This window comes from Streptomyces sp. NBC_00019, from assembly GCF_045041015.1.
Lineage (GTDB): Bacteria > Actinomycetota > Actinomycetes > Streptomycetales > Streptomycetaceae > Streptomyces.
The window spans coordinates 3,457,978-3,686,378 of the sequence record NZ_CP108302.1 but is presented as its reverse complement, the minus strand read 5'-3'; the positions used below and the strand labels follow the sequence as shown (position 1 = coordinate 3,686,378).

Genomic DNA, 228,401 nt, shown 5'->3' with positions numbered 1-228,401 from the left:
GGCTCTCCGCCGAGCGGACCGGACGACTGGACGCTCGGCGAGTGGCAACTGCACACGCACCCCGATCTGATGTACCGGCTGAAGGACTTGGGCCTGGGAGTACCCCTGAACGCCGCCTACGGTGTTCCGCTCCTGGCCTACAAGGGTGTCGCGGCTGCCGTCGCGATGGGGACGGACACGCTGCTGCTGCGCCTTCCCTCAGTACCGGAGGGCCTCGAAGCCGACACGCCGGTTCCTGCCCTGACCCGACATGGCTGGCGGGCCGTCAACGCCTGGCAGCCCCGCCTGCGCTCCATCGACGGGGACCACCGACTCCTGCTGGCCGTCGAACAGGCACTGCTCCACACCCGGGACCTCATTTCCTGACCCTGTGTGTGGCACTTCCGGCGGAGCGTTCACGCCGTCTTGCCGCTGTCCACCACCAGGTCCGTGCCCACCACGGACGCGGCGTCGTCCGAGGCCAGATAGAGGACCGCGGCGGCGACCTCCGCCGTGGCGGAGGCGCGGCCGAGCGGCACCGAGTTCTCCATGCGCTCGGCGCGCTCGGCCTCCGTCTCGCCGGGGAGCAGGGACATCTCCGTCTCCACGGGACCGGGGCTGACCGCGTTGATGCGGACTCCGTCGCCGATGTGGTCGCGTGCGGCGCCCCGGGTGAGGACGGAGACGGCGGCCTTGGTGGCGGCGTACGCGGTGGCGCCCGGGTGGCGGGCGTGGACGCCGAAGATGGAGGCGATGTTGACGATCGCGCCGCCGGAGGGCTGGGTCCGCATCTGGCGGACCTCGGCCTGGAGGGCGTGGAAGACACCGGTGACGTTGATGTCGAGCTGCTCGGTCCAGTCGGACTCCGACAGTTCGGCCAGCGGCTGCCCGCCCCGGAAGACGCCCGCGTTGTTGACCGCCACGTCGAGCGAGCCGAAGTGGTCCACGGCTGCGGCCACGACGGCCTGGACGTCGGCGGCACGGGACACGTCGGCGGTGAGCGCCAGCGCCTTGCCGCCCGCCTCCTCGATCAGGGCCGCCGTGTCGTCGAGGGGTTCCCGCCGCCGCCCGGCCACGACGACCTGCGCCCCCTCGGCGGCGAACGCCAGCGCGACGGCACGGCCGATGCCGGAGCCGGCGCCGGTCACGAGAACGGTCCTGTCGTGGAAACGCGTGCTGGTCATGATCTCCCCTTATTCTTGACCGAACGGTTCAGTATGGCGCCAAATAAAAAACGGCGGCCCTCGATGAGCAGCCGCCCTCAGTCCAGCAGTGTCAGAGCCTGTTCCGCCGCGTCCCGCACCCGCGCCGGGTCCGGGGACGCCTTGCCCACCACCTTGAGGCCCTGGAGCAGCACCAGGAGCATGCGGGCGAGGGCGAGCGGATCGCGGCCCGCCCCGAGCTCGCCCTGGGCCCCGGCGCGGACCAGTGCAGAGTGGAGCACTGTCTCCACGTGGTCCCAGTTCCGCTCGACCTGCCGTGCGGCGGCCGGGTCGTGCGGGGCGAGCTCGGCCGCCGTGTTGGTGATGAAACAGCCGTTCAGGCGCAGGTTCTCGGCGGTGGCCTCGTCCGCGTAACGCCGTACGAGCGCCCGTATCGCGGGCAGTACCGGGCCCGGCCGGGACAGCTCCCCGAGCAGGTCCGGGAGCTGTTCCTGATAGCGCTCCAGTGCCTTCAGATACAGCTCGTGCTTGTTGCCGAAGGTCGCGTAGAGGCTGGCGCGGCCGATGCCGAGGTGCTCGACGAGGTCGGACATGGACGTCGCCTCGTAGCCGCGCCGCCAGAACAGCTCCAGGGCTGCCTGCAGCGCGGCCTCCGGATCGAACTCCTTGGTCCTGGCCACATTCGCAGCCTAGATCCAATGAGAACGGTCGGTCAAGAAAGACTTCTCCGGGAGCGGGTTACGACACCCGGACCTGGTACGTCGGGATCCGTACCGTCTCGTCGTCCAGGCACTGCCCCGACAGCAGATCGAAGCGCTGCTTCAGCAGGGGCGAGGCGACGAACGGCCGACCCTCGTGGGTGCCGGTCAGTCCGCGGGAGAGGACCGCCGCGCCACCGAACGGGTCGCGGTTGTCGATGGCGTACAGCTCGCCCGCGCGGTCGCGGAAGAGGGCCGCCTGCCGGCCGTCGGGCAGCAGGGCCGCCACGCCGCGGCCCGGCAGCAGGACGTTCAGGTCGCAGACCGTGAACCAGCTGTCGTCGAGGCGCAGTTGGATCTTCAGGGCGGTCGTCTCGGGTGCCAGGGTCATCGCTGGGCGCTTCCTTCCAGGACGTCTTCAGCGGGGCGCATGCCGATGGACAGCAGGGGCAGGTCGGGCTTGATCTGGTCGCGCTCGGGGACGAAGCCGACGACCGGGTCGGGGGTGTCCGGCGCGTTCACGAAGGACACGAACCGGGCGAGCTTCTCGGGGTCGTTGATGGTGTCGGACCACTCGTCGCGGTAGTGGGCGACGTGCGAGGTCATCAGTGACTCCAGCTCCTCGCAGATGCCGAGGGAGTCCTCCACCACCACGTCCCGGACGTGGTCCAGGCCGCCGGGGATCCGCTCCAGCCAGGTGGAGGTGCGCTCCAGGCGGTCGGCGGTGCGGATGTAGAACATCAGGAACCGGTCGATCAGCTTGATCAGCTCGGTGTCGCTGAGGTCCTGGGCCAGCAGGTCCGCGTGGCGCGGGGTGGCGCCGCCGTTGCCGCCGACGTACAGGTTCCAGCCGCCCGAGGTGGCGATGATCCCGAAGTCCTTGGACTGGGCCTCGGCGCACTCGCGGGCGCAGCCCGACACCGCCGACTTCAGCTTGTGCGGGGAGCGCAGGCCCCGGTAGCGCAGCTCCAGGTCGATCGCCATGCGCACCGAGTCCTGGACGCCGTAGCGGCACCAGGTCTGGCCCACGCAGGACTTGACCGTACGCAGCGACTTTCCGTACGCGTGGCCGGACTCGAAGCCCGCGTCCACCAGCCGGGTCCAGATCAGCGGGAGCTGTTCGACGCGGGCGCCGAACATGTCGATCCGCTGACCGCCGGTGATCTTCGTGTAGAGGCCGAAGTCGCGGGCGATCTCGCCGATGACGATCAGGCCCTCCGGGGTGATCTCACCGCCGGGGATACGCGGGACGACCGAGTACGAGCCGTTCTTCTGGAGGTTGGCCAGGAAGTGGTCGTTGGTGTCCTGGAGCGCGGCCTGCTCGCCGTCCAGGACGTAGACGTCGGCACCGATGGTCGAGGCGAGGGAGGCGATGATCGAGGCCACGGCCGGCTTGCAGGTCTCGCAGCCGTCGCCGCCCCGGGCGCCCTCGCGGCCGTAACGGTCCAGCAGATCCTGGTAGGTGCTGATGCGCAGGGCGAGGACGATCTCGTAGAGCTCCTCGCGGGTCTGCGAGAAGCAGCCGCACAGGCCCTTGTCGACGACGACGCCGGACGCCTCCAGCTCGGCGGTGACCAGCTGGCCGAGGACCTTGACGCAACTGCCGCAGGTCGTACCGGCCTTGGTGCACTTCTTCACCTCGGGCACGGTGGTGCAGTTGTGCTCGGTGACCGCGCCGCGGATCGTGCCCTTGCGGACGTTGTTGCAGGAGCAGATGATCGCGTCGTCCGGCAGCGCGCTCGGGCCGAGCTGGACGGACTCGCCGGCACCGGCGGGCAGCACGAGCGACTCGGGCGAGACCGGCGGGACCGAACCCGTGAAGGCCTTCAGCGTGCCGTATGCCTCGGCGTCGCCGACCAGGATGCCGCCGAGCAGGGTGCCGTCGCTGCCGATGACGAGCTTCTTGTACAGGCCCGAGCGGGAGTCGGAGTAGACGACGTCGAGGCAGTCCGCGGTCGCGCCGTGCGCGTCACCGAAGGAGGCCACGTCCACGCCGAGCAGCTTCAGCTTGGTGGAGAGGTCGGCGCCGACGAAGGAGGCCTCGTCCGACGCGATGGTCGCCGCCGCCGTCTCGGCCTGCTCGTAACCGGGGGCGACCAGGCCGTACACCCGGCCGTCGGCGGCCAGCGCGCACTCGCCGATCGCGAAGACGTGCGGGTCGGCGACCGTGCGGCACTGCTCGTCGACGGTGATGCCGCCGCGCTCGCCGACCGTGAGGCCGCAGTCGCGGGCCAGCTGGTCGCGGGGGCGGACACCGGCGGAGAACACCACCAGGTCGGTGGCGAGTTCGGAGCCGTCGGAGAGCTTCATGCCGGTGACGGCACCCTCGGAGTCGACCACGATCTCCTGCGTGCCGACGCCCGTGTGGACGCTCAGGCCCATCTGCTCGATGGTGCGCAGCAGCGCCGCGCCACCGCCGTCGTCGACCTGCACCGGCATCAGGCGCGGCGCGAACTCGACGATGTGGGAGGTGAGTCCGAGGCCCTTCAGCGCGCCCGCGGCCTCCAGGCCGAGCAGACCGCCGCCGACCACGGCACCGGTGGTGCGCGTACTGGCGTACTCCTCGATGGCGAGGAGGTCCTCGATGGTGCGGTAGACGAAACAGCCCTTGGCGTCCTTGTTGGGGACCGGCGGCACGAAGGGGTACGAGCCGGTCGCGAGGACGAGGATGTCGTAGTCGAAGACCTGCCCGGACCGGGCGGTCACCCTGCGGGCCTCACGGTCGACGGTCTCCGCCGGGTCGCCGACGTAGAGCTCGATGCCCTCCTTCTCGATGAACTCCATGTCCGTCATCGAGAGGTCCTCGGGCGTCTTGCCCGAGAAGTACGAGGTGAGCGCTACGCGGTCGTAGGCCGGGCGCGGCTCCTCACAGAGCACGACCACGCGGTGCGTGGCGGTCAGGCCGCGCTCGGCGAGCGCTTCGAGGAAGCGCTGGCCGACCATGCCGTGGCCGACGAGCACGATCGTGGGAGTGGTCTCCCTGTTGGCGGTCATCAGGAGCCTCCATCGTTGGTGAGCAGGTGGAGCAGAGGACCGTCGTCGGGGAGCGGCTCTGCTCCCTCCCAGGCGCGCGCGAGCGCGCCGACGGTGCCGAGTTCGCCGACGAGGACCCCGCCGACCAGGCGGTCGTCGCGGACGACGACCTTGCGGTAGGTGCCTCGGGTGGCATCGGCGAGCTGTACGACGTCGTCGCCGGGAAGTGCCTCCGTCTCGCCGAACGCGGCGAGGTCGAAGGCGGTCTGACCGGGCAGTGTGAGCCGGGTCAGCGAACGGGTGCCGGTGTAGCGGGCGGTCGCCCGCCCGGCCAGCAGCTCGGCGAGCACTTCGGCCTGTTCGAGGGCCGGAGTGGCGAGCCCGTAGACGTTTCCGTCGTGCTGGGCGCAGTCGCCGATGGCGTGGATGTACGGGTCGGAGGTGCGCAGTTCGTCGTCCACGACGATGCCCTTGCGGACCTCGAGGTCCGCACTCCAGGCGAGGCCCGCGCGCGGGCGGACCCCGCAGGCCAGGACCACCAGGTCGGCGTCGAGGGCGTATCCGTCGGCCATCTCGACCGAGCGGACCGCGCCGTTGACGCAGCGCACGTCACGCACCCGCAGATCGGTGTGGACCTCGACGCCCAGCTCGTCCAGATGGCGCCGGACGAGCCGGGAGGCGTTCGGGTCGAGCTGGCGCTCCATGAGCCGCTCGGACTGCTGGGCGAGGATCACCTGAGCGCCGCGCTGGGCGAGCGCCCGGGCGGCGGAGACCCCGAGGAGTCCACCGCCGATGACGACCGCCTTCGCACCCGGCCGGACCGCCTTGGACAGGCCCAGGCAGTCGTCCATCGTGCGGAAGGCGTGGACGCCCTCCGGCAGGACGTGGTCGGGGGTGAACAGACCGCGCAGGGGCGGCAGCACCGGGTTCGAGCCGGTGGCCAGGACCAGCCGGTCGTATGCGATCTTCGAACCGTCCGCGCACTCGACGGTCCGCGCCTCCCGGTCGATGCCGGTGACCCGGGCGCGGGTGAGCTCCGCGGGGGCCGGCAGCGCGATCACGTCGGGGCTGTACCGTCCGGCCAGCACATCGGCGAGCAGCACCCGGTTGTACGGGCGGTGCTCCTCCTCGCCGATCAGCGTCACGGGCGTGCCGAGCTCGCCGAGCCGCCGGGCGAGACGGACGCCCGCGAGTCCGGCGCCGATCACCACCACACGCGTATTCGAGGTCATGTCCAGGAGCGTGCGTTGCCGGTGTTACCCGACCGCATCACATCTGTTTCCCGCGAGGAACGCTGCCCTCAGCGGGGGCAGTGGGCGAGTGTGAGGGTTCCGGGAGTGCGCCGGGGACGGGCTGTGAGGTGGCGAAACCAGCGGAATCCATGCAGGTGACATCGTCTACGAGGCTCAGCGGCAGCTCATCTCGATGGACTGGGCACCTATCTCCTGTCTAGGGTCCCGATCATGCCCGACATATCGCTGACCACCCTCGTCGTCCTGTGCCTCGCGGCTCTGGCTGCCGGCTGGATCGACGCCGTGGTCGGCGGCGGGGGTCTGCTCCTGCTTCCGGCCCTGCTGCTCGGCCTGCCGTCGAGCACCCCGGCCGCGTACGCCCTCGGCACCAACAAGGCGGTCGCCATCGTCGGCACGTCCGGCGCGGCGGTGACCTACGCCCGCAAGGCCCCGGTCGACGTACGCCTCGCGGTCCGCATCGGCCTCGCGGCCCTCGTGGGCTCCTCGGCGGGGGCGTTCTTCGCGGCGGGGATGAGTACGGAAGTACTGAAGCCCGTGATCATGGTGGTGCTCCTGGCCGTCGCCGCCTTCGTCATCCTGCGCCCCGCCTTCGGCACCGCCCCCGCGACCGGCCCGGCCGGCCGCCGCCGCATCCTGGCGGCGATCGGCCTCGCGGGCCTCGGTATCGGTTTCTACGACGGTCTGATCGGCCCCGGCACCGGCACCTTCCTGGTCCTCGCGCTCACCGCCGTCCTCCATCTCGACCTGGTCACCGCCTCCGCCACCGCGAAGATCGTCAACTGCTGCACCAACGCCGGCGCCCTCGCCACCTTCGCCTGGCAGGGCACGGTCCTGTGGCAGCTGGCGGGGCTGATGGCCGTGTTCAACCTGGCGGGCGGCACGCTCGGCGCGCACACGGCACTGAAGAAGGGGAGCGGTTTCGTCCGGGTCGTGCTGCTGACGGTGGTGTTCGCGCTGGTGACGAAAATGGCGTACGAGCAGTGGCTCGCCTGACCTACGGTGACGTCATGGCGACCCAGATGATCGTGGTCAACGGCGGCTCCAGCTCCGGCAAGTCCGGGATCGTGCGGTGTCTGCAGGCGGTGCTGCCGGACCCGTGGCTGGCCTTCGGGGTCGACTCGCTGATCGAGGCGATGCCGGATGAGGGCGCGGGCATCGAGTTCGCCCCGGACGGCGCGGTCCACGTCGGCCCGGAGTACATGACCCTGGAAGCGGCCTGGGCCAAGGGCATCGCGGCCATGGCCCACGCGGGCGCCCGCGTGATCATCGACGACGTCTTCCTCGGCGGACCGTCGACCCAGGACCGCTGGCGCCGGGTCCTCGACGGCCTGGACGTGCTCTGGGTCGGCGTCCGCTGCGAGGCCGCGGTGGCCGCGGGCCGGGAGATCGCCCGCGGTGACCGGGTGCGCGGGATGGCGGAGAAGCAGGCGGAGATCGTCCACCAAGGGGTGGTGTACGACGTGGAGGTGGACACCGCGGGGACCGAGTCCCTGGAGTGTGCGCGGACGATCGCCGCGCACGTGCGCTAGACCGTCAGGACTTCTTATCCCGCACGAGCAGCTCGACCACCCCCGTGATGTCCTCGTCCCCGTACCCGTCCGCGACCCGCCGCGCCATCAGGGCCGCGTACGGCGTCAGCAGCTCGGTGCTCACGCCCTGCTCCTCGGCCGTGCGCAGCAGCGTGGCGTTGGCGGCGGACTGCATGGCCAGGTTGGAGACCACGTCCTTGCCGTAGTCGCCGCTCTCCAACTGGTCGGCGGCCTTGTGCACCATGAACGTCATCGCGGTCAGCCACTCCGCGAGCAGCTGGGCGAAGTCCTTCGGTGCGATGTCCTCCGGGCGGATCAGCGCGAAGGCGTGGGTGATGCCGGCGAACATGCCGTCCATCGCGCTCAGCAGCGCCACGTCGTGCAGCGCGGCGAACCCCGGGTCCGGGCCGACGTACGTGGTCGCGGCCGGCACGGCGAGGGTGTCGCGGTGCTCCTCGAAGAGGTCGGCGGAACCGCTGTAGAAGACGTAGGCACCGGAGTCCGGGACCTCGATCATCGGCGGTGTGCCCATGATCCCGCCGTCCAGGAAACGGGCGCCGCGGGCCTGTGCCCAGGCGGCCCTCGCGCGCCCCTGGCCCGGCGTCCCGGTGGTGAGGTTCACCAGGTCCCTGTCCTGGAGATCGGCCGTCCCGAGCGCCTCGCCGACCGACGCGTCGTCCAGCAGACAGGCGATCACCAGCCGGCTCGCGGCCACCGCCTCGGCGGCGCTCGCGGCGACCGTCGCGCCCTCGGCGGCCAGGGCCTCGGCGCGGGCGGGGGTGCGGTTCCAGACGGTCACGGGATGGCCGGCGGCGAGCCAGGTGCGGGCGAGGGCGGTGCCCATGGCACCGGCGCCGAGGAGGGTGAGCGGGGTCTTGGTGGTGAGGGCGTTGTCAGTCATGCCGCTTAGGGTTGTTCGTGGGGAAGCGCCTGCTCAAGTACGTACTTGAGAGTGGGTGGTTACCGCCGGGAAAGAGTCCAGGCAGGAAGAGGGGGCGGCATGGCGAGGGCACGGCGGCCGGGGTCGTACGTCTGCGGGATCGACGCGGCGATGGATGTGATCGGCGGCAAGTGGAAGGTGCTCATCCTCTGGGCGCTGCATGAACGGCCGTGCCGCTTCGGTGAACTGCGCCGGGAGCTGCCGGGGGTGACGGAGAAGGTGCTCGCGGCTCATCTGCGGGAGCTGGAGGCGGACGGGATCGTGCACCGGGAGGCGTACGACGAGGTGCCGCCGAGGGTCGAGTACTCCCTGACCGAGCGGGGCGAGACGCTCAACGATGCGCTGGGACCGCTGGGGGACTGGGGCAAGGAGAACATGCTCGGTGGTGCCTCGGCGAACACGCTCGACGGTGCTTCAGCGACTGCCGGTCAGATGCGCGAAGACGACGACGTTGCCCTGATAGCCGGTCGCCCGTGAGTAGCCCCCGCCGCAGGTGATCACCCGCAGCTCGGGCCGGTGCGCCGCGCCGTACACCTTCTCGTCGGGGAAGTCCTTCGCGTCGTACACCTCGACGGAGTCGACCGAGAAGACGGCAGTGCCGCCGTCGCGGCGGGCCACCTCGACGGTGCTGCCCTTCTTCAGGGCGCCTAGGTCGTAGAAGACGGCGGGACCGTCGGCGTTGTCGACATGTCCGGCCACGATCGCGGTGCCCGTCTCACCGGGGGTGGTGCCGGCCTCGTACCAGCCGGCGAGGTTCTCCTTCGCGGCGGGCGGGACGTCGAGACTGCCGGTCGGGGTGAGTCCGAGGCCCATCAGGGGGGCGTTCACGCGGATCGACGGGATGCGGATGCGGTCCGGCGGTGAGGGCGGCAGCGCGGGCGCGGAGCGTGCGTCGGTGCGGTCGGCGCGGGCCTCGGCGGCGGACGGCTGCGGCGGTGCGTGCGTCGCGGCGCCACTGCGCAGCAGCCAGGCGCCGCAGCACAGGGCGACGACGGTGACGGCCGCTATGACGAAGTTGCCGGCGCTGCGGTGTCCGCGCATGCCGAGCCTCCTTTTCGCTGGGCCTGCCCCTGTCCCCCTCCGGGCCGCGAGGGGCGTCGGACCCGGAGGGGGAGGGGACATGCGGTACCGGCGGACGGACAGCGGAGGGTGTCCGTCAGATCCCGTCGCCTCTCGCCCGGCGATGCAGGAGCCAGGTACCGCCCGCGGCGGCGACGGCGAGAGCCGCCACGCCGGCCGCGGTCTGCACGGGATCGGGGCCCAGAGCGCCACCGACCCCCGTCTTCACACTTCCTCGGGGATACACCTGCTGACGGGTGGAGGTGAGCGTGACCACCAGGTCGCCGGTGACCCGCCGGCCGCCCTCCGCGCACGTCGCGACGATCTCGTACGTCCCCGGCTGCGCGCTCTCCGGCACCTGGAACTGTCCGATCGCGTCCTGCTCATGGGTGCTCGGCGCGAGCGTGAACGGTCCGGCGCCCACCGCACTCGCGTCGCCCGCCGCGGTGTCGCCGTCCTCGCACGCCGCCGTGTTCACCGTGACCTGTCCGCCGGGCACGACCGAGGACGGGTACACCTCCAGGCTCTCGGCGTCCGCGGCGTACACCGGTGCGGCGGCCAGCCCCGCGGCCGCGACGGCGAGCGCGGTGCCGGTCAGCATGCGGGCGGTACGGCGCATCGGTGCTCCCTCGAGCTCTTCGGTGTTCCCTGCCCCTCCGAGGTAAGTGGCAGCGGGCCGAGCGCGCTTCCTGAGGGCGCGTCAGAAATGGGGTGAATGGGTGTCAGGTCGGTGTGCGGCGGGGCTGTGGTGGCGGTGTCTGGGCAGGTCACCGGCGTAGGGCGGAGGTGTCGCGGAAGAGAATCCGAAGGGCGCAGAGCGGGGGTGCGACCGGGTGACCCGGCGTCGGCGGCCGGAGCTTGACCTCAAGCTTTGTCGAGGTATCAGGCTGTCCCTCATGCAGATCACAGACGCACCTCTGAAGGTCACCCTCGTCGTCGGCAGCAACCGCCACGGCCGCTTCGGCCCCGTCGTCGCGGACTGGCTCCTCGACCTGATGCACGACCGGGAGGACCTGCTCCCCGAGGTCGTGGACGTCGCGGAGACGGACCTCCCCATGTCCTTCGCCCGTACCCAGGAGGCGACGGCGGCCCTCTCCGGCATCTCCCCGAAACTGGCCACCGCGGACGCCTTCGTCGTCCTCACCCCCGAGTACAACCACTCCTACCCCGCCGGCCTCAAGAACCTCGTCGACTGGCACTACACCGAGTGGCAGACCAAGCCCGTCGCCCTCGTCTCGTACGGCGGCATGTCGGGCGGCCTGCGAGCGGTGGAACACCTTCGGCAGGTCTTCGCGGAACTGCACGCGGTGACGGTCCGGGACACGGTGTCCTTCCACAACGCGGGGGCGTCGTTCGACGACGAGGGGAGGCTGAAGGACCCGGCGGGACCGGAGGCGGCGGCGAAGACGATGCTGGACCAGCTGGTGTGGTGGGGGAGGGGGCTGAGGGAGGCGAGGGAGCTGAGGCCGTACGGGGCGTAGCCCCGCCCCTTGCCCGATCAGAGCCCGGGACGGGGTTCCTGGGAAGGCGGTGGCAGTGCGGCTGGGAGCCTGGTCACGCCCGCTGCCGCACTGCCGTCGCCTTACCGGCTGCCGCGCCTCAGCTCACGTTCACCGCGCTCCATGCCGCGGCCACCGCGTTGTACTCCGTGCTCCCGGACCCGTACAGGTCCTTCGCCGCGTTCAGCGTCGCCGTACGCGCACCCGCGTAGTTCGTCGAGGACGTCATGTAGACCGTCAGCGCCCGGTACCAGATCGCGCCCACCTTGTTCCGGCCGATGCCCGTCACCGAAGAGGCGTTGCAGGTGGGGGAGTTGTAGCTGACGCCGTTCACCGTCCGCGCGCCGCTGCCCTCGGCGAGGAGGAAGGCGAAGTGGTTCGCGACGCCGGACGAGTAGTGCACGTCCAGGTCCTTGACCGTCGAACTCCAGCAGTCCGCCGAGTTCCCGTCCTTCGACGGCTTGTCCATGTAGCGCAGCGCGTCCCGGCCGAAGCCGGAGCGGACGATCTTCTCGCCGATCAGGTAGTCACCGGCGTCCGTGGAGTTCCCCGCGTAGAACTCCACCAGGGTCCCGAAGATGTCCGACGTGGCCTCGTTCAGGCCGCCCGACTCACCCGAGTACGTCAGCGCCGCCGTCTTCGACGTCACACCGTGCGACATCTCGTGGCCCGCCACGTCCAGCGACACGAGCGGGCCGAGCTGTGTCCCGTCGCCGTCGCCGTACGTCATGCAGAAGCAACTGTCGTCCCAGAAGGCGTTGTTGTAGTTGTTGCCGTAGTGGACGCGGTTGAACGACCCCTTGCCGTCGCCCGCGATACCGCTCCGCCCGTGGACGTTCTTGTAGTAGTCCCAGGTGACGTCGGTGCCGTACTGGGCGTCCACGGCCGCCGTCGCGCGGTCCGAAGTCGCCCCCGTTCCCCAGTGGTTGTCCGCGTCCGTGAAGAGCGTCGCCGGGGCGCGGCTGATGCAGATGCCCAGGATGCAGAGGTCCGTCTTGTTCGCCGCGTCGCCCGTGTAGGTGTTTCCGCGCGTCGCGTCCTTGAGCTGGTACGTCGATCCCGACAGCGTCGTCTCCAGCGGCACCGTCCCGCCGTACAGCGACTTCCCGTCACCCGTCGCCGTCTCGATCGAGTCCCACGCGTCGATCTGCGCGCCCGAGCCCGCGTCGGTCAGCACCGTGCGCCCGACCGGGTTGCCGAGCGAGTCCTGTGCGACGACGTTCGTCTGCCAGGCCAGCTTGGGCGCGCCGTGCAGGGCGTCGACGACCAGCTGTGGCTTGGCCGTCAGCTTCTTCAGTGTCTCGCCGAGGTTGGCTGCGCGCAGCGCGTTCGCCGCGAGGTCGGCGGCCTTCGGGGCGGCAAGGCCGGGGGTGACCGAGGACAGTGCGATGGACTGGCGGGTGGCCCTGTCGGTGCTGCGGTACGTTCCGTTCGCGTCCAGGTGGACCACGAAGTCGCCGCCCAGTACCGGGATTCCGCGGTACGTACGGTCGTAGCGGACGTGCTGCCCGCCGTCCTTGTCGATCACCACGTCCCGGACCTTCGTGTCCTGCGTGGCGGTGAGGCCCAGCTTCGAGGCCTGCGCCACGAGCACGTCCGCCGCGTTGTCGATCGCGGTGGCCCGGGTCGGCCTGTCGGCCGCACCCGCGGTCGGGGAGAGTGCGGTGGCCAGAAGGGCCGCGGCGGTGGCGGCCATACCGACCGTGGCGAGCCGGGACCCCAGGAGGGTGTGGACAGGGCGAACGGGACGTATCCGGCTCATCTGTCTCCTTGAAAAGGCGCCTTGGGGCGCGTGGGGGGAAAGCGAGGAGGCGCGAGTGCTGCCTGAGATTCAAGGGGCCCTGACATGTCATGTCCATAGGGCGTCTGTGCACGTCCGGCACCCGTGTGTGAGGAGAGAGAATCGTTTCTGTGAGACTCCCGTTCTTCGTCTACGGCACCCTCCGACCCGGGGAGGTCAACCACGACCACTTCCTCCGCGGCCGCACAAGCTCCGAGGAGCCGGTGCGGCTCGACGGCGTGGTGCTGTACGACGGTCCTGGTTACCCGTACGCCGTCGAGGAGCCCGGGGGCACCGTCCTCGGGGAGCTCGTCACCGCCCTCCCCGAGGCGTACGACGACCTCCTGGTCGCCCTCGACCGGCTCGAGGACTACGCCCCCGGCGATCCCGACAACCTCTACGAGCGGATCGAGTGCGACGTCGTACGGGACGTCGACGGCGTGTCCGTGCGGGCGTGGGTATACGTCGCCGCCCCTGCCGTGGCCGCCGAACTGCGTGCGCGCGGCAAGCTGATCGGCAGCGGCGACTGGCTGGTCCGCGGCTGAGGAAGCTGTGGGCCGTGACCGTCGAACTCGGCCACCGGCGACGCGAGTACGGCGAGAGCCTCCTCCGCCGTCAACACGCACCCCGCCGGCCGCTCGCCTCGACTGAGCCGCCCACCGCGACACCCCGGTGCCGATGCCGTCGAGCACCTGAGCCGTACCGGCGTCAACACCGGCCGGACGGGACGCCCGCTCCTAGGACTTCACCGTCTCCAGCCGCACCGCGCACGCCTTGAACTCCGGCATCCGCGAGGTCGGGTCGAGGGCCGGGTTGGTGAGGGTGTTCGCGCGGCCCTCGCCCGGCCAGTGGAAGGGCATGAAGACGGTGTCGGGACGGATGCCGGTGGTGATGCGGGCCGGTGCCACGGCCCGGCCCCGCCGGGACACGACCGCCACCGGGTCGCCCTCGGCCGCGCCCAGCCGGGCCGCGAGCCGCGGGTGCAGCTCCACGAACGGGCCCGGTGCGGCGGCGTTCAGCTCGTCCACGCGCCGGGTCTGGGCGCCGGACTGGTACTGGGCGACGACCCGGCCGGTCGTCAGCAGCACCGGGTACTCCTCGTCCGGCTCCTCGGCGGAGGCCCGGTGCGAGACGGGGACGAAGCGGGCACGGCCGTCGGGCGTGGCGAAGCGGTCGAGGAAGAGCCGGGGCGTGCCGGGATGTCCCGCTTCCGCGTCGGCGTCGGCCGTGGGACACGGCCAGAACACCCCGTTCTCCTCGGCCAGTCGCCGGTAGGTGATTCCCGAGTAGTCCGCGGGCCCGCCCGCACTCGCCCGCCGCAGCTCCTCGAAGACCTCCTCGGGGTCGGTCGGGAAGCCCTTCTCGACACCGAGCCGGTCGGCGAGTTCGTGCATGACCTCCAGGTCGCTGCGCACGCCCTCGGGCGGGGTGATCGCCTGGCGGCGCAGCAGCACCCGGCCTTCCAGGTTGGTCGTCGTGCCCGTCTCCTCCGCCCACTGCGTGACCGGCAGGACGACGTCGGCGAGCTCCGCCGTCTCCGACAGCACGACGTCACAGACGGCAAGGAAATCAAGGGACTTGATGCGCTCCTCGATGTGCGCGGCACGCGGCGCCGACACCACCGGGTTGGAGCCCATCAGCAGCAGCGACCTGATGTCGACGCCGAGGGCGTCCAGCAACTCGTAGGCGCTGCGTCCGGGGCCGGGCAGCGAGTCGGGGTCGACTCCCCACACCTCGGCCACATGCTGTCGTGCCGCCGGGTCGTCCAGCTTGCGGTAGCCGGGCAACTGGTCGGCCTTCTGGCCGTGTTCGCGCCCGCCCTGTCCGTTGCCCTGTCCGGTGAGACAGCCGTACCCGGAGAACGGCTTCCCCGCCCGGCCCGTCGCCAGGCACAGGTTGATCCAGGCGCCCACGGTGTCCGTGCCCTTGGACTGCTGCTCGGGTCCGCGCGCGGTCAGCACCATCGCGGCCTCGGGCTCACAGAACATCCGTACGGTCTCGCGGAGTTGGGGCACGGGAACGCCGGTGATCCGCTCCACGTACTCCGGCCAGTGGGCCATCGCCGCGGCGCGGGCCTCCTCCCAGCCGGCCGTGCGCTCGTCGACGTACGCCTCGTCGACCCGCCCCTCGGCGACGACCAGGTGCAGCAGGCCCAGCGCCAGCGCGAGGTCGGTGCCCGGGCGGGGCATCAGATGCAGGTCCGCCTGCTCGGCGGTCTTGGTGCGGCGCGGATCGATGACGATGAGCGTGCCGCCGTTCTCGCGCAGCTCGTTGAAGAAGCGCATCGACGGCGGCATGGTCTCGGCGAGATTGGAGCCGACGAGGATCACACAGCCCGTCTTCGGGATGTCCTCCAGCGGGAACGGCAGCCCCCGGTCCAGGCCGAACGCCTTGATTCCGCCGGCCGCCGCGGACGACATGCAGAAGCGGCCGTTGTAGTCGATCTGCGAGGTGCCGAGGACGACCCGGGCGAACTTGCCCAGCGTGTACGCCTTCTCGTTCGTCAGGCCGCCCCCGCCGAACACCCCGCACGCGTCCGGACCATGCTCCGTACGCGTGCGCCGCAGTTCCCCGGCGATCCGGTCCAGCGCCTCTTCCCAGGTGGCGGGCACCAGCTTGCCCTCGGAGCGCACCAACGGGGAGGTCAGGCGCACCCGGGAGGAGAGCACCTGGTGAGCTGTGCGGCCCTTGCCGCACAGCGCACCCCGGTTCACCGGAAAGTCCGCGCGCTCGGTGACCTCCACGCCCCCGTCCGGGACGGGCGTGAGATTCATCCCGCACTGCAGGGCGCAGTAGGGGCAGTGGGTGGGCGTCGCGGAGTTCTGCATGCTCCTCAGCGTGCTTCCGCCGTGTTACGTGCGCGACGGCTCCCTGTTACGCGAGCGGGACGGCGACCTCCCCGCCGGACGCCGGGCGCGGTGAGGCCGCCCGGCCGGGCACACAGGTGCCCACCAAGAGTCGCCGCCGACCGTGACGAAAGTTGCCTCTGCTGTGAAAGACGTCACATGTGGCTCGTTCCGTCTCGTCGTTGGCCGAGGACGCGTTGTTGAGCGTTGAAAAACCGGAGCTACAGTCGAGCGCGGATCCAGCTTGGCGCCAGGCAATCTCTCACGCGAAAAGCCAGCCAGGAGGTTTCCCCAGCATGCCCCTGCGCCATTTAACCCCCCGCGACCAGCACCTCTTCCACCGGTACGGCTTCGGCCCGGCCGTCCCCGTCCCGGATCCGCTGATCCACCACGCCGTCGAGCGACAGGCGGCCGCCGCCCCGCATGCCGTCGCCGCCGAGCACCTCGGCACCCGGATCACCTACGGCGAGCTCGACCGCTGCGCCGACGCCCTCGCCGCCCGTCTGATCCGCCAGGGTGTGCGCCCCGGCGACCACGTCGGTCTGTTCGTCCGCCGCTCCGTGCCGATGCTCGTCGGCCTCCTCGGCATCCTGAAGGCGGGCGCCGCCTACGTCCCCCAGGACGTCGGCCTCGCCCCCGCCTCCCAGCTCGCCCACGTGATCCGCGCCGCCCGCACCCGCGTCGTGATCACCGTCGCCGAGCACGCCCACCGCGTCCCGCTGCCGCCGGGCCACCACCTGATCGCCCTCGACGAGCCGCTGCCGTACGTCCCGGGCCCCCGCACCGCCGCCCCCGGGCCGAGACCGGACGTCCGGGTACACCCCGACGACGGCTGCTACGTGCTGTTCACCTCCGGCACCACCGGCCGCCCCAACGGGGTGAAGGTCACCCACCGCAACGTCGCCAACATCCTCCTCACCGCCCCCGGCGACCTCGGCATCCGCCCCGGCGACCGGGTCGCCCAGCTCCTCAACATCGCCTTCGACATGGCCGCCTGGGAGATCCTCGGCTGCCTCGCCCACGGCGCCACCCTCGTCATCCGCGGCAAGGACATCGCGGCGGCGGCCCGCGGCGCGGACGTCGTCATCGCCACCCCGACGGTCCTGTCCGGCGTCGACCCGGCGAGCTGCCCGCGGGTGCGCACGGTGGCGGTGGCGGGGGAGCCCTGCCCGCGCCCGCTCGCCGACCGCTGGGCCCGCCAGGCGACGTTCTACAACTGCTGCGGTCCGACGGAGACGACCATCGTCAACACGATGCGCCGCCACGAGGCGTCGTCCCAGATCCTCACCATCGGCCGCCCCACCCCCAACAACACGGTCTACGTCCTCGACGCCGACCTGCGCCCGCTCCCCATCGGCGAGGTCGGCGAGATGTGGGCGGGCGGCGCCTGCGTCTCGGCGGGCTACCTGGAGAACGACCGGCTCAACGCGGAGCGCTACGCCCCCGACCCCTTCCTCGGCGCCGGCCACCGCATGTTCCGCACCCGGGACCTCGGCCGCTGGACGCCCGACGGCGAACTGGAACACCTCGGCCGCACCGACGACCAGGTCAAGGTGCGCGGCTTCCGCGTCGAACTCGACTCCGTCTCCTCGGTGCTGGAGTCGGTCGAGGGCTGCCGGCGTGCGGTGACCCTGAAGCAGGACGCCCGCACCCTGGTCTCCTTCGTCACCCCGGCCGACGTCGACCCCGACACGGCCCGGCGCGCGGTGGCGGACGCGCTGCCGTACTACTGCGTGCCCGAGAGTGTCATGGCCCTGACGCATCTGCCCGAGACGGACCGCGGCAAGATCGACAAAGCGGCGCTGCTACGGCTGGCCGAGGAGCGCACGGTGGTGTCCCGATGACGACCTCACTCGAGCGCCAGTCGGTGGAACTGCCCCCGCGGACCTCGGCCCCGCGCCGACTGCTGAAGCACCCGCGGCTGATGCACTACAACCGCCTGGCGGCACTGGTACTGACGGCCAACCTGGTGTTCCTGTACGCGAGTTGGACCCCGTCGACCCGCACCATGGGCCACGCGGCCCTCGCCGACCTGGCCCTCGCGATCCTGGTCCGCCAGCAGTACGTCATCAACCTCCTCTTCAAGCTGGCCACCTGGGCGCCGACCAGCTGGCCGCTGAAGGTCCGCTGGACGCTGGGGAAGGTGTACCACTTCGGCGGACTGCACGTGGGCGGGGCGCTGGCGGGGGCGAGCTGGTTCCTGGCGCTCACCATCACCACGACCGACGGCCCGCTCAGGGCGGTGGGCTGGACCCTGACGGCCCTCCTCGCGCTGATCATCGCCACGGCCCTGCCGCCCTTCCGCTCCCGCCACCACGACCACTTCGAGAAGATCCACCGCTTCGGCGGCTGGACGGCCCTCGCCCTCTTCTGGACGCACACGCTCCTGGCGTCCCCGGGCCCCGTGGAGGTGGCCGTCCTGTCGGTCGTCACCTTCAGCGTCGCCCTGCCGTGGCTGCGCCTGCGCAAGGTCGACGTACGCGTCGAACGCCCCTCCCCGCACGTGGTGCTGGCCCGCTTCGACCACGGCGAGACCCCCTTCGCGGGCTCCTCCACGGCCATCAGCCGCAGCCCGCTGAAGGAATGGCACTCCTTCGCCAACGTCCCGGCCCCCGGCGAGCCCGGCTTCCGGCTGACGATCTCCCGGGCCGGTGACTGGACGGGCGACTTCATCGACGACATGCCGAACCGGATCTGGGTGAAAGGCATCACCACGGCCGGAGTCGCCAACATCGAGACCCTCTTCACGAAGGTGGTCTACGTGGCGACCGGCAGCGGCATCGGCCCCTGCCTCCCGCACCTCCTGGCCGCCGAGATCCCCTCCCGCCTGGTCTGGGCGACCCGCGACCCCCGCACCACCTACGGCGACGACCTCGTCGACGAGATCCTCGCCGTCCAGCCCCACGCCCTGATCTGGGACACCTCCCGCGACGGCAAGCCCGACATGGTGCGCCTCGCGTACGCCGCCTACCGCGACTTCGGCGCCGAGGCGGTGATCTGCATCAGCAACAAGAAGCTGACCTGGCAGGTGGTCCACGGCCTGGAACAGCGGGGGATTCCGGCGTACGGCGCGATCTGGGACTCGTAATTCCACGGAGGAGAAATGAACACGATAAAGATCGAGCGCTACGGCCGTGTCGTGGCCGTACGCCTGCACCGCCCCCACGTCCGCAACGCGCTGAACGGCGAGCTCCTGACCGAACTCCTCGACGCCCTGCGCCCGTTGGACGCGGCCCCCGAGATCGGCTGCTTCGTCGTCACCGGCTCGGAGAAGGTCTTCGCGGCGGGCGCCGACATCAAGGAGATGGCCGCGAGGACGGCCGTGGACATGGCCGCGGAGGACTACTTCCGCGCCTGGGAGGAGTTCGCGGACCTGCGCACCCCGAAGATCGCCGCCGTCAACGGCCACGCCCTGGGCGGCGGTTGCGAACTGGCGATGATGTGCGACCTCGTGATCGCGGGCGAGTCGGCGGTGTTCGGCCAGCCCGAGATCAAGCTCGGCGTGATCCCCGGCATCGGCGGCACCCAACGCCTGACCCGCCTCGTCGGCCGGGCCAAGGCCATGGACCTGGTCCTCACCGGCCGCACGATGGACGCGAGGGAGGCGGAGAGCGCCGGACTGGTCTCCCGGGTCGTCCCCGACGAACGGGTCCTCACGGAGGCCCTGGAGGCGGCCGAGACGATCGCCTCGTACGGCCGTACGGCGGTCAGGGCCGCCCGCGACTGCGTCGACCGGTCCCTGGAGACGGGCCTGCGCGACGGCATCCGCTACGAACGCCGCGTGTTCCACGCCCTGTTCGCGACCCACGACCAGAAGGAGGGCATGACCGCCTTCCTGGAGAAACGCGCCCCGCGCTTCACCGGGCGCTAGCGAGCGCCTGTCCGACCCCCGGTTCCTCGGGGCCGAGGAACCGGGGGTCCGGCTCGAAGACCGCGTCCAGGGCCGCCTTGCCGGCCGCGATGACCTCCCGCGCCCCGCCGTAGTACCAGGTGGCGTCGTGCTTGGCCTCGACCCCGATGCCGTACGACGTCACACCGGCCTGCTGGCACAGCGCGACGGCCCGCCGGATGTGGAAGCCCTGGCTGATCAGGACGGCCCGGTCGACGCCGAAGATCTTCTTGGCGCGGACGCAGGAGTCCCAGGTGTCGAAGCCGGCGTAGTCACTGACGATGCGCCGGTCGGGAACGCCGTGCGCGGTCAGGTACGTGCGCATGGCGTCGGGCTCGTCGTAGTCCTTGCGGCTGTTGTCACCGGTGACGAGGACGACCTCGATCCGGCCCTCGCGGTACAGCTTCGCCGCGGCGTCCAGCCGGTGGGCGAGGTACGGCGACGGCTCGTCGTTCCACAGTCCCGCGCCGAAGACGACGGCGACCTCGGTGTGCGGTACGTCCGCGGTCGTGCGCAGCCGGTCGCCCGTCACGATGTACATCCAGGTCGCCGGCAGCAGCGCCAGTACGCACCCGAGCATCACGGCCTGCACCAGCCGCCGCTGCCCGGTACGGGTGCGGGGGATACGTGGCCTCCGCGGCCTGCGCAGTCTCACGGGCGGTCCCTCCCTGGTCGTCCTTCGACAGTCAGGGACGTGATGTAAGCCTCCACGGTTCACCGAAGGGCACGTGACCAGCCTCACCAGCGCCAGCGAAACCGCAGGTCAGGACACCTCACAATGCCCTCCCACCCCACCGTGAACCCACGGAAAATCCCCGTTATCTTCGCGCAACGGGGTGGCAACCTCTCACCGCGACCATCTGTTCATGACGCCGTCGAACCCTCCGCGCGACGAGTCCACCGCCAGCCCCGGCGCCCTGCTGCTCCCGGGGGCCGACCTCGACAGTACGGCGCACCTCATGAACCGGATCAGCAGCCAGCTCGCCAGCCAGCTCAGCCTCGTGTCGCTCGACGGCAGGCGGCGCCCCGAAGCGCCCGCGCTCGTCGTCGTCGCCCACGGCAGCCGTGACCCGCGTGCCCTGAGCACCGTACGCACACTCCTCGACAAGGTCCGCGCCCTGCGCCCCGGCCTGTCCGTTCACCTCGGCCACATCGAGCTGAACGAGCCCCTGCTGCCCGACACCCTCGCCGCCCTCGGCGACCGCGAGGCGATCCTCGTCCCGCTCCTGCTCAGCCGCGGCTACCACGTCAAGCGCGACATCCCCGAGATGGCCGCCGCGACCCGGGTACGCGCACGCGTGGCCGCCCCGCTCGGCCCGCACCCCCTCCTGGTGGAGACCCTGTACTCCCGCCTGGTCGAGGCCGGCTGGCGCACCCGCATGGACGACACGACGCGCGGCCGCACCGCGGTGGTCCTGGCGGCGGCGGGCTCCCGCGACCCGGAGTCCAAGGTCGACACCGGCCGCACGGCCCAGCTCCTCTCCGACCGCCTCGGCGTCCCGGTCGTCCCCGCCTACGCGACGACGGCGGCTCCCAGAGTCCCGGACGCCATCGAGGCCCTCGCGGCGAGCGGCCGCACGAGGATCGCCATCGCCTCCTACTTCACGGCCCCCGGCCGCTTCGCGACGGAGTGCGCGGAGGCGGCCCCGTGGATCGCCTCGGCCCCCCTGGGCACACACCCGGCGATGGCGAGGCTGCTCCTGCACAGGTACGACCAGATGACCAACCTCAGGGGCGCGGGGCAGCACCAATCCGCGGCTCCGACGCGGGGCGCGGGCAACCACACACCAACCGCACTCGCCGGATAGCAAACCCAGGCAGACGCGAAGGCGCACTCCGTTTGTCAGTCCCTGCCCTTACTGTCGAGACATGTCGTACGACCTGGAGTCAACCGAACGCTGGGCCCCGGAACCGGACAAACGCCCCGGCCGCACCGCCTTCCAACGCGACCGCGCCCGCATCCTCCACTCATCGGCCCTCCGACGCCTAGCCGGCAAAACCCAGGTCGTCACCCCCGGAACCCGCAGCCAGGCCTGGGACGCCAGCCCCCGCACCCGTCTCACACACTCCCTGGAATGCGCCCAGGTAGGCCGCGAGCTGGGCGCGGCCCTCGGCTGTGACCCGGACCTGGTGGAAGCCGCCTGCCTCGCCCACGACCTCGGCCACCCACCCTTCGGTCACAACGGCGAACAAGCGCTGAACGAATTCGCCGAGGACTGCGGCGGCTTCGAGGGCAACGCCCAGTCCCTCAGACTCCTCACCCGCATCGAACCCAAACGCTTCACCCCCGAGGGCTCCGTCGGCCTCAACCTCACCCGGGCCGCCCTCGACGCGGCCACCAAGTACCCCTGGCCCAGAGGCGCCCACCCCACGGACCCCAAGAGCCCCAAGTTCGGCGTGTACGACGACGACCGCCCCGTCTTCGACTGGGTCCGCAAGGCCGCGCCCGGCACCCGCACCACCTTCGAGGCCCAGGTCATGGACTGGTCCGACGACGTGGCGTACTCGGTCCACGACGTCGAGGACGGACTGCACGCCGGCCACATCGACCCCAACTACCTGCACGCGGAACCCGAACGCGAGGCGGTCTTCGCGGTGGCCCTCGGCCGGTACGTCCCGCAGGACACCGACCCGGCGGAACTCGCGGCGGCCCTCGACCGGCTCCAGGACCAGCCCTGGTGGCCGCACGGCTACGACGGCTCGGCCGTGGCCCAGGCCCGGCTGAAGGACGCCACCAGCCAGCTCATCGGCCACTTCTGCCTCGCCGCGGAGGCCGCCACACGCGCGCGGTACGGCACCGGGCGCCTGACCCGCTACACCGCCGAACTCGTCGTACCCCACGAGACCCGGCTGGAGTGCGCGGTCCTCAAGGCGGTCGCCGACCGGTACGTCATGCAGCGCGCCGAGCAGGAGCGGCTCCGCGCGGACCAGCGGATCGTGGTCGCCGAACTCGCCGAGGCGCTCACCCGCCGTGCCCCGGACGGCCTGGAGCCGCAGTTCCGCGCGGTCTTCGACCAGGCCCCCGACGACCGCGCCCGCAAGCGCGTGATCGTCGACCAGGTCGCCTCCCTCACCGACGCCTCGGCCCGCTCGCTGCACGCACGGCTGACGGGTCACGCGTGAGAGCGCTGCCGTGTGCACGTGTTCCCGACCGGGTACTCGTGCGACATATGTGCCACGGGTGACACCAAACGCGCCCGAATGTGACCCTCCGTGGCCTGATCGGGCCACTCCCTCTTCCCCCATCACGCTCCGTGCGGGACGCTCCCATGTGGCGGCACCCTTACGAGGAGGCATCAAGTGGTCGACGCGGATCAGACATTCGTCATCGTCGGAGGCGGTCTCGCCGGCGCCAAGGCGGCCGAGACGCTCCGCGCGGAGGGCTTCACGGGCCGCGTGATACTGATCTGCGACGAACGCGATCACCCCTACGAGCGCCCGCCCCTGTCCAAGGGCTATCTGCTCGGCAAGGAGGAGCGCGACAGCGTCTTCGTGCACGAACCGGCCTGGTACGCGCGCAACGACATCGAGCTGCACCTCGGCCAGACCGTCGACGCGATCGACCGCACGGCCAGGACAGTCCGCTTCGGCGACGACGGCACGCTCGTGCACTACGACAAACTCCTCATCGCCACCGGTGCCGAGCCCCGCCGCCTCGACATCCCGGGCACGGACCTCGCGGGCGTCCACCATCTGCGCCGCCTCGCCCACGCGGAACGGCTCAAGGGAGTGCTGGCCGCCCTCGGCCGGGACAACGGCCACATCGTGATCGCCGGCGCCGGCTGGATCGGCCTGGAGGTCGCGGCGGCGGCCCGCGAGTACGGCGCCGAGGTCACCGTCGTGGAGCCCGAGCCGACCCCCCTGCACTCCGTGCTGGGCCCCGAGCTCGGCGGGCTCTTCGCCGACCTGCACCGGGAGCGCGGCGTCCGCTTCCACTTCGGCGCGAAACTGACCGAGATCGTCGGCCAGGACGGCATGGTGCTGGCCGCCCGCACCGACGACGGCGAGGAGCACCCGGCGCACGACGTCCTCGCCGCGATCGGCGCCGCCCCGCGCATCGCCCTCGCCGAGGCCGCGGGACTGGAGATCGCCGAGCGCGCGTACGGCGGCGGGATCGTGGTCGACGAGCGGCTGCGCACCTCCGACCCCGACATCTACGCCGCCGGCGACGTGGCCTCCTTCCACCACGCCCTCTTCGACACCAGGCTGCGCGTCGAGCACTGGGCCAACGCCCTCAACGGCGGCCCCTCGGCTGCCCGCTCGATGCTCGGCCGTGACCTCGCCTACGACCGCGTGCCCTATTTCTTCTCCGATCAGTACGACTTGGGGATGGAGTACAGCGGCTGGGCGCCCCCGGGGTCGTACGACGAAGTGGTGATTCGGGGGGACGCAGGAAAGCGTGAGTTCATTGCGTTCTGGCTGAAGGAACGCCGGGTGCTCGCCGGGATGAACGTGAACGTGTGGGACGTCACAGAGCCCGTCCAACAGCTGATTCGCTCGAAGACACAGGTGGACACCGAGGTGCTGGCGGACCCGCACGTTCCGCTCGAAAACCTCGTCCCTTAGATGTCAGTTCTGCCCCGTAGACTCACCTCGTGGCAGGACGGATCAACGACGAGGACGTGAAGGCGGTACGGGACGCGGTCCCGATCGACGCCGTGGTGTCCGAGTACCTCCAGCTGCGGAACGCGGGCGGAGGCAACCTCAAGGGCCTGTGCCCCTTCCATGACGAGAAGTCGCCGTCCTTCCAGGTCAGCCCCAGCAAGGGTCTCTTCCACTGCTTCGGCTGCCAGGAGGGCGGCGACACCATCACGTTCGTGATGAAGGTCGACCACCTCTCCTTCTCGGAGGTCGTCGAGCGCCTCGCCGGGCAGGCCGGCATCACGCTGCGCTACGAGGAGGGCGGCTACAACCCCTCCCACCAGCGCGGTGAACGGATCCGCCTGGTCGAGGCCCACAAGATCGCCGCCGACTGGTACGTGGAACAGCTCGCCACCAGCCCGGAGGCCGACACCGGCCGCAAGTTCCTCGCCGAGCGAGGCTTCGACCAGTCCGCCGCCGAGCACTTCTCCGTCGGCTACAGCCCCCAGGGCTGGGACCACCTCACCCGCTTCCTGCGCGGCAAGGGCTTCACCGACAAGGAGCTCCTGCTCTCCGGCCTCTCCCAGGAGGGCCGCCGCGGCCCCATCGACCGCTTCCGCGGCCGCCTGATGTGGCCGATCCGCGACATCGGCGGCGAGGTCGTCGGCTTCGGCGCCCGCAAGCTGTACGAGGCGGACACCGGCCCCAAGTACCTCAACACGCCCGACACGGCGATCTACCGGAAGTCCCAGGTCCTCTACGGCATCGACCTGGCGAAGAAGGACATCGCCAAGGCGTCCCGCGCGGTCGTCGTCGAGGGCTACACCGACGTCATGGCCTGCCACCTCGCGGGCGTCACGACCGCCATCGCCACCTGCGGCACCGCCTTCGGCAGCGACCACATCAAGATCCTCCGCCGGCTCCTGATGGACAACGGCTCGGCCCGCGTGATCTTCACCTTCGACGGCGACGCGGCCGGCCAGAAGGCGGCCCTGCGCGCCTTCGAGGACGACCAGAAGTTCGCCGCCGAGACCTACATCGCGATCGCCCCCGACGGCATGGACCCCTGCGAGCTGCGCCTCGCGAAGGGCGACGAGGCGGTGGCCGAGCTGGCCGAACCCCGCACCCCGCTCTTCGAGTTCGCACTCCGCCAGATCGTCGTCCGCTACGACCTGGACACCCCGGCAGGCCGGGCGTCCGCCCTGGACGAGGCCGCCCCGATCGTCGCCCGCATCAAGAACAGCGGCGCCCAGCACGAGGTCGCCGTCCAGCTCGCCGGCATGCTCGGCATCCTCGACACCCAGTTCGTGGTCAAGCGGGTGGCCCAGCTGGCCCGCTGGGCCCGCGACCGCGGCGGCAAGGGCCCGGCGCCGTCCGCCCGCGGCCCGCAGCAGTACGACTCCGCACCACGGCCCCAGGCCTCTGGACCGGCCCTCAACCTCCGCAACCCCGTCTACGCCACCGAACGCGAGCTCCTCAAACTCGCCCTCCAGCGCCCCGAGCTGGTCTCCCCGGCCTTCGACGCGTACGGCATCGACGAGTTCACCGCCGCGCCCTACGCCGCCGTACGCCAGGCGATCATGGAGGCCGGCGGCGCCGAGTACGGCGTGCAGGACTCCCAGGACTACCTCGTGAGAGTCCGCGAGACCGCGCCCGACGACACGGTCCGCGCGATGGTCACGGAGCTGGCCGTCGAGGCGATCATGCGCAAGACCGTCGACGAGATCTACGCGGGTGTACAGCTCGTGGCGGTCCGCCGCCGCGCCGTCGAGCGCCGCATCATCGACATCCAGTCCACGCTCACCCGTCTGGGAACCCACGGAGATCCGGCGCAATTGGCCGCGGTACAGAACGAATTGTGGGTACTCCAGCAGTACGACCAGGCGCTGCGCGGGCACGGAGCCGCAGCTCTCTGAGGGGTTTGCGTCCGGCAGGGTAACCACCCGGTCACGGACCGGACTCAAAAAGTCACCGCACGCCCCTCGTGGCGGCGATGTGTCGTACTCCACACTGGGTTCCGGTGCCTGAGTCCTCGGAGCGCGGCCGATCCGTCCCCAGCGGGTCCCACACCCCCGCGGTTCCGCTCATCGCGTACGGGACGGACAGCGGCGAGGCCGTCGACTCCGCCCCCGAAACAGCGCTGCCGCTCACTTCTGCAGCGATCATCCTGGAGGTCGCCCCCGTGCAGACCCAGACCCTCAACAAGACCGACGCCGGTACAGACGGCGCGGAGCCGGATACGGAGACCGACGTTCTCACCGCGGTCCCCCCGCAGAGCCGTGTCGTGCACCACCCCGAGGCGGAGCCGGAAGAGCCGCCGGCCGATGCCCTGGAGACCGTGGAACCCGCTGAGCCGGTCGAGGCTCCGCAGCCGAAGAGCCGCAGCCGCGTCGCCGACACCAGCAGTCCCTCCTCCGACCTCTTCCGTCAGTACCTCCGCGAGATCGGCCGTATCCCCCTGCTCACGGCAGCCGAGGAGGTCGAGCTGGCCCGCCGCGTCGAGGCCGGCCTGTTCGCCGAGGAAAAGCTCCTCAACGCCCCTGACCTGGAAAGCCAGTTGGCGATCGACCTGGACCGCCTGGTCGTCATGGGCCGGATGGCCAAACGCCGGCTCATCGAGGCGAATCTGCGGCTCGTGGTGTCGGTGGCCAAGAGGTACGTCGGCCGCGGCCTGACCATGCTCGACCTGGTCCAGGAAGGAAACCTGGGCCTGATCAGGGCCGTCGAGAAGTTCGACTACGCCCGCGGCTACAAGTTCTCGACCTACGCGACCTGGTGGATCCGCCAGGCCATGTCCCGGGCTCTCGCCGACCAGGCCCGCACCATCCGGGTCCCGGTCCACGTCGTGGAGCTGATCAACCGGGTCGTCCGCGTGCAGCGCCGCATGCTGCAGGAACGCGGCTACGAACCGACCCCGGAAGAGGTGGCCGCCCACCTCGACCTCGCCCCGGAACGCGTCAGCGAGGTCCTGCGCCTGGCCCAGGAACCCGTCTCCCTGCACGCCCCGGTGGGCGAGGAGGACGACGTGGCCCTCGGCGACCTCATCGAGGACGGCGACGCGACGTCGCCGGTCGAGTCGGCGGCGTTCCTGCTGCTCAGGGAGCACCTGGAGGCGGTGCTGTCGACGCTGGGGGAGCGGGAGCGGAAGGTCGTCCAGCTCAGGTATGGGCTCGCTGACGGCCGTCCACGCACCCTGGAGGAGATCGGGCGGATCTTCGGCGTCACACGGGAACGGATAAGGCAGATCGAGTCCAAGACCCTGAACAAGCTGCGGGATCACGCTTTTGCGGATCAGCTTCGGGGCTATCTGGACTGATGCCGGGTGCGGGTGGTCCGTGGTTGCTCGCGCAGTTCCCCGCGCCCCTGAAGGGGCGCGGGGAACTGCGCGAGCAACCACAACGGACCCGCAGCCGCCCCGCGTGCTCAGTCGACCTCTGCCACCGCCTGCGCGAACTGTGCCTTGTACAGCCGCGCATACGCCCCGTCGGCCGCCAACAGGTCCCCGTGCGCGCCCTGTTCCACGATCGAACCGTCCTCCATCACCAGAATCGTGTCCGCGTCCCGGATCGTCGACAGCCGGTGCGCGATCACGAACGACGTCCGTCCGTGCGCCAGCTTCGCCATCGCCTTCTGGATCAGCACCTCGGTCCGGGTGTCGACGGACGACGTCGCCTCGTCGAGAACCAGGATCACCGGGTCGGACAGGAACGCCCGCGCGATGGTGATGAGCTGCTTCTCACCGGCGCTGACCCCCGAACCCTCGTCGTCGATCACGGTGTCGTACCCGTCGGGCAGCGTCCGGACGAACCGGTCCGCGTGCGCGGCCCGCGCGGCCTCCTCGATCTCGCCCCGGGTGACCTCCCGCGAGGCCCCGTACGCGATGTTCTCCGCGATCGTGCCGCCGAACAGCCAGGTGTCCTGCAGCACCATCCCGATCCCGGCCCGCAGTTCGTCCCGGGACATCCGCGCGATGTCGACCCCGTCGAGAGTGATGCGCCCGCCGGAGACGTCGTAGAAGCGCATCAGCAGATTGACCAGCGTGGTCTTGCCCGCTCCCGTCGGACCCACGATCGCGACCGTGTGCCCCGGCTCCACCTTGAGCGACAGATCCTCGATGAGCGGCTTCTCGGGGTCGTACCGGAAGGACACGCCTTCCAGCGCCACCCGCCCCCGCAGCTCGGCAGGCCGCTCGCCCGGCATGGGGTCGGCCTCCTGCTCCTCGGCGTCGAGCAGCTCGAAGATCCGCTCGGCCGAGGCGACCCCGGACTGCACCAGGTTGGCCATCGACGCGACCTGCGTCAGCGGCATCGAGAACTGGCGCGAGTACTGGATGAAGGCCTGCACATCACCGATGGACAGCGTGCCGGAGGCGACCCGCAGGCCACCCACCACCGCGACCAGCACATAGTTCAGGTTCGACACGAACATCATCAGCGGCTGCATGACCCCGCTGTTGAACTGCGCCTTGAACCCGGCCTCGTACAGCGCCTCGTTCTGCTCGGCGAACTGCTGCGCCGACTCCTGCTGCCGCCCGAACACCTTCACCAGGGTGTGCCCGGTGTACATCTCCTCGACGTGCGCGTTGAGCTTGCCGGTCGAGCGCCACTGCTGCACGAAGTGCGGCTGCGACCGCTTGCCGACGCGCGTGGCGATCACGAACGACAGCGGCACGGTGACGAGCGCGACCAGCGCCAGCAGCCAGGACACCCAGAACATCATCGCGAGCACCCCGACGATGGTGAGGATCGAATTGATGAGCTGGCCCATCGACTGGTTGAGGGTCTGCCCGATGTTGTCGATGTCGTTCGTCGCCCGGGACAGCACCTCACCGCGCTGCCGCTTGTCGAAGTACGACAGCGGCAGCCGCGACAGCTTCGTCTGTACGTCCTCCCGCATCCGGAACATGGTCCGGTTGACGACCCGGTTCACCAGCCGCGTCGCCACCAGCATCAGCAGCCCGGCGACGACGAACACGACGAGCGCGATCAACAGGACGTCGCCGACGGCACCGAAGTCGATGCCCTCGCCCGGGGTGAAGTCGGTGCTGCGGAGCATGTCGGCGACCTGGCCGTCCCCGCGCTCCCGCATCGCCTGAAGCACCTGCTCCTTCGAGGCGCCGGGCTCCATCTGCCGTCCGACGATGCCCGCGAAGACCAGGTCGGTGGCCTCGCCGAGGATCTTCGGCCCGACGACCGACAGAGCCACGCTGACGAACACACAGAACACCAGCGCGTAGACCGTGAACCGCTCCGGCCGGAAATGGCCGACGAGCCGCCGTCCCGACATCTTGAAGTCCATCGACCGGTGATCGGGGCCGGTCCCGGCCATCATGCGCCCCATGGGCCCGGCCATCAGGCAGCCTCCGCTTCCGTGAGCTGGGAGAGCACGATCTCCCGGTAGGTCTCGTTCTCCGCCATCAGCTCGTGATGCCGGCCGGTGCCGACGACCCGGCCTTCGTCGAGTACGACGATCCGGTCGGCGTCCCGGATGGTCGCCACCCGCTGGGCGACGATCACCACGGTCGCCTCGGCGGTCTCCCGGGACAGGGCCGCGCGCAGGGCCGCGTCGGTGGCGTAGTCGAGGGCGGAGAAGGAGTCGTCGAAGAGATAGATCTCCGGGCGCTGCACGAGCGTACGGGCGATGGCGAGCCGCTGCCGCTGACCACCCGAGACATTGGTGCCGCCCTGGGCGATGGGGGAGTCGAGCCCGTTCTCCAGCCCCTCCACGAAGTCCTTGGCCTGCGCCACCTCCAGCGCGTGCCACAGCTCCTCGTCCGTGGCGTCCGGATTGCCGTAGCGCAGATTGCTCGCCACGGTCCCCGCGAAGAGGTACGGCCGCTGCGGCACCATTCCGACGGTCCGCGCCAGCAGCTCGGGCTCGATGCCCGCCACGCTCTCCCCGTCGACCAGCACCTGACCGTCGGTGGCGTCGAACAGCCGGGGCACGAGCCCCAGCAGCGTGGACTTGCCGCTGCCGGTCGACCCGATGACGGCGGTCACCTCACCGGGCCGGGCCACGAGATCGACGCCCTTGAGCACCGGCTCCTCGGCACCCGGGTAGCGGAAGCCCGCCCCGCGGATCTCCAGATGACCATGGCGCCGCAGCTCCAGCACCGGAGCCTTGGGCGGAACCACGCTCGACGAGGTGTCCAGCACCTCCTGGATCCGCTCGGCGCACACCTCCGCGCGCGGCACCATCATGAACATGAAGGTGGCCATCATCACGGACATGACGATCTGCATCAGATAGGCGAGGAACGCCGTCAGATCACCGATCTGCATCTGCCCGTCGTCGATCCGGTGGGCGCCGAACCACACCACCGCGATCGACGACACGTTCACCACCGTCATGACCATCGGGAACATCAGCGCGAGGTACTTACCGGTGCCCAGGGACATCTCGGTGAGCTCGGCGTTCGCGTGCCGGAAGCGGTCCTTCTCGTACTCGTCGCGCACGAAGGCGCGGATCACCCGGTTGCCGGTGATCTGCTCGCGCAGCACCTGGTTCACGGTGTCGAGGCGCACCTGCATGGCCCGGAACAGCGGGCGCAGCCGCCGCACGATCAAGGTCACGCAGATACCCAGCACGGGGACGACCGCGACGAGGACCGCGGACAGCGGCACGTCCAGGCCGAGCGCCAGCACGATGCCGCCCACGCACATGATCGGCGCGGACACCATCAGCGTGAACGTCATCAGGGCCAGCATCTGGACCTGCTGCACGTCGTTCGTGGTCCGGGTGATCAGCGAGGGCGCCCCGAAGTGGCCCACCTCGCGGGAGGAGAAGGACTGCACCCGGTCGAACACGGCGGCCCGCACGTCCCGGCCCAGGGCCGCGGCGGTCCGCGCGCCGTAGTACACGGCACCGATGTTGCACACGACCTGGATCAGCGAGATACCGATCATCAGGGCGCCGAAGGACAGGATGTACCCGGTGTCGCCCTTCACGACGCCGCTGTCGATGATGTCCGCGTTCAGCGTGGGCAGGTAGAGGGTGGCGCAGGTCTGCAGGAACTGCAGCACCACCAGGAGGGCGATGGGTTTCCGGTAGGGCCTGAGATAGGTCCGCAGAAGACGTATGAGCACGCTTGGTCTCTCGGAGTCGGCGGTAGGGGCAGGGTGGTTGCCCCTGGCCCCTATCGTCGGACACTCCCCCCGCGTTACCTCAACCGATTAAGCCGACAGCAGTGCTTCGTACGGCCTTCCGGGTACAGAAGCGCTGATTTCCTACCGGTCTCTTACCTTCCGTTACGACCGGAACGCCCCCGGATGCGTCTGCTCTCGCACCGACACGAACTGCTGCCGCACCGCCTGTCCCACCGCCAGGTCCTCGCCGGGCTCCAGGATCTGCGCGGTCGCCCCCTGCCAGGCCGGCGGGTTCCGCGGGTCGAGCGTGCCCTGCGACACACCGAGCGCCCAGGCGGCCTGCCGGGCGGCACCGCGCGCCGCGTAGTCCGCGGGCTGCGGTACGACGACCTGCGCCCCGAAGATCGACGGCGCCGCCGTCTGCACGGCCGCCAGCTCGGCCGCCGCCCCCAGCAGAAAGACCCGCCGTACCTCCACACCGCGTCCGCGCAGCACGTCGAGCGCGTCGGCGAGCCCGCACAGCATGCCCTCGAACGCGGCCCGCGCGAGATGCTCCGCCTTCATCGACTCCCGCCGCAGCCCGGCGAGCGTCCCGGCGGTGTGCGGCAGGTTCGGCGTCCGCTCGCCTTCCAGATACGGCAGCAGCACGAGGCCGTGGGAGCCCGGCGTCGACTTCATCGCCAGCTCGGACAGGCTCTCCAGGTCGGGCAGCCCGAGCAGCTCGGAGGTGCCGCGCAGGGTGCGTACGGCGTTCAGCGTGGTGACGACCGGCAGGTGCATGCCGGTGGCGTCGGCCAGCGACGTGATCATCCCGGTGTTGTCGACGAGCGCCTCGGGGTGCACGGCCATGACGGAGCCGGAGGCCCCGAGCGAGACGACGGCGTCGCCGAGCCCGATCCCCAGCCCGAAGGCGGCGGCCATGGTCTCGCCGGTGCCGGCGGAGATCAGCAGCCCCTCCGGCGTCGTACCGGCCGCGTCGGAAGGGCCGATCACCTCGGGCAGCATGGCCTGGTGACCGAGCGCCAGCTCGACGAGGTCGGTGCGGTAGCCGCCGGTGGCGGCGGACCAGTAGCCGGTGCCGGAGGCGCCACCGCGGTCGGTGGTCCGGCGGACCGGCCTGCCGAGGAGCTGCCACACCAGCCAGTCGTGGGCCTGGAGGAGGACGGCGGTACGGGCGGCCGCGTCGGGCTCGTTCTTGACCAGCCAGCGGAGCTTGGTGACGGGCTGGGCGGCCTGGGGTACGCACCCCACCGCCTGTGCCCACGCCTCGCGCCCGCCGAGTGCGTCGACCAGATCGGCCGCCGCGACCTGGGCGCGCTTGTCGCCGCCGACGAGTGCGGGGCGCACGGTGTTGCCCTGGGAGTCCAGCGGCACGACGGCGTTCTGCTGGGACGACACGCCGATGGCCTGCACGCCCTCGAGGAGACCGCCGCCGGCCGCCTCGCCGAGGGAGAGGAGCCAGGCCTGGGGGTCGACGTCGGAGGGGCGGCCTTCCACCGGATGCGGGGCATACCCCTGTTTGAGCACGGCACCGGTGTCCGCGTCGCAGACGACGATGCGAGTGAAATCGGGCGAACTGTCCAGCCCGGCGACTATCCCCATGGCGGAAATTCTATGGGCCACGCGCCGCGGGGGTGCGCGGGCGCTGTCGGGCGCGGGTGCGTCGCGGTCCTTCGCGCCGTTTCCCGCGCCCCCAGATCTGCTTCCGGCATCGCCCGTCTATGTGTTGCTGGTGCCCCAGTCGTCCCCTGTTGCACCGTTCGTGTTCCTGTCCCGCAGGGAGCGCACCCTCTGGGTCACCGACTCCGGAACCCGCTCACCCACCTTCTCGCTCACCACGTGGTACGCCTTGCCCGCGAACTGGCGGCCCTGCTGGGCGGCCGACTCGGCGGTGTTGCGGACCGCGGGGTTCTGGGACACCTGACGTGCCGACTTCTTCAGCTGTTCGTAGCGTTCCCGTCCGGCCCGGGTGCCCAGCACGTATCCCAGTGCCAGCCCGGCGACGAACGTGAGCTTGTAGCGCATGGCGGAGCCACCCTTCCGTCGTGGAGGAGTACCGATTGGCGGAGCACCCCCCTGCTTGCGCTAATGTATGTGTCGCAGCGAACGCCCGCCCCCTGGCGAATACCCAGGGAGGTACGTTCGATGCAACGAGGCATTCCTCCGTAGCTCAATTGGCAGAGCAGCCGGCTGTTAACCGGCAGGTTACTGGTTCGAGTCCAGTCGGGGGAGCTTCGATCTTCCGTAGCTCAATTGGCAGAGCAGCCGGCTGTTAACCGGCAGGTTACTGGTTCGAGTCCAGTCGGGAGAGCGCGTTGAAAATGGACCCCCGAAGGGGTCCTTTTTCATGTGATCACCCTTGCCCCGGGAACCGTGCAGGTCACAGCGGAGTCCTTCAGGGCATGCGAAGTCGACCATACGAAGCAGGAGATCGTATGAGCGGCTATGCTGCGGCAGACGGCGCGCACACATGTACGCGACACGCCGCTATGGGGCGGTAGCTCAGCCGGTTAGAGCAGCGGACTCATAATCCGTCGGCCGTGGGTTCGAGTCCCACCCGCCCCACCTGCGCAGGGTTCTGACCTGCGGAAACGTTCTTTTTTGGGTGTCGGGGCGTCAACTTTGCCTGAACGGACTGAATCCGCTGCTCGCCAGTTTGACGCCGAGGTGGTCTGCGTCGGCTGATGGCCTTCTGACCTGCATGGATGTGCGCGGGCGCGTGGCTGGTGAGACGTGTTCTGGCCGGTTCGACTGCGACAGGGCCGTGTATTGAGGCCATCCTGAGGTCGGAGGTAACGAGGACAGGGCTGTCGATGGGTCTGCGCTCCGGCCGTTGCAGGTGGGTCGACGCATTCGATGTGGCGGTCGTCCGGGTTCGCGGCACGCGAGAGGCCGCGTCGTGGTGGCGGCCGGTGGGGCCAGGAACTGCCCCAAGAGGAAACGGCCCCGAGCGGCCACTCGGTCCTCTCGTGTGGTGGGTGGCGGTGGGGCAGCTCACCGTGGTTCATGCGGTCAGGACGTCGCGGCGGTCGAAGGCGGGTCTCGTCCAGCTCCTCGGGTTACGGACCGCCGGTAGCTGAGTGTGTTCCGGCTCGGTCGCCGCTGCGGCTGACCGGCGTTCCAAGTCTGTCGGTGGCCTGCTGGGCGTCGTCCACCGCCGTTCACCCGCATTCATGTCCGGTCCGCTCTGTCGGCGAGGATCGGCTTGGGTCTGTCCTGAACGACGGCGAAGAGTCTGAATGAGACGGCCTCCACAGTAGCTGGCTGCCCGCGCGGACGCTCCTCGCCTCTGTATCAGCGTCCCCGGCAACGGCTCAGCCATGATCGGAACCTGGCGGGCCGGCCCTTCTCCCCCTCGCTCGTACCTGCCCGTTACAGCCGGATGGAAGGGGCGGGAGCCGAAGCCCTTCCTCCGTCACGCATTGGGGTCGCGCTGACGCCGGCGCGTCAGGCCGGATGCTCCTTGCGGCCGAGGCCGGCCGCCCTCGCCGGCCCGCGGGTTCCGTCCCGTTGCCGCATCTGCCTCCCTCCTCGGATGAGCCCCTCGACAGGCAATCGGCAGGAAACGGACTTACGGTCGAGCGGTACACGCTTGCGGAGCCCTTGCTTGCTTCCGCCTGCTGATCTTCGTCACGACACCATCAGGAGACACTGCCATGGCCACTGCATCTGAAACCCCGGTACTGGACACCCTCGCCGCGATGACGGTCGACTCGGTTGAGCGGTGCGGGCTGGCCCCGGACATGTTCATGCTCACCCGCATCGCGGCCCTCGCCGCTTCGGACGCTCCGCCGATCTCCTACGTCGCGCACATCGACCCCGCCCTTCAGGCAGGCCTGACCGTCGACCAGGTGCAGGATGTCCTGGTCGCCATCGCCCCCATCGTGGGCACAGCCCGCGTCATGACGGCAGGCGGCAACATCGCCAAAGCACTCGGCGTCGCGATCGCCGTCGCTGACGCACAGGCAGAGGCCAAGAGCCAGGGCAAGGGCTGAGTGTAGAGACGTCGCCCGAGGTCTGGAGCCACCAGCCGCGCCCGGCATCGATGATCGGCGCGGCCGACAGCTGAGCAGGGCATGGCACCATCCCGTGCCACCGCTCAGATAGTCCAGTCTTACGACGGCAACGAACTCTCCGTCGCGGCCTGACCTTGCCGCGACTCGGGAGGGCCTCCGTGGCGTGGTGGCGCCGTTCATCGGTGGCGAGGGCCTGGTTCGGTGCGGATCTGACCTGGCTGGCTTTCTCACGCAGGTACGAGGACGGGCGGCCGTTCTTTCGCAGCCCGTCGGTGATGCGCCGCCGCCCGGCTGCGATCTTCTGTTCCTCGATGTCCTGGCCTGCGACAACGGCCGCAGAGGCTCCGCCCCGAATGTCGGATGCTGTTGGCGAATGCGGGTGCTTACTTCGCCCCGCCGGGTGTTACCCGGCGGGGCGAAGTGCTGCCAGGTGGCTGGTGCGGGTCCGAGCCTGGGGACGTTCGGCGAGGTGGGCGTCGATGCGGGCGAGATTGATCGCGGCTCCGGTGAGCTGGTGCTGGAGGCTGGCCTTCGTCAGGCCCCGGTAGCGGGATCTGCGCAGGCCATGGGCGAGGACGCCTTGGGAGACGGTGCCTTCGACGCCGGCGCGGATCTTGTAGCGGGCCTTCCACTCGTCGGTCTTCTGCAGCGCCCTGGCCTGGTGGAGTGTGTCGTAGTCGTCCCGGGTCCGCAGCGCGATCTCCCGGCGTTGGGCTTTGGCACCGAAATTCCAGGCCTCCCACGGCTGGTCATGCGGTTTCCGTGACGTATCGAAAGCGGAGAGTAGTGAATGGGGTTAGCGTGGCGTCAACCGTTGAGTGATCGTCGGTCCGATCCGCGCTGGCCGCTGCCGCGGAGAGGGCTGCCATGGCTGAAAAGAGAATGCTCATGCACTTCGTTTCCCGCCGTACTCGCCTCAGCAGGGCCGTCGTAGCGGCGTGCGGGCTGTCGGCGTTGATCGCCGCCTTCGTGACGGCCGGCTCCGGTGCTGCTGCTGCCGAGCCGCGTCCCTCTGGGGACAGCCCCTCCCCCGGGGGCGCGGTCATCACACTCAGGACCGCCAAGGTCGGCGCGCCCGGTAATCCTTCGGTGGGCATTCTCCCGTTCAAGGACGCCCTGTACCACTCGTGCGCCGAAGCTCCCTCCCCGAGCAAGTGTCTGACAGTCGGCGGCGTGCGCCATCGCTACGAGATCGGGCAGCTCGAAGTCACCGTGAAACAGTGGGTGGCGTTCCTGAATACGGCCGATCCCGAGGGACGCAACCGCCTCGGTCTCTATGACGAGACCGAGAGCTCGTCGGCATGGCCGAGGTACGGCCAGATCAACTTCTCCCGCAGCGCCAACAGGGGCAGCCACTACTCGGTGGCCTTTCCGGAGTGGGCGGACAAGCCGTACGGCTTCGCAAACTTCCTGAGGGCGGCACGCTTCGTCAACTCGCTCTACAACGGCCGACTGATCTCCAAGCGGTCCGGCAGCAACGGCCGCTTCAGCTATGTCACTTATCAGGTCAGACTATCGGCGCGGACCGAGCGCGGTATGTACGACTTGGCCCGGCCGAATACGACCCGAGCCCACCGCTCGGGCTTCGTCCTGCCGAGCCAGGACGAATGGATCAAGGCGGCTTACTACGACCCGCGCGGCGGCGGCACCTACTCCTACTGGAAGTACCCGACCAATCCGGGAGTCTTCGGCGACGGAGACGCGACCGCCCCCAACCCCACCGTCCTCAACCCGGCCACCGGCGATGTCACCAACGCGGCGACCCAGCCACTGGCCTCGTACCACGCGAGCGGAAAGCCGGCACCGAGCTGGTGTCCGGGACAGCTGCAGCCCGAGGCCTGCTCCACCGTCAACCCATTGGGACTCGACCCCAGCACCTATGCCGAGGTCTACCAGGGCAGCCTCAGCACGGTCGGCGGGGCGAGGACCACCTCGCCGTGGGGCACTCTCGACCAGGGTGGCAACGCGGTCGAGTGGACCGACACGATCACGGCGCCCCCCTCCGGACGGAGCTCCCTGCGGGTGTGGCGGCGGCTCCACGGCGGAATCTCCAACGCACCGGCCTTCCAGATGTGGCCCTCCGCTGTCGGGCTACAGCCGCAGGACAACGTGTTCTACAACCACACCTATCCGTGGCTGGGCATCCGGATCGGGGTGATCGGCGATCTGAAGCCCGGCAAGTCCTAGATGGATCGGGAGGTCGTCCGGAAGGGTAATCCGCTGCGACCGAGTTCGAGCCTCGTTCCCGAGCTGGTGCAATGGCCATCCAGCGTCGATGAGCCGGTCAGACGGGGCCCGTTGAGGCCGCTTTGGGGCCGCAAGGACAGGAACAGACTGACAAGGGCCGAGAAGCACCGACACGGCCCGCCCTGCCTGACCTGCTAATACGCCATGAACGAGCATTGATCGGCAAGGACCGCCAAGATCCTCAAAGGACTCATAATCCGTCGGCCGTGGGTTCGAGTCCCACCCGCCCCACTCTTCGCTACGCGAGGAGAAGCGATCTGACCAGGCACTTCCCCGGTCGGGGCGAGGGTGTGAGGGTCCTGGTGGCCCCGTCGTGATCATGACTTCATGATCATCTGGGCGGATTCTGGGCGCCGATTCCGGTCAAGTCGGGTATGGCGCTTACGGGATAGTTCGTGTCGGCGTCGAGCAGGCCCCGCCGGCTCGTCTCGTAGCGGGAATAGGCCCACGGGAAGGCCCCGACATTCGGCGCGCTGCCCCCGGGTGGTCTGTTTGTGGTCTATGGCCGTGCCCAATGTTGGTGATGTATCCTGGGTGCATACATCGTGGATGTTGGAGGTGTCCGATGTCCGTCACGCAGATTGATCTCGACGACGAGGCGCTGGCCGAGGCCATGCGGCTGATGGGTGTCACGACGAAGAAGGAGACCGTCAACGCGGCCCTTCGGGACTACGTGGCGCGGATCAAGCGGCTTGAGGCTGCGGAGAAGTTGGCCGCGCGGGGTGCGCGTGGTGAGTTCGAGCAGGCCGCGGCGGCGCATGACGCGGAGAAGCGTGCGCGACGCGAGGCCTTCGAGTGATCACGTATCTGGTGGACACCTCGGCTCTGTGGCACCTGTTTCGCACCCCAGGTGCGTTGCGTCCCTGGGAGGGACACATTGCCGCCGGGGTGTTCCACGTCTGCGAGCCGACACGTGCCGAATTTCTCTACTCGGCAACCAGCCCGTCCCATCGGGATGAGCTCGCAGAGGAACTGGACGCGCTCTGCTTGCTCTCTCCGGTTCCGAAGAACGCCTGGCGTTGGGGCGACACCGCCCAGTACAAACTGACTCAGCGGGGCCAGCATCGCGCGGCTGGAGCGATCGATCTGTTGGTGTGTGCGACAGCTGCACACCACGGGCACACCGTCCTCCACGTGGACAACGACTTCGCGACGGTGGCCGGAGTGCTCAAGGAAGTTCAACAGAGGGACGTACGAGCCTGATCTTCTAGAGCCGGTTCACGCTGTCGGTCTGTTGGCCTCTGGAGGGGATCGGCGATCGTGGTGAGCGTGGCGGCCAGGGTGGCGTTGGCCCGGTAGCCAGCCCAGGTCCACCAGCGCACGATGGTGTCGCGCCCGCCCCTTACGGCCACCGTCCCGTCGGAGTGGACCAGTTCCGAGCTGCTCTCGCGTGCCTGGGTGAGCGCGACCGGTGGGTCGGCGCCGAGGAGCACTTCCCGTGCCGTGCGAGTCAGTTCGTACGAGGTGGTCCGGCCGGAACCTGCTCCTCCCCAGCGCGCCTTCCCGCCGCCGTCGACCGGTTCGACGAAGCACCGCCGCTGGGACCAGTCGATGTACTTCACCTGCCAGCTCTGTCCGGCGAGGAGCAGGTGGCGAGGACCCGCCACCTCGCCACCTCTTCGGCCCGGTCCAGGAAGCCCTCCTCGACCAGTCCTTGGCACGTGTCCTGTCCTTGGCCCTCCGGGCTGCGACCTACTGGTTTCCAGAGGACTCAGTGATCGGGAGCCTCCGAGGTCAGGACGGCAGTTTGAAGGTGAGGGCCTGCAGCCCTCGGTCGAGGCCTACGACAAGTAGTCCCTCGAACCAGGCCACCCCCAGGGCCACGTGGCGGACGGGGGCCTCCATGACCCGCGTCGCGGTGGCAGGGTCCCACAGGCACACCGTCCTGTCGCTGCTCGCAGTGACCAGGAGCGTGCGACCAGCGTGTTCGACGGCGCAAAGGGCGTTGATCGCGCTGGTATGGCGCAGGCCGGGCTCCTCGGGGTCGTGGACACATTGCCCAGTGGCGGCATCCCAGAGCCAAGTCTCGCCGTCAATTGTCGCGGCGGCGATGACCGATTGTTTGCCGATGCGCAAGGAGCACATGGCGATAACCGCCGTCGAGGCGCGCCATTGGTGTCCGACACGTTCGCCAGTTGTGGGATCCCACAGCTGAACCTGGCCGTCAGGCCCACCGCTGGCAGAAGCCAGAAGTTGAACTCCGACGACATCGACGGCGCACACCCCGTACACGCCGTAGGGATGCCGCAGGGTGTGGACGGTCTCCGTCGTTTCGGGATCCCACACGCGCACGGTGCAGTCGGCGCCAGCACTGGCGAGGAGAGTGCGTCCGGCTACCGTCAGAGAGCAGATGCCGTGAACAGCAGCCGTGTGTCCCCGGTACTCTCCGAACACACCCGCTGATCCCAGGTCCCACAGAACGACGGAATGGTCATCGTCGGCAGCGGCCACGAGGGTGCGGCCGTCGACGACCAGTGGACACAGGGCGCGCACGCAGTCGCTCGGGCTCTCCAGAGACCGTTCGGCTTGGCCTGTGACAACGTCTCGCACCTGCACTCCGTCATCGCCGCCAGTCACCAGGACCGTGCGTCCGTCCACGGACACCGCGCACACCGCGTGAACGGCATGAGCTTCCTCGACCTGCGCCCTTGCCGGGTCCCAGAGGCGCACCGTGTGGTCGAGGCCACCGCTCGCGAGGAACGTACGTTCGTGAACGGGGAGCGTGCACAGTGCCCCGACATCGTCGCTGTGCCCACGCAGGGTGACGACGGAGTCGTCAGAAGCGGCATCCCACAGTTGTATGGCATCGCCTGTCGTGTAGGCGAGCAGTGACTCCCCTTCTACCACCAGCGGGCACAGCCTGAGCACCGGCTCCGCACGGCGACTGAGAGCCCGCACAGATTCTCCTGTCACGGGGTCCCATAGCCGTACGGTCGCATCCGAGCTGCCAGTGGCCAGCAGTACGTGACCGCCGACCTCGATCGCGCACACAGCGTTGATCGCATCTTTGTGCCCGGTCAGCACGCGCAGCGGTGTCTCACTGGAGAGCGGGTTCCAGAGGTGCACAGTTGCATCGACGCCAGCCGAGGCGAGTAGGTCACCGTGGGGCGACGGGATGCTGCACACGGCGTTTACCCAGTCGGTGTGCCCCGTGATCACCCGTACACAGTCTCCAGTCGTGGGATCCCAGAGACGTACGGTCTTGTCTGCACTGGCGGTGGCCAGATAAGTACTGTCCCCGGCCTGAAGTTGGCAGAGGTCGTACACGGTGCTGCCATGTCCCGTTAGAGCAAGAAGTTGCCCGGCACCGGTCTCTGCCGCCGGATCCCATAAGCGCACCACGTCTCCGGTGCCGAGGGCCAGGTGCGGGCGATTGCCGATTGTGCAGTTCCACAGCGCCCTGATCCCGCCGAATTGAGGCTGCAGGACTCGTGTCACCCGGGCCAGAACCGGATCCCACAGACGCAGAGTGCCGTCCTCGGCTGCGCTGGCGAGCACGGAACGTCCCTTGACGACGAGGCCGCCCACGGCACGGACCTCTTCCGTGTGCCCCTCGAGGACCGCTTCCTCTGCCTGCGGAGTGACCAGCGCCCACGCGGCCCGATAGAGACTGTCGGCCGCGTGCTCCTGATAGGTGCGGCCGAGCCCCTCCTGGGCTTCAGTGACACTGAACAGCGCCGCACGCTCCGCAGGTCCGGCATCGATGGCCAGGGGCGTCTGACGCAGAATTAGCGCAGTTCCTTGCCCCTCGGGTGTCTGTGCTGGCCCCACCACGGGGATCAGCCGGCGCAGGTCGGCGTGGAGGGGGTATGTCATGTCGGCGAGCAGGTCGTCCACGACCCGGCCATGCAGTGCGTGCCGCGGCAGCGAACGCAGGAGGTAGGCAGGTGCGTTCTCCCAGTTGCGGGTCTCTCCGTGGGCGATGAAGGCGCGAGCGAGAGCCCGCTCGTCGTCCTCCGCGGCTCCGTTTTCGACGCGGGACTGCTTGAGCGCGTCGTCGAGCGCCTGGTGGAAGAGACGGAAGACCCCGGCGTTCTGGTCGTTGACACCAGTCTCGATCAGGAAGTTGGCCGCCGCGGAACGCGCGAACGCGCGCAGATGGTTCTCTGTCGGGCAGGTGCCGTGCAGCGCCGTGATGGCGACGCTCCAGAGGGAGAGCGGTAGGCCCGGGGCTTCGGCGTAGGCGAGCGCAGTGAGCACCGTTTCCGCGGCAATGCCGTCGATCGAGGGCAGCCGTGCCAGGTATTCGTGCAGCGCCGCGGCCACCGTGGGGTTGAACGAGATGTCCGCCGGGGCCGCCGCGACCGTGTCACGTAATCCGCGGGTACGTGAGGTCAGTCCCGCCACCAGGAAGTTGCCATCGGCCAACCGGGCGATACGGGCAGCGACGGGGCGGGCCACACGGTCGTCGGCGTAGGGGTTGCCCGGTCTCTCATCACCGAGCAGTTGCAGTGTTGCCTGCGCGTACGCCGCGAGATCGGCTTCCTCGAAGTAGGCGGGGTTGTCCAGGTTGATCACGCGTGCGGCATCACCGAAGGCGGAGAGCAGGTCTCCCTCATCATCTCGGCGCCTGCTGCCGACGATGACGCGTACGTGCAGGTCCGCGCATGTTTCGGCGAGGGGAACGGCGATCTGGCGGGCGATAATCCGAGCCTGCTTGGCGCTGGTGGCCTCGTCGAGCGCGTCGATGACGATGGTGAAGGGTGCCCCTGAGGCATCGGTGAGCGCCGCACGCAGGCTGGGAGCGAGATCGCCCACAGCTTGCGGAATCGCCGCAGATGCGGCGCGGGCAATCTCACGGGCGACTTCGAGCGCGATCTTGCCCTTGGCATGGACGGCGCAGGACACCGAACCCAGAGGGGCGCGTACGGCGTCGTCCGCCTGGGGCAGAGTCGCAGCGATGGCGGTGTCGGCGGACGTCACGACCCGCCCGAGCACGGCCGACTTTCCCACCCCGGGGGATCCTGTGACCACCAGTACATGCCTGGGCGCCTCATCGACGGTGATCCACTCGACGATCTTGGTCAGGGCCGCGGTGCGACCGCGAAACCGGAAACCCCGCTCCGCGTCCGTGCTGACGCCGCGCGCCCGCGGCTTCCAGTGTCGCCCGGCCTCGGGGTCGTCCTCCAGGGTCCAGCCCCAGGCGGCGAGTGCGCCTTCACCTGCGTCTTGAGCCGACCACTCCGCCAGGGCGGACAACTTTTCGTCAGGAAGGCACTTGTCCGCCTGGAACAGCGTCAGCGCAAGGGCGTCGCCACGGCTGTTCGCCTGGCCCACCATCCCGACCACTGCCTGATAGGTCGGCGACCACAGGGCGGCGCCGCTGTAGCCGGGGCGCACCAAATACCGCGAGGCGGTGTCCAGCCGGATCCAGCCGTGAGCCAGCTTCTCTCCTACCTCTCCGTCGGAGGAACTGCCGAAGACGTCGTCGGGGAAACCGAAGGACCACCAGGGCTCGCCCACGAGGTCTCCTGCGGTGGGACGACGCAAAGGTGCCGCCGACTCGCCGGTAACGCTGTCTGCGAGCACCAGGATCGCGACGTCCTGTGTGTGTCGCTTACTTTTCGGGTTCGGGGCGATCACCTCACTCACCCGTAGCCGCCGGTCCATGAGTTGGTCGGACTTGGGAAAGGCCACCCACAGAGCGGCTCCCTTGTCCCACGAGGGACAGGCGACATGGGCACAGGTCATCACGCGCCGGCTGTCGATGAGGAACCCGGATCCCAAGGGAAGGTTGTCGTACTCGTCGGCGTGCACCGCCGCGACCCAAGGGTCGTTGCCCGGGCGCGGACCGGTGACCGAGGACGCGTTCACGGGCTGTCGGGGGCCGCGTTCGAAGTCTCGCCCGGTCGCCAGACCAGGGTGATCTCGAAGTTCGCCTCGGTGGCGGCCTTGGCCACCAACCACTGCGCAGTCCCGGTCGCCTTCACACCGAACTTGACCTCCACCTCGGCGGGGCGCACCTCCCGCACTTGGTCCAGGACAGCGCGTGCGGCCTCCACGGCTGGCCGCACGGCTTCGCGGACCCTGCCTACCACTTCCTCCGCCCCCACCGGTCGGAAGGTGTCCGTCTCCTCGATCTCGAATCGCACCACGGTCTCGTCGTCAAGTGCGTAAGAGACCTGCCGTGTTGACACGCTAACTCCCCCTGTCTGCCGCTCGGTTGACTGGCATTGTGCCCTTCGGGCCGACCACTGGGCGAATCGGGGGAGGGGGTCGGCCCGCCGTCGAGCCTGAGCCCCCGATCAGGCGTACTCCAACTGCCCTCCACGTTCGTACATGTCCGCTTTCGGCAGCTTCTCAGGTCGGCTGCCAGGGGGATGTCGTTGCCTTTGTGGCGCTGTGCGTGAGTGCTGCGCAACGTCTGGATCACAGGCGTGCTGCCGCGGCCCGAGCTGAGCGCAGGGGAGACGGCCCGTTCTGGAAACGGCTCAGAGGGGACCGACTGCACAGGGGGCACGAGCGAACAGGACGGATGAGTCCTGGGACCGGACCATCCCGATCTCCTGACCACTCGCCACGATCTCGCGGTGATGCAAGGACTGGTAGGAAATCCGACCGCCGCAGTGAAGGCTCTCGGAGAGCTGCTCAAGGATGAGGTACGGATCCTTGGCCCGATCACTCTGACACTCAGACAGCGCAATACAGCTTGGAACAGTGGCGCAGGATGGCAGTCGCCTTGGGATGACAGTCGTTCCTAGCCGCGAGATCGACTGTCATCCCGGCAAAGGACGGGGCGGGGCCCACCTACGCCGGAAGGTGAATCCGCTGTCGGCGGTTTGAGGCCCACACCCGAGCTGGGGTGATCGTCTCGCGCCCGGTTTGGCTTGTCCTTCCGAGACGCGTTCGGGACGCAGGTTGGACACAAGGATCGGAAAAGACAGACAAGGGCCGAGGAGGAGTGAGGTACCGAAACTCGCCTGACCTGGGAAAACGGCCAAGATTGGCATTGATCGACAAGGGTCGCCAAGATCCTCAAAGGATTCATAATCCGTCGGCCGTGGGTTCGAGTCCCACCCGCCCCACCTGTGCAGGTCTCTGGCCTGCGGAAACGTTCATTTTTGGGTGGCGGATCGTCAACTTTGCCTGAACGGACTGAATCCGCTGCTCGTGGGTTTGGAGTTCGGCGGCGGTCGGGGGAGCGTCAACCCATCTGACCTGCGGCTGAGTAGACGATCGAGGGTGTCGCTCGTGGTCCGGGCGACTGTCCTGAGGGCTGAGGCGCAGGCCAAGGGGCCGCGCAGGGGCCCGGAGAGCGCAGCAGTGCGCCGACCGACGGTGCCTCCGGCCGATGCGCTGTCCCATTTGCTGGGTTGCGCGGCTGGGGCTGCCATCCACAGGGTGACCAGTTGAGCACCGGGCTGGCGGCGGAGGCAGTGCAGATACCGGTGTGGCCGGTACGCAGGCGCGGGTAGGGCGTCGGCGGCGTGCCGATAGCGCACCTGGTGTCCAGTGGAAGCAGTGGCTACCGGGAGAGCGTCTGGCGTCCGGCTGTTCTGTGTGTCGCGGACGGTCCCGGAGGGGACATGGCGGAGGTCTGTGCGACACCGCGTGGGAAGGGCTCTCGGGTCTGGCCTCTGCCTCATCTGTGCCACCGACTACCGGAACACACCCGACTCGGAGGCGGTGGTGGTTTCCCACCGCGACGACAAGCAGATCCTCGCCTGCCACGGGGGCGTGCGCACGCATGGCGAGGAGGTCGGTCAATGGTCTGGACGAGACGCCCCTCCCGCTGGCCGAGCACGTCCGCAGGTACCAGGCCGACGGCTCCTGACCCGGCGATCGCCGAGGCGTGAGGACCCCCCCGCCGATCTCGAGGGGTCCGGCCGAGGAAGTGCTCGGGCCAGTTCGACCGCGATCGCGGCGGCGAACGCGCCGATGTCGCGTACCGCGATCTACGGCATCGGGGAGTGACGTCGGATCGGCCGGGTCGCCGACGACAAGGCCGGCGCCTGCCGCACGCACCGCCCTGACGGACAGTGAACCGGATTCACGCCAGGGTCCTGACCGGCCGGCCACACTTGAGCAGGCGCTGTGCGGTCGCGCCACCTTGCCGGCCGGTGGCACAGATGACCACCAGCGGCCCTCGCGATCGGCCATCCGAACCCCCTCACGGTGTAGGTCTGCGGGAGTAGTGGCCTCGGTCTCCGCGGACTGTGACGGGCAGGGGCGGCCGAGCAGCCCGGTGCGCCCGTCCTCCATGAGGAGGAGAACGGGCGCCACGAGGGGGGCGGGTGTGCTGCCCGGATCCGGTGGCAGAGACTGAGCTGCTGCCGCTGCCACACAGGCCCCCTCCTCCGGTGCCGTGGCGTCCACGCCATCTCCGTACATCAGGGGCTCGGCGCCTCTGCGCACTTCAGCCGCGCCCTCCCTGCCCCTACGGGGGTGTCGCCGGCGGATGCCGGGGGCTCACCCGGACCGACTCCTGGGAACGCTAGAACAGCGACACGCAGGAATTGCCGTCACCGACGAAGCAGACGTACAGCTTCACGTCGCGGACGCTGTGCCCGTTGCCGTTCGCGTAGCCGGGGGTGCTGTTGGCACCGTTGCTGTCCGAACCGAGCTTGGTGTAGCCGTGGTAGTTCCACCCTCCGTTCTCCCACTTCTGGTAGGTGGTGTAGAGCCCCGCGCCCTTGCCGTCTGCGCAGTTGTCCCAGATCGTGAAGTCCCAGTTGGTGTCGTAGCCCGTCGCGACCTGCCAGTAGTTGTAGGAGCCGTTGACGGAGGCGCAGCCGTCGGACGTGCTCTGGTAATAGCTCGCGGCCTGAGCCTGGCCGGAGAAGGCCATGACCAGGCCTGCGGCGGCGGCCGCGACCGCGAGCTTCTTCTGAACGCTCTTGAGCGTGATGCCATTGACCATGGCGGTCCTCCTGGATGTCGATGGTGTGACTGGGAACGGATCCACTGGGTGGACGACGGGACAGAGGCCCAAGGGCTGTGCTGCTCGCACCCCGGGGCGAGGTTGCTGTGGCTTCAGTGCGACAGCCTGCGTTCTGCCGCTAACTGCGTGCGTATCCGGGGCAATTGGTGCGGAGGCGCCACTCCACGCCCCCGGCGGGGTCGCTGACTGCCCGCACGTCGGGTGCGGCGTTTCGCTGTGCGGCTGAACGCTTGCCGAGCTGGGCCTCCGGGTTCTTCGTGGCGCTGTTTCCTGTCCTGGACCAAGATGCTCGGCCGACCGTCGGCGAACCTTGAGTAAACGTTGAATTGGCTGGTCGAAGGTGTTATGCCAGGGTGGGATCTGAGAGTCGGGGGCGTGCTGTGACGGTTGAGTTCGGTGTGCTCGGCAGCGTCGAGGCGCGGGTGGACGGCCGAATCGTCGATCTGGGCCATGCCCGTCAGCGGTGTGTGCTCGCAGTGCTGCTGGTGGGCGCCAACCAGGTGGTTTCGGTGGACCAGCTCGTCGAGCGCGTCTGGGCCGACCGTCCTCCGCAGCGGGCCCGGAACACGGTCTACGGCTATGTCTCCCGTCTGCGGCAGGCCTTGGCCGTCGCCCAGGGGGCGGATATCGTCCGCCGTTCCGGTGGGTATGTCCTCGACGTCGAGGCGGCGGCAGTGGATCTGCACCGCTTCCGTGACGTTGCCGCACGGGCCCGCGCGGCCGCGCGGAACGAGCAGGCTGCAACCCTGTTCGGGCAGGCACTCGGCCTCTGGCGGGGAGATGCCTTCGCGGGTCTGGACACCCCTTGGATCAACGCCCTCCGCGACGCGGTCGACCAAGAACGGGGCGCGGTCGAACTGGACCACACCGACGTCCGGCTCCGCTGCGGTCACCACAGTGGACTGTTGTCCGAGCTGTCGGCCCGGGTCGAGATGCACCCACTGGACGAACGACTGGCAGGCCAGTTCATCCTCACCCTGTACCGCTGCGGTCGCCCGGCCGATGCCCTCAACCGCTACCAGCAGATCCGGCTGCTGCTGGCCGAAGAGCTCGGCTGTGACCCCGGCCTCCCGCTGCGGCAACTGCACCAGCAGATCCTCACCACCGACCCCGCACTGAACGTCCCCGCCGCCGGGCGTGCTCCGGGATCCGCACCCGCTCTCGGGCCGGACCCGTCACCCACGCCCCCGCCGGTGGGAACCCCACGGGACGGCGCCGACCTGCCCGGCCCGCCGACACCGCGGCGCCCCCGGACGGGGAGCCACCTCGTCGGGCGGGCAGCGGAGTTGGCGGTTCTCGACGGTGCGATAGAGGATGCCCTGGCCGGTGCGCCAGCGGTGGTCGAGGTGGTCGGGGAACCGGGTATCGGAAAGACACGGCTGCTCGGCGAACTGGGCGAACGGGCGAGACTGCGCGGTTTCGTGACCCTGGCCGGCCGCAGCGTGGAGTTCGACCGGGCTCCGTACGGTGCGTTCGTGGACGCCTTGGACGACCACCTCGGCCGTGTGGACTTCCTCCGGCTCCGGCACGATGGATCACTGCCCGGCGCGTTCGCGCTGCTGAGTACGGTCTTCCCCGCACTCCGTGACCGATTCCCGGCCGGGCTGGAGCCGGTGACGGTCGAACGGTACTGGTTCCACCGGGCGGTGCGGACGTTGCTGGAGGCGCTGAGTGCCGACGGCGGGCTCGTGCTCAGCCTGGACGACCTGCAGTGGACGGATGACGGTACAGCCGAGCTGATCGACCATCTGGTACGGCACCCGCCGAGGACACCGCTGCTCCTCGCCCTCGCCTACCGTCCCCGGCAGGCTCCGCCGCGACTGGCCGCGGCACTGGCCCGGGCCGGAACGGAGGGAAGTGTGGCCAGGGTCGAGCTGGGGCCGCTGTCCCCGGCCGAGGGAGCGGAGCTGTGCGGGGCCAGGCCGGATCACTGGCGCTTCCGACGGCTGTACGAGGCCAGCGGCGGCAACCCGTTCTACCTGGAGGCGCTGGCCCGAAGCGCCGGGAACGAAAGCCCGTCGGTGGTCCCGGCCGACGCGGTGCCTGTCGCCGACGATCTGCCGCAATCGGTGCGTGCCGCACTGCTGGAGGAGCTGGGAGGTCTGTCGGCCACTGCGAGGGCCTGTACACAGGCGGCCGCGGTGCTCGGTGACTCCTTCGAAGCCGAGATGGTTGCAGTCGTGGCCCGGACCGGTGAGGCACAGGCCCTTGCCGCCCTGGACGAGGTCGCGGAGCGGGACCTGGTACGCCAGATCGGCTCCACGCGCCGATTCCGGTTCCGTCATCCGCTGGTGCGGGCAGCGGTGTACCAGGGGTCGGGCGCCGGCTGGCGGATCGAGGCGCATACCCGGGCCGCGCACGGCCTGGCGCTGCACGGCGCACCGCTGACCGCCCAGGCGTCGCACGTTCAGCGTTCGGCGCGGGTGGGAGACGAACATGCCGTTGACGTACTGGTACGGGCCGCCCGTCAGGTGATGACGATCGCACCGGCCGCTGCCGCGCACTGGACGCAGGAAGCCCTGCGGTTGCTCGGTGAGCAGAGTCGGCTGCGGCCCGAACTTTGGCTCCAGCAGGCCGATGCGCTGGGCATGGCCGGACGACTGCTGGAAAGCCGCGACGTCCTGCGCACGACCGCTTCTCTCCCGCCTGCGCAGGCACGGGCTCAGCGGGCTCGGCTGACCGTCTCCCGAGCCACGGTGGAGTGGAAGCTCGGCCGTTACAAGAAGGCGACGTCGCTGCTGCTTCGGGAACTGGCGGACCACGACGACCGTCCGGAATCCGAGACCGCCGCTCTGCAGATGGGGGTCGCGACGGTCGCGCTTCGCACAGCCGACTTCCCCACAGCCATCGGTTGGGGCGAACGCGCGCTGCACTTGGCAGAAACCATCGGCGACCTGTGGCGGATCACCGCTGTCCGGAGTCTGCTGGCACTGGCACATACCTTGGCCGGGGACTCCGTCCGATCGACCGACTACCTGGACCTGGTACTGGAAGTAGTCGACGAAGCCGATGACCAGCAACTGGTCGACCAGATCGACACCCTGGTCACGATCGGCTGGACGGAAATGTTCCTGGGACACTACGACGTCGCGCTCCGGCACCTCGGTCAGGGCCTGAACCTTTCCCGTCGTACCGGCCAAAGCCTCATGCTCGCCGATCTCTTCGCAGCCTCCGCATACGTACTGATGTGGCAGGGGCATCTGGACGAGGCAGCAAAGTACGCCGACGACGCACTGGAGGCGGCATCACTCGTCGGCAGCAACGAGCCACGCTCGCTGGCCGAGGCGGTGAACGCGGCGGTCTCTATGTGGCGGGGAGACTTCGCCGGAGCACTGAAGATCTGTGAGGAGTCGCTTTCGCAGGCCGGCCCCGAACCGACCCAGTACCGGTCGGCGATCCTCGGAATGCTCGGCAATGCGTTGCTGTTCACCGGTGATCCGGCGGGCTGTGTCCGCAGGGTGATCGAAGCGGGTGGTGGCCCCGAAATGTCAGCGTTCGAAGCACCCGTGCGCACAGTGTGGTTGCGGCTGTTGACTGGTGCGGAACTGGCCCGGGGCGATGTGGTGGCTGCCGAGATGTGGGCCGGCCGCGCAGCATCCGCTGTGAGCCCCGACAGACCGCCCGGACAGCTCGGCTTCGCTCTGCTGGCCCGCGCCGAGGTACACCTCGCAAGGGAAGACGCGGCTGCGGCAGAGGCTGCGTGCGAGGCCGCTGCCGCGTTCTGCGCAGCTCGAATGCCACTCTATGAAGCCACAGCCCGGCTGACGGCGGGCATCGCACTGTCCGGCGTCGATCGCCGGCCCGAAGGACTCGCGCAGCTGGAACGAGCGAGAGCATTGTTCACTGGCTGCGGGGCAACGGCCCTGGCCGCACTGGCCGATCAAGAACACGACCGCATCGCCGCCCGAACTCCGCCTTCGACAACCGGCATCACACCCGGGATCTGAGACTCCCGGACGGCACAAGCTCCGCTGGAGCGAGTCCCCCAAGGGTTACTCGCCGGGGGGAGAGCCTGCTGCTCCTGTAGGCGCGCCGACCGAAAGACGCTCAGGGGCCATTGAGGGGCCACAAGGACAGGAACAGATCGACAAGCACTTCATAGAATTGACACGGATCAACGTGTCTGAACTGGGAAAACGTCAAGAATGAGCGTTGATCGGCAAGGACCGCCAAGATCCCCAAAGGACTCATAATCCGTCGGCCGTGGGTTCGAGTCCCACCCGCCCCACTGTGCAGGCTTCTGACCTGCGGAAACGTCTCATCTGGGGTGCGGATTCAGGGCGTTGGTCCACGGGGCGGAATCCGCTGCTCGTGAGTTCGACTCCGTTGCCATCAGCGTTAGTTGAGGTCGCTCTGACCTGCGCAGACGTATCAGCCCACGGCTGGAGGACGGCGCCGTGGGTGGGTTGTGTGAGCGTCTGGACGTCGAATTCTGGACGCTGGCTGGACGCGAGGATCCGGAGGTGGTGTCGCCCGGTGACCTCTGGGTGTCGGGAGACGGCCCAGGCCGCAGCGTCTGACCGCCGGGCGGCCGGGTCGGTCAGAAGCTCGGTGCCCGTTGGCACCGCGCGAGCTTTACTGTCTGAGGTCGATCGTGCGGATCGGCTGCCCTGTCGTGCGGGCAATGGTTTCGAAGTTGCGGGCGAAGTGGAGCAGGGTGAGTCCCGCTTCTTCCGCGGCTGCGGCCACCAGGAGGTCCACGGGGCCCGCGCTGCGGTGTTCTCCCTTGGCGGTCAACTGTTCCTGGATGACGCGGGAGCGGCGGTAGACACCGTCGGGCGTGGGGCGCCAGGTGTAGTGGGTGTCGAGTGCCGACTTCAAGCGGGCGCGGTCCGTGGCCGAACGGGCCGAGTAGAGGACTTCCAGTTCGATGAGGTCGCAGATCGCGACGAGGGGGGTGCGGTACGTCGGCCGTGGGTTCGAGTTCCACCCTCCCCACTTGGTCGTCTCTGACCTGCGGAAACGTTCATTCTCGGGTGTCGGAGCGTCAACTTCGCCTGAACGGACCGAATCCGTTGCTCGTGGTTTGGAGTCGAGTGGTGCCCGGCAGCTCCAAACCGTCTGACCTGCGACGGAGTAGGTGATCGAGGGCGTCGCTCGCCGGACGGGCGACTGCCCCGAGGGCCGATGCCAAGCCCAGGGGCCGTGCAGGGGCCGGGAGGGCGCAGACGTGTCCAGTCCGACGGTGTCTCGGGATCGATTCGTTGTCCCATTTGACGGTTGCGAGGCTGGGGCAGCCATCCACAGGTACCGGGCCGGGGGCGGAGGCAATGCTGATACCGGCGCGGCGGGTGCGCGGACGATCGGCCGTCAGGCGCTACCTTCCGTGTGCCGGCTCCGCCGACTTCCTGTGCACCGGCGAGAGCGCGCGGTGCACGTACGCCGGCGGCTGCGCCGAGGATCCGGCGCAGCCGCTCGTGTGGCATGACGGTCCGAGGCAGTCCGGAGACGATGACGTCGGGGTACCGAGGGTCGGCGGTCACCGTGCTCTCGGTGCGTGCCGGTGACCGTCTCGCGGCGGAGGTGCTGTCAGCGGTCGAGGAAGGTGTTTACCTCGGTGCCGAACTTGACGGCGTACTGGTAGAGGAAGCCGTGGCCGGCGTCCGGGTAGATGTGCAGCTGGGCGTCGGGGAGGTATTCGGCCAGCAGGTGGGAGTTCTTGGCGGGCATGAGGATGTCGCTCTCGCCGTCGGCGACCAGGACGGGCTGGAAGAGGGCGTTCAGGCGTACCAGCTTGGACTTGTCGGGGATACCCCACTCGGACCACGCGGTGAGCTGGCGGTCGCGGGTGGCGAGGCTGGAGGGGGCGTCGTGGTCGGTGGTGCGCTGCCCGAGGCGCTGGAGGAACTCGGTGCCCGCGGCCTGGCTGGAGGGGGTGTTCTTGAAGAACAGGAATAGGAAATCCTCGGGGCCGGAGTTGTCCTTCAGGATCCGCTGGAGGATCTGGGGGTCGGATGCGCGCTGGTCCACTCCGCCCTGGGGGCCGGTGGCGGCCAGGACGACACGGCGGACCTGCCAGGGGCGGCGCAGGGCGACCTCCTGGGCGACCTCGCCGCCGAGGGAGAAGCCGAACACGTCGTAGCGGGGCAGCTTGAGGGCGTCGATGAAGTCGATGGCGTCCAGGGCCATCTGCTGGACGGTGCTGGCGGTGGTGCCGGTGGAGCCGCCGACGCCGACGTTGTCCACGAGGATGACCTCGCGCTTGGCGGCGATGGTGTCAATGAGCTTGGGGTCCCAGCTGTCGAGAGTGCCGCGGAAGTGCTGGAAGAAGACCAGGGGCACGCTGCCGGCACTGGGGTGGCCGAAGCGGCGGTACTGGTAGGTGACGCCGTTGGCGGCCTTGACCCGCAGGTTGGGGGCAGTGCTGGCGCTCTCCGCGCTCTGTTTCTGGGCGCCCGAGTGCCCCGTGCCACTGGAGCTCGAGCCCACGGCATTGGCCATGCTCGGTGCCGTGGCGAGGACCGACCCGCCGGCCAGCGCCATCGCAGTCTGCCGGGAGATCTGGGTACGTCGATTGCTTGAAGACATGCCAATTCCTTGAGTCGGGCCGGAGGTTTCCCCGGCGCGTTGAACCTGCAGTGCGTTCCGCGTACGGATGTTCTTGCGGGGTGCGCGGGAGTGGAGCTATTCGTGACCCGGCGACTTCGTCGAGCCCTGCCCGCCGCCGTATGGAGCTGAAGGCCCCGATGGGGCCGGTGATCTTCTGATCGGATCCGGACCGGAGGTCATGGCCTGCGCGAGTGTGGGGGAGCTGGGAGCGACGACGCCGGTGAGCCGGGGGCGGCGAAGGAACTCCCGCATGATCGACATGTCCAGAACCTAGGTATCGGCTGTGTCGTCAGAAACCATCCCGAGCGCCCGACGGGGTCATCCGCCAGGACGAACCAGTCCGCTTTCGTAGGCCACGACGACGGCCTCTGTCCGGTCGCGGACGCGGAGTTTGGCAGCAGGAAGGTGGCGCCGAAGACCCACCCGGCGTCGCCGAAGGCCCGCGGGATCGCGGCGTTCATGAACAGCCCCGCGAACATGACCGCCAGCAGCATCCGCCGGGTCTGCGGATCCTCGGCCGGGACGAGGGTGACCGCCCAGGTGGTGTAAGCCCACGCCGCGTAGACGGCGAGGTAGAGCACGAGCGTCTGGGCGGCGCCGGTCCATGTCGGGTGGGCCAGCAGCCGATGCGACAGCTGACCGATGGCGAAGACGTAGACCAGGTCGAAGAGCAACTCCAGCGGCGTGACCTCCCGGCGCGCCGGAACGCTGGTCAACTCCACGACGAATCTCCTGCTTGGACGGTTTCACGGCGTTGCTCAGTCGGCGAGGAAGGCCGTCACCTGGGCGGCGAAGTCCTTGGCGTGCTGGAAGAGGAAGGCGTGGCCGGCGTCGCTGTAGGCGACGAGGGTGGCGTCGGGGACGTACTGGACGGCGGTGTAGGACGCCAGGGCGGGGATCATCGCGTCCTTGATGCCGGTGGCGTACAGAACGGGCTGCCGGATGGTTGCCAGGTCCGCGCGCACCTGCTCGAAGGGGATCGACGCGTCCTTCTGGATCGCGGCGATCTGGCCCATGGCCGCGGCCTCGGACACGTCGGGGCGTCCGGTGGCCAGCCGTGTGGCCACCCTGGCGAGGTGTTCGTACCCGGCGGCGCGGCCGGTGTCCGTCTCGGGGAAGAACAGGAACACCAGGTCGTCCCCGGTGTTCTCGGGCTTGGTCATGGTGGCCCGCACCTTCGGGTCCGGGTCGGGGGCGCCGGGCACGGTGCCGCCGGGGTTGGCGGCCGCCACGACCAGCTTGCGCACCAGGTCGGGCCGAAGGCGGGCGATGTGCTGGGCGGTGGTGCCGCCCAGGGTCCAGCCGAGCAGGTCCACCTGCGGCAGCCCGAGGGCCTCGATGAACTCGACGGTGCCGTCGGCCATCCCCTCGACCGAGTCGCGCGGGGTGCCGGTGGTGTAGCCGGTGCCGACGTTGTCGAACACGATCACGTCATGGCTGGCGGCGAGGTGGTCCAGGAACTCCGGGTCCCACCAGTCGAGGGTCCCGCGGACCCGGTTCAGCAGGACCAGCGGGATACCGCCCCGCGGGCCGATGCGCCGGTAGGTGAACGTCGCGGAGGGTCCTTCCACGGTGAGGTCCTCGGCCGCGTCTGCAATGTATGTGCTCATGGCGGGGTTCGCCTTCCTGTCGATGTGTCGTGGAGGTCTTCTGGGAGTCGTCAGGCGGGCAGGTGGTTGAGCTTGCGCAGCTGCTGGTCGAACATGCGGGAGGGGACCATGCGGCGCATGGTGCGGACGCGTCCGGTCATGGCGCCGGCGGTGTAGCGCAGCTTGGGCTTGGCGTCGGTGGCCGCCGCGACGATCTCCTTGGCGACGACGGCGGGGTCGTCGCCGCCCTTGACCGCGCCGGCCATGTACTCCTCGAAGGCGAGCCGCCGCTTGGCGTAGACGTCCAGGGGCTGGTCGGGCCGCACGGTGGCCGCCTCGATCGCGGTGTTGGTCCAGGCGGGTTCGACGAGCAAGGACCGTACGCCGTACTCGCGTACCTCGTGGTCGACGGACTCCGAGTAGCCTTCGACGGCGTGCTTGGAGGCGGCGTAGGCCGCCATGTAGGGCTGCGGGATGAACCCGACGATGGACGAGATGTTGATGATCCGTCCGCTGCGCTGGGCGCGCATGTGCGGCAGGACGGCGTTCGTCATGCGGATGACGCCGAAGACGTTGATGTCGAAGAGGCCCTGCGCCTGCGCGGCGGAGCTTTCCTCGGCGGCGCCCGCCGAGCCGATGCCCGCGTTGTTGACCAGGACGTCGATCCGTCCGAACCGGTCGATCACCGCTGCGACCGCGGCGGTCACCGAATCGTCGCTGGTCACATCGAGGTCGAGGAAGGTCACGCCCTTCACAGGGGTGACGTGCACGGTGTTGCGGCTGGTGCCGACCACGTCGTAGCCCGCCGCGGCCAGCGCGAGGGCGGCGGCCTTTCCGATGCCGGAGGACGCGCCCGTGATGAGGGCTACCGGTCGTGTCGTCGTTGCCATTTCGGACTCCTGACTCAGGGGATCGCGTGTGTCTTGCCGTGGAAGGGACCGCTTCCGGCATCCCTCAATCGGTTTCACCAATGTATCAGATTTATCTGTAGCGGCAACAACAGAGCATCAATTAATCGGTTATCCGTAGCGTCAACGTATCCTCTACGGAGGGTCAAGAGACGGCTGGACGCTGCCGGGTGGGGTCTCGTCGACGCGCTGACGACTCGATGAAGCAGACCGCCTGACAGCGGGGCCGACTGCAGGGCTGAGCCGCCATGACCGCGGGTCCATCCGTGATGCAGGGCCGGATTCCGCGCACCGCCGTAGCCATGGACGAGCCGGGCAAGTCGTTCACTCTCGGAAGCTATCGGGCTACTGGGCCCCTGGCGGCGGTCTGGCGTACGCCGTCGTAACGGACCGTCGTGGGGCCGTGTCGGCCGATGTCGCCCCGGCTTCCGGTCCCGTTCGGGCGCACCTGTCGAGTCGGGCGTCAAACGCGGGCGCTCCGTCTCGCCGGGTGCTCTGCGTGAGCGACGTAGGCGTGTCCCGGCCCGGCGACTTCGTCGAGCTCTCGTCACCAGTCGTCGCATCGACGTGGTGCGACCTTTAATCCGTGTCATCAGCGTATCAGATGAAACATCATCTGCAACGCTTGAGAATCATTTATCGGGATACCCGTAGCGTTCACGTATCCTCTATAAGGGGACCAGGTAGCGAACGAGACAGGAGGCAGACATGGGCCGAGCACTGCGGGCAGATGCCGAGCGCAGTGTGCGCGCGATTCTGGAGGCGGCTGAGCGGGTCCTCGCCGAGGACGCCGGCGCCTCCATGGAGCAGATCGCCGAGGCGGCGGGGCTGACGAGGATCACGGTGCACCGCCGGTTCGCGAACCGGCAGGCGCTGTTGGAGGCGCTCGCCGTCTCCGCGAAGCAGCAACTCATCGACGCCATCGAAGAAGCCCGGCCCGAGTCCGCTCCCGCACTCGTGGCGCTGCACCGGATGACCGTGAACGTCCTGCGGGTCAAGAGCACCTGGCGCTTCACCCTCAGCCATGCCACGGCCCACACCCCCGCCGCAGCCGCCCTCTGGGAGGAGATCAACGCCCACACCGTCGAACTCCTGAACCGGGCACAGCATGAGGGACTGCTCGCCCCGGACGCGGACCTGGACTGGACGCGGCAGGTGTACTACACCCTCTTCAGCGAAGCCCTCAACAGGCCCGGCGCGGACCAGGATCCTGCCGCACAGGACCCGGACACACTGGCCACACTCGTCATCGACACACTCCTGCACGGCGCGGGACCACGCGCCTGAGAGCAATGCTCGACAGGGCGCCGGACTCCGGTCGGCCGTCGACGCCGCAGCATGACAGCGGCACCCGCGCCTGGTGGCATGCTTCGGCGTCGACGGCCGCACGGACACACTGTGGGCGTACCTCGGTCACTGCGCCCCGCACTCGGGGGTCGGGCCCCGCACACGGCAAGGCCACCTGCGGCAACGGCCGCCGACGTTCCGCCCCCAGTGGTGGGGGCGGAGCCCCTGCTCGTTGGAAGGGGAATCCGCTGCGGGCGAGTTCGAGGCGCACTCCGGAGCTGGGGCGATCGTCTCGGAAGCTGGTTGGGCTTGTCCTTCCAGGACGCGTTCTGGACGCAGGTTGGACACAAGGATCGGAAAAGACTGACAAGGGCCGAGAAAGGCTGAGGCAGTAAACCGCGTCTGACCTGGGAAAACGACCAAGATTGGCATTGATCGGCAAGGGTCGCCAAGATCCTCAAAGGACTCATAATCCGTCGGCCGTGGGTTCGAGTCCCACCCGCCCCACCTGTATAGGTCTCTGACCTGCGGAAACGTTCACTTTTTCGGGTGGCGGGGCGTCAACTCTGCGTCGGTGTACCGGGCGAGGGTGTCCTCGGCCGTGGGGACGGGGCCGAACAGCTGCTCCTGGCGGCGGGGGTCGGCGACGTAGCGGCCCGTGTCGAACCAGGCGAACATCGCGGTCATGTCCTTGACCAGGGGCATGAAGCGGCCTGCGACGGCTCCTACGGCGCGGGCGACGGCGGAGGGCACGGCCCACACCTTGATCTTCTTTCCGGCCCGACTGCCCATCAAGTCGGCCATCTCGCGCATGCTGACCGGACGGTCCCAGCCGATGTCGATGCGCTCGCCATTGACCGCGTCGGCGTCGACGGCGGCCGCCAGGTAGGCCGCGAGGTCGGAGGTGTGGACGAAGGTCAGCGGGACGGTGGCCTTGCCGATCCACGTCAGGCGGCCCTTGTCGATCGGGTTGCCCGCCATGGTCGCGATCTGGTCGAGGAAGGCCCCGGGGCGCAGTGCGACGAAGGGGACGCCGAGCTGTTCGAGCTTGTCCTCGGCGACCTTCTTGTGCCAGAAGTGCGGGACCTGGGGCGTCTGGTCGCTGGTGAGGATGCTGGTCAGGACGAACCGCCGGATGCCGGCGCGGTGGGCGGCCTCGGCGAGGTTGGCGTTGCCGACGGTGTCGATGTCGTGCGCGTTCTTGCCGCCGCGGGTGTAGCCGGCGGCGGTGGTGATCACGGCATCGGCGCCGTTCATGGCGGCGACGAGCGAGCCGAGGTCGAGCATGTCGCCACGGGAGATCTCGACACCCCGCTTTTCGAGCCGGCTCGCGTCGGTGGTCGGCCGGACCAGGGCGCGGACGTTCTTGCCGCGCTTGAGCAGTTCGTCGACGACCTTGCCGCCGAGGGAGCCGGTCGCGCCGACGACGAGGACGGGGAGGGTGGTGGTCATGGGGGGTCTCACTTTCCATCAGGTCAGTGGTGGGGGGAATTGGGCGGGCAGGGCAGTGGCGGCCGCGGGCATGCGCCGTCGGCCTGCAGGAGCTTGTGGAGGGCGAAGGTGCCCTGGACGGGGGTGGGGCGGCCGTCCTTGATGTGCGGCCGGCCGGCGGCGAGGTAGGGCTCGCCGGCCCCGCGGGGTGTTGCCCGGCACCCGAACGGGTTCCGTCCTGATGAGCGGGAGGGTCCGCACTTCAGGCCGGAACCGGGGTGCGGGCCGAGGGGAGTTACTCGGATTCTTCCTGCGGAACAGCGCGGCTGTTGATCGCGTCGGCGATGACGTAGGCCGTGCGGACGAAGGACTCCGCCTCCTGCGCCGACAGGTTCAGCGCGGAAGTCTCTTCCAGGGCCCGCCACATGGCCGTCAGGGGCTCGCGCGTCGCCCGGCCCTTGTCGGTGAGGTGGACGACCATGACACGCCGGTCGTGTGCGGCCGGCTCGCGCACGAGCAGACCGGCGTCCTGCATGCGGCGCAGGGACTTGGAGACGGTGGAGTGGTCCAGGCCGACGCTCTCGAGCAGTTCGGACTGGGTCTGGCCGTCCCGGTCGAGCAGCTGCATGAGCAGCAGCTCCTGTCCGGGGTGCAGGTCCATCTCGCGGAGCATGACGGCGGCGCGGGCGCGGTGGGCGCGGGCGAGCTGGAAGATCGCGTAGCTCATCGGCCCCTCGCTGGCCGTGGAGGGGGTGCGGTGGGTGGAGGCGGGCATGCGGTTCCTCAGACGGTGTGGGTGGGGTAGTCGGTGTAGCCGGCCACTCCGCCGCCGTAGAAGGTCGCCGGGTCGGGGGTGTTCAGCGGCGCGTCAGAGCGTAGCCGCTCGACGAGGTCCGGGTTGGCGAGCGCGAGGGCGCCGACGGAGACAAGGTCGGCCGTGCCGTTGTCGACGTCCTTGGCGCGGGTGGGCAGGTCGGTGCCGGCCCGGTTGAGGATCAGCGTGGTCGGCCACAGCGCGCGCAGGGTGCCCAGCAGCTCCTCGTCGCCCGCGTGCATCACGTGGAGGTAGGCGAGACCGAGCGGGCTCAGGGCGCGCAGGAGCGCCGGATACAGCTCGGCGGTGTCGGACTCGGCGATGTCGTTGAAGGGGTTGCCGGGGGAGATGCGCAGGCCGGTGCGGTCGGCGCCGATCTCTTCGGCCACGGCGGCGGCGACCTCGACGGCGAAGCGGATGCGGTTGTCGAGGGAGCCGCCGTAGCTGTCGGTGCGCTGGTTGGTGTTGTCGGACAGGAACTGGTGCACCAGGTAGCCGTTGGCGCCGTGGATCTCCACGCCGTCGGCGCCTGCCGCGACGGCGGCCGCCGCGGCGCGGCGGAAGTCGTCGACGGTCGCCGCGACCTCCTGCGTCGACAGAGCACGGGGCGTGGGCATCTCCTGAGGCCCGGACATGGTGAACATCGCGCCCTGCGGCTGGATCGCCGAAGGGGCGACCGGCTGACGGCCGTGCGGGGTGTTGTCGGGGTGGGCGATACGGCCGGTGTGCATCAGCTGGATGACGATCCGGCCGTCGGCCTCGTGCACGGCGTCGGTGACCTTGCGCCACCCGGCGATCTGCTCGTCATTGTGGATGCCGGGGGTGAGGAGGTAGCCCTGGCCGTCGGTGGAGGGCTGGGTGCCCTCGGTGATGATGAGCGCGTGCGAGGCCCGCTGGGCGTAGTACTCGGCGTTCAGCTCGGTCGGTACGCCTTCGGGCGTGGAGCGGTCGCGGGTCATGGGGGCCATGACCAGGCGGTGCGGGAGGGAGATGTCACCGACGGTGGTCGGTGTCCACAGGGCGTTCAGCATGAGGGTTCCTTCGGTGCGGTGATGACCAGGTGATGATCGAAAGAGGGGGAAAAGCGGGCGTGATCAGCCGACGGTGAGGACGAGCTTGCCCCGGACGTGCCCGGCGTCGCTGACCTGCTGGGCCGTGGCGGCCTCGGCGAGCGGGTGGGCGGTGACGGTGGTGACGACCTTGCCGGTCGCGGCGTCCTGCGCCAGCGCGGCCAGGCCGGCGGCGGAGCGTTCCCGGGGACTGCTGGAGAAGGTGATGCCGAGCTGGTGTGCACGGAAGTCGGAGATGGTGACGATGCGCTCGGTGCCGCCGCGCAGGGTGATGGAGTCCTCCAGGGCGCCCTTCCCGGCCAGGTCGAACACCGCGTCCACGCCGTCGGGGGCGAGCGCCCGGACCCGCTCGACCAGGCCCTCGCCGTAGAGGGTGGCGGTGGCGCCGAGCGAGGTGAGGTAGTCCTGGTTCGAGGCGCCGGCGGTGCCGATGACACGCGCTCCACGGGCCGTGGCGAGCTGGACCGCCAGGGTGCCGACCGCTCCGGCCGCGCCGTGCATCAGTACGGTCTCCCCGGCCACGACGCCGAGCAGGTCCAGGACCCGCTCGGCCGTCGCGCCCGCCACCGGCAGGGCGGCCGCGTGCTGCCAGTCGAGGCCGGCGGGCTTGGGGGCCACGGTGGTGGCCAGCGCGTACTCGGCGTACGAGCCGGTGTCCGACCAGCCCAGCACGTCGTCACCCACCTGCACGTCCCGCACGCCCTCGCCCAGGGCGTCCACCACGCCGGCGAGCTCGCCACCGGGGACGGCGGGGAGGGCCGTGGGGAACGCGGCCTCCATGGCCCCGGAGCGGATCTTGCCGTCCAGCGCGTTCAGCCCGGCCGCCTTGACGCGGACGCGGATCTGCCCGGGGCCGGGCTGCGGGACCTCGATGTCCGCCTCGTGCAGCACTTCCGTGCCTCCGAAACGGTCGAACAGGATGGCTCTCATGACGACTCCTCTCGTGCCGCCACCCATTTAGGTGGCTAGACACATAATTAACGTAACAGCAAACATGTGGCTAGCCAAGTATTTTCTTCACCTGGGCCCCGCAAGATCGATCGCGGCCGCCTCGACTGGAAGCACGCGTCGCAGGAAGTCAGGCGCCTTCCTCGAGGAAGTGCCACGGCGCAGCCGCCGAGTTCGACGGGCTCCAGCCTGGTGCTGATCAACGGGCTCCATGCCCGGAAAGCGAGTGTTCGGCCGGGTCGGGGGTGTGAGCGCCGGGAGCGCGACGCTGCTGGTGTGCGGGGGTCTGTGGGTGGTGTTGCGGCAGCTCGTCAGGCGGCACGCCGCACGGTTGGCGGCCCGGACGGTTTCGGAGTCGCCGACCGGACCGGACTGAGTGCTTCATCAGCACACAGCCGCCGCGGTCGGCCGGTGTGGTTCATCTACCGGTTTCCTGCGGCGGCTGTGCTTCCTGCGAGGAGGACGGTGTCACCGGCCGGCGGGCGCCGACATGTGCAGCAGGCGTTCGGTGATCTCCCGGTACTGCCTGAGCGCGATCCGTAGTTCCTCGGTCTGCGCGTCGGTGTCCTGGTCCTGCCAGCCTGTACGGAGGACGCGGCGCCGTTCGGTGAGGGTGTCGGTGAACTGGGTGGCGACGTCGTCGAAGAGCGCGTCGGCCTCTTCCACCGCCTGGCGCGGGTTGTCGACGAAGGTGTTGAGGGCCTGTTGGAGGCGCCGTGTGAGCTTGTCCCGTTCGCCCTGCGCGATGAGGTCCGGGCCGGGCGTGCGGTCGGGGCTCGCGGTGCTGGTGCCGGGCTCACGCGGTGCGTGAGCGGGTTCGGTGCGGGGCGCCTGCGGGGTCGCGGGATTCCGGGCCGCAGGCTGGGGTTGCGGTGCGTGTTCGGCGTTGTGCGACATCAGGTGCTGCTTCCCTTCGCGTGGCGTCGGCTCAGTGCCCATGGCGCATGGCCGTTGCCGTCGGGGGACTGCGGATGGCGCCTGTCGGAGGTGGAGTCGGTCGTCTGTTCGGCGACCAGTGCCTCGAAGAGGCTTCGGGCCTCGACCATGGCCTCCCGCATTTCCTCGGTGCCGCTCTGGTCGCGGGCCGCCGTGTGCATGCTGCGGTAGCCCTGGACGTAGTGGGAGTGGTGGACGGAGAGGGCGGCGATCTGGTCGTCGAACTGCTCGCCGTCGGGGAAGCCGCGGTCCCTTGCCAGGCGTGCCAGCAGTGCGTCCGCCTCGATGATGGCCTGCTGCGGTGATTCGACGAACTGCTCCTGGATCGCGGCCCATCGCGTCACATAGCGCTCGTGGGCCGCGGGCGACAGCGGTTGCTCGGTGAGGGAGCCGTGCTCCTTCACACGCGCGCCGAGTTCCTGTTCGGCGGCCTTGGTGTCGCCGTTGTGGGCGGCGACCGTGCGGGCGTACTCGGGGCCGAAGCGGCGCTTGAGCCCCTGCCCGCCACTGCCCCGGACTCGTCCACGTCCGGTGTAGAGGAGGATGGCCAGGCCGATGACGATCACAGCGATGATCACAATGGTGAACATGGCTGCCTTCTCTGGCTCTCGGTTCGCGCGTCGATCTGCTTCATTGCCGTCAATTCCTGTCGGCTGATGGGATGTTCGGGCCTGCCGGGTGGTGTCCACGTGACGTGGTCACCACCCGGGGCGTATGTGGTCAGGGCTTGAAGGCGTTCTTGGCCTTGTCGCCGGACTGCTTGAGGTTTCCGGCGACCCGGTCGGTCCTGCCTTCGCGCTGCAGTCGCCTGTTGCGGGTGGTCCGGCCGATGCGTTCGGTGAACCGGCCCTTGAAGGCCTGGGTCTTGTGCTTGATCGTCTGCCCGACGCTCATGGCTGTCCTCTGTTCGTCGGCTGGGGCGTGGAGTGGATTACCTGCGACCGTGGCTGTACCGGCGGCCGCCACCGCCGCGCCCGCGCATGGCGAAGCCGACGATCCAGACGACCAGCAGTGCGGCGGCGACCCACCAGAGGGCCTGCATGGTGAAGCCGAAGCCGAACACCACCAGGATCAGCAGAAAGAGAAGGATCCACAGGATCATCGCCGGGCCTCCAGATCGCGGAAGTTCCTGAGTTCCGCGGGGTCCGGGCGAAGCGGGGGAGGTGGAATGCCGCCCCCGAACAAGCCGGAGCGGCATGGCCCTACGCCGTGCTGTCAGTCAACGCCCGGCATCCTCCGTTGTCAACGCGGTCTCTGCACCGGTGAGTTCAAGGGGCTGGGCCGCCGGGGTGACCGGAGCTTCGGCCTGCTCGGCCCGAGGCGTCGGCAGGATGTGGTCCTCCCACCAGGACAGGCCCATCACGGTGGCGAGCAGGACGAAGGGGACCGATGCCGGAACGATGAGTACGTACATGCCTACCACCTGCGGTGGGACGCGTGCGGCGTGGCGGGCAGCGAATCGTTGCCCGTCTGGGGCGCATCGAGGCCGTGCCGGAATCCAAGGCGACGGCGAGTGCGGGAGCGGCCCGTTGGTGGCGAGGCAGGTTCAGGCACCGATGCGTGAGGTGCGCCCTCGAAGGAGCGCGAGAGGTGATCGACGCTGCCGGGGGCTCGGGCCGTAGCGCGCACGCTAGCCGTCACCGCGTTCTCTGGACAGACGGCAAGTGGCCATCCGGCCCCGGCGGAAGACGCGACGTGGGCCGCTGTCCGCAACCTCTGGGGAGGACTACGCTGTCGGTACAGGCCCTGGCCCCCGGCGGTGATGTTCCGTTCCGCTCCGGGGAGGCCCGCCGTGTTCGTTCTGCTTCTCGTTCTCGTCGTGGTCCTGTTCGGCCTGGGCTTTCTCAACCCTCTGTGGTGGGTGGCCGCGGCCGTGCTGGTCTTCAGTGGCACTCGGCACGGCCGCGATCGCGGGGGAGGCTGGATCCGCGGCGACGGTTCCGATCTCGGGGACTACCGGGACTATGAGAACCGCCGGGACCGTCAGGACCGCTGGGCCCGCCGTTACAGCCGGCAGAACCGGGCGCGTTGGCGGCGCGAGGACCGTCGGGACCGCGAACGACGCGGGTGAGCAGTGAAGTTGCCCGACGCTCGGAGGCTTCGGGGCGGCTTTCGCCGCACTGGACGCGTGAAGATCGTGGAGAGGTGGATGCCATGCATCGCACAACCTTGCTCCCGGAGAACTGGTGGGATGAGGCGGCTGAGGAGTGGGCGGAGAACGCAAGGAGCCGGGATGCCGCGAAGCTGCGTGCCGAGATCGATCAACTGCGGCGGGCACTGGCCGGCCGTATGGTCATCGATCAGGCGTGCGGCATGGTGATGATCCTGGCCCCCTGCCGCCGTGGGCCGGCCAGAAACCTGCTGGTGGACATCTCGCGACAGTGCAACGCCAGCCTCCCGGACGTGTCCGCGGCCGTGGTCGCCGCCTGGGAGGGTGAGCCGCTCTCGCGGCTGATGCAGCGGGCGCTGCGGCATGCGCTGCGCCGGCTCTACGCGGAGAGCTGACCGCACCCCGTGAAAACAGCCTCTGTTGATGGCTGTGCCCGCGGCAGGCGATGCGGCTCTGCCGGCCGAAGCCGTCGAACTACCCGCCTGAAACGAGCAGTTGGAGCAGGTGCTGGAAAGCCGTGCGGTGATCGACCAGGCGCGCGGCGTGGTGATGGTCCTGGCGCCGTGCTTCTGCGAGCAGGCCTGGGGCCTGCTGGTGGGCGTGTCGCAGCACTGCAATGTCAAACTTCGCGACGTGGCTGCGGCTCTGGTCGCCACTGCGAAGGGCCAGGAGCTCCCCGAGGGGATACGGCGCGAGTGGTGTCGCGCGTTGCGGCGCCTGCACGCGCTGGAACGGCGGTGACGGGCCGTCGCTCGTCGACCGCTCGCATCACATGCCCGGCCGCGGCCGCACCGCACGTCGTGAGCTCAAGCAGCCTCGGTGACGGTGTCAGGACCCCAGGCCGGGGAGGGGTTCGGAGTCGTCGATGAAGGCGCGGGCCAGGTCGGACAGACGGCGGTTGTGTGCGCGGGCGTAACCACGCAGCGCGGTGAACGCCCGTTCCATGTCGATGCCCTGGCGTTCGGCGAGTTTGCCCTTGGCCTGTTCGATCAGTACGCGGCTGTTCAGTGCGGTCTGCAGCTGCTCGTTGAGGATGTTGCTGCGGTGAGCGGTGCGTTGTTGCAGGAGGCTGATGGTGGCGACGTCGGCCAGGGCCTGGGCGACGAGTGTGCCCGCCGGGTCGAAGGGCCCGGGGGCGGCGCGGAAGAGGTTCAGGGCGCCGACGACCTCGTCCCGCAGGCGCATGGGCAGCGCCTGGACCGCCCCGAAGCCGCCGCGGTGGGCAGCTGTGACGAAGCGCGGCCAGCGGTCGGCCTCCCGGGTCAGGTCGGGGACGATCACGGGGGTGCCGGTGCGGAAGCACTCCAGGCAGGGGCCCTCGTCGTTCTGGAGCTGGAAGAGTTCCAGCAGCCGTACCTGTTCGTCGGAGGCGGCCATCACCCGCAGTTCGCCGTCCCGGTCCGCGAGCAGCACCCCGGCGGCACTCGCGCCGAGCAGCCCTACACAGCGGTCGGTGAGCAGGCGCAGGAAGTCGATCAGATCGAAGTCGGCGACCAGGTTGTCCGCCAGCTCGACGAAGGTCTTGGCCAGGAGCTGCTGATTCATCGTGTCACCCTCGATGGAGACTGGGCCCGCCGGGAAGCGGCGGGAGGTATGGGCGCGTCAGTGGGATGGCACCGGTGCATCAGGGCTCCTCTTCGGTCCGTCGGGGTTCCGAGTCCGGGGAGAAACGGAGCCGGCGGGCCACCACGTCGGCGGCCACGTCGGCGAGCCGGCGCCCCTGCACGAAGGCGTAGGCGCGCAGCCGGACGAAGGCCTCGTCGATGCCGACACCGAGCTGGACGGTGAGGATGCCGGTCGCCTGGTCGATCTCCGCCCGGTACGCGCCCAGATCCTCGAAGCCGCGGTCCGACGACGCTCCGCCGGCCGGCGCGCCCGTCTCCTCGATCCGCGCGTCGAGCAGGAGCAGCGTCGCGAGATCGGCGAAGGCCAGCGCGTCCGCCAGTTCCTCGGCGTCCAGCACGGTCGGCACGTCGGCGTACAGGTCCAGGACTCCCGGGCTGATCGCCCCCATCTGCAGGGGGAGCGCGAAGACCGCGCGTGCCCCGGCTTCCAGGGCCGCATCCGCGAACACGACCCAGCGATCCTGCAGCGCGCCGGTCAGCAGATCGGGCGTCAGGACGGCCGAGCCATGGGTGAAAGCATCCACACACGGCCCCTCGCCCAGCATGAGCTGCAACTCCTCCAACTGCTCACTGATGGTGTCGGTGCTGCACAGCGGATGACTCGCCGTGGTCCGGGACATCGCCGACAGTCCGGCCCCGCCGACCGGGAGCGCGGCCACGGCCGCGGTGCACACGTCCACCACACCGACCCGGGCACCGCGTCGCGCCGCCTGCGTGGCGACCAGTGCCTGGATCCGCGCCGAGCGGCTGTCGGACCTCATCCCGGCCACCATGTCCAGGCACCGTGCGCACGTCCTGCCGACCGAGCCGGGGTTCGTTCCCCGACCGGAAGGACCAGCATCCGGAGCAGTGTGGCTTTGACCGGCCTCCAGATCTCTCCCACGTCCAGCCATCCCCAGGAGCGGAGCGCGGCGAGGGCCTGGTGATCGAACCGGTCCACCAGGGTGGCGCCGAGCGCCGCATGCTGGTCGGTCAGCAGCCGCTCCTGCAACCGGCGGGCCACGTCCCGGTCCTGCGGGTGCGGGCGGACCAGGACGTCGGTGATCGCGAAGACACCGCCCGACTCGGTGAGCCGCTCGATACCGCGCGGCAGCGCCCCGTCGAAGCCGAGCCACCAGAAGCCGTCACTGCGCACCGGGAACCCGAAAGCGCACCCCACCGGACCGTCCCTCTCCGCGATCACCATGGCGAAACCGGGCCGACGGATCTCGGCGGTCAGACGGTGCAGGAAGTCCTGGCGGCTCGGTGGGCGACACGCCTCACGGGGAGACGCCTCGCGGGAGTCCACGTACAGATCCGCGAGTTCCCCGCTCACAGCCTGCGCCTGCCAGCGGTTCACCCGACGCAACAGGACCGCGTCCATGGTGGCCGGCTCGTTGCCACGGGGCTCTCGTTGCCGCCCCCGCTCCGATCGGGCCGTCACCGCGCATCACCCGAGAGGACGGAGCCCAGCGGAACGGGGCGGCGCGGCGGGGCTTGGGTGATCGGGGCCGGGACATCCCCGGGAGAAGGTGCCGGATGCCGGGGCGGAGGGCCGAGGAGAAGGGCCCCGCAGCCGGTGATTTCGAGTATCCGGCCCAGTGTCGGTGGCGGGTGGTGCAGTCGCAGGGTCCCGCCTGACTCGGCGGTCTGCTGGGCGGCGTACAGGAAGGCGTTGAGGCCGGCGCAGTCGCAGAAGGTGACGGGGGTGAGGTCGACATCGACGATGCGGATGCCGTCGCGCAGACACCGGGCCAGTGCTGTGCGCACCAGCGGGGCCGATTCCAGGTCGATCTCACCGGCCAGGGTGATCAGCGCCCGGTTCCGTCGGTCATGGCGGTAGACGGTGAGCTGGGGGAAGGGCATGACGCCTCGGTTCACAGGACCATCCGGCAGCGCACGCGGTAACGCCGGCGTTCCCGGCTCTCCCGGCGTGCTCCTGGCAGGGACGTACGTTCGACGGAGGCGGAGCGTCGGTCGGCCATGCAGCCTGTGCGACAGGACAGCGGACCCACCCAGTTCCCTCCAGGGATGCGCCGGGTGGCGGACGGAAGATCCGCTCCCCGCAGCCATCTGTATCGAGCAACGACAAGCCGCCGGGGTCTGGGACGTCCGTACAAGCAGCATAGTCCCCGACCCGGTCCTGCGGACGGCCGGAAGCCGCCAGTCCAGGATGCGGACGGCGTCGAAGGCCCTGAGGAGGTGGCTTCGCATGCGGCCCGGGCCTCAGGAACCGCCGGGGCTCCGGGGCCGGACGACCGTCACGGAGGGGATGGTGGAGAAGACGGCCGACACCGCCGCACAGGAGGCCCCTCGGAATCCACACGCTGCGCCGCTGCCTGCCGGTTTTCCGGTCGGCGCCGACCCGAACCGCGTTCGCGGCCCGTACGGCCGCCGCCACGGTGCGGCGGCGGCCGTACGTGGCGCGAGGCTGGGAGGCCCCCCTCCACCGTGTCCTCGCGCGCTGTCCTCCGTGGCGGCGGGATTCGATGAGAACACCCCGTCTGGAAATGCCGGGAGGACGGAGGCTGGAGCCGCGCATTGCGACGATGCGGCTCCGGCCGGGCCTGGTTTCCGACTCGGGGGCAGGGAGCCTGGTGGGGAAGACCTGCTGGTACCTGGCACGGTCGCAGTACGTCTTCCCTGCGTGGAGCGTAGAGCAGATACAGGCGAAGCGGAACAGGGCCGTTCGCAGGCGCCGCCCGCGCACCCGGGACGCCGTCGAGGCCCTCCGGCACACTCACCGTCCAGCTGCCCGCGCCGCAACGGCCCCGTGCTCCCGACGGGCCCCGGGACGGCGCCGATCCGGGGCTATGCTGCTGTGGACGTCCCGGACCCAGGCGCCGCACCGCCCGTCGGCCACGACGGCACTCCCGTACAACTCCCGGTCTTCTGAACCGAGGCGCCCCATGAGCAGCCCGCGGCACCCGCACGAACCCCAAGGCTCGGAGCGTCCCGTCCTGGACACGGTGCGGTTGCGCCGGCTGAACCGCTGGCAGGCCGAAGGCATGCGGGAGGACCTCGCGGATCTGTACGTGGAGTCGTCCGTCACCCCGCCCGGCGAAGAGTTCCGTGACCGACAGGAGTTCCTGCGCCGGCTGGAGCACGACGTACAACTGCCGGGGTTCGACATGCTGGTCGCCGAGGCGGAGGGCCTGACCGGCTGTGTCTCAGGGGTTCCCGTGCCGCGCGACGGCTCCTGGTGGGAGGGGTTCGACGGACCGATGCCGCAGAACCTGGAGCAACTGACCGCCTCCGGGCATGTCTTCGCGATCCTCGAAACCGTCGTCCATCCGCACCGGCACGCCCACGGGCTCGCCCGCCGGCTCCAGGAGCGTCTGCTCGCCGACCACCAGTCCTCGCTCGGCGTCACCTTGGTGGATCGGTCCGCCCGGTCGGTCCGCGCCGCCTACAAGGACCGGGGCTGGCAGGAGGCGGGACGGATCCAGCGCATGCCCGGCCCGACGACCCTCCAGGTGATGGTTCTTCCGCTCGGCGAGCGCACGGAGGACCATCCGGACGGCCTCACCCACAACGACCGCACCCAACGGCCCGAATAGCCACCCGCAACGGCCCCGCACAGTGCGTACCGAGGCGTGGAGGAGCGGGTGGATCTGTCTCCCGAGCAGGAGGCGCGGCGGATCGCCGCGGTGCGTCGTTACGACATCCTGGACACCCCGCCCGACGGTGCCTTCGACCGGATCGCCGCGCTGGCCGCCCGCCTGTTCGACGCTCCGGCCGCCACGGTGACGATCGTGGACACCGACCGGGTCTCTCGCCCGCACCGAGCCGGTGAGCCTGGCCGGAGGGATGCTCGTCGGCGCGCTGCGCCACGCGGACTTCGTCTCCCGAGCCGTTCGACTCCCGCCCACCTCACCCACCACGCCGCCACCAACCGGGCCCTCGGCGCCGCCGCGATCATCAGCGACCTCACCTCGCTGCTGGACACCTTCCCCGCGGGACCCGCCGACGAGGTCGCGCTCCTCGCCCTCAGCGCGACCTCGGCGACACCCGCCACGGCACCCTCCGGAGCCTCGGGCACCGCGCACACCAGCCTGCCCTCACGGGCACCCTGACGGCACCGCGTGCGTCCTCCACGGCCAGGCGTGCGCGAACGGGATTCGGCCATGGTGCGAGGGACGGGCGCGGAATGCGTACGCCCTGTTTCCGAAGACCTTGCGCGTCGGACCCGCGGGGATCTTCCCCCGTCGCCCGGCGCGAGGGGGAGGAGGGGCGGGTGGGGTGGCGGGATCTGGTTCCGTGTCCGTCACGGGCCGTGCCGTTGTGGTTCTCTGGCGAGGCGTCGACTGCGGCCCGCCACCCGGGGGCCGAGGTACGTGACCGAGGCGATCCCGCGTACATGATGCGGGGATGCGCCCGACGAACCGACGTGTCCGACGCGCCCTGTCCCCGCGTGCCCCGTGCGAGAGAAGGGTTCCTCCATGCCGGTTCCGCGCGCGCCGATCCCGGCGTTGTCGTCGGCCGCTTCCCGTACGACCGCCGCTCTCGCCGACAGACTCGCCGAGTGGAGCGGCGGCCGGGTCAGCCCGCACCTCGTGCACCGCACCCGGCCCGGCACCGTGCTCCGACTCGGCCCCGCGCAGGGTGAGTTCACGCTGCCGGAGGATCCGCTGCCGGCGCGGCTGCTGATGGTGACGGCGGGCAGCGGCATCACCCCGGTGGCCGGGATGCTGCGCACCCTCGCGCGCCGCGGCTTCTCCGGGCCCGCCCCCGACGTCGTACTCCTGCACAGCGCACCCGGCCCCGAGGGGTTCCTGTTCCGGGCCGAACTGGCCGCTCTGGCAGCCCGGTCGCCCTGGCTGAGCGTCCACGCGCGGTACAGCCGTACCGCGGGTCGGCTGGTCCCCGAGCACATGGGCGTGCTCTGTCCGGACTGGTACGACCGGGAGACCTGGGCCTGCGGTCCGGACGGACTGCTCGACGCACTGGAGCGGCACTGGGCGGCGGCCGGCGTCGGTGAGCGGCTGCGCGTGGAGCGGTTCCGGCTGACGCCCGTACGGCAGTGGGGCTCCGACGCGTCGGGCGGCCGGGTCCGGTTCGAGCGCAGCGGCGTCGAGGCCGACGCGTCCGCGTCCACGCCGCTGCTGGAGACCGGGGAGGCGGCGGGGGTGGCGATGCCGTACGGCTGCCGCCGGGGGATCTGCTTCGGCTGCCTCGTCCCGCTGGTCGACGGCCGCGTCCGCGATCTGCGGACCGGTGAACTGCACGGTGCACCAGGTGAGTTGATCCAGACCTGCGTCAACGGAGCGGCAGGTCCGCTCACCCTCGCTCTCTAGGCCCCTCGAGGAGCCTGTGATGTCCATAACTGCCGTACCTGTCGCCTCTCTTCAATCCATCGAGGATCAAACAGAGTTGCTTGGTGAGGAGTTGGACCGGATCCGCGCCGAGACCGTCGCGGCGCGCGGCGCGAAGGACGCCCGCTACATCCGTACGGTGATCGCCGCCCAGCGAGGCCTGGAGACTGGGGGCCGCGCCGCCCTCGCCGTATCCCTCTTCCCGCCCGCCTGGCTCGCGGGCACCGCGCTGCTGACCACCGCCAAGATCCTGGAGAACATGGAGCTGGGCCACAACATCCTGCACGGCCAGTGGGACTGGATGGGCGACCCGGCGATCCACTCCACCACCTGGGAGTGGGACTTCCTCACCCCCGCCGACGCCTGGAAGCACACCCACAACCACCTGCACCACACGTACACCAACGTCGTCGGCCTCGACCGGGACCTCGGATACACGATCCTGCGCATGAGCCCGGACCAGCCCTGGCATCCGGCCCACCTCCTCCAGCCGCTGTACACCGCGCTGCTCGCGCCCGTCTTCGAGTGGGGCATCGCCCTCTACGACCTGGAGGCGGACGCCGTCCCGTCCGGCCGCAAGAGCGTGCGGGCCCTCCTCGGCGACCTGGCAGGGCTGGCCCGCAAGGCCGTGCGCCAGGCGGCCAAGGACTACGTGCTTTTCCCGCTGCTCGCCGGGCCGTCCGCGCTGCCCTGTCTGCTGGGCAACGTCACCGCGAACGGGCTGCGCAACATCTGGGCGCACACCGTGATCTTCTGCGGGCACTTCCCGGGCGACGTCCGGACCTTCTCGTACGAGGAGGAGCAGCTGGAGGGCGAGACGCGCGGGCAGTGGTACCTGCGTCAGATCCAGGGCTCGGCGAACATCGAGGGCGGTCCTCTCCTCCACCTGCTCACCGGCAACCTGAGCCACCAGATCGAGCACCACGTCTTCCCCGACCTGCCCAGCAACCACTACGCCGACCTCGCGCCGCAGGTGCGTGAGATCTGCGCCCGGCACGGGATCACCTACGTGAGCGGGCCGCTGTGGCGCCAGTACGCGTCGATGTGGGGCCGCGTCCTGCGGCACTCGGTGCCGGATGCGCCCCGACGCCGCCGGGCTCGGGCCGGGTAGCCGCAGTACGATGGAGTGTGGGTCGGCTCACTCTCACGTGCAGCCGCCCGGAAGGGCGACTCCGGCGTGGTTGCGCCGGAGTCGTTGGCACTGCCGCATCGGCGGGTGTCCGGCGCCGGAGGGGCAGCGCATGATCCACGCAGCCGATATCCGCGAGTGGCGCACCCATGACGTCGTGGACCCGAAGGGGCCCAGGATCGGTGTGCTCGAAGCGGTCTACACGGACGACGTCCTGCCCGCCGAGGCGCGCTCGACGGCGTCCTGTGCGCTGACGGCGACGGGCGGTACGTGCGCTTCTCGGCCGAGTTCTGATTCCCGCTCGGATTCGCTTCCCCTGGCCGGCGCACCCGATAGGAACGCGTGTGCGGGGTGTGAGCGTTCGGGGCGGCCGAAAAAGGCACCCTCTCGCAGTGGGGCGCGGTATCTGACCTAGTGTCAAGAATGTCCGCGTCGACGCCTGTTGTCCGGTCGGAGCGGCCGCGCAGGAGCGCCGAGGAGGACACGGTGCCTTGGACCGATCCGTACGTGAGGAACGACGGAGCGCAAGTTCGGGGGCAGCGGTGAGCCGCCGGCCGCCGGTGCGGCGGACTCGTAAGTCACCGAAGCGTGTCTCCACCCCGACGAAGCCCAGAGGGCCGCAGCCGTTGGCGCTGACCATCGCGGCCGCCGCGGGTGTCGGGTTCTGCGGCGCCGTGGGGCAGTGGCTGCTGGGCGGCTGGTGGCTGCTCGCCGTGTTCGCCGCCGTCGTGGTGGGGGCCGGCGGTCTCTGGCTCACGCAGTGGGCGGTGAGTGCCCAATGGGAGCGGGTGCACGTGCGGAGGCTGCGCTATGGGCTGCCTCAGCTCGACGGGCTCCACCACGAGGACTTCGAGTTCGCGGTACGGGATCTGATGTGCCGTGACGGCTGTGCCGATGCCGTACAGGTGGGCGGGGCCGGGGACAACGGCGCCGATGTGACGGCGACCGATCCGCTGGGCAGGCGCTGGGTGATCCAGTGCAAGCACCGGCAGGACGGCGCCTCGGGGACGCCGGTGGGCACCCCGGATCTGCACGTGCTCAACGGCACCGGACGGCAGCTGCACGGCGGGGACGTGGTGGTCCTGGTGACGAACGGACGCTTCACCGCGGGGTGTGCGCCGCTCGCGAAGTCCCAGAAGCTGCACCTGGTCGACCGGGGAACCCTGGGGGAGTGGGCGGGAGGTTCACAGCCGCTCTGGGAACTGCTTCAGCGGCTGCCCCCGACGGGGAGGCGGGCGGCGCTGTCGCCCTGAACGGACCCGGTGCGCATGGCGAGTTGAGTCCGTACGGCCGCCGGAGGAGTACGGTGGCGGCACCGAGGGTTTTTCGCGCACCGGCCTCCAAGCCGGTGTCGTTTTCGGTGATTGATCACGCCGAGCCGGTTCCGACCGGCGCGGAGCAGGGTTCCCCTCATGACCGCGACCGTTCCGTACCCGCCGAGTCCAGAAGACCGGCGCTCCCCTCCTTCTCTCCGCGTGTCGCAGGCTCCCACCGGTTCGACACCGGATCTGCTGGACGGCGCCTGGTGGCCCCGCTCCCTGGCCGTACTCGATCCGCAGACGGTTCCCGTCTCGGCCGCCTGGTTGATGGCTGCCGTGAGCGGCCCACTGCGCATGTCGGGCACGGGCCGGCTGATCGAGGAGGCGGCGCGCCCCGTCAGGCTTCTGGCGGGCACCAGCGGTGAGCCGGTGCTTCCCGGCACCGCTGTCCTGCGGATGGAGGCGACGGCCAGGCGCACGGGGACGTTCGACGGAGCGTGGTGGCCGCGGACCCGCGACCCCAAGAGCGAGCTGTCGGGTCTCCTCGCCGCGCTGACGGCCCGCCTGGGCCCCCTCGCCCGCGTGGGCCTCGACGCGAGCGACTGGGACGGGTCCCCGGACCATCTGTTCGTCGACGGGCACATGGTTCGCATCGATTGGTCCGCCGTGGGCGACAACACCATGATCGTCACCCGTGGCGACCAGGACCACTTCCTGTTCCTCGTGATCCCACCGGGCACCGGCACCGGACCCGCGCACGCCGCGATGGTCATGGCCGTACAGGACGGCGACGCCGTCTCGGCCGAGCGGATCCTGGCCGCCACCGGCATCACCCGGGCCGGCTGAGCAGAGCCTCGGCAGCAGCCCGCGACACCTGTGCGACGAAGGTGGTCAGCGGCGCGCCAGTTGCCGTTCGCCGGCCGCGCCGGGCTGGTAGGGGAGTCCGTAGTGCTTGAAGATCGCTTCCTCCTGTCCGGCGGGCAGGACGTCGTCGGTGCCGATCGAAGGGGCCTGCTTCACCAGCGTTCTGGCATGGTCGACCCGGAGATAGTCGGGCCCGACGATCGCGTCCTGGAGAGGGACGAAGACCAGCCGGTGCCGGGTCGGCAGTCCGGTCCGTACCGTGGCCATGGCCGGCTCGTCGGTGCTGGTGTCCACATAGACGGCCTCCAGGACGCCGATCTTGTGCGACTCGGAGTCGACGACATCGCGGTTGCGCCATTCCCGGATGTCGGCTGCGTGAATCATGGCCTCTCCCTGCCTGGACGACTGGCCTGAGGGTGGTGAGTAGTTCGGGTCACCTGCGGCGTTCGTGGTCCCGACGGTCCTCGCGCCGCCGGCGCGCCCGGTAGTTCCCGTAGTCCCCGAGATCGGAACCGCCGTCACCGCTCCGGCCGCTGACGCCGTAGACCAGCACCGCCGCGGCCACCCACCAGAGGGGATCGAGGAAGCCGAAGCCGAACGGAGCCACGATGAGGATGAGGAGCAGGACGAACACAGAGGGCCACCCCGGGAGCGGGACAGCATCGATACCGGGGACTGGGGCCTCACCGCACAGCGTAGCCCCGCCCGAACGCTGCGGATACGGTCCGAGGCCGGCGCATCCGGCCCTGTACGGATGGCTGTTCGGCACTGTCGGGGAACCGCTGCGAGGGCTAGCGCGCCATGCCGCCCCTGCCCCCGGCAGCGTCGCACCATCTGTGCGCTCCCCAGGGGGCGTCCCCGCGCATCGGTGCCGGAACCCGGCACGTCACGAGCCGTTCCCGTGCGCGTCCGTCAGCACGATCCCGGCGTACCCGATGCGTCCCGAGCGGGCACCGATCTGCTGTCCGCCGCGTCGCACGCGTCCCCCAACGGGCGGTACACATGTACGCGCTGACCATTCCCGCTTCGACCCCTTCGTCCTGCTCGCTACCGTGCTGGGCCTTTCCTGGTGGGAGGACCGCATCCTGCCGACACCGCCGACCGGGCCGGTCGCGGTCCTCGCCGAGGCTCCGTCCACCCCGGTGGTCCCAGCGCAACTCCCGGAACCCGTCGGTGCCGACGCCGCGCTCACAGGTGATCCGCCGTTCCACGCCGACGCGCTCACTCCGCCTCGCGCGCCCTCTCGCGTCCGGCGGTGACGTGGGTGACGGCGGCGGACAGCTGTTTGAGGGCCGCCTCGGGCGGGGGTTCGCCGCGGACGGAGTCCACCAGTTGCTGTGCCGCGCGGTGGAGTTTGGTGTTGGTGTTCTGCGAGGTCATCACCAGGACGTTCCATGCCTCCTCCGCGCTGAGGGAGAAGGTGGCCATGAGGATGCCGCGGGCCAGGTCGATGAGTCCCCGGGTCTGCATCGCCCGCCGCAGCTGGACGACCTCGACCCGTGGGTCCGTCGAGGACTGCGAGGCGTCGTCTTCCTGGTCCACCTCACCCTCCGGGGCGAACAGGGGCAGGGTGTCGGTGAGTGAGAACACCCGTTCGGCGGCCGGGCTGATGGTGCGGATCGTGGCCGTCTTGCACTGGTCGAGGGCCTGCTGCCGGATCCCCAGCAGGGCGTTGAGCCCGGAGCAGTCGCAGAACTCGACGCCGCCGAGGTCCAGGTCGATGCCCTTGCCGGAGTCCGTGAGCGCCGAGCGCAGGGCCTGCTGGAGCTCCTGGTCCGCGGTGAGGTCGAGATCGCCGCGCACGGTGACCACCGTCCGGTCACCGTCGGGTCGGGTGCAGACCGTCAGCCGTGTCTCGCCGCCGTGACCGGCGAGCCTCGTGCATCCATTGACCGGCCCTGCACAGCAGAGTGCCGACTTGGACATGGTCCTCTCCCCAGAGCCGGGAACACCCACGTTTTCGACGCCACCAGATTCGCCCGTACGTGGACTCACGTCAATAGATGCATGAAATTAGTTTCGTGTATTTTCATGCCTGAATCCTTAGGCGTACGATGCGCTCATGAGTGGAGCGACGGAGCCGCACGCGGGGTGGACGTTCATCACCAACCATGCGCGGGTACTGGCGGCCATTGCCGAGAATCAGAGCGCGCGGGTGCGCGACATCGCAGCCCATTGCAGACTCACCGAGCGCGCTGTCCAGAAGATCATTTCCGATCTGGAGCAGGGCGGATACCTGTCCCACACGCGTGAGGGACGCAGCAACGCCTACCGGATCGCGCAGGGGAAGATCCTGCGCCACCCCGCCGAGGCCGGGCTCACCGTCGCCTCGCTGCTCGCCCTGCTCGCCCAGGTGGACGGCCACCACGAGGTCGCGCCCCGCATCGGTGCGGTCGTGACCGAAGAGGCGTGAGCGCACGCGCGGCGACGCGGGCCCCGGACGGGACCCGCGTCGCTGTGTGCGGGGAGTGTCAGCCGGTCGTCACGGCCGTGTCGTCCACGACGAAGCTGGTCTGGAGCGAGGAGTCCTCGACACCGGAGAACTTCAGCGTGACGGTGGTGCCGGCGAAGGCCGACAGGCTGAAGGGCTTCTGGACGTAGCCACTGGCCGCGTTCAGGTTGGAGTAGGTGGCCAGGGTGGTCGATCCGGCGGTGACCGTCAGCTTGTCGTACTAGGTGTTGGTGGTGGTCTCGGCCGTGTCGATGTGCAGGTAGAAGGTGAACGTGGTGCCCGTGCAGCCGCTCGGGACGGTCACCGACTGGGAGAGCGTGTCGGTGTGGGTGGAGCCGTAGCCGTCCAGCCAGGCCTTGTAGGAGCCGGTGCGGGCCGCCTGGCTGCTGGAGCTGGTGATGATGCCGCTGCTGGCGGTCCAGGTGGTGTTGCCCGACTCGAAGCCCTGGTTGCCCAGGAGTTGGGCCGAGGTGCAGCTGCCGCCGCCGCTGGAGCTGACCGTCCAGGTGAAGGAGGCGGTCCCGGTCGCGCTGCTCCCACTGCGACGGCCGTGCGTCGACGGCCGGTGACAGACCGGGCAGACGGGATGTGCTGTCCGGGTCGAGCTGAGCAGGGCCGTGCGGGAACCTCCGCGCACGGCATGTGCGGCCTGTGCGCAGGGTGGAGGAAGAGTGGCGGACTTGACCGTGGCATGTCATTCAGTCGGGTGTCATTCGAGGGTTATCCCTCCACGACCCCGCTGACCTGTGCGTTTGCTGTGGAGCGGCTTAGCGCTCGGCGACCTCCAGGACGGCTTCCAGCTGCCGGAGCGGCTCGGGGCCGACGAAGCGGAGGACGACGGTGTCGGCGCCGGACGCCCGCAGCGCACCGATCTTTTCGGCGGCCTGTGCCGCGCTGCCGGAGACGGTGAAGACCTCCTCCTGCGGGCGGCCCAGCCAGGCACCGTGGCCCTCGGTGTGCGGGTGCAGGGTCCGGGCCACCTCCTCGGGGTCGTCACCCACGGTGCAGAACGCGAAGACACTGAGCGTGTGGTCCTCACCCGCCCCGCCCTTCGCGAGCAGCGCCCGGATGTTCTCCAGATCCCGCGGTCCATGCCCCTCGGCGATCAGGGTGCCGTCCGCGACCCGCCCCGACAGCTCCAGGGAACGCGGCCGCACCACACCGGCGACCAGCGGCGGCGGCTCGGCCGGCGGGTGGACGAGCCGGATGCCGTCGATCCGCACCTCCCGGCCCTCCGCCGTGACCCGCTCCCCGTGGAGCAGCGCCCGAACGGCGGTGATCGTCTCCTCCAGCAGGGCCAGCGGAGAGCGCGGCGCGACACCGACCTGCTCCATCCACTCCCGTACGCCATGACCGATCCCGGCCACCAGCCGACCCGGGAACACCCTTGCCAGCGTGGCCAGTTCCATCGCCAGCAGCGCCGGGCTGCGCAACGGCGCCGGTGCGATCCCGATGCCCACCCGCAACCGCCGGGTCGCTCCCAACGCCACGGCCGCCGCCGACACCCCGCCGTTCCAGCGGAGGTCCTCCACCACCCACAGGTCGTCCGCGCCGAGCGCCTCGGCCTGCCGCGCGAAGTCGGGCAGCCCCTCGGGGGCCCAGTCGCGGTCGTACATCACACCGATCCGGAGATTCGTCATGCGACGGAACCTACGGTCCGGCCGAGCAACCGATCAACGGGCTTTAGCGCCAAGATCCAACAGGATCGCCTCAGTTCAGACAACTCCTGACCGCCGTACGCAACGCCGTGCGCACCTCCTCGGGCGGCTGCGGGCCGTCGGACTCCGTGCCGGCGGTGAGGGCCGCGGCGACCGTACGCAGCTTGGTGTTGGAGAGCTGGGAGGTCTTGCGCAGGATGGTCCAGGCCTCCTCGGACGTACAGGAGTGGGCGGCCATGAGGATGCCGCGGGCCTGGTCGATCACGGGCCGGGAGGCGATCGCCTGGCGGAGCTGCTCGACCTCCGCGCGCAGCAGATGGAGCTGCTCCGCGCGCTCCAGGGCCACCGCGGAGGGGGCCGGGGGAGCCGGCTCGGGGACGGTCGGGCCCGGTGCCGCCCGCAGCGGGTCGGTGGTGTCCAGGCCGGCGAGCTCCAGGATCCGGCGCGGCTGGCCGGTCCAGCGAGTGGCGGCCACCGGGATGCGCCGCCGATGACTGTAGGCGTCGAGGACTTCCAGGAACTGGAGCCCGCCGGTGTCCATGAACACCACGGCGGCCATGTCCAGTTCGACCCGGCGGACTCCGTCCGGCAGCGCCGTCAGGGTCTCGTCCAGGACCTCCGCACAACCGTGCACGAGCTCGCCGCGCGGCCGCAGCTCCGCCCGGCCCGCTTCCGTACGGCCATCGATGACCAGGGCGTTCAGCCGCCCTGTGAGAGATGTGTGTGCCGCTGGGATCATGTCTCCGCCTCGTCGGTCCCCGGCCGTCGTCGCGCTGATGGGCCTCCTTCGTGCCCACCGGGATCCGGGCGGAGCCGGGCACCCAGCTCCGCGGGGGCCCGGCGGTGCTGATCGTGCGCCTGCCCGACCCGTCGCGGGCTACACCCATGAGGCGGGGATTGACAGGCTTCCGCCCGGGGTACGCGCGTTTCGTCCACGAACAGCGGGAGACGGCGCACGAGCAGTGGGAGACGGCGTGCATCTTCATCACCGACCACCTCTGCGGTCCGCCGACGCGGCACCGCGACTCACGGTGTCCGCGTTGCGCGGGCACAGCGGTCTGCGCGCCGTGGGCGAGGTGGGCCACGCCACGCACGAGATCTGGGAGCGCGCATTGGAACAGGCGGTGGGCGCGCGTGCGGACGTGTACCGGCTGGAGCTGTCGGCGGTGACCTTCGTCGACGTCGCGGGCGCCGATGCCCTCGCGTCCGCCGCGCGGCGGCTGGAGGAGGGCCGGCTGCTGCAGCTGCACCGCCCGCCGCCCACACTGAGCCGGACACTGGACATGTTCTGGCCGGGCCTGTCGGGGATCGAGGTGACGCTGCCATGACCGCCGCGTTCCTGCACCCCGCCCTCTTCTACCGGGACGCCCAGGACTACCTCGCCGGCACGATCCCCTTCGTCCGCGAGGGACTTGCGGCGGGCGAACCGGTCGCCGTGGCCGTACCGGGCGACAACCTCCGGCTGATCCGCGACGCCCTCGGCGACGCCGCCGACGCCGTACGGCTCCTGGACATGCGGGAGGCCGGCCGCAACCCCGGCCGGATCATCCCCGGCGTGCTGCGCGCCTTCGCCGACGCCCAGCCGGCCGGCCGCCGGGTGCGGATCATCGGCGAACCGATCTGGGCCGGCCGCACGGCCGGCGAGTACCCCGCGTGCGTCCAGCACGAGGCACTGATCAACGCGGCCTTCGAGGGCCGGTTCGCGACCATCCTGTGCCCCTACGACATCCGACGCCTCGACGAGCGGGTGCTCGCCGACGCCTACGCCACCCACCCCACGGTCATCCCCTCCGGCGGCGGACCGGAGCAGGAGAACGGCCGATACGCTCCCGACGCCGTCGTGGCCCGCTACAACGAGCCGCTGCCCGCCGTCGTGGACGTGCTGTCCCTCTGCTTCGACGCTGGCTCGCTGCCCGAGGTCCGCCATCTCGCGACCGCCGAGGGCGCCCGGCTCGGGCTGACCGGGCTCGCACTGGAGAACCTCACCCTCGTGGCGGCCGAGCTGACCACCAACAGCGTGGTGCACGGCGGCGGTTCGGGGACGCTGCGGGTGTGGGCCGAGGACGGGTACGCGGTGTGCGAGGTGCGGGACAAGGGACGGCTCGCCGATCCCCTGGCGGGACGGCGGCCCGCGGCACGCGACCAGCGCGGCGGGCGAGGACTGCTGCTGGTCAACCTGATCGCCGACCTCGTCCGGACCCACACCGGCGAGGAGGGGACGACGGTGCGCTGCTGGTTCGCGCGCTGACACGGTGTCGAGCCCTTCGGCCCCCTGACCTCAGAGCGGCGCCTGCCAGGTCACCGTCGTCCCCGTGCCCCCGTCGTCGGCCGCCCCGTCGTCGTACACCGTCAGCCGCACGCCCTCCCGGCCGTCCGGCAGGGTCGCCGTCGCGTCGACCGTGACCTCGATGCGCGAGACGCCGGAGCGACGGGACGTGGTGGCGAGGGCGCGGCGCAGGGCGGTGAGGAGATGACCCGCCGTCTGCTCGGGGACACGGCTCTCGACCGCGCCGGTGAACCGTGCGGACGGCGCGAAACCCAGCAGGGCCGCCGCACCCGCCGTCTCCCGGAGCACCTTGCCCCGGAACGTCGTCGGGGCGTCCGCGGGCGGCTGCTGCAGCGCGAAGATCGTCGTACGGACCTCCTGGATGGTCGACTGGAGCTCGTCGACCGCCTTCCCCAGCGTCTCGTGCACGTCGTCCGCCCCGCTGCGGCGCTGGGTGGACTCCAGCATCATGCCGGTGGCGAACAGCCGCTGGACGACGAGGTCGTGCAGATCCCGGGCGATACGGTCGCGGTCCTCGAAGACGGCGAGGAGCTCGCGGCTGTGCTGGGCGTCGGCGAGGACCAGGGCGAGCGCGGCCTGCGAGGCGAACTGGACCGCGAGCAGGCGTTCCACGGAGGTGTACGGGCGGTCGCCGCGCCGGCGGGGCAGGGCGAGGGTGCCGATCAGCCGGCCGCCGGCCTGGAGCGGCAGCATCATGCTGGGCCCGAACCGGTGCCGTACCGGCGTCGTCATCCGCGGGTCGGTCGCCGAGTCCTCGACGAACACCGGTTCACCACCCAGGAGTTGCTCCAGCACCGGACTGCCGGGGGCGATCGTCGTGCCGACGATGTCACCGGGATCGTCGTACGTCGAGGCGGTCACGATCTCCATGCCGCCCTCCTCGGTCGGCTGGAGGATGACACCCGCGGAGGCGTCGGCGAGGAGACGGGCGCGTTCGGCGACCGTCGTGAGCGCGTCGGTCGCGGACCCCTCGCCGAGCAGCGCGGTGGTCACGGCCGCCGCGCCCTCGATCCAGCGCTCGCGCTGCCGGGCCGCCTCGTACAGCCGGGCGTTGCCGATGGCGATACCGGCCTGGGCGGCGAGGACGTGCAGGAGCTGCTCGTCCTCGGCGGTGAAGGGGTCCTTGCCCTTGTCCGCGAGGTGCAGCGTGCCGAACTCCTCGTCCTGCACCCGGATCGGCACGGTGAGCGAGACCGCCGTGCGCGGGGCGGTGCCCGGGGTGCGGAGCTCGATGAGTCCGTCCTGGCCCGGGTCGGCCGTCCCCAGCGCGGCGTACCGGGCGCCGGTGAGGTCGGCGGCGGCGTCCACGATGTGCTGGAGGGTGGTGCGCAGTTCGAGATCGGTGCCGACGCTGAGGACGGCTTCCAGGAGCGGGGGAAGGGGGTCGTCGGCCATGCGGTCGATGGATACCGGTGTCGGTGTCTGTCGCGGTGTCGGTGTCAGTCGGCCAGCGGGTCCAGTGTCAGCGGCTCGATACGGCCCTCCAGCATCGCGCCGAGACCCTCCACCGCGCACACCTCGGGCCGTTCGGCGATGTGCACCGGCATGCCGGTCGCGTGCCGCAGCATCTGGTCGAAGCCGGGGAGCAGCGCGCTGCCGCCGACCATCATGATCCCGCGGTCGGCGAGGTCGGCCACCAGGTCGGGCGGGCAGTCCCGCAGCACCTTGCCGATGCCGTCGAGCACGGCGGTGAGCGGGGTCTGGATCGCGTCGCGGACGGCGGCGGTGTCGACCTGGACGGAGCGGGCGAGCCCGGTGGCGACGTCCCGGCCGTGGATCTCGGTGGAGGCGGGACCCGAGGCGGTGAGGCCGTTGCCGGACAGGGCGAGCTGCAGCGGTCGTACCGACTGACTCGGCAGCATCAGCTCGTGCTGGTGGCGCAGGTGCTGCACGATCGCGTGGTCCACGGCCTCGCCGCCGACGGGGATGCGTACGGCGTTGACGATCGAGCCGAGGGAGAGCACGGCGACCTGGGTGGCCGCGGCCCCGCACACCAGCACCATCGTCGCCTCGGGCCGCTCCACCGGCAGTCCGCAGCCGACGGCGGCGGCGATGAGCGTGTCCACGAGTTCGACGCGGCGGGCACCCAGCCCGACCATGGTCTCGATGCAGGCGCGCTGGGCGAGGGGGTCCGCGTCGTGCGGGGTGCAGGCGGCGGCACGCAGGATCGGCTTGCGGCGCAGCGAGCGGCGGATCTTGTCGCCGAGCAGGTGGCGCAGCATGCGCTGGGCCATCTCGATGTCGACGACCGTGCCGCCGGAGACGGGGCGGACGACACGGATGTAGTCGGGGGTACGGCCCGTCATCTTCTCCGCGAACTCACCCACCGCGATCAGCGCACCGGTCCGGGTGTTCACGGCGGCGACGGACGGCTGGTCGACGACGACCCCGGCGCCCTTCACGTACACCCGCGTCCTCGCCGCACCCAGATCGACGGCGAAGTGGCAGCGACGCAGCTGCTCCAGACTGGCGGTGGCGGTCATGGGCAGGTCCTCCCGAGAACACAGACCGTGGCCGCGCCGGGTGGCGGGGCTCATTGGCATCGTGTGGGGGGGTGGGGGTGGGGCGCCTTTTGTGGGGGGCCGGGTGGGGGGAGGCTGAATGGGGGGTTTTGCAGCTTATGTCCTATATAAGGCTGACGTAAAGCTGATGGGAGGTCAGCGGCGGCGGGCGGCGGTCGCGAGTGGGGCGAGGTGGGCGACGAGGAGCACGTCGGGGTCGGCGGCACGGAGCTCTCGTCGGGGCGCCTCGTATCCGCTGAAGCCGATAAAGGGCAGGCCGATGGCGTGGGCCGCGCGGAGGCCGACGGAGGTGGAGCCGATCAGGACGCAGGCGGACGCGGGGGTGCCGAGCTGGTTGAGGGCCTGGACGAGGACGTGGGGGTGGGGCATGAGGAGGGTGAGGTCGGTGCCGCGGCCGTGGATGCCGCCGGGGACGGGGAGGCCCCGCTGACTCAGGTACTGGGTGGCCGCCGTGGGCGCCCGGTCGGTGACCACGGCGGTACGGGTTCCCGAGGTGTGGAGGGTCCGGAGCAGATCGTCGGCGGAGCGGACGGGACGGGCGCTGCCGACCGCGAGCACGTCGTGCCGGTCGGCCCGGCGCCGCAGTTCCTGGGCCAGTTCGTGGTCCGCGAACGCCCGGAGGACACCGAGGGGACCGGACTTCTTCGCCACCGCCGGCAGCGGCTGCCCGGACAGCGCGTCCTCGGGGTCGCGTTCCTCCACGATGAGCCGGGCGAGGTCCTGGAGGACCGCCTGCTCGGAGCCGGCGGGGTAGAGGTGTGCCAGTACACCGTCGAAGCCGAGGAGTACGCATTCGGCGTTGGAGACGAGGGCTTCCGGTGACGCCTTGCCGGGGCGGGGCGACCGGTGGGTCGGTGGGGGTTCGTCGGCGACGGACCACGAGATGAGGTAGCCGGGCACCTCCCACGCCCTGTGTCCGGGCGCCAGCCCGTCGACACGTGCCGCGTCGAGGATCCTGTCGGTGACCAGCCGGCGCGGGTCGGTCTCCGGGTTCGCCGCTGCGGCCACGGGATCCGCGACGCTCCACCAGGCCTTGACCCCGGAGAGCTCGCTGTCGAGGGTGAGGTGACGTTGGCGCAGGTCGACCTCGAAGTAGGACCAGGCCGCGCGGAGCCGGGGAGGTGTCGTGCGGAGCGTCGGGGACTCCGGGAGCGCGAACCCGCCGTCGGGCAGGGCGAGGACGATGACCTCGCTCGCGCTCGGGGGGCGCGGGACGAGTCCGTCGTAGGGCATGGGGAAGGGGCCGCGCACGGCGGGTTCATGAGGGTCCGGGGCTGTGTCGTCATCGGCCGGGCGGCTTCGGTGGACGAGGTGGTACCAGCCGGAGTAGGGGACGAGAGGCGCGAACCGGGAGCGCCCGGTGAGTGGGCCGTCCGCGATCTCCGTGTCATGCCAGAAGTCCGAGAGGACGATGACCGCCTGTGCGGAGGATGCGTTGAGTGCCGTCTGGGCGCGCCCCCGGTCGGGGAGGTCGCTGTACACCTCGCTGCCGTCCTGTTCGAGGGCCACCTTGGAGAACTCCACATGGAGACGGAGGTTGCCCAGGCGTCGCATCCGGTCGGGGAGCAGGTCGAGGGTCGCGTGGAACAGGGCGGAACCGTCCGTGTACGCGTTCATCAGCACGGAGACGCCCGCGTCGGTGTTCAGTAACCGGTAATGCTCGCGGGGGAGTTCGCCAGCCACGAGGAGTTCGTCGACCAGTCGGCGCAGGGCCTCGTGGGCCGCGCCGGGCTGCCGGCCGTCGGCGAACTCGTACCGGATGCGGTCGTGGGTGTCGGTGTCCGGCTCGTCCCGGTCGTCCTGGTCGAACAGGCTCTCCGGTACGTCGTCCTGGGGGAGCGGGGTCCCTTCGGGCAGGTCCGGTTGGAGGTCGAGGATCGTCGGGTGTTCGGTGTCCGGATCGGTGAACCCTTCCGGTAGTTCGTCAGGGGCGGCGACGAAGCCGTACACGGTGTCGGTGTCGGTGGGGCCCTCGGAGGGCTCCTGGTGCGTCGTCTCTTCCGGGACATCGCCGAACTCCTCGCGCAACTCCCGGCCCAGGGTGCGCAGTTCGGGGTTCTGGCCGCCGGACAGTTCGTACTCCTCGTACCTTTCCAGGGCCTCCTCGACGCGGTCCTGGCGGCGGAGCGCGATGAGGTACAGCCGCAGGAAGTCCTCCCGGCCGGGGTGGAGGTTCAGCAGGCCCTCCAGATCGGTCGCCGCACGTTCGAACTCGCCGCGTTCCAGGTCGAGTTCGGCGCGGGAGCGATAGAGGCCGAGGTGGAGCTGCGTCAGGCGGGTGCGGGCGGTGCGGGCGGCGGGGCCTGGGACGTCGGCGAGCGGGGGGCCGCTGCGCCAGAGGGCGAGGGCTCGCTCGTAGTGCACGCGGTCCCGGGGGGTCCGGGCCATCAGCCGCTCGCACTCGATGAGGTCGACGTAGTCGACGCTGGTGTGCAGGGCGTAGCCGCCGGGAAGGGGGGCGAGTGCGCCGAAACCCAGGACGGTGGCCAGGCGGGCCGCCTGGCGGGCCAGTTCCTCCAGGGGGTTGCTCGGCGCCTCACCCGCAGCCCACACACCGGCCGTCAGCTCGTCGGTGGACACCTTGCGGCCGTGCCCGAGCAGCAGCATGGCGAGCATCGGCCGCAGATCCTCCGGGACGTGCACCTCGCGGTCGGGCCATTCGAAGCACAGCGGGCCCAACAGGTAGTAGAAGCGCTGGCCGTAGGCCTCATTGGCCAGGCGCATGAGCTCCGTGTCGAGCAGTTGTTCCACGCCCTCCATCTGGGTGTTGAGGACTTGGGACAGCAGTTTGTTCAGGGCGTCCGCGAAGCGCCTTCGCAGAGTCCTGGGCAGATGGTCCAGCTTGCCCGCTCGCAGGGGCGGTACCAACCGCGTTGTCCCCGCCGCCAGTTGGAGCACCGTCTCGGCCAGCGCCCGCAGGTCCTCGGCCCGCCCCCCGGGTCCCGAGGTCCGGCCCGGTGCGAACTGGGTGACCTTGACCGTGCCGTCGGGCAGCAGCACGACAGCCGCCATGTCGAGCCCGCCGTGGGTGACCCCCGCCAGATGACAGGCCAGCAGCGCTCGTGCGACCTGCGCCCCGACCGAGACCAGCAGGGGCGCCGGAATGCGGTAACCGCTCACCCCCGTCAGGCGGGCGAGCGGGATGCCGTCCAGTTCTTCCATGACCACGTACGGCACGTCGTCCTCGATGCCGAAGTCGTGAACGGTGACCACGCCCTCGTGCTCGATCCCCCGGAGGATCTCCGCGTCCCGCAGGAAGGCCTCCCGGCGTGCGCGATTGGCGACCGGCCGGTGCAGCCGGACCACGACGGTCCGATCCGTCTCCGTGTCCCGGGCCCGCCACACCCTGCCGTCCGGTCCGAGCCGCTCCGTCAGCCGATACCGGCCGCCGCCCATCCGCTCGGGTGCCGCGGCCTGCGCGCCCCCGCCCAGCTGCCGCAGACTCTCCGCACTGACCGTCGCGAACGCCTCCGCGTCCACCGCCGCCCTCGCACCCCCCGCCCCCGGCGTCGACGCCACGAACTCACCCGGCGCCGACCCCGCCCGCTCGTCGATCAACCCGCCCACCCGGGAGAGCAGTTCGGTGGTGCGCCCCCGTGCCGTACGCGGCACCCCCCGCAGCAGCAGGTCCCGCACGCCGGGCCGGAAGGCGTAGGAGCCCGAGGGGCCGGAGATGCCCGTGAGCATGCCGGAGAGAATCACCTCGGCCAGGTGCTGGGGGCGTGGACGGGGCTCGAGGGCGGCCTGGACCAGGCGCATGACCGGAAGGTCCGGGCGGCCCACCGCGAGATGTCCGGCCAGCCGGAAGGCCTCCGGGGAAGCCGTCGCGCGAAAGCGCAGGACCAACTCCTCGGGGGACAGGCCGGACACATCCGTACGATCGGCGGCGTCGGACGGCAGGGGACCGCTCAACCAGGCCGCCGCGCCCGGGAGTTCCTGGCCGCCCGGCGCGGCGACCAGCGCCGCCCAGTTCGCCAGCCAGCGTGGCCCCGGCTCCAGTACGGGCAGCGCCGGGACGCTACCGGTCGTGGCCAGAACCTCGTCGTACGGCGTGAAGGCGAGCGCGGCCGAGGGGGCCGCCGGATGCGGTGCCGACAGACGGCCGGGGGCCGCCGGCAGGGCTGTGTCGCGCCACAGGTGTTCCGGGAGCGGCTGTACGACGGCCAGCGGCATCCGGCGCACCCAGCGGCGCAGCGTGCCGTACCAGCGCAGACCGGCCGGGCCCGCCCGCCACTGCGGGCCCATGCAGTCACTGACCAGGAGGGTCACCGTGCGGCCGTCCGCAGGCGTGGCGATGTCGGGCCGTACCGTGCCGTCGGGCTCGGCGCGGTACACGGACACCGTGCGGAAGATGCCCGACTGGGCGAGCGCCGTGTGCAGTTCGCGGATCAGGGGGCGCCAGACCGGCATCGTGGGCCCGGAGTCGTACACCAGGTTCAGCCGCAGCCAGCGCTCCCGCGCCGGGCGCAGCACCGGCAGCCACCAATCCGGGGCGGCGCCCAGGCGTGCGATGCGGTCGGCGGTGGCCCGCTCGTCCAGTTCTACGCGGTCGGGTGCGGCGGTACGGCGTTTCAGCGGGCGCAGCGCACGCTGGAGCGCCAGCGGGTGGCGCAGCATCGGGGGTGCGGGGGCCAGGAGGGTGGTGTGGGACTCGGCCTGCGTCCCCCGGGCGGGGTCCGGGGACGGCAGGTGCAGCGGGGCGCGCGGGGGCGAGGGGGCGATGTGGTCGTGGTCCCCGTGCGGCGGGGGTGCGGGGGTCCGCGCGGAGGCTTCGGGCTGTCGTACGTCCTCGGCGGGGGCCGGCGGTTCAGGGGCGGTCGGGGTCGGTGCGGAGGGCTCCATGTGGCGGGCCAGCCAGAGGAGTTCGGCCAGTTCGAGCGGGGTCGGGCGCAGGCCGCCGGCCGCCTCGGCCAGCACGTCGGCGAGGAGGGCCAGCGGCTGCGGAGCAGGACGCTCAGAACGCATCGGACTGCGGAGCCTCGCTCAGATACGGCATCAGCTGCCCGGCCAGCTCATCGAGGGACTCGGCCGCCAGATCGGAGGAGCGGGCCAGGTAGATGGCGTTCAGAAGCTGGTCGGTGGCCAGGTCGCCGCCGCCCACCCGGGACAGGAACCGGCTGATCAGGGTCTGGGCGTAGGCGTCGGGCTCCTCGTCGAAGTGGGCGCGGACGATGTCGGTGAGGTGGCTGTCGTCCGGCTGCCGCAGCCGCAGAGTGACGCAGCGACGCAGGAAGGCGGGCGGGAACTCGCGCTCGCCGTTGCTGGTGAGGACGACGAAGGGGAACGCCCGGCAGCGGACCCGGCCGCGCTCCACGGGTACCCGATGGTCGGTGCCGTCGATCATCACCTCGGCCGTGGGGGCGTCCCGGGCGGTCCGGATCAGCTCCGGGATCTCGTACTGGCCCTCCTCCAGGACGTTCAGCAGGTCGTTGGGCAGATCCAGGTCGCTCTTGTCGATCTCGTCGATGAGCAGGGCACGGGGGCGGGTGCGGGGGAGGAGAGCGGTGCCGAGGGGGCCCAGGCGCAGATGGTTCTCGATACCGGTCTCGGCCGTCGGCGCCTGCCGGGCCGCGTACAGCCGGGAGAGCGGGTCGTACTGGTAGAGGCCGTCGTGGAGCGTGCTGCGGCTGGTGATGTTCCAGCGCAGGACCGCGCCGAGCCGCAGTTCGCGGGCGACCGCGTACACGAGCGACGACTTGCCGGTGCCGGGCGGACCGGTCACCAGCAGCGGGCGGCGCAAGTACAAGGCCGCGTTGACCAGTTGGACCGTCTCCGTAGTGGCCCGGTAGGTCTCCGCACGGTGCGTGCGGTCCGGAGAGACAGCGGCCGCGTCCGGCGTGACGGCGGCCGTGTCCGACGCGTCCAGCACCGGTCCGCCGTCGAAGGCCCGCCAGGGCGGGGGCGGCGGCAGTTCGGTGATGCCGTCGTGCGGCTCGTTGGTGCCGGTGTAGACGGGCCACAGGGGCATGGGGCTCTCTCCATGAGATGGACGGCGGCTTCAGGCGACGGGGGAGTGCAGGCTGGCGGCGGGCTCGGGAAAGCAGCGCGGATCGTCCCAGAGGAGCTGTACGTGCTTCGCCCAGTGCGCGTCCGGGTCCTCGTCCGCATCCGCGGCCTCCCGCAACTCCATGACATGGCGTGGGAGTTCGCTCGGCCGGACGCCGGCAACGGACGCGGCGAGCCGGTCCAGGAACACCTTTCCGGAACAGGGGCCCTCGTGCCGGATGTCACCGCAGCCTGTTCGCGACCACACCAGGACCGGTACGGGAGAGTTGAGGCCGGCCTCGAAGTGCGGGCGTGCGGTGGCGGGCGGGAAGGAGAACCCGGCCAGGTCGGCGTCGTCCTCGCGCAGCCGTCTGCGCAGACTCGGCGGCCGCTCCGTCGTACCGCAGTCCACACGGTGCAGCCGCGCCCCCGGGCAGGAGTCCAGCTTCTGCCACTTCTTCGCCAGCTGGTGGCGCAGCCCGCCGCTGCGGTGCCGGGACCGGTCCACCACGACGAGCGGGTAGGCACAGCCCAGCGGGGTGGAGTCCTCGGCGCCGCGCTCCCAGTGCGCCACCGGCTCGTTCAGCCATTCGCGGGGCAGTACGAACGTCACCAACTCCTCCGCATCCGAGGAGAGTTGGCTGAACGCCTCATCGATGCGCTGCTGGACGTACTCCCGTACCGCGGAGCGCGCCAGCCGCCGGGAGCCCACGCGCCGCCGGTGTCCCTCGCGGTAGGCGGACACCTCGACGGTGACCTGCTCCGGGCCGGCGCCGCTGTGATCGATCTCGACCACGATCGGCGACCAGGAGGGGGTGGCGGCGGGCCGGGCGGACGGCGCGTTCAGCAACTCCTGAAGCAGATCGGCGAACCGGGTCACCGCCTCCGCCCCGGGGACCTCCCACTGCACATACCCGGCGGCGGCCCCCAACGAGGCGAAACCGCCGGTCGGCAGCTCCGGGCCGAAGGGGCCCACCGCGTCGCGGTACAGCTGGTTCGGGTCGAACCCCGTTCCCCGGCTCACGGCCCGTCGCACCAAGGTGTACAGCCGCCGTACGGCGTCGGGGTCGTGGTCGGGGGTGGGGACGCGCTCGCCCAGCTCGGGCCAGTAGCGGGCCAGGACCTGGGTGGGCAGCATGCGGCCGACCCGCACCTCCGGCTCCCCCGCGATCTGGGTGACCATGCCCACCACCCGGCCGTCCAGAGCCACCGCCGCGCCGCTGAAACCGCCCGCCAGCGGCTGCCCGTGCGCGGCGACTGCCTCCAACTGCACCCACTCGTCCGCGATCAGCGGGCCGCGCACCGCCCGGTACACGGCGAGCGCGCCCTCCTCGTACCCCTCCGGGAAGCCGTACGCGACCAGTTCGGGCGAGGACGGCCCCCGCTCCGCGCCGGGCAGGGCGAACTCGGCCGGTGCGATGGACACTTCGCGGTCCAGTTCGAGAACCGCCACGTCACCGGGGGCGCTGTCACCCCCCTGCCAGCTGCCGCGCACGGCCACGGTGGCGGCCAGCTCGCCCAGCTCCCGGCGGCCGGGAAAGGTCACCGTCACCGCCGTGGTCTCGCTCCATTGGACGACATGGGCGCAGGTGAGAATCCGCCGTGCGGACACCAGGAATCCCGCGCCGATCTCATCCCCGCACTCGATCCGGGCGTGCCAGGCAGCGCTGCTCATGGCCGGCCGACGGGCTCCGGCTCCGCGGCGGCCTGCCCGGTCGGTGCGGGAGGCTCGGGCGACCAGCTGAGCTTGACGACGAGGTGACCCTCGGCCGACCCCTTCGCGATGACCGCCCCGGCCTCCGCGCTGAGCTTGACCCCGAACTCGAGCTCCACGGAATCGGGCCGCAGGGAGCCGTCCCGGAAGACCCGCAGCGCCGATTCGGCCGCTGCCCGCACACCGTCGAGCGCGGCCTCGAAGGTGTGCGCCGCCTGCACCGGTCCGCCGCCGCGCGAGATGTTTCGCGCACCGGGCCTGCCGTCGACGCTCTCCACGACGACCAGGGCGCCGCCCTCGGTCTTGAACTCCATCAGCCCGTCCATACCAGCGCCGGCTCCCCCGTGGTGTCTCACTCGTGCCAACTCCATTGTCACGGACGGTGCTTTGTGATGTCAGCGGGTTCCACGGACACGGGGCGTCGCCGCGGACCTGATTCAAGGAGACGGCCGACCCCCTGCCCGGACCACCCCCAGCTCCACCAGGTCCTGCGGCCGGATGCGGAGTTGGTCCGCCGTCGCCTCCGTCTCCTCCGGGGGCCGCTTCAGGATCGCCGCCGCCGACTCGGGGGCGATGACGGAGAAGTAGCTGTCCGGGGTGGCCCACGTGTTGCCGGGCGCGGCCAGGGCCAGGGCTCCGCCGGAGCCGCCCTCGCCGATGAGGAGGGTGGTGATCGGGGTCCGGGCGGAGGCCACCGCGCCGAACACCTCCGCGATCGCCGCCCCCGCCCCCTGCCGCTCCGCCTCCGCGTCATTGGCGGCGCCCGGGGTGTCCACCAGCGTCAGCACCGGGATGCCGAGCCGGTCCGCGAGCCGGATCAGCCGGGCGGCGGTGCGATAGCCCGCCGGGCGGGTCGCGGTCCCGGCCTGCGCGGCGTACGCGACCGTCCGCCCCGCGTGCTCGCCGAAGCCGCACAGCATGCCCGGGTCCGTGCCGCCGCAGCGGTCGCCGGAGATCGCGACGCGGTGGGTGAAGTAGGTGTCCAAGTAGCTTTCGGCGCGGGGGCGTTGAGGGGCACGGGCGCGCTGGACGGCTTCCCAGCCGGAGTGGGGGAGGGGTGGCGTGGAGGGGCCCTCGGAGTCGTCGGCGGGTGGGGCGTCCAGGGTGTCCTGGGTGCCGTCCGCGGGTGGGGGCATCCGCGTGCCGACGCGTGGGGGGTCGGGGGCTTGCGGGGTGTCGTCGGCAGTCGGGGGTCCGGCCGTGTCGTCCGCGACGGAGTGGCCCGGCGTCGGCGTCCGTGGCACCGGCGCCGCCCGCGTCGACGATCCCGTCAGCAGGCGTAGCCAGCGGCCCAGGGTCTCGCGGAGCTCCTCCGGGCGTACGACCGCGTCCACCGCACCCGCCGCCACCTGCGCCTCGGCCGTGTACGCCCTCGGATCCGCGTCCGGTGGGCGGACCCGGGAGCCCGCGAAGCCGATCTGGGCGCCGGGGAGGGCGAGGACGATGTCGGCGCCCGCGCCCAGGGTGGCCCAGCCGCCGCCTGTGGTCGGGTCCCGTAGCACCGCGATCTGGGGCAGGCCCGCCTCGCGGGTGAGGGCCGACTGGCGGGCCACGCGCTGGAGTTGGGTCAGGGCGAGCATGCCCTCCTGCATACGGCTGCCGCCCGTGGCGACCAGGGGGGCGACCGGGAGACGGTGGGCGCGGGCGTAGGTGTACGCCGCCTCCAGCCGGTCGCCGGTGCGTACGCCCAGGGAGCCGCCGAGGTAGCCGAACTCGAAGGCGAGCAGCACTGCCCGCGTTCCCTCGACCTTCCCCGTCCCGCAGACGACGGACTCGTCCTCGCCGGTGCGCTCGGCCGCGCGGGCGCGTGCGGCGTCGTAGCCCTGCCAGGCGAGCGGGCCGTCGGGCTCGGACTCCCGGTCGGGGTACGGGAGTTCGGTGAAGTCGTCTGTGACGAGGGCGAGGAACTCGCGGGCGGAGAGACGGTCAGTCATGGGTCAGCGACCGCTTCATGATCTTCCCCATGTCGTTGCGGGGGAGGGAGGAGAGGTGGTGGACGATGCGCGGTCGCTTGTGGGGGGCGAGGCGGCTCGCCACGTGCTCCGCCAGCTCTTTCAGTCCGGGCGGCGCCCCCGGATCCGCCGGCACGATCCACGCCACGATCCGTTCGCCCAGATCGGCGTCCGGCTCCCCGGTGACCGCCGCCTCCCGCACCCCCGGGTGTTCGAGGAGCGCGTTCTCGATCTCGCCCGCCCCGATCTTGTAACCCCCGCTCTTGATCAGGTCGGTGGCCTTCCTGCCGACGATCCGGACGTAGCCGTCTGACTCGCGCACCGCCATGTCCCCCGTGCGGAACCAGCCGTCGGGCGTGAACGCGGCCGCCGTCGCGTCGGGCCGGTTGAGGTACTCGGTGAACAGGTTCGGGCCGCGCACCTGGATCTCGCCCACCGTCTCCCCGTCGTACGAGGCGATCGGCGCCCCGTCCTCCTCCACCAGCCGCAGCTCCACCCCCGGCAGCGGCACCCCCACCGTCCCCGCCCGGGCCTCGCCGTCCGCGCGGACACTGGTGTTCATCAGGGTCTCCGTCATGCCGTACCGCTCGATCACCCGCCGCCCCGTCGCCGTCGTGATCCGCTCGTGGTCGTGCACCGGCAGCGCGGCGGACCCGGAGACCAGCAGCCGCGCCCGCCCCAGTGCCTTCGCCAACTCCGGTTCCTCGGACAGGGACTGGGCGATCCGGTGGTACATCGTCGGCACCCCGAACAGCATCGTCGCGCCGTCGGACAGCTCCCGCGTGACGCCCTCCGTCGAGAACCGGCCCAGATGGCGCACCGATCCGCCGCGCCGCAGCGGCCCGAGGATGCCCAGGACCAGGCCGTGCACATGGAACAGCGGCAGACCGTGCACCAGCACGTCCTCGCCGGTCCACTGCCAGGCGTCGGCCAGCGCGTCCAGGGTCGAGGCGATCGCCCGGCGGGGGATGACGGCGCCCTTCGGGGGGCCGGTGGTGCCGGAGGTGTAGACGACGAGGGCGGGGTCGTCGTCGGTGGCCGTCTCCTCGGTGCGGGCGGTCGTGGCGGTGGTCGTGTCGGGGGTCACGTCGATGCGCGGCAAGTCCCTTATAGCAGCGGGTAGTTCATCTCCGGGCGCCGCCAGGACCAGCGACGGCGCGCTGTCCGACAGGATGTGCCCGAGCTCCTTCTCCCCGGACTTCGGGTTCAGTGGCACCGCGGGCACACCGGCCCGCAGTGCCGCCACGACGGCGACGGCGGTCTCCAGCGTCGGGGTCGCCCATACGGCGACGCGGCCGGCGCCCCTGAGGCCGCGGGCCAGCAGACCGGTCGCGGTGGCGAGCTCCGCGTACGTCAGGGACCGGTCGCCGAACCGCAGGGCGGGGCGGTCCGCCGGAGCGTCCGTCAGGGCCGGGAAGAGAGTGGTCACGCGTCGTACTGCTTCCTTTTCAGTGCTCATGGTTGAGCAGGGATCGGATGGTTCGCTCTCCGCACCGGCACGTGCTCCCAGCGCTGGAGTCCTGGTCCGGCAGTCTGGACCGTTGGCGATCTGTACGTTCCTGCAGAATCTGCCGCACGCGCCTGTACGGGGTATGCGGGGTGATGTCGGGGTCACTCGCTCTGTGCAGGATGTTGATCGCTCCGGCGTGGTCTGCTTGCCACACCGCCCCGCACGGGCAGTGAAGCCGGTCCCCTTTGCGGACACCGAGGTTATCCGTGAAAGGGACGGCTTGTGAGGTGTAGGCAGCGTTGACCAGCCGCACCGCAGAACCTCTGCGGCCCGACACAGCTTCCAGCGCTTCTGCGGTGACACCCTTGGTCCAGGCTGCCAAGCGCCGGTTGGTGCTCTTCCCCAGCCTCTTTCGGCTGGGGAAAGTCTTGGTGAGGTCTTCGGCCACGATCACTGCGGCTTTGTCCACCACGGCGTGTACGGCCTGGAAAGTGACATCGCGGATCCGGGCGCGCCATGCGGCATCTCTGCGCTCCTTCTTGAGCGTGCCGAGATTGTTGGTCCAGATCCGCTGCGCTTTCGCATGGTTCCCACGCTCGGATGCCTTTTCAGCGATGGAACGGAGTTTGGCGCGGCGGGCATTGATCAGTTTGCGCTGGTCGGATTCGGTGGTCAGCAGGCGCCCGAGTTCCCGGCCGTGACGCCGGCCGTCGGAGTCGGTGAGAACCTCGCTGTATCCCTTGTCCACTCCGATCTCACGGGTACCGCACGGACGCCGGGAGGACTTCAGCGCACTGTCGTCCATCTGGTAGTGCACCTCGATCCGCCCGCCTCGGATGATCAGCCGTAAGGTTCCCGTCGGTTCCACCGTGGTGTTCAGCGGGATTCTGACGAGTTGGCGACGCTCCAGTCCGGGCACGGCGAGCCAGACGTTGCCGCCCTCGGCGAGAGTGAAGGTCTTGTATTGGTCGGAGCGCACGACGATCTGGTTGTGCGTGCGGTTCCGGCCGTGCTTCCAATGACCGCGCATCTGGCGGGACAGGTATGGATCCGTGGTCCATGTGTCGTACTTGAGCGCGGTGAACAGACGCTTGCGCTCGTCATCGTCCGCGGTGTGACGGATGATGGCCCGGCGGACCTTGGCCTTGGCCGCCTCGCGGTTCGCGGTGATGTCGGCGACCGCGTCCCGCACCGTTTCCTTCCAGGCGTTCGCGAGCACACCGAAACCGGCCGCGGTGCCGTCTCGTAGCCACCCGTCGCGGATCGCGCGATCCCGCACACCGACGCCGGCGACGGAGCCGTACTGGCGCCATACCAGCGACCGCACGCGGCCCAGCTGGGATGCCTGCTGGACCAGCTGGGCGTACTTGCCGTGGTTGAGGTTCTTCGAAAGGGCGATGCGGGTGACCTTCACCTGCTGCCGCCCGCGAGATCGGCCTTGGGGGTTCCGGTTCCCGGCACGGCCGCGACCTTGAAAACGAGCCACACCGTTTTGCCCGGGACGTGCTCGGTGACGGCGAAGTCGTCCGCCAACTCGCGTACCAGGAAGAGGCCCCGCCCATCGGGATCCTCTATGTCGGGCAGGCGGTTCACTGGCTGACCGTCTCCGCTGTCGCGGACCTCGACTCTGAGCGTGGTGCCGTCCAGGCAGAACCGTACGCAGAAGTCCCGCCCCGGTGGCGCTCCGTGGATCAGGGCGTTGGTGGCGACTTCCGAGACGCACAGCCGGATGTCGTCGTGGCGGTCATCGACGTGCCACTCGGTGAGAGTGGCAAGGGCGAAATCTCGCGCGGCGCGCGCAGAGGAACGCGACCGGGAGAACCGTCGCTGCCGTAACAAGGGCACGGCGAACCACCGCCTTGATCCTGGGCTGTACGATCTCCACAAGGTACTGGTATTCGCGAAAAGCGGCAAGGTCTCGAAAGGGTGATCGCGGTGAGCAAGTCGCTTACTGTGTAAGGCGGCAAGGTCCGCGAGTGATGGTCCTGCGGGAGGTCTCGTGAGTGATGGCAGGTGGGTCAGTGCCTCGATGCCGTATATGACCCCGCGTGGGAAAGGGCAGTCGGACGTCTGGAGTGCCGAGCTTGAAGCACGGGGCCGGAGCGGCGGGCAGCGTATCGTTCACGCCGGTGAGGTGCCTGCGCCGAGAGGCGTCGCGGAGCTTCTCGGGCTGTCCGAAGGGGATGTGGCGGTCGTACGCCGTCGGGTCATGTATCTCGACGATGACCCTTGCGAGTTGACGGATACGTTCTACCCGGTTGGCCTTGCGCGCGGCACAGGGCTGGCGGGCACAGCCAAGATCCGCGGTGGGGCGGTCGCGTTGCTCAGTGAGCTGGGACATGTCGGCGTACGCGTCCGTGAGGACGTGGTGGCGCGAATGCCCAGCAAGGCGGAACGGGACGTGCTTCTGACTGCGTCCGACGAGCCCGTGCTCCAGTTGACCCGGCTCACGCTGGATCGGGACGATCAGCCGATCCAGGTGGACCGTATGGTCATGCCTGCGCATCGGCAGCAATTGCGCTACGAGATGTGGATCGGGGACTGATCGTGCCCAAGGCCGAGGCGGAAGACATCGACCGGCGTTCCCTGCATGAGCGGATCGCGGCAGATCTGCGGGACGACATCCTGAGTGGGGGGCTGCCGGCAGGCGCCAAACTCCCATCGACGGTGCAGCTCAAGGCCCGCTTCGAGGCGTCTAACGCCACCGTGCAGAAGGCTTTGCAGCTACTCAAGGACGAGCGGCTCGTCATCGGGCGGGCGGGCGCCGCTGTCACCGTGCGCGAGCATCGCCAGCGGACCTTGCGCCCGGCCTCGTCCATGGCCCCGGCCGCTCCCGGCGAACCTTACCGCTGGCTCACGGAAGCGGGCAGACACGGGGCGCGGGCGCGAAGCAAGCTGCTCGACGTCATGGAGACCATTCCTCCCCAGGACGTCGCCGGAGCGCTGAACCTGCTGGAGGGCAGTACAGCGGTGCTGCGCCACCAGTTGCTGCTCATCGACGATGAACCGGCTGAACTGGTCTACTCCTACTATCCGTTGAGTATCGCGCGTGGCACCGCCATCATGGAGCGGCGACGGATCACGGGCGGCACGCCTGCTCTCCTCGCCGGTCTCGGTCACCCGCCTCGGCTCAGCGTGGACAGAGTCTCCGCCCGCGTCCCCACGCAGGAGCAGTACCGGGCACTGAGACTTCCCGGTGGCAGCCTGCCGGTGCTGCGGACTCTCCGTGTGGTGTATAGCGATGACGAGTGCCCGATCGAAGCGACCGTCATGGTGAAGGCCGGACATCTCTATGAGGTGCAGTACGAGTTCACGACTGAGCGAGTGTAGGGCGGGCGGTCAGGTGGTGGGTCTCAGAGTCACCCGGCGCCGCACGACGTTGATGTCGGTGACCTCGACGACCAGTTCCTTGCCGACCTCGACGGCGGCGGGGTCGGTCAGCTCGTCGAGGTGCACGAGGCCCTCGATCCCCTCGGCGACCCGTACGAACACGCCGAACGGCACGACCTTGGTGACGGTCCCGGACAGGCGCCGCCCGAGCGCGGTCCGGGCGAACTCCCCGAACGGGTCGGGTTCCAGGGCGGCCACGGAGATCCTGACCTGCGACCGGATCAGCTCGAAGGCGAGGACCTCCGCGGTCACCTCCTGGCCGACGTGGACGACCTCGTCGTAGGAGTCGAAGTGGCGCCGGGTGAGCTCGGGGGCGGTGATGAAGCCCTCGCTGCCGTCGAGGTCCACGAACACGCCGAAGCGCTCGATGCGGGTGACGACGCCCCGCACGATCTGCCCGTACTCGAAGCCCCGCCAGGTCGTCTCCGTCCCGGCGAGCCGGCGCCGCGTCCCGACGAGGGTGGCCAGGTCAGGTGCCAGGGGGAGTTCGAGGGTGTTCAGGGCGGGGTGGCGTAGCCAGAAGAGCCGGGGACGGTCCACCTTCCCGTCGTGCAGCGGCGGATCGTCGGTCGCCGGTGTGAAGTCGTCGATCACAAGCGTGCCGTCCGGAGTGAGCAGCCGGGCCGGGTCGGCGGGGTCGTCGTCCGGGGACTTGCCGGTGCCGCCGCCGTCGAGGACGAGGAGGTCGTACGGCCCCCGCTCACCGATCCGCCGCCAGTCGCCGTGGAGGATCTCCACCTCGGGCCGGTCGGCGAAGACCTCGGCGGCGACGCGGGCACGCTCCGGGTCGCGCTCCACGCCGACGATCCGTACGCCCTCCCGCGCCCCCGACGCCAGCCACGCCAGGCCCACCCCGCAGCCCGCGCCCGTCTCCCCGACGGCCCCCGCCGCGCCGCCCGCCAGGGCGTGCAGCAGGCGGCCCTGTTCGGGGCGGACGGAGTGCGGGAAGGCGTGGGCGCGGGCGGCGGCGAGGGCGCGCTCGACCAGCGGGGGGAGGTGGGTTTCCTTGGCGTAGGCGTCCGTTCCGGAGATCGACATGCGGTGATTGTGCAGGGGCGCTCCCGCCCGGCGCCCCTGCTTTCCGGCGGCGCCTAGTCGGTATCCCGCTCCACCGGGATCCACAGCTCCGCGTCCGCCTGTGCCGCGTCCGGTGTCAGCCGGGTCCGCAGCAGTTCGGGGCCCGGGCGGCTGCGGTACGGGTTGGACGGGAACCACTGGGTGAACACGTCCCGCCACAGGTACTGGAGTGCCTGCGGGAACGGCCCGGAGTTCTCGAAGACGGCCCAGGTCCCGGCCGGTACGGTGAGCGCCTCCATGCCGTCGGGCACGGCCGCCCCGCTCACCACCCCGTGGTAGTAGTCGAGTTCGGTGCCCTCCGCGCGGCTCGGGTCCAGGTTGTCGCTCACCCCCAGGATCCCCTGCGGCTCCTGGTCGGACAGATCCTCGATGCGCCGCAGTGTCTCCTTGCCGAGGCCCCGGATGAAGTCGGCGATGGCGGGGTTCATCCCCTCGTGCACGAGGGGGACGCGCACCTTCCTGCCGACCACCCGGAACTCGTCCTTCTCCACGATCCGGTATCGCATACTGCTGCTCCCTTCGACGGTGAGACGGAAGGACAGCCGTGGCTGGGACTCCAGAGCCGCACCGGTCCGCCTGGCCTCGCCGGGACCGACGCCGTGCATGGCGCGGAACGCGCGCGCGAACGCCTCTCCCGACGTGTAGCCGTAGCGCACCGCGATCTCCAGCAGCGTCCGGTCCCCGGCCAGTACCTCGGCACCGGCGATCGTGAGCCGTCTGCGCCGGATGTACTCCGACAGCGGCATCCCCGCCAGCGCGGAGAACAGCCGCCGCAGGTGGTACTCCGAGGTCAGCGCGGTCCGTGCCACGTCGGCCGCCTCGATCCGCTGATCGAGGCGGTGATCGATGTACTCCATGGCCTGGTTGAGCCGCTCCAGCACCCCGGCCTCCTTCCCTTTCGATCACCCACGTTAGGAAGGACCCACCCTGCCCGACCCGACATCCTGTGCCCGATCAGGTCGGGTGCGGCGCGTGGCCGTCCGCCGTCACCAGGTCCGCGACCGCGCAGCTCACGTTGTCCGGGCCGCCCGCGGTGTTCGCCGTGGCGATCAGGGTGTGGACGGCCGCTTCCGGGCCGGCGGCCGAGGCGAGCGTGCGGCGGATGTCGTCCTCCGGCACGACCGAGGACAGGCCGTCGGAGCACAGGAGGTAGCGGTCGCCGGGGCGGGCCTCGTGGAGGCGGAGGTCGGGGGCCGTGGTGCCGAGGGCCTTGAGGAGCAGGGCGCGTTGCGGGTGGGACCTCGCCTCCTCCGGAGTCAGACGGCCCTCGTCGATCAGCGACTGGACGAGCGTGTGGTCGTGGCTGATGCGGAACAGACCGCCCTCGCGGAGCAGATACGCGCGGGAGTCGCCGATGTGCACCAGGGCCAGCCGGGAGCCCGTCCACAGCAGCGCCGTCAGGGTCGTGCCCGACCCGGCCACGTCCTCGACGGCCTCCGTCGCACCCCGCACCGCCTCCTCCAGCAGATTGAGCACGTCGCCCGCCGACACGTCCTCGGCGTCCAGGAACTTCAGTGCCGCTACGGCCGCGCTGCTCGCCGGCAGGCCCGCGGGGCCGTAGCCGTCGGCGACCGCGAGCAGCCGGGTGCCCGCGTAGGCCGTGTCCTGGTTGGCGGGGCGGACCCGGCCGGGGTCCGAGTGGGCGGCGTAGCGGAGTTCCAGCACGGGCGGGTCCCTTCGCGCGACGGACGTCAGGTGGTCGACCAGGAACCCGGCCAGGTCACGCCGCTGGGCGGTCTCCGCCTCGATCCGCGCCCAGTACGCGCGGACCTCCCGGGCCGCCGCCGGGGCGTCGAGGGCGCACACCTCGCGGATCCGGGCCAGCGGCATCCCGATCCGCCGCAGCCACGCCACCAGCCGTGCCCGCTCCAGCTGCTCGACCGCGTAGTACCGGTATCCGGTGTCCGGGTCGACCTTCGCGGGACGCAGCAGGTCCAGCTCGTCGTAGAGCCGCAGGGCCTTGGGCGACAGCCGGCACGCCTTCGCGAAGGCACCGATCGTCAGCATGTACGTCCTCCCCGTCCGGGTCCTGCCTCCGATGCTGGGGCTTCACCGTGGGGGAAGGTCAAATGGGTTGCCGCGGTTGCGGGGGCCCTGCCTAGCCTGTCGATGTACCAGTCATAGATGTACACGTCATATGGGAAGGGACCCCCGTCGTGCCCCGAGTCGCCCTCGTCACCTACGACCCCCGGCCGGAGCCCAGCCACGACCGCGATCTGCCCGTGCTCCTGGACGCCCTGCGCGCGGCCGGGGCCGAGGCGGACGCCGTGTTCTGGGACGACGCCGAGGTCGACTGGGGCGGCTACGACCTCGCCCTCATCCGGTCCACCTGGGACTACAGCTGGCGGGTGGCGGAGTTCGTGGCGTGGGCCGAGCGGTGCGCCAAGGCCACCCGGCTCGCGAACCCGGCCGAGGTCGTGCGGTGGAACACCGACAAGCGGTATCTGGGCGAGCTGGCGGCGGCGGGGGTGCCCACCGTGCCCACGCGGTATCTCGCGCCCGGTGACGCCGTCGACCTCCCGGACGACCGGGAGTACGTCGTCAAGCCCGCCTCCGGAGCGGGCGCCCGTTATGCCGCGCGGTACACGCCGGAGCAGCACGGGACCGCCGTACGGCAGCTCGCGCGGATGCACGAGGAGGGGCTCACCGCGATGGTGCAGCCGTACATGAAGGGCATCGACGCCGGCGGTGAGCGGGCGCTGCTGTTCTTCGGGGGCCGGTTCCTGCACGCCAGCCGCAAGCGGGCGGTCCTCGCGCCCGGTACGGCCTTCGACGCGGCCAAGGTCGCCCACCCGGGCCTGGAGCCGTGGACGGCGACCCCGGCCGAACTCGCCGTCGCCGAGCGCGCCCTGGCCGCCGTACCGGATGCTCCGGAGCTGCTGTACGCGCGCGTGGACCTCGTCGACGGGGACGACGCTCAGCCGTGGGTGATGGAGCTGGAGCTCGTCGAGCCGAATCTCTTCCTCGACCTGCATCCACGGTCCCTGGCGCTCGTCGTGGCGGCGATCCTGAGGGCGGCCCAGGGGCCGGGCGCAACTTCCGCTCACCCTTAGAGGCGGGAATTGCGCGAACCCGGCCTGTCGCGCACACCCGGTGCCTACCCTGCGGGGGAACAGCGCGTACGGGGACCACAACAGAGGGCGTGACTGGTCGTGGGCGGATCAGAGTCGCGGCGTACTTCGGGCTTTCCTGTGGAGCTGACGAGCTTCGTGGGGCGCAGGGACGAGGCGGCCGAGGTCAGGCGGTTGCTGTCGGCGGGGAGACTGCTGACCCTGACGGGCCCGGGCGGGGTGGGCAAGACCCGGCTCGCCGGGCATGTGGCGCAGCAGGTGGCTCGGGTCTTCCCGGACGGGGTGTGGCTGGTGCCGCTCGCCGCGTTGCAGGACGAGGCGTTCGTCCCGCACGCCGTGATCGACGCGCTCGGGGTGCGCAGCGAGCGCGTACGGCCGCCGCTGGAGATGCTCGTGGAGTATCTCCGGGAGCGGCGGCTGCTCATCGTGCTCGACAACTGCGAGCATCTGCTGCGCAGTTGTGCGCTGCTCGCGGCCGCCGTGCTGTCGGCGACGGAAGGGGTAAGGATCCTCGCCACCAGTCGGCACCGGCTCGGTCCGGTCGGCGAGCGGCTCTTCGAGGTGCCGCCGCTGTCGGCGCCCGCGCCGCACGAGTTCTCCCAGGGCACGCTCGCCGCCGAACGGTTCCCGGCGCTGCGGCTGTTCGCCGACCGGGCGGCCGCCGTGGTGCCCGGCTTCACCCTCGGCGACAGCAACCAGCAGGCCGTGGCCCGGCTGTGCCGCCGGCTCGACGGGCTGCCGCTCGCCATCGAACTCGCGGCGGTACGGGTGCGGGCACTCGGGGTGGAGCAGCTCGTCGAACGGCTCGACGACCGCTACCAGTTGCTGACCGGCGGCAGCCCCGCCTCCGCGCCCCGGCACCGCACCCTGCGGTCCGCGGTCGACTGGAGCCATGAACTGTGCACCCCGCAGGAGCAGTTGGTGTGGGCGTGGCTGTCGGTGTTCGTCGGTGGCTTCGACCTCACGGCCGCGGAGGCGGTCTGCGGCGGGGAGGGCCTCGACGAGGCGGACGTCCTGGACGCGGTGGCGGGGCTGGTCGACAAGTCGGTGCTGGTCCGGGAGGAGTACGGCGGGCAGGTGCGCTACCGGCTGCTCGTCTCCCTGCGGGACTACGGCCTGGAGAAGCTGGCGGACCTCGGTGAGGTGACCGCGACCCGGCGCCGGCACCGGGACCACTTCGCGCGGCTGGCCGGCGAGTACGAGCGGAACTGGTTCGGGCCCGACCAGGCGGAGATCACCGAGCGGCTGCGTCTGGACCGGGACAACGTCCGTGCCGCACTGGACTTCTGCCTCACCACCCCCGGCGAGGCCCAGCACGGACTGCGGATGGCCTCCTCCCTGTGGTTCCACTGGGTCGCGGGCGGTATCTGGGGCCAGGGCCGGCACTTCATGGACGGCGCGCTGCGCGCCGGGGCGCGTCCGGACGTGGCACTGACCAGGGCGATGTGGGCGGGCGCGCTGATGTCGCTGGTCCACACCCGCTCGGCCGCCGTCCTGGCGGGCACCGAGACGCCCCGCTCGGCGGCGGACCGGGAGCTGTCGGTGCCCAGCCCGCCGCCGGTGCCGGCCGGCACCCTCGGCCCGGGACGGGCGCGCACCACGACGGCCAGCTTCATCGTCCTCACCCGTGTCGAGCTGGCCTGCACCCTCGTCAGCCGGGGCCGTCCGGAGGAGGCGGTGCCGCTGTGCGTCGAGGCGATCGCGCTCTGCGAGGCACACGGTGAACAGTGGGTGCGGGGCTGGGCGTTGCGCACCCTGGCGCTGGCGTACTGGTCGGCGGGGGACTACGAGCTGGCCGCCGAGCATGCGCGCGCGTGTCTGCGGCTGCCGTACACCACCCAGCAGGCCCAGAGTCTCGCCCGCACCCTCGATCTGCTCGCCGCCGCGGAGGCGCTGGCGCTCGCCGGGGCGGCCGAACGGGCGGGCGTGCTGCGCGGGGCGGTCGACCGGATCTGGCGGGACATCGGCGGCAACCCCGTGGAGCCGCTCCGGCCCGGGCGGCTCAGGATCGCGGAGCGGCACGCACGGCGGGTGCTCGGGGACGCGGCGTACGAGCGGGCGCACCGGCGGGGCGGCGGGCTGTCGATGGACGAGGCCGTCGCGTACGCGCTCGGGGAGGCGCGGGACCCTTCGGTGATCGGGCCGGCCGTGTCGCCGCCGGGCGAGGTGCTGCTGACGCGGCGGGAGACGCAGGTGGCCGCGCTGATCGCGCAGGGCTGCACGAACAAGCAGATCGCCGACCGTCTGGTGATCGCCCAGCGGACCGCCGAGGGGCATGTCGAGCGGATACTCGTGAAGCTGGGGTTCGCGAACCGGAGTCAGGTGGCGGCGTGGTTCAGTACGCGGCGGCCGGAGGAGGAGTAGGCGGGCGGCGGTGGGCAGCCGTATGCAGCAGCAGGTCCTCGCTCACACCGCCACCTCGTCCTCCTCGACGCTGAGCACCAGTTGGGGCACCTCGTCGGCGCCGAGCTGCCGCAGGACGAGCCCCAGCAGTTCGCCGCACCGCACGGTGACCTCGCTGCCGTCCGGCAACGAGCCGGTGAGGCTGATCAACTGCCAGGCGCAGTGCGCCTCCATGAAGCACAGGTCCCGCAGGTCGAGGACGAAACGGGCGGGCCCGGTGGTGTCCCGGCGGTCCAGCGCCTCGCGCAGCGTCTCGACGAACTCCGCGCGCGTGCCGAGCTCCGCGGAGCCGGATATACGGCTGCCGTCCTGGGTCGTGTCGGCGTCGATCGAGTCGAGGTTCTCCAGGACCCGCAGCGGGTGGACCTTGGTCATGTCGCTCAGCAGGCCGTCGCCGAAGCGCTCCTGGTCGTACCAGCAGATCGCGGTGAACAGCGGGTCGGCGAACAGCGGGGCCACGGCGGCCTCGTAGTCGAGGAGCCGCTCGTGGTCGAGGCCGATCTGCGGTGCCCAGCTCATGTCGGCGGTCAGCCGCAGCCCCGCCCAGCCCTCGCTGTAGCTGCGGTTGACCTCCCGCGTGTACAGCTCGATCGTGCGGTCCTCGCGGAAGCGGCCGTCCGGGATGTACATCTCGGTGTTCCGCTTCAGGGAGAGCTGTCCGCTGTCCCGGGCGGTGGCGACGTGACCGGAGCCGCCGTCGAGGAGGGCGACCACGTCGTCGTCGTTCATGTCGTCCGGGTTCATGACGAGCAGGACCTTCTCCCGGCGGGCGAGACTGGTCCGGGTGTACGCGGTGAAGACCTTCCACGGCGAGTCGGTGTCGCGCAGACTCATACAGGCGTGATCGCCCAGCTTCAGCCGCTCGACGGGCACGGTCCGATCTGACGTCTCGGTCATCGGCACGCCTCCAAGGGGGTCGCTCGGTGAGGGCTCTCCACGGACCGTAGGACCATGTGGAGCGGTATCTGCCGGAAGAGCGACAATGTTCGTTGCGTGGATCGGGTCCTGAGCGGATCAGGGCGAAAGGTGATTGGACACGTCCGTGCCTGTGCGGCCTGTGATCACGTGGGTATTCGGATATCCGGGTATGCGGAACGGGTGGCTCTCACCGCGCGGCCCGGGCCCGAGTGCGTCACGCTGCAGCCGCCCGACCGAGGACCACGACCACCATGTTGGTCCACCCCGGGACGGGGCGTGCACGTTCTTCCCAGGACATACCGTCCGTGGTGTTCTGTTGGCCTTTCGGTGGCCAATTCCCTTTCCGACCGCCAGACTTGCCGTAGGCGACGGCGATGCGACGGGGGACGGCAGTGGTCGAACAGAGAGTCGTGGACATCGTGCTTCCCAATGGGAAAGTCATGCTGGCCAGGGTGCACCAGATGGAGGCACGCGGGCCCCAGGACGTCGGACTCGACAGACTGCTGTCCTTCGACGCGGTCACGGACTCGCTGCAGGGGGTGGGCGCGGCCATCGTCGACAGCATGGAGAGGATCAGGCCCTCCAAGGCCACCGTCGAGTTCGGTCTGGAACTGGCGGTCAAGGGAGGGGGCCTGGTGGGCATCTTCGTGGACACCGGGAGCAAGGCGTCACTGAAGATCACCCTGGAATGGGAGAGCGGCGCCGGGAATGTCGCAGATCAGACGACTGCTGGTTGACTGCCTGGTCCAGATCACGGGCCCCGAAGTGGCGGGCGGCACAGGGTTCTTCATCGCTCCCGGCACCATCCTGACCTGTGGGCATGTCGTGACCGGCGGGACAGGTGCCGAGTCGCTGCGGGCCTGCTGGAACGGGGGAAGTGCGGCGGCTCGGATCGTGGCCGTTCACCCGTCGGCCGGTGCCCTTCGGGCTCCCGGCCCGTATCCCTACCCGGACTTGGCCGTGCTCGAAGTCGAGCGGACCGGGCACCCATGTGTCCGCCTGGACCTCGACGAACCCCGCTGGGAGGATCGCGTCCACGGGTGTGGATACACCAGGACCTGGCCTGGCGAACAGGCGCAGGTGGAACCGGTGACCTTCACGCACGAGGGCCTGCACGAGGTCGGCGCAGGACTGCTGAAACTCGCGGGCGGTCAGGCGGTGCCGGGCATGAGCGGCGGCCCGCTGCTCAATCTGCGCACCACGGGCGTGTGCGGTGTCCTCAAGACCACGCGTGATGCCGACCGGCCGACGGGCGGCTGGGGCGTGCCCGTCGGGCTGTTGCGTACGCTCCACCCGGAACTGCTCGATGCGCACGACGCCTTCCACCGTACGGACCGTCGCTGGCGGGAGGCCGCCGACGCCGTCACACCGATGCTGGCCGGCCTGTCCGCACTCGGTGCCAGCTATGCGGGCAGGATCGAGAACTTCCTGGCGGAGTACCTGGGCAGGGACGGCGCCGCAGTCCCCTTCGGCGGCCGGGACCCACAGTTGAGGGAGCTGTCCGCCTGGCTCGGCGACCCCCAGGCCCACAGCTACGCCCTGATTGTCGCGGAGGCGGGCCGAGGAAAGTCGGCCCTGCTGGTGCGCTGGGCTCAGGAGGTCATGCGGCAGGAGCAGGCCCATGTGGTCGTCGTCCCGGTGAGTATCCGCTTCAACACCGCCCAGGCCGGCGTGGTGTTTCCCGCACTGGCGTCGCGGCTGGGCGAGGTGTACGGGCAACCCCCCGCGCGGACGGACATGTCCGCCGACGAGTGGAAAGAGGCGTGCCTCGGCTACTTGCGACGCCCACCTCCCGGTGACCGCCCCCTGCTGGTGGTGCTCGACGGGCTCGATGAGGCGACCGACTGGGAGCCGGGCCCCGATCTCTTCCCGGCCACCCCGGCAGCGGGCGTACGGGTGCTGGCCTCGGCGAGGTGTCTGGCCGGGGACACGGACGACGGAGGTTGGCTCGACCGGCTCAACTGGGGCTCCCGAGCAGCGAGCTTGACGCTTCCCCCGATGGACAGGGCGGGCGTCAGCCAGGTCCTGCACTCGATGGGCGATCCGCTTGCCGGCCTGGTGACCAACGTGGACGTAGTGAGCGAGCTGTACCGCTTGAGCGAGGGCGACCCCCTGCTCGTACGGCTCTACGTCGAGGCGTTGCAGCCCTACGGCGGCCAGGCCGCGATGATCAGCCCGGGCCAGTTGCCGTCGATCAGCAAGGGTCTGAAGGGCTACTTCACGCGCTGGTGGGGCGAGCAGGAGCGCCAGTGGCGGGCCCAGAACCGCAACTCCGCGGCCGAACGGCAGGACCGCGCCGCCGTCCTCACGGGGCTGGCCGCGTGCCGACCCGGACCGGACGCCGCGGCACTGCTCCACGAAGCGCTGCTGTGCACCCAGTTGATCGACGATGCGCGCCCACGGATCGAGGCCCTGGGCGTCGTCGCCCCGGTCCTGGACACCGCCGATCGGGCACTTGGCCAGCTGCTGAACGACCTGGTGTTCCGGCCGGGCCGGCTCACGGACGCGGAAGTGCACGCCTTCCTCGTGTCCGGCGGCGTACCGCTGGCGGACGGAGCGGTCGATGCCGCTGTGGCGAGGGTGCGGAGTGTCCTGGAGAGCGAGGTACGGCTGGCGGCTCTCCGGGCGGGCGCTCTTCGCGTGTCCGAGCAGCACCGCCTTGAGTGGGGCGGCCTCGCGTTGTCGGAGGCCGCGGTCATCAGGAGCGTCGAGTCCCGGAGCGCGCACCTGAGACAACTGGCCGAGGACCTCCCGGAACTCAGGCCACGGATCGACGGGGAGGTGCGCAGGGCCCTGCGGCATGCCCGGACCGTCGAGGCGCGGTTGGCCCTGATCGACGGAGCCGACGCCCTGCCCGGACTGCTGGCCCTGGCGGGGGATCCGGAGCGTGCGGTCCGCGAGGTGGTCGTGCCGGTGCTGACCGAGGTCTTCGCCCAGCCGTTGCTGCGGGTCGCCGGGTCGGCGGACGCGCTACTGCAGCGACTGGAGACGCTGTACGGCCAACTGCCGGACGTGCTGCCCGAGGAGCTGGCCACCGTGCTGTGGGAGGTCTCGGCCCAGGCCGAACCGTGGCTCGTCCCTTGGTTGCTGGTCCGGCTCGTGCCCCACCTGCCCGGCGAGTGGGTGCCGTCCGTGGCGGCCCGGCTCCAGCAGGTCGACTTCGACCCGGACCGCGCTTGGGCGGTGAGGCGGGAGGAGTTCCGGACGGCCCTGGCTCACGCACTGGACACGGTGTATCCACGCCTGGACCGGGCGGCACAGTCCGCGGTGCTGGACACGGTGCTCGCCCACCCGCTCTCCGCGCCGAGACTCAGGACACTGCTGGAGCACACGGAGACCGACAGGCTCCCGGACATCGTGCGCGCGGCGCGGGACATGCCGTTCCAGGACGCCGTCGTCGCGGCCAAGCACATCAGGCGGTACGTCGGCAGGGAGGCTCTCGCCGGCTTCCTGCTCCCTCTGGTGCACACAGCCTTGGCGAACGGGCCGGAGACCCCGTTGCCGCACATGATCGGCCTGATGCAGCTCGTGGACCGGGACATGCGTGGCGCGCTCCTCGACATGGTCACCGCCGAGGTCGCGAAGCTCGATGTGCGGGAGTGGCCGAAGTTCCTGCGGCGGCTGCCCGCCCAGAACAGACGCACGGTGGCGCGTGCGCTCTTCCGCTGGGAGGAGTTGGCGAACCACTGGGATCTGACGCGTCTCATCGCGCGTCTGCCCGCGGAGTGTCTGGAGGGCGCGGAAGCGGCGGTTTTTGCCGTGACGTCCCCCTCGATGCGGCTGAACGCGCTGGGCGCCTTGATCGCCGCCGGCGGGCGGCCCACGCCGGACCGGCTGTGGGACGAGGTTCTTCGCACGATAGGGGCCAATCCGGGCGTGGTGCTCCCGCCGTTCGGGCTGCTCGGACTTCTCGAACGTGACGTGGGCTGTATCGAGGACCATTGGGCGGCCGAACTCACCTACGCGATCCGGCAGCACACCGGCACCGTCGAGCAGCAGGTGGACCTGCTCTGCGCACTCGCCCGGCACACCCGGCACCCGAGCGACTGCGCCCTGCTCGGATTCGCGCTGGACATGGCCGATCTGATCGTGCACGACCTGGCCCGGGACATCACTCTGCTGGCTGTCGCGGAGAACGCCGCGGCGGTCTGTCCGCACATCGTCGAGCGTGTGCTGGACGCGGTCGTCCGGATCAACGGGCCGGAGGGAAGGATGCGGGCGATGGTGGCGCTCGTCCCCGCGATGCAGGCGTGGATCGGGACGGGACAGGCCGATGCGTCGGCCTGGGACCGGGCCCTGCGCCAACTGTCCCTGCAACCGCGCCCGCTCGCCGTCCGTGAGATGGCGCTGCTGGCGAAGGCGGGCGCGGGATTCCTGCCGGACGACCGAGCTGTTCCCCGCGCGTTCCTCACCGCCCTGCACCGGGTGGGCGGTTGGTGGCGGACGTGACCATTTCCCCACGTGGCGGCTAGCGCCTGACCTCCGTGCGTTGCAGCAAGCCCCATGTGAACTCCGCCGCGCACTCACGTCGTACGCCGTCCCGGTCCGGGGCCGTGAACGCCAGGCCCCAGCGGGTCGGGGCCGTGCCCTCCAGTGGGCGGGCCGGGGCAAAGGCGCGTGCCGCCTCGTCGACCGTGCAGGACCACGGGGTGAGGTCTTCCAGGGTCCGTAGCTCCGGTGCAGGCGCCCCCGGCCCCCGGACCAGCCACTCGTTCCACACCGCGCCGTTCGGTGCCAGCAGTACCTCGAAGCGCAGGTCCGGCCAGAGGGGCAGGGGCCACAGCCAGGCCTCGCAGTCCAGGTCGCCGACCTTGCGGGTGAGTACCGTCTGCGGGGTTCCCAGGACCGAGCGGTAGCGGGACGCGGCGGCACGGGCGCGGGGGGAGCGGATCATCGCCTGCCAGCGTTTGTTCGCCTCGCGCATGTCGGCCAGGGAGGCGCCCAGTTCGCGGCGGGCGTCCTCGACGAGGTCCGGGTTGTGGTCGGCCATGCGACGGAGCAGTACCAGCTGGAAATCAAGGGACATGTGATCCATCGTGGCCCACCGGGCGGCGGGCGTCGGGCAGGAAGAGCACCGAATTGACGTACCGGGGGCCCCGCAGGGGCAGGACGCGGCGGAGCAGGCCGTGGGTGACGACGTAGGAGGCCTCCGCCTGGTGGGCCTCCAACGGGAAGGCGCTCAGCCGCACCCAGTCGCGGCCCGGCAGCACCCAGCCCTCGTAGCCGAGCAGGGACAGATACGTCACCACGGGGGCGATCGGCTGGATACGGGACTCCAGCTCGATGAAGAGGGCCGGGCGGTCGCGTGCCAGGATGCCGGTCGCGCCGCGGAGGACCGCGAGCTCGCTGCCGTCGACGTCGACCTTGACGAAACCGACGTCCTCGAGGCCGAGTTCGTCGAGGGTGACGCAGCCGACCGAGAGGGCCTGGGCGTGGATGTCGCGGCGGACCAGGGAAGAAACGCCCCGGTCGCCCGCGTCGCGCGCCGGCAGCCACAGGCGGGCCTGGCCGGGGCGTTCGGCGGCGGCGGCCTGGACGACGCGGACGTTGGGCGGGGCGGTCGCCGCGAGAAGCCGGGCCAGGTGGGGCACGGGTTCCACGGTCACCACCCGGCGCGCCCGCCTCGACAGACGGCGCGTCCACGGGCCGTACCAGCCGCCGACGTCCACGGCGGTGCCGCAGCCGGCCGGGCACAGCTCGCCGAGTCGCGCCAACTCCGGTTCGAAGCGCGGGTACACGGCCCGGGCGACGGCGGCGACCAGCCGGGTGGGCAGCAGTGGGGCGACCTTCGCGGCCAGGGTCATGGGCTCATCCGCTTGAGCAGTTCCTCGTGTTCGTCGTCCGAGACCTGCTCCCCGGACGACGGCAGCAGCTGCGGGATGCCGTCCACCACCGGGTAACGGCGGTGCAGGCGCGGGTTGTAGAGGACCTCGTCCGGTACGACGAGGTGCAGCGGACCCTTGTCGAGCGGGCACGCCAGTATCTGGAGCAGCGGGTCGTCGGGTTTCATGGGGGTGTCAACTCCTTGGCGCCGATGGGGGGTTGGGCGGCGCTCTGGTCGTGTTTGGGCATGGACAGCAGTACGGAGACGGCGAGCGCGGTGCCGGCCAGCCGCAGCGCGAGCCGCAGCGGGTCGTGCGGCAGCGCCTCGCCGAACGACAGGGTGCCGAGCACCGCCGTGAACAGACAGGTCACCGTCGTGCACACCGGGACGATCAGTGAGGCCCGGCAGCGTTGCAGCGCGGCCTGCGACATGACGAGCCCGAACGCGCCGGTGAAGAGGAGAAGATACGGATAGGGGGAGCGGAGGAGGTCGATGACCGCTCCTCCGAGGCCGCTCGAGGTCAGATAGCTCGACACGCCCTTGATCGCGAGCGAGCTCACGCCGTACAGCAGACCCACCGCCACGCCGTACTCGACGCCGGTCGTCGGCATCCGGTGGCGATGGCGGGCGCGGCGCTCGGCGGACCCGTACAGCCACACGCCCGCCGCCAGCGACGGCACGCACACCAGCAGGATCAGCGGGTACGGGGCGGCCTGACTGACGGTGTCCGCGCGCTCGTCCAGCGACAGGACGACCATCAGCAGTGCGGCGAGGATCGCCCCGAGGGCGTACCGCTCGCGCCCGGTCGTCTCCTCGCCCAGCAGCCGCGCCGACAGCAGGACCAGCAGGACGAGACCGGAGACGAAGATGCCCTGCGCGGCGGCGATCGGCAAGGTGCGGTAGACGATCAGCTGTGCGCCGAACCCGGCGAACAGCGCGAGCGAACCCCCGATCCACAGCGGGCTGCCGAGCACCAGCCGCAGCAGCCGGGCGGGTTGCCGGATCGACACCTCGGGCAGGGAGCTGAGCGCCCGTTTCTCCAGGACGAAACCGATGCTGTACAGGGTGTTCGCCACCAGGGCCGCCGCCACTCCCCACCACATGGACAGGCCCCCTAGGTCTTCCGCGCGTGCAACAGCAGGATCGAGGCGAGGGACGGTCTGCGGCACGCCAGCCGGTCGAGCGGCCGCATGGGACGCGGTACGCCGTGGAAGGGCGCCCCTTCCAGTCGTACGAGCGTGAAGCCGGCCGCGGCGACGAACTCCCGCAGCGCACGGGCGGTGTAGAGCCGCAGGTGCCCCACCACCTCCCGGCCCGGGCGGCCGTGGATGGCACGCAGGCTGACCTCGGAGAACACCGGCTGCACCCCGGCCAGCAGCAGGGCACGGTTGTACCAGGCGGCCAGGTTCGGGGTGGACAGCATGAGATGGCCTCCCGGGCGCAGGACCCGTCGGATCTCGTCCAATGCCGAGTCCGGGTCGACGAGATGCTCGATGACCTCGCTGAACAGCACGGCGTCGACGGACTCGGTGCCAAACGGCAGCCCGCCGTCGCCGAGTTCACCGCGGACCGTGTACGGCAGCCGGGTGCGGGCGCGGCGCAGGGCGTCCTGGGACCAGTCGACGCCGACGAGACGGTGACCGGGGAGCAGGGGGGCGGCGACCGCGGCGGCGGTGCCGTCGCCGCAGCCGATGTCGAGGACGGTGTGCGCGCGCTCCTCCGTCAGGGCCTCGGCCAGCATGCGGGCCTGGCGGAGGCTGCGCGGGGTGCCGGAGGCGACGGGGACGGCGGGGTCCTCGTAGAAGTCGCGCAGCTCGGGCGGCTTGGCGGGGGCGGTCCGCGAGGTCTGGGAGGTCTGGGCGGTCGTCATCGCTGGTCCACGTCCGTCGTGTGCAGATAGTGCTCGAACAGGTCCCGCAGATGGGCGCCGTCGCCGTGGCTGAGCAGGGCGCGCGACCAGCGCAGGGCGAGGTGGAGACGGCCGGCGGTGGAGGCGGTCGTGACCGTGAGGCCGCGGGGCATCCGGGCGGGCGCCGAGAACCACACGGCGTGCGCCCGGCCCGCCTCCTCGCCGAAGTCCAGGGGGTACGGGATGCGGCCGATGTTGCTGAGGAGCGTGGTGGACGTCCAGGGCCCGGCCGCTCTGCGCAGGCCCCGGGTGAGGGCGGCCCGCCAGGCCACGGGGGTGACCGGGGCGGTGAGCAGGGTGGCGCCGCGGCCGAGTTGGGGGCGCGGGAGGGACTTGAGGGCGCGGGTCCGGGTCGCTGTGCGCTCCAGCAGGCCGGGCAGGTCGGTGGTCGTCAACTCGTCTGGTGAGAAGGGGACTTCGACGAGCCGCGTGCCGTTGCCGATCGGCATGCTCGTGTCGCGGGGGCGGTCGTCCACGGGCATGGTGATGCGCAGGGGGCGGGGAGCGGCGCCGTGTTCGCGGTTCCAGTGGGCGATGGTGAGGGCGGTGGCGACCATGAGCTGGTCGTTCACGGTGTAGGGGGAGCCCTTGGGGCGGTGCGGGAGGGGGAGTTCGGTGACGAGCATGCCGTTGCCGGGGGACGGTTCGGGGGCGCCGGGTGCCACGCGTGCGGGCGGAGACCAGTTGGAGGGGGTGTCCGCGGGGTCCTGCCGGACCTCGGTGGTGCGGACGGGAGGTGCGGCGGGGCTGTTGTCGCGGCCGCCGTAGAGCTCGGCGGCGGTGGCGAGGACGCGGAGGCAGGCGGGGCCGTCCAGGGCGGTGTGGTTGATGGTGAGGAAGAGGACGGTGGAGTCGCTCAGCCGGGAACTCGGCCGCTCGGCCTGCGTCCTCCCCCATCCCACGACGTCCGTCGCCTCGCTTCCCTCCGCTCGTCCCGCCCCCTCCACCACCTCCAGCCGGATCGGCGGCGAGTCCGTCAGCGGCGGCGCCGTCGTCAGCGCCCGGGTCCGTGCGTCGCGCAACGCGTCCCTCCCCGGAGCGGGGAAGGTGACCACCTCCACGTCCGGGCGCTCGGTCAGCTCCCACTCGTACCGGCGCCGGTACCACGTCCCGCTCGCCTCCCTCATCAGGATCCGCGGATGCCGCAGCAGCGCGTCATGGAACGCTTTTCGCAGCCCCGCCGGGTCAAGACGCCCCGGCAGATGGACCTCGATGTGGACCGTCTCCGGCTCCTCCTCCTGGAGGCAGTGCCGGGAGACCTCGTCCACGACCGGGAACGGGATGCGCGCGGGTGCGGTGGTCATGCGGGTTCGCCCCCTTCGACTTTGGGCAGCTGTCGCGTCGGCGCCTCCGACTCGGGTGGCGTCCCCTCCGCCGTGGGCTCCCGCACGCTCACCACCGCCGCGAACAGCCCGATCAGCGCCAGCAGTTGGGCCGTATGACCGAAGGCCCCGTGCCCTGCCGCCACCGGCTCGCCCGCCCCGGTCGCGGCCGCGATCCCCGCCCCGGCCAGCGCCACGAACGCGATCGGTACGAGCCACTCGTGCCGCCGGTGCGCCAGCAGCGCGAGTGCCGGCACCAGCAGGGCGAACCACCCGGCGATCAGCACCCCCACCACCGTGAGCGCGACCGTGCCCAGCCAGAGACCCGGCGGCGGCGGAAGGACCTGCGGCTCGTCGGGGTTGGGCGAGCGCCGGCGCCACAGCACCAGGCCCACCAGGGCCAGCAGCGCCACACCGCTGGCGATCAGCGCCGCGTCGTAGGTCGTCGCCGGCTCGTACGACAGCTTGACGTCGCCGCCCGCCCCGGCCGGGATCCGCCAGGCCTGCTGCCAGCCGTCGAGCCGTACCGACGACAGTTCCTTGCCGCCCAGCGTGGCCTTCCAGCCGTCGTTGTAGTTCTCGTACGTCGTCAGATACATGGCCGCACCGGAGCCGACGCTCACCTCGCGGCGGTCGCCCAGCCAGTCCCGGATCCGAAGGTCACGTCCGGTGGAGGTGGGTTCCGCGACCGTCCCGCGGGTCAGGGTGACGTCGGTCAGCGTCAGAGGCCCGGCGTCCCCAGCCTCTACCTGGTGCGTACCGGAGCCGAGGTCCAACTCGGCGTCGGAGCGCCCCTCTTGGCAGAGAGTCACCTCGACGGGGCGGCGCTGGGTGAGGTCTCCCACCGTCCCCTTCACCCTGGTCTGGTAGAGCTCGCGGTCCACGGACACCACCGGCCCCTCGCCGCACGGCAGCGAGAACTCCCGGTCGCTGCCCGGCTGGGGCGTGCGATAGGAGGCGTCGGGCGTCTCGAGTGAGGGGATGTAGGCCTCGGTCAGGCCCACCGGCAGTCGCAGATCCTCGTCGACCACCGGGTTGTAGAGGGTCAGCGGTGCCGTCTGGGTGATGGTGATGTCGAGGCGGTCGGTGGTGATCGCCGGGAAGCGGACCCAGCCGTTCTCGTCGACGCCGGCGATGGTCGCGCCGTCCGGGGAGCTGATGTTGACCTCGGTCGGACGCGTGGACAGGCCGCCCGCGGGGGCCAACACCAGTTCGCTGACGGGCTGTTTGCCGCCCCAGCGCAGATGGACCGTCGGCCGGTCGCCCGCGATCCACGCCGTCGTCAGGTCGCCGTCGGTGAGGTTGCGCGCGGACAGACCGACGCCGAGGGCCGCCGTGGAGTCGGCGGTGGCGATCACGCGGTGGTCCTGGCCTTCGGGCGCGATCTCGTAGAGCAGCCGGTCGAGTTGCTCGCCCGGCACCGGGACCGCGTTCGCCCGGATCGAGTACGTCCCTCCGGTGGCCGTCGAGAAGCGCCGGTGCAGGCCCGCCTCCATGCCCGTGGCGGACAGGCCCGTGGGGTTGGCCGTGCGGTGCAGGGAGATCAGCTCGGCGCCGGCGTTCGTGTCCTCGGCGTCGGTCGGCAGCTTCAGCAGCCGGGTCACCTGGACGTCCGGCAGGGTGATCTCGGAGAAGCCGGCGCCCACCAGTCCGGTGCGCCGTTCCGCCGAGTCGAGGATCGTCAGCTTCATCCAACCGGTCGCTCCGGGCGGCGACTTGATGGTCTGGGTGCTGCCGTCGGAGCGCAGGATGGTGGTCTCGGACCCCTTCTCGGTCTCCACCCGCACCTTCGTCGCCGCCGACCGCACGCTGTCCTGCGGCAGCGGTGTCACCTTGAACGAGGACGGCATGTCGTACGCGTCGTCCGAGAACGCGATCCGCAGCCACTGTCCGTCCGCCGAGCCCAGCGCACCCTCCGCCCAGGCGGTGTCCGGGTTGCCGTCGAAGGCGTTGACCGGGTCGTACTGCGGCAGATGGAACAGCCAGTTGCCGTACGAGGACGCCGACACCGAGCGGGCGCCCCGCAGTTGGGCCACCGTCTGATGGTCGAGGCCCTTCGCCGGCAGGATCTGGTGCGGTTTCTCGCCCGGGTCCTCCGCCGCCTCGGGGGCGTTGCGTTCGTTGCTGGTGTACGTGTACGAGGTGTTGGCGTTGACCAGGCCGAACCGGGTGTCCGCGCGGCGCAGGCCGTCGCCGACCACCTGGAGCGGCGGGGTCCCGACGCCGGGGTGGTTGTCGCCGGTCAGCACGGTCGGCCGGCCGCGCAGCTCGGTCGCGAGCGGCAGCAGGGACTCGGGGCCGCCGGAGACGACGGCGGTGTCGGCGACCGGCAGCAGCCCGGCATGCCCGGGGCGCGGTATGTCCTCGGCGGGAGCGTAGATCTCCACCGCCCGCTGCCTCGGATACAGGCCCTCGACCGCGAGGGGGGCGTCCTGGATGATCCGGCCGCCGGTCATGACCGGGCCGAGGCCCTTCATGCGCCGGTAGCCGGACTCCTCCAGGGTCCGCTTCACCGTGGTCGTCGGCACATAGCCGATCTGGTCCGGGTCGAGGTCGTTGCGGACGACGACGTAGTGGATGCCGGAGCGGCTCAAGTAGTCGGCCAGGCCCGGGACTTCACCGCCGCTCATCAGGGCCTGCTCGACGGCGTCCATCGCGCGCCGGTTGCCGGCGGTGCCGAAGGGGACATAGTCGCGCTGCGCCCAGCGGGACTCGGCGACCACGTCGAGCGGCTGGTCGATGGTCGAGCCCCAGGTGTAGATGCCGTGCGCGGTCGCAGGGACGACCAGGGCGCGGGAGTCGGGCGAGGCGTCCTTCAGCCAAGCGGCCGTCGCCTTCCAGTACTTGGGGATCTCCTGGAAGGAACCCGGGTTGAGGATCGAGCCGTTGAGATACGGCCACATCAGACCGGGCAGGATCAGCACCGCCGCGATCAGCGGCGCGAACCGGCGCCCCCGTACAGGTCGGGCGCCCCGCGTCTCGGCCGCGACCCCCGCCAGATGGGCGAGGCCCAGGACCAGAGCCAGGGCCAGTCCCGTCTGGAACTTGTAGATGTTCCGGAACGGGACGAGCCCGCCGTTCAGCCAGTCCTGCACCACCCCGTGGAAGGGCGCCCCGAACGCGCCGCCGTACCCGGCGAGCAGGACCGGCACGACCACGATCACCGTGAGCGTCAGCCAGCGCCGCTCCGGCATGTCCCGCCGGGCAAGCCCCGCGAGGCCGAGGCCGGCCGCGAGCGTCGAGCAGACGATGACGACCACCGAGGCCGCCACGGTCCAGCCGGCCGGCAGCCAGGCCTCGCCGAAGTGCAGATACGCGACCCAGTTCCCGGCGCCGCGCAGCGCCTCGGTCGCCGCCATGGTCTCGGTCGTGGTCTGTGAACTCTCCACGTACGGAAGGAAGTTCTCGCCGTAGAAGCCGAGCAGCAGCAGCGGGATCCACCACCAGGCCGTCGCCAGCACCAGGCCCGGCACCCACCAGGCGATCAGCTTGCGCTGCCGTGGCCCGGGCGGGCGGGACAGGAGATAGAGGCCGACCGGGAGGAGGGACGCGAGGGTCGAGGCCGCGTTCACGCCGCCCATGAACGGGATGATCACCGCCGAGCGCAGGGCGGCTACCCGGGCGCTGTACCGCTCGTCGACCAGCGGCAGCAGCACCCACGGCAGGACGGCGCCGGGCAGCGCGGCCGCCGACGTCGAGCCGATGACGATGGTGAACACCGGCCACAGCGCATAGGCGACGGCGGCGAGCAGCCGTGAGGCGCCGCTGCCGATGCGCAGCCGCTCGGCCAGCCGCAGGGCGCCCCAGAAGGCGACCGACACGATGAGCGACATCCACAGCCGTTCGGCCAGCCACACCGGCAGCCGTACGGCGTCGGCCAGCCAGTAGAACGGCAGCATCGGCCACAGATAGCCGGTGTACTGGTCGGAGATCCCGCCGAAACCGCCCTGGTCCTGCCACAGCTGACCCAGGTCGGAGAAGAACCGGCTCGGGTCGACGGTGACCCCGAGCTTGGTGTCGAAGGTCTGCCGCCCCGGGTGCACCGCCAGGAACAGCACGAACACCACGGCCCAGAACCCCAGCAGCCAGCGCCGCGACCGCGGGCCCTCCGGCGGGCCCGCCATACGCGCGGTGGAGGGTACGGCCGCCGGGGGAGGGGCCTGGACCGTGGACGTCGTCATCGTGGACACCGCCGGAGGATGAGGAGGAGGTTCCAGGTGGCGACCTCGCGGATACCCGGCGCCTTGACGACGGTCTCCGCGAGGAACGGCCAGTAGCGGGAGCGCGCCGAGACCACCCGCACGTCGTCGCGGGCGCGCACCTGCCGCAGGGTCGGGCCGATGTGCACGGCGAACAGGTTCTCGCCGAGGGTGTGCTTGGCGGCCTTTCCGGTACGGCGCCGGTAGCGGGCCCGGGCCCGCTCGGCACCCAGGTAGTGCCAGGGCGCCCACTCGTGGCCGCCCCACGGGGACAGCCAGTTGGTGAACGACAGATAGATCAGCCCACCGGGCCGCGTGACCCGTACGAGCTCACTGACGAAGGTCTGCGGATCGGCGACATGCTCCAGCACGTTGGAGGAGAAGGTGACGTCCGCGACCCCGTCGTACAGCGGCAACAGGTATCCGTCGGCGATCACGGCCCCGTCGGTCGGCTTGGGGCCGAGTTCGGTTACGTCGGGTTCGAAGAGGTACGCGTGCGCACCCCGTCTGCGGAACTCCTCGGTGAAGCACCCGCTGCCGCCCCCGACATCCACGACCGTACGGCCGGCGACGGGACCGTCGTAGGCCTCGACTTGATCGACGGAGTCGCGGGCGAGGAGTGAGTAGCAGGCGTCGGGGTCGTCCTGCTCGTGGAGGAAAGCTCGGAAAAGGGTGACGGATCGTCGAAACGAAGGGTCCTTCATGCCGCCAGAGGGGCGCGGGGCTGTGTCTGATTTGCGGCTACCGCCGCGTGTGCGTGACAAGCCACGACGCGCCCCCAGCCGCGAACCGGCATCACCACGACGGCGCATGGCCGGCCTCCCCCCTCACCGCCTCGGCGGCGACCGCACGGAACTGTCTCACCGTCCGATCCCAGCGATAACGCGCCGCATGATCTCGGGCCGTCTTGCCCATCAGTTCACGGCGATGACCCGACAGGGCCAACGTGCACCAGGCCGCCGCGAACGTGGACTCGCCGTGCGCCAGCACACCCGTCTCCCCGTCCACGACGGAATCCCGCAGGCCGGGTACGTCGAAGGCGATCGTCGGCGTCTCACGAGCCGCGGCCTCCGTGACGACCAGACCCCAGCCCTCGACCGCGGACGGATGCAGCAGCAGCCACGCCGCACAGAGCAGCCGGTGCTTCTCCGCCTCGGACACATGGCCGGTGAACTCCACACCGGGACCGGCGAGTTGCTCGAGACGCTCCCGTTCGGGACCGTCGCCGACGATCAGCAGCCGGCCGCCGGTCACGGGCCGTACCCGCTCCCACAGCCGCAGCAGCAGGTCGATGCGCTTGTACTCGACGAGCCGGCCGACCGCCACGAACAGCGGCTCGGGGGAGCGGTCCGCGCGCGGACCCGGCTCCTCCACTCCGTTGTGCACGACACGGATACGGTCCCGCTCGACGCCGATCCCGCGCAGTGCGTGGGCCGTCGAGGGGGACACGGCCACCAGCAGACTCCGGTGCTGCGCACCGGTCAGCGCCCAGTGCTCGAGTCTTCGGCCGAGGCGCGCGGCGGGGGCCATCGGCCCGCCGAACCGCATCTTCCACAGATCGGTGTGCACATGGTTGACCAGGCACAGCGTAGGACCGCGGTGCCAGACGGGCGCGAAGTACGGCATCCCGTTGCAGACCTCGACCAGCAGATCGCAGTCGCCGACCTGGCGGGAGAAGGCCGAACGGGCACGGAGGAAGTGACCGAGTTCGCCGCCCGCGGAGACGACCCGGTAGTCGCGGTACGACGCGGGACCGCCGCACAGCAGGGTGACCTGGTGGCCGAGCCCGGTGAGGCCGTCGGCGAGCCGGTCGACCAGGAGCTCGGAGCCCCCGGCGGCCGGGTTGTCCAGATCACGATGGGCAAGGAAAACGATTCGGCGCGGGGGTGGGGGGAGCGCCGAGGGGTGCTGCGACGCCCGGGGCGAGGCGGCGTGCAGCGAGGGTGGTACGTGCTGGGGCATGTGCGCTCCAACTCGTCTCAGGGTGCGGAACTTTGAGCGTGGGGGAGAGCTTTACGTTCCTGTGGGGGGTTTGAGTGCTTGCTGCGAGGGTCATGTGGGTGGGCTGTGCTCGGGTGGGGGTGGACAGTTTTCGCCCACCCGTTCGCCGTGGCTACTCACCCAGGTGACAATTTCCGGCCTTATTAGAGCTGACGTCCAGTCACATCGTGAGCGGGGAATCGGGCGTATCGGATGAACCGGGATGCCGCCTCCCGCGTACCACCAAAACGGAACCGGCCACCACCAGGACGAACCCCAGCACAGCCGCACCGATCGGCACCGTCTCACCGATCGCCTTCAGCTGACCGCTGTCCTGCTCGGCCTTCTTCACCGCGTCCTTCTGCGTCGCGGTCGTGAAGGCGATCTTCTCGCTGTCCAGCAGCACCACCGCGTCCTTCTTGGCGCCCGGCGCCCGCAGGGTCCGCTTCGGGCCGGTCTGCGCGTAGATCACGCGGCCGGTGCGCTGGTCGACGACCAGCTCGAACCCGTGGTTGGAGTACCACTCCTCGGCCAGCACCTGCGGGCTGTCCGGCCGGCCGACGAGGCTGCCCGGCACCATCCGGGTGCCGACCTTCGTCGGGGCGACCGTGCCGGTGAACCGGTAACCCGTGTACCCCTGGACCTTCCTGGTATCCCGGTAGGTCAGCACGATGGTGTTGCCGAGGGTGTTGTCCCACCACTGGTAGGCGCGTTTCTGCACGTCGAAGGGGAACTTCAGATACGCCTCGCCCTCGATGTACGGCTTCTCGCCGCAGCAGTGGACGGGCTTGGTGGTCCTGCGGTCCATGACCCAGCGGTGCGGTGTGAAGTCCAGCGCGTCGTGCGGATCCGCGGCCGGCAGGGTCTTGTCGGTGTCGACCGTGGTCGTCACGTCCCAGACCGCGTCACCGCTGCGCTCGCTGTCCTCGACGTTGCCGCGCACCTGCTGGGTGACGGTGATCGTCTGGCCGTCCACGGTCTCGACCTTGTCGGTGTCGAAGACGCTGCCGGTGCCCTTGTAGACGGCGGTCTGGTCGATGTCGATCGGGTTCACCGCGGCCCGTGGGGTCACGTACCACGCCAGCATGGGCGCCAGGACCAGCAGAAACGTGCCAAGTCCCAGCAGAATCAGGGAGAAAGGAGAGGCTGTACGGCGCATCCGGGTACTCCTGGGGCGTGAGGGTACGGAGTTCGGGCCGCTCTATGGGCCGGGAACCGTAGGCCGCCCTTGACGGAGTGTCAATGTCTTGTCGACACTGGGGCGGACAGACAGGGTGGAACGCCGGGGTGGGGACAACCGCCGGAAAGAGCCACTGAAAGGCTGACCCTGCGATGTCCAGACTGCTCGCCGCCGCACTCACCGTCGTGGCCGCCGCCGCGCTCGCCGTGGGGGCCGCGTTCGGCATCGTCGCGCTGCTCGAAGCGACGCCCGACCAGCCGAACACGCCCTTGATCACGTACGAGCAAGCAGGCCAGGGGAGTTGAGCCGTGACGGCGGTGACTTCCCGGTCGGCCTGGCTCGATGTACCCCGGCTCCAGGTGCGCCGGTTCGCGGAGATCGCGATGGCGGAGGCACCGGCGCTCGCCGAGGAGATCCTGCGCGAGATCCGCCGCGAGTACCCCCATCTGCCCGTCGTCCTCGACGAGTCGGGCGAGCCGATGGCCCTCGTCGGCATCCGCCGCGCCATCGAGGTCTTCGTCCAGCACCTGGAGACCGCCGAGGGCCGCCCGTCGGTCCCTCCGGGTGTCTTCCAGGAGTTCGGCCGGGGCGAGGGACTGAACGGCCGCAGCCTGGACTCCCTCCAGGCCATCTACCGCATGGGCGTACGTCTGGCCTGGCGCCGTTTCGCCGAGATCGGCCAGCGCGTCGAGATCCCGCCGCCGGCGATGTACGAACTCGTCGACGCGGGTTACGAGTACCTCGACGGCCTCGTCGACCAGTCGGTCCGCGGCTACGCCGAGGCGGCGGCCCGCCAGGCGGGCGAACGGCTCAGGCTCCAACGCCGCCTGATGGAACTCCTGTTGGTCGAACGCCACCGGCACGGTGATCCCGCCGAGGCCCTCACGGAACGCGCCGCCCGTATCGGCTGGCCGCTCCCCGAGAGAGTCGCCGTCGGCGTCCTGCTGCGCCCGGCACGGGAGGCGGTACCACCCGCGGTCGGCCAGGGGGTGCTCCTGGACATGGAGTACGAACTGCCCCGCATGGTCGTCCCCGAACCGGACGCGGCGGGTCGCCCCGAACTCCTCCACCGCGCCCTGACCGGCTGGTCCGGCGCGATAGGACCCCCCGTCCCGCTGGCCGACGCGGCGAAGTCGCTGCGCTGGGCCGAGGCCGCCGTACGCCTGATGGAACGCCGTCTGCTGCCGTCGGGCGAGGTCCTGCACTGCACGGAGCACACGGAGGCGCTGGTGCTCCTGCAGCCGGAGGAACTGATCGACGACCTCGCGCTGCGCTGCCTGGCCCCCCTGGCCCACTGCGGCCCCACCCACGGCCGCCGGCTCGCCGAGACGTTACTGGCCTGGCTGGAGACCCGTGGCGGCGCCCCGGAGGTGGCCGCCCGGCTGGGCGTCCACCCCCAGACGGTCCGCTACCGCCTCCGTCAGATCCGTGAGCTCTGGGGCGCGGAGATCGACGACCCGGACCGGCGCTTCGAGCTGGAACTGGTGCTCAGGGCGCAGCGGTTGAGGGGGGTGCTGGGGGAGTCGCCCGGCTAGGAGTCCGACCGTCGCTTGAACTCCACCGGGCCCGCGTTCATCTCGATCGTGCCGTCCGGGTGCAGCACCGGCCGACGTTCGTTCATGCGGCCGCTGTAGGACTCGATGTGCTGGATCGCCGCGCCGTCGGCGGTGGTGAAGTCGACCAGGGCGATGGCCACCCAGTAGCGGGTCTTGGTGTTCTCGTACAGCGGCACGGTGATGTTGGAGCCGCGCCCGTCGTCGACCACGACCTGCGCACCGAAGCTCTTGAAGGAACCGAACCCGTTGCTGACGGCCGAGTACGCGCACAGCAGGACGTACCCCTGCTCCTCGGGCCGCACGATACGGATCGTCTCCCGGCCGGGGACACGGGCGTCCCCGTCGAGCTGGATGTAAGGCGCCTGCTGCAACGAGCCGAGGTTCTTGTAGTAGACGACGTCGCCGCCCTTGCCCTTTTTCTCCCCGCGCCCAGTCTTGATGATCGTGCCCGGTGCCTGTGACCCGCGCTGGGCCTGAGCGGCGGGCACGAACAGGGCGTACAGATCGAGGTCGGCACCCCGGCGACGCCGCTCGTCACTGCCGCCGTCCCATTCCAGGGCCACGGTGACGACGAGCTCGCGGTCCGACTTGTCCAGACTGATCGAAACCTGGCCGCCCTTGTCCAGGCTGACCTTGCCGAGCGGGGGCTTGACGAGACTGGCCGGTGCCGGTGCCGGTGCCGGAGCTTGTGCGGGGGCCGGAGCCGGAGCTTGTGCGGGGGCCGGTGACTGTGCGGGAGTGGGAGGCGTCTCGGCCTCCGGCTCGGACACGTCGATCCCGAAGTCCGTGGCCAGCCCCGCCAGCCCCTCGGCGTACCCCTGCCCGATGGCCCGCAGCTTCCACCCGTCGCCCCGCCGGTACAGCTCCACGAGCAGGACCGCGCGCTCGCCGTCGGTCAGCGCGGGCGCACGGAAGACCACGGGATCACCTTCGGGCTGATGCGCCCGGACGGTGACCTCGTTGACCTCACGGAACGTACGGGCGGCGTTGTCGGGATCACAGCTGCCGACCAGCACGACCCGGTCCACGTCCGCGGGCAGCCCGGCCGGATCCACGACCACCCGCTCGGGCCCGGAACCATCGGCACCGACATGCCGCACGGCCCCGTCCTCACCCGAGGGCTGGTTGTAGAACACCAGATCCCCATCGGACCGCACCCGCCCGTCCGCCCCCACCAGCAGCGCACTCAGATCCACCGGATCACCCACGGTGTGCAACTCGGCGGTCAGCGGCCCGGAGCCCACCACGGTGTTCCCGCCCTTGAGAAGCTCAGGCACAGCGACTCCCCCCACCCTTCGACGTGACGTCACCCTGTCACATCGGATCGGGAAGGGAAGAGGGGGAAGCTGATCCGGTCCTCGTTGCCGTCCTCGGTGGGTGTCTTGTCCAGCAGGTGCACGCTTCCGTCGGCGGCCACCGGGTTGTTGTAGAAGTAGAAGTCGGCGTCGCTGCGGACCTTGCCGTTCGGGCCCACACCACGCAGTGTGACGTGTCACACACGAACACAGTAGTACCGGCACCTCGCACCCGTACGCTTCCTGCCGAAACGGGACGGTTGCGCGGCGCGTAGTCTGCAGGCCCATTGCCCAGGGAAACGCGGTATGGCTAGCCTGTGTTCGTTATTCCGATCGTCTGTTGAAATTTCGAACAGATGCCTAAGACGCAAAGGGAGGGGGCTGGACGTGGGACGTCTTGTACCTGCCGTGACCCGGGCTCTCGACATTCTGGAGCTCTTCCTCGACGGGGACGGCACGCTCTCCGCCCCCGACATAGTGCGCAAGCTGCAGCTGCCGCGCACCACCGTGCACGAGCTGGTGACCACGCTCGCCGCGCGGTCGTACATCGTCCCGGTGCCGGGTCAGCCGGGACGTTACCGGCTCGGGGTGCGGCCGTACCAGCTCGGCAGCCGGTATGCCGAGCAGCTCGACCTCGCCGCCGAGGGGCAGCAGGTCGCGCGGTCCGTCGCCGAGACCTGTGACGAGACGGTGCACGTGGCGATCCTGGAGGGCACCGACGTCATCTACATCGCCAAGGTGGACTCGACGCATGCGGTGCGGATGGTGTCCGCCGCCGGGCGCCGGCTCCCTGCCCATTGCACCTCCGTCGGCAAGATGCTGCTCGCCTCGCTCCCCGAGCCGGAGCTGAGCTCCCGCATCCCGGACTCCGTCGAGCTGATCCGGATGACTCCGAACAGCATCACCGAACCGGGCGCCCTGCGCGAGGCCCTCGCCCACATCCGCGAGCGCGGCCTCGCCGTGGAGAGCCGTGAGTCCAACCCGGACGTCTCCTGCGTGGCCGCCCCGGTCCGTGACCGCACCGGCCGGGTGGTGGCCGCGCTGTCCATCTCCGTGCCCATGATCCGCTGGAGCGACGAGCGCCGCGACGAGCTGGAGCAGCTCGCCGCGAAGGGTGCCGCCGAGCTGTCCGAGCGCCTCGGTCACCGGAGCGTGGGATGACCTCGAAGACGTACGACTACGAGGTGGCCGTCCGCGCCGAGGCGTCCCTCGGCGAGGGCCCCACCTGGGACCCGGCGCGGAACCACCTCGTCTGGCTCGACATCCTCGGCGCCCGGATCAACACCTACGACCCCGTCTCCGGCCACCGCACGGTCCGCGTCACCGACCAGCACATCGGCGCCGCCAAGCCGCGCACCGGTGGCGGGCTCGTCCTCAACCTGCGGGACGGCGTCGCCCTCCTGGACGCGGACGACTCCTTCCGCTGGCTGCACCACGAGCCGGTCCCCGGCCGCCGCGCCAACGACGCCGCCGTCGCCCCCGACGGTTCGCTGTGGGCGGGCACCATGCGCTACGACGAGGCGCCGGGCGGCGGCACCCTGTCCCGTCTCACCGGCGACGGCTCCTTCGAGACCGTCCTCGACGACGTCGCGGTCAGCAACGGCACCGGCTGGAGCCCCGACGGCCGCCGGATGTACTACATCGACTCACCGACCCGCCGCGTCGACGTCTTCGACTTCGAGGCCGGGCGCCCCGTGAACCGCCGCCCCCTCGTCGAGATCGAGGAGGGCGCCGGCTTCCCCGACGGCCTCACCGTCGACGCCGACGGCTGTGTGTGGGTGGCGCTGTGGGACGGGGGAGCGGTACGCCGCTATACGCCGGAGGGCGCGCTGGACCGGGTGATCACCCTCCCCACGCCGAGGGTGACAGCGTGCGCCTTCGGCGGCGCCGACCTGACCGACCTGTACATCACGACGGCGACGGTGGGCCTGGAGGCACCGCACCCGGTGGCGGGCTCGCTGCTGGTGGTGCCTGGCGCGGGAAAGGGTCTGGAGCAACCGATTTTCGCCGGGTGACTGTATGCCGAGCAGGGGCGCGGGGCTGTATCGATTTGCGGCTCCGCCGCGTGGGCGCGACCAGCCCCCACCGACCCGCGCCCGACGAACTACTGCAAGCCCACCCGCTTCAACTCCTCAGCAGTCAAAGGCGGCGCCGCCAAGGGCGCCTTCAACGGCCCCACCGCCGCCGCCAGCAACACCGACGGACTCAGCAACACCTCCGCCCGCCGCTCCAACGACGTCACATCCGTCACGCGGCGGGCGATCCGCCCGTTCCCCGTGGCCGTGAGCATCAGCCGGTCCACATACCCGGCCAGCAGCCGGTCCCGCAGCGTCGGCCCGTTCTCCGTCGCCCCCGGGTAGAACACGTCCTGCCCCGTCGCCAGATCCCACGCCGCCCCCACCGGACGGGCGACGGCCTTCTGGACCCGACGGGACAGTCCGGGCGCACCCCACCCATGACGCGCGGTCAGCTTCCGCAGGAGCAGCGCACTCTGCGCACCGACGGCGAGTCCATGACCGTAGACCGGGTTGTACGCGGCCAACGCGTCGCCCAGCACCGTGAAGTTGTCGGGCCAGGCCGCCATCCGCTCGTAGAAGTACCGGCGGTTGACCGTGGCGCGGGTGACCGCCACCTCGGACAGCGGCTCGGCCTGCCGCAGCAGGTCGCCGATGAGAGGGTGCCGCAGCTCCTCGCGGGCGAACCGGACGAAGTCGTCGTCGGCGCCGGAGGGTTCGCCGCCCCGCGTGCCGTTCACCGTGACGATCCAGCGGCCGTTCTCGATGGGCAGCAGAAAGCCCGCCCGGCCCGGGACGCCGGCGTGCGGGTCGGGCTGCACATGGATGACGGGGAAGCCGCCGCGGGCCTGCTCGGGCGCGAGGTAGAGCCGACTGGCGTACGCGAGGCCGGAGTCGACCTTGCGCTCCCGCGGTGCGGGCAGTCCGAGTTCCGTCAGCCAGCGGGGCGCTCCGGAGCCCCGGCCGGTGGCGTCGACCACCATGCCCGCCCCGATGGTCCGTTCGCGGCCGTCGCGCTCCCGCACCCGGACCCCGGTGACCGCCTCCGGCGTACCCACGAGGCCCAGCACCTCGGTGCCGCCGAGCACTTCCACCCGCCCGTCGGCCAGGACCTGTGCGCGGACCGTCGCGTCCAGCAGGTCCCGCCCGGCCAGGATCACATGGTGGGACTCGGGCCAGCGCCGGAACCAGCCCTGCGCCGAGTAGCCGACGATGTCCGTGGTGACCGGCGCCCGCCGCGCCCCCGCTTCCCGGAGCAGCTCGGAGACGCCCGGCAGCAGCTCCTCCATGGCCCGCACACCGCCCGACCACAGCATGTGGGCGTGCCGGGCCTGCGGCAGACCCTTGCGCGGCTCGGGGCCCTCGGGCAGTACGTCCCGCTCGACGACCAGCACGCGGTCGGCGAAGGCGGCGAGCGCCCGCGCCGCGAGCATGCCGGTATGGGATCCCCCCAGGACCACGGCGGTTCTGGCGGGGGAGGGACTCTCACTCATGCGCGGACATGCTCTCTGCCGGGACGGCCGCACGGGTGCGTACCGCCTTGATCTCGTCGGGGCTGCGCAGGGCCTCGGACACGGCCTGGATCTCCTGCAGCAGATAGGTGGTGTCGGGGACGCTCGCGTCGTCGGCGTCCGGGGAGCCCGGCTCGCGCTCCATGGCGTCCAGGATCGTCACGGCCGCCGCCAGCGCCTGGGCCCGGCCGCGCTCGAGACCGAGGGCCAGGGCGGCGTCGTAGGCGCGGTCGCGCAGCTCGTCGTCGAGGTGGCGGGAGAGTTGCAGGAGCGCGTCGCGGATGAGTGTCTCGCGGCGGATCAGCCGCATCTCGAGGGTCGCCCGCAGCGCGAAGGGCTCACGGCTGCCCGCGACGCCCCGCATCAGCCGGGCCAGGGGTTTGAGGCCGCGATGCCGGCGGCGCAGCCGCCACCGCTCCTGGAGGTACTGGCCGGCGTGCGGCACGATGAAGCCGGTCGCGACCAGGGTCGCCGCGATGCATGCGGCCGACGGCGCGATGTTGGTGTTCAGCCAGTCCAGGTCGTGTCCGGCCCAGCGGGCGACGACCGCCGTGAGCTTGGCGACGCTGAAGAGCAGGTTCGTCGCGAAGCCGACTCCCAGGAACCTCAGCCCCCAGCGCAGCCAGCCGTCGAGACCGGCGGTGCGGATCCAGTTCCAGACGAGCCGGGACGTGACCAGGCTGGCCACCATGTGAGCGAACAGGTACAGGAGGATCGCCTCACGCATGAACGGCGTGCCGGCGTAGTAGGTGTCCAGGTCCCGGATCTGTTCCACGGGCACGTCGGCGAGGGCGAACAGCACCCACAGGGCGACCACGACACCCGCGTAGACGGCGACCACCCACCGGGTCGCGCGGCGGGTGTGGGCGTGGCGCTCGGTGCGGCCGTTGCGCCAGTGGACGACCAGCAGCAGCCATGACGCGCAGAGCGCGGTGAGCAGCGAGTACACCCAGGGTGCCGCGATGTTCGGCACACCGGTGACCCGGTTGGTCCAGGAGATGGTGCTGGGGGCGGCGAAGACGAACACCGCGCAGGCGAACAGCAGCAGTCCGCCGACGGCCCGCAGCAGCGGGTCCCGCCAGAGCTTCAGGATGCTGGGCAGTTTGATCACCAGGGCCGCGGTCAGCACCACGGTGGGGAGCCAGAAGGAGACGTACACCCCGCTGAGGAGGTTGTCCTGCGCGAGCGGACCGGCGTGTGTCACCGCTCCGTGCCTCTGCGCCCGCGGTACCCCATGGACCGCTCCATCCCGTTGAGGGAAGCCCTGCCGCCGTGGCCCGACAGATAGGGCCGGAACGCCGCCGCCAGCCGGTGCCCGAAGTCGTCCGCCTCCGCCTCGTCGGTCTGCCGGGAGCCGTCGCGTGCGGCGACGGCCAGGGCGTCCTTCCAGTCGGGGCCGCCGGCCAGCGCGCGGGCGGCGGCCTGGCCCACCCCGTGCCGGTGTCCGGCGTTGAGATGCCACAACTCATGGCCGAGGATGACCAGTTGCTGCACCGCCTCGGCCCGCTCCTCGACGATGACCAGGTCGAAGTCGTGGAACTCCACGCACAGGCCGGTCACCTCGATCTCGTCGGGGAACCGTTCGAAGCGCAGCTCGATGGGCCGCCCGTCGCGGCGCGCGCTCATCTCCTCGCACAGCGCCCGGCACACCTCGTGCGCGCCGGCCGGGGGAGTGGGCCTGGCCCGCAGTGCGGTGTCGAGTTCGACGGCGAGCCGGCGCATCGCGGACCCGGTTCTCGCGCGCCGCAGCGCCGCGGCTACCCGCCCCGCCCTCGTGCGCGCGATGTCCATCGATCCCCCTTGTCACCGCTGTCCGGCAGCCCGTCCGAGCGTACGCGGCCGGAACTGTCCACGTCATGCGATCCGGTGACCGTTCGTACAAGTGGGAACTACCGCTCGCGGTTCTGAAAATCCTGTCCGGACCATTGACTAGAAAGCGCTTCCTATCTACGGTCCCGTTCGAAGTTACGAGCACCTAACGAGATATCGAACCAACAGAATCTCTTCTCCGACTGTAAGGGCAGGCAATGGGACGACCTGACCTGAACCGCAGGCAACTGCTCGCCGCCGCAGGCGGGTTGGCCGTGGCCGGCAGCTTCGGCTTCGCCGCGCTCGGCACCGGCGCCGACGCGCTCGCCTCCGACGCGGACACCCGGGTGCGCTACTGGAACCTCTTCAGCGGCGGCGACGGCGCCAACATGATCGCGATGCTGGACTCCTTCCGGAAGGAACACCCCGACATCGCGGTCAAGGACTCCACCCTCCAGTGGGGCAACCCCTTCTACACCAAGCTCGCCATGGCCGCCGCGGGCAACCGCGCCCCCGAACTCGGCGTCATGCACGTGGGCCGCGTCGCGGGCTTCTCGCCGGGACGGCTCCTGGACCCTTGGGACGAGGCACTCCTCGCCCGGTACGGCGTGCGCAAGGCCGACTACAACCCGGCGCTGTGGAACCGCGGTGTCATCGACGGCAAGCTCTACGCCCTCCCCCTCGACATCCACGTCCAGCTCTGCTTCTACCGCAAGGACGTCCTGAAGAAGGCGGACCTGCTCGGCGACGACGGCCGGATGATCCCGGTCGGCTCCACCGACGAGTGGTTCGACGTCCTGAAGAAGGCCAAGCAGGTCCAGAAGAAGGGCCTGCAGACCGTCGGCCTGTGGACCAACGACCAGAACTTCCAGTGGTGGTTCTTCGTCGCCTTCTACACCCAGCTCGGCGGCCGCTGGTTCGACGACGACAACACCGAGGTGCTCTTCGACGCCGACAAGGCCACCCAGGTCCTGGAGTTCCTCCGGCAACACGTCACCGACGGCTACGTCATCCCCGGCGCACCCACCGGCGAGCAGTTCATCAACGGCGCCCCCTTCACCTGGGAGGGCAACTGGTCGGTGCCGGTCTTCTCCGGCGCGGAACTGGACTACGGCGCGACCCCGCTGCCGCCCGTCTTCGGCAAGCCCGCCACCCACGCCGAGTCGCACGCGTTCGTCCTGCCCCACCAGTCGGGCCGCGGCGGCGCCACCAACGAGGCCGCGCACGAGCTCGCCGCGTACGTCGTCACACACGCCCAGCAGTGGGCGGCCGGCGGCCACATCCCCGCGTACACGCCGACGCTGTCCACGGCCGCTTACCAGAAGCTCGAACCGCAGAACGAGTACGTGAGCGCCATGGACCACCAGGCCACCGAGCCCAAGGTGTGGTTCGCGGGCTCCACCGGCGTCCTCGCCCAGGACCTCGGCCCCGTCGTCGTCTCCTCGACCATGGGCTCCGCCAAGCCGGCCGCCGTCGCACAGCGGATGAAGTCCCGGCTCACCAAACTCCTCGCCTCGAAGAACCCGATGGACGGCAGGACCGCCGCGCAGGGAGGTACGGCCGCATGACGACCAGCGCTCAGACCGTCGTCGCACCGGCGCGGGCGAGGACCGCCACCGCCACCGCGACCGTCCGCCGCAAGCAGGGCTTCCAGCACGGGGGCTGGTTCATCGCCCCGTTCCTGGCGCTGTTCGCGCTCTTCGTCATCTGGCCGCTGCTGCGCGGCCTCTACCTCAGCTTCACGGACGCCAACATCTCCGGCGAGGGCGCGAGCTTCGTCGGCCTCGACAACTACCGCGAAGCCCTCAACGACCAGGCGATGTGGGACGCGCTCGGCCACAGCGCCTGGTTCACCCTCCTCGTGGTGCCGTGCATCACCGTCCTGGCCTTCCTGCTCGCGATGCTCGCCCACCACATCGAGCGCGGCAAATGGCTGTGGCGGCTGTGCTTCTTCGTCCCCTTCCTGCTGCCCTCGACGGTCGCCGCCAACATGTGGCAGTGGCTCTTCACCCAGGGCATCGGCCTGTTCAACGAGACCTTCGGCCTCGACACCCCCTGGCTGACCGACAAGTCGTACGCGATGCTCGCCATCGTCATCCAGACCCTGTGGTGGACGGTCGGCTTCAGCTTCCTGCTGTACCTCGCCGCGCTCCAGGGCATCCCCGACCACCTCTACGAGGCCGCCAAGCTGGACGGCGCCAACGCCTGGCACCGCATGGTCCACATCACCCTGCCGATGCTGCGCCACATCACCGGTCTGGTGATCGCGCTCCAGATCCTCGCCTCGCTCCAGCTCTTCGACCAGGCCGTCGTGATGATGGACTTCAGTCCCGGACCCGAGCTCAGCACCCGCTCCTTCGTCCAGTACACCCTCGAACAGGGCTTCACCAGCTACCGCGTGGGCTACGCCTCCGCGATGTCCATCATCTTCTTCGTGATCATCGCGGCCGTCGCCCTCGGACGGATGGCACTGCTGCGCAACCGTGAGGAGGGGTCCCGATGAGCACCACCCAGCCACGGCTCAAGTCCCGCAAGCCCTGGACGCCCAGCCAGATCGTCCTCACGCTGATCGGCGTCGCCGTCTCCGCCGTCTTCGTGGCCCCGATCGCCGCCGCCCTGTTCACCTCGCTCAAGTCCGAGGCGGAGGCGGCCGAGATCCCGCCGCACTGGCTGCCGGAGGCGTGGACGGTCCAGGCCTGGAAGTCCCTCTGGGAGACCGGCAACATCGGCAACTGGTTCATCAACTCCCTGGTCGTCTCGGTGTGCGTGACGACCATCGTGCTGGCGGTGAGCGCGCTGGCCGGATACGGCTTCGCCCGCACCGAGTTCCGCGGCAAGAACGTCCTGATGGGCGTGGTGATGGCGGGCCTCATGGTGTCTCCCGCGGTCCTGGGCGTACCGCTGTTCACCACGGTCCAGCAGATGGGGATGGTCGACACCTACTGGGGCATGATCCTGCCCCAGTGCGCGCCCGCCGCGATGGTCTACATCCTCTACAAGTTCTTCCAGGGCATCCCGCGCGAACTGGAGGAGGCCGCGTTCATCGACGGCGCCGGCCGCTGGCGCGTCTTCTTCACGATCGTCGTCCCGCTCGCGCGGCCCTCCCTGGCGGCGGTGGGCATCTTCACCTTCATCGCCTCCTGGAACAACTTCCTGTGGCCTTACATGGTCACCAACAACCCCGACCTGATGACCATGCCGAACGGCATCGCGACCGTCATGAACTCCTACGGCATCCAGTGGGCCCAGCTCATGGCCGGCGGTCTGATGGCGGGCCTGCCCCTGATCGTCGTCTTCGTCTTCTTCCAGCGGCAGATCGTGGCGGGCGTCGCCCACACGGGATTGGCGGGACAGTGAGAGCACCCAGAGCGTTGACGGCCCTGATCGCGGCACTGTTCCTGGCACTCCTGCCCAACACGGCGTACGCACAGCCGGGTTACCCGGACCCGCAGCCCGTCACCGGCCAGCAGATCATCCACGACCCCACCGTCATCCGCCTCAAGTCCGGCGGCTACGTGGCCTATTCGACGGGCGGAGTCATCGGCGCCCGTCTGTCCAAGGACCGCAAGTACTGGGCCGACTCCGGCAACGCCTTCGCCGAGCCGCCGAGTTGGTGGTACGAGTACAACGACACCGGCGATCCGTGGGCACCCGACATCTCCTACCGCGCGGGCCGGTACTGGCTGTACTACGCGGTGTCGAGCTGGGGCACCAACCACTCCGCGATCGGCGTGGCCACGTCGACGTCCGGTCTCCCCGGCACCTGGACCGACCGGGGCAAGGTCTTCTCCTCCGAGCGCACGGACACCTGGAACGCCATCGACCCCGCCCTGATCAAGGCCGACGGCAAGCTGTGGATGTCCTTCGGCTCGTACTGGACCGGCATCCGCATGGTCGAGCTGAACCCGAGGACGGGCAAGGCGGTCGAGGGCACCACGGTCCATCACCTGGCGACCCGCCCGGACGCCCCCTACGCGGTCGAGGGCCCGTACATCGTGCGGCACGGCCGCTACTACTACCTCTTCGCCTCGTACGACGCGTGCTGCTCGGGCGTGAACTCGACGTACAAGATCAAGGTCGGCAGGTCCACGTCGGTGACGGGCCCCTACACCGACAGCACGGGCAAACCGATGCTGGAGGGCGGCGGTGACCTCTTGCTGGAGGGCCACGGCAGGTATGTCGGCACGGGCGGCCAGTCGGTCTTCAGGGACAGGGGCCAAGATTGGCTGGCGTACCACTATTACGACGCACAGGACGAAGGCACGCCGAAGCTTGGGTTGAACAGACTGCACTGGACAAAGAACGGCTGGCCGAACGTGGCTTAGGGGCGCGGGGCTGTGTCCATATGCGGCTCCGCCGCGTGGGCGCGACAAGCCCCCACGGACCCGCAGACGACACACAACCTCGAAAGGCAAACATGAGCACCGCCCGCTTCACCCTCGACCCCGCCTTCACCGTCGGCCAGGTCAACCCCCGCCTCTTCGGCTCCTTCGTGGAACACCTCGGCCGCTGCGTCTACACCGGCATTTTCGAGCCCGACCACCCCACAGCGGACGAGGACGGTATCCGCACGGACGTACTTGAACTCGTTCGCGAACTGGGCACAACCACCATCCGCTACCCCGGCGGCAACTTCGTGTCCGGCTACAAGTGGGAGGACAGCGTCGGCCCCGCCGATGACCGCCCCCGCCGCCTCGACCTGGCCTGGCGCTCCACCGAGACCAACCGCTTCGGCCTCTCCGAGTACATCGCCTTCCTGAAGAAGATCGGCCCCCAGGCCGAACCCATGATGGCCCTCAACCTCGGCACCCGGGGCGTCGCCGAGGCCCTCGAACTCCAGGAGTACGCCAACCACCCCGCCGGCACGGCCCTGTCCGACCTCCGTGCCGCGCACGGCGACAAGGACTCCTTCGGCATCAACCTCTGGTGCCTGGGCAACGAGATGGACGGCCCCTGGCAGACCGGCCACAAGACCGCCCAGGAGTACGGCCGGATCGCCGCCGAGACCGCCCGCGCGATGCGCCAGATCGACCCGGGCATCGAACTCGTCGCCTGCGGCTCCTCCAGCCAGTCCATGCCGACCTTCGCCGAGTGGGAGGCGACGGTCCTGGCGGAGACGTACGACCTCGTCGACTACATCTCCCTGCACGCCTACTACCAGCCCGAGGACGGAGACATCGACTCCTTCCTGGCCTCCGCCGTCGACATGGAGTCCTTCATCGAGAACGTGGTCGCCACCTGTGATCACGTGGGCGCCCGGCTGAAGTCCGAGAAGAAGATCAACCTCTCCTTCGACGAGTGGAACGTCTGGTACATCTCGGAGTGGCACGAGATCGAGAACTCAGGCGCGCGGGACTGGGCGGAGGCCCCCCGCCTCCTGGAGGACAACTACAGCGTCACCGACGCCGTCGTCTTCGGCTCCCTCCTCATCGCCCTGCTCCGGCACGCCGACCGCGTCACCGTGGCCTGCCTCGCCCAGCTGGTCAACGTCATCGCGCCGATCATGACCGAGCCGGGCGGTCCGGCCTGGCGGCAGACGACGTTCTTCCCGTTCGCCCAGGCCGCCAAGTACGGCCGCGGCGAGGTCCTGGACGTGCGGGTCGACTCACCGACGTACGAGACGAAGAAGTACGGCGAGACCGACCTGCTGCACGCCACCGCCGTGCGCGGCGAGGACGGCTCGGTCACCGTCTTCGCGGTCAACCGCAGCCGGACCGAGGCGCTTCCGCTCGAAGTCTCCCTCGGTGCGCTGGACCTGTCGTCCGTCGTCGAGCACAGCGTCCTCGCCGACGCCGACCCGGACGCCAGGAACACCCTCGCCGAGCCCGAGCGGGTCGCCCCGCACACGGTCGAGGGCACCGCGCTGACCGACGGCACCCTGACCGCCGTACTCGAACCGCTGTCGTGGAACGTGATCCGGCTGGCCTAGAAGCTCATCGCTCGACATACACCTGCGCGGGCGGATACGGCGAGGCGGAGTTCGTGCCGACGGACCAGTACCCGCCCGCACCGGGCACGGACGCGAGTCCGCTGAGCAGTACGGGGGCCGAGGACTGAGGGCCCCGCTCGCTGACCCACGCGCCGTTCTCCCACCGGAGGTAGTGCGCGCGGGTCTGGTCCCAGAAGTCCCAGCCCGCGATGCGGTCGGGGCCGCCCTGGGCGTCGGCGACGATCGCGGTGAGCATGCCGACGGTGAACGGGGTCGTGGCGTAGGTCCACGCGCTGCCGTCCCAGTGGCGGAGGGTGACGGACGGCGGTTTGCCGGGCGGGCCGCCGACTCCGTAGTCGTAGCCGGTGAGCCAGACGTCGTCGGCGGTGACCGGGAGCAGTCCGGTGACGGAGGGGCGCAGTCCGGCAGGGGCGGGCAGTTCGGTCCAGGTCTCGCCGTCCCAGCGGGCGACGAGTGCGGCGTCGTACACCCAGACGTCGCCGTCGGGTGCCACGCGGAGGCCGGCCGGAGCGCTGGTGGGCGGGGTCGGGGGCGGGGTCACCCAGGTCCAGCCGTCGTCCCCGCCGTCGCCGCGCAGCAGTACGCAGCCGTCGCTGTTGCGGCCGGAGAGCCAGACGCGGTCCTTCGCGTCCAGCGTCACCCCGGTCAGGCTCGTCCCGTACGCCAGTCGCCCGGCGAAGAGGGACTCCTGCCAGGTCGTCCCGTCCCAGCGCAGCAGTCGGGCGACGCCGTTCGTGTCGGTGCCGACGGCCCAGGCGGCGCCCGCCGAAGCGGCGACCGAGCGCAGATAGCCGCCGGTGAGCCCGAGGTGGGTGAGATCGAGGCGGGTCCATGCGCTGCCGTCCCAGACCAGGGCGAGCGGCACTCCGCGTGTGCCGCCGTTGCGGCCCTCCTCGCCCACGGCCCACGCGAGGTCCGGTCCCGCGGCCGCCACGCCGAGGAGTTGGGCGGCCGGGGTGCACACGGGGGCCGGGACGGTCTGCCAGTCGTGTGGGCCGAGGGCCCGGGGTGCGGTGGCCCTGGTGGCCCCGGTGGCTGTGCCGCCGCTCGACGAGACCAGCCCGATCCCGGCCCCCGCCCCGACCAACCCGCTGATGAATCGCCGTCTTCGCACGAGGTTCTCCTCCTCAGACGTTCTCCACTGTCACCCCGCCCGCCGTCGCGCCCAGCAGTGTCAGCCGTACGTCCTTGGGACCCGCCTCCGTCGTACCGTCGGAGATGACCGCCAGGGCAAGGGAGTTGCTGCCCCTGGTGCGCAGGACGCCGTTCGGCAGGACGAAGGTGTGCTGGGGGCCGACGTCGTTGATGTACTGGCCCATGTTCCAGCCGTTGAGGAAGATTTGCACCCGGTAGGCACGCTTCCGGTCGTCGTCGAGGGTGAGGGCGATCGAGGCGTCGACGCCGGGGTCCACGGACAGCCGGAAGGACGTGCGGTACCAGGTGACGCCCTGCCGCCGTTCCTCGCGCGGCAGCCGCACCGACTCCCAGTCGCCGTCGTCATGGCCGGGCAGGTGCCAGCCCTCCCGCTCCCCGTACAGACCGCCATTGTTCAGCGGCCCGCGCACCGGATCGGCCGCGGCCGCGCCCTGAAGCCGCCAACTCACCTTCGGCGAGGCGCCCTTGAACCGTACGGCGGTCAGTCCCCGGGCCGCCTTGTGCGTGTCGAGGGACTCGCCGTCCATGTCGTGCTGCATCCGCCGGACGAGGACCGACAGCACATGTTCGTCCCGCTCCCTCAGCTTCTCCGGCACCGCGAAGTCCGCCGTGTCCGTCCAAGTGCCCTTCCGGGCCGTCTTCTTGTCCGGGACCGGCATCCGGTGGGTGCCCAGCGGTTCCCCGTCCAGCCAGGCCATCAGGAGGCCCTGGGTGCCGGTGCTGTAGGCGAGGGAGACCGACTTCGTGTCCTCGGCGTCGGTGAGGCGGCCGCGATACCAGACGTCGCCGTAGTGGAAGCCGTAGTCGTCCGCGAAGAGCACCGGCTGCCCGTCGGGCACCGGGGTGGTGCTGAACGAGCTCTTCTTGTCGGCCTGTTGCCACGCCGAGTCGTCGAAGTCCGGCGCGGACTCGGGGTTCTCGGTGCGGCGCCGCCAGCCCTTGTCCAGCGCGGGCAGCGACACGGCGCCCACACCGGGCAGGGGCTTCAGGGCGATGAGGCTGTTGGTGGCGCTGACCCGGGTCGGTACCGCCTGTCCGTTCCAGGTGACCTGGCCGATACCGCGCGGCCCCCACACCTCCAGGCCGGTCACCGCGGTCGTGTCACCGGTGAGGTGCACGGTGGAGCCCTCCAGGGTGACGGACCGCACCAGCGACGGGCCGTACACCAGCACCGTCCCGGACGGGGTCTCGTACGGCCACAGCCGCAGCGCGGTCTCGTCGTCGGCGAAGAAGATCAGCAGCGGGCGCCCGGAGCCGCCGTTCTCCACCTTCACGCGGGCCAGCAGGCCCACGCCGAGCGGGGCGGTCACCCGCAGCAGGCCGCGGTCGTAGATCCACGCCGGTTCCGCGTCCAGCCGGGTCGCCGTCGGCTCGTCCGGGCACTCCAGGACGACCTGGGCCATGTCGCCGTGCCGGCCGGAGAAGACGGCGATGTCCTGCCGCCCGGCGGCGACGAACATAGCGAGCTGGGCGGTGGCGTACCTCAACGTCCGCCGCCCGAGCTTCAGTTCGGTGGTGATCAACCGGGCGTCATGGGCCGGGACGGTCATCGGCACCTCGATGCCGGCGTTCGGCAGGGGTACGGAGACGTCCTCGGCGGAGTCGTTGCGCACGACGTAGACATGGGAGCCCGTGTCGCGGTTGGTCAGGTGGTACACCTTCAGCCGGTCGTCGGGGGACGGCACGGCCTTCGCCCGGTCCAGTTTCGCGAAGTCCGGGACCTGCCGCAGCAGATGACCGAGCTGGTGCATCGGGGCGAGCTTCGCCGTCTGCCGGCGCCCCTCGTCGATGACCGCCCCGTAGTCGTACGACGTGTAGACCTGCGGCGCGGGCAGCCAGCCCCACGAGGTGCCGCCGAACGTCATGTAGACGTTGTGCAGCGTGATCCCGTTGGCGAGGTTGGTGAGATGGAAGCGCCGCTCGTACGCCGCGTCCCGGGTCCGCCGCGACTCCTCGTAGCCCTTGCCCCCGAACGCCGCCCCGCCCCAAGGATCGGGCCGGCCGCCCCCGAACTCCGGGAGGAAACCCGGGGTCTTCGGGCTGGCCTTCGCGGCCCGCGCCGACCGCGTGCCGAAGCGCCCCCAGTCCTGCGGGACCTCGTCAGGCTCCGGATACCCGTCGAAGCCGTACAGCCAACTCCCCTTGTCCCCACCGGTGTCGAACGACCCGGGCACCCAACGTCCCTCGCGGGTCTTGTCGTTGTGGAAGAGGGGTACGTCGATCCCGTCCGCCCGCACCTTCTTGTACAGGTGGGACATGTACGCGCGGCCGTCCGCGCCGGTGACGTCGTACGCGTTCTCGATCTGGTAGAGCAGGACGGTGCCCTTGCCCTTGGTGTGGAGATGCCGGGCGGCGATCGCGTTCACCCGCGTCAACCACTCGTCGGCGTACGACAGATAGGTGGGGTCGGCGGTCCGGGCCCTGCCCTCGGTCGCCGTCAGCCAGCCCGGGAAGCCGCCCGCGTCGACCTCGGCGTTGACGTACGGGCCCGGGCGCAGGATCACGTACAGGCCGGTCTCGGCGGCCGTGCGCAGGAACAGGTCCAGGTCGCGGACGCCCGTGAAGTCGTACTCACCGGGCGCGGGGGAGTGGAGGTTCCAGGCGACGTAGACGCTCACCGCGTTGTAGCCGTGCGCGCGCATCTTCTGCAGCACGTCCCGCCACAGCGACGGGCTCGGCAGCCGGAACGGATGCATCTCGCCCGACCACAGGACCAGCCGGCGCCCGTCGACCAGCAGCGAATAGCGGTCGAAGCCGACGGTGTGCGCGCTGCCGTCGGCGGTGGGCGGGCTCGGTGGAGGGCCCGTGGGCGCGAGTCCGGGCGCGGCGGAGGACGGCAGCGCACCGCCACTGCCGGTCAGCGCCAGGCCGAGCGCCGTCGTGCCGGCCAGTGCGCTGAAGGTTCGTCTGCTGAGCTCCACGCGAGCGTCGCCTCCTGTTGTGCCTGCGTTTCCCGGGACGCGAGGGAGGGACCATTCTCCATGCCCGGCGGGGCACGCCTCACAATGGCCCTCATGAGGATCTCGGCACGGGCGGACTACGCGGTACGAGCGGTACTCGAGCTCGCCGTACGACAGGGCGACGGTCCGGTGAAGGCGGAGGCCATCGCCGTCACTCAGGACATTCCGCACAAGTTCCTGGAGGGCATCCTCGGTGACCTGCGGCGCGGCGGTGTCGTCGACAGCCGGCGCGGGGGCAACGGCGGTTACCGGCTGGCCCGTGACGCGGCGAAGATCACGATCGCCGATGTGATCCGGACCGTGGACGGCCCCATCGTCTCCGTCCGAGGTGAACGCCCCACCGAGCTCGCCTACACCGGTTCCGCTCAGCCGCTGCTGCCCCTGTGGATCGCGCTGCGGGCCAATGTGCGCCGCATCCTGGAGGGCGTCACCATCGCCGACATCGCCGCGGACGCCCTGCCAGGGCCGGTGCAGGCGCTGGCGGCGGAGCCGGCGGCGTGGGAGAACCCGTAGCGTCCCTGTCTGTGAGTGCGCTCATCCGGGTCTAAGGCTGTCCTCAGTTTGACGCCCTACCGTCGCGTCCCGTTCATCCCTACCTCCCCGGTGGGAAAGCCAGGAAACGACGGACGGGACCTCCCCCATGCGCACGCTGACACTGCTCGCCCTCGCGGGCCTGGGCGCCCAGCTCGTGGACGGCAGCCTCGGCATGGCCTACGGCGTGACCTCCACCACCCTGCTCCTCGCCATGGGTACCGGTCCGGCCGCGGCCTCCGCGACGGTCCATCTCGCCGAGATCGGTACGACGCTGATGTCCGGCGCCTCGCACTGGCGCTTCGGCAACGTCGACTGGAAGGTCGTCGCCAGGATCGGCGTCCCGGGCGCGGTCGGCTCGTTCCTCGGCGCGACGGTCCTGTCGTCGTTGTCGACCGAGGTCGCCGAGCCGGTGATGTCCCTGATCCTGCTGGGTCTCGGCCTGTACGTCATGTCGCGCTTCACCTTCCGGGGCCTGCCCGAGGAGAACCTCGGCAAGCCGCTGCGGAAGCGGTTCCTGGCCCCGCTCGGCCTGGTAGCCGGGTTCCTCGACGCGACCGGGGGCGGCGGCTGGGGGCCGGTGGGTACGCCCGCGCTGCTGGCCGGCGGGCGGATGGAGCCGCGCAAGGTGATCGGCTCGATCGACACCAGCGAGTTCCTGGTCGCCGTCGCCGCGAGCCTGGGATTCCTCTTCTCCCTCGGCTCCCAGGGCCTCGACCGGTACTGGGTCCTGGCCTTCCTGCTCGGCGGTCTGGTCGCCGCGCCGGTCGCCGCGTGGCTGGTCCGGCTGGTTCCGCCGCGGGTCCTGGGCTCCGCGGTGGGTGGCGTCATCATCGTCACCAACGTCCGTACGCTGCTCAAGAGCGACTGGATCGGCGCGGGCGGTTCGGTGAGTGCCGTGGTGTACGTCGTCCTCTACGCGGTGTGGGCCGCCGCTCTGACGTACTCGATCCGTGCCCACCGTCAGGAGAGGGCAGCGGGGACCGAGCACGCCGAGCGGCAGCCCGTCGATGCCTGATGGTCGGCTTCCGGCCGTCGGCGCTCGACCCTCGGCGTCTGTCCGTCAGCGCCTGACCGTCAGTCGCTGTTGACGCCCACGGTGAGGGTCGCCTTGTAGCCGTCGGACACGCCGGAGCCCAGCGCGCTCAGGGTCAGCAGACCGGAGGAGGCGCCGCCGTCGTCGTAGATGCCGTCGTCCTCCAGCAGGGTCTCCTGGGTGGTGTTCGCGGTGTACGGCGAGGTCGCCTGGATCTCGGTGTTGATGTCCTGGTCGAAGAAGAGCTGACCGGTGTGGATGATCTCGCCGCCGGTGTACGAGTCGTCGGTGAGCGTGACGTCCGTGTGCACCCGCATATGGACGTGCACGGCGCGCGAGACGTAGTGCCCGGGCCAGATCGAGGTGATGTTGCACTCGCCGTTCTCGTCGGTCAGCTGACCACCGCGCAGGAACGTGCCGTTGTCCTCCTCCGTGTGGCCGTTGCCGCCCACGAAGCCGGAGTACTCGCCGAGGTGGTCGCAGTGCCAGATCTCGACCAGGGCGTCGGCGAGCGGGGCGCAGTCGTCGGCCACGTCGACGACGGTGAAGGTGTACTGGACCTCGAAGCCCTCCTTGTCCTCGCGGATGTCCTCGCGGACGAGGGCGCCTTCAAGGGAGTACGGACCCTCGGTGACCTCGGCGTTCAGCACGCACACACTGCTGGTCGCCGAAGTGGAGGCCTCGGTGGAGGCGGAGGCGGCGCCGGTGGTGGCTCCCTTCGTCGGTTTGTCGCTCCGGCCCGGGCCGGCCGAGGCGAGACCGGCGGCCGCGAGGCCGCCCGCCACCGCCACGGTGCCGCCGCCGATCAGGACACGGCGGCGCTGGAGGCCCTTGTCCCTGCGGTGCCGGCCGGGCCGCTGCTCGTCGTCGTGCTCGTGGTTTCCCGTCATGCCGAGCGAAGTTAGAGGGTCGGCTGAAGAATTCCTTGATGTGCGGCTGTGAATGAGCTGGGGACGGATTCGTCAACGGCCCCTTATTTCCGCAGAGTTCAGACACTGTGAAGAAACTGTGAAAACCGCACCTGTGAATGGCTTGAGTTCGACCTGACCGCGAGGTGTGTCTCTCCCTACGGTCCGGGGTGCAACCAACCACCCCCCAACCCTTCAGGGAGAGACCATGGCTGGTGGACTCCTGCTGGGCGGCGCGCTCGCCGCTCTGCTCACCACCGCACTGCCCGCACAGGGCCCGTCCGAGGGGTTCGAGGACCCGCCGCCGGACAAGATCGTCATCAAGGTCGCCACGGTGAACGGCTCCGGCTGCCCGGCCGGTACGACCGCGGTCGCCGTCTCCGAGGACAACACGGCGTTCACGGTGACGTACAGCGACTACCTCGCCCAGGCGGGCGGCAACTCGGACCCGACGTCCTTCCGCAAGAACTGTCAGCTCAACCTGATCGTCCATGTCCCGCAGGGCTTCACGTACGCCATCGCCAGCGCCGACTACCGGGGCTTCGCCGCCCTCCAGTCGGGGGCGAGCGCCACACAGAGAGCGTCGTACTACTTCCAGGGCTCACCGAGCACGGCGTCCCGGTCGCACCCCTTCAGCGGCCCGTACAACGACAACTGGCAGGCGACGGACACCACCGACTGGGCCCAACTGGTCTGGGCGCCCTGTGGAGTCCAGCGCAACTTCAACATCAACACGGAGCTCCGGGTCAACGCGGGGACGAGCTCCGCGAGCAAGGTCAGCTTCATGACGATGGACTCGACGGACGGGGACATCAGCACGGTGTACCACATGGCGTGGAAGGAGTGTCCGGAGTCGTAAGGCAGTCGTAGAGCAGTCGTAGGGCTGTAGTGGAAAGGCTCTCCCCGTGTCCCGCTGTCGGTGGCGGGACACAGGGAGAGTCATTTCACGGGCTGGGCTGCCCGATGCCTGACCGGGCCGCGGTGGCTCGGTGTGGGCCTCGGCGTCAGGACTGTGTGACGGGACGCATGGCGAGGCCCTCGGTGCCCTGCCAGTGGCTCACCCACTGGCCGTCGTCGGCGGGGAACGAGTCGACGGGCATGGGGACGTCGACCTCGGGGCCGGCCTCGCTTTCGCCGCCGGGGCTCCCGAGACCGAGTTTCATGAACGTCACGTCGTAGGTGTCCATGTGGCCGCCGGTCGCCAGCAGTCCGGCGTAGGCCTTGTCATCGGGAGCGAGCGTGATGGGTTCCCCGGAGTCGGTCTCCTCCTTCACGGGGGCCGGTCCCTGCGCATCGCCGAGCGTGACCACGGGAGCGCCCTGGACGTCGCACTTGCCGTCGCCGGCGTTGGTGACGGTGAGGAGGATGTACCGGGCGTCTTCGCCTTCGCCGGGTTGGTTCGTGGCGGAGACCGAGAGGTCCTCCATGGTGCACAGAGGGATCTCGGAGCTGTCCTCGCTCTGCTCGGCGCCGCCGTCGCCCGTATCCGCCGTAGCGGTCGAACCCGGCGTCGCCGAATTCGTCGCGCTCGGCGAGTTCGAGGACCCGGCCGCGTCCGCCGTGCCCGGCTCACAGGCCGTGGTCGTCAGCAGCGCGGCCGCCGCCACGACGCCGAGCGCGTAGGGCTTCCAGGCTCTGCGGTGCTTACGGTTCTTGCGGGCAGGCATGCTCATGGTGTCCCCCGTGATGCGCTCTGATCGGCCACTGCCGACTGGCGATGACCAGCAGAGTGTGCCTCGCGAACCACGCTGACCTCGAGTGTCGCGCACGTTTGTTGCCGATCAGGTACAGGGAAGGGGCCGTTCCGTCGCGGCCGAGGGGTGGGGATACGGCACGACGGCCGTCCCCTTCGTGTGTAAGGGGAACGGCCGCCGCGTTACGCACCTACAGGGTCAGCGCTCGATACCGAGGGTCAGGGTTCCGGTATAGCCGGCCGACGGTGAAGTGCCCAGTGCGGTGAGGGTCAGGAGGCCAGAGGCGGCGCCTCCTTCGTCGTAGATGGAGTCCTGGGCGAGGGTGGTGCGGGTGACCGTGTTCGCCGAGTACGGCGAGAGCGCGCCGACTCTCGCGGTGATCGTCTCGTCGAAGAAGAGCTGTCCGGTGTGGAGTTCGGTGCCGCCGGTGAAGGAGCCGTCGGAGGTGAGTGTGACGCCGGTGTGCACCTTGACGTGGATGTGGACGCACCGGCCGCGGTACCAACCGGGGTAGACGGTCGTGATGGTGGCGACGCCGCTGGAGTCGGTGAGGACGCCGCCGCGCAGGAAGGTGCCGTTGTCGGGCTCGTTGTGGCCGTTGTTGCCGACGTAGCCGGAGTACTCGCCGAGGGCGTCGGAGTGCCAGATCTCCACGAGGGCGTTGGGGATCACGGCGCAGGTGTCGTCGTCGACGACGGTGAGGGCGAGGTTGAGCCGGAAGCCGGTCTTGTCCTCGCGGATGTCGGCGCGGACGAGCGCGCCGTCCAGGTAGTAGGGGCCTTCGGTCATCTCCTTCGTGAGGGTGCAGACGGCCGCGGCGGCGACAGGGGCGGTGTCGGCCGCGTCGGCTGTGGGGGCTTCGGGCGCGGCGGCGGTCACGGCGAGAGCGGCTGCCGTGGCTCCGGTGGCGATCAGTACGGTGCGGCGCCCGATCGGGGTGGGGGTTGCTTCCGAAGTGTCTGTCATGAACACGGCACCTTAGGGAGGCATGCTGTTGGTGAGCTGTCAGTCAGGCAAAGTGACAGATCGTCAAGGTTTTTGTGAGACAGGATGCCGACAGAGTGTCGGTCGATGTGACTCCCTCAACGAGACGGACGCCGGTCCCCTTTTTCCTGTGGGGCAAACGACCGGCACACCCGGCGACCGGGCGTGGCTACTGTCCCCGTCGTACAGAGTCGTTCGAGGCAGGCAACCCTGCCGCCTCCCACTCTGAGAAAACGGGGGAACGTATGTCCATCGGGAAGGGTTTGACCGCGCTTGCCGTATGTGCCGCCCTGGGCGTGACGGCGCTGAGCACGAGCCCCGCGTCGGCGAACATCTCGCAGGGGGTCGTCTTCGGCAGCGGCACGATCACCGACGACTGGGGGGACGAGGGCCCTCTTTGGGCGGGTGGCAGGTATCAGCTGTCCAACGCGGTCGGTCTTTGGCAGTACGTCTTGTGGGCAGAGGGCGCCATCGAACAGAACGGCACGGTCTTCGACTACGCGGACATCGACTGCGATTTCGGCGCCAACACCACCTACGCGACGAAGAGGTTGCAGGCGCGATGGGGCCTGGGGGCAGACGGCGAGGTGGGCAGCCAGACCTTCAGCATCGCGGACAACCACCTCCGGGGAAGCACGGGCGAGGTCACCTACTTCGGTAGGGCGCGCGCTGTCACGTTCGTACGCAGTGCCGCCGGCTCCTACCGTTTTGAGAACCCTGAGGCGGGTGTGGGCTCGAACTTGTGGGAAACGGCGAGCTACCAGCCCTACGCGACCTGCTTCGTTCCTGGCGGCTGAACGACTGCTTGACCCACTGCTCGACCACTGCCTTCGCCGGTGTTCGCACGCCCCGGTCGAGGCGTCACCCACCCAGTGAGGACAGGAAGTTGAGACGCAGGGGTTTCAGACATGCCCGTGTGCCCGTGATCATGGGGCTGCTGCTCGCAGTGGCCGCCGGTGGTCTCGGGACGTCGCCGGCGGACGCGAAGGAGGCCGTGCCGACCGGTGCGGCCGAGGCACCGAGTCAGGAGGCCGGTCCCAAGCCGTCCGCCGTTCCCCGTGGGGAGCGGGCCGAGCTGCTGGGCTCGGACTACAAGGAGTCCGAGGACCGGGCGTTCACGACCTCCGGTGACGCGCTCGGCTTCCATGTGATGGTGGCCGACGAGAAGAACGGCTACGCGTGGCGGACCGCCGCCTCGCTCGCCGAGCCGGGGTTCGAGACGGACACCTGGATCGGCAACGCCTGCGTGACCGCGTCCGGCAGGTACGCGGCGGTGGCATACGCGCCACGGACCTTCACCAACAAGCCGGAGCTGATGAGCCGCGGCGCGTTCACCGCGATCGTGGACCTGACCAGCGGCGCGGTGCGCAAGCTGCCGTTCCAGGCGACCCTCGGCTACTTCTCGCCGGGCTGCGGCACCGGGGACCAGGCAGTGTTCTCGCAGTTCACGGACGAGCTGAGTTCGGCGAAGAGCGAGACCCGTCTGATCACGGCCGACGCACGCAACGGCCGTACAGAGAAGGCGAAGATCACCGGCCAGGTCACGTCGGCGGTGCCGGTGGCGGACGGCCGGATCGTGGCCGCGCGCGGCCGGGAAGTGGTCCGCATCGACGGGTCGGCCGTACGGACCGTGGCCCGCACGCATGCCGTGCCGTTCCAGCTCATGCCGGACGCGGACGGCGGTGTCACGTTCATCGACCGCTTGCCCGGCGGCGGGAAGAAGAAGTCGGCCTCCGGCAAGGAGTCGGCCTCCGACCAGGCCGCCGTCTCCCGGGTCACCGCCGCCGAGGTGCGCTCGGCGGGCGCCAAGGCCAAGGCCAAGACCAACCCCAAGGCCACGCAGCTTGCCCAGGGCGACCTGACCGCCTTCGACCTGGCCCGGACCCCCGGTGGCCAGGTCTTCGTCACCGGCAAGGCCAAGTCCGGGGCGAGGCTGCCCGGCGCGGTCCGTAATCCGGGCGGGATCGACAAGGACGCCCGTGTTTCCAGCGCCGGTGCGGCGACGCTGACCACGGCGTGGGCGGACGGCAAGGACTCCCGGGTCTCCCAGGAGGACGCTCTCGCGGCCCGCCCGGCGCGGATCACCCTCAAGGCGCTGGACACCGGTACGACGACGGTGCTGGACGCGCTGCCGGGGGTACGGGTCGGAAGCACCAAGGCCCAGCAGACGTCCACCGCGATCAGCCCCGCGCTGCCGAAGCCGACAAAGGCCGATGGAGCCTCCGCGTCGGGGCAGATGTCCGTGATGGCGAGCCCGATCGACGCGGACCGGACGTGCTCGGTGCCGCGGGGGAACGTGAAGCTGCAGGCCTTCCAGCCGACGCCGCGTCAGATCGAGTGGGCCGTCGACCAGGCCGTCGTCGACAACCTCAATTCCGGGGCGTCGCGATCCGCCAACTGGAAGAACACCGGGATCAACGTCTCCTACGCGCCCCAGAGCCTGTTCCCGCTGCGGGAGCTGACCGGGGGCAGCGGCGCCGACTGGCACATCCCCGCCCAGATCCTGCTCGGTATCACCGCGCAGGAGTCCAACATGTGGCAGGCCACCCGATTCGCCGTCCCCGGCGTCTCGGCGAACCCGCTGATCGGCAACTTCTACGGCGTCGACTACGCCCCCAACGGTGATCAGCCGGACCCCTGGGCGATCAACTGGGCGGATTCGGACTGCGGTTACGGCGTCACCCAGGTCACCGACGGCATGCGCCTTCCCGGGAACGGCCAGCCGACCATGACCGAGTTGCAGCAGCGGGCGGTGGCGGTCGACTACGCGGCGAACATCGCCAAGGGCGCGGACATCCTGGCCGACAAGTGGAACCAGACGCGGGCCGACGGGCTGGTCATCAACAACGGTGAGCCGCGCTGGATCGAGAACTGGTTCTACGCCCTGTGGGCCTACAACAGCGGCTACTATCCCCGGTCCGCCGCGGCCGCCAACTCCGGTAAGTGGGGCGTCGGCTGGACCAACAACCCGGCCAATCCGCTGTGGAAGGAGAACCGCACTCCGTTCCTGGAGAACGCGTCCGGCGAGGCCGACTATGACCACGCCCGGAACCCGCAGTTCTGGCCCTATCCGGAGAAGGTGATCGGCTGGGCGGCGCGTCCCCTCTTCGCGATGACTGCTCCCGGCGAGTTCGCGGCCGGCTACCGCCCCAGCTATTGGAACAACGACGCGTTCAAGACCGATGCCAAGCCTCCGATCGGCCTGTTCTGCAGCGGCATGGTCAACGACTGCGATCCCACCCTGATCGAGAACGACAACGAGCAGGAGAACGGTCCCTGTCTGCTCCCCACGGACGACAACGACCCGCTCTTCCTGAAGTGCTGGTACCACGGGCCGGCGATCTGGAAGGAATGCGGTCCGTCCTTGCGCGAGTGCGGTTACCCGCAGCACCGGTTCGACACGACCTATCCCGAGCAGCCCGACGGCACCGCCTATCCGCCGCGGTGCACGGCCGGATTGCCGGGCGGAACCCTCATTGTCGACGACGTGGCGGAGGGCATCACCCCGATGGGCGGTGCGGGACGGAGTTGCGGGGCCTCCACATCGGCGGGCTCCTTCTCCTTCGACTTCCCCTCACCCTCGGGGCGCATGGACCTGCATCAGCTGGGCGCCGGGTACGACAACCACTTCTGGTTCTCGCACACCTACCGGCAGCCCTCGTCGGAACCCCCCAAGCCGAAGGTGACCGGTACCTGGACCCTGCGCCCGGAGGCACGGGGCTGGATGCGGGTCTGGGTGCACGTACCCGATCACGGAGCGCACACCCGCCAGGCCTCCTACACCGTCCTCGGCACCGATTCCACGAGCCCGACCCGGGTCAAGCCACAGCGGGTCATGTCCAACAAGTGGCTCTCGCTCGGGGCGTTCAACTTCGTGGACACGCCCCAGGTGCGGCTCTCCAACATCACCAAGGACGGCAACGGAACCGAGGACGTGGCCTGGGACGCCGTCGGCTTCGAACCGCTGGGCGGCAAGCCGGCCAACCAGATCGTGGCCATGGGCGACTCGTTCTCGTCCGGGGAAGGCGTCACCGTCAAGGCGGGCGACGACTACTACCCCGAGAGCGACTACTACAACGAGAGCAACCCGGCCACGAAGAACGCCTGTCACCGGTCGACCAAGGCATGGTCCCGCGTGGCCACGCTGCCGCTGTACGCCAACTCCATCGGCAAGATGGCGGACAGCAGAAGCCCGGACATGGACTACCAGTTCATCGCCTGCTCCGGCGCCCAGCACTACAACATCCTGAACCGCAGCAAGAACAGCGAGCTTCCCCAGATCAAGCAGGGCTATCTCGACCAGAACACCACGCTGGTCACTCTGTCGATCGGAGGAAACGACTCCGGGTTCGGCCCGATCATCGAGCACTGCCTCATCGGAACCTTCACCGAGGACTGCCAGAAGGACCCGACCGGCATCCCGGCCTGGGACCCGGACACCGGAGCGGAGACCGGGGGCACCACCGGCCGACTGAGTGAGTGGGTGCCCAACTGGATACGGAACGAGATCAGACCGCGTCTGACCGCCACGCTGCGCGCGATTCATGAGCAGGCGCCCAACGCCCGCATCGTCCTGATGGGATATCCCGCTCTGCTCGACCCGGACCAGTCGTGCAGCAGCCCCCCGCTCGTCAACGATTCGGAGACGATCTGGCTGAACGGCGTCGCGGACCGGCTGGCGACCCAGATGTCGGCCGCGGTGGCCGACGCCAACTCCCAGTACCTCGCCAACGCGGTGTTCGCCGATCCCCGGGCCGCCTTTGCAGGACGGGCGATCTGCAGCACTACTCCAGCTAACGAGGCCATCCACGGGGTTGTGCTCATCGATCATTCGAAGGCCGACAGCAGCGGCGCCTCGATGAAGTCGTTCCATCCCAACATCGCGGGAGCCCAGCTCTATGCCGGCGTCCTCGAACAGGCACTGACCCAGCCGTAAGGAGACCCGTATGTCCAAGTTCAAGAAGGTGTCGCTGGCTGCCGTCGCCGCCCTGGCGTTCACCCTGTCGTCCGGTACCACGCCGGCGTCGGCTGCCGGTGAGGGATATGTCGACGCAGACCCCGGGCTCAGCAACGGCTTCGAGAACGACTGGAACGACGAGGGGCCGATCGGTTACGGCAACACCACGAACGTGGCGGGGCTGTGGCAGTGGATCCTCTGGGCCGACGGCTACCTCCCGAACGTCAGCAGCATCGACTGCGTATTCGGTTCCGGTACGCAAGAGGCAACCCGTAAGTGGAATGTGGATCGCAGCTGGGACACGCTGCATTCCGGCAGGGCCGAGACCCAGAGTTTCGCGAACGCCGACAACGGGCTGCGGTTCGGGGGCGATTACAACAGCACCCTGCAGTACGTCTACTACGGCGACTCCGCGCGGTCGGTGACGTTCCTGCGGGGCAAGTCGGACCACGGCGCGTACTACTTCCGGAACCCGGCCACCGGGGGCTGGATCTCCGCCGCCTACAACAACGGCTCGAAGGCGAACGCCTGCGGCTGACACCATCCCACGAGAAGGAAGTGCCATGAGTACAAGGATTCTCCGAAAGACGCTCGTTCCCACCGCCGTCGCCGTGGCTCTCGCGTTCGGCACCCTCGCCGGCGCAGCACCCGGCTTCGCGGCCCCGCAGGCCGCCACCACCGCGCGGGCGAGCCAACCGGCCATGGCCGAGGGCGAGGTCGGGGCGCAGGCCGTTGTCAACCTCGGTCTGACCATCCGTAAGGCCAAGGGCGTACAGACCTGGCTCAAGCGGTTTCACGGTCTCTACAGCGGCCCTATCGACGGCGAATTGGGAACGAACAGCTGGATTGGAATACAGCAGGTTCTGGCCATCTACAACGACTACGAGGGCCCCATCAACGGGACCCCCGGCACTCAGACCAAGAAGGCTCTGCAGCGCATGCTGAACTACAACGGCTACAACGCCGGCAAGGTCGACGGCATCTGGGGTCCTCAGAGCACGAACGCCTGGGCCGCCTTCGCCGACAAGATGGTCGACTACTACAACATCCCCTGACGGGGGGCGCCCGCGGTGAGGAACTCCTGCCAGGTGGTGGGGGAGAGGGCGAGTTGAGGGCCTTGGCGGTCCTTGGAGTCGCGGATGTGGATGGTGGCGGGGGTGAGGGCGACTTCTACGCAGTCGCCGTCGCCGCTGCTGCTGTAGCTCGACTTGAACCAGGCCAGTTCGTCGTTGCTCATAGGTCTCCTCGCATCCGTTCCAACAGGCTCACGGAGTCTTGGAGGGTGAGAGCCTGAGAACGCATCGTGGCATACCGCCTGTGGAGGACGCTGATCTCTTGCGGGTCACTGATGAACAACCCGGCGCGCTGGCTTTCGTTGTACGCGAACCTCCGGATCTCGGGAGTTTCCAGCAACTGCATGGGGCCCGCCAGCCCGGCGTGGGTACCGTGTGCCAGCGGCATGAGCTGGATGTCGACGTTCCGCAACGTCCCGATCTCCAGCACGTGATCGATGAGTTCACGGGTGACGTCGATTCCGCCCGTGCGCCGCAAGAACAGGTGCTCCTCCAAGATGAAGCTGAACGCGGTGTTCGGCCGCTCGCGCAGCAACTTCTGCCGCTCTGCCCTGGCAGTCCACCGCTCCTCGATCTGAGCGTCGTCGAGTGGCGGCAACTGGCCGACGAACAGGGCCCGCGCGTATGCCTCCGTCTGCAACAGCCCCGGGACCATGCGGCATTCGTAGGTGTACAGAGTGATCGCCATCTGCTCCAGCGCCGCCCACTGCCGGAACCACGCCGCCAATCCCGGCTGACGCGCCAGCTTCGGGAACGATTTCCTCAACGCCCCCGTGTTCCCCGTAGCCTCCTCGCCCCGTTCCACGAGCACCACGTCCGGCATCCGGCGCCCCAACTCCACGGACGCCACCGTGTGTTTGGAGAACCCCACGAGATCGCCGAACTCCTCCCGGCTCAGCCCCGCATGCTCCCGCAACGCCTGCAACACCGCCCCGAACGTCCGCATGCTGTCCGACGACTCCGGCTCACCGCCACCATCGACCACAGTCGGTCACCTCCCGCGCTCATGGTCACGGCCAGTGACGTGTACTGTCCACCCCGTCACCGTGTACTCTCGCGCAGCGTACGTGGCGTCCACCTGGAGAATTGGCCCTCAGGTTCGCCAGATTGGGCCTCATGACCGCACCCCCCACGCCACCCCATCCAGTTACCGTACGTACGTTCGTGCAGCGCCTCAGTCCCACTCCACGCGCCGCCCGCCTCGCCAGACACCTCGCCCTGAACCAGCTGCACACCTGGGGCATCCCGTACGGCAGCGACGCCTCGGACAGCGTCGCGGCGATCGTGGCGGAGCTCGCCGCCAATGCCGTCGCCCACGGCCGGGTCCCCGGGCGGGACTTCGAGTTGCGGCTCGCGCTCGTCACCGGCAGCGTGCGCGTCGAGGTCACCGACACCCGCGCTGAACGGCGTCCGCCCGCCCCCGACGCCGTACGAATGCCAGGGCCCCTCGAAGCCGACGGCCGGGGCCTGGCACTCGTCGACGCGCTCGCGGACCGGTGGGAGGTGCTGGACCGGGAACCGCCCGCGAAGACCGTACGGGCCGAGGTGGACCTGCCCATTCACAGGGTTCTCCGAGGAACGCTTCAGGTAGGGCATGGAGTCTGCTCCCCATGCACGGACACCGACCCCGTACCCCCGAAGCCGAACGCAGCCGCCGCTGGTTCATGAACAAGGCGCTGCTCGCCGGCGGAGTCACCGCGATGGCGACCATGACCGGCTGTTCCTCCGACTCTTCCGACACGGCGAGCTCCGCCTCGTCCTCCGCCGCCCCGAGCGGCGCCCCTTCCGGTATGCCTTCCGGCGGAGCCGGTGGCGGCATGGGCCCTGGCGCCTCCGAGGTGAAGTACGCCGACTTCGTGGGCGTCACCACCGACGGCGAGGTCGTCGACGACCTCTACTCCATCCACTCCACCGACGTCTCCACCGACAAGATCGTCAAGGCCGCCCAGGCCTTCCTGGACGGCCTGACGACGAAGGAGCGCAAGGCTTCCGTCTTCGACGTGGACGACGACGAGTGGCTGAAGTGGAGCAACGTCGACGGCTACGAGCGTCAGGGCGCCCGTATGGGAGACCTGACCGAGAAGCAGCGCAACCTCGGTTACGCCCTCCTTGGCACCGCCCTCTCCGCCGACGGGCTCACCCAGACCCGCAACATCATGAAGCTCAACGCCTACCTGGGCGACTACAGCGGCGGCGGCAAGGACACTCTCACCGAGGGCTCGTACTTCTTCACCTTCATGGGCACGCCGTCGACCAGCAAGCCGTGGGGCTTCCAGTACGAGGGCCACCATCTGGCCATCAACTACTTCGTCCTCGGCGACCAGGTCGTCATGACCCCCACCTTCATGGGCTCCGAGCCGACCTCCGCCACCTACAACGGCGAGAAGATCACCACCTTCAAGAAGGAGACCAAGGCTGGGCTCACGCTCCTGCGCTCACTGACCTCCGCGCAGCAGAAGAAGGTCATCTCCTCGGAGACCAAGGCCGGCGACAACTTCAAGGCGGGTGCCGGTCAGGACAACGCCAAGCTCGCCTACCAGGGTCTGGCTGCCAAGGGCTGGACCGAAGCCCAGAAGAACGACCTCCTCGACCTGGTCCGCGTCTACGTCGGCAACATGAGCGACGGACACGCCGACGTGAAGATGTCGGAGGTCGAGGACCACCTCGACGACACGTACTTCTACTGGATCGGCGAGACCAAGGACAGCTCCGCCTTCTACTACCGCGTACACAGCCCGGTGGTGTTGATCGAGTACGACGCCCAGTCCCCGATCGCCTACGAGACCCAGAACCGCAACCCCACCCAGCAGCACATCCACACCATCATCCGCACGCCCAACGGCGGTGACTACGGCGTGGATCTGCTGAAGCTGCATCTGGAGAACGACCACTGATGAAGGTCAACTGAAGGTCAGTCAGTCGGTGAGCGAGGCCTTGATGGTCTTCACGTCTCCGGAGGGGAGTGCGACCCGGGCGGACGCGTAGAGCTCGAAAGAGCTGGCGAGACCGGGCATGGTCCGGCTCACGGTGGTGGACCAGCCGGCGGTGCGCCGGGTGCAGGACGGGTCGCAGAGGTCGCGGGTCTTGTGGGTGTCGGTGCCGTTCATGACGGTGCCGACCCGGACCCACCGCGGCTCGATCCACTTGCCTGCGGCCGGGGCGACCGTCAGCTTGGCACGCTCCTGAAAGGTGTCCCGGTAACCGCGTTCATGCCGGTGGACACAGACCTTGCCGGCGGCGTAGGTGGCGCACTTCTCGGCGACCTTCGCCCAACTGCTCCAGGAGGCGGCGACGTCGAAGACGTAGCCGCCGGAGATCTCGCCCCGAACGTAGTACGTCCCGGCGGTGGTCTTGACCGGAGACCACGTGGAGGTCCACGCGGAGGTCTGCTGGGCGCAGCCGCCCGAGCAGACCTGGCTCACGGCACCGTCCGAGCTCCAGACATAGGTGGTCGGCTTCAGCCAGTGACCCGTGGTGGGGGTGACGGTGACTCTCGCGCGGTAACCGTTGACCGCGCCGGTGTCTGTGACGCGCTTCTGCACCTCCGCGCAGACCGAACCGGCGCTCTGGGCGTCGGCGCCCTTGAGGGTCTTGCAGTTCTTGTCGTGGGCTTGCCAGGTGGCCGCGGCCTGGGCGGCGGGTGCGCCGACGAGGCCGCCCCCGACGACCGCGGCCGTGGCGCCAAAAGCCATCAGGGACGTTCTGAATTTCCGCAAGGATCTGTTCCCTCTGTGCGAGCCGCAGACGCGGCTGAGATGAAAAGGTAGGTGCGGTCGCCCTTGATTACGACGACCGCACCTCCCGTGATCACGTCGTGGAGTGGAAAAGCACCGCCAGGCGGGCCTGCTCCAGGGGAGAGACGCGATTGCCCCAACTGCTCCACACGTTGCCCCGTGCGGCGTGCTTGATCCTGCTCTTGTGCGTTCCGGAGCGGATGGTCCTGAGTTCGTTGTGGCCGATTCCGTCGTCGTACTGGACTTCGTGCTCCGCGACGCCGGCGATGCCGGAATGTTCGGAGACGATTCCGTCGTCGTACGACGAAACGGTGGTCCAGTCAGTGCCCAGGCCGCGGGAATTCGGCATGCCGCTCGGGAGACTCTTCAGGAACGAGCTGCCCGGCTTCATGTCGAAACACTGCAGCAGGATCGGACAGGGGTAGTTGGTTCCACCGTGCGGGGTGCCGAGCGTGGCGACGTCCTCGATGTAGAGGTTGCCGCGCGGGAAACCCGAGGCGCGCTGGTAGGTGTAGTGCAGCGCGGCGCGGACGACGAGACCGCCCATGGAGTGGGCGACGACATCGACCTTGATGCCCTTGCTCGAATAGTTGTCGTAGACGTAGTTCGCGAACGCCTTGGCCACGGTCTTCAGGGGCGTGTCACGGTTGCCCCTGTAGTTGTACGAGCAGTTCGTGTTGCCCGAGTAGTAGCCGAAGGTGAGCAGGTTTCCCCTCCACCCCTTGTTCGCGAAATGTGTCCGGGCGGAACGGAAGTAGTCGGCGCAGTCGTGTTTGCCGGACGGAGCGAACCCGTGGACGAAGATGACCCGGTTACCGGACCCGTTCGACCGGGTCGGCGCCGCACTGGCCGGTGTGACCGTGAGCATGGTGATGGCAACTGTCAGCACCGCGGAGAGGAACAGCGTGAGCCGTCTCTGCAGTTTCTGCATGGAAATTCCCCCGTTACTGAATGTGGATTTTCTGTACCGGATGCGAACGCTTTTCCGGACAGTGGCCCGGCCCGGTCGCTGAGTGTGCCGGTCGTTTGCACCACAAAAAACAGCCGGCGCTCAGTCGCCCCTGTCGCTGCTGACCTCGACGGCGGCACCGAGGTTCGGCGCCGCCCTCCTGGCGAGTTCGTCGGCATGGTCCCGGTCCGCGCTCTTCGCCACGACGATGCTCACCGCCGATCCGGACACGGCATCGCGTCGCACACCCGCGCCGACGACCGGGTACCGAGCGAGCACCGCCTCGTACGCGGCGATCGCCTCAGCGGGGAAACCGTCGTTGAAGTCGGTCTCCACGAAGAGCCCCGGCCCTCTGACCTTCAGGACCATCACGCCAGAGAGTGGCCGGTGCCGGTCGCCCCCGGCGAGCATGTCCTTGAACACCGCCAACGCGCCGGTGGCATCGACCGAGGCGACCTCGATCCGCCAGCGGTCGGTTGCCTTTTTCCAGGGCGCGTCATGGATGTCGCCGTTCACCACCCGGTCGTCGGCCGTCAGCGACCGCCACAGCGCCAGGACCTCGCCGGTGCGCCCCTCGTCCGCGGCAACGGTGAAGGTGATGCCGTCCGCCGTGATCCGGCCGGTGACCTTGTCGTGACGGGCGACGTACTCCCGCATCTCGCCCGCCAGTTCGGTCACGCGGTCGGCCGAAGTGCCGTCCTTGAGGATCAGCGTGCCGGTCGACGTCCCGGCGAAGGGCAGTGTGTTGTTCTTGGTGGTGTGGATCTTCGTCACGTCCGGCGTGCCGGCCCAGTGTTCCTCGAAACCCGCCGCGAGTGCCGTGCCCTTGTCGATGGCGCAGCCGGTCAACAAGGTCAGGCCCACCATGATCGCGACGATCGGTATCGGCCACCGCAGGGCGCTTCTTCTCAATGCCGTCTCTCTCAGTTCGCGGCCGGGGAGCCTGTGTCGTCGGCCGGCATCGTACGACGGACACGCTAGCCAGGCCCGGTCGCCGGGTGTGCCGGTCGTTTGCCCCACAAGGAACGGCCGCCGCACACACCGGAAGGGGTGCTCGGCCTTGTTCGTCGGTCAACTACCCTTGTTCTATGGGGCCTGGGGGACACGAGGGGAACGGGGACGGGGCTGCTGAGCCGGCAGACGGGCCCAGATCCAGTGAGCGCCTGTTGAACCTGGCCCTCGAGCGGTTCGGGGTGTGGCTCCGGTCCATCGTGGTCTGCCTGTGCGGTGCGCTGGGCATCGTCTTGGCGGACCCGGCGGAGCTTCCCCTGGTGGTGTCTCTGCTGGTGCCCGCTTTCCTCGCCTGTGGTGTGCGCCTTTACTCGCTGCGCCGCCCGCGTCTGTTCCCCTCCGCCCTGCTGTGGACGTTGGACGCGGCCGTGGTGGTGTTGACGGGGCTGTCCCAACCCGTGCTCGGCGGCGAGGGCGCGGATGTGATGGTGGAGGCGATCGTCGGCATCAGCGTCGTCGCCTTCCAGTACGAGTGGGCGACGCGACCGGTGGCCGGGGCTGCCCTGGCCGCGTTGGGGGCTGCCGTCTCCGCGCTGGGCGACGTCCTCTCCTCGCCCGGGCAGAGCCCCGACGTGGTACCCCTGGTGCGCATGCTGATCCAGGTGGGCCTGTCGAGGGCCGCCTACCTCATCGTCCGGGCGCTGGCCAGGGCGGCCGACCGGTCGGCGGCGGCCAGGGCGGCGGTGCGGCGGGAGGCGGAGGTCGCCGCCGCACGCAGGGCGACCGAGCGTGAGTACCTGGCGACCCTGCACGACACGGCGAGCGCGACGCTGCTGATGGTCTCCCAGGGTGACGGCCGGGACTGGTCGTGGCTGCCTCCGCGTGCCAGACAGGATCTGGAGGCGATGTCCGCCGTACCCGGATTCGAGACCGGGAGCGTCGACCTCGCGGCGCTTCTCGACTGTGTGCCCGAGGGTGAGGGGCAGGCCAGGGTGCGGCTCAAGACGCACATCGAGGGCCCGCTCGCGATGCCGTCCGGTCCGGGGCTCGCGATATTCAACGGGGTCCGGGAGGCCGTCACCAATGTGGCACGCCATGCCGGGGTGCGGGAGGCGGAGCTCAGGGCATGGACAGAGGGGGACGGTGTCGTCGTCGAACTGTCCGACGCGGGACGGGGTTTCGACCCGGAGTCCGTCCCGGCACGGCGCCGGGGCATCTCCGGTTCCGTCATCGGCAGGATGCACGCGGTCGGAGGCTCCGCTTCCGTCACCTCACAGCCGGGCACCGGGACCCGCGTGCAGTGGCGCTGGCACGGCCGGGCCCCGGCGTCACAGGCAGGGGGCGCAGGGCAGGCGACCGGCGTACCGCGTCCGCCCCGTGCCCAGGTACAGCACACGGCTGACGTCCGCTTCATTCGCGGGCGGCTTCTTTACGGGACCCAACTGGCCGTGCTGCTGATCAGCCTGGTGTGGCAGTTCACCGTCTCGCTGCGCCGGCTCGTGGTCCACCAGGACGTGTACCGCCCCGCGTGGGCCCAGACGGCCGCCTTCGTCTGCCTTGCCGCCGTCGCAGTGGTCGGGGGTGTCTATCTGCTGCGTGGCAGGCGGATCCCGCCGAGGGTGCGCTGGTGGAGCCTCGGCTCGGTGCTGGCCGTTTCGGCGGTATGCGCGTTCACGCTCCCGCCGGACCAGTCGACAGCTGCGCCGGACTGGGCGTTCGGAGTGGTCGGCTGGCATGCGCTGTTCCTGCTGGCAGACCTGCGGGTCGGGGCGTACGCGGCGTTCCTCGGGGCGCATGTGGGGCTCAACGCGACCGCTGTGTTCCTGTCGGGTGCGCCGACCGCGGCGGCGTCGGCCGTCCTGGGGATCTCCACGATAGCCAGCTGCGGCTTCCAGCTCTCCGTCGGTGTACTGATGACGCACCTGCTGCACGGTACGGCGCCGGCGGCGGGGATCGCGGCCGCACGGGAGGAGGAACTGCGTACCCGGGAACGCATCCACGAGGACATGCAGCGTGATCACAAGGAGCGCTACCGCGCGCTGACGGCGACGACGGTGCCGCTGCTCGTGGGCCTCGGGCACGGTGTGCTGAGCCCGCACGACGAGGAGATCAGGCTGCGATGCGGCGTGGAAGCCGCCCGTATGCGCCGCCTCTTCGCGGAGAGCGATGCCGTCCTGGACCCGCTGCTGAACGAGCTGCGGGCGTGCGTGGAGGTGGCCGAGCACCAGGGGGTGACGGTGAGCCTGGCCGTGCGAGGACGGCCGGGGGAGGTGCCCGTGGAGGTGCGCAGGGAGCTGGTCGACCCGGTGGCGGTGATTCTGGGCCGTACCCGCTCGACCGCGCGGGTGACCGTCGTATGGACACCCCCCGCGGTACGCGTGAGCGTGGTCAGCGAGGACTGCGCCGGCGGCAGCGGCACGGGAGAAACCGATCGGACGCCCGGCCGTGCCACGGACGCCGAGGTGTCCGTGGTCAGAACAACGCGCGGGGAAAGTGTGTGGGTGGATGCCGGCTGGAGAAGACCGGCGGCCTCCGGAGTTGACCTGACATGAGTGACAACGCACCGGTCAGCGTGGTCGTCGTCGACGACCATCCCGCCATCCTCTCCGGCATAGAGGCGTGGTTCGCCGCGTCGCGGCGCCCCATCACCGTGGTCGCGGCCGGCGACTCCGTAGGGGAAGCCTGGACCGAGCCGGGCAGCACGGCCGATGTCGTAGTTCTCGATCTGCAACTGGGCGAGGGCGGCCCCGCCTTCGGCGACCTTCGAAGACTCGTCGACGCCGGGCGGCAGGTGGTCGTGTACTCGATGCGGGACGACGAGAAGACCGCGCTCAACTGCCTGGACCTGGGAGCCGCGACCTATCTGACCAAGAGCGAGGGCCGGGAGCACCTGGTCGAGGCGACGCTGGCAGCAGCGGACGAGCGGCCCTACATGCCGCCCGCGCTGGCCGGCGCGCTGGGAACGAACACCCGCGCGGACCGTCCTCAGCTCTCCCTGCGCGAGGAGAACGTGCTCATCGAGTGGTTCCAGTCGGAGTCGAAGGAGCTGGTCGCGCAGCGTCTCGGCATCTCCGTACGGACCGTCAACTCGTATCTGGACCGGGTGCGCATCAAGTACGCGAACGTCGGCCGCCCCGCGCGGACCAAGGCAAGCCTGGTGGCCCGCGCCATCCAGGACGGGCTGGTCGATGTGGACGACCTCTGAGCGCGGGCACGGGGCACGCCGACGGTCACTGAAGTGCCCGCGGTACAAGATTTATTCGGCTGCGAACTCCTGTGAAGGTCCGGGCTGTTGACGCGCAAGGGATTCGATTCTACGGTCCGTCCGAATTGACGATCGCCGTCCGATATCTCGGACGCTTCCCCCCTCTTCCGTCAAGGAGGCCCGTGTGAGCCGCACCTCGCGCGTCCGAACCACCCTCCTCACCCTCCCCGCAGCCCTCCTGCTCGCCCTGATCCCCAGCAGCACCTCCGCGTACCCCAACCCCGGGACGGTCACCGGCGCCACCGTCGTCCACGACCCGACGATGATCCGCACATCGGCGGGCCGCTACCTGCTCTACGGCACCGGCGGCGGACTCGGCTACAGGACCTCGACCGACCGGATCGCCTTCTCGGCCGGAAGCGACGCCTTCACGGCCAAACCGAGCTGGTGGTCGTCGTACGCCACGGAGGCGTGGGCGCCCGACATCTCGTACCACGGCGGCAAGTACCTGATGTACTACGCCGTCTCGACCTTCGGGTCCAACAAGTCCGCCATCGGGCTCGCCGGTTCGACCACCGGACTGCCCGGCTCCTGGACCGACTACGGCACGGTCTACACCTCCACCACGTCGAGCGACTACAACGCCATCGACCCGAATCTGTTCGTCGACAGCGACGGCAAGTGGTGGCTCTCGTTCGGCAGTTGGTGGACCGGGCTGAAGATGATCCAGATCGACCCCGGCACCGGGAAGCAGCTCTCCTCCAGCACCACCCGGTACTCCCTCGCGTCCCGCCCCACCGGGACCAAGGCCGTCGAGGCGCCGTACATCGTCAAGCGCAACGGCTACTACTACCTCTTCGCCTCGTACGACACCTGCTGCGCCGGCACCAGTTCCACGTACAAGGTCAAGGTCGGCCGCGCCACCAGCGTCACCGGGCCGTACTACGACAAGAACGGCGTCTCGATGATGAACAACGGCGGGACGCCCGTCCTCGAGTCGCACGGGCGGTACATCGGCCCCGGCGGGCAGTCGATCACGAGCGACTCCGACGGTGACCTGATCGTCTACCACTACTACGACGGCAACGACAACGGCACCCCCAAACTCGGCATCAACCTTCTGAACTGGAGCAGCGGATGGCCCGTCGCCTACTGACCCTGCTGGCCGCGCTGGTCCTCGCCCTTACGCTCGGGCAGTCCTCCGCGAGCGCGGCCTCGTTCGCCAACCCGGTCAAGACGCAGAAGGGCGCCGACCCCTGGATCTCGTACCACGACGGCAACTACTACCTGCTGACGACGAGTTGGACCAACATCATCACCATGCGCAAGTCCGCCACCCTGGCCGGGCTCGCCACGGCGCCCAACCTCCAGGTGTGGACGGGCGACGCCGCCTCGCGCTGCTGCAACATCTGGGCGCCCGAAATGCACTTCATCAACGGCAAGTGGTACCTGTACTACGTCGCCGGGCAGGACGTCTCCGACTACAACCCCACCCAGCGCACCCACGTCCTGGAGAGCGCGGGGTCGGACCCGACGGGCCCGTACACCTACAAGAACCAGCTCAACTCCGCCTGGATGCTGGACCCGACGGTCGCGACCGTCAACGGCCAGCTGTATCTGTTCGGCAGCGCGAGCGGCGGCGGTACGCAGAACATCGTCGCGGCCCGGATGTCCAACCCGTACACCCTGGCCACCGGCTTCTCCACCGTCTCGACGCCGACGTACGACTGGGAGCGCAACGGCACGGTCAACGAGGGTCCTGAGATCCTCCAGCGGAACGGCCGGACCTTCCTCGTCTACTCCGGCAGCGGCTGCTGGACCCCCGACTACAAGCTCGGCCAGCTGACCTTGACGGGCTCCGATCCGCTGGCGGCCTCCTCCTGGACGAAGAAGTCCACACCGGTCTTCCAGCGCAACGACTCGGCGGGCGTCTACGGCCCGGGCCACAACGGCTTCTTCACCTCACCCGACGGCACCGAGAACTGGATCGTCTACCACGCCAACGACTCCGCCTCCGACGGCTGCGACAACGGCCGTACGACCCGGGCGCAGAAGTTCACCTGGAACTCCGACGGCACCCCGAACCTCGGCACACCGGTAGCGCTGGGCGCGAGCATGACCGGCCCCTCGGGCGAACCCTCGGCCACCTCCACGACGTACACCATCACCAACCGCAACAGCGGCAAGTGCCTTGATGTCGCCGGGAGTTCGACGGCCGACGGCGCCAACGTCCAGCAGTACACCTGTAGCGGCGGCAACAACCAGAAGTGGCGCATCGAGGACCAGGGTGACGACACCAGCCGCCTCGTCAACGTGGCCACCGGCAAGGTCCTGGACACCGCCGACTGTTCCAGCGCCGACGGCGCCGACCTGCGCCAGTGGACCTGGCTGAACAACACCTGCCAGCGCTTCCGCTTCGTGGTCACGGACAACAGCTGGGTGAGGATCGTCAACCAGGCCACGGGCAAGGTGGCGGACGTGGCGAACTGCTCGACGGCGGACGCGGCGGACGTACGCCAATGGACGTGGCTGAACAACAACTGCCAACAGTGGAAACTAAACCCGGTCTAGCCGTGGCGCGCCCCGAAAGGGGCGCGGGGCTGTATCGATTTGCGGCTCCGCCGCGGGGCGCGACCAGCCCCCACGCACCCGCGGACGAAACTCAGCCGGTCTGCCCCATCCCCGCAGCGTTGGGCCAACTCTGAGCCTGAGCGTTGGGCCACCCCGACGCGGGGGCGGGCGTAAGCCCGTTAGTCCCCCGCACCTGCGCCGCAGTGAGCCCACCCCGTGCGGGAACCCCGGGCGGGGTGGGCCCCTGAGGCGCGGCGAACGGCGACGGAGCCGCGGCCGCCGGTGCTACCGGCATCTGCGCGGCGGCCGGCATGGGCGCGGGCGTGGGCATCGGCATCGGCATGGGCGTGGGCATCGGCATCGGCGTGCCGTACCCGTTCGACTGGTCGTAGGAAGCGGCGGCGGCAGCCGGCATCGGTGCGGCGACCGGCATCGGCTGAACCTGCGGAGCAAGCGGCGCCCCCGCGCCGTTCGTGGAGCCGACCAGCCGGTCCACGGCCGCCGTACCCGAGCTGTAACTGGTCCCGTTGGCCAGCTCGGGCACGGCGGCTCCCCTCCTGGTCCCGTAGAGCACCTGTTCCAGGCCGGACACCAGGCGACGGACGTCCACCTGGGGGCGCACCACGAGTCTCAGGAAGCGGCTGGATGAGCCGATCTTGTTGCCGCACTCGCGGACCAGGATCCGGTGCTCGGTGAGCAGTCGGTCCCGGACCACGGTGCCTTCGGCACCCACGGGGAGGCGCACGAAGAGGAAGTTGCCCTGCGAGGGGTAGACGGTGAGACCGGGCAGCGAGGCGAGCTGGCTCGACATGTCCAGCCGGTCCCGGTAGACCTGCTGAAGGCTCTGCGCGTACTCGGCGCCGTGCTCCTTGAGCATGAACACCACGTACTCGGCGAAGGCGTTGAGGTTCCACTTCGGCAGCATCGAGCGGACCCGGCCGGCGAGCGACGGGTTGGCGACCATGTAGCCGAAGCGGATGCCGTGCAGACCGAAGTTCTTGCCGAGCGAGCGCAGGACGATGACGTTCGGCCGCAGCATGGCCTCCTGCACCACCGACGGCTCCGCCTCCGCGTCGGCGAACTCCAGGAAGCTCTCGTCGATGACGATCAGGTCCAGATCCGCCATCGCGTCCATGAACTGCACGATCGCGTGCTTGTGCAGGAAGCCGCCGTCGGGGTTGTTCGGGTTGCAGATGACGGCCGCCCGGGTCCCCCTGGCCCGGATGAACTCGGCGTACTGCGCGAGGTCCAGGGCGAAGCCGCTGGACTCCTGGAGCGGGAACATGTCGACGCGCTTGCCGGTCTCCATCGGCTGGTCGGTCCAGCGGCCGAAGGTGGGGACGGGGATGGCGAGGGACTCACGGACCAGCAGGTGGTCGATCCAGGTGATGAGTTCGGTCGAGCCGTTGCCCATCGCCACGGCCTGCGGCGGAAGTTGGAGCAGATTGCACAGCTCGGACGTGATGGTGTCGGCGCTGCTCGGGTAGTACGTGATGATGTCGCGGAGGCGGCTGGACATCTCGTCCCACATCCCCGGTGTGGGGAAGTACGGATTGACCGGAATACAGAAGTCGATCGGGCCCGCCCCGTCGCCGGCCGCCCGCGTCAGCGCCGCCATCGAGGGGCTGTGTGCCGCGGTGGCTCGGAACAGCGAGGTGACGTTCTCGGCCATGGAACCTCCGTATGGGGCGGACCCGGTGGGGACGACCGGGACCGTCGTCTTTAGGTGGCCCGCGCGGGGGAGCACGGGCCGCCCATACATACGAAGGCTGCGGAGGCGCTGTTCAACCGCTGAGAAATCGGTAAGAAGTTGTGTGCTACCTGTGAAGAAGTTTCACAGGTGACGCGGTGTCACGCGTGGAACGAGTGAATCGTCGTCGTGCGGTACGTCTCGCCCGGCCGCAGCACGGTCGACGGGAACGACGGGTGGTTCGGGGAATCAGGATAGTGCTGTGTCTCCAGGCACAGCGCATCGCCCTGACGGTAGTTGCGTCCGCCCGGTCCGACCAGGGTGCCGTCGAGGAAGTTGCCCGAGTAGAACTGCAGGCCCGGTTCGTTGGTGGCGATCCTCAGGGTGCGGCCGGAGGACGGGTCGTGGAGGGTCGCGACGTGCTCCGGCTCGGCCGTGACGCCCTTGTCCAGCACCCAGTTGTGGTCGTAGCCCTTGGCGGCGAGCAGCTGCGGGTGCCCGGCGCGCAGGTCCCGGCCGATCGGCTTGGTCTGGCGGAAGTCGAACGGGGTGCCCTCGACCGGGGCCACTTCACCGGTCGGGATCAGACCCGGGTCGGTGGGTGTGAAGCGGGACGCGGCGAGCTGGAGCTCGTGGTCCTCGATCGTGCCGCTGCCCGCCCCGGCGAGGTTCCAGTAGACATGGCTGGTGAGGTTGACGACCGTCGCCCTGTCGGTGGTGGCCTCGTAGTCGATGCGCCAGTCGCCGTGCTCGGTGAGGGTGTACGTCGCCTTCACCCGGAGCGTGCCGGGGTGGCCCATTTCGCCGTCGGCGGAGGTGTAGGACAGGCGCAGGCCGACGTCGGTGCCCTCGGTGAACGGCTGGACGTCCCACACCCGCCGGTCGAAGCCCTCGGCGCCGCCGTGCAGGCTGTTCTCACCGTCGTCCACGGACAGTTGGTACGTCTCGCCGTCCAGGGTGTAGCGGCCCTTGCCGATGCGGTTGCCGTAGCGGCCGATCAGCGCCCCGAAGTACGGGCTGGAGGCGACGTAGTCCTCGATCCGGGCGAAGCCGAGGGAGACGTCGGCGTACCGGCCGTGCCGGTCGGGGACCTCCAGGGACTGCACGATCCCGCCGTAGGACAGGACCTTCAGACGGGTGCCGCCGTTCTCCAGCGACCAGCGGTGGACCTCGGTGCCGTCGGCGAGCTCGCCGAAGAGTTCCTTCACCGGTGCTTCTCTCCTCCCATGGGAAGGGCCCCGCCTTGCGACGGGGCCCGATCCGGTCGGTCCGGGTTACGAACCGGACTTGCGCTTGTTCCAGACGTCGAAGCCGACCGCGGCCAGCAGGGCCATGCCCTTGATGACCTGCTGCCAGTCGGAGCCGACGCTGAGGAGGTTCATGCCGTTGTTCAGGACGCCGAGGACGAGACCGCCGATGATCGCACCGAGGACGGTGCCGACACCACCGCTCATGGATGCGCCACCGATGAACGCCGAGGCGATGGCCTCGAGTTCGTAGTTCAGACCCGCCTTCGGGGAGGCCGCGTTCAGTCGCGCGGCGATCGCCAGACCCGCCAGGGCCGCGAGCGCGCCCATGTTCAGGAAGACGAGGAAGACGACCTTCTTGTCCTTCACACCCGACAGCTTCGCCGCCGGCAGGTTGCCGCCGATCGCGTAGATGTGACGGCCGAAGACGGCGTTGCGCATGAGGTAGCCGTAGCCGACGACCAGCCCGCCCAGGATGAGGAGGATGATCGGCGCGCCCTTGTAGCTGGCGAGCAGCATCGTGACGACGAGGACCGCGGAGACGATCGAGACGAGCTTCAGCAGGAAGAGGTTGCGCGGCACCACATCCAGGGCGAACTCCTGCTGGCGCTTGCGGTCCCGGATCTCCTGGAGGACCACGAAGACGATCAGGACCAGGCCGAGCAGCAGCGTGATGTTGTGGTAGTTGGTGTCCGGGCCGGTCGCCGGCAGGAAGCCGTTGCCCATCTTCTCCAGGCCGCTCGGGAACGGGCTGAGGGTCTGGCCCTCCAGCAGGATCTCCGTGAAGCCACGGAAGATCAGCATGCCGGCGAGGGTGACGATGAACGACGGAATGCCGAGATACGCGATGAAGAACCCCTGGATGCCGCCGGCCACCGCGCCGACCACCAGGCTCAGCGCCACCGCGACCGGCCACGACACGTTGTGCTGCACGGTCAGCACGGCCGCGAACGCGCCCACGAACGCCGTCAACGAGCCGACCGACAGGTCGATATGGCCCGAGATGATGACCAGCATCATGCCGATCGCGAGGATCAGGACGTAGGCGTTCTGGAGGACCAGGTTGGAGACGTTGCGCGGCTCCACCAGGACGCCGTCGGTCCAGACGGCGAAGAGGGCGACGATCAGGCCGAGGGCGATCAGCATGCCGTACTGGCGCATGTTGCGGCGCAGGCCGTCCAGCATCAGCTGCAGCAACCCGCTGTCGGAGGACGGTCCTCCGCTCTTGCCGGGCGGGACCACCGCCGGGCTCTTGGTCACGTCGGTGCTCATCGGGTTACCTCTTTGTCCTTGGTCATCTGGCGCATCAACGATTCCTGCGAGGCCTCTTCCCGAGAGAACTCGCCGGTCAGCCGTCCGGCGGCCATCGTGTAGATGCGGTCGCACATACCGAGCAGTTCCGGCAGCTCGGAGGAGATGAAGACGACCGCCTTGCCCTGGGCGGCCAGCTGGTCGATGACGGTGTAGATCTCGAACTTGGCGCCCACGTCGATGCCACGCGTGGGCTCGTCCAGGATCAGCACATCGGGACCCGCGAAGATCCACTTGCTGAGGACGACCTTCTGCTGGTTGCCGCCGGACAGCTTGCCCACCGGCTCGAAGACGGTCGGCGCCTTGATGTTCATGGTCTTGCGGAAGCCCTCGGCGACCTTCCGCTCCTCGTGCTCGTCGACGATCCCCCGCTTGGCCACCTTGCCCAGCGCGCTGAGCGAGATGTTGCGGTTGATGGTGTCGATGAGGTTGAGGCCGTAGTGCTTGCGGTCCTCGGTGACGTACGCGATGCCGTGTCCGACCGCCTCGGAGACGCTCTTGGTACGGATCTCCTTGCCGTCCTTGAGGACCGTGCCGGCCGCGTGCCGGCCGTAGGAGCGGCCGAAGACGCTCATGGCGAGCTCGGTACGTCCCGCACCCATCAGCCCCGCGATGCCGACGATCTCCCCGCGCTTGACGTTGATCGACACGTCGTCGACCACCTTGCGCGACTGGTCGATCGGGTGGTGCACGGTCCAGTCCCGGACCTCGAGCGCCGGAGCCTCTTCCGACTCGCCCTTGTACGCGGTGCGCTCGGGGAAGCGGTGGTCGAGGTCGCGGCCGACCATGCCGGAGATGATCCGGTCCTCGCTGGTCTCCTTGGCCTTCACGTCGAGCGTCTCGATCGTCTGCCCGTCGCGCAGGATGGTCACCGAGTCGGCGACCTTGCGGATCTCGTTGAGCTTGTGGGAGATGATGATCGAGGTGATGCCCTGCTTCTTCAGCTCCAGGATGAGATCCAGGAGTTTGCCGCTGTCCTCGTCGTTGAGAGCCGCGGTCGGCTCGTCGAGGATGAGCAGCTTCACCTTCTTCGAGAGCGCCTTGGCGATCTCCACGAGCTGCTGCTTGCCCACGCCGATATCGGCGACACGGGTCTCCGGGTGGTCGCTCAGACCGACCCGGCGCAGCAGCTCACTGGCGTGCCGCAGGGTCTCGCGCCAGTCGATGAGCCCGCCCTTGGCGTGCTCGTTGCCGAGGAAGATGTTCTCCGCGAGGGAGAGGTAGGGCACCAGCGCGAGTTCCTGGTGGATGATCACGATGCCGCGATCCTCGCTCGCGCGGATGTCCTTGAACGCGCAGCTCTCTCCCTCGAAGAGGATCTCGCCCTCGTACGTGCCGTGCGGATGGACGCCGGAGAGCACCTTCATCAAGGTGGACTTGCCGGCGCCGTTCTCACCGCAGATGGCGTGGACCTCGCCCTGCCGGACGGTCAGTGTGACGTCCGAGAGCGCTTTGACACCGGGAAAGGTCTTGACGATCGAGCGCATTTCCAGGACGGGTCCCGCCATGGTCGTGCCTTCCAATCTCTGTTCTGTCTACAGGCGGTGCAGGACTACTTGAGGTCGCCCTCGGTGTAGTAGCCGCCGTCGACCAGGACCTGCTTGTAGTTGCTCTTGTCGACGCTCACCGGCTTCAGCAGGAAGGCGGGGACGACCTTGGAGCCGTTGTCGTAGGTCTTGGTGTCGTTGGTCTCCGGCTTCTTGCCGTTCAGGACCGCGTCGACCATGCTGCCGGCGACCTTGGCGAGCTCACGGGTGTCCTTGTAGACGGTCTGCGTCTGCTGGCCCGCGATGATCGACTTCACCGAGGCGAGCTCGGCGTCCTGGCCGGTGAGGACCGGGAGCGGCTTGGCCTTGCTGCCGTAGCCGTCGGACTTCAGCGCCGACAGGATGCCGATCGAGATGCCGTCGTACGGCGAGAGCACCGCGTCGACCTTCTTGCTGGAGTACGACTTGGTGAGGATGTCGTCCATGCGCTTCTGCGCCGTGGCGCCGTCCCAGCGCAGCGTGGTGACCTGGGTGAGGCCCGTCTGGCCGGACTGGACGACCAGCTTCTTGCTGTCGATGTACGGCTTCAGGACGCTCATCGCGCCACCGAAGAAGTACTTCGTGTTGTTGTCGTCGTTGGAGCCGGCGAACAGCTCGATGTTGAAGGGGCCCTTGCCCTCCTTCAGACCGAGCTTCTCGACGATGTAGTTGGCCTGGAGCTCGCCGACCTTGGTGTTGTCGAAGGACGCGTAGTAGTCGACGTTGGCCGTGCCGAGGATGAGGCGGTCGTAGGCGATGACCGGGATGTTCGCGTCCTTGGCCTGCTGGAGCACGCCGTTGAGGGACTTGTTGTCGATCGCCGCGACGATGATCGCCTTGACGCCCTTGGTGATCAGGTTCTCGATCTGCGAGACCTGGTTCTCCGGGTCGTCCTCGCCGTAGACCAGGCTGGTCTTGTAGCCCTTGGCCTCCAGGTCCGCCACGACGTTCTTGCCGTCGGCGATCCAGCGCTCGGAGGACTTGGTCGGCATCGAGATGCCGATGGTGCCGCCCTTGGCGCTGCCCGATTCCTCCGCACTGCCTCCTTCGCTGTCCTGGCCGCAGGCGGACAGGGTGAGGGCGAGGACGGCCGAGGTGGCTACGGCGGAGAGTGCGGCTCTGCGGTTCAGCATGATCATCTTCCTTGATGTTCTAGAGGTCACGGGCGATCCGGCGGTGCGGGGGTCTGCCGGTGGTGCGGGTCGACCGAGAGAAGTTGTGTCGGAGTCTGTGTGACTCCGTGGACTTTTGTGAAGGGGCGTTGTCCGGAACGTTATGCAGGCGTTTCGAATCGCTTGAGCGCGCCGGGCAGTCGCGAGCCGAGCGGTGCCATGTCGCCATCCGCTCCATGCCGTGCGAGCAGGTCCAGGGCGAGCCGTCCGCGCCGCACTCTTTCCTTGGCGGTGGACAGCGTGAGCTCGCGCATGTGATGCCCGTACGGGTAGATCCCGGGAGCCTTCGACAGGCCGAACTTCAGATAGAGCGGTGCGCCGCGCCGGATCAGCTCGGCGACCTCGTACATCCGCACATAGCCGCCGAGGTCGTCGGGGGCCTCGATGTACATGTCCATGGGAGCGCCCGACACCCGCCGGATCTCGGTGAGGTGATCCAGTGTCAGGTCGCTGGGAACGTTGATCGAGTCGCCGCCGAGGTTCTCGTAGACGGCGTACGCGGCCGGGTTCACCGGTCCGATCAGCGCCGACACCTTGAGGGTCGTGTCGGCCGGTATGATCCCGGCGACCCGCGCCCGGTGCAGCGCCCACAGCACGCCCTCGTCGGCGACGAGGAGGCACTTCACGCCCAGCTCGGTGGCGCGGACGGCGTCCTCGATGCATCCGGCGACCGCGTCGTGCCCCCGGGCGCGCAGCCCGCCGCCCCTGGAGTCGGTACGGGTCGAGCCGCCGATGTCCCAGGTGCCGCGGGGGCCGGTGAACAGGCAGAGCTCGATATCGCGCTCGGCGGTCGCCTCCACCATCTCGGTGATCTCGGCATCGGTGAGCATCCACACGCCGCTGCCCTGGCTGACCCGGTGCACCGGCACATCGAGTCGCGAGGTCTCCTTCAGGACCACGGCGAGGGCCTCGGGACCCTCCACGGAGGGCACTTCGGTGCGCCAGCGCCCGCCCCCGGGGAAGGAGTGCGGGGAGGCGTCGGCGGGATCGTGCGCGGGCGCGTTCAGGCCGAGCGCGGCGAGCGCCTGCTCACCGGGTCGTCGGGCCGCGCTGGCGGTGGTCTCGGTCACAAGCTGTCCTTCAGGTTCGATATTTCGGACGAGGATCGCGGCTCTGGATGGGGCAGGCCTTGGGTGTACGCCGGTACGAAGTCGTCAGGTACCCCGTACCGGCGTACGGCTCAGAGGTGTGTCACGGCCGGAGGAGGACCTTTCCGACCTTCGGGTCGCCGGACCCCACCAAGTCGATGGCCTGCGCAAACTCATCCAGCGGCAGCTCGTGCGTGACGAGCGGCAGCGGATCGAGCAGCCCGGCCCCGAAGACCCGCACGGTGTGCGCCCAGGCATCCGGCGGCGCCCCGAAAACGGTGTGCACCTCCAGCTGCCGTACGACGAGATCGGTCGGGTCGAGGCCGTCGGCACCCGGCGCCGGGATACCGGTGAGGACGAGCCGGCCACCACGTCTGAGCAGCGAGGCCGCGGTGTTCGCGGCCGACGCCGACCCGGCGGTCTCGATGACGACGTCGAAGTCGTCGGGCAGCTCCTGGTCCCGGGTGCGGAAGTCGGAGGCGCCGAACTTCTTCGACAGCTCCGCACGGTCCGGGCGGGTGCCGACCACCAGCAGCTCCGAGGGCGAGCCCGCCTTGAGGAACTGCACGGCGAACATCCCGAGCGTCCCCGTGCCCACCACGGCGACCCGCTCACCGGGTCGCGCGTTCGCCTTGAGCGCGGCGGCCGCGATGCACGCGGCAGGCTCCAAAAGCGCCGCCGCCGTCAGGTCGGCGTCGTCCGGGAGGGCGTGCAGCAGCCGGGCCGGCAGGGTGAGCGTGGTGGCCATGGCACCGGGCTGGGTGAACCCGGTCTCCTCGTAGCCGGCCGTGCACAGAGTGGTCTCGCCCTCGTGGCAGCGGTCGCAGACCTGGCAGTTGCGAAAGCCCTCGCCCACCACCTTGCGGCCGACCAGCGAGTCCGGAACCCCGGAGCCCACCGCCTCGACCGTGCCCGACCACTCGTGGCCGGGGGTGAGCGGGTAGCGGACGTACCCCTCGGGCCGGTTGCCCTGGTACACCTCGCGGTCGCTGCCGCAGATGCCGACCGCGTGGACGCGGACCAGGGCGTCCCCGGCAGCGGGCTCGCGAGGGGTGTGCTCGACGAGCTCGTGCTCGCCGGGCGCCCCGATGACGACGGCCGTGCTCACTTCTCGGCGCCCTTCGGCTTGCGCTGCTCCCAGCCGTCGGCCCACAGGTCGAAGCGGGCCTGCTGCTGCGGGAACTCGGCGGCGGCGTCGACATCCAGCTCGACACCGAGGCCGGGGGCTTCGGAGAGGTGGAAGTAGCCGTCCACGACCTGCGGGGCGCCCTTGACGACCTTCTTGATGTCCGCGTCGGCGAAATCGTTGAAGTGCTCGAGGATCTTGAAGTTCGGCGCGGTGAAGCCGACCTGGAGCGAGGCGGCGGTCAGGACCGGCCCGCCCACGTTGTGGGGCGCGACCAGCATGTAGTGGGTCTCGGCGGTCGCGGCCAGCTTCCGGGTCTCCCAGATGCCGCCGATGTGGCCGACGTCGGGCTGGATGATGTCCACGGCCTGGCTCTCGAAGAGCTCGCGGAACTCGATGCGGTCGTGGATCCGCTCACCGGTGGCGACCGGCATGTCGACCTTGGCGGCGACCTTCTCCAGCGCCTTCAGGTTCTCCGGCGGCACCGGCTCCTCCAGCCACGCGGGCTTGAAGGGGGCGAGGTCCCGGGCCAGGCGCACGGCGGTGGCGGGGGAGAACCGGCCGTGCATCTCCAGCATCAGCTCGGCCTCGGGGCCGATAGCGTCCCGGACGGCCTCGATGAGGGACACGGCGTACATGCTCTGCTCGTGGTCGAGCTCGAAGTGCCCGGTGCCGAAGGGGTCGATCTTGAGCGCCTTGTACCCGCGCTCCATGACCCTCTGGGCGGCCTTGTGGTAGGCCTCCGGGGTGCGCTCCGTGGTGTACCAGCCGTTGGCGTACGCCTTGACCTTGTCGGTGACCTTGCCGCCGAGCAACTGCCAGACCGGGACGCCCAGGGCCTTGCCCTTGATGTCCCAGCAGGCCATCTCGATCACGGCGATGCCGGACATCACGATCTCGCCGGCCCGCCCGTAGTCGCCGTACTTCATCCGCTTGACGAGGTCCTCGACAGCGAACGGGTCCGACCCGAGAATGTGGTTGGCCTCTGCCTCGTGCAGATAGCCGAGCAGTGCGTCGGTGTGGCCCAGCATGCGGGTCTCGCCGACTCCGGTGAGTCCCTCGTCGGTGTGCACCTGGACGTAGGTCAGGTTGCGCCATGGCGTCCCGACCACGTGCGTGCTGATTCCCGTGATGCGCACGTCAGCTACTCCCTAGTACTTTCCAGCTTGTTCGAAATTTCGGCTCACGTTCGAAATGCTGGCCCGACCGTAAGGACGACGTGGTCGGGGTGTCAATGGGTCGGTTGGTCGAACGGCGTAACGGTTTTGGTGACGTGCACAACCGTCCGACATCTCAACTCTCCCAGCCAGGCGCGTTATTCAACCGTGACACCTTCCCTGCTGCAGCCCTCTTGACCGCCATGAATTGTTAGCGCTCACAATGACCTCCGCATTCACCGATCGATGCCTGCCGGCATCCGAGGAGGTACGAGCATCGTGTCGGTGGTGCTTCCATCAGTGATCGCCAGGGGGGTGTGACCGTGAACCACTTGCAGCTCCGGCCGCCCACCATGGCCGACGTGGCACGCCTCGCCGGCGTGTCCCACCAGACCGTGTCCCGGGTGCTGGGGGACCACCCCAACGTCCGGGACGAGACACGGGCCAAGGTGCTGCGTGCGATCGAGGAGATGGGCTACCGCCGCAACTCCTCCGCCCGGGCCCTGGTCACCCGGCGCACCCGGACCCTGGGTGTGGTCGCCTCCAACACCACGCTCTACGGACCGGCCAGCACCCTGTTCGCGCTGGAGGACGCGGCGCGCGCCGCCGGGTACACCGTCTCGACGGTCAGTCTGCGCAGGCTGGCGGTGGAGACGCTCTCCGAGGCCCTGGACCATCTCAGCGAGGGCGGGGTGGAGGGGGTCATCGCCCTCGCTCCACAGCGCTCCGCGGTCGAGGCCCTCGCCGAACTCCGCCATCCCTTCCCGGTGGTGGCCGTGGGGACCGGGTCCGGCGCGGAGATCCCCAGCGTCAACGTGGACCAGCAACTGGGCGCACGCCTGGCCACCGGCCATCTGCTGGCCGCGGGCCACCGAACGGTCTGGCACCTCGCCGGGCCCGAGGACTGGCAGGAGGCGGCCGACCGGGAGACCGGCTGGCGGGCGACCCTCGAAGCGGCGGGCATCGAGCCGCCGACGCCGCTGAGGGGGGACTGGAGTCCGCTTTCGGGCTACCGTGCGGGCCAGGAACTGGCCGGCTGGGTGGGCCGTGGACTCACCGCCGTCTTCGTCGCCAACGACCAGATGGCGCTGGGGGTGTTGCGGGCGCTGCGTGAAGCGGGCGTGCGCACTCCCCAGGACGTCGCGGTGGTCGGCTTCGACGACATCCCGGAATCGGAGTTCTTCGCTCCACCGCTCACCACCGTCCGGCAGGACTTCGCGACGGTGGGCAAGCACAGCATCGCCCTGCTGCTGGATCTCATCGAGGGGCGGGCCCCCTCCGGGGCGCCCGGAGTCGCCATCGAACCCCATCTCGTCGTCCGGGCCAGCACCGCTCCCGACTGACACGGCACCACGGAACCAAACGGTCGCAATTCGTACACCAGTGTGACCGATATTTCGAATAATGATCGACAGGCTGGACGCAGTGAGTCGGTCCCCGCGAGTAACAGCGGTCCTCCCCGGACCGGCTCTTCAAAGGAGAAGAACATGCTCAACAGAAGGAACTTCCTCACCGCGGCCATCGGCGTTGCGGCGGCGGGCACCCTGGCCGCCTGCGCCAAGGAGGACGACAGCCCCAGCGACTCCGCCGGTGGCGGCAGCAAGACGATCACCCTCGGCTTCTCCCAGGTCGGCTCCGAGAGCGGCTGGCGCACGGCCAACAGCGACTCGGTGAAGTCCGCGGCCAAGGAGGCGGGCTACAAGCTGCAGTTCTCCGACGCCCAGCAGAAGCAGGAGAACCAGATCTCCGCCATCCGCAGCTACATCTCGCAGAAGGTCGACGTCATCGCCTTCTCCCCGGTGGTCGTCACCGGCTGGGACGCGGTGCTCAAGGAGGCCAAGGCCGCGAAGATCCCGGTGGTCCTCACCGACCGCTCGGTCGAGACCTCCGACGAGTCCCTGTACGTCACCCTGGTCGGCTCCGACTTCACCGACGAGGGCCGCCGCGCCGCCAAGATCCTCGAGAAGGTCATCGCGAAGGCCGGCCTCAAGGGCGACGTGAAGATCGCCCAGCTCGAGGGCACCACCGGTGCCGCCCCCGCCATCGAGCGCGCCAAGGGCTTCAAGGAGGTCATGGACGCCGACCACGCCGACGACTGGAAGATCGTCGTCAGCCAGACCGGTGACTTCACCCGCGCCGGCGGCAAGCAGGTCATGGCGGCCTTCCTGCAGTCCAACCCGGACATCAACGTCCTCTACGCCCACAACGACGACATGGGCATCGGCGCCATCCAGGCCATCGAGGCGGCCGGCAAGAAGCCCGGCAAGGACATCCTCATCGTCACGGTCGACGGCGTGAAGGACGGCTTCGTCGCGATGTCCGAGGGCAAGATCAACGCCATCGTCGAGTGCAACCCGCTGCTCGGCCCCCAGCTGATGGAGGTCGTCAAGACGGTCCACGACGGCGGCTCGGTCGAGCGCTGGATCAAGACCAAGGAGAGCGACTTCATGCAGGACCAGGCCAAGGCCGCGCTCCCCGACCGCAAGTACTGACCGACCGGCGGCACTGGGGGCGCCGACCGACTGGCGGTGCCGACCGACTGGCGGTGCCGACCGACTGGCGGTACTGACCGGCCGCGGTGCCGACCGATCGCTGTATCGAACGACCGCGGTGATGACCGACCGCACCACCGGCAGGGAGCCTCCCGTCGGCCGAGCTCGACTCGGCTCACGGAGGCTCCCCGCGGGCCTGAACCGATTGCACGAGTTCAAGAGGAGCGCTGCCATGGCAGAGCCGCAGCCCGTCCTGGAGATGACGGGCATAGTCAAGGAGTTTCCGGGGGTAAGGGCTCTGTCGGGCGTCGACTTCCGGCTCTTCCCCGGCGAGATCCACGCCCTGATGGGCGAGAACGGGGCCGGGAAGTCCACCCTGATCAAGGTGCTGACGGGGGTCTACTCCCTGGACGGCGGCACCATCACCCTCGACGGCAAGACCGTGCGGATCGGCAGCCCGCTGCAGGCGCAGCACGCCGGGATCAGCACGGTCTACCAGGAGGTCAACCTCTGCCCCAACCTGTCGGTGGCGGAGAACATCTTCATCGGCCGTGAACCCACCCGCGCCGGCCGCATCCAGTGGAAGCGCATGCGCAAGGAGGCCGCGGAGCTCGTCGACCGGCTCGGCCTCGACATCGACGTCACCGCACCCCTGTCCTCGTACCCCCTCGCGGTGCAGCAACTGGTCGCGATCGTACGGTCGGTGGGCACCGGCGACAGCGACGGCTCGGGCTCCGGCACCAAGGTGCTGGTCCTGGACGAACCGACCTCCAGCCTCGACCGCGACGAGGTCCTCGAACTGTTCCGTCTGATGCGGCAGTTGCGGGACGAGGGCGTCGCGATCCTCTTCGTCTCGCACTTCCTCGACCAGATCTACGAGATCTGCGACCGCATGACCGTACTGCGCAACGGCACTCTGGTCGGCGAGCACCTGGTGCGCGAGCTCGACCAGGTCGGGCTGATCGAGCTGATGATCGGCAAGGCCCTGGACCAGTTGGAGGAGCTCCACGACCACCAACTCCACGCGGACGTGGGCGAGTCGCTGCTGAAGGCGGAAGGCCTCGGCAGGAACGGCGGTATCGCCCCCTTCGACCTGGACATCAAGAAGGGCGAGGTCGTGGGCCTCGCGGGCCTGCTGGGCTCCGGCCGCACCGAACTGGCCCGGCTGCTCTTCGGCGCCGACCAGCCCGACAGCGGCAAGGTCACCATCGCCGGCAAGCAGGTGGCGATGAGCGCCCCGAACGACGCCATCGGCGCCGGGGTCGCGTTCTGCTCGGAGAACCGCAAGGCCGAGGGCCTGGTCCCCGACCTGACGGTCCGCGAGAACATCATCCTCGCCCTCCAGGCGTCCCGCGGCTGGACCCGCCCCATCCCCACCGCCCAGCGCGACGAACTGGTCGCCAAGTACATCAAGGCGCTGGACATCCGCCCCGCCAACCCGGAAGCCCGGGTGGGCCAGTTGAGCGGCGGCAACCAGCAGAAGGTGCTCCTCGCCCGCTGGTTGATCACCCAGCCGAAGCTGCTGATCCTCGACGAGCCGACGCGCGGCATCGACATCGGCGCCAAGACGGAGATCCAGAAGCTGGTGGTCTCCCTCTCCGAGGACGGCATGTCCGTGCTCTACATCGCGGCCGAGCTGGAGGAGGTCCTCCGCCTCAGCCACACCATCGGCGTCCTGCGCGACCGCAAGCTGGTCGCGCAGCTCACCAACGGACCCGAGATCACCACCAGCAAGATCCTCGAGACCATCGCGAGCGGAGAACAGCAGTGACCACCACCTCCCGCTGGCGAGCACTGACGCGCCACAACCTCTTCTGGCCGATCGTGGTCCTGGTGGCCCTGCTGCTCGTCAACGTCCCCTTCACACCCGACTTCTTCGCCATCCGCATGACGGACGGCCACCTCTACGGCAGCCTCGTCTCGATCGTGCTGTTCGGCTCGCCCCTCATCCTGGTGGCGGTCGGCATGACCCTGGTCATCGCGACCGGCGGCATCGACCTCTCGGTGGGCGCGGTCGTCGCCATCACGGGCGCGCTGACGTGCTCGTACATCAGCGACCGATCCGACCAGGACGCCCTGGCCGGAGTGCTGTTGGCGATGGGCCTGGGCCTGATAGCGGCGGTCGTCTGCGGCCTCTGGAACGGCTTCCTGGTCGCCCGCATGGGCATCCAGCCGATCATCGCGACGCTGATCATCATGGTCGCCGGCCGAGGCGTGGCCCAGCTGATCACCGACGGCCAGATCATCACCATCAACAGCGAGCCGTACAAGCTGATCGGCGGCGGCTACTGGCTGACCCTGCCCTTCTCCATCTTCGTCGTGGCCGCGGTGGTGGCCATCACGGTGGCGCTGACCCGCCGCACGGCCCTCGGCCTGCTCGTCGAGTCCGTCGGAGGCAACGCCGAGGCCAGCCGCCTGGTCGGCATCCGCTCCCGCCGCATCAAGATCATGGTGTACGTCTTCTGCGCCCTGTGCGCGGGCATCGCGGGCCTGATGATCAGCTCCAACACCTCGGCCGCGGACGGCAACAACGCCGGCCTGTGGATCGAACTCGACGCGATCCTCGCCGTGGTGATCGGCGGCACCTCGCTGCTGGGCGGCCGGTTCTCGATCGGCGGCACGGTGGTCGGAGCCCTGGTCATCCAGACCCTGACCACCACGATCTACACGATCGGCGTCCCGACCCAGACCAACCTGGTCTTCAAGGCCGCCGTCGTCATCGTCGTCTGCCTCCTGCAGTCCCCGAAGTTCCGCGCCAAGGTCTTCGGCGCCCGCGCGAAGGCCGCGGCCCCTGCGGCGCCCGCCGCGGTCGCCGAGCCCGCCGACTCCGCTCCCAAGATGGAGGTGTCGTGATGAGTACGACCACCAAGACCCCCACGACGCCGCAGACCCGTACGCCGTCCAAGGCCGCGCGCCTGCTCGGTGACCGGCGGCTGCCCGTCCTGGTCACGGCGGCGTTGTTCCTCGCGATGTACATCGGCGGACTGAGCCGCTATGTGAACTACGGCTTCGGTGACTCGCAGGTGTTCCTCAACCTGTTCATCGACAACAGCTATCTGCTGGTCGCCGCCGTCGGAGCCACCTTCGTCATCATGTCCGGCGGCATCGACCTGTCCGTGGGCTCGGTCATCGGCTTCACGACGATGCTCACGGCGTGGCTGGTGCAGGACGTGGGCCTGCCGCTGCTGGTCGTCATCCCCATATCCCTGGGCGTGGGAGCGTTCGGCGGCTTCCTCATGGGCTATGTGATCCACAACTTCGAGATCCAGCCGTTCATCGTGACGCTGGCAGGCCTCTTCCTCTTCCGGGGCCTGTGCCTGGTCATCAGCAAGGAGTCGATCGCCATCACCGACTCGGCCGTGAGCAGTCTGGCCGAGACGCGGGTGTCGCTGGGCGTGGGGGACCTGTCGATCGGTGCCATCGTGGCCCTGCTCGTCCTCGCCGGGGCGTTCTACCTCCTCCACTACACCCGCTTCGGACGCCGGATCTACGCCATCGGCGGCAACGAGCAGTCGGCCCTGCTGATGGGCCTGCCGCTGGGCGGCACGAAGATCGCGGTCTACACGATGAGCGGCTTCTGCTCGGCCCTCGCCGGCCTGCTCTTCATGCTCTACATCCAGTCCGGCGACCCGCTGCACGCCGTGGGCATGGAGCTCGACGCCATCGCCGCGGTGGTCATCGGCGGCACGCTGCTGACGGGTGGTTCGGGTTATGTAGTGGGCACGCTGTTCGGCGTTCTCGTCCTGGGTCTGATCAAGAGCATCATCCAGTTCGAGGGCACGCTCAGCTCCTGGTGGACGAAGATCGCCACCGGTGTGCTGCTGTGTGCGTTCATCCTGATCCAGCGCGTCATGACGACCCGTAAGGAAACGTGAGCGGAGGGGGAACCGGTCCGCTGCGGCGCGATGTCGCTTTCGATGCGATGAGGTGGGTTGAGGGCAGAACATCCTCAACTCGCCGCACCGGAACGGCCGGTTCCCCACACAACCTTCACAGCTGCCTCTAGGAACGCCGCCGCTCAGGAACTTAATCTTCCCGCGTCATGGACTACTGCCTCCCGTGCCGAAGGCACCTCAACGGAGCCCTCGCCTGCCCGGGCTGCGGCACCTCAGCTCAACAACTCCACGCGGACGCGGCCCAGCCGTATGCCGCCGCCCAGCAGCAGCCGGGGGCGGACGGTGGCGCCTACGAGGCGTACGGGGCTGCCGGAGGGTACGCGGACGCGGCGTACGGCGACGGGGCCGAGGGCGGCGGTGCCGCGGAGAGCGGCGACCGGACCGACGAGCGGGCCGAGGCGGCTGAGACCGTGGGTGTGCCCGCGGGTGGTGGTCGGGCGGCGCGAAGACGTGCGCGGGGCCGGGGCCGGGGTGGCAGGGCTGCCGAAGTCGATGAGGAGCCCGAGGGCTACGACGACTCCGACGAGTTCGAGGACGACGACGAGGACGGTGCCGACGGTGGTACGAGTCGCCGTGATCGCAAAGCGGCGGCGCATCGGCGCCGGCGTCGGCGGACCCTGCTGATCGCAGCGGGCTTCATACTTGCCGCCGGTGGTCTGAGCCTGGCGGAGCTCGGCATGGACGCTCCCGGTTCGTCGTCGACGCCTGCCGCGGCGGGGGGCGAATCGGCGGAGGGTGCGGCCGGGGCGGAGGCGAGCAAGACGTCCGAGTCGCTGACCGACGAGAACGGAACCGTCCCTTCGGCCTCCGAATCACCGGACGCCTCGACGTCCCCGTCACCCTCGGCATCGGAGTCCAAGGACGACAAGGACCCCGACAAGGACGCCCAGTCCGCGACGGCCTCCGCCCCGAACCTCACCACATCCGCCCCCGCGGCAACGACCCCGCCGTCCTCCGCGACGCCCACGTCGAACCCGACAACATCGGACCCGACACCAGCCCCGTCCCCGACCCAGACGTGCGAACGCTTCCTGTGGTGGTGCACCTAGGCGGTCGGAGGCTGTGCCGTCGGTCGGTCGCCCGACGCTGCGGGCAGACACCCCTCGGGGGGCACAGAAGACGGCTCAACGGGCATGCCGGTCCAGGTCTTTCAGCCCGTCCGGCGTTTGAGGACGAGGCCCTTCGGGACCGATGGGGGTCCAGGGGGCGGAGCCCCCTGGGGCGGGGTCGAAGGGGCGGCAGCCCCTGGGGATGGGAACGGGTAGGGGCGGCGGGGGCGAGAAAAGCCCGGCGTGCACCCCCCGCCTCAAGCCCCCAGCATCCGCCGCAGCAGATCCCGGAAAACCGTCCGCTCCGCATCGGACAACCCCGCCAACGGCTCCCGGGCGAACCGCAGCGACTCCCGAAGGCTGCGAGCCACCGCCCGCCCTTCCTCCGTCACCGCCGCCAGCTTGACCCGCCGATCCGCAGGATCCGGCCGCCGCTCCACCAGCCCCCGCGACTCCAGCCGATCCACGATCCCGGTGACATTGGACGGCTCGCACCGCAACTTGTGCGCCAGCTTCCGCATCGGCAACGGCTCCAGCGACAGCAGACTCACCAGCCGAGCCTGCGCCCCGGTCAGCGCGTGCTCCGCCGCCGCATCCTCGAAATCCGCGTAGAAACGGGCCACGACGTCCCCGATCAGCTCGACGACCTCAAGGGTCAGCGCATCGGGGCGAGCGGTCTTCTGTGGTGTGGCCATGGCTCAAGCGTACCCCCATTACTTGACAACATGAAATATTCAGGAGCATGGTTGTTTCAGGTACTGAAGTAAATCTGAAAGGTTCCGTCATGATCAACCGCGAGTGGCACCTCCTCTCCCGCCCCGTCGGCTGGCCCAAGCCCGAGGACTTCGCCCTGGTCGAGGCGGAGATCCGGCAGCCCGCCGAGGGACAGGTCCTCGTGCGGAACAAGTACCTGTCCGTCGACCCGTACATGCGCGGCCGCATGAGCGCCGCGAAGTCCTACGTCGCCCCCTTCGAGCTCGGCAAGGCGATGCAGGGCGGCGCGGTCGGCGAGGTCGTCGCCTCCGAGGCGGAGGGCATAGCCGTCGGCGACCACGTCCTGCACTTCGGCGGCTGGCGCGAGTACGCCACGTTCGACGCCGCGCAGGCCGTGAAGGTCGACCCGGAGGCCGCGCCCCTGTCGACGTACCTCGGCGTCCTCGGCATGACCGGCCTCACCGCCTACGCCGGCCTCCTGCGTACCGCCGTCTTCAAGGAGGGCGACAGCGTCTTCGTGTCCGGCGCGGCCGGTGCCGTCGGCAGCCAGGTCGGTCAGATCGCCAAGCTCAAGGGCGCCTCGCGCGTCATCGGCTCGGCCGGCTCCGACGAGAAGGTCAAGCTCCTCGTCGAGGAGTACGGCTTCGACGCCGCCTTCAACTACAAGAACGGCTCGGTCGGCGAGCAGCTGCGCGCCGCCGCCCCCGACGGCGTCGACGTCTACTTCGACAACGTCGGCGGTGACCACCTGGAGGCCGCCATCGGCTCCCTCAACGAGGGCGGGCGCATCGCCGTCTGCGGCATGATCTCCGTCTACAACAGCACCGAGCCCGTCCCCGGCCCGAAGAACCTCGCCCGCCTCATCGCGACCCGCGGCCGCATCGAGGGCTTCCTGGTCAGCGACCACTACGACCTCCAGTCCCAGTTCGTCCAGGAGGTCGGCCCCTGGGTCGCCTCGGGCGCGCTGAAGTACCGCGAGACCGTCGTCGAGGGCATCGAGAACAACCTGGAGGCCTTCCTCGGCGTCCTGCGCGGCGACAACACCGGGAAGATGATCGTCAAGGTCTGACATCTTCTGTCGGTTTCCGGCATGCGGTAACTTCTTTCCGAAACCCGTCGTCGATCGTGGGCGCGAGCGCGGCGGACCTAGGAGGAAGACACCGCATGACCATCCAGCAGACCGACGTCCTCTACACCGCCGTCGCCACCGCCGAGAACGGTCGCGACGGCCGGGTGGCCACCGAGGACGGCAGGCTCGACGTCGTCGTGAACCCGCCCAAGGAGATGGGCGGCAGCGGCGAGGGCACCAACCCGGAGCAGCTGTTCGCCGCCGGTTACAGCGCCTGCTTCCAGGGCGCCCTCGGCGTCGTCGCCCGCCTGGAGAAGGCCGACATCTCCGGCTCGACGGTCACCGCGAAGGTCGGCATCGGCAAGAACGACGACGGCTTCGGGATCATCGTCGAGATCTCGGCCCGGATCCCGAACGTCGACGCCGAGACCGCCAGGGACCTCCTCGACAAGGCCCACCAGGTCTGCCCGTACTCGAAGGCGACCCGCGGCAACATCAGCGTGACGCTGGTCTGATTCGTTCGTTGCGTACGACGGAGGCCGCACCCCTGGACGTGGGGTGCGGCCTTCGAGGTTGCCGTCGATCAGCTCGCCAGCGCCGCGCGGTGTACCGCCTTCACCAGCCGGTCGTTCTCCGGTGCCGCCCCGCCCGGGAAGGCGAGCCGGCGCCGGGTGTAGCCGTAGGCGAGGCCGCTCCACGGGTCGGCGAAGGCCTGGGAGCCGCCCGCGCCGCTGTGTCCGAAGGTGCCGGCGCCCAGGAACGGGTGGCGGCTGTCGGCGATCGCCTGGAAGCCCAGGCCGAAGGAGCGGTGCTGGCGGACCACCAGGTCGTAGCCGGTGGAGTGGATCTGGCCGACCTCGGCGATCGTGTCCGGCTTGAGGAGTGGTGGCCGGTCGCCCATCTCGCTGATCGCCGCCGCGTACATTCCGGCGAGCCCGCGCGCGGCCGCCACCCCGCCCGCCGATGCCGGGCCCTTGGCGCGCACGGTACGGGAGTTGATGTACTCCAGCAGGTCGCCCGGGTCCGGCACGTGTGCGTTGAACGCGATCGACGCCAGGGTGTGCGGGCCGGTGGGGGTGGCATCGATCTCGGCCTGCTGGACGGGGGTCGGGATCATCGGCTGCGCGGAGCGGTACCGCGGTTCCAGGGCCGCGGGCAGGCCCAGATGGAAGTCCAGGCCGTACGGGGCCCGGATCCGCTCCTCCCACAGCTCCTGGATCGAACGGCCCGTCGCCCGGCGTACGACCTCGCCGGTGAGGGCGCCGATCACCAGGGCGTGGTAGCCGAAGGCCGTGCCCGGGCGCCAGAACGGCCGCTGGTCGGCGAGGCGTTCGGCGATCGCCCGGTCGTCGGCCAGCTCGTCCCGGGTGAACCCGACGTCGAGACCGACCAGCCCGGCCCGGTGCGTGATCAGCTCGCGCAGGGTCAGCGCGCCCTTGCCCTCGGCCGCGAACTCCGGCCAGTAGTACGTCACCTTGCGGTCCAGTTCGAGCGTGCCGTCCTGGACGAGGAGAGCGGCCACGAGATGCGCGGCACCCTTCGTCGACGAGAACACGGCGTGGAGGGAGTCGGCGTCGTTGCCGTCGCCCGTCCACAGGTCCACGACCCTGCGGCCGTGGACGTACGCGCACAACTGGCCCTCGTAGTCGGGGCGTTCACCGGCCACGAACGCGGCGAACTCCTCGCGCACCGCCTCGAAGCCGTCGGCGACGGTGCCGTGTATCTCCTGTGTCATCCGCTCTCCTTGACTGATCTACACCGCTAGCCGGCGCTGGCCATGCGGAACAACGCCCCTGCGACCTGCGGGAATTCCCCCTTCGGATGATCCCGGAAGAGGGGCTCGGTGCCGAAGAGGACCGACTGCGGACCGCTGACGACCGAGGGCTGTCCGGCTGCGGCCAAGGGTCCGCCGCTGCCGTCCGCCGACGGGCGCCAGTGCCCGGAGACGAGGGGGTTTCCGGTCGCGTACGACTGCTCCACGCGGACCTGTGGGCCGAGGTCGGTGAACCAGACGGGCGCGTACACGAAACCGTGCCCGGGAGCGCCGGCGGTCACCGGCCCCGAGTTCACCACCCGCACCACACCGTTGGCGTCCCCGTTGCCCTCGACCGGCTTCGCGGCCAGCAGGCCGGTGGCGGTGGCGAGTTCGGCTCCGGTGACGCCGCGCCCGACGAGACCGTGACCGGCGTCGAGGAAGGCGTCCAGGGCCGTGCGGGCGGACGTGGTGAGATCGCCGTACTCCAGCCCTGTGGACACGAACAGGACGTCCGCCGACGACCAGTCGAAGCCCGCGTTGGCGACGGCCGTCGAGACCGGGGTGACCTCGAAGTTCATCTCGCGCAGCGCGAAGAGCTCGCCGGGGGTCACGGCGGCGGCGACCCGGGTGCGGTGCAGTGCCCGGGTGCCGGTGAGGGTCGTCGCGTCGAAGGCCACGTCGTACGTCCGGGCCAGTTCGGCCGCCTTCTGCCGCGCCGACGCCGGGACGATCGCGCTGCCGCCGTCGGCTGTCCGCCGTACCGGAACACCTTGCTGGAGAAGGGAGTTGACGGCGGAGATCGCCTGCGGGTCGTCCAGGCGCAGCCGCAGGGCGCCGCGCGGGGCGATGTGGCCGACGGCCGTGGCCTCGCTGATCGACCGCAGCGGCAGGCCCTTGAGGGCCCCGGTCGTCACCGGCACCACCGTGGCGCCCCACAGCCGGCCCAGGCTCCAGCCCGAGATGTCGTACATCACCGAGACCTTGTCGCTGATGTCCCGTCCGTCGGCGAGCAGCACATTGGCCAGGCCCCGCTTGGGCTGGTGCATGTCGACGACGTACGAGCCCTTGGCGTACGTCTTTCCGCCGAGCCGGAAGGCGTGGCTCGCGCGGGTGACGTGGACGTCGTTGGCGAGGAGGTGGTCGACGAGCCGGGCGGTGGCGGTGGCCTTCGTGCCGCCGGGCAGGACGTAGGCGCGCGGGAAGGTGGTCGTGTAGACGTCCTCGGGGCCGATGCCGGGGACTCCGGGGACCGTCTCGGAGGAGACGGGGATCTGCGCGGCGCCCGTGGCCCCGCGGCGGAAGACCTCGATCTGGTCGTTCACCAGCGCGGTGCGGTGGGCCCGGACGAAGTCGAGCGTGGCGCGGATGGCGGCACCGGCGACGTCCACGTTGACGGCCGAACGGCGCCGCAGCTCCTCCACCGGCAGGTTGTCGTAGGCCGCGTTGTTCACCTGCAACGGGATCTCGACGGTGTGCGCGGCGACCGTGCCGTGGAAGGCCGCGTACTGCGGGGTGAAGATCGGCGGCCAGTCGTCCCAGCCCTCCTCCTGGTCCCGGAAGGGGATCTGCGCGGGCTGCACCCCGTCCTTCGCGGGCGTGTAGCCGAGGCCGTTGACGGCGGCCTCCATGCCGAGGGCGTTGGCGTAGGTGTTCTTCAGGAAGAGGTCGTACTCGTAGTTCTCGCCGTGCGGGGGAGTGGTGGGCTCGATGAGGGTGCCGTTGACGTAGCCGTGCAGGTCGAGCATGACGGCGGGCTGCTTGTCGATCTCGATCTGCCGCATCGCCCGCACCTCGGGCTGCGAGGCGGTGACGAAGTCCCGGTTCATGTCGAAGCCGTTGGCGTTGGCGCGGGTGCCGGCGATACGGCCGTCCGGGTTGGCCGTGATGTTGAAGTAGAGCCGGGAGTGGGCGAGAAGGTCCCGGGTCCTGGCGTCCGTGGCGGTGGCGAGCTGCTCGATGAGCTTCAGGGAGGCGTCGGTGCCCTCCCACTCGTTGCCGTGGATGTTGTTGTTGAAGAAGACGGGAGCCTTGTAACCGGCCTTGATCTCGGGCGACTTGGCGGCCTGCGCGGGGGAGTTCTCGATGAGCTCGCGTATCCGCTCCTGGGCGCGGGCCTGGCGGACCGTCTCGGGCGCGGTGACGGTCACGAGGTAGAGCCGGTGTCCGCCGGCCGACCGTCCGGCGACCTCGACGCTGACGCGGTCGCCGAGGGCCTGGACGGCGTTCAGCTTCGGGGCGATCGCGTGGTACGGGGTGAGGCCGAGCCTGATGGACTTGTCGGCGGGGTTCTCCGGGTCGGGGGAGAGGATCTGCTCGCGGGGGTAGCCGCGGATCGCGCCACCGGTCGCCTGTTCGTCGGCGAGGGCCCTTTTGGCGGCGCTCGCGGGGGCCTGTGCGGCCCGCTGGTCGAGTGGGGCCTCGTCCCGGGTGACGGGCGGCGCGGGTTCCGCGCCGGCCGTATGCGGGGTGAGCAGCAGTGAGCCTGCCGTGGTGAGGGCGAGGGCGGCGATCAGTACGGGTCTCGCGGGTGCGGTTCTGGTGGTGCGCACGCGTCGTACCTCCTCCGGGAGCTTCCTGAGATCGGTACGGCGACATGTACCTGTTCGACTCAACCGGAACAAGAGGGAGTTCGTGTCACGGATGCCCCGGATGGCGCATCGCGAGGGGTCCGGACGGGGCATGCTGAGCTCGGGACACCCGGCGACGGACCCGGTGATGGACCCGGCGACGGCGGCTTGTCAGGCGACGCGAGGAGAGCTCCTCATGGCACCGATCCCCCCTCTCCCCAGCAGGGAAGACGTACTGCGCATGGCGCGCAGCACCAGCGACATCACCGGCCAACTCCTGGACACGGCCGGGAACATCACGAAGATCGCGATCAACACCTTCGACCCCAGGGACGGTTCGGGCCAGGAGGTGCTGCGGGTCCTGCGCGAGACGACGGCGGAGCTGGCGGAGGCGAGCGCGTCGCCGCAGGCACAGGAGGCGTTCTACCGGATCGTGGACACCCTGACCCGGCTCGGCACGAGCGGCGCTCCACTGGCCGTCCATCCGGTCAGCGAACCGGCCCAGGCCCTGCTGACGGCGCTGGGCGACAGCCTGCTGCCGGTGCTGGACGCGGTGGAGCCGGCGGTGGAGGAGTTCGCGACCGCGCTGGGCGACCTCGTGGAGGCGATGTCCCCGCTGCTGCCCGCGGCGGCCGGACTGGCGGCGGGCACCCTGCTCGTGTTGACCCCGGTGATCCGTACGGCGGCGGAGATCCTCCGCGACTCCTCCCCCGAACTCCGCCGCATCGCCGACGCGTTGACCGCGGCGCTGGCCCCGCTGATGCCGCTCCAGCTCGCCCTGGCGGAACGCGCGGCCGCCGCCGGCGCGGGCGTGGTCCGCGCCTCCCTCCAGCCCCTCGCCGACCTCACCGAAGCGGCGGCGGCGACCACGAAGGTGGCCCGTCCGGTGCTGATCGCCGGGGAGGAGCTGCTGGTGACGGGCCTCGAACAGCTCCAGCCGGTGTTGCTGGCCGGGGCGTCGCGTGCGGGCCGGGTGGCCCGGGCGGCGGCGGTACGGGTGCAGGCGGCGGTGAGTCCGGCGGATGAGCGGGGGGTTGTGGTGGCGGTGGTGCCGGGGTGATCAGAACGGCGGGTCGGCGGACCACGGGTCGTCGGGGTTCGTCGGCGGGTGTCCCGTGTTCGATGAGCAGCGAGACGATCCGGGCCGGTATCCACCCGTCGGAGGTCCGGGGACGTCGGTCGAGTTCAGCGGCGTCCACGACCGGGAACCCTATCCCCGGCGCCCGATAGAGTTCCCCCATGCGCGATCTTGGGGTGGGCTTCAAGTACCTGCTGAAGGGCCAGCGGTGGGTGGCCCGGCACGGCAAGCAGTACGGCTTCGGGCTGATCCCGGGTCTGATCACCCTCGTTCTCTACGCGGCGGCGCTCGTCTCGCTCGCGGTCTGGGGCGAGGACTTCATCGGCTGGGCCACCCCCTTCGCCGACGACTGGTCCAGCCCCTGGCTCGGCCTCTTCCGCGGTTTCCTCACCGTCGTGCTGTGGGCCCTCGCCCTCCTCCTCGCGGTCCTGACCTTCACCGCGGTCACGCTCCTGATCGGCCAGCCTTTCTACGAGAGCCTCTCGGAGAAGGTCGACCGCGATGTGTCCCCGGACGGCACCGCCCCTGAGTCCGGCCTCCCCCTGTGGCGCGAGCTGTGGATCTCGGGCCGCGACAGCCTGCGGATCTTGGTCCGTGCCCTGCTCTGGGCGGTCCTGCTCTTCGCCCTCGGCTTCATCCCGTTCGTCGGCCAGACCGTCGTCCCGGTGATCGGCTTCTTCGTCACCGGGTTCTTCCTCACCGAGGAACTCGCCGCCGTGGCCCTCCAGCGCCGCGGCGTCGAACTCCGCGACCGGCTCGCCCTGTTCCGCTCCCGCAAGACCCTGATCTGGGGCTTCGGCACCCCCCTCGCCGTGGCGTTCCTGGTGCCGTTCGTCGCGGTGTTCCTGATGCCGGGCGCGGTCGCGGGCGCCACTCTGATGGCCCGCGAACTGCTCGGGGAGGAGACCCGCGAGGACTCCGACGACAATGACAACGACACGGAGGAGATCACCTCTTGACCGAGATAGTCGCCGTCGCCACGTAGGGGTGCCAGCGACTATCAGACACCTTGATGCTGTGCGGTCAGAAGATCCTCAACAAGTTGAATCCTCCCCTCCTGACAGGAAGGGATTTCTGGCTCAGGCGGCCATCCGGCGCGGCGCCCCGGATGGTCTTACGCCCTCGACACCAGCCGGGTTGAGACCAGCCCGGTGGAGCATCACGTGTGCGGAATTCTTGTCCCGAGGACTCGACACTCCGCACTCGGTGCAGGTGTAGGTGCGCATACCCAGCGGCAGTGTGTGCTTGGCTCTCGCTCCGCACTGCGCGCAGTCCATCGTGGTGTGCGCGGGGTGGACCAGGTGCACGATCCTGTCGTGCTTGCGGGCCATCTCGATCAGGGCCCGTTTGGTGGCGCCGATGGCGGCGTCGGCGGCCTTCCTGGCCATGGTGGTTCTGGCGAGGAACTTCGGCTTGAAGTCCTCGACGGCGATCGCATCGTGGTCGCGGACGACGGACTTTGCCCACTTGCGCCCAGCGTCCCGCCGTTGGCGTGCGATCTTCTCGTAGGTCATTGCCCGCAGCCTCTTCGCCTCCCGGTACCCCCGGGAGGCAGGCTGTCCCTTCCTCGATTGACGGCGGGCCATCATCCGGTCGTACCGGGACAGCTTCCCTTGTGCCTTCCGCCCGTGCTGAGCACAGGGGAGATCATGGGCGTCAGATGTGGTGGTGGCGGTCTCCGTTACACCCCAGTCGACGCCGATCACGCGGCCGGTCGCGGGCAACGGCTGGACTTCAGCGGGGACGACGAAACTGGCATACCAGTGCCCGAGGCCATCCTGATACACGCGCACTGATGACGGATCGGCCGGGAGGTCCCGCGACCACACCACCGTCAGTACGATGCCACCTGCCAGATGCAGCCGCCCGTTCTTGAGCCTGAATCCGCGCCGGGTGTAATTCAGTGTCGGGCACGCTTCGCGCTTCTTCTTGTAACGCGGCATTCCGGCCCGCTGCGGCTGCGGCAGCTGGTTCTTGATGTCCTTCTGAGCCTTGGCCCGGGACTTGCCGAAGTCTCGAATGAGTTGCTGCTGCGGGACACTGGAGCCCTCACACAGCCACGGAGTGGACGCTCGGGCGGCGGTCAGCATCAGGTCCAGCTGCGCCGGACCGCAGGTGCGCTTGTCAGTACCCTCGGGACGGTTCTCGTTCCAGGCGTGAACTTGCTTGGACTTGGCCACGCACTCGTTCCACAGCCACCGGCACCGGTCCCACTCCGCCCACAGCGACGTGCGCGCGGTCGAAGACAGACGAAGCCGGAACGTGAACCGGGCGTGCTCCGTCCCCTCGGCCCTCGCCACCACGCCTTGACTCCCTACCCGCATCCCGGTCACTCAGCACTTGCAGGACGACCGTACGTGCGAGATGCACACGCTTGCCCCCCTCTCCCGTCGTGATCACCCTCTCCGGTGACTGCACGTACGTGCGTTCGTCTGCCTGTTGGGTAGGTGACAGTGCGTTCTGGATGGTTGCCATCGGATTGGATTCTCTGTCCTCGCCCGCAACCGAGGCGCGTCCACCCCGGCGTGAGCACAGGGGGCATCCTCGACCAGATGACCGGCTCCATCCTCGCCGGCCTCGGCGTCAGCCTCGCGTTCGCCCCGTCTCACTGACCGCCACGGTCACGATCGACCGCACCTGGGCGATGATGTCCAGCCGGTTCCGCACGAACTCGGGGTCGGTGACCTCGGTGGTGTTACCGGTGGCGAACTGCAGCACGGGCGTGTGCACATGGCCGCCGGGCAGCTCGTCGTGCAGCCCCGACCGGTCGCGCAACAGCGTCGCCCGGTAGGCGATCTCGTTCGACAGGTAGTCACCGCCGCCCCCGGCCCGGGCCGTCGACCCCTCCGTCGGCCCGTCGGCCCGTACGACGGGTTCCGTCCCGCCCGCCGGGATCTCGGTCACGCTCGTGTTGTCGTACACGGGGAAGCGCCCGGTGCTCGCCGCCACGATCGCCTTGTACGGCAAGGTCGTCGTCGTCCACTGCGGCTGCGAGGCCGGATCGGTGACGGGGACGGTCTCCGTCCGGGAGAGGTTCTCGTTGTCCGGGAACCCGCCCCGCCAGGCCCCGTTGGTCCGCTCGATGTCGAACCGCCCGACCCGCCCCTGGCTGACCGTGGTGAAGAGGTCGACCTTCTTCAGATACGGCCGCAACGTCCGCTCCACCGTCCCCTCCGCGAAGTCCCGCCAGCGCACGGGGAACACGGCCGTCTCCACCCGCGCCGGCCCCTGTGCCGTCTCGACCACCGTGCCGTCGAGCGCGAGCGCGGTCGCCCCGGACGGATTGGAGATCCGGATGTCCCGGTCCAGCGTGAACGGATCGAACCCGGTGACGAGGATCCGCTTGATCCCCTTCCCGGACGGATACCGGATGGCGGTCTGCCCCCGCGAGGTCCGCTCCAACTCGCCGAGCAGCGCGGCCCGTTGCCCGTCGCCCAGCCCGAACCCCGGCTCCCAGGTCCGCACCTGCCGCGTCATCCCCAGCCGCGCCCAGTACAACGGCCGGTCGTCGTCCCGGCTCAGATCACCCCCGGCCGGCCCCCGCCCCTGCACCCGGTCGACGGCCCGCTTCCACAGCGCGGATCCTTCGCGTACGACGATCCGGCGGGCCTGCGCATAGGTGCGCGCCGAGCCGAGCTCCCGCGCGAACTCCGGCGCCACGGAGTCGAATCCGGAGCGCCGCAGTATCTCCTGCGGCACGGCCTTGTCGAGCCGCAGTTCCTCGACGGTGGCGGTGCGAGCCGCCTCGGCGGCCTGGGGTATCGCGAGTCCGGCCATCAGGGCGAACCCGATCACACCGACTCGAACGCGTAGGGAATTCAAGGGAGTTCAGCCTTCCGTCGCCGTGGGGAGCGTGGTGGTGCCGACGGCGGCAGTATGCGTGACGGAAGTGGTCTACGCCATGGGGTGTGACGCGGTGGATCAGGAGGGGCTCATGAGCGCCATCAGCGCGAGCACGGGGATCACCTGGAAGGCGGCCGCTCCCCACAGCCGGGCGAGCAGCAGCGCGACGCCGATGGCCGCCACCACCGCGCACGCCGTGCCCAGTTCCGCCATCGGCGGCTCGTACGGCTCCTCGTTCCAGCTCGCCGCCCATCCGGCCCAGCCGGCGGCCCACCATCCGTAGGCCACGACAAGGAAGTCGACCGGAAGAAGCGCCAGTACCGCGACGGTGTTCTTCGCCTTCATGTCGATCATCCTTGTCGAACAGGAGGGCGACCACCTGAGTATCCGTACCTAACCCGGGATACGCCCGGCGGCCTCCCGCAGGGCCCCCACGAACGCCTCCACCGCGGGCGCCGGCACCCGTCCCCGTGCCGTCGCCGCGTACACCGCCCGCGCCGGCGCCCCCTCGTCCAGTACCGGCAGCAGGGCGACGTCCGACCGTACCGACTCCGCCGCCAGCGCCGGGACCAGCGTCACGCCGAGGCCCGCGGCGACGTAGCCCTGCTTGGCGGTCCACTCGGCGACGACGTGTGCGACGCGCGGCCGGAAGCCCTGGCGCAGGGCCGCGTCCAGCAGCGTGCCCTCCGGGCGGGCGCTGCCGGAGATCCAGTCGGCGTCGGCGAGCCGGCCGAGGCGGACCGGACCGCCGTCCGCCAGCGGATGCGCGGCCGGGACGGCGACATACAGGGACTCGTCGAGGAGGTGGTGGAGGACGTACGGCTCCAGCGGTGCGCCGCCCGTCGTGGACACCACCGCCAGGTCCAGATGCCCGGCGGCGAGCCGGTCCAGGAGCCCGGGGGTGAACCCCTCCTCGCGGGAGACCCGGACGCGCGGATGACGGTCGCGGAAGGCACCGAGCGCACGGGGCACCAGCGCCGCGTCGGCCGTGGCGAACGCCCCGAATCGCAGCCGTCCGCCCGCCACTTCGCGCAACGCCGCCAGCTCGCGCCCGGCACCGTGCAGCGCCTCGACGACGGCCTCCGCGTGCGGCACCAGGACCCGGCCCGCCTCGGTGAGCCGTACGCCCCGCGGCAGCCGGTCGAAGAGCGGGGCCCCGCCCAGCGCCGACTCCAGCGAGGAGATCTGACGGGACACCGCGGACTGGGTCCAGCCGAGGGTCCGCGCGGCGACCGTGAAGGAGCCCCGGTGGGCGACTTCCAGGAAGGCGCGCAGCCAGACGGTGGAGAGATCGAGCGACTCATGCGGAGACGGCATGGGGTCCATGCTAGACATTCGCTTGTCGCATCGCAGGGGTGGACATAGCGTCGGCGTCATGGAGCACATCGCATTCCTCGGCCTGGGACACATGGGCGCCCCCATGGCCCGCCGACTCCTCGCCGCAGGCCACCCGTTGACCGTCTGGAACCGCACCGCCGAGAAGGCCGGACCGCTCGTCGCCGAGGGCGCCGGACTCGCCGCCTCCCCGGCCGACGCCGTCCGGGACGCCGACGTCGTCATCACCATGCTCGCCGGCCCCGACGCGCTGGAGGCGGTGGCAGGGGCCGCCGCGGAAGCCCTGCGGCCCGGCGTCCACTGGATCGAGATGTCGACCGTCGGCCCGGGTGCCGTACACCGCCTCGCGGCCCGACTGCCCGAAGGGGTCACCCTCGTCGACGCGCCCGTCATGGGCAGCACCGACAAGGCCGCCTCGGGCGCCCTCGGTATCCTCGCCGGCGGTGACACGGCCGGCGTCGAGCACCTCCTCGCCCACCTCGGCAACGTCACCCGCACCGGGCCCTTCGGCTCCGGCGCCGCCCTCAAGCTCGTCCTCAACTCGGCCGTCATCAGCGGGATCGCGGTGGTCGCCGAAGCCCTGCGGCTCGCCGACGCCCTCGGCCTGGACGGCGACACGGCCCGCACCGCCCTCGCGAGCGGCCCCCTCGCAGGAGTCGTCGCCCGCGCCCACGCCGAGGGCGTGCACTTCGACGTCACGCTCGCGGTGAAGGACCTCGACCTGGCCACGAAGACGGCACAACTGCCCGTCAGCGAGGCCGCGTCGGAGCTCTACCGACGTGTCGCCGAACCCGGCGAGGACATCTCCCGGGCCGCGGCCCGCATCCGCACCGCCTGAACCCGCAGACAAGGGAGCCTCATGAAGGTCACCATCGACAGCCCCGCCTCCGCACCCCAGCCCCTGAGCCCCTACTACTCCCAGGTCGCCCGAGTCGAACAGGCCGACGGCAGCGCCCTGTTGTTCGTCTCCGGACAGATCGCCGAGGGGGAGACCCTCGCCGAGCAGAGCCGAGGCGTCTTCGAGACGATCGACGCCCTGCTGAAGGCCCACGGTGGCACCCTCGCGGACATCATCAACATCCGCACCTACCTCACCGACATCGGCAAGCTGCAGGAATACGGCGCCGTACGACGGGAGTTCCTCACCGGGACCCCGCCCACCAGCATGACCTTCGAGGTGCCGAAGCTGTTCCGGCCGGAGGCGCAGATCGAGGTGGAGGTGGTCGCCGCGGTCAGGCCGGGTTCTCAGGATTCTCGGGGTTCTCGCCCAGCAGCCTGAGGAAGTCCCGGAACGCCCCCGGCATGTCCACCGACTCGGGGTCGAGGAGCCACTGGTACTGCAGCCCGTCCATGACCGCCACCAGCAACGGCGCCGTGCGCTCGGGCGTCAGCCCGTTCGGCAGCCGGTCCCCGTACTCGGCACGCAGCACCGCCGCCATGCTCGCGCGCACCTGCGCATAGCGCTCGGTGAAGTACGCGCGCGCCGGATGCCCGTCCGTCACGCTCTCGCCGAGCAGTGCCGAGAAGGTCTGGATGATGCCGGGCCGCATCGCGTTGTACTCGACGAGCGAGGCGAGCAGGTCGATCCGCCACTGGGTGTCCGGCACCGCGTCCCACTGGTCCCGCTCCTTGAGCACGGCGACCAACAGCGCTTCCTTCGTGGGGAAGTGGTGCAGCAGCCCCTGCTGGGTGAGCCCGACGCGCTCCGCGACGGCGGCGAGGCTCGCCCCGCGGTAGCCGCGCTCGGCGATCACCTCCAGGGCCGCCCGGACGATCTCCGCGCGCCGTTCCTCACTCCTGACCCTGGCGTTCATGGGGTCACCGTACGGCATGACCGTAAGCCAAATATAACGGCCAGATAACGAAACCTACCGGTCTACAGGTAACGGGTGCACGATGGGGAAACGGCACGGACCCGAAACCAGGAGGACCCAATGGCGGGCACCCGCCCCCACGCTCGAATCCCCTCGCGCGGGGGGACCCCCATCGCCACCCCGGCGGACCAGATGCGCGAGGCTGCTGTGGAGGCGGCCCTCGGCAAGCTCGACCTGGACGCGAAGGCCCGGCTGCTGGCCGGCCAGGACATGTGGACGCTGCCCGCCCTGCCCGAGATCGGCCTCGAGTCCCTCGTCATGTCCGACGGGCCGATCGGCGTCCGAGGCGTGCGCTGGACCGCCGACGACCCCTCGATCGCGCTGCCGTCCCCGACCGCGCTCGGCGCCACCTGGGACCCTGAACTCGCCCGCCGCGCCGGTACCTTGCTCGCCCAGGAGGCCCGCCGCAAGGGCGTCCACGTCCTGCTCGCCCCCACCGTCAATCTGCACCGCTCCCCGCTCGGCGGCCGCCACTTCGAGGCCTACAGCGAGGACCCGTACCTCACGGGACTCATCGGCGCGGGCTATGTGAACGGCGTCCAGTCCGGCGGAGTCGGCACCACCGTCAAGCACTTCGTCGCCAACGACGCCGAGACCGACCGCTTCACGGTCAACAACGTCGTCTCCGAACGCGCCCTGCGCGAGCTCTACCTGCGACCCTTCGAGCTCATCGTCGAGAACGCCCGCCCGTGGGGCATCATGACCGCGTACAACCAGGTCAACGGCGTGACGATGACCGAGCACCACCACCTCGTGAACGAGATCGCGCGCGGCGAGTGGGGCTTCGACGGCTACAACGTCTCCGACTGGATGGCCGCCCGCTCCACGAAGGGCGCCATCGAGGGCGGCCTCGACGTCGCCATGCCGGGCCCGCGGACCGTGTACGGCGAGGCCCTCGCCCAGGCCGTGAGGGACGGCGAGGTCGAGGAGGCCAAGGTCGACGAGGCCGTGCGGAACGTGCTCCGGCTCGCCGCCCGCGTGGGCATCCTGGAGAGCGCCGAACCGGTCGTCACCGAGCTCCCGGACACGATCGACGGCGAGGCGCTGGCCCGCGAGATCGCCCGCCGCGCCTTCGTCCTGGTCCGCAACGAGGTACGCGAGGGGAACAGCGCGCTGCCGCTGAAGCAGGGCACCGTGGCGTTGATCGGCGCCGCCGCCCGCGACGCCCGCGTCCTCGGCGGCGGCTCCGCCACCGTCTTCCCGCCCCGGATCGTCTCCCCGCTCGACGGCCTCACCGCCGCCCTCCCCGAGGGCACCCTCACCTACGCCGTCGGCGCCGACCCCAACACCGAACTCGCGGTCGCCGACAAGGGGTTCACCCTGCGCGCCGTCTGCCGCGACATCGACGGCAACGTCATCGGCACCGGCAACGCCCCCAACGGCCAGATCCAGTGGATGGGCAACGACCTCCCCGACGGCGTCACCCACGACACCCTCCACACCATCGAACTGACCGGCACCTTCACCCCGCGCGACAGCGGCACCCACACCTTCGGCATCAAGGGCGTCGGCGCCTTCACCCTCACCGTCGACGGCACGACGTACTACGACGACCTCCAGCTCCCCGCCGACACCAGCGACCCCTTCGAGGCCTTCTTCGGCTCCCCGGCGCCCCACGGCGAGGTCGAACTGACCGCGGGCGAACCGGTCGAGGTCTCCCTCACCTATGTCTTCCAGCTGCCCGAAGGCATCCCGTTCATGGTCATCGCCTTCGCGCTCGCCCACCAGGAGCCGCAGCGCGACGCCGACGAACTGATCGCCGAGGCCGTCGAGGCCGCCCGGAACGCCGACACCGCCGTCGTCGTGGTCGCCACCACCGACCGCGTCGAGTCCGAGGGCTTCGACCGGGGGGACCTCGAACTGCCCGGCCGCCAGGACGACCTCGTCCGTGCCGTCGCCGCCGCCAACCCGAACACCGTGGTCGTCGTCAACTCCGGCTCCCCGGTCGAACTGCCCTGGCGCGACGACGTCGCCGCCGTACTCCTGAGCTGGTTCCCCGGCCAGGAGGGCGGTGCCGCCCTCGCCGACGTCCTCACCGGCGCCCACGAGCCAGGCGGCCGCCTGCCCACCACCTGGGGCTCCCTGGACGCCGCCCCGGTCACCCGGGTGCTCCCCGCCGACGGCGAACTCCCGTACACCGAGGACGTCTTCATCGGCTACCGCGCCTGGACGAAGGAGGGCCGCACCCCCTCGTACCCCTTCGGCCACGGCCTCGGCTACACCGACTGGACCTACGAGTCCGTCCAGGTCGAGGGCACCACGGTCCGCGTCCGCCTCCGCAACTCCGGCGAGCGCACCGGCCGCGAGGTCGTCCAGGTCTACCTCGCCCCCGTCGACGCTCCCGGCCCCGACCGCCCCGAGCGCCTGCTGGCCGGCTTCGCCGGCGTCGAGGCCGGGCCCGGCGAGAGCACCGAGGTCACCGTCGAGATCCCGCGCCGCGCCTTCGAGACATGGACCGGGGGAGAGGGCGCGGAGGGCTCGTGGTCGTTTGTGAAGGGTTCGTACGAGATCCAGATCGGCCGCTCGATCACGGACCGTCGCCTCACCGCCACGATTAACGTCTGATCCGGGAGTAGGACTCCCCATGAGCAGCCCCGGTCCGGGACCTGACACCCGGGCCGGGGCTTGTGGTTTTCCGAGACCCTGAGCGGGGTCTCAGCGCGTGGAGAACGCGTACACCGTCTCCGACCGGAACACCTCGCCCGGCCGCAGCACCGTGCTCGGGAACTCCGGCCGGTTCGGGGAGTCCGGGAAGTGCTGGGTCTCCAGCGCGACACCCTCGCAGGGCACGAAGGGCTCCTCCAGGTGGTCCGCGGTGTACAGCTGCAGGCCCGGCTCGGTGGTGGACACCGTCAGCACCCGCCCGGTGGAGGGGTCGTGCAGCTCGGCGACCTCGGCCGGCGCCCGCGTCACACCCTTGTCGAGCACGAAGTTGTGGTCGTACCCCGAGCCCACCTTCCGGCTCTCCCGGAAGTCGAAGCGCCCGCCGGTCACGTCCTGAAGCACCCCGGTCGGGATCCGGTCCGCGTCGACCGGCGTGAACCGGGAGGCGGCGATCCGCAGTTCATGGCCGCCCGTGTCCCCGGAGCCGGCCAGGTTGAAGTAGCTGTGGTTCGTCAGGGCGAGAACCGTCGGCGCGTCCGTCACCGCCTCGTACGCGATCCGCAGCGCACCGTCCGCGTCCAGCGTGTACGTCGCCGAGAGCTCCAGCCGGCCCGGGAAGCCCTCCTCGCCGTGCGGACTGACCCGGGAGAGCCGGATGCCGTGCTCGACGGGCGCCACGTCCCACACCCGTTTGTCGAAGCCGCGCTCGCCGCCGTGCAGACAGTTCGGCGCGCTGTTGGGCGCCAGCGCGTACGTCACCCCGTCCAGCGGGAAGCGGCCGCCGGCGATCCGGTTCGCGTACCGGCCGATCAGCGCACCGAAGTAGGGCCCGGTGTGCGTGAGATATCCGTCCAGGTCCGCGAACCCCAGCACCACGTTCCCGGCGCCTCCGTCCCGGTCCGGGACCTCGGCGGACTGCACGACCCCGCCGTACGACAGCACCCTGACCCGCACTCCGGCCCGCTCCAGCGTCCAGCGGTGGACCGGGGTGCCGTCGGGAAGTGTGCCGAAGAGTTCGTTCATGTTCAAAACTCTAGGTCACGCCTTCTCCGCCGTGACCTCCCGGTAGGCGATCTCGGCCAGCCTGGCCTGCCCGTTCACACTCGGGTGGAACCAGTCGATATGGCTCAGCTGGTCCGTGCCGAACCGGAACTCGTACACCGCGCCCCCGTCGAAACGGCACCGCTCGTCCTTGGCACAGACCTCCTCCAGGACCTCGTTGTACGCCTCCACCCGGTCCTGCACGGTGTCGCGCCGCTCGGTCGCCGCCGTGTCCACGGCATCCGCGTCGCCCAGCATCGACGGGCATATCCCGAGCTTCCACACCTGCTTGCCCATCGGGTTGGTGCGCCCCTCGGACCACAGCCGCTTCAGGTTCGGCACGCTCGCCACGTACACCTGCGCCTTCGGCGCCGCGTCCCGCAGGGTGCTCATCGCGTCCTCGAACTGTGCCCGGAAGTCGGCCACGGACGTCATCGCCGAGGTGGAGTCCCGGCACGCGTCGTTGGCCCCCGCCATCACCGTCACCAGCCCGGGCCTCTTCGCCGCGGCCTGCGCCATCTGCCCGGCCAGATCGGTCATCCGCGCCCCGCTGACCGCGTAGTTCCAGCTGTTGGAGGCCGCCTTCGCCGACCCCAGCAGCCGTACGGCGAGACTGTCGACCTCGGCGCGACTGCCGGTCGCCCAGGAGGCCTCCGGGCAGTCCTGGAGGAGCGAACAGGCGTCGAAACCGCGGGTGATGGAGTCGCCCACGGCGGCGAGGGAGGACGGGCTGGAGTCCCAGGCGGGCGTCGTCGGACTGGGGGAGGGCTTGGCTCTCTGCGCCTCGGTGCCGGACGGCGCCGACTCGCTGCCGCCGACGGCGTCACAGCCGGCGGCGCCCACGACGGCCGCCGTCACGACGGCGAGAACGGCACGCGAGCGGTGGCTTCGCTTCCGCATCCCTTTGGTGATCCCCTCGGTCGACATGCAATCCCCTGCGAACTTCGTCCCCCTCCATACCAACGCACGGGAGTTCCCGACCTTCACCAGCCGTCGCCGTGCAACGGCTCACACCCCTACTAGCGTCCTGCTGGGTGAATGGCGGGCGTTTCGGGGCACCGGGACCGACGGTACGTCACACTCCTTGCGCCGCCGCACGGTAGCCTCGCCATCAACGTGGCTGCCGCCACCACCGTTCCGTCCATTCGCACAATGGTCCCGCTCTGCCCGGAGGTCCCGGTGACGACACGTGGAGTTCTGTACGTGCACTCCGCGCCGCGCGCGCTGTGCCCACACGTCGAGTGGGCCGTCGCCGGGGTGCTCGGCACGCGCGTCAACCTCGACTGGATCCGGCAGCCGGCGGCCCCTGGCACCTGGCGCTCGGAGTTCTCCTGGAAGGGCGAGGTGGGCACCGCGTCGAAGCTGGCGTCGGCCCTGCGCGGCTGGCACCTGTTGCGCTTCGAGGTGACGGCCGAGCCCTGTCCCACCGCCGAGGGCGAGCGCTACAGCTGCACCCCCGACCTCGGCATCTACCACGCGGTGACGGGCATCCACGGCGACATCCTGATCCCCGAGGACCGCCTGAGAGCGGCACTGGCCCGCTCCCAGGGCGGCGAGACCAACCTGGAAGCGGAGATCGCCAAGCTCCTGGGCAAGCCGTGGGACGACGAACTGGAGCCGTTCAGATACGCGGGTGAGGGCGCCCCGGTGCGCTGGCTGCACCAGGTCGTCTAGGAATCCAGGCATGCCGAAGGGCCCCCACCGACCGGTGGGGGCCCTTCAGTTGCGTACAGAGGTCTCTCAGACCGTACGGAACGCCAGCACCACGTTGTGACCGCCGAACCCGAACGAGTCGTTGAGCGCGGCGATACGGCCTTCGACGGGCAGCTTGCGCGCCTCACCGCGGACGATGTCGGCGTTGGCCTCCGCCTCCGGGTCGAGGTTCTCGACGTTGATGGTCGGCGGGGCGAGACGGTTGTACAGGGCGAGGATCGTCGCCACGGACTCCACACCACCGGCGCCACCCAGCAGGTGACCCGTCATGGACTTCGTGGCGGACACCGCGAAGTGGTCGGCCTCGTCGCCGAACACCTTGCGCAGCGCCTTCAGCTCGGCCACGTCACCGGCCGGAGTCGAGGTGGCGTGCGCGTTGACGTGCACGATCTCCGCCGGGTTCAGGTCGGAGTTGGCGAGCAGGTTCTGCAGGGCCTGGGCGATACCGCGACCCTCCGGCTCGGGCTGCACGATGTCGTGGCCGTCGGCGGAGATGCCCTGGCCGACCGCCTCGGCGTACACGCGCGCACCGCGCCGGGCGGCGTGCTCCGCGGACTCCAGGACGATCACGCCGGCGCCCTCGCCGAGGACGAAGCCGTCGCGCGCGGTGTCGTAGGGACGCGAGGCGCCCTGCGGGTCGTCGTTGTTCTTGGACATCGCCATCATGTTGCCGAACGCGGCGATCGGCAGCGGGTGGATCGCCGCCTCCGTGCCACCCGCGATGACGACGTCGGCGCGGCCGGTGCGGATCATCTCGATGGCGTAGCCGATGGCCTCGGCGCCCGAGGCGCACGCGGAGACCGGGGTGTGCACACCGGCGCGGGCCCCCACGAGGAGACCCACGTTGGCGGACGGGCCGTTCGGCATGAGCATGGGGACGGTGTGCGGGGAGACGCGGCGGACGCCCTTCTCCTTCAGCACGTCGTACTGGTCGAGCAGCGTCGTGACGCCGCCGATGCCGGAGGCGATGACCGCACCGAGGCGGTCGGCGTCGACGGCGGTGTCCTCACCGGCCTTGCCGGTGAAGCCCGCGTCGGCCCACGCCTCCTGGGCGGCGATCAGCGCGAACTGCGCCGACCGGTCCAGGCGCCGGGCCTGCGGCCGCGGGATGACCTCGGTCGGCTCCACGGCGACGGGAGCCGCGATACGGACGGCCTGGTCGGCCGCCCACTCCTGCTCCAGGGGCTTCACGCCGGACTTGCCGGCGACCAGACCCTCCCAGGTAGAGGCTGCGTCGCCACCCAGCGGTGTGGTTGCGCCGATACCGGTGACGACCACGGTGCGATTGGTCGGGCTCACGGGAAATCTTTCTCCAACGATTACGAGGATTCAGCGGCGCCACCGCCGGGTGGCGGGGCAATGGACTGATCCGGGGATCAGCCCTGGTTCTTCAGGATGTAGTCGGTGGCGTCGCCGACCGTCTTGAGGTTCTTGACGTCCTCGTCCGGGATCTTGACGTCGAAGCGCTCTTCGGCGGCGACGACGACCTCGACCATGGACAGCGAGTCGACGTCCAGGTCGTCGGTGAAGGACTTGTCCAGCTGGACGTCCTCGACCGGGATGCCGGCGATCTCGTTGACGATGTCGGCGAGACCGGCGACGATCTCTTCCTGAGTGGCGGCCATTTGAGGCGCTCCTTCGTTGTTGTCCAGAGGGTTTGGCAGTGCGTTCCGAACCGGACCTGTTACTGACCCGGCACGGAGTGCCTAGGGGAGGGTAACGACAGTCGCGGCGTAGACGAGACCCGCCCCGAAGCCGATGACGAGCGCGGTGTCGCCGCTCTTCGCCTCGCCGGTCGCCAGGAGCCGCTCCATCGCGAGCGGGATCGAGGCGGCCGAGGTGTTGCCGGTGGTGCGTACGTCACGCGCGACCGTGACGGTCTCCGGCAGCTTGAGTGTCTTCACCATCGAGTCGATGATCCGCTCGTTGGCCTGGTGCGGAATGAAGACGTCCAGTTCGTCCGCGGTGATGCCGGCGACGTCCAGCGCCTCCTTGGCGACCTTCGCCATCTCGAAGACGGCCCAGCGGAACACCGCCTGGCCCTCCTGCGTGATGGCGGGGAACTTGCCCGTGCTGTCGTACTCGGTCCACGCCACGGTCTGCTTGATCGTGTCGGACTTGTCGCCCTCGGAGCCCCACACGGTCGGGCCGATGGCCGGCTCCTGGGAGGGGCCCACGACGACCGCGCCGGCACCGTCACCGAACAGGAAGGCCGTGGCCCGGTCCTCCAGGTCGGTCAGGTCGGACAGCCGCTCGACACCGATGACCAGGACGTACTCCGCCGAGCCCTCGACGACCATGCCCTTGGCGAGGGTCAGGCCGTAGCCGAAGCCCGCGCAGCCGGCCGAGATGTCGAAGGCGGCCGCCTTGTCCGTGCCGAGCTTGTGGGCGATCTCGGTGGCGACGGCCGGAGTCTGCTTGAAGTGCGAGACGGTCGAGACGATCACGCCACCGATCTGCTCGGCGGTGATCCCGGCGTCGGCGATCGCCTTGCCGGACGCCTCGATCGACATCGCGGCGACGGTCTCCTCGTCGCTCGCCCAGTGCCGGGTCTCGATGCCGGAGCGCGAGCGGATCCACTCGTCGGACGAGTCGATCGTCTCGAGGATCACCTCGTTCGGCACGACCCTCGTCGGGCGGTAGCCACCGACACCGAGGATGCGCGCGTACGGGGCGCCCTTGCTGGGCTTGATCTTCGACATTGCTCTCTGGCTCCTTTTCAGGCGCTGTGCTCTGCGATGAGCTCGCGAGCAGCGTCGAGGTCGGCGGGGGACTTGAGTGCCAGCGTCTTCACGCCGGGCAGCGCGCGCTTGGCGAGACCGGTGAGCGTACCGCCGGGGCACACCTCGATCAGGGCCGTGACACCGAGCTCCTTGAAGGTCTCCATGCACAGGTCCCAGCGGACCGGGTTGGCGACCTGGCCGACCAGACGCGCAAGGACCTCGGCGCCGGTGGCGACCGTCTGCCCGTCCTTGTTCGAGACGTAGGGGAGCTTCGGGTCGGCGGGCGTGAGGGCCTCGGCGGCCTTCGCCAGCGCGTCGACCGCGGGGCTCATGTGGTGCGTGTGGAAGGCGCCGGCCACCTTCAGCGGGACGACCTTGCGGACGCCCTCGGGCTTGTCCTCGTTCAGCGCGGCGAGCTGCTCCATGGTGCCGGCGGCCACGATCTGGCCGGCGCCGTTCACGTTCGCCGGAGTCAGACCCAGCTTCTCCAGGTGCGCGACGCTCACCTCGGGGTCGCCGCCGAGCAGCGCCGACATCCCGGTCTCGGTGATCGCGGCGGCCTCGGCCATGGCCAGACCGCGCTTGCGTACGAGGGTCAGCGCGGCGGTGTCGTCGAGGACACCGGCGAAGGAGGCGGCGGTGAACTCACCGACGCTGTGGCCCGCGACGGCGCCCGGGGTCACGGCACCGAGTGCCGAGGCGGACAGGATTCCGGCGGCGACCAGCAGCGGCTGGGCCACCGAGGTGTCACGGATCTCGTCCGCGTCGGCCTGGGTGCCGTAGTGGGCGAGGTCCAGGCCGATGGCGTCCGACCACGCGGCGACGCGGTCGGCGGCACCGGGGAGTTCGAGCCAGGGGGTCAGGAAGCCGGGCGTCTGGGCGCCCTGGCCGGGAGCGACGAGTACGAGCACTCTCACACTCTCTCTTGTGGACGGGCACGGCCGCCCGTGGGGACAGGGACGAAGAACACGAGGGGGTTTTGTGGACCCCCGACAAAAGCCTAGAGCTGGATATCCCCGTCGACCAGACGCCCCAGGATGAGGGCGATCCGCAGCGTGAACGCGGATCGCACGTCGGAGGGCGACCAGCCGGTGACGTCAGTCACACGTCGAAGCCGGTAGCGCACGGTGTTGGGATGGACGAAGAGCATCCGGGCGGCGCCTTCGAGACTGCTCGCCTGTTCGAGATAGACCGAGAGCGTCTCGAGAAGAGCCGAACCGGCTTCCTCCAGTGGTCTGTAGATCTCCTCCACCAACTGCTCGCGCGCGCTCGGGTCACCCGCGATGGCGCGCTCCGGAAGCAGATCGTCGGCCAGTACCGGGCGCGGGGCGTCCTGCCAGGCAGTACCGGCTTTGAGCCCCGCCGCGGCGGCCTGCGCGGAGCGGGTGGCGGCCAGCAGATCGGGTACGACGGGCCCGGCGACCACGGGTCCCGCGGCATAGGGCCCGATCAGCGACTTGGCGACGGCGAGCGGGTTGTCGCTGCCGCCGGCGATCACGACGAGCCGGTCCCCGAGGACCCCGGTGAGCACCTGGAGCTTGGCATGCCGGGCGGCCCGCCGAATGGCCTCGACGGTGAGCTCGGAGTCCCCGTCGGGAGCGGTGCCGAGGACGACACACACATGCTCGGGCGCGTTCCAGCCGAGCGCGGCGGCCCGGGAGACGGCCCCCTCGTCGGCCTCGCCACTGAGCACGGCGTTGACGACAAGCGATTCCAGCCGGGCGTCCCAGGCGCCGCGTGCCTCGGCGGCCTGGGCGTAGACCTGGGCGGTGGCGAAGGCGATCTCGCGGGCGTAGACGAGGAGTGCCTCGCGCAGGATGGACTCGTCACCGGGAGCGGCCACCTCGTCGATGGCGGACTCCATGACCTCGATGGTGGTGCGCACCATCTCCACGGTCTGCCGCAGCGTGATGGCCCGGGTCAGCTCGCGCGGAGCGGTTCCGAACACATCGGTGGAGATCGCCTGCGGGGCGTCGGGATGCCGGAACCACTCGGTGAACGCGGCGATACCGGCCTGTGCGACCAGCCCGATCCAGGAACGGTTCTCCGGTGGCATGGCCCGGTACCACGACAGCGTCTCGTCCATCCGCGCGATGGCCTGCGCGGCCAGGGACCCGGCCGACTTCTCCAGCCGCTTCAGGGTCGCCGAGTGCGGATGGGAGTCACGTGCGAAGGCTTCGGTGTTGCTGGCTTCGGGTTCGGGCACGGGGACAAGACTGCCTTATCCGGACGTGAGTGCGCTCCGCCGGGTACCGGGTGAGGGCTACGGTGGGGTCCGTGATGGACGTACGGCGCGCCGCTGAGCGCTACCCAGGGGGCGATCCGGCGACCGGGATCGAGTCGTTCCACGCTTTTTCCTTCGGCCCGCACTACGACCCCGACAACCTCCGTTTCGGCGCGGTGATCGCCTGCAACGAGGAGCGGCTCGGCCCCGGCGCCGGATTCGACGAGCATCCGCACAGCCACACCGAGATCGTGACGTGGGTGGTCGAGGGCGAGCTCACCCACCGCGACTCGACGGGCCACGAGACGACCGTGCGGGCCGGGGACGTGCAGCGCCTCAGCTCGGCCGCGGGCGTCCGCCACGTGGAGCGCAACGACGGCGAGACCCCCCTGACCTTCGTGCAGATGTGGCTGGCCCCCCTGGAGCCCGGCGGCGAACCGTCCTACGACATCGTCCGCGGCATCGCCGACTCGACGCCGTACGCCGTCCCGGAGGCGGCGGCCATGCTGCACGTACGCCGGCTCGCGGTCGGCGAGCGGACGGCGGTGCCGGACGGTCGACACCTGTACGTCCATGTCGTACGCGGCGAAGTACACCTGAACGGCGAACACCTGCACCCAGGCGACGCGGCCCGCGTCACGAACGCCGAGGGCCTGGACACGGTGGGTGTGACGGCGGCGGAACTGCTGATCTGGGAGATGCACGGCCCCACTGGTTCGTGCTGAATTCACTGACGCCGGTTCGTATCTTTCAGCCCGTCCGGCGTTTGAGGACGAGGCCCGTTCAGGGCCGACAGCGGGGGTCTGGGGGGCGCAGCCCCCAGGGATGGGACGGGTAGGGGCGGCGGGGGCGAGGAAAGAAGGGCCTCAGCCCCGCAGGTCCGTGAGTACCGCGTCCGTGAAGGCCGGCCACGCCTCGACCGCCCAGGGACCGAAGGCGCGGTCGGTCAGTGCCACGCAGGCCGCGCCCGCGACGGGGTCGATCCACAGGAACGTACCGGACTGGCCGAAGTGGCCGAAGGTGCGGGGTGAGGACGAAGCCCCCGTCCAGTGCGGGGACTTGGAGTCACGGATCTCGAAGCCGAGCCCCCAGTCGTTGGGGCTCTGATGGCCGTACCCCGGCAGGACACCCTTGGTACCCGGGTACTGAACCGTCATCGCGTCCGCGACCGTACGGGGATCCAGCAGACGGGGCGCCTGGACCTCCGCGGCGAACCGGACCAGATCCTCGACCGTCGAGACCCCGTCCTTGGCCGGCGACCCCTCCAGCGAGGTCGACACCATGCCCAGCGGCTCCAGCACGGCCTGCCGCAGATACTCCGCGAACGCGATGTCCGTCGCCTTCGCGATGTGGTCGCCCAACTGCTCGAACCCGGCGTTGGAGTACAGCCGCCGCTCCCCGGCCGGCGCCGTCACCCGGTGCTCGTCGAAGGCGAGCCCGGAGGTGTGCGCCAGCAGATGCCGCACCGTCGACCCCGCGGGCCCGGCCGGCTCGTCGAGCTCGATCGCACCCTCCTCGTACGCGACGAGCGCCGCGTACGCCGCGAGCGGCTTGGTGACCGATGCCAGCGGGAACCGGTGCCCGACAGGACCGTGCGTACCGAGCAGGGTCCCGTCCGCCCGTACGACGGCCGCGGCGGCGGTCGGAACCGGCCAGTTCTCGATCAGGGCGAGGCTCTTCAGCGACATGCCGTCGAGACTATGCCGGTCACAGTGCCAGCCGCATCGAGGGGTCCGGCTTGCGGACGAAGCCGAGGGAGACGTAGAGCGGCTCGGCCTCGGCGGAGGCGTTCAGGTCGACTTGGGCGGCGCCCCGCTCGCGGAGCCATGCCAGCAGTTCCGTCATGCATGCCCGCGCGTAACCGCGACGGCGGGCGTCGGGGTCGGTCGCCACGCTGAAGACGTACCCGACCCGCCCGTGCGGATTGTCCGCCCGCCCGATCCGGTACTCCAGCGTCCCGGCCGCCATCGCCGCCGCTCCCGGCCGTTCCGGATGATCGACGACGAAGACCGCGAAGTCCCCGTCCGGGTCCGCCAGCCGCTCCTTGAGCGCGGGCAAGGACCCGGCATGCCAATGGGTGGACGGATCGGTGCCGGCCGTCGAGTCGATCATCACCTGCCGGAGCCGCAGCACTTCCCCGGCGTCCTCGGGCGTGGCACGTCGTACGAGACTCATGTCCCGCACGCTAGCCACCCCGCCCGGTCGACGTCCCGCGAATTCTTACCGGTTTCGCTTGCTTGGAGTGCACTCCAAGGTCATAGCGTTGAGGCCATGACGGTGATGGAGACCACCACGACGGGTACCAGGACCGACAGCTGCAGCGCCCCGCCGCACCCGCACCGGCGCCCCCAGGGCCAGGACAGCTACACGATCAGCGAGGTCGTCGCCTTCACCGGGCTGACCGCGCACACGCTGCGCTGGTACGAGCGCATCGGCCTGATGCCGCACATCGACCGCTCGCACACCGGTCAGCGCCGCTACAGCAACCGCGACCTGGACTGGCTCGACTTCGTCGGCAAGCTCCGGCTCACAGGGATGCCGGTCGCCGACATGGTGCGCTACGCGGAACTCGTCCGCGAGGGCGACCACACCTTCGGCGAGCGCTTCGAACTGCTGGAGTCGACCCGCCGGGACGTTCTGACCCGGATCACGGAACTGCAGGACACGCTCGCCGTGCTCGACCGGAAGATCAGCTTCTACGCCGATGCCGGTCACCGCTACGAAACGGAGAAGGCCGGATGACCGACATCAGGATCCCGACCGCACGACTGGGCGCCGACGGCCCCGAGGTGGGGGTGCAGGGCCTGGGCTGCATGGGCATGAGCTTCGCGTACGGCCCCACGGACGCGGACGCGTCCCGGGCGACCCTGGAGCGGGCCTTGGAACTCGGCGTCACGCTCTACGACACGGCGGACGCCTACGGCGCGGGGGAGAACGAGAAGTTCCTCTCGCCGTTCTTCAAGGCCCACCGTGACGAGGTCGTCATCGCCACGAAGTTCGCCCTGTCGATCCCGCCGGACGAGCCGACCCGGCGCGTCATCCGCAACGACACCCCGTACATCCGCCAGGCCGTCGAGGCGAGCCTGAAGCGGCTCGACGTCGACGTGATCGACCTCTACTACATGCACCGGCGCGATCCGAACGTGCCGATCGAGGAGACCGTCGCGACCATGGCCGAGCTGGTCCGCGAGGGCAAGGTCAAGCACCTGGGTCTGAGCGAGGTCACCGGCACGGAGCTGCGTACGGCCCAGGCCGTCCACCCCATCGCGGCCGTGCAGTCGGAGTGGTCCCTGTTCAGCCGTGACATCGAGACGGGCGTGGTCCCGGCCGCCCGTGACCTGGGCGTTGCCCTCGTCCCGTACTCCCCGCTGGGCCGAGGCTTCCTGACCGGCTCCTTCGCCGACGCCGACAAGGATCTGACAGCCGACGACTTCCGCCGCCACCAGCCCCGCTTCACCGGCGACAACGCGGCCACGAACACGGCCCTCCTGGACCCGATCCGCACGGTGGCAGAGGTCCACGGTGCCTCCCTGGGCCAGATAGCCCTGGCCTGGGTCCAGCACCAGGCCCAGGCCCACGACCTGACGGTCGTCCCGATCCCGGGCACGACGAAGGCGAGCCGTGTGGCAGAGAACGTAGCGGCGACAAGGATCGAACTCACGGAAGAGCAGCTGGCGTTGCTGGAGCCGATCGCGGCAAAGGTGGCAGGCGACCGCTACGCGGACATGACGTTCACCTCTGCCGGACGTGAGTAGAACGCCCCAGGGGCGCGGGGCCGTATCAATGTGCGGCTCCGCCGCGTGGGCGCGACCAGCCACACACAACCCGCATCCGACCACGCACCTCAGAGCTCAGCCAACAACTCCGCCTTCTTCACGGAGAACTCCTCATCCGTGACAAGCCCCGCTTGGTGCAGCTCCCCCAGATGACGAATGCGCTCGGCGATGTCGGCCGGATCGCGCCTCGGCGCACTGGCCGGCACCGCCGCGACAGGCCCCCGCTCCCGGACCGCCGCCAGGACCGCCGCGGCGAACGGCAACGACTCGTGCACCGGCCCGTACCCCAGCCCGAACACCACGGCGGCCGGATCCTGGTCGGCCTGCACCGGCTGCCCGTCACCGTCCCGCGGGATCAGCCGCAGATGCCCCTCGAACACCTCGGGCGAGCGCCACTCCACCCCGCCGAGGTCGGTGACCGGGAAACTCTGGTCGCCGGCCTTCCACTTGGCCGAGGAGGCGCCCGTCCAGAACCACCGGAAGTGCACGGTCTTCCCGTCGAAGGACGCCTTCCCGTCGTACGCCTTGAAGGACAGCGGCACTTCGGGCGCCGGCACCAGAAACCGCTCGGCCGGCTCACCGTCGTCCGGCTTCAGCAGGGCACGCAACTCGTCGGCGTAGTACTCGGCGAGCACCTCCCGCTCGGCGGGCAGCACGAGGCGGTACGGATCGCACCCTTCCTTCAGCTGCCCCGCGGCCGCCTCCATCAACGGATCGGCGCCGGGACGGGGTTCGGCACGCAGCACCACCGTGCCGCGCTTGCCGGGGGTCAGTGTCACACCGGACAGTGCCGAGAGGGGGATCCGTCGCTCTCCCAGGGACTGGAAGAGCTTGGGTGTTCGAATCCCCCGTTCGTAACGGATGAGGACGGAGTCGGACTCGAACTCCCAGGCGGCATGAAATCCGGCCAGTACGTCACCCATGCGGCTCATCGTATGCGGCACGAGCTCCTCCGTCGCCTCCCTGCGCAGACCGCAATTCCTGCGTCTCTACGCGCGTCAGCCCGCCACGGTGCCGGACAAACCGGCGCGACAGGCTTCGTCGTCCTTGGCACAGTGCACCGAGCGATATGCGCCGACGCCGATCTCGGCGAAGTTCAGCAGGCTCTCGGTACCCGGCTCGAAATAGCCGCTGTGCCCCTTCGCGTCCTCCGCCGAAAGCACCCGTGCCCCGAACGCGGAGGACACCGGGTCGGCACCGTGGCCCAGGCCGCCGAGTTCCAGGTACGGCACGTCCTGGATCCAGTCGTCGGCGTCCCGCATCGCCCACACCTGGGCCGAGGTGTGCAGCTGGGCGGCGTTGGTGACCCGCATCCCGGGGCTGCCGGCCACCGCGATGTCGGACACCCGCTCCGGCAGGGTGTGCGCGGCGACCCCGCACACCACCGAGCCGTAGCTGTGGCAGAACAGGGAGACGGGCGTGCTGCCGGGCAGCGCGCGCACCAGCGCGTTCAGCCGGACGGCACCGCCCTCGGCGCGCGTCGCGGTCGCCGAGTCGAGGCCGAGGCCGCCGGGGGCGGTGTAGTCGGCCCAGGCGATGACGGCCGTACGCGTCGAGGGGCTCGCCGCCTTCTCCGCGGCGTACAGCGACTTGGCCATGCCGACCGGGGCCGAGTACTTGCGGTTGGTGCGCTGGAAGGTGAGCAGATCGGTGTCGACGCCGGGGACGACGACCGAGATCCGCTGCGCCTTGTTCAGATTGCCGAAGACCTCGGCGACCCGCCCGGAGCCCTCCGGGTCGAAGGCGAGGATCTTGCGCTTGGTGTTCATCAGCGCCTCGAAGCGCTGCATACGGTGGCCCGCCTGGCGTTGCCCGTCGGCCGAGAGCCGGCTGTCGTGCATGCGTTTCAGCTCGACCTTGCGGGCCTGGCCGAGCGCGATGCGGTTGGCGCGGTAGCGCAGCTCGACGGGGGCGCCGTTCATGTTGCCGACCGCGAGGGGATAGCGGCGGGCGAGGGCGGAGCGCTGCTGAGCGGTCAGCGAGGCGAAGAAGCGCGAGAGCGCGACGGAGGTCGAGTCGTCCGGGTCCGGCAGCCGGTGTCCGGCTATCCGGCCGTGCTCCCAGGAGCTGAGCGAACTCTGGAGTGGGGTCGTGTTCCGCTGGTTGCGCAGGGCGGTCCAGCCGGTGGTCGCGAGCATCACGAACACCACGGCCAGCGCGAGCAGTGCGCGCCAGGCGTTCAATTGGGGAGAGGTGTCGAAGGAAGTCACTGAAAGGACACACTAGGAGAACGAGAGGGTCTCGCGTTAACCGAGTGACAGAGGTCACGTTTCGGTGTATGTGGCGATGACCTCAGTGTGTTCGCCAGTTCTCTGTCAGTGCTGGACCCACCTGTTCGAGATACGAAACGGTGAGCGTCCGCATCGCGTCCAGGCTGAAGTCCGCGGCCGCGCTCCACTGCCGTTCCGTCACCCGCATCACCCCGCTGAAGACGGCCACCGCGAGCCGCGGCCGCGGGTCGGCCGCCACGTCGAGGCCCTCGCGCTCGGCGATCACGCGCGCCAGGGTCTCCTCGACCTCCATGGAGCGTCGCAGATGGGCGGCGAGCAGCACCGGCGTCGACTCGATCACCCGGTACATCTGCAGATAGAGCTCCACCGGTACGACGGACTCGATCACGTCGTTGAGCGAGTCCCAGCCCTCCAGGACCGCCTGGCGCATCGCCTCCAGCGGCGCCTCGCGCGACGGTCGTTCGCGCACCGCCTCGATGAAGTGCACGACGGCCATCTCGACGACGGCGAGTGCGGCCTCCTCCTTGTTGGCGAAGTAGCGGAAGAAGGTGCGCTGGGAGACCTCGACGGCTTCCGTGATGCCGTCGACGGTCGTCCCGTCGTAGCCCCGGGTGGTGAACAGCTCGAGGGCGGCTCGAATCAGCGCCTCGCGGGTGCGCTGTTTCTTGCGTTCGCGGAGGGTTTCCATGCTGTGTCAGTTACCGGCTTATGAAACAGTTTGTCAATTGTCAGCGGCTGTCATTAGCCTCGGCGTATGACTAGTCAGACCACGCTCGACAAGACGGGGCCGGGGGGCGGCAGGCCGGCCGGCCCGTCGGAGGGGGCGCGGGCCTCAGGGCTGCGCGGCCACCCCTGGTTCACGCTCATCACCGTCGCCGTAGGCGTCATGATGGTGGCACTCGACGGCACCATCGTGGCCATCGCCAACCCGGCCATCCAGCAGGACCTTGGCGCCACCTTCGCCGAGGTGCAGTGGATCACCAACGGCTACTTCCTCGCCCTCGCGGTCTCCCTGATCACCGCGGGCAAGCTCGGTGACCGCTTCGGCCACCGCCAGACCTTCCTGATAGGCGTGGTCGGCTTCGCGGCCGCCTCCGGTGCGATCGGCCTGTCCGACAGCATCGCGTTCGTCGTCACCTTCCGGGTGCTGCAGGGTCTGTTCGGCGCCCTGCTGATGCCGGCCGCGCTCGGTCTGCTGCGGGCGACCTTCCCGGCCGAGAAGCTCAACATGGCCATCGGCATCTGGGGCATGGTCATCGGCGCCTCCACCGCCGGCGGCCCGATCCTCGGCGGTGTCCTCGTCGAGCACGTCAACTGGCAGTCGGTGTTCTTCATCAACGTGCCGGTCGGCGTCCTCGCCCTCGTCCTGGGCATCCTGATCCTGCTCGACCACCGTGCCGAGAACGCCCCGCGCTCCTTCGACATCCTCGGCATCGCCCTGCTGTCGGCCGCGATGTTCTGCCTGGTCTGGGCCCTCATCAAGGCCCCGGCATGGGGCTGGGGCGACGGACTGACGTGGACCTTCATCGCCGCGTCGGTCCTGGGCTTCGCGCTCTTCGCCTTCTGGGAGACCAAGGTGAAGGAGCCGCTGATCCCGCTGGGCCTGTTCCGCTCGGTCGCGCTGTCCGCGGGCGTGGTCCTGATGGTCCTCATGGCCATCGCCTTCATGGGCGGCCTGTTCTTCGTGACGTTCTACCTCCAGAACGTGCACGGGATGAGCCCGATCGACGCCGGCCTCCACCTCCTCCCGCTCACCGGCATGATGATCGTCGGCTCCCCGCTCGCGGGCGTGATGATCACCAAGCTGGGCCCGCGCATCCCGCTGGCCGGCGGTATGGCGGCCACCGCGATCGCCATGTACGGCATGTCCACGCTGGAGACGGACACCGGCAGCGCGGTGATGTCCCTCTGGTTCGCCCTGCTGGGCCTGGGTCTCGCCCCGGTCATGGTCGGCGCGACCGAGGTCATCGTGGGCAACGCACCGCTGGAGCTCTCCGGTGTCGCCGGCGGTCTCCAGCAGGCCGCGATGCAGATCGGCGGCAGCCTCGGCACCGCCGTCCTGGGCGCCGTGATGGCGTCGAAGGTCGACAGCGACCTCGCCGGCAACTGGAAGGACGCGGGACTGCCGCCGCTCACCGCGGCCCAGGAGGCCCAGGCCTCCGAGGCGGTCCAGGTCGGTATGCCGCCGGTCGCCAAGGGCACCCCGGAGGCGATCGCCGCGAAGATCACCGACGTCGCGCACGACACCTTCATCTCCGGCATGAGCCTGGCGTCCCTGGTCGCCGCCGGAGTCGCCGCCATCGCCGTCTTCGTCGCCCTGCTCACCAAGCGCGGCGAGAACGCGGAGGCGGGCGCGGGAGTGGGCCACGTCTGACGGGTCCTGTCCCGTGGGAGTTTCCGCAGGCAGAAACTGACGGGATTTCAGGCGACTTCGCCTATCAGGGTGAAGACGCTAAAGATTCCTCGCCCCCGGTACGCGCCGCAGGTCACAGTTAGTCAAGCCCTCCGCACGGCAGTGCATATGCCGCGGAGGGCGGCCGGTGCTGCGGCGCGCTGCCGGAGGGGGGCGGCGCGCCGCAAGGCCGGAGGATTGAGCCCCGCAGCGGGGGTACTCGCCCTCTCGAACCCAATCTGCCTAGGGGTTCAGGGAGTTGTTGATGATGGCGGGCTTCGGAAACGGCACGCGCACGCGCAGGCACCCCCGCTCACGTGGCCGGACGTGGTCACGGACCGGGCCGGATCGCGCGACGCTCGGAATCGTCGGTGTCATCTGCGCGGTCGCGGGATTCTTCGTACTGGGGATCATCCTCGGCCCGATCGCGATCGTGGCCGGCTGGCTCGGAATGGGCCGCAGCTGGACGGGCTCCCGCCCGGTGACGGCCCTGGTCGCCGTCGTACTGGGTGCCATAGACACGCTCCTGGCCGTCATCTGGCTGGCCGGAGCGGCATCCCCCGGAAGCGGCATGTTCTGAGCCGGGGGGAGTGAGGGGAGGGCCCCCGGTGGATGGGCCGGGGGCCCACCTCAGTGTCTGACCGACTGCTGCTCCTGCAACGCGGTCACCTGGGCCCGCAGCGCCTTCACTTCCTCGGTCAGCGCGACGATCGCCTCCGTCTGGCGCCGCTCCTCCACGTCGTCCTTCTCGAAGCGGGCGATGAACCAGGCCGCGATGTTCGCGGTGACGACACCGAGCAGTGCGATGCCGGAGAGCATCAGCCCCACCGCGATGATCCGGCCCAGTCCGGTGGTCGGCGCGTGGTCCCCGTACCCCACGGTCGTCATCGTGGTGAACGACCACCACACCGCGTCACCCAGCGTCCGGATGTTCCCGTCCGGCGAGTCCCGCTCCACCGAGAGCACCGCGAGCGAGCCGAACATCAGCAACCCGACCACCGCGCCCGCGACATACGTCGTCAGCCGGATCTGCGAGGCCATCCGTGCCCGCCGCTGCACCAGCAGCAGCGTGGCGACGAGCCGCAGCAGCCGGAGCGGCTGAAGCAGCGGCAGCAGCACCGCGCACAGGTCGAGCCAGTGCTTGCGCACGAACCGCTGCCGGTCCTGGGAGAGCGACAGCCGTACGAGGTAGTCGACGGCGAACGCGCCCCACACCGTCCACTCGATCGCCGTGCACACGGTCGTGAGCGACCGGCCGGCCGCGTCGTCCACGATCGGCACGGCATAGGCGACGGCGAACAGCACCGCGAGCGCCATCAAGGGCCGCTGGGTGAGGTGTTCCCAACGGTCCTGCGCCGGTTGTTCCTTCATGACCGCATCGTAAAGAAGCGGTAAGGGCGGTGGGGCCATGAGCCCCACCGCCCTTCACATCAATGCGTTGCCTACGCGTCGCCTCCGGCGGCGCCCGGGTCGGCCGCAGACACGTCCAGCAGCTGGTACCGGTCGATGGCCTGCTTCAGCACGGACCGGTCGACCTTGCCCTCCCGGGCCAGCTCGGTCAGCACGCCCACCACGATCGACTGCGCGTCGATGTGGAAGAACCGCCGCGCAGCGCCCCGGGTGTCCGCGAAGCCGAACCCGTCCGCGCCCAGCGACTGGTACGTCCCCGGCACCCAGCGCGCGATCTGGTCCGGCACCGCCCGCATCCAGTCGGACACGGCGACGAACGGACCCTGCGCACCCGACAGCTTCCGCGTCACGTACGGCACGCGCTGCTCCTCCTCGGGGTGCAGCAGGTTGTGGCGCTCGACGTCGACCGCCTCGCGCCGCAGCTCGTTCCAGGAGGTCGCCGACCAGACGTCCGCCTTGACGTTCCACTCCTCGGCGAGGATCTTCTGCGCCTCGATGGCCCACGGCACGGCGACACCGGACGCGATGACCTGCGCCGGGATGGTGCCCGAAGTGCCCTCGCTGTAGCGGTGGATGCCCTTGAGGATGCCCTCGACGTCCACGTTCTCCGGCTCGGCCGGGTGCTGGATCGGCTCGTTGTAGACGGTGAGGTAGTAGAAGACGTCCTCGCTGTCCGGGCCGTACATCCGCCGCAGACCGTCCTGCACGATGTGCGCGATCTCGAAGCCGTACGCCGGGTCGTAGGCGACACAGCCCGGGTTGGTCGAGGCGAGCAGCTGCGAGTGGCCGTCGGCGTGCTGCAGACCCTCACCGGTCAGGGTCGTACGTCCGGCGGTCGCGCCCAGGACGAAACCGCGCGCCAGCTGGTCGGCCATCTGCCAGAACTGGTCGCCGGTGCGCTGGAAACCGAACATCGAGTAGAAGACGTAGACCGGGATGAGCGGCTCGCCGTGCGTGGCGTAGGCCGAGCCCGCCGCGATCAGCGAGGCCGTGCAGCCCGCCTCGGAGATGCCGTCGTGCAGCATCTGGCCGGTCGGCGACTCCTTGTAGGCGAGGAGCAGATCGCGGTCCACGGCCTCGTACTGCTGGCCGAGCGGGTTGTAGATCTTCGCACTCGGGAAGAAGGAGTCCATACCGAAGGTGCGGTACTCGTCCGGCGCGATCAACACGAACCGCCTGCCGAGTTCCTTGTCCCGCATGAGGTCCTTGAGCAGTCGTACGAAGGCCATGGTGGTGGCGATCGACTGCTGCCCCGAACCCTTCTTCACACTCGCGTACGTCTTGTCCTCCGGCAGCGCGAGCGGCTTGGCGCGGACGACACGCGTCGGCACGTAACCGCCGAGCGAGTTTCGGCGGTCGTGCATGTACTGGATCTCCTCCGAGTCCCGGCCCGGGTGGTAGTACGGCGGGGCGCCGGACTCCAGCTCCTGGTCGGTGATCGGGATGTGCAGCCGGTCGCGGAAGCCCTTGAGGTCGTCGACCGTCAGCTTCTTCATCTGGTGCGTGGCGTTGCGGCCCTCGAAGTTGGGACCGAGCGTCCAGCCCTTGACGGTCTTGGCGAGGATGACCGTGGGCTGGCCCTTGTGTTCGACGGCCGCCTTGAAGGCCGCGTAGATCTTCTTGTGGTCGTGACCGCCGCGTCCCAGGTGCAGGATCTGGTCGTCGGTCATGCCCTCGACCATTGCACGCAGCCGCTGGTCGTCACCGAAGAAGTGCTCGCGGATGTAGGAGCCGGACTCGGTGGCGTACGTCTGGAACTGGCCGTCCGGAGTGGTGTTCATCCGGTTGACCAGCAGGCCGTCGCGGTCCTGCGCGAGCAGCGGGTCCCAGGAACGGTCCCAGACCAGCTTGATGACGTTCCAGCCGGCGCCCCGGAAGACCGACTCAAGCTCCTGGATGACCTTGCCGTTGCCGCGCACCGGCCCGTCCAGGCGCTGCAGGTTGCAGTTGACGACGAAGGTCAGGTTGTCCAGGCCCTCACGCGCGGCGATGGTCAGCTGGCCGAGCGACTCCGGCTCGTCCATCTCGCCGTCGCCGAGGAAGGCCCACACGTGCGACTTCGAGGTGTCGGCGATCTCGCGCGCGTGCATGTAGCGGTTCATCCGCGCCTGGTAGATCGCGCCGATCGGGCCGAGGCCCATCGACACGGTCGGGAACTCCCAGAAGTCCGGCATCAGCCGCGGGTGGGGGTACGAGGACAGCCCGTACGGCGCCTTCGACTTCTCCTGGCGGAAGGCGTCCAGGTTCTGCTCGCTGAGGCGGTCGAGCAGGAACGCGCGGGCGTAGATGCCCGGTGAGGCGTGGCCCTGGAAGAAGACCTGGTCGCCGCCGTCGCCCTCGTCCTTGCCGCGGAAGAAGTGGTTGAAACCGACGTCGTAGAGCGAGGCCGAGGAGGCGAAGGTGGCGATGTGGCCGCCGACGCCGATACCGGGGCGCTGGGCCCTGGAGACCATGACAGCGGCGTTCCAGCGGGTCGCGTTCAGGACCTTCCGCTCGATCTCCTCGTTGCCCGGGAAGAACGGCTCGGCCTTGGTCGGGATCGTGTTGACGTAGTCCGTGCTGCGCATCTCAGGCACGGCCACGCGCTTCTCGCGGGCCCGCTCGATCAGCCGCAGCATCAGGTAGCGGGCCCGCTCGCGGCCGCGCTCGTCCACAGCGGCGTCGAGGGAGTCGAGCCACTCCTGGGTTTCCTCGGGATCGAAGTCAGGAACCTGACTCGGAAGGCCGCCAATGATGATCGGATTGCGATCGGATCCGGAAGCCACGCTGTTCCTTCGCTGTCAGAGGGCTGTTTTCCATGGGTATGCGGGATGTCTGCACCGCTCCCCATCGTGTACCTCGGAAAAGCAAACGTCATCTCTACTGATTGGTAACCAGGGCTCTTCACGGGTTCCTCGAGCTTCACTCGGGTTCCCAATGCCGCAAACCGGGCAGAAAGGTGTGGTGTAGGTCACTTATGACCACAATCGTGTGCCTGGAGTTGCGGTGACACGGCCAGGAACGTCACCGTTTCGGCGGTCTGAACGGCCGGGTACTTGCGCGATCCGTCCCGCCCGTGTGGACTACGGCCAATGCTTCGCGCACGCGCGTGGCTGAGTTATTCCCGAAACATGATCAGGAGGCAACCCGTGAGCGCGACCGCGGACCACGCGGAGGAGCGGACGAACCCTGCCGCAAGGCTGGGGTTCCAGCCCGAGCAGGTGGTCCAGGAGATCGGCTACGACGACGACGTCGACCAGGAGCTCCGCGAGTCCATTGAGGAAGTCATCGGCAGTGAGCTGATGGACGAGGAATACGACGACGTCGCCGATGCCGTAGTGCTTTGGTTCCGCGACGACGACGGCGACCTCACCGACGTACTGGTGGACGCCACCACGTACATCGAGGAGGGCGGCTCGATCCTGCTGCTGACGCCGAAGACCGGCCGCGACGGCTACGTCGAGCCCAGCGACATCTCCGAAGCCGCGACGACGGCGGGGCTCTCCGCCTCCAAGAGCGTCAGCGTCGGCAAGGACTGGAGCGGCAGCCGGCTGGTGACGCCGAAGGCAGCCAAGTCCAAGCGGTGACCCTCCGCTAGTCATTACCGGACGGGCTGAGTTCCACTCAGCCCGTCCGTCAGTCTGTCGTGATCGCTGCGTAGGGTGTTCTCACCCGAACAGTCCACCCGAGAGGGATTCACGACGATGGCGATCCAGGCCGGCGAAAAGGCCCCCGACTTCGAGCTCAAGGACAACCACGGTGCGACCGTGAAGCTGTCGGACTTCCGCGGCAGCAAGAACGTCGTCCTGCTCTTCTACCCCTTCGCCTTCACCGGGGTGTGCACCGGCGAGCTCTGCGAGCTGCGCGACAACCTGCCGCAGTTCTCCGACCGCGACACCCAGCTGCTCGCCGTCTCCAACGACTCCATCCACACCCTGCGCGTCTTCGCCGAGCAGGAGGGCCTGGAGTACCCGCTGCTCAGCGACTTCTGGCCGCACGGCGAGGTCTCGCGCGCCTACGGCGTCTTCGCCGAGGACAAGGGCTGCGCGGTCCGCGGCACCTTCGTCATCGACAAGGAGGGCGTGGTCCGCTGGACCGTCGTCAACGCTCTTCCGGACGCCCGTGACCTGAACGAGTACGTGAAGGCGCTCGACACCCTGTGATTGTTAGGTTCCAAGCCCTGCGTAGGGCGGGAACCCGTCACTAGGATCGACTCGTTGATCCGGTATCAAACGCATGGCGGGGCTCCCCGCCCCTGGACACCAATGGAGGACTCGTGGGAGTCAGCCTCAGCAAGGGCGGCAACGTATCGCTGACCAAGGAGGCCCCCGGGCTGACCGCGGTCATCATCGGTCTTGGGTGGGACGTCCGCACCACGACCGGCACCGACTTCGACCTGGACGCCAGCGCGCTGCTGATCGACGGCTCGGGCAAGGTGAGCAGCGACGCGAACTTCGTCTTCTTCAACAACCTCAAGAGCCCCGACGGCTCGGTCGAGCACACCGGCGACAACATCACCGGTGAGGGCGAGGGCGACGACGAGCAGATCAAGGTCAACCTCGCGGGCGTCCCGGCCGAGATCGAGAAGATCGTCTTCCCGGTCTCGATCTACGACGCCGAGAACCGCCAGCAGTCCTTCGGCCAGGTCCGCAACGCGTTCATCCGCGTCGTGAACCAGGCCGGCGAGGCGGAGATCGCGCGCTACGACCTCTCCGAGGACGCGTCCACCGAGACGGCGATGGTCTTCGGCGAGCTGTACCGGCACGGAGCGGAGTGGAAGTTCCGCGCCATCGGCCAGGGCTACGCCTCGGGCCTGCGCGGCATCGCGCAGGACTTCGGCGTGAACGTCTGAGCCGTTCCACCCGCACCACCCACGTCCGGCGCCGCACCGTTTGCGTGCGGCGCCGGACGCGCAGGACCACCTAGGAAGCAGTACACGGGGAGGGACCAGCATCATGGGCGTCACGCTCGCCAAGGGAGGCAACGTCTCCCTGTCCAAAGCCGCACCCAACCTCACTCAGGTGATGGTCGGGCTCGGCTGGGACGCACGCTCCACCACCGGAGCCCCCTTCGACCTCGATGCCAGCGCACTGGTCTGCAACAGCGGACGGGTCATGGGGGACGAGTGGTTCGTCTTCTACAACCAGCTCAAGAGCCCCGACGGCTCGGTGGAGCACACCGGCGACAACCTCACCGGTGAGGGCGACGGTGACGACGAGTCGATCCTGATCGACCTCTCCAAGGTGCCGGCCCAGTGCGACAAGATCGTCTTTCCGGTCTCGATCCACGACGCCGACAACCGGGGCCAGACCTTCGGTCAGGTCAGCAACGCCTTCATCCGCGTGGTGAACCAGGCCGACGGCCAGGAGCTCGCCCGCTACGACCTCAGCGAGGACGCCTCCACCGAGACCGCGATGATCTTCGGCGAGGTCTACCGGTACCAGGGTGAATGGAAGTTCCGCGCCGTCGGCCAGGGGTACGCGTCAGGGCTGCGGGGTATCGCGCTCGACTTCGGGGTCAACGTCTCGTAACGCGATATGAGCAAAAACCGGGGCCCGGTGGGGTGTGGAGGGGGGCCGACTAGACTCCGCTTCAAAGTTCGGTAAAAAGCCGAGTAGGGCAGCGGGGGAGACCCGTACATACAGGATTGGGTAGCCAGTGGTTCTGAAAACCTTCGGCTGGTCGTTCGCGGTCACCGCGCTCGGCCTCGTAGCGGCGGTCTTCTACGGGGGGTGGACCGGGTTCGGCATCGTGGCGATCCTCTCCATCCTCGAGATCTCGCTGTCCTTCGACAACGCGGTGGTCAACGCCGGAATCCTGAAGAAGATGAATGCCTTCTGGCAGAAGATCTTCCTCACCATCGGTGTCCTCATCGCCGTGTTCGGTATGCGACTGGTGTTCCCGGTCGTCATCGTGGCGGTCAGCGCCCAGATGGGACCGATCGAGGCCGTCGACCTCGCGCTCAACAACAAGGACCGCTACCAGGAACTCGTCACCGACGCCCACCCGGCGATCGCCGCGTTCGGTGGCATGTTCCTGCTGATGATCTTCCTCGACTTCATCTTCGAGGACCGGGACATCAAGTGGCTCGCGTGGCTGGAGCGCCCGCTCGCCAAGCTCGGCAAGGTCGACATGCTGTCGGTCTGCATCGCGCTCGTCGTTCTGCTCGTCACCGCCATGACCTTCGCGACCCATGCCCACCAGCACGGCGGCGCGCACGTCGACAAGGCAGAGACGGTTCTGCTCTCCGGTATCGCGGGTCTGATCACGTACATGATCGTCGGTGGTCTCTCCGGCTACTTCGAGGACAAGCTCGAAGAGGAGGAGGAACGCGAGCACGAAGAGGAGGAAGAGGCGGCACGCTCCGGCAAGCCACGCTCGGCCGTCGCGCTCGCCGGCAAGGCCGCGTTCTTCATGTTCCTCTACCTCGAGGTCCTCGACGCCTCCTTCTCCTTCGACGGAGTGATCGGCGCCTTCGCCGTCACCAACGACATCGTGCTGATGGCGCTGGGCCTGGGCATCGGCGCCATGTACGTCCGATCGCTGACCGTGTACCTGGTCCGCCAGGGCACCCTCGACGACTACGTCTACCTGGAGCACGGCGCCCACTACGCGATCGGTGCGCTGGCCGTGATCCTCATGATCACCATCCAGTACGAGATCCACGAGGTCATCACCGGCTCTGTCGGTGTCCTCCTGATCGCCTGGTCCTTCTGGTCCTCCGTACGCCGCAACAAGCGGCTGGCGGATGCCGAGGGAAAAGCGGTGGGCTCGGACGAGAAGACTGAGGTCTCGTCCGGGGTGTGACCCGGCCTCGGGTGAGGAACGCTCTGAGCGGGGCGGCGTCGACTCCTCGACGCCGCCCCGTCGGTCTTTGACGTGAACGTGGGGGCGGGATCATGGGCTTCTTGGACGGACTCTGGCGCGGACGCGCGGCCGACTTCGACTCGGGCAACGCGGCGACCAACTCGATCGTGCTGACCAAACGGCACGACCGGGTCTCCCTCAAGGAGCAGGGCGCCGAGACGGGCCATCTGCGCATCAACCTCGCCTGGCGGATGCGGACCTCCGACTTCGGCGGCTCGCAGCGGGAGAGCCTGCTCAGGCACCCCTTCAGGGCGCTCAAGCCGCCGGAGGTGATGGGGCACAGCCAGAGCATGGTCAACGTCGACCTCGACCTTGGATGCCTGTACGAGCTGGTCGACGGCACGAAGGGCGTCGTACAGCCCCTCGGCGGGTTCTTCGGGGACGTCAACTCGGCGCCGTACGTGAAGCTCAGCGGGGACGACCGGTTCGGGTCGGCGTCCGGGGAGACGATCTACGTCAACCTCGACCACAAGGACTCCATCAAGCGGATCCTGGTGTTCGTCTACATCTACGACCAGACGCCGGCGTTCGACCGTACGCACGCGATCGTGACGCTGTATCCGAGCAACGGGCCGCGCATCGAGATAGGCCTCGACGAACGTCACCCCCAGGCCCGCTCCTGCGCCGTCGTGATGATCGAGAACGTCAAGGGCGAGATCGTCGTCCGGCGCGAGGTGAAGTTCGTCTACGGGTTCCAGGCGGAGTTGGACCGGTTGTACGGGTGGGGGTTGCAGTGGGGCCGGGGCTTCAAGACGAAAGCGGAACGCTGACGCTGAGTCCTGGCCGCTTCGCCTGAGAGCTCGGGGCGCATGGTCCGACGGCGGCTGCCGGCTGTTCGTGGTTGATCGCGCAGTTCCCCGCGCCCCTGGGGTGTTCTCGTCAGCGCCCGATGAACTGGGGGCCCTGCGGGGGCAGCCGGAAGTCCGGGTCCGGGGTGACCGTGACCGGGGTCTGGGGGTAGCCGTAGGCGGGCTGGCTGGCCGGCTGCGGGTAGCCGTACGCCGGCTGGGTCGGCGGCGGGGACTGGGGGTAGCCGTAGGACGGCTGGGGCGGGACCGCTGTCGTGGGCTGCTCCGGGGGCAGGGGCTGGGAGAACTCCGGGGTCGGCTCCTGTGCCGCCGCTTCCGACTCGTCCACCGAGATGCCGTAGTCGCCGGCCAGGCCCTTCAGGCCGTCCGAGTAGCCCTCGCCCAGGGCGCGGAACTTCCAGCCGTCCCCGCGGCGGTACAGCTCCCCGCAGATCAGCGCGGTCTCCTGGCCGGTCTCCGGCTTGATGTCGAAGTAGGCCAGCGGCTCCCCGTCGGTGACCGCCGCGTCGTACAGCAGGATGCGCAAGCCCGTTACGCGGTCGAAGGTGACGTCCTCCGCCGATGCGACCACGAGAATCTGACCGATGTCGGGCTCGACACCGGACAGATCTGTCTGGATCGTGTCGGTGAGGCCCTCGGCGACACGCTTCTGGCCGAGGCGCCAGACCTTCCCGGAGGGGTGCCGGGGCTGGTTGTAGAAGACAAAGTCCTCGTCGGAGCGCACACGACCGCCGGGGCCGAGGAGCAGCGCGGAGGCATCGACGACCGGGACCCCCTGCCCGGGAGTCCAGCGCACCACGGCGCGCACCGTGGTGACTTCGAGCGGGACGTTCGACCCCTTCAGCATGGCGTGCGTCATGCGGTCATCCTGCCCTCTCGGTCCTGGTCACGACAACGCGGGGGTACGGGTTCCGCAAGAGAATCCGACCCGGTCGTGCGCGCCTGCGTTACCTGAAGTTCATGCCCGACGGGAACCCCTGACATGGGTTTGTACGTACTATTACCGGCCACCTGTGAACCGTTCACAGGAGGCCCAGCCGCCACGGGGGAGTCATATGCGTCATTTCGGGCACATCGCCCCTGAGGTGCGTCAGCGCCTCTTTCACCAGGAGCCGTGCGAGTTCGACGCGGACTCCTCGGCCCGGCTGCTCTCCGCGGCCCTGGGTGCCACGCTCTACAGCCCGGCCACCAGGCCGCGGCTCGCCGACGACATCCTGAAACAGGTCGGGCGTGGCGTGGTCTCGATGGTGCTGTGCCTGGAGGACTCGATCGGCGACGAGGACGTCGTGGACGCCGAGGAGAACCTCGTACGACAGTTCACGGAGCTCGCCGAGGGAGCGGTGGCCGATCTTCCGCTGCTCTTCATCCGGGTGCGCCACCCCGAGCAGATCCCCGACCTGGTCCAGCGGCTCGGTCCCGCGGTCCGGCTGCTGTCCGGGTTCGTCCTGCCGAAGTTCACCGAGGAGCGCGGCATCCCCTTCCTGGAGGCGCTCTCCGGCGCCGAGGCGGCGAGCGGGCGGCGGCTCTTCGCCATGCCGGTGCTGGAGTCGCCGGACCTGATGTACCGCGAGTCCCGGGTGGAGACCCTCGAGGGCATCGCCCGCGCGGTCGACAAGTACCGGGACCGGGTGCTGGCGCTCCGCCTCGGCGTGACCGACTTCTGCTCCTCCTACGGCCTGCGCCGGGCCCCCGACATGACCGCCTGGGACGTCCAGATCGTCGCCTCCGTGATCGCCGACGTGGTGAACATGCTGGGCCGGGCCGACGGCACCGGCTTCACGGTGACCGGGCCGGTCTGGGAGTACTTCCGCGTCCAGGAGCGCATGTTCAAGCCCCAGCTGCGCCGCAGCCCCTTCCTGGAGGGCCAGGCCGAGGAGCTGCGCGAGGCGCTCATCGAGCACGCCATGGACGGGCTGCTCCGCGAGATCTCCCTCGACCAGGCCAACGGTCTGATGGGTAAGACTTGTATTCACCCCTCGCACGTGCTCCCCGTGCACGCACTGTCGGTGGTCAGTCACGAAGAGTTCAGTGACGCGGCGGACATCCTGCGCCCGGAGCGCGGCGGCGGGGGAGTGCTGCGGTCGCAGTACACGAACAAGATGAACGAGGTGAAGCCGCACCGGGCCTGGGCCGAGCGCACCATGCTGCGCGCCGAGGTGTTCGGGGTGGCCAACGAGGACATCGGCTTCGTGGAGCTGCTCGCCGCCGGAATCCCCGACTGAGACACACAGTGGCTGGGTCGGTTACACACAAGGGACGCATGAACAACGCAGTGAACAACGAGGTGCCTGGCGGGACCTGGTCCGGAACCTGGGTCGCCGAGCGGCTCGGGGTCGAACTCCTGGGCGACGACACGCTGACCGACCTGCTGGGCCTCGCCCTGCGCCGCAACCCCAAGCGGGCCCATCTGCTGGTCTCCAACGTGCTCGGCAAGCACGTCCCGCAGTCACCGTCCGTGGTGTACGGCCACGGCTTGGCCCTCGGCCGCCGGGTCAGGGACCTCCTGGGCGCCGAGGAGGCGGCCCGCGCGGTCGTCCTCGGCTACGCCGAGACCGCGACCGGCCTCGGCCACTCCGTCGCCGACGGCATCGGCCTCGCCCCCTACCTCCACTCCACCCGCCGCCCGGTGCCCGGCGTGGCCACGGCGGGCGGCTTCGAGGAGTCCCACTCCCACGCCACCTCGCACCTGCTGCTCCCGGAGGACCCGTCCCTCCTGGTCGGCAACGGCCCGCTGGTCCTCGTCGACGACGAGTTCTCGACAGGCAACACGGTCCTGAACACCATCAGAGACCTTCACGACCGGTACCCGAGGGGCCGGTACGTGGTCGTGGCCCTGGTCGACATGCGCTCGGAGGCGGACGCGGGCCGCCTGGAGGAGTTCGCGCGCGAGATAGGCGCGAGGGTGGATCTGGTGGCGGCGGCGTCGGGCAGCGTAGGCCTGCCGGAAGGGGTGCTGGAGAAGGGTCAAGCTCTGGTCGCCGAGTACGAAGGTGCCCTAGGGGCGCGGGGCTGTGTTGAATCTGCGGCTACCGCCGCGCGGGCGCGACAAGCCCCCACCAGCCCGCAGCCGACACACAGCCGAGTCGACCTCCACTGGCCCCAGGGTCTCCCCGACGGCGGCCGCCACGGCTTCACCCCCCAGCACCGAATACGCCTGGACAACGCGCTGCCGACGATGGCCGCCCGCCTCGCCGAAGCCCTGCCGCAAGGCGCCCGCCGCGTCCACATCCTGGGCTTCGAAGAGCTGATGTACGCCCCCCTCCGCCTCGCCCGCGAGCTGGAGCAGATCACCGACGCCGAGGTCCGCTACTCCACCACCACCCGCTCGCCCGTCCTGGCCGTCGACGACCCGGGCTACGCGATCCGCACCCGCATCGCCTTCCCGGCCCACGACAACCCCGCGGACGGCCCCGGCGAGCGCTACGCCTACAACATCGCCGGCGCCGGCTTCGACGCGATCGTCGCCGTGATCGACTCCACCGCCGACACAGCGGAGCTCCACGCCCCCGACGGTCTGCTCGCGCAGCTGCACGCGCACACCCCGCAGGTGCTGCTCGCGGTGGTCCCGTCGTACGTCCCCGAGCCCCTGTACGTCCCCGAAAGGCCCCCGATGCTGCCCGAGCCCCTCCGCGGCCCCGCCTTCTCCTCGTACGCCCCGGAAGACGTCGGCTGGCTGCTCCAGGACCTCTCGGACGTGACGCTGGAGGCACCGACCGAGGAGCGCGAGGAGGCCATCCAGAGCGGCGGCGCGCACTACGCGGAGTCGCTGCCGGTGGAGTACCAGCCGAGCGAGCAGTACCAGCGGCTCTTCCACACCGCGCTGGACGGGTCGGCGGCGCGGCTCGCGCAGGCGGTCGGCGCGGTCACCGAGATCGTCCTCGCGGAGCGCTCGCCCCGCCCGGTGCTCGTCTCCCTCGCCCGCGCCGGCACCCCCGTCGGTGTCCTGATGCGCCGCTGGGCCCAGTTCCGGCACGGCCTGGACCTGCCGCACTACGCCGTCTCGATCGTGCGCGGACGCGGTATCGACGCCAACGCGCTGCGCTGGCTGGCCGCCCACCACGACCCGGCCGACGTGGTGTTCGTCGACGGCTGGACCGGCAAGGGCGCGATCACCCGTGAACTGGCGGACGCCGTCGAGGAGTTCGAGGAGTCCGACGGCATCACCGGCTTCGACCCGGAGATCGCCGTACTGGCCGACCCGGGCTCGTGCGTGAAGACGTACGGCACCCGCGAGGACTTCCTCATCCCCTCCGCCTGCCTCAACTCCACGGTCTCCGGCCTGATTTCGCGCACCGTGCTGCGCGCGGACCTCGTCGGCCCGAACGACTTCCACGGCGCGAAGTTCTACCGCGAACTCGCCGGCGCCGACGTCTCGGTGGAGTTCCTCGACGCCGTCGCCGCCACCTTCCCGGAGGTCGTGGACGCGGTGGACGCCCAGACCAAGGAGCTGCTGTCGAGCGACCGCGACCCGACCTGGGAGGGCTGGGCGGCCGTCGAGCGGATCAGCGAGGAGTACGGCATCCACGACGTGAACCTCGTCAAGCCCGGTGTCGGCGAGACCACCCGGGTGCTGCTGCGCCGGGTGCCGTGGAAGATCCTGGCGCGGGCCGGCGCGGGCGCCGACCTGGACCACGTACGCCTGCTGGCCGAACAGAGAGGTGTCCCGGTGGAAGAGGTCGACGAACTCCCGTACACCTGCGTGGGGTTGATCCACCCCAAGTACACGCGGGGCGCGACGGGCGCCGACGGCAAGGCGGTGAACGTCTGATGCCGGTGCTGGTGGCGAGCGACCTCGACCGTACGCTCATCTACTCCTCCGCGGCCCTCGCGCTGACCATGCCGGACGCGCGGGCGCCCCGGCTGCTCTGTGTCGAGGTGCACGAGAGCAAGCCGCTGTCGTACATGACGGAGACGGCCGCCGGACTGCTGGCCGAACTCGGCGACGCGGCGGTGTTCGTGCCGACGACCACGCGGACCCGTAAGCAGTACCAGCGCATCAACCTGCCGGGCCCGCCCCCGAAGTACGCGATCTGCGCCAACGGCGGGCATCTGCTGGTGGACGGTGTGACGGACGCCGACTGGCACGCGCGCGTGCAGGCCCGGCTGGCCGACGAGTGCGCGCCCCTGGACGAGGTGCGCGAGCATCTGCTGCGGACGGCCGACCCCGTATGGGTGCGCAAGCACCGGGTCGCCGAGGACCTCTTCGCCTACCTCGTCGTCGAGCGTGAACTGCTGACCGAGGACTGGGTGAAGGAGCTCGCGGTGTGGGCGGAGAACCGCGGCTGGACGGTCTCGCTCCAGGGCCGCAAGATCTACGCCGTCCCGAAACCGCTGACCAAGAGCGCCGCCATGCACGAGGTCGCCCGCCGCACCGGCGCGGAGCTGACGCTGGCTGCCGGTGACTCCCTCCTCGACGCCGACCTGCTGCTCGCCGCGGACAAGGCCTGGCGGCCGGGCCACGGCGAGCTGGCCGACGAGGACTTCACCGCTCCGACGCTCAGCGCGCTGCCCGAGCGGGGCGTGCTGGCGGGGGAGCGGATCCTGCGGGAGTTCCTCAGGACGACTCGGACACCTCGCTAGACGTGGGCCGCCGCAGCAGTCGTACGGCCAGGGAGGTCACGACTGCTACGGCGGCGAGCGCGAGGACGATCTTCGAGTACGTGGACACCAGGTCGGTGACCTGGGTCCAGTTGGCGCCCAGCGTGTAGCCCGCCATCACGAACGCCGTGTTCCACAGCGCGCTGCCCAGCGTGGTCAGGCCGAGGAAGACGGGCAGCGGCATGCGCTCGACGCCGGCCGGGACCGAGGCTCATCAGTCGGATTAGCGTTCCGTAGTGATCCTGTGGCAGATTGTCACGTGCGCGCCCGGCGCCCAGGCGACGTCGGGCACCCTCCTCGGTGGGACCGTGAGGCCCCACCGATCAGCGTCCGGGGGGACGTGCCACGAGGGCTGTCGGCTGCCGCCGTTCAGCACCAGGGCGCGAAGGCGATTGGCTCACATTCCTGAGCAGCACCGGGGATCCCTGGGTCAATCAGAGACGCTGCGGAAGATCGGGATCATCAGGCCGAAGAACACCGCCTTGGTGCCGTGTCCCCCGCGCCGGGCTGGGTCACCTCGCTCGGCAGCGGGGGAGGCCGATCACGGTAGGAAACCGCACCTGAAGGGTTCCCGAAGCCGCTGTCCGTCAGCCGCAGCAGCCCCCGCCGCAGCAACCGCCGCCGCCTCCGCCGGAGCGGGGCGCCTGGGCCGGTGCGGAGGCCGAGCCGCCGACGG

General features: G+C 70.0%; 201 protein-coding genes, 3 tRNA genes and 5 pseudogenes (2 of these 209 only partly in view). 92 read left to right on the top strand and 117 right to left on the bottom strand.

The window, feature by feature from the left end; translation table 11 throughout:
* A protein-coding gene (locus OHU89_RS17535; protein ID WP_405644016.1) for a hypothetical protein crosses the window boundary here: on the top strand, nt 1-366 show its 3' portion. The gene continues 75 nt to the left of window position 1, outside the view; the window shows 366 of its 441 coding nt (coding positions 76-441); the start codon falls outside the window, past its left edge; it ends in the stop codon at nt 364-366.
* Between the two features lie 29 nt (nt 367-395).
* Here the strand turns inward: OHU89_RS17535 and OHU89_RS17530 are convergent, their stop codons facing one another.
* The 5 genes from OHU89_RS17530 to OHU89_RS17510 form a co-directional block, all read right to left on the bottom strand.
* Nucleotides 396-1,163 carry an SDR family NAD(P)-dependent oxidoreductase gene (locus tag OHU89_RS17530; RefSeq protein WP_405644014.1) on the bottom strand — a complete coding sequence of 256 codons (768 nt, stop codon included), beginning with the start codon at nt 1,161-1,163 and terminating at the stop codon, nt 396-398.
* A gap of 77 nt (nt 1,164-1,240) precedes the next feature.
* On the bottom strand, nt 1,241-1,822 hold the full coding sequence (locus tag OHU89_RS17525) for a TetR/AcrR family transcriptional regulator (protein ID WP_405644012.1): 582 nt from the start codon (nt 1,820-1,822) through the stop codon (nt 1,241-1,243).
* 58 nt (nt 1,823-1,880) lie between these two features.
* A complete protein-coding gene (gene nirD, locus OHU89_RS17520) occupies nt 1,881-2,231 on the bottom strand; it encodes a nitrite reductase small subunit NirD (RefSeq protein WP_046260233.1) in 351 nt (116 codons plus the stop codon).
* Nucleotides 2,228-4,834, bottom strand: coding sequence for a nitrite reductase large subunit NirB (gene nirB / locus OHU89_RS17515; RefSeq protein ID WP_266892692.1), 2,607 nt, complete (start codon nt 4,832-4,834; stop codon nt 2,228-2,230). The genes nirD and nirB overlap by 4 nt, the downstream gene beginning before the upstream one ends.
* Nucleotides 4,834-6,045 carry an NAD(P)/FAD-dependent oxidoreductase gene (locus OHU89_RS17510; protein WP_405644010.1) on the bottom strand — a complete coding sequence of 404 codons (1,212 nt, stop codon included), beginning with the start codon at nt 6,043-6,045 and terminating at the stop codon, nt 4,834-4,836. The genes nirB and OHU89_RS17510 overlap by 1 nt, the downstream gene beginning before the upstream one ends.
* Before the next feature lie 231 nt (nt 6,046-6,276).
* Here OHU89_RS17510 and OHU89_RS17505 point away from each other — a divergent pair, with 231 nt between their 5' ends.
* Both OHU89_RS17505 and cpt read left to right on the top strand, forming a co-directional pair.
* Nucleotides 6,277-7,059 carry a sulfite exporter TauE/SafE family protein gene (locus OHU89_RS17505; RefSeq protein WP_405644008.1) on the top strand — a complete coding sequence of 261 codons (783 nt, stop codon included), beginning with the start codon at nt 6,277-6,279 and terminating at the stop codon, nt 7,057-7,059.
* A 14-nt stretch (nt 7,060-7,073) separates the two neighbouring features.
* A complete protein-coding gene (cpt, locus tag OHU89_RS17500) occupies nt 7,074-7,595 on the top strand; it encodes a chloramphenicol phosphotransferase CPT (protein ID WP_405644006.1) in 522 nt (173 codons plus the stop codon).
* A 4-nt stretch (nt 7,596-7,599) separates the two neighbouring features.
* Here cpt and OHU89_RS17495 read toward each other — a convergent pair whose 3' ends face one another.
* Nucleotides 7,600-8,496 carry an NAD(P)-dependent oxidoreductase gene (locus tag OHU89_RS17495; RefSeq protein WP_405644004.1) on the bottom strand — a complete coding sequence of 299 codons (897 nt, stop codon included), beginning with the start codon at nt 8,494-8,496 and terminating at the stop codon, nt 7,600-7,602.
* A gap of 99 nt (nt 8,497-8,595) precedes the next feature.
* Here OHU89_RS17495 and OHU89_RS17490 point away from each other — a divergent pair, with 99 nt between their 5' ends.
* Nucleotides 8,596-9,012, top strand: a complete 417-nt coding sequence (locus tag OHU89_RS17490; protein ID WP_405644002.1) for a winged helix-turn-helix transcriptional regulator — start codon at nt 8,596-8,598, stop codon at nt 9,010-9,012.
* On the opposite strand, the gene OHU89_RS17485 is transcribed toward OHU89_RS17490, so the two are convergent.
* Nucleotides 8,950-9,576 (bottom strand): class F sortase, encoded by a 627-nt coding sequence (locus tag OHU89_RS17485; protein ID WP_365393846.1) that lies wholly within the window; start codon nt 9,574-9,576, stop codon nt 8,950-8,952. The genes OHU89_RS17490 and OHU89_RS17485 overlap by 63 nt on opposite strands.
* 115 nt (nt 9,577-9,691) lie before the next feature.
* Nucleotides 9,692-10,213, bottom strand: a complete 522-nt coding sequence (locus tag OHU89_RS17480; protein ID WP_405644000.1) for a hypothetical protein — start codon at nt 10,211-10,213, stop codon at nt 9,692-9,694.
* A gap of 277 nt (nt 10,214-10,490) precedes the next feature.
* Between OHU89_RS17480 and OHU89_RS17475 the strand changes: the two genes are divergently transcribed.
* Entirely contained in the window at nt 10,491-11,075 is a 585-nt protein-coding gene (locus tag OHU89_RS17475; protein WP_365393844.1) for an NAD(P)H-dependent oxidoreductase, read from the top strand.
* A 118-nt stretch (nt 11,076-11,193) separates the two neighbouring features.
* On the opposite strand, the gene OHU89_RS17470 is transcribed toward OHU89_RS17475, so the two are convergent.
* Nucleotides 11,194-12,855 (bottom strand): M4 family metallopeptidase, encoded by a 1,662-nt coding sequence (locus OHU89_RS17470; RefSeq protein ID WP_405643997.1) that lies wholly within the window; start codon nt 12,853-12,855, stop codon nt 11,194-11,196.
* A 149-nt stretch (nt 12,856-13,004) separates the two neighbouring features.
* Between OHU89_RS17470 and OHU89_RS17465 the strand changes: the two genes are divergently transcribed.
* Nucleotides 13,005-13,418: a gamma-glutamylcyclotransferase family protein gene (locus OHU89_RS17465; protein WP_405643995.1), complete on the top strand. Its 414-nt coding sequence runs from the start codon at nt 13,005-13,007 to the stop codon at nt 13,416-13,418.
* Nucleotides 13,419-13,610: 192 nt separating this feature from the next.
* On the opposite strand, the gene OHU89_RS17460 is transcribed toward OHU89_RS17465, so the two are convergent.
* A complete protein-coding gene (locus tag OHU89_RS17460) occupies nt 13,611-15,701 on the bottom strand; it encodes a molybdopterin oxidoreductase family protein (protein WP_405643993.1) in 2,091 nt (696 codons plus the stop codon).
* 314 nt (nt 15,702-16,015) lie between these two features.
* Between OHU89_RS17460 and OHU89_RS17455 the strand changes: the two genes are divergently transcribed.
* The 3 genes from OHU89_RS17455 to OHU89_RS17445 are packed head-to-tail and all read left to right on the top strand — an operon-like array spanning nt 16,016 to nt 19,590.
* Nucleotides 16,016-17,563, top strand: coding sequence for an amino acid adenylation domain-containing protein (locus tag OHU89_RS17455; RefSeq protein WP_405643991.1), 1,548 nt, complete (start codon nt 16,016-16,018; stop codon nt 17,561-17,563).
* Entirely contained in the window at nt 17,560-18,807 is a 1,248-nt protein-coding gene (locus tag OHU89_RS17450; RefSeq protein ID WP_405643989.1) for a hypothetical protein, read from the top strand. Before OHU89_RS17455 ends, OHU89_RS17450 begins: the two co-directional genes overlap by 4 nt.
* A 15-nt stretch (nt 18,808-18,822) precedes the next feature.
* Nucleotides 18,823-19,590: an enoyl-CoA hydratase-related protein gene (locus OHU89_RS17445; RefSeq protein WP_405643987.1), complete on the top strand. Its 768-nt coding sequence runs from the start codon at nt 18,823-18,825 to the stop codon at nt 19,588-19,590.
* Here the strand turns inward: OHU89_RS17445 and OHU89_RS17440 are convergent.
* The gene (locus OHU89_RS17440) at nt 19,577-20,257 is read right to left on the bottom strand and encodes a vancomycin high temperature exclusion protein (RefSeq protein WP_405654533.1); all 681 of its coding nucleotides are present in this window, start codon (nt 20,255-20,257) and stop codon (nt 19,577-19,579) included. The two genes, OHU89_RS17445 and OHU89_RS17440, sit on opposite strands and share 14 nt — an antisense overlap.
* 310 nt (nt 20,258-20,567) lie before the next feature.
* Between OHU89_RS17440 and OHU89_RS17435 the strand changes: the two genes are divergently transcribed.
* From OHU89_RS17435 to OHU89_RS17415, 5 genes are all read left to right on the top strand, one after another.
* Nucleotides 20,568-21,416 carry a sirohydrochlorin chelatase gene (locus OHU89_RS17435; RefSeq protein ID WP_405654531.1) on the top strand — a complete coding sequence of 283 codons (849 nt, stop codon included), beginning with the start codon at nt 20,568-20,570 and terminating at the stop codon, nt 21,414-21,416.
* A gap of 61 nt (nt 21,417-21,477) precedes the next feature.
* Nucleotides 21,478-22,731: a deoxyguanosinetriphosphate triphosphohydrolase gene (locus tag OHU89_RS17430; protein ID WP_401884930.1), complete on the top strand. Its 1,254-nt coding sequence runs from the start codon at nt 21,478-21,480 to the stop codon at nt 22,729-22,731.
* Nucleotides 22,732-22,908: 177 nt separating this feature from the next.
* Nucleotides 22,909-24,174 carry an NAD(P)/FAD-dependent oxidoreductase gene (locus OHU89_RS17425; RefSeq protein ID WP_405643985.1) on the top strand — a complete coding sequence of 422 codons (1,266 nt, stop codon included), beginning with the start codon at nt 22,909-22,911 and terminating at the stop codon, nt 24,172-24,174.
* A gap of 29 nt (nt 24,175-24,203) precedes the next feature.
* Nucleotides 24,204-26,105, top strand: a complete 1,902-nt coding sequence (gene dnaG, locus OHU89_RS17420; RefSeq protein WP_405643983.1) for a DNA primase — start codon at nt 24,204-24,206, stop codon at nt 26,103-26,105.
* A gap of 104 nt (nt 26,106-26,209) precedes the next feature.
* Nucleotides 26,210-27,505, top strand: coding sequence for an RNA polymerase sigma factor (locus OHU89_RS17415; RefSeq protein ID WP_266892727.1), 1,296 nt, complete (start codon nt 26,210-26,212; stop codon nt 27,503-27,505).
* Nucleotides 27,506-27,612: 107 nt separating this feature from the next.
* Here the strand turns inward: OHU89_RS17415 and OHU89_RS17410 are convergent, their stop codons facing one another.
* The 4 genes from OHU89_RS17410 to OHU89_RS17395 form a co-directional block, all read right to left on the bottom strand.
* Complete coding sequence (locus OHU89_RS17410; RefSeq protein WP_405643981.1) at nt 27,613-29,541, bottom strand: ABC transporter ATP-binding protein; 1,929 nt, start codon at nt 29,539-29,541, stop codon at nt 27,613-27,615.
* Nucleotides 29,541-31,274 (bottom strand): ABC transporter ATP-binding protein, encoded by a 1,734-nt coding sequence (locus tag OHU89_RS17405; RefSeq protein WP_405643979.1) that lies wholly within the window; start codon nt 31,272-31,274, stop codon nt 29,541-29,543. Before OHU89_RS17405 ends, OHU89_RS17410 begins: the two co-directional genes overlap by 1 nt.
* Before the next feature lie 162 nt (nt 31,275-31,436).
* Nucleotides 31,437-32,876: an FGGY-family carbohydrate kinase gene (locus OHU89_RS17400; protein WP_266892733.1), complete on the bottom strand. Its 1,440-nt coding sequence runs from the start codon at nt 32,874-32,876 to the stop codon at nt 31,437-31,439.
* A 117-nt stretch (nt 32,877-32,993) separates the two neighbouring features.
* A complete protein-coding gene (locus OHU89_RS17395; RefSeq protein ID WP_266892735.1) occupies nt 32,994-33,299 on the bottom strand; it encodes a YtxH domain-containing protein in 306 nt (101 codons plus the stop codon).
* A gap of 134 nt (nt 33,300-33,433) precedes the next feature.
* Between OHU89_RS17395 and OHU89_RS17390 the strand changes: the two genes are divergently transcribed.
* The 4 genes from OHU89_RS17390 (at nt 33,434) to OHU89_RS17375 (ending at nt 35,269) form a co-directional block, all read left to right on the top strand.
* Nucleotides 33,434-33,506 (top strand) — tRNA-Asn (locus OHU89_RS17390).
* Nucleotides 33,507-33,512: 6 nt separating this feature from the next.
* A tRNA-Asn gene (locus OHU89_RS17385) sits at nt 33,513-33,585 on the top strand.
* Nucleotides 33,586-33,765: 180 nt separating this feature from the next.
* A tRNA-Ile gene (locus OHU89_RS17380) sits at nt 33,766-33,839 on the top strand.
* A 1,091-nt stretch (nt 33,840-34,930) separates the two neighbouring features.
* On the top strand, nt 34,931-35,269 hold the full coding sequence (locus tag OHU89_RS17375; RefSeq protein WP_405643976.1) for a carboxymuconolactone decarboxylase family protein: 339 nt from the start codon (nt 34,931-34,933) through the stop codon (nt 35,267-35,269).
* A gap of 424 nt (nt 35,270-35,693) precedes the next feature.
* On the opposite strand, the pseudogene OHU89_RS17370 reads toward OHU89_RS17375, so the two are convergent.
* Nucleotides 35,694-36,011 (bottom strand): annotated as a pseudogene (locus OHU89_RS17370) (transposase); the annotation flags it as partial.
* Between the two features lie 146 nt (nt 36,012-36,157).
* Here OHU89_RS17370 and OHU89_RS17365 point away from each other — a divergent pair.
* The 3 genes from OHU89_RS17365 to OHU89_RS17355 all read left to right on the top strand — a co-directional run bounded on the left by OHU89_RS17365 (nt 36,158) and on the right by OHU89_RS17355 (nt 38,740).
* Nucleotides 36,158-37,477, top strand: a complete 1,320-nt coding sequence (locus OHU89_RS17365; protein WP_405643974.1) for a hypothetical protein — start codon at nt 36,158-36,160, stop codon at nt 37,475-37,477.
* A 625-nt stretch (nt 37,478-38,102) separates the two neighbouring features.
* Entirely contained in the window at nt 38,103-38,336 is a 234-nt protein-coding gene (locus OHU89_RS17360) for a type II toxin-antitoxin system VapB family antitoxin (RefSeq protein ID WP_053672219.1), read from the top strand.
* Nucleotides 38,333-38,740 carry a PIN domain nuclease gene (locus OHU89_RS17355; RefSeq protein ID WP_405643973.1) on the top strand — a complete coding sequence of 136 codons (408 nt, stop codon included), beginning with the start codon at nt 38,333-38,335 and terminating at the stop codon, nt 38,738-38,740. Before OHU89_RS17360 ends, OHU89_RS17355 begins: the two co-directional genes overlap by 4 nt.
* Here the strand turns inward: OHU89_RS17355 and OHU89_RS17350 are convergent.
* From OHU89_RS17350 to OHU89_RS17335, 4 genes are all read right to left on the bottom strand, one after another.
* Nucleotides 38,716-39,144 carry a hypothetical protein gene (locus OHU89_RS17350; RefSeq protein ID WP_405643971.1) on the bottom strand — a complete coding sequence of 143 codons (429 nt, stop codon included), beginning with the start codon at nt 39,142-39,144 and terminating at the stop codon, nt 38,716-38,718. The genes OHU89_RS17355 and OHU89_RS17350 overlap by 25 nt on opposite strands.
* Nucleotides 39,145-39,271: 127 nt before the next feature.
* Nucleotides 39,272-43,351: an AAA family ATPase gene (locus tag OHU89_RS17345; RefSeq protein WP_405643969.1), complete on the bottom strand. Its 4,080-nt coding sequence runs from the start codon at nt 43,349-43,351 to the stop codon at nt 39,272-39,274.
* The gene (locus OHU89_RS17340) at nt 43,348-43,674 is read right to left on the bottom strand and encodes a CU044_2847 family protein (protein ID WP_266564994.1); all 327 of its coding nucleotides are present in this window, start codon (nt 43,672-43,674) and stop codon (nt 43,348-43,350) included. Before OHU89_RS17340 ends, OHU89_RS17345 begins: the two co-directional genes overlap by 4 nt.
* Nucleotides 43,675-45,971: 2,297 nt before the next feature.
* Nucleotides 45,972-46,397 (bottom strand): Tat pathway signal protein, encoded by a 426-nt coding sequence (locus tag OHU89_RS17335; protein ID WP_405643967.1) that lies wholly within the window; start codon nt 46,395-46,397, stop codon nt 45,972-45,974.
* A gap of 401 nt (nt 46,398-46,798) precedes the next feature.
* Between OHU89_RS17335 and OHU89_RS17330 the strand changes: the two genes are divergently transcribed.
* The gene (locus OHU89_RS17330) at nt 46,799-50,365 is read left to right on the top strand and encodes a BTAD domain-containing putative transcriptional regulator (protein WP_405643965.1); all 3,567 of its coding nucleotides are present in this window, start codon (nt 46,799-46,801) and stop codon (nt 50,363-50,365) included.
* Nucleotides 50,366-50,993: 628 nt separating this feature from the next.
* On the opposite strand, the pseudogene OHU89_RS17325 reads toward OHU89_RS17330, so the two are convergent.
* The 5 genes and pseudogenes from OHU89_RS17325 to OHU89_RS17305 form a co-directional block, all read right to left on the bottom strand.
* Nucleotides 50,994-51,311, bottom strand: a pseudogene (locus OHU89_RS17325) (PIN domain-containing protein); the annotation flags it as partial.
* Between the two features lie 636 nt (nt 51,312-51,947).
* A complete protein-coding gene (locus OHU89_RS17320; RefSeq protein WP_405643963.1) occupies nt 51,948-52,946 on the bottom strand; it encodes an alpha/beta fold hydrolase in 999 nt (332 codons plus the stop codon).
* A 197-nt stretch (nt 52,947-53,143) separates the two neighbouring features.
* Complete coding sequence (locus OHU89_RS17315; RefSeq protein WP_405643961.1) at nt 53,144-53,689, bottom strand: low temperature requirement protein A; 546 nt, start codon at nt 53,687-53,689, stop codon at nt 53,144-53,146.
* 36 nt (nt 53,690-53,725) lie between these two features.
* Entirely contained in the window at nt 53,726-54,577 is an 852-nt protein-coding gene (locus OHU89_RS17310; protein WP_405643959.1) for an alpha/beta fold hydrolase, read from the bottom strand.
* Nucleotides 54,578-54,627: 50 nt separating this feature from the next.
* Nucleotides 54,628-55,446, bottom strand: a complete 819-nt coding sequence (locus OHU89_RS17305) for an oxidoreductase (RefSeq protein WP_405643957.1) — start codon at nt 55,444-55,446, stop codon at nt 54,628-54,630.
* A 726-nt stretch (nt 55,447-56,172) separates the two neighbouring features.
* Here OHU89_RS17305 and OHU89_RS17300 point away from each other — a divergent pair.
* Nucleotides 56,173-56,751: a TetR/AcrR family transcriptional regulator gene (locus OHU89_RS17300; RefSeq protein WP_405643955.1), complete on the top strand. Its 579-nt coding sequence runs from the start codon at nt 56,173-56,175 to the stop codon at nt 56,749-56,751.
* A gap of 537 nt (nt 56,752-57,288) precedes the next feature.
* Here the strand turns inward: OHU89_RS17300 and OHU89_RS17295 are convergent.
* The 4 genes from OHU89_RS17295 to OHU89_RS17280 form a co-directional block, all read right to left on the bottom strand.
* Nucleotides 57,289-58,203: an SDR family oxidoreductase gene (locus tag OHU89_RS17295; RefSeq protein WP_405643953.1), complete on the bottom strand. Its 915-nt coding sequence runs from the start codon at nt 58,201-58,203 to the stop codon at nt 57,289-57,291.
* A 274-nt stretch (nt 58,204-58,477) separates the two neighbouring features.
* Complete coding sequence (locus tag OHU89_RS17290) at nt 58,478-58,957, bottom strand: MarR family winged helix-turn-helix transcriptional regulator (RefSeq protein ID WP_405643951.1); 480 nt, start codon at nt 58,955-58,957, stop codon at nt 58,478-58,480.
* Nucleotides 58,958-58,965: 8 nt separating this feature from the next.
* Entirely contained in the window at nt 58,966-60,027 is a 1,062-nt protein-coding gene (locus OHU89_RS17285; protein WP_405643949.1) for an alkene reductase, read from the bottom strand.
* A 63-nt stretch (nt 60,028-60,090) separates the two neighbouring features.
* Entirely contained in the window at nt 60,091-60,996 is a 906-nt protein-coding gene (locus OHU89_RS17280) for an NADP-dependent oxidoreductase (RefSeq protein WP_405643947.1), read from the bottom strand.
* A gap of 229 nt (nt 60,997-61,225) precedes the next feature.
* On the opposite strand from OHU89_RS17280, the gene OHU89_RS17275 reads away from it, so the two are divergent.
* Nucleotides 61,226-61,390: a hypothetical protein gene (locus tag OHU89_RS17275; RefSeq protein WP_405643945.1), complete on the top strand. Its 165-nt coding sequence runs from the start codon at nt 61,226-61,228 to the stop codon at nt 61,388-61,390.
* Nucleotides 61,391-61,482: 92 nt separating this feature from the next.
* On the opposite strand, the gene OHU89_RS17270 is transcribed toward OHU89_RS17275, so the two are convergent.
* From OHU89_RS17270 to OHU89_RS17250, 5 genes are all read right to left on the bottom strand, one after another.
* Entirely contained in the window at nt 61,483-61,911 is a 429-nt protein-coding gene (locus OHU89_RS17270) for a hypothetical protein (protein ID WP_405643943.1), read from the bottom strand.
* The gene (locus OHU89_RS17265) at nt 61,911-62,540 is read right to left on the bottom strand and encodes a hypothetical protein (RefSeq protein ID WP_405643941.1); all 630 of its coding nucleotides are present in this window, start codon (nt 62,538-62,540) and stop codon (nt 61,911-61,913) included. Before OHU89_RS17265 ends, OHU89_RS17270 begins: the two co-directional genes overlap by 1 nt.
* Before the next feature lie 130 nt (nt 62,541-62,670).
* Entirely contained in the window at nt 62,671-62,844 is a 174-nt protein-coding gene (locus OHU89_RS17260; RefSeq protein WP_405643939.1) for a CsbD family protein, read from the bottom strand.
* A 37-nt stretch (nt 62,845-62,881) separates the two neighbouring features.
* Nucleotides 62,882-63,052 carry a hydrophobic protein gene (locus tag OHU89_RS17255; protein ID WP_405643937.1) on the bottom strand — a complete coding sequence of 57 codons (171 nt, stop codon included), beginning with the start codon at nt 63,050-63,052 and terminating at the stop codon, nt 62,882-62,884.
* A gap of 117 nt (nt 63,053-63,169) precedes the next feature.
* Entirely contained in the window at nt 63,170-63,364 is a 195-nt protein-coding gene (locus OHU89_RS17250; RefSeq protein ID WP_405643935.1) for a hypothetical protein, read from the bottom strand.
* Nucleotides 63,365-63,742: 378 nt separating this feature from the next.
* On the opposite strand from OHU89_RS17250, the gene OHU89_RS17245 reads away from it, so the two are divergent.
* The 3 genes from OHU89_RS17245 to OHU89_RS17235 all read left to right on the top strand — a co-directional run bounded on the left by OHU89_RS17245 (nt 63,743) and on the right by OHU89_RS17235 (nt 64,801).
* Nucleotides 63,743-64,021: a hypothetical protein gene (locus OHU89_RS17245; RefSeq protein ID WP_405639757.1), complete on the top strand. Its 279-nt coding sequence runs from the start codon at nt 63,743-63,745 to the stop codon at nt 64,019-64,021.
* A gap of 83 nt (nt 64,022-64,104) precedes the next feature.
* The gene (locus OHU89_RS17240; RefSeq protein ID WP_405643933.1) at nt 64,105-64,455 is read left to right on the top strand and encodes an ANTAR domain-containing protein; all 351 of its coding nucleotides are present in this window, start codon (nt 64,105-64,107) and stop codon (nt 64,453-64,455) included.
* 100 nt (nt 64,456-64,555) lie between these two features.
* Complete coding sequence (locus OHU89_RS17235) at nt 64,556-64,801, top strand: ANTAR domain-containing protein (protein ID WP_405643931.1); 246 nt, start codon at nt 64,556-64,558, stop codon at nt 64,799-64,801.
* Between the two features lie 87 nt (nt 64,802-64,888).
* Here OHU89_RS17235 and OHU89_RS17230 read toward each other — a convergent pair whose 3' ends face one another.
* From OHU89_RS17230 to OHU89_RS17215, 4 genes are all read right to left on the bottom strand, one after another.
* The gene (locus OHU89_RS17230; protein ID WP_405643929.1) at nt 64,889-65,605 is read right to left on the bottom strand and encodes a GAF and ANTAR domain-containing protein; all 717 of its coding nucleotides are present in this window, start codon (nt 65,603-65,605) and stop codon (nt 64,889-64,891) included.
* A gap of 79 nt (nt 65,606-65,684) precedes the next feature.
* Nucleotides 65,685-66,446, bottom strand: coding sequence for an ANTAR domain-containing protein (locus tag OHU89_RS17225; protein WP_405643927.1), 762 nt, complete (start codon nt 66,444-66,446; stop codon nt 65,685-65,687).
* Complete coding sequence (locus OHU89_RS17220; protein WP_405643925.1) at nt 66,443-67,108, bottom strand: hypothetical protein; 666 nt, start codon at nt 67,106-67,108, stop codon at nt 66,443-66,445. Before OHU89_RS17220 ends, OHU89_RS17225 begins: the two co-directional genes overlap by 4 nt.
* Nucleotides 67,105-67,530 carry an STAS domain-containing protein gene (locus OHU89_RS17215; protein ID WP_405643923.1) on the bottom strand — a complete coding sequence of 142 codons (426 nt, stop codon included), beginning with the start codon at nt 67,528-67,530 and terminating at the stop codon, nt 67,105-67,107. Before OHU89_RS17215 ends, OHU89_RS17220 begins: the two co-directional genes overlap by 4 nt.
* A 1,043-nt stretch (nt 67,531-68,573) precedes the next feature.
* On the opposite strand from OHU89_RS17215, the gene OHU89_RS17210 reads away from it, so the two are divergent.
* From OHU89_RS17210 to OHU89_RS17185, 6 genes are all read left to right on the top strand, one after another.
* Nucleotides 68,574-69,224 (top strand): hypothetical protein, encoded by a 651-nt coding sequence (locus tag OHU89_RS17210; protein WP_405643921.1) that lies wholly within the window; start codon nt 68,574-68,576, stop codon nt 69,222-69,224.
* 48 nt (nt 69,225-69,272) lie between these two features.
* Nucleotides 69,273-69,740: a hypothetical protein gene (locus OHU89_RS17205; protein WP_405643919.1), complete on the top strand. Its 468-nt coding sequence runs from the start codon at nt 69,273-69,275 to the stop codon at nt 69,738-69,740.
* A gap of 366 nt (nt 69,741-70,106) precedes the next feature.
* Nucleotides 70,107-70,961 (top strand): flavin reductase family protein, encoded by an 855-nt coding sequence (locus OHU89_RS17200; protein WP_405643917.1) that lies wholly within the window; start codon nt 70,107-70,109, stop codon nt 70,959-70,961.
* A gap of 25 nt (nt 70,962-70,986) precedes the next feature.
* Nucleotides 70,987-72,090, top strand: coding sequence for a fatty acid desaturase family protein (locus tag OHU89_RS17195; protein WP_405654529.1), 1,104 nt, complete (start codon nt 70,987-70,989; stop codon nt 72,088-72,090).
* A 644-nt stretch (nt 72,091-72,734) separates the two neighbouring features.
* A complete protein-coding gene (locus tag OHU89_RS17190; protein WP_405643915.1) occupies nt 72,735-73,361 on the top strand; it encodes a restriction endonuclease in 627 nt (208 codons plus the stop codon).
* Nucleotides 73,362-73,583: 222 nt separating this feature from the next.
* The gene (locus tag OHU89_RS17185; protein ID WP_405643913.1) at nt 73,584-74,213 is read left to right on the top strand and encodes a DUF5994 family protein; all 630 of its coding nucleotides are present in this window, start codon (nt 73,584-73,586) and stop codon (nt 74,211-74,213) included.
* A 45-nt stretch (nt 74,214-74,258) separates the two neighbouring features.
* Here OHU89_RS17185 and OHU89_RS17180 read toward each other — a convergent pair whose 3' ends face one another.
* The 3 genes from OHU89_RS17180 to OHU89_RS17170 all read right to left on the bottom strand — a co-directional run bounded on the left by OHU89_RS17180 (nt 74,259) and on the right by OHU89_RS17170 (nt 76,157).
* Nucleotides 74,259-74,615 (bottom strand): PRC-barrel domain-containing protein, encoded by a 357-nt coding sequence (locus tag OHU89_RS17180; RefSeq protein ID WP_405643911.1) that lies wholly within the window; start codon nt 74,613-74,615, stop codon nt 74,259-74,261.
* A 49-nt stretch (nt 74,616-74,664) separates the two neighbouring features.
* Nucleotides 74,665-74,865: a hypothetical protein gene (locus tag OHU89_RS17175; protein ID WP_405643909.1), complete on the bottom strand. Its 201-nt coding sequence runs from the start codon at nt 74,863-74,865 to the stop codon at nt 74,665-74,667.
* Nucleotides 74,866-75,452: 587 nt separating this feature from the next.
* The gene (locus OHU89_RS17170; RefSeq protein WP_405643907.1) at nt 75,453-76,157 is read right to left on the bottom strand and encodes an ANTAR domain-containing protein; all 705 of its coding nucleotides are present in this window, start codon (nt 76,155-76,157) and stop codon (nt 75,453-75,455) included.
* Nucleotides 76,158-76,293: 136 nt separating this feature from the next.
* Here OHU89_RS17170 and OHU89_RS17165 point away from each other — a divergent pair, with 136 nt between their 5' ends.
* On the top strand, nt 76,294-76,644 hold the full coding sequence (locus OHU89_RS17165) for a helix-turn-helix transcriptional regulator (RefSeq protein WP_405643905.1): 351 nt from the start codon (nt 76,294-76,296) through the stop codon (nt 76,642-76,644).
* A 58-nt stretch (nt 76,645-76,702) separates the two neighbouring features.
* On the opposite strand, the pseudogene OHU89_RS17160 reads toward OHU89_RS17165, so the two are convergent.
* The 3 genes and pseudogenes from OHU89_RS17160 to OHU89_RS17150 all read right to left on the bottom strand — a co-directional run.
* A pseudogene (locus OHU89_RS17160) lies at nt 76,703-77,215 on the bottom strand (M4 family peptidase); the annotation flags it as partial.
* Nucleotides 77,216-77,450: 235 nt separating this feature from the next.
* Entirely contained in the window at nt 77,451-78,323 is an 873-nt protein-coding gene (locus tag OHU89_RS17155; RefSeq protein WP_405643903.1) for an LLM class flavin-dependent oxidoreductase, read from the bottom strand.
* Nucleotides 78,324-78,393: 70 nt separating this feature from the next.
* On the bottom strand, nt 78,394-79,080 hold the full coding sequence (locus OHU89_RS17150; RefSeq protein ID WP_405643901.1) for an ANTAR domain-containing protein: 687 nt from the start codon (nt 79,078-79,080) through the stop codon (nt 78,394-78,396).
* A gap of 235 nt (nt 79,081-79,315) precedes the next feature.
* Here OHU89_RS17150 and OHU89_RS17145 point away from each other — a divergent pair, with 235 nt between their 5' ends.
* Entirely contained in the window at nt 79,316-79,669 is a 354-nt protein-coding gene (locus OHU89_RS17145) for an STAS domain-containing protein (protein WP_405643899.1), read from the top strand.
* A complete protein-coding gene (locus OHU89_RS17140) occupies nt 79,666-80,589 on the top strand; it encodes an anti-sigma factor RsbA family regulatory protein (protein ID WP_405643898.1) in 924 nt (307 codons plus the stop codon). Before OHU89_RS17145 ends, OHU89_RS17140 begins: the two co-directional genes overlap by 4 nt.
* 30 nt (nt 80,590-80,619) lie before the next feature.
* On the opposite strand, the gene OHU89_RS17135 is transcribed toward OHU89_RS17140, so the two are convergent.
* The 10 genes from OHU89_RS17135 to OHU89_RS17090 form a co-directional block, all read right to left on the bottom strand.
* Nucleotides 80,620-82,023: a GAF domain-containing sensor histidine kinase gene (locus OHU89_RS17135; protein WP_405643896.1), complete on the bottom strand. Its 1,404-nt coding sequence runs from the start codon at nt 82,021-82,023 to the stop codon at nt 80,620-80,622.
* Between the two features lie 44 nt (nt 82,024-82,067).
* Nucleotides 82,068-83,111: a rod shape-determining protein gene (locus tag OHU89_RS17130; RefSeq protein WP_405643894.1), complete on the bottom strand. Its 1,044-nt coding sequence runs from the start codon at nt 83,109-83,111 to the stop codon at nt 82,068-82,070.
* 174 nt (nt 83,112-83,285) lie between these two features.
* Nucleotides 83,286-88,115, bottom strand: coding sequence for an SAV_2336 N-terminal domain-related protein (locus OHU89_RS17125; protein WP_405643892.1), 4,830 nt, complete (start codon nt 88,113-88,115; stop codon nt 83,286-83,288).
* On the bottom strand, nt 88,105-89,118 hold the full coding sequence (locus OHU89_RS17120) for an AAA family ATPase (protein ID WP_405643890.1): 1,014 nt from the start codon (nt 89,116-89,118) through the stop codon (nt 88,105-88,107). The genes OHU89_RS17125 and OHU89_RS17120 overlap by 11 nt, the downstream gene beginning before the upstream one ends.
* Before the next feature lie 30 nt (nt 89,119-89,148).
* Nucleotides 89,149-90,810 (bottom strand): trypsin-like peptidase domain-containing protein, encoded by a 1,662-nt coding sequence (locus OHU89_RS17115; RefSeq protein ID WP_405643889.1) that lies wholly within the window; start codon nt 90,808-90,810, stop codon nt 89,149-89,151.
* A complete protein-coding gene (locus OHU89_RS17110) occupies nt 90,807-91,175 on the bottom strand; it encodes a CU044_2847 family protein (protein WP_405643887.1) in 369 nt (122 codons plus the stop codon). Before OHU89_RS17110 ends, OHU89_RS17115 begins: the two co-directional genes overlap by 4 nt.
* Nucleotides 91,176-91,286: 111 nt before the next feature.
* Complete coding sequence (locus OHU89_RS17105) at nt 91,287-92,783, bottom strand: carboxyl transferase domain-containing protein (protein WP_405643885.1); 1,497 nt, start codon at nt 92,781-92,783, stop codon at nt 91,287-91,289.
* Complete coding sequence (locus OHU89_RS17100; RefSeq protein ID WP_405643884.1) at nt 92,776-94,230, bottom strand: acyl-CoA synthetase; 1,455 nt, start codon at nt 94,228-94,230, stop codon at nt 92,776-92,778. Before OHU89_RS17100 ends, OHU89_RS17105 begins: the two co-directional genes overlap by 8 nt.
* Before the next feature lie 19 nt (nt 94,231-94,249).
* Nucleotides 94,250-95,665, bottom strand: a complete 1,416-nt coding sequence (locus OHU89_RS17095; RefSeq protein WP_405643882.1) for a zinc ribbon domain-containing protein — start codon at nt 95,663-95,665, stop codon at nt 94,250-94,252.
* Nucleotides 95,662-96,096 carry an ATP-binding protein gene (locus OHU89_RS17090; protein WP_405643880.1) on the bottom strand — a complete coding sequence of 145 codons (435 nt, stop codon included), beginning with the start codon at nt 96,094-96,096 and terminating at the stop codon, nt 95,662-95,664. Before OHU89_RS17090 ends, OHU89_RS17095 begins: the two co-directional genes overlap by 4 nt.
* A 154-nt stretch (nt 96,097-96,250) precedes the next feature.
* Between OHU89_RS17090 and OHU89_RS17085 the strand changes: the two genes are divergently transcribed.
* Together OHU89_RS17085 and OHU89_RS17080 are read left to right on the top strand one after the other, a co-directional pair.
* A complete protein-coding gene (locus OHU89_RS17085) occupies nt 96,251-96,796 on the top strand; it encodes a GntR family transcriptional regulator (protein WP_405643874.1) in 546 nt (181 codons plus the stop codon).
* Complete coding sequence (locus tag OHU89_RS17080; protein WP_405654527.1) at nt 96,793-97,581, top strand: GntR family transcriptional regulator; 789 nt, start codon at nt 96,793-96,795, stop codon at nt 97,579-97,581. The genes OHU89_RS17085 and OHU89_RS17080 overlap by 4 nt, the downstream gene beginning before the upstream one ends.
* A gap of 9 nt (nt 97,582-97,590) precedes the next feature.
* Here OHU89_RS17080 and OHU89_RS17075 read toward each other — a convergent pair whose 3' ends face one another.
* From OHU89_RS17075 to OHU89_RS17065, 3 genes are all read right to left on the bottom strand, one after another.
* On the bottom strand, nt 97,591-98,679 hold the full coding sequence (locus OHU89_RS17075; protein ID WP_405643872.1) for a S1 RNA-binding domain-containing protein: 1,089 nt from the start codon (nt 98,677-98,679) through the stop codon (nt 97,591-97,593).
* Nucleotides 98,680-98,732: 53 nt separating this feature from the next.
* Entirely contained in the window at nt 98,733-99,599 is an 867-nt protein-coding gene (locus OHU89_RS17070) for an effector binding domain-containing protein (RefSeq protein ID WP_405643870.1), read from the bottom strand.
* A gap of 73 nt (nt 99,600-99,672) precedes the next feature.
* The gene (locus OHU89_RS17065; RefSeq protein WP_405643868.1) at nt 99,673-100,725 is read right to left on the bottom strand and encodes a MerR family transcriptional regulator; all 1,053 of its coding nucleotides are present in this window, start codon (nt 100,723-100,725) and stop codon (nt 99,673-99,675) included.
* Nucleotides 100,726-100,874: 149 nt separating this feature from the next.
* On the opposite strand from OHU89_RS17065, the gene OHU89_RS17060 reads away from it, so the two are divergent.
* Both OHU89_RS17060 and OHU89_RS17055 read left to right on the top strand, forming a co-directional pair.
* A complete protein-coding gene (locus OHU89_RS17060; protein ID WP_405643866.1) occupies nt 100,875-101,771 on the top strand; it encodes a RimK family alpha-L-glutamate ligase in 897 nt (298 codons plus the stop codon).
* 156 nt (nt 101,772-101,927) lie between these two features.
* Nucleotides 101,928-104,153: an ATP-binding protein gene (locus OHU89_RS17055; RefSeq protein WP_405643864.1), complete on the top strand. Its 2,226-nt coding sequence runs from the start codon at nt 101,928-101,930 to the stop codon at nt 104,151-104,153.
* 42 nt (nt 104,154-104,195) lie between these two features.
* Here OHU89_RS17055 and OHU89_RS17050 read toward each other — a convergent pair whose 3' ends face one another.
* Complete coding sequence (locus tag OHU89_RS17050; RefSeq protein ID WP_405643862.1) at nt 104,196-105,089, bottom strand: MEDS domain-containing protein; 894 nt, start codon at nt 105,087-105,089, stop codon at nt 104,196-104,198.
* Nucleotides 105,090-105,571: 482 nt separating this feature from the next.
* Here OHU89_RS17050 and OHU89_RS17045 point away from each other — a divergent pair, with 482 nt between their 5' ends.
* Together OHU89_RS17045 and OHU89_RS17040 are read left to right on the top strand one after the other, a co-directional pair.
* A complete protein-coding gene (locus OHU89_RS17045) occupies nt 105,572-105,847 on the top strand; it encodes a CU044_2847 family protein (protein ID WP_405643860.1) in 276 nt (91 codons plus the stop codon).
* On the top strand, nt 105,819-109,559 hold the full coding sequence (locus tag OHU89_RS17040) for a trypsin-like peptidase domain-containing protein (protein WP_405643859.1): 3,741 nt from the start codon (nt 105,819-105,821) through the stop codon (nt 109,557-109,559). Before OHU89_RS17045 ends, OHU89_RS17040 begins: the two co-directional genes overlap by 29 nt.
* Before the next feature lie 19 nt (nt 109,560-109,578).
* Here the strand turns inward: OHU89_RS17040 and OHU89_RS17035 are convergent, their stop codons facing one another.
* From OHU89_RS17035 to OHU89_RS16990, 10 genes are all read right to left on the bottom strand, one after another.
* Nucleotides 109,579-110,145, bottom strand: a complete 567-nt coding sequence (locus OHU89_RS17035; RefSeq protein ID WP_405643857.1) for a hypothetical protein — start codon at nt 110,143-110,145, stop codon at nt 109,579-109,581.
* Nucleotides 110,126-110,914 (bottom strand): FkbM family methyltransferase, encoded by a 789-nt coding sequence (locus tag OHU89_RS17030; RefSeq protein WP_266892871.1) that lies wholly within the window; start codon nt 110,912-110,914, stop codon nt 110,126-110,128. The genes OHU89_RS17035 and OHU89_RS17030 overlap by 20 nt, the downstream gene beginning before the upstream one ends.
* Nucleotides 110,911-111,120 carry a Trm112 family protein gene (locus OHU89_RS17025; RefSeq protein WP_266892872.1) on the bottom strand — a complete coding sequence of 70 codons (210 nt, stop codon included), beginning with the start codon at nt 111,118-111,120 and terminating at the stop codon, nt 110,911-110,913. The genes OHU89_RS17030 and OHU89_RS17025 overlap by 4 nt, the downstream gene beginning before the upstream one ends.
* Complete coding sequence (locus OHU89_RS17020) at nt 111,117-112,025, bottom strand: hypothetical protein (protein WP_405654525.1); 909 nt, start codon at nt 112,023-112,025, stop codon at nt 111,117-111,119. Before OHU89_RS17020 ends, OHU89_RS17025 begins: the two co-directional genes overlap by 4 nt.
* A gap of 23 nt (nt 112,026-112,048) precedes the next feature.
* Nucleotides 112,049-112,804, bottom strand: a complete 756-nt coding sequence (locus OHU89_RS17015) for a class I SAM-dependent methyltransferase (RefSeq protein WP_405643854.1) — start codon at nt 112,802-112,804, stop codon at nt 112,049-112,051.
* On the bottom strand, nt 112,801-114,147 hold the full coding sequence (locus tag OHU89_RS17010; RefSeq protein WP_405643852.1) for a condensation protein: 1,347 nt from the start codon (nt 114,145-114,147) through the stop codon (nt 112,801-112,803). The genes OHU89_RS17015 and OHU89_RS17010 overlap by 4 nt, the downstream gene beginning before the upstream one ends.
* Nucleotides 114,144-118,346, bottom strand: a complete 4,203-nt coding sequence (locus OHU89_RS17005) for an alpha-(1->3)-arabinofuranosyltransferase family protein (protein ID WP_405654523.1) — start codon at nt 118,344-118,346, stop codon at nt 114,144-114,146. The genes OHU89_RS17010 and OHU89_RS17005 overlap by 4 nt, the downstream gene beginning before the upstream one ends.
* Complete coding sequence (locus tag OHU89_RS17000) at nt 118,343-119,068, bottom strand: bifunctional 2-polyprenyl-6-hydroxyphenol methylase/3-demethylubiquinol 3-O-methyltransferase UbiG (RefSeq protein ID WP_266892878.1); 726 nt, start codon at nt 119,066-119,068, stop codon at nt 118,343-118,345. Before OHU89_RS17000 ends, OHU89_RS17005 begins: the two co-directional genes overlap by 4 nt.
* A gap of 91 nt (nt 119,069-119,159) precedes the next feature.
* Nucleotides 119,160-120,326: a glycosyltransferase family 4 protein gene (locus OHU89_RS16995; protein WP_405643850.1), complete on the bottom strand. Its 1,167-nt coding sequence runs from the start codon at nt 120,324-120,326 to the stop codon at nt 119,160-119,162.
* 199 nt (nt 120,327-120,525) lie between these two features.
* Complete coding sequence (locus OHU89_RS16990) at nt 120,526-121,503, bottom strand: DUF3068 domain-containing protein (RefSeq protein WP_405643848.1); 978 nt, start codon at nt 121,501-121,503, stop codon at nt 120,526-120,528.
* A gap of 173 nt (nt 121,504-121,676) precedes the next feature.
* Here OHU89_RS16990 and OHU89_RS16985 point away from each other — a divergent pair, with 173 nt between their 5' ends.
* Nucleotides 121,677-121,829, top strand: a complete 153-nt coding sequence (locus OHU89_RS16985; protein WP_199924585.1) for a hypothetical protein — start codon at nt 121,677-121,679, stop codon at nt 121,827-121,829.
* Nucleotides 121,830-121,841: 12 nt separating this feature from the next.
* Entirely contained in the window at nt 121,842-123,059 is a 1,218-nt protein-coding gene (locus OHU89_RS16980) for a helix-turn-helix domain-containing protein (RefSeq protein WP_405654521.1), read from the top strand.
* Here OHU89_RS16980 and OHU89_RS16975 read toward each other — a convergent pair.
* Together OHU89_RS16975 and OHU89_RS16970 are read right to left on the bottom strand one after the other, a co-directional pair.
* Nucleotides 123,056-124,357: a TerD family protein gene (locus tag OHU89_RS16975; RefSeq protein WP_405643846.1), complete on the bottom strand. Its 1,302-nt coding sequence runs from the start codon at nt 124,355-124,357 to the stop codon at nt 123,056-123,058. The genes OHU89_RS16980 and OHU89_RS16975 overlap by 4 nt on opposite strands.
* A gap of 59 nt (nt 124,358-124,416) precedes the next feature.
* Nucleotides 124,417-124,545: pseudogene (locus OHU89_RS16970) on the bottom strand (TerD family protein); the annotation flags it as partial.
* Nucleotides 124,546-124,762: 217 nt separating this feature from the next.
* Here OHU89_RS16970 and OHU89_RS16965 point away from each other — a divergent pair.
* Together OHU89_RS16965 and OHU89_RS16960 are read left to right on the top strand one after the other, a co-directional pair.
* Nucleotides 124,763-125,536 carry an IclR family transcriptional regulator gene (locus tag OHU89_RS16965; protein ID WP_405643845.1) on the top strand — a complete coding sequence of 258 codons (774 nt, stop codon included), beginning with the start codon at nt 124,763-124,765 and terminating at the stop codon, nt 125,534-125,536.
* On the top strand, nt 125,533-126,390 hold the full coding sequence (locus OHU89_RS16960) for an SMP-30/gluconolactonase/LRE family protein (protein WP_405643842.1): 858 nt from the start codon (nt 125,533-125,535) through the stop codon (nt 126,388-126,390). The genes OHU89_RS16965 and OHU89_RS16960 overlap by 4 nt, the downstream gene beginning before the upstream one ends.
* Before the next feature lie 89 nt (nt 126,391-126,479).
* On the opposite strand, the gene OHU89_RS16955 is transcribed toward OHU89_RS16960, so the two are convergent.
* From OHU89_RS16955 to OHU89_RS16945, 3 genes are read right to left on the bottom strand one after another with little or no spacing between them, the layout of a single operon-like run.
* Entirely contained in the window at nt 126,480-127,883 is a 1,404-nt protein-coding gene (locus OHU89_RS16955) for an NAD(P)/FAD-dependent oxidoreductase (protein ID WP_405643839.1), read from the bottom strand.
* Entirely contained in the window at nt 127,876-129,105 is a 1,230-nt protein-coding gene (locus tag OHU89_RS16950; protein ID WP_405643836.1) for an MAB_1171c family putative transporter, read from the bottom strand. Before OHU89_RS16950 ends, OHU89_RS16955 begins: the two co-directional genes overlap by 8 nt.
* Entirely contained in the window at nt 129,102-129,692 is a 591-nt protein-coding gene (locus OHU89_RS16945) for a toxin-antitoxin system, toxin component family protein (RefSeq protein WP_405643833.1), read from the bottom strand. The genes OHU89_RS16950 and OHU89_RS16945 overlap by 4 nt, the downstream gene beginning before the upstream one ends.
* Nucleotides 129,693-129,928: 236 nt before the next feature.
* Between OHU89_RS16945 and OHU89_RS16940 the strand changes: the two genes are divergently transcribed.
* From OHU89_RS16940 to OHU89_RS16920, 5 genes are all read left to right on the top strand, one after another.
* Nucleotides 129,929-131,278 (top strand): extracellular solute-binding protein, encoded by a 1,350-nt coding sequence (locus tag OHU89_RS16940; RefSeq protein ID WP_267015992.1) that lies wholly within the window; start codon nt 129,929-129,931, stop codon nt 131,276-131,278.
* The gene (locus OHU89_RS16935) at nt 131,275-132,213 is read left to right on the top strand and encodes a carbohydrate ABC transporter permease (RefSeq protein ID WP_405643830.1); all 939 of its coding nucleotides are present in this window, start codon (nt 131,275-131,277) and stop codon (nt 132,211-132,213) included. Before OHU89_RS16940 ends, OHU89_RS16935 begins: the two co-directional genes overlap by 4 nt.
* Nucleotides 132,210-133,067 carry a carbohydrate ABC transporter permease gene (locus OHU89_RS16930; RefSeq protein WP_405643827.1) on the top strand — a complete coding sequence of 286 codons (858 nt, stop codon included), beginning with the start codon at nt 132,210-132,212 and terminating at the stop codon, nt 133,065-133,067. Before OHU89_RS16935 ends, OHU89_RS16930 begins: the two co-directional genes overlap by 4 nt.
* Complete coding sequence (locus OHU89_RS16925; protein WP_405643824.1) at nt 133,064-134,035, top strand: arabinan endo-1,5-alpha-L-arabinosidase; 972 nt, start codon at nt 133,064-133,066, stop codon at nt 134,033-134,035. Before OHU89_RS16930 ends, OHU89_RS16925 begins: the two co-directional genes overlap by 4 nt.
* Nucleotides 134,036-134,127: 92 nt before the next feature.
* Nucleotides 134,128-135,639: an alpha-N-arabinofuranosidase gene (locus tag OHU89_RS16920; protein WP_405643821.1), complete on the top strand. Its 1,512-nt coding sequence runs from the start codon at nt 134,128-134,130 to the stop codon at nt 135,637-135,639.
* A 4-nt stretch (nt 135,640-135,643) separates the two neighbouring features.
* Here OHU89_RS16920 and OHU89_RS16915 read toward each other — a convergent pair whose 3' ends face one another.
* Nucleotides 135,644-136,774, bottom strand: coding sequence for a hypothetical protein (locus OHU89_RS16915; RefSeq protein ID WP_405643818.1), 1,131 nt, complete (start codon nt 136,772-136,774; stop codon nt 135,644-135,646).
* 13 nt (nt 136,775-136,787) lie between these two features.
* Complete coding sequence (locus OHU89_RS16910) at nt 136,788-139,736, bottom strand: glycoside hydrolase family 35 protein (RefSeq protein WP_405643815.1); 2,949 nt, start codon at nt 139,734-139,736, stop codon at nt 136,788-136,790.
* Between the two features lie 93 nt (nt 139,737-139,829).
* Between OHU89_RS16910 and OHU89_RS16905 the strand changes: the two genes are divergently transcribed.
* Both OHU89_RS16905 and OHU89_RS16900 read left to right on the top strand, forming a co-directional pair.
* Nucleotides 139,830-140,288, top strand: a complete 459-nt coding sequence (locus OHU89_RS16905) for an Rrf2 family transcriptional regulator (RefSeq protein ID WP_267015997.1) — start codon at nt 139,830-139,832, stop codon at nt 140,286-140,288.
* Nucleotides 140,289-140,415: 127 nt separating this feature from the next.
* Nucleotides 140,416-141,324, top strand: coding sequence for a sulfite exporter TauE/SafE family protein (locus OHU89_RS16900; RefSeq protein WP_405643812.1), 909 nt, complete (start codon nt 140,416-140,418; stop codon nt 141,322-141,324).
* Nucleotides 141,325-141,383: 59 nt separating this feature from the next.
* Here OHU89_RS16900 and OHU89_RS16895 read toward each other — a convergent pair whose 3' ends face one another.
* The gene (locus OHU89_RS16895) at nt 141,384-142,232 is read right to left on the bottom strand and encodes an intradiol ring-cleavage dioxygenase (protein WP_405643809.1); all 849 of its coding nucleotides are present in this window, start codon (nt 142,230-142,232) and stop codon (nt 141,384-141,386) included.
* A 226-nt stretch (nt 142,233-142,458) separates the two neighbouring features.
* Between OHU89_RS16895 and OHU89_RS16890 the strand changes: the two genes are divergently transcribed.
* Nucleotides 142,459-143,109: a DUF4360 domain-containing protein gene (locus OHU89_RS16890; protein WP_405643807.1), complete on the top strand. Its 651-nt coding sequence runs from the start codon at nt 142,459-142,461 to the stop codon at nt 143,107-143,109.
* 145 nt (nt 143,110-143,254) lie between these two features.
* Here OHU89_RS16890 and OHU89_RS16885 read toward each other — a convergent pair whose 3' ends face one another.
* Both OHU89_RS16885 and OHU89_RS16880 read right to left on the bottom strand, forming a co-directional pair.
* Nucleotides 143,255-143,923 (bottom strand): DUF4232 domain-containing protein, encoded by a 669-nt coding sequence (locus OHU89_RS16885; RefSeq protein ID WP_405643805.1) that lies wholly within the window; start codon nt 143,921-143,923, stop codon nt 143,255-143,257.
* A gap of 219 nt (nt 143,924-144,142) precedes the next feature.
* Nucleotides 144,143-144,910, bottom strand: a complete 768-nt coding sequence (locus OHU89_RS16880) for an intradiol ring-cleavage dioxygenase (protein WP_405643802.1) — start codon at nt 144,908-144,910, stop codon at nt 144,143-144,145.
* 263 nt (nt 144,911-145,173) lie between these two features.
* Here OHU89_RS16880 and OHU89_RS16875 point away from each other — a divergent pair, with 263 nt between their 5' ends.
* From OHU89_RS16875 to OHU89_RS16860, 4 genes are all read left to right on the top strand, one after another.
* Nucleotides 145,174-145,725, top strand: a complete 552-nt coding sequence (locus OHU89_RS16875; protein ID WP_405643799.1) for a peptidoglycan-binding protein — start codon at nt 145,174-145,176, stop codon at nt 145,723-145,725.
* A gap of 119 nt (nt 145,726-145,844) precedes the next feature.
* Complete coding sequence (locus OHU89_RS16870; RefSeq protein WP_405643796.1) at nt 145,845-149,864, top strand: GDSL-type esterase/lipase family protein; 4,020 nt, start codon at nt 145,845-145,847, stop codon at nt 149,862-149,864.
* Nucleotides 149,865-149,874: 10 nt separating this feature from the next.
* Nucleotides 149,875-150,423 (top strand): hypothetical protein, encoded by a 549-nt coding sequence (locus tag OHU89_RS16865; protein ID WP_405643793.1) that lies wholly within the window; start codon nt 149,875-149,877, stop codon nt 150,421-150,423.
* A 25-nt stretch (nt 150,424-150,448) separates the two neighbouring features.
* Nucleotides 150,449-150,940, top strand: coding sequence for a peptidoglycan-binding protein (locus OHU89_RS16860; RefSeq protein ID WP_405643790.1), 492 nt, complete (start codon nt 150,449-150,451; stop codon nt 150,938-150,940).
* On the opposite strand, the gene OHU89_RS16855 is transcribed toward OHU89_RS16860, so the two are convergent.
* Nucleotides 150,925-151,122: a DUF397 domain-containing protein gene (locus OHU89_RS16855; protein ID WP_405643787.1), complete on the bottom strand. Its 198-nt coding sequence runs from the start codon at nt 151,120-151,122 to the stop codon at nt 150,925-150,927. The two genes, OHU89_RS16860 and OHU89_RS16855, sit on opposite strands and share 16 nt — an antisense overlap.
* Nucleotides 151,119-151,904, bottom strand: a complete 786-nt coding sequence (locus OHU89_RS16850) for a Scr1 family TA system antitoxin-like transcriptional regulator (RefSeq protein WP_405654519.1) — start codon at nt 151,902-151,904, stop codon at nt 151,119-151,121. Before OHU89_RS16850 ends, OHU89_RS16855 begins: the two co-directional genes overlap by 4 nt.
* Nucleotides 151,905-152,074: 170 nt before the next feature.
* On the opposite strand from OHU89_RS16850, the gene OHU89_RS16845 reads away from it, so the two are divergent.
* Nucleotides 152,075-152,626, top strand: coding sequence for an ATP-binding protein (locus OHU89_RS16845; protein WP_405643784.1), 552 nt, complete (start codon nt 152,075-152,077; stop codon nt 152,624-152,626).
* Nucleotides 152,569-153,852 carry a DUF3500 domain-containing protein gene (locus OHU89_RS16840; protein WP_405643781.1) on the top strand — a complete coding sequence of 428 codons (1,284 nt, stop codon included), beginning with the start codon at nt 152,569-152,571 and terminating at the stop codon, nt 153,850-153,852. The genes OHU89_RS16845 and OHU89_RS16840 overlap by 58 nt, the downstream gene beginning before the upstream one ends.
* A 21-nt stretch (nt 153,853-153,873) precedes the next feature.
* Here OHU89_RS16840 and OHU89_RS16835 read toward each other — a convergent pair whose 3' ends face one another.
* The 3 genes from OHU89_RS16835 to OHU89_RS16825 all read right to left on the bottom strand — a co-directional run bounded on the left by OHU89_RS16835 (nt 153,874) and on the right by OHU89_RS16825 (nt 156,508).
* Entirely contained in the window at nt 153,874-154,650 is a 777-nt protein-coding gene (locus OHU89_RS16835) for a hypothetical protein (RefSeq protein ID WP_405643778.1), read from the bottom strand.
* 115 nt (nt 154,651-154,765) lie between these two features.
* Nucleotides 154,766-155,623: an esterase/lipase family protein gene (locus tag OHU89_RS16830; RefSeq protein WP_405643775.1), complete on the bottom strand. Its 858-nt coding sequence runs from the start codon at nt 155,621-155,623 to the stop codon at nt 154,766-154,768.
* Between the two features lie 120 nt (nt 155,624-155,743).
* Nucleotides 155,744-156,508 carry a hypothetical protein gene (locus tag OHU89_RS16825; protein ID WP_405643773.1) on the bottom strand — a complete coding sequence of 255 codons (765 nt, stop codon included), beginning with the start codon at nt 156,506-156,508 and terminating at the stop codon, nt 155,744-155,746.
* Nucleotides 156,509-156,807: 299 nt separating this feature from the next.
* Between OHU89_RS16825 and OHU89_RS16820 the strand changes: the two genes are divergently transcribed.
* The 4 genes from OHU89_RS16820 to OHU89_RS16805 all read left to right on the top strand — a co-directional run bounded on the left by OHU89_RS16820 (nt 156,808) and on the right by OHU89_RS16805 (nt 162,368).
* The gene (locus OHU89_RS16820; protein ID WP_405643770.1) at nt 156,808-159,144 is read left to right on the top strand and encodes a sensor histidine kinase; all 2,337 of its coding nucleotides are present in this window, start codon (nt 156,808-156,810) and stop codon (nt 159,142-159,144) included.
* The gene (locus tag OHU89_RS16815) at nt 159,141-159,797 is read left to right on the top strand and encodes a response regulator (RefSeq protein ID WP_405643767.1); all 657 of its coding nucleotides are present in this window, start codon (nt 159,141-159,143) and stop codon (nt 159,795-159,797) included. Before OHU89_RS16820 ends, OHU89_RS16815 begins: the two co-directional genes overlap by 4 nt.
* Before the next feature lie 184 nt (nt 159,798-159,981).
* The gene (locus OHU89_RS16810; protein WP_405643764.1) at nt 159,982-160,953 is read left to right on the top strand and encodes an arabinan endo-1,5-alpha-L-arabinosidase; all 972 of its coding nucleotides are present in this window, start codon (nt 159,982-159,984) and stop codon (nt 160,951-160,953) included.
* Entirely contained in the window at nt 160,935-162,368 is a 1,434-nt protein-coding gene (locus tag OHU89_RS16805; RefSeq protein ID WP_405643763.1) for a family 43 glycosylhydrolase, read from the top strand. Before OHU89_RS16810 ends, OHU89_RS16805 begins: the two co-directional genes overlap by 19 nt.
* A 91-nt stretch (nt 162,369-162,459) precedes the next feature.
* Here the strand turns inward: OHU89_RS16805 and OHU89_RS16800 are convergent, their stop codons facing one another.
* The 8 genes from OHU89_RS16800 to OHU89_RS16765 all read right to left on the bottom strand — a co-directional run bounded on the left by OHU89_RS16800 (nt 162,460) and on the right by OHU89_RS16765 (nt 172,667).
* The gene (locus OHU89_RS16800) at nt 162,460-164,040 is read right to left on the bottom strand and encodes a pyridoxal phosphate-dependent aminotransferase (protein WP_405643760.1); all 1,581 of its coding nucleotides are present in this window, start codon (nt 164,038-164,040) and stop codon (nt 162,460-162,462) included.
* Between the two features lie 179 nt (nt 164,041-164,219).
* Nucleotides 164,220-165,266: an aldose epimerase family protein gene (locus tag OHU89_RS16795; RefSeq protein WP_405643757.1), complete on the bottom strand. Its 1,047-nt coding sequence runs from the start codon at nt 165,264-165,266 to the stop codon at nt 164,220-164,222.
* 66 nt (nt 165,267-165,332) lie between these two features.
* Complete coding sequence (mmsB, locus tag OHU89_RS16790; RefSeq protein ID WP_405643754.1) at nt 165,333-166,577, bottom strand: multiple monosaccharide ABC transporter permease; 1,245 nt, start codon at nt 166,575-166,577, stop codon at nt 165,333-165,335.
* Nucleotides 166,574-168,124 carry a multiple monosaccharide ABC transporter ATP-binding protein gene (mmsA, locus tag OHU89_RS16785; RefSeq protein WP_405643751.1) on the bottom strand — a complete coding sequence of 517 codons (1,551 nt, stop codon included), beginning with the start codon at nt 168,122-168,124 and terminating at the stop codon, nt 166,574-166,576. The genes mmsB and mmsA overlap by 4 nt, the downstream gene beginning before the upstream one ends.
* A 44-nt stretch (nt 168,125-168,168) precedes the next feature.
* Entirely contained in the window at nt 168,169-169,275 is a 1,107-nt protein-coding gene (chvE, locus tag OHU89_RS16780) for a multiple monosaccharide ABC transporter substrate-binding protein (RefSeq protein ID WP_405643748.1), read from the bottom strand.
* 140 nt (nt 169,276-169,415) lie between these two features.
* Nucleotides 169,416-170,384 (bottom strand): hypothetical protein, encoded by a 969-nt coding sequence (locus OHU89_RS16775; RefSeq protein ID WP_405643746.1) that lies wholly within the window; start codon nt 170,382-170,384, stop codon nt 169,416-169,418.
* 121 nt (nt 170,385-170,505) lie between these two features.
* On the bottom strand, nt 170,506-171,510 hold the full coding sequence (locus OHU89_RS16770) for a zinc-binding dehydrogenase (protein WP_405643743.1): 1,005 nt from the start codon (nt 171,508-171,510) through the stop codon (nt 170,506-170,508).
* A complete protein-coding gene (locus OHU89_RS16765; protein ID WP_405643740.1) occupies nt 171,507-172,667 on the bottom strand; it encodes a mandelate racemase/muconate lactonizing enzyme family protein in 1,161 nt (386 codons plus the stop codon). Before OHU89_RS16765 ends, OHU89_RS16770 begins: the two co-directional genes overlap by 4 nt.
* Nucleotides 172,668-173,008: 341 nt before the next feature.
* Between OHU89_RS16765 and OHU89_RS16760 the strand changes: the two genes are divergently transcribed.
* The 5 genes from OHU89_RS16760 (at nt 173,009) to yjfF (ending at nt 179,052) form a co-directional block, all read left to right on the top strand.
* Entirely contained in the window at nt 173,009-174,028 is a 1,020-nt protein-coding gene (locus tag OHU89_RS16760) for a LacI family DNA-binding transcriptional regulator (protein WP_266892961.1), read from the top strand.
* Between the two features lie 144 nt (nt 174,029-174,172).
* Entirely contained in the window at nt 174,173-175,177 is a 1,005-nt protein-coding gene (locus OHU89_RS16755) for an ABC transporter substrate-binding protein (protein WP_266892963.1), read from the top strand.
* Between the two features lie 232 nt (nt 175,178-175,409).
* On the top strand, nt 175,410-176,948 hold the full coding sequence (locus OHU89_RS16750; protein ID WP_405643736.1) for a sugar ABC transporter ATP-binding protein: 1,539 nt from the start codon (nt 175,410-175,412) through the stop codon (nt 176,946-176,948).
* The gene (locus OHU89_RS16745; protein WP_405643733.1) at nt 176,945-178,030 is read left to right on the top strand and encodes an ABC transporter permease; all 1,086 of its coding nucleotides are present in this window, start codon (nt 176,945-176,947) and stop codon (nt 178,028-178,030) included. The genes OHU89_RS16750 and OHU89_RS16745 overlap by 4 nt, the downstream gene beginning before the upstream one ends.
* Entirely contained in the window at nt 178,030-179,052 is a 1,023-nt protein-coding gene (gene yjfF / locus OHU89_RS16740; RefSeq protein ID WP_266892969.1) for a galactofuranose ABC transporter, permease protein YjfF, read from the top strand. Before OHU89_RS16745 ends, yjfF begins: the two co-directional genes overlap by 1 nt.
* 233 nt (nt 179,053-179,285) lie before the next feature.
* Here yjfF and OHU89_RS16735 read toward each other — a convergent pair whose 3' ends face one another.
* The gene (locus OHU89_RS16735; protein ID WP_405643730.1) at nt 179,286-179,669 is read right to left on the bottom strand and encodes a hypothetical protein; all 384 of its coding nucleotides are present in this window, start codon (nt 179,667-179,669) and stop codon (nt 179,286-179,288) included.
* A gap of 81 nt (nt 179,670-179,750) precedes the next feature.
* Here OHU89_RS16735 and OHU89_RS16730 point away from each other — a divergent pair, with 81 nt between their 5' ends.
* Nucleotides 179,751-180,122 (top strand): hypothetical protein, encoded by a 372-nt coding sequence (locus OHU89_RS16730; RefSeq protein ID WP_405643727.1) that lies wholly within the window; start codon nt 179,751-179,753, stop codon nt 180,120-180,122.
* A gap of 257 nt (nt 180,123-180,379) precedes the next feature.
* Here the strand turns inward: OHU89_RS16730 and OHU89_RS16725 are convergent, their stop codons facing one another.
* Nucleotides 180,380-180,817, bottom strand: coding sequence for a MarR family winged helix-turn-helix transcriptional regulator (locus tag OHU89_RS16725; protein WP_266892975.1), 438 nt, complete (start codon nt 180,815-180,817; stop codon nt 180,380-180,382).
* Nucleotides 180,818-180,906: 89 nt separating this feature from the next.
* Between OHU89_RS16725 and OHU89_RS16720 the strand changes: the two genes are divergently transcribed.
* Complete coding sequence (locus tag OHU89_RS16720; RefSeq protein WP_405643724.1) at nt 180,907-181,905, top strand: NADP-dependent oxidoreductase; 999 nt, start codon at nt 180,907-180,909, stop codon at nt 181,903-181,905.
* A gap of 95 nt (nt 181,906-182,000) precedes the next feature.
* Complete coding sequence (locus OHU89_RS16715) at nt 182,001-182,420, top strand: organic hydroperoxide resistance protein (RefSeq protein WP_405643722.1); 420 nt, start codon at nt 182,001-182,003, stop codon at nt 182,418-182,420.
* Nucleotides 182,421-182,488: 68 nt separating this feature from the next.
* Here the strand turns inward: OHU89_RS16715 and OHU89_RS16710 are convergent, their stop codons facing one another.
* Both OHU89_RS16710 and OHU89_RS16705 read right to left on the bottom strand, forming a co-directional pair.
* On the bottom strand, nt 182,489-183,640 hold the full coding sequence (locus tag OHU89_RS16710) for a serine hydrolase domain-containing protein (protein WP_405643720.1): 1,152 nt from the start codon (nt 183,638-183,640) through the stop codon (nt 182,489-182,491).
* A 26-nt stretch (nt 183,641-183,666) separates the two neighbouring features.
* Complete coding sequence (locus OHU89_RS16705; protein WP_405643717.1) at nt 183,667-186,210, bottom strand: M14 family zinc carboxypeptidase; 2,544 nt, start codon at nt 186,208-186,210, stop codon at nt 183,667-183,669.
* 214 nt (nt 186,211-186,424) lie between these two features.
* Here OHU89_RS16705 and OHU89_RS16700 point away from each other — a divergent pair, with 214 nt between their 5' ends.
* Nucleotides 186,425-187,288 carry a hypothetical protein gene (locus tag OHU89_RS16700; protein ID WP_405643714.1) on the top strand — a complete coding sequence of 288 codons (864 nt, stop codon included), beginning with the start codon at nt 186,425-186,427 and terminating at the stop codon, nt 187,286-187,288.
* Between the two features lie 179 nt (nt 187,289-187,467).
* Nucleotides 187,468-188,265 carry an EI24 domain-containing protein gene (locus OHU89_RS16695; protein WP_405643712.1) on the top strand — a complete coding sequence of 266 codons (798 nt, stop codon included), beginning with the start codon at nt 187,468-187,470 and terminating at the stop codon, nt 188,263-188,265.
* A 120-nt stretch (nt 188,266-188,385) separates the two neighbouring features.
* Here OHU89_RS16695 and OHU89_RS16690 read toward each other — a convergent pair whose 3' ends face one another.
* From OHU89_RS16690 to OHU89_RS16675, 4 genes are all read right to left on the bottom strand, one after another.
* Nucleotides 188,386-189,630 (bottom strand): RNA-guided endonuclease InsQ/TnpB family protein, encoded by a 1,245-nt coding sequence (locus OHU89_RS16690; RefSeq protein ID WP_405643709.1) that lies wholly within the window; start codon nt 189,628-189,630, stop codon nt 188,386-188,388.
* Between the two features lie 259 nt (nt 189,631-189,889).
* The gene (locus OHU89_RS16685) at nt 189,890-191,128 is read right to left on the bottom strand and encodes a pyroglutamyl peptidase (RefSeq protein ID WP_405643706.1); all 1,239 of its coding nucleotides are present in this window, start codon (nt 191,126-191,128) and stop codon (nt 189,890-189,892) included.
* 99 nt (nt 191,129-191,227) lie between these two features.
* Nucleotides 191,228-191,494 carry a hypothetical protein gene (locus tag OHU89_RS16680; protein ID WP_405643703.1) on the bottom strand — a complete coding sequence of 89 codons (267 nt, stop codon included), beginning with the start codon at nt 191,492-191,494 and terminating at the stop codon, nt 191,228-191,230.
* A 48-nt stretch (nt 191,495-191,542) separates the two neighbouring features.
* Nucleotides 191,543-192,475, bottom strand: a complete 933-nt coding sequence (locus OHU89_RS16675; protein WP_405643701.1) for a LysR family transcriptional regulator — start codon at nt 192,473-192,475, stop codon at nt 191,543-191,545.
* A gap of 49 nt (nt 192,476-192,524) precedes the next feature.
* Between OHU89_RS16675 and OHU89_RS16670 the strand changes: the two genes are divergently transcribed.
* Together OHU89_RS16670 and OHU89_RS16665 are read left to right on the top strand one after the other, a co-directional pair.
* Entirely contained in the window at nt 192,525-193,322 is a 798-nt protein-coding gene (locus OHU89_RS16670) for an NAD(P)-dependent oxidoreductase (protein ID WP_405643698.1), read from the top strand.
* A gap of 21 nt (nt 193,323-193,343) precedes the next feature.
* Nucleotides 193,344-193,763, top strand: a complete 420-nt coding sequence (locus OHU89_RS16665) for a RidA family protein (protein WP_405643695.1) — start codon at nt 193,344-193,346, stop codon at nt 193,761-193,763.
* Here OHU89_RS16665 and OHU89_RS16660 read toward each other — a convergent pair.
* Nucleotides 193,717-194,316 carry a TetR/AcrR family transcriptional regulator gene (locus OHU89_RS16660; RefSeq protein ID WP_267016016.1) on the bottom strand — a complete coding sequence of 200 codons (600 nt, stop codon included), beginning with the start codon at nt 194,314-194,316 and terminating at the stop codon, nt 193,717-193,719. The genes OHU89_RS16665 and OHU89_RS16660 overlap by 47 nt on opposite strands.
* Before the next feature lie 102 nt (nt 194,317-194,418).
* On the opposite strand from OHU89_RS16660, the gene OHU89_RS16655 reads away from it, so the two are divergent.
* Nucleotides 194,419-196,923, top strand: coding sequence for a glycoside hydrolase family 3 protein (locus OHU89_RS16655; RefSeq protein ID WP_405643692.1), 2,505 nt, complete (start codon nt 194,419-194,421; stop codon nt 196,921-196,923).
* 90 nt (nt 196,924-197,013) lie between these two features.
* Here OHU89_RS16655 and OHU89_RS16650 read toward each other — a convergent pair whose 3' ends face one another.
* Together OHU89_RS16650 and OHU89_RS16645 are read right to left on the bottom strand one after the other, a co-directional pair.
* Complete coding sequence (locus OHU89_RS16650; protein WP_405643689.1) at nt 197,014-197,985, bottom strand: aldose epimerase family protein; 972 nt, start codon at nt 197,983-197,985, stop codon at nt 197,014-197,016.
* 15 nt (nt 197,986-198,000) lie between these two features.
* Nucleotides 198,001-198,903 (bottom strand): SGNH/GDSL hydrolase family protein, encoded by a 903-nt coding sequence (locus OHU89_RS16645; RefSeq protein ID WP_405643686.1) that lies wholly within the window; start codon nt 198,901-198,903, stop codon nt 198,001-198,003.
* Nucleotides 198,904-199,182: 279 nt separating this feature from the next.
* Here OHU89_RS16645 and OHU89_RS16640 point away from each other — a divergent pair, with 279 nt between their 5' ends.
* Nucleotides 199,183-199,677 carry a DUF3145 domain-containing protein gene (locus OHU89_RS16640; protein ID WP_361540205.1) on the top strand — a complete coding sequence of 165 codons (495 nt, stop codon included), beginning with the start codon at nt 199,183-199,185 and terminating at the stop codon, nt 199,675-199,677.
* A gap of 66 nt (nt 199,678-199,743) precedes the next feature.
* On the opposite strand, the gene fabF is transcribed toward OHU89_RS16640, so the two are convergent.
* From fabF to OHU89_RS16615, 5 genes are all read right to left on the bottom strand, one after another.
* The gene (fabF, locus tag OHU89_RS16635; RefSeq protein WP_405643684.1) at nt 199,744-201,015 is read right to left on the bottom strand and encodes a beta-ketoacyl-ACP synthase II; all 1,272 of its coding nucleotides are present in this window, start codon (nt 201,013-201,015) and stop codon (nt 199,744-199,746) included.
* Nucleotides 201,016-201,092: 77 nt separating this feature from the next.
* Nucleotides 201,093-201,341: an acyl carrier protein gene (locus OHU89_RS16630; protein ID WP_019067091.1), complete on the bottom strand. Its 249-nt coding sequence runs from the start codon at nt 201,339-201,341 to the stop codon at nt 201,093-201,095.
* Between the two features lie 81 nt (nt 201,342-201,422).
* Nucleotides 201,423-202,418: a ketoacyl-ACP synthase III gene (locus tag OHU89_RS16625; protein WP_266893038.1), complete on the bottom strand. Its 996-nt coding sequence runs from the start codon at nt 202,416-202,418 to the stop codon at nt 201,423-201,425.
* A gap of 17 nt (nt 202,419-202,435) precedes the next feature.
* Nucleotides 202,436-203,350 carry an ACP S-malonyltransferase gene (locus OHU89_RS16620; RefSeq protein ID WP_405643680.1) on the bottom strand — a complete coding sequence of 305 codons (915 nt, stop codon included), beginning with the start codon at nt 203,348-203,350 and terminating at the stop codon, nt 202,436-202,438.
* Nucleotides 203,351-203,439: 89 nt separating this feature from the next.
* Entirely contained in the window at nt 203,440-204,645 is a 1,206-nt protein-coding gene (locus OHU89_RS16615) for a CdaR family transcriptional regulator (protein ID WP_046259152.1), read from the bottom strand.
* Between the two features lie 74 nt (nt 204,646-204,719).
* Here OHU89_RS16615 and OHU89_RS16610 point away from each other — a divergent pair, with 74 nt between their 5' ends.
* The gene (locus tag OHU89_RS16610) at nt 204,720-205,388 is read left to right on the top strand and encodes a pirin family protein (RefSeq protein ID WP_267016519.1); all 669 of its coding nucleotides are present in this window, start codon (nt 204,720-204,722) and stop codon (nt 205,386-205,388) included.
* Nucleotides 205,389-205,529: 141 nt separating this feature from the next.
* Here the strand turns inward: OHU89_RS16610 and OHU89_RS16605 are convergent, their stop codons facing one another.
* Both OHU89_RS16605 and OHU89_RS16600 read right to left on the bottom strand, forming a co-directional pair.
* Entirely contained in the window at nt 205,530-206,351 is an 822-nt protein-coding gene (locus OHU89_RS16605; protein ID WP_266893044.1) for a serine hydrolase, read from the bottom strand.
* 19 nt (nt 206,352-206,370) lie between these two features.
* On the bottom strand, nt 206,371-206,838 hold the full coding sequence (locus OHU89_RS16600) for a GNAT family N-acetyltransferase (RefSeq protein ID WP_405643676.1): 468 nt from the start codon (nt 206,836-206,838) through the stop codon (nt 206,371-206,373).
* A gap of 96 nt (nt 206,839-206,934) precedes the next feature.
* Between OHU89_RS16600 and OHU89_RS16595 the strand changes: the two genes are divergently transcribed.
* Nucleotides 206,935-207,405, top strand: coding sequence for a MerR family transcriptional regulator (locus OHU89_RS16595; RefSeq protein WP_046259149.1), 471 nt, complete (start codon nt 206,935-206,937; stop codon nt 207,403-207,405).
* Nucleotides 207,402-208,418, top strand: coding sequence for an aldo/keto reductase (locus tag OHU89_RS16590; RefSeq protein WP_405643673.1), 1,017 nt, complete (start codon nt 207,402-207,404; stop codon nt 208,416-208,418). Before OHU89_RS16595 ends, OHU89_RS16590 begins: the two co-directional genes overlap by 4 nt.
* A gap of 89 nt (nt 208,419-208,507) precedes the next feature.
* Here OHU89_RS16590 and OHU89_RS16585 read toward each other — a convergent pair whose 3' ends face one another.
* The 3 genes from OHU89_RS16585 to OHU89_RS16575 all read right to left on the bottom strand — a co-directional run bounded on the left by OHU89_RS16585 (nt 208,508) and on the right by OHU89_RS16575 (nt 211,358).
* A complete protein-coding gene (locus OHU89_RS16585; protein ID WP_266899661.1) occupies nt 208,508-209,371 on the bottom strand; it encodes a DUF4429 domain-containing protein in 864 nt (287 codons plus the stop codon).
* 66 nt (nt 209,372-209,437) lie between these two features.
* The gene (locus OHU89_RS16580; RefSeq protein WP_405643670.1) at nt 209,438-210,649 is read right to left on the bottom strand and encodes an alpha/beta hydrolase; all 1,212 of its coding nucleotides are present in this window, start codon (nt 210,647-210,649) and stop codon (nt 209,438-209,440) included.
* A gap of 82 nt (nt 210,650-210,731) precedes the next feature.
* Entirely contained in the window at nt 210,732-211,358 is a 627-nt protein-coding gene (locus OHU89_RS16575; RefSeq protein WP_405643668.1) for a TetR family transcriptional regulator, read from the bottom strand.
* A 66-nt stretch (nt 211,359-211,424) separates the two neighbouring features.
* On the opposite strand from OHU89_RS16575, the gene OHU89_RS16570 reads away from it, so the two are divergent.
* Nucleotides 211,425-213,044, top strand: coding sequence for an MFS transporter (locus OHU89_RS16570; RefSeq protein ID WP_405643665.1), 1,620 nt, complete (start codon nt 211,425-211,427; stop codon nt 213,042-213,044).
* A gap of 283 nt (nt 213,045-213,327) precedes the next feature.
* Nucleotides 213,328-213,642 carry a small hydrophobic protein gene (locus tag OHU89_RS16565; protein ID WP_405643662.1) on the top strand — a complete coding sequence of 105 codons (315 nt, stop codon included), beginning with the start codon at nt 213,328-213,330 and terminating at the stop codon, nt 213,640-213,642.
* A 50-nt stretch (nt 213,643-213,692) separates the two neighbouring features.
* Here OHU89_RS16565 and OHU89_RS16560 read toward each other — a convergent pair whose 3' ends face one another.
* Entirely contained in the window at nt 213,693-214,433 is a 741-nt protein-coding gene (locus OHU89_RS16560) for a potassium channel family protein (RefSeq protein WP_405643659.1), read from the bottom strand.
* Between the two features lie 71 nt (nt 214,434-214,504).
* Nucleotides 214,505-217,237: a pyruvate dehydrogenase (acetyl-transferring), homodimeric type gene (gene aceE, locus OHU89_RS16555; RefSeq protein ID WP_405643656.1), complete on the bottom strand. Its 2,733-nt coding sequence runs from the start codon at nt 217,235-217,237 to the stop codon at nt 214,505-214,507.
* A 363-nt stretch (nt 217,238-217,600) separates the two neighbouring features.
* Between aceE and OHU89_RS16550 the strand changes: the two genes are divergently transcribed.
* From OHU89_RS16550 to OHU89_RS16525, 6 genes are all read left to right on the top strand, one after another.
* Complete coding sequence (locus OHU89_RS16550; RefSeq protein ID WP_046259140.1) at nt 217,601-218,038, top strand: DUF3052 domain-containing protein; 438 nt, start codon at nt 217,601-217,603, stop codon at nt 218,036-218,038.
* 117 nt (nt 218,039-218,155) lie between these two features.
* Complete coding sequence (locus OHU89_RS16545; protein WP_046259139.1) at nt 218,156-218,614, top strand: peroxiredoxin; 459 nt, start codon at nt 218,156-218,158, stop codon at nt 218,612-218,614.
* Nucleotides 218,615-218,727: 113 nt separating this feature from the next.
* Nucleotides 218,728-219,303 (top strand): TerD family protein, encoded by a 576-nt coding sequence (locus tag OHU89_RS16540; RefSeq protein ID WP_046259138.1) that lies wholly within the window; start codon nt 218,728-218,730, stop codon nt 219,301-219,303.
* A gap of 103 nt (nt 219,304-219,406) precedes the next feature.
* A complete protein-coding gene (locus tag OHU89_RS16535) occupies nt 219,407-219,982 on the top strand; it encodes a TerD family protein (RefSeq protein ID WP_365398342.1) in 576 nt (191 codons plus the stop codon).
* Between the two features lie 127 nt (nt 219,983-220,109).
* Nucleotides 220,110-221,258, top strand: a complete 1,149-nt coding sequence (locus tag OHU89_RS16530; protein WP_405643651.1) for a DUF475 domain-containing protein — start codon at nt 220,110-220,112, stop codon at nt 221,256-221,258.
* Between the two features lie 92 nt (nt 221,259-221,350).
* Nucleotides 221,351-222,088 (top strand): Tellurium resistance, encoded by a 738-nt coding sequence (locus OHU89_RS16525; protein ID WP_405643649.1) that lies wholly within the window; start codon nt 221,351-221,353, stop codon nt 222,086-222,088.
* Nucleotides 222,089-222,197: 109 nt separating this feature from the next.
* On the opposite strand, the gene OHU89_RS16520 is transcribed toward OHU89_RS16525, so the two are convergent.
* A complete protein-coding gene (locus OHU89_RS16520; protein WP_405643647.1) occupies nt 222,198-222,986 on the bottom strand; it encodes a TerD family protein in 789 nt (262 codons plus the stop codon).
* A 196-nt stretch (nt 222,987-223,182) separates the two neighbouring features.
* Here OHU89_RS16520 and OHU89_RS16515 point away from each other — a divergent pair, with 196 nt between their 5' ends.
* Genes OHU89_RS16515 through OHU89_RS16505 form a run of 3 tightly spaced genes read left to right on the top strand, consistent with a single transcriptional unit; the run spans nt 223,183 to nt 227,707 of the window.
* Entirely contained in the window at nt 223,183-224,349 is a 1,167-nt protein-coding gene (locus OHU89_RS16515; RefSeq protein WP_405643645.1) for an HpcH/HpaI aldolase/citrate lyase family protein, read from the top strand.
* A 38-nt stretch (nt 224,350-224,387) separates the two neighbouring features.
* Nucleotides 224,388-226,895 carry a phosphoribosyltransferase gene (locus tag OHU89_RS16510; protein WP_405643642.1) on the top strand — a complete coding sequence of 836 codons (2,508 nt, stop codon included), beginning with the start codon at nt 224,388-224,390 and terminating at the stop codon, nt 226,893-226,895.
* Nucleotides 226,895-227,707, top strand: coding sequence for an HAD family hydrolase (locus tag OHU89_RS16505; protein WP_266893077.1), 813 nt, complete (start codon nt 226,895-226,897; stop codon nt 227,705-227,707). The genes OHU89_RS16510 and OHU89_RS16505 overlap by 1 nt, the downstream gene beginning before the upstream one ends.
* Here the strand turns inward: OHU89_RS16505 and OHU89_RS16500 are convergent.
* Together OHU89_RS16500 and OHU89_RS16495 are read right to left on the bottom strand one after the other, a co-directional pair.
* Nucleotides 227,682-227,933, bottom strand: a pseudogene (locus OHU89_RS16500) (DedA family protein); the annotation flags it as partial. The gene OHU89_RS16505 and the pseudogene OHU89_RS16500 overlap by 26 nt on opposite strands.
* Nucleotides 227,934-228,312: 379 nt before the next feature.
* Nucleotides 228,313-228,401, bottom strand: partial view of a zinc ribbon domain-containing protein gene (locus OHU89_RS16495; protein ID WP_046259209.1) — the 3' portion only. It continues 133 nt past the right edge of the window; only the last 89 of its 222 coding nucleotides appear in the window; its start codon lies beyond the right edge, outside the window; it ends in the stop codon at nt 228,313-228,315.

Excerpts from the sequence above, each read along its gene's own strand:
- OHU89_RS17530 (WP_405644014.1), bottom strand. The coding sequence starts at position 1,163 with ATGACCAGCACGCGTTTCCACGACAGGACCGTTCTCGTGACCGGCGCC.
- nirD (WP_046260233.1), bottom strand. The coding sequence starts at position 2,231 with ATGACCCTGGCACCCGAGACGACCGCCCTGAAGATCCAACTGCGCCTC.
- nirB (WP_266892692.1), bottom strand. The coding sequence starts at position 4,834 with ATGACCGCCAACAGGGAGACCACTCCCACGATCGTGCTCGTCGGCCAC.
- OHU89_RS17510 (WP_405644010.1), bottom strand. The coding sequence starts at position 6,045 with ATGACCTCGAATACGCGTGTGGTGGTGATCGGCGCCGGACTCGCGGGC.
- OHU89_RS17505 (WP_405644008.1), top strand. The coding sequence starts at position 6,277 with ATGCCCGACATATCGCTGACCACCCTCGTCGTCCTGTGCCTCGCGGCT.
- cpt (WP_405644006.1), top strand. The coding sequence starts at position 7,074 with ATGGCGACCCAGATGATCGTGGTCAACGGCGGCTCCAGCTCCGGCAAG.
- OHU89_RS17495 (WP_405644004.1), bottom strand. The coding sequence starts at position 8,496 with ATGACTGACAACGCCCTCACCACCAAGACCCCGCTCACCCTCCTCGGC.
- OHU89_RS17490 (WP_405644002.1), top strand. The coding sequence starts at position 8,596 with ATGGCGAGGGCACGGCGGCCGGGGTCGTACGTCTGCGGGATCGACGCG.
- OHU89_RS17485 (WP_365393846.1), bottom strand. The coding sequence starts at position 9,576 with ATGCGCGGACACCGCAGCGCCGGCAACTTCGTCATAGCGGCCGTCACC.
- OHU89_RS17480 (WP_405644000.1), bottom strand. The coding sequence starts at position 10,213 with ATGCGCCGTACCGCCCGCATGCTGACCGGCACCGCGCTCGCCGTCGCG.
- OHU89_RS17475 (WP_365393844.1), top strand. The coding sequence starts at position 10,491 with ATGCAGATCACAGACGCACCTCTGAAGGTCACCCTCGTCGTCGGCAGC.
- OHU89_RS17470 (WP_405643997.1), bottom strand. The coding sequence starts at position 12,855 with ATGAGCCGGATACGTCCCGTTCGCCCTGTCCACACCCTCCTGGGGTCC.
- OHU89_RS17460 (WP_405643993.1), bottom strand. The coding sequence starts at position 15,701 with ATGCAGAACTCCGCGACGCCCACCCACTGCCCCTACTGCGCCCTGCAG.
- OHU89_RS17455 (WP_405643991.1), top strand. The coding sequence starts at position 16,016 with ATGCCCCTGCGCCATTTAACCCCCCGCGACCAGCACCTCTTCCACCGG.
- OHU89_RS17450 (WP_405643989.1), top strand. The coding sequence starts at position 17,560 with ATGACGACCTCACTCGAGCGCCAGTCGGTGGAACTGCCCCCGCGGACC.
- OHU89_RS17445 (WP_405643987.1), top strand. The coding sequence starts at position 18,823 with ATGAACACGATAAAGATCGAGCGCTACGGCCGTGTCGTGGCCGTACGC.
- OHU89_RS17435 (WP_405654531.1), top strand. The coding sequence starts at position 20,568 with ATGAACCGGATCAGCAGCCAGCTCGCCAGCCAGCTCAGCCTCGTGTCG.
- OHU89_RS17430 (WP_401884930.1), top strand. The coding sequence starts at position 21,478 with ATGTCGTACGACCTGGAGTCAACCGAACGCTGGGCCCCGGAACCGGAC.
- OHU89_RS17410 (WP_405643981.1), bottom strand. The coding sequence starts at position 29,541 with ATGGCCGGGCCCATGGGGCGCATGATGGCCGGGACCGGCCCCGATCAC.
- OHU89_RS17400 (WP_266892733.1), bottom strand. The coding sequence starts at position 32,876 with ATGGGGATAGTCGCCGGGCTGGACAGTTCGCCCGATTTCACTCGCATC.
- OHU89_RS17395 (WP_266892735.1), bottom strand. The coding sequence starts at position 33,299 with ATGCGCTACAAGCTCACGTTCGTCGCCGGGCTGGCACTGGGATACGTG.
- OHU89_RS17375 (WP_405643976.1), top strand. The coding sequence starts at position 34,931 with ATGGCCACTGCATCTGAAACCCCGGTACTGGACACCCTCGCCGCGATG.
- OHU89_RS17365 (WP_405643974.1), top strand. The coding sequence starts at position 36,158 with ATGGCTGAAAAGAGAATGCTCATGCACTTCGTTTCCCGCCGTACTCGC.
- OHU89_RS17360 (WP_053672219.1), top strand. The coding sequence starts at position 38,103 with ATGTCCGTCACGCAGATTGATCTCGACGACGAGGCGCTGGCCGAGGCC.
- OHU89_RS17335 (WP_405643967.1), bottom strand. The coding sequence starts at position 46,397 with ATGGTCAATGGCATCACGCTCAAGAGCGTTCAGAAGAAGCTCGCGGTC.
- OHU89_RS17320 (WP_405643963.1), bottom strand. The coding sequence starts at position 52,946 with ATGTCTTCAAGCAATCGACGTACCCAGATCTCCCGGCAGACTGCGATG.
- OHU89_RS17310 (WP_405643959.1), bottom strand. The coding sequence starts at position 54,577 with ATGAGCACATACATTGCAGACGCGGCCGAGGACCTCACCGTGGAAGGA.
- OHU89_RS17305 (WP_405643957.1), bottom strand. The coding sequence starts at position 55,446 with ATGGCAACGACGACACGACCGGTAGCCCTCATCACGGGCGCGTCCTCC.
- OHU89_RS17300 (WP_405643955.1), top strand. The coding sequence starts at position 56,173 with ATGGGCCGAGCACTGCGGGCAGATGCCGAGCGCAGTGTGCGCGCGATT.
- OHU89_RS17295 (WP_405643953.1), bottom strand. The coding sequence starts at position 58,203 with ATGACCACCACCCTCCCCGTCCTCGTCGTCGGCGCGACCGGCTCCCTC.
- OHU89_RS17290 (WP_405643951.1), bottom strand. The coding sequence starts at position 58,957 with ATGCCCGCCTCCACCCACCGCACCCCCTCCACGGCCAGCGAGGGGCCG.
- OHU89_RS17285 (WP_405643949.1), bottom strand. The coding sequence starts at position 60,027 with ATGCTGAACGCCCTGTGGACACCGACCACCGTCGGTGACATCTCCCTC.
- OHU89_RS17280 (WP_405643947.1), bottom strand. The coding sequence starts at position 60,996 with ATGAGAGCCATCCTGTTCGACCGTTTCGGAGGCACGGAAGTGCTGCAC.
- OHU89_RS17275 (WP_405643945.1), top strand. The coding sequence starts at position 61,226 with ATGCCCGGAAAGCGAGTGTTCGGCCGGGTCGGGGGTGTGAGCGCCGGG.
- OHU89_RS17270 (WP_405643943.1), bottom strand. The coding sequence starts at position 61,911 with ATGTCGCACAACGCCGAACACGCACCGCAACCCCAGCCTGCGGCCCGG.
- OHU89_RS17265 (WP_405643941.1), bottom strand. The coding sequence starts at position 62,540 with ATGTTCACCATTGTGATCATCGCTGTGATCGTCATCGGCCTGGCCATC.
- OHU89_RS17260 (WP_405643939.1), bottom strand. The coding sequence starts at position 62,844 with ATGAGCGTCGGGCAGACGATCAAGCACAAGACCCAGGCCTTCAAGGGC.
- OHU89_RS17255 (WP_405643937.1), bottom strand. The coding sequence starts at position 63,052 with ATGATCCTGTGGATCCTTCTCTTTCTGCTGATCCTGGTGGTGTTCGGC.
- OHU89_RS17250 (WP_405643935.1), bottom strand. The coding sequence starts at position 63,364 with ATGTACGTACTCATCGTTCCGGCATCGGTCCCCTTCGTCCTGCTCGCC.
- OHU89_RS17240 (WP_405643933.1), top strand. The coding sequence starts at position 64,105 with ATGCATCGCACAACCTTGCTCCCGGAGAACTGGTGGGATGAGGCGGCT.
- OHU89_RS17230 (WP_405643929.1), bottom strand. The coding sequence starts at position 65,605 with ATGAATCAGCAGCTCCTGGCCAAGACCTTCGTCGAGCTGGCGGACAAC.
- OHU89_RS17225 (WP_405643927.1), bottom strand. The coding sequence starts at position 66,446 with ATGAGGTCCGACAGCCGCTCGGCGCGGATCCAGGCACTGGTCGCCACG.
- OHU89_RS17215 (WP_405643923.1), bottom strand. The coding sequence starts at position 67,530 with ATGCCCTTCCCCCAGCTCACCGTCTACCGCCATGACCGACGGAACCGG.
- OHU89_RS17210 (WP_405643921.1), top strand. The coding sequence starts at position 68,574 with ATGAGCAGCCCGCGGCACCCGCACGAACCCCAAGGCTCGGAGCGTCCC.
- OHU89_RS17200 (WP_405643917.1), top strand. The coding sequence starts at position 70,107 with ATGCCGGTTCCGCGCGCGCCGATCCCGGCGTTGTCGTCGGCCGCTTCC.
- OHU89_RS17180 (WP_405643911.1), bottom strand. The coding sequence starts at position 74,615 with ATGATTCACGCAGCCGACATCCGGGAATGGCGCAACCGCGATGTCGTC.
- OHU89_RS17170 (WP_405643907.1), bottom strand. The coding sequence starts at position 76,157 with ATGTCCAAGTCGGCACTCTGCTGTGCAGGGCCGGTCAATGGATGCACG.
- OHU89_RS17165 (WP_405643905.1), top strand. The coding sequence starts at position 76,294 with ATGAGTGGAGCGACGGAGCCGCACGCGGGGTGGACGTTCATCACCAAC.
- OHU89_RS17155 (WP_405643903.1), bottom strand. The coding sequence starts at position 78,323 with ATGACGAATCTCCGGATCGGTGTGATGTACGACCGCGACTGGGCCCCC.
- OHU89_RS17150 (WP_405643901.1), bottom strand. The coding sequence starts at position 79,080 with ATGATCCCAGCGGCACACACATCTCTCACAGGGCGGCTGAACGCCCTG.
- OHU89_RS17140 (WP_405643898.1), top strand. The coding sequence starts at position 79,666 with ATGACCGCCGCGTTCCTGCACCCCGCCCTCTTCTACCGGGACGCCCAG.
- OHU89_RS17135 (WP_405643896.1), bottom strand. The coding sequence starts at position 82,023 with ATGGCCGACGACCCCCTTCCCCCGCTCCTGGAAGCCGTCCTCAGCGTC.
- OHU89_RS17130 (WP_405643894.1), bottom strand. The coding sequence starts at position 83,111 with ATGACCGCCACCGCCAGTCTGGAGCAGCTGCGTCGCTGCCACTTCGCC.
- OHU89_RS17125 (WP_405643892.1), bottom strand. The coding sequence starts at position 88,115 with ATGCGTTCTGAGCGTCCTGCTCCGCAGCCGCTGGCCCTCCTCGCCGAC.
- OHU89_RS17120 (WP_405643890.1), bottom strand. The coding sequence starts at position 89,118 with ATGCCCCTGTGGCCCGTCTACACCGGCACCAACGAGCCGCACGACGGC.
- OHU89_RS17115 (WP_405643889.1), bottom strand. The coding sequence starts at position 90,810 with ATGAGCAGCGCTGCCTGGCACGCCCGGATCGAGTGCGGGGATGAGATC.
- OHU89_RS17110 (WP_405643887.1), bottom strand. The coding sequence starts at position 91,175 with ATGGACGGGCTGATGGAGTTCAAGACCGAGGGCGGCGCCCTGGTCGTC.
- OHU89_RS17105 (WP_405643885.1), bottom strand. The coding sequence starts at position 92,783 with ATGACTGACCGTCTCTCCGCCCGCGAGTTCCTCGCCCTCGTCACAGAC.
- OHU89_RS17075 (WP_405643872.1), bottom strand. The coding sequence starts at position 98,679 with ATGTCGATCTCCGGAACGGACGCCTACGCCAAGGAAACCCACCTCCCC.
- OHU89_RS17065 (WP_405643868.1), bottom strand. The coding sequence starts at position 100,725 with ATGCTGACGATCGGTGCCTTCGCGAAGGCGTGCCGGCTGTCGCCCAAG.
- OHU89_RS17050 (WP_405643862.1), bottom strand. The coding sequence starts at position 105,089 with ATGACCGAGACGTCAGATCGGACCGTGCCCGTCGAGCGGCTGAAGCTG.
- OHU89_RS17045 (WP_405643860.1), top strand. The coding sequence starts at position 105,572 with ATGGAGGCACGCGGGCCCCAGGACGTCGGACTCGACAGACTGCTGTCC.
- OHU89_RS17040 (WP_405643859.1), top strand. The coding sequence starts at position 105,819 with ATGTCGCAGATCAGACGACTGCTGGTTGACTGCCTGGTCCAGATCACG.
- OHU89_RS17035 (WP_405643857.1), bottom strand. The coding sequence starts at position 110,145 with ATGGATCACATGTCCCTTGATTTCCAGCTGGTACTGCTCCGTCGCATG.
- OHU89_RS17030 (WP_266892871.1), bottom strand. The coding sequence starts at position 110,914 with ATGACCCTGGCCGCGAAGGTCGCCCCACTGCTGCCCACCCGGCTGGTC.
- OHU89_RS17025 (WP_266892872.1), bottom strand. The coding sequence starts at position 111,120 with ATGAAACCCGACGACCCGCTGCTCCAGATACTGGCGTGCCCGCTCGAC.
- OHU89_RS17015 (WP_405643854.1), bottom strand. The coding sequence starts at position 112,804 with ATGACGACCGCCCAGACCTCCCAGACCTCGCGGACCGCCCCCGCCAAG.
- OHU89_RS17010 (WP_405643852.1), bottom strand. The coding sequence starts at position 114,147 with ATGACCACCGCACCCGCGCGCATCCCGTTCCCGGTCGTGGACGAGGTC.
- OHU89_RS17005 (WP_405654523.1), bottom strand. The coding sequence starts at position 118,346 with ATGACGACGTCCACGGTCCAGGCCCCTCCCCCGGCGGCCGTACCCTCC.
- OHU89_RS17000 (WP_266892878.1), bottom strand. The coding sequence starts at position 119,068 with ATGAAGGACCCTTCGTTTCGACGATCCGTCACCCTTTTCCGAGCTTTC.
- OHU89_RS16995 (WP_405643850.1), bottom strand. The coding sequence starts at position 120,326 with ATGCCCCAGCACGTACCACCCTCGCTGCACGCCGCCTCGCCCCGGGCG.
- OHU89_RS16990 (WP_405643848.1), bottom strand. The coding sequence starts at position 121,503 with ATGCGCCGTACAGCCTCTCCTTTCTCCCTGATTCTGCTGGGACTTGGC.
- OHU89_RS16985 (WP_199924585.1), top strand. The coding sequence starts at position 121,677 with ATGTCCAGACTGCTCGCCGCCGCACTCACCGTCGTGGCCGCCGCCGCG.
- OHU89_RS16960 (WP_405643842.1), top strand. The coding sequence starts at position 125,533 with ATGACCTCGAAGACGTACGACTACGAGGTGGCCGTCCGCGCCGAGGCG.
- OHU89_RS16955 (WP_405643839.1), bottom strand. The coding sequence starts at position 127,883 with ATGAGTGAGAGTCCCTCCCCCGCCAGAACCGCCGTGGTCCTGGGGGGA.
- OHU89_RS16945 (WP_405643833.1), bottom strand. The coding sequence starts at position 129,692 with ATGGACATCGCGCGCACGAGGGCGGGGCGGGTAGCCGCGGCGCTGCGG.
- OHU89_RS16940 (WP_267015992.1), top strand. The coding sequence starts at position 129,929 with ATGGGACGACCTGACCTGAACCGCAGGCAACTGCTCGCCGCCGCAGGC.
- OHU89_RS16935 (WP_405643830.1), top strand. The coding sequence starts at position 131,275 with ATGACGACCAGCGCTCAGACCGTCGTCGCACCGGCGCGGGCGAGGACC.
- OHU89_RS16930 (WP_405643827.1), top strand. The coding sequence starts at position 132,210 with ATGAGCACCACCCAGCCACGGCTCAAGTCCCGCAAGCCCTGGACGCCC.
- OHU89_RS16920 (WP_405643821.1), top strand. The coding sequence starts at position 134,128 with ATGAGCACCGCCCGCTTCACCCTCGACCCCGCCTTCACCGTCGGCCAG.
- OHU89_RS16905 (WP_267015997.1), top strand. The coding sequence starts at position 139,830 with ATGAGGATCTCGGCACGGGCGGACTACGCGGTACGAGCGGTACTCGAG.
- OHU89_RS16900 (WP_405643812.1), top strand. The coding sequence starts at position 140,416 with ATGCGCACGCTGACACTGCTCGCCCTCGCGGGCCTGGGCGCCCAGCTC.
- OHU89_RS16895 (WP_405643809.1), bottom strand. The coding sequence starts at position 142,232 with ATGACGGGAAACCACGAGCACGACGACGAGCAGCGGCCCGGCCGGCAC.
- OHU89_RS16890 (WP_405643807.1), top strand. The coding sequence starts at position 142,459 with ATGGCTGGTGGACTCCTGCTGGGCGGCGCGCTCGCCGCTCTGCTCACC.
- OHU89_RS16885 (WP_405643805.1), bottom strand. The coding sequence starts at position 143,923 with ATGAGCATGCCTGCCCGCAAGAACCGTAAGCACCGCAGAGCCTGGAAG.
- OHU89_RS16880 (WP_405643802.1), bottom strand. The coding sequence starts at position 144,910 with ATGACAGACACTTCGGAAGCAACCCCCACCCCGATCGGGCGCCGCACC.
- OHU89_RS16875 (WP_405643799.1), top strand. The coding sequence starts at position 145,174 with ATGTCCATCGGGAAGGGTTTGACCGCGCTTGCCGTATGTGCCGCCCTG.
- OHU89_RS16865 (WP_405643793.1), top strand. The coding sequence starts at position 149,875 with ATGTCCAAGTTCAAGAAGGTGTCGCTGGCTGCCGTCGCCGCCCTGGCG.
- OHU89_RS16860 (WP_405643790.1), top strand. The coding sequence starts at position 150,449 with ATGAGTACAAGGATTCTCCGAAAGACGCTCGTTCCCACCGCCGTCGCC.
- OHU89_RS16855 (WP_405643787.1), bottom strand. The coding sequence starts at position 151,122 with ATGAGCAACGACGAACTGGCCTGGTTCAAGTCGAGCTACAGCAGCAGC.
- OHU89_RS16850 (WP_405654519.1), bottom strand. The coding sequence starts at position 151,904 with ATGCGGACGTTCGGGGCGGTGTTGCAGGCGTTGCGGGAGCATGCGGGG.
- OHU89_RS16845 (WP_405643784.1), top strand. The coding sequence starts at position 152,075 with ATGACCGCACCCCCCACGCCACCCCATCCAGTTACCGTACGTACGTTC.
- OHU89_RS16840 (WP_405643781.1), top strand. The coding sequence starts at position 152,569 with ATGCACGGACACCGACCCCGTACCCCCGAAGCCGAACGCAGCCGCCGC.
- OHU89_RS16835 (WP_405643778.1), bottom strand. The coding sequence starts at position 154,650 with ATGGCTTTTGGCGCCACGGCCGCGGTCGTCGGGGGCGGCCTCGTCGGC.
- OHU89_RS16830 (WP_405643775.1), bottom strand. The coding sequence starts at position 155,623 with ATGCAGAAACTGCAGAGACGGCTCACGCTGTTCCTCTCCGCGGTGCTG.
- OHU89_RS16825 (WP_405643773.1), bottom strand. The coding sequence starts at position 156,508 with ATGGTGGGCCTGACCTTGTTGACCGGCTGCGCCATCGACAAGGGCACG.
- OHU89_RS16815 (WP_405643767.1), top strand. The coding sequence starts at position 159,141 with ATGAGTGACAACGCACCGGTCAGCGTGGTCGTCGTCGACGACCATCCC.
- OHU89_RS16805 (WP_405643763.1), top strand. The coding sequence starts at position 160,935 with ATGGCCCGTCGCCTACTGACCCTGCTGGCCGCGCTGGTCCTCGCCCTT.
- OHU89_RS16800 (WP_405643760.1), bottom strand. The coding sequence starts at position 164,040 with ATGGCCGAGAACGTCACCTCGCTGTTCCGAGCCACCGCGGCACACAGC.
- mmsB (WP_405643754.1), bottom strand. The coding sequence starts at position 166,577 with ATGAGCACCGACGTGACCAAGAGCCCGGCGGTGGTCCCGCCCGGCAAG.
- mmsA (WP_405643751.1), bottom strand. The coding sequence starts at position 168,124 with ATGGCGGGACCCGTCCTGGAAATGCGCTCGATCGTCAAGACCTTTCCC.
- chvE (WP_405643748.1), bottom strand. The coding sequence starts at position 169,275 with ATGCTGAACCGCAGAGCCGCACTCTCCGCCGTAGCCACCTCGGCCGTC.
- OHU89_RS16755 (WP_266892963.1), top strand. The coding sequence starts at position 174,173 with ATGCTCAACAGAAGGAACTTCCTCACCGCGGCCATCGGCGTTGCGGCG.
- OHU89_RS16750 (WP_405643736.1), top strand. The coding sequence starts at position 175,410 with ATGGCAGAGCCGCAGCCCGTCCTGGAGATGACGGGCATAGTCAAGGAG.
- yjfF (WP_266892969.1), top strand. The coding sequence starts at position 178,030 with ATGAGTACGACCACCAAGACCCCCACGACGCCGCAGACCCGTACGCCG.
- OHU89_RS16735 (WP_405643730.1), bottom strand. The coding sequence starts at position 179,669 with ATGCGCCGCCGCTTTGCGATCACGGCGACTCGTACCACCGTCGGCACC.
- OHU89_RS16730 (WP_405643727.1), top strand. The coding sequence starts at position 179,751 with ATGGACGCTCCCGGTTCGTCGTCGACGCCTGCCGCGGCGGGGGGCGAA.
- OHU89_RS16725 (WP_266892975.1), bottom strand. The coding sequence starts at position 180,817 with ATGGCCACACCACAGAAGACCGCTCGCCCCGATGCGCTGACCCTTGAG.
- OHU89_RS16720 (WP_405643724.1), top strand. The coding sequence starts at position 180,907 with ATGATCAACCGCGAGTGGCACCTCCTCTCCCGCCCCGTCGGCTGGCCC.
- OHU89_RS16715 (WP_405643722.1), top strand. The coding sequence starts at position 182,001 with ATGACCATCCAGCAGACCGACGTCCTCTACACCGCCGTCGCCACCGCC.
- OHU89_RS16710 (WP_405643720.1), bottom strand. The coding sequence starts at position 183,640 with ATGACACAGGAGATACACGGCACCGTCGCCGACGGCTTCGAGGCGGTG.
- OHU89_RS16700 (WP_405643714.1), top strand. The coding sequence starts at position 186,425 with ATGGCACCGATCCCCCCTCTCCCCAGCAGGGAAGACGTACTGCGCATG.
- OHU89_RS16695 (WP_405643712.1), top strand. The coding sequence starts at position 187,468 with ATGCGCGATCTTGGGGTGGGCTTCAAGTACCTGCTGAAGGGCCAGCGG.
- OHU89_RS16690 (WP_405643709.1), bottom strand. The coding sequence starts at position 189,630 with ATGCGGGTAGGGAGTCAAGGCGTGGTGGCGAGGGCCGAGGGGACGGAG.
- OHU89_RS16680 (WP_405643703.1), bottom strand. The coding sequence starts at position 191,494 with ATGAAGGCGAAGAACACCGTCGCGGTACTGGCGCTTCTTCCGGTCGAC.
- OHU89_RS16675 (WP_405643701.1), bottom strand. The coding sequence starts at position 192,475 with ATGGACCCCATGCCGTCTCCGCATGAGTCGCTCGATCTCTCCACCGTC.
- OHU89_RS16670 (WP_405643698.1), top strand. The coding sequence starts at position 192,525 with ATGGAGCACATCGCATTCCTCGGCCTGGGACACATGGGCGCCCCCATG.
- OHU89_RS16665 (WP_405643695.1), top strand. The coding sequence starts at position 193,344 with ATGAAGGTCACCATCGACAGCCCCGCCTCCGCACCCCAGCCCCTGAGC.
- OHU89_RS16660 (WP_267016016.1), bottom strand. The coding sequence starts at position 194,316 with ATGCCGTACGGTGACCCCATGAACGCCAGGGTCAGGAGTGAGGAACGG.
- OHU89_RS16655 (WP_405643692.1), top strand. The coding sequence starts at position 194,419 with ATGGCGGGCACCCGCCCCCACGCTCGAATCCCCTCGCGCGGGGGGACC.
- OHU89_RS16650 (WP_405643689.1), bottom strand. The coding sequence starts at position 197,985 with ATGAACGAACTCTTCGGCACACTTCCCGACGGCACCCCGGTCCACCGC.
- OHU89_RS16645 (WP_405643686.1), bottom strand. The coding sequence starts at position 198,903 with ATGCGGAAGCGAAGCCACCGCTCGCGTGCCGTTCTCGCCGTCGTGACG.
- OHU89_RS16630 (WP_019067091.1), bottom strand. The coding sequence starts at position 201,341 with ATGGCCGCCACTCAGGAAGAGATCGTCGCCGGTCTCGCCGACATCGTC.
- OHU89_RS16625 (WP_266893038.1), bottom strand. The coding sequence starts at position 202,418 with ATGTCGAAGATCAAGCCCAGCAAGGGCGCCCCGTACGCGCGCATCCTC.
- OHU89_RS16610 (WP_267016519.1), top strand. The coding sequence starts at position 204,720 with ATGGACGTACGGCGCGCCGCTGAGCGCTACCCAGGGGGCGATCCGGCG.
- OHU89_RS16605 (WP_266893044.1), bottom strand. The coding sequence starts at position 206,351 with ATGTCGCTGAAGAGCCTCGCCCTGATCGAGAACTGGCCGGTTCCGACC.
- OHU89_RS16600 (WP_405643676.1), bottom strand. The coding sequence starts at position 206,838 with ATGAGTCTCGTACGACGTGCCACGCCCGAGGACGCCGGGGAAGTGCTG.
- OHU89_RS16595 (WP_046259149.1), top strand. The coding sequence starts at position 206,935 with ATGACGGTGATGGAGACCACCACGACGGGTACCAGGACCGACAGCTGC.
- OHU89_RS16590 (WP_405643673.1), top strand. The coding sequence starts at position 207,402 with ATGACCGACATCAGGATCCCGACCGCACGACTGGGCGCCGACGGCCCC.
- OHU89_RS16585 (WP_266899661.1), bottom strand. The coding sequence starts at position 209,371 with ATGAGCCGCATGGGTGACGTACTGGCCGGATTTCATGCCGCCTGGGAG.
- OHU89_RS16575 (WP_405643668.1), bottom strand. The coding sequence starts at position 211,358 with ATGGAAACCCTCCGCGAACGCAAGAAACAGCGCACCCGCGAGGCGCTG.
- OHU89_RS16570 (WP_405643665.1), top strand. The coding sequence starts at position 211,425 with ATGACTAGTCAGACCACGCTCGACAAGACGGGGCCGGGGGGCGGCAGG.
- OHU89_RS16565 (WP_405643662.1), top strand. The coding sequence starts at position 213,328 with ATGATGGCGGGCTTCGGAAACGGCACGCGCACGCGCAGGCACCCCCGC.
- OHU89_RS16560 (WP_405643659.1), bottom strand. The coding sequence starts at position 214,433 with ATGAAGGAACAACCGGCGCAGGACCGTTGGGAACACCTCACCCAGCGG.
- OHU89_RS16545 (WP_046259139.1), top strand. The coding sequence starts at position 218,156 with ATGGCGATCCAGGCCGGCGAAAAGGCCCCCGACTTCGAGCTCAAGGAC.
- OHU89_RS16535 (WP_365398342.1), top strand. The coding sequence starts at position 219,407 with ATGGGCGTCACGCTCGCCAAGGGAGGCAACGTCTCCCTGTCCAAAGCC.
- OHU89_RS16525 (WP_405643649.1), top strand. The coding sequence starts at position 221,351 with ATGGGCTTCTTGGACGGACTCTGGCGCGGACGCGCGGCCGACTTCGAC.
- OHU89_RS16520 (WP_405643647.1), bottom strand. The coding sequence starts at position 222,986 with ATGACGCACGCCATGCTGAAGGGGTCGAACGTCCCGCTCGAAGTCACC.
- OHU89_RS16515 (WP_405643645.1), top strand. The coding sequence starts at position 223,183 with ATGCGTCATTTCGGGCACATCGCCCCTGAGGTGCGTCAGCGCCTCTTT.
- OHU89_RS16510 (WP_405643642.1), top strand. The coding sequence starts at position 224,388 with ATGAACAACGCAGTGAACAACGAGGTGCCTGGCGGGACCTGGTCCGGA.
- OHU89_RS16505 (WP_266893077.1), top strand. The coding sequence starts at position 226,895 with ATGCCGGTGCTGGTGGCGAGCGACCTCGACCGTACGCTCATCTACTCC.